Origin of the sequence: Streptomyces sp. NBC_01622, assembly GCF_045209635.1 — a bacterium.
Classification (GTDB): Bacteria; Actinomycetota; Actinomycetes; order Streptomycetales; family Streptomycetaceae; genus Streptomyces.
In genome coordinates, this window is sequence record NZ_CP109293.1 from 6,280,885 (window position 1) to 6,509,083 (window position 228,199).

The window sequence follows — 228,199 nt, forward strand, 5'->3', positions numbered from 1 at the left end:
GCGGGCCGTACGCCCCCGGCCTCGACGACCGGGAGGTGGCCCGCCTGCTCGGACTGCCACTGGCGGGCGAAGTGCCGGTCGAATCGGGGCTGTTGCGGCCGCACGAGGGCAAGGCGCCGCCGGGGGCGGCCGGGAAGGGGCCGCTGGCGCGGTTCTGCCGGGAGTTCTGGGAGCGGGCGCTGGTCGAGGCGGGTGGCGTATGAGCGGGCCGGTGGCGAGCGCGGGGAGGGGCGGTGCGCCCTTGGCTCCGGGGATGCCCGTGGGGTTGCTCGACGGTGTGCGGCGGTGGCTTGCCGAGAGCGGGGGCGAGCCGACGCCCGCGCGGGTGGCGCAGGCGCTGCGGGAGCAGGGGAGGGTGCTGGGGGACGCCGAAGTGCTGGGCGCGGCCGAGCAGTTGCGGTCCGAACTGGTGGGCAGCGGGCCACTGGAGTCCCTGCTCGCCGACCCTTCGGTGACCGACGTGCTCGTGTCGGCCCCGGACCGGGTGTGGGTCGACCGGGGCGGCGGCCTGGAACTGACCGCTGTCACCTTCCCGGACGCGGCGGCCGTACGACGTCTCGCGCAGCGCCTGGCCGCGGTGGCCGGACGACGGCTGGACGACGCACGGCCCTGGGCCGACGCCCGGCTGCCCGACGGGACACGCCTGCACGCCGTACTGCCCCCGGTCGCCGTCGGCTGCACCTGCCTCGCGCTCCGTGTCGTACGACCGCGCGCGTTCACGCTCGACGAGCTGATCGCGGCCGGCACGGTCCCGCCGGGCGGCGACCGGATCCTGCGGGCCGTGATCGAGGCACGGCTGTCCTTCCTGATCAGCGGCGGTACCGGCAGCGGCAAGACGACACTCCTGAGCGCACTGCTGGGGCTGGTCGGGCCGGGAGAACGGATCGTGCTCGCCGAGGACTCGGCGGAGCTGAAGCCGGACCATCCGCACGTCGTACGGCTGGAGAGCAGACCCGCCAACCAGGAGGGCGCCGGCCTCGTCACGCTCCAGGACCTGGTCCGCCAGGCCCTCCGGATGCGGCCTGACCGGCTCGTCGTCGGCGAGGTCCGCGGCCCTGAGGTGGTCCACCTGCTGGCCGCGCTCAACACGGGCCACGAAGGCGGTTGCGGGACCGTGCACGCGAACGCCGCGGCCGATGTCCCCGCCCGCCTGGAGGCACTGGGTACCGCCGCGGGCCTCGACCGGGCCGCGCTGCACAGCCAGTTGGCAGCGGCCCTGTCGGTGGTCCTGCACCTCGTACGGGACCGTGCCGGGCGCCGCCGGATCGCCGAGGTCCACGTCCTGGAACGGGACCCGTCGGGGCTGGTGCGGACGGTACCGGCGCTGCGGTGGGGCGCGGAGGCGTTCGCGTACGAGCGGGGGTGGGAGCGGTTGCGGGAGTTGATTCGGGGCGGGGGCGAACGGGGTTAGGGGCGTGCGGGGCCGACTACGGCGAACGGGAGCGGTGATGGACGTGGGAACGGGTGAGATGTCGGTCGGGGTGGCCGCGGTGTGTGTCGGGGCCCTGGTCTGGCTGATGGGCGGGCGGCAGTCCGGGTCGCGGCGGGCGCAGTTGTTGTTCGCGGACGGCGGTGCGGTGGGCGTCGGACCGCCCTCGTGGGAGCGGGCCGCCGACGAACTGCGGCGGATCCGGGGCCGGTTGCGGGCCGAGTGGTGGTCGCTGGGCGTCGGACTGGTGGTGGCGGTACTGGGGACTTCGGTGGTTCCGGTCGTCGCGGGGGCGGTCGGAGTGCCGTTGCTACGGCGGGTGCGGCTGGCCGGGGAGGCCCGGCGGGCGCGGGAGTCGCGCGGGGACGCGGTGATCGCGCTGTGCTCGACGCTCGCCGGGGAGGTGCGCGCGGGGCGGCAGCCGGGCGAGGCGTTGCTGCGGGCGGCGCTCGACTCCGGCGGCCTCGGTGAGGCGCAGGCCGCGGTGCTGGCGGCGGCGCGGTTCGGCGGGGACGTACCCGGTGCGCTCACCTCGGCGGCCCGACAGCCGGGCGCGGACGGTCTGTTGGGGCTGGCGGCGTGCTGGCGGGTGGCCGTGGACCAGGGGGCCGGACTCGCCGCGGGACTCGACCGGCTCGAAGGGGCGTTGCGCGCGGACCGGGACCAACGGGCCGACCTCCGCGCCCAGTTGGCCGGCGCGCGGGCCACCGCCGTGATGCTCGCCGGACTGCCGGTGCTCGGGCTGCTGCTCGGCGCGGCGATGGGCGCCGATCCGCTGCGGGTGCTCCTGCACAGCGGGGCGGGGTTGGGGTGCCTGGTGGTCGGGGGGTTGCTGGAGGGCCTGGGGATGTGGTGGGCGCTGCGGATCGTGGGCGGGGTGGAGGCGGCGTGAGCGCGGTCGCTGGGTGTCGGAGTCGGAGAAGGGAGACCGCATGAGTGCGGAAGTTGTCCACAGGCTGGGGGTGGGTCTGGGGGCGGTACTGGTCGTGGGCTGGTTGGCGCGGTGGCTGGACGCGCTGCGGCGGGAGCGGCGGGCTCGGCGACGGCTGGCCGGGCTGCTGCCTCGGGAAGCTCGGGAGATTCGGGAGGCGCGGGAGGTGCGGGAAGTGCCGTCTGCCGGGCGGCGGTTCGAGGCTAGGGATGCCGTGCGGCGGTGGTTGCCCGCGGTGGGCGTCGTGGCTGCCGGGTGGGTGTTGGTCGGTGGGATCGCCGGAGTCGTCGTCGGCGGGGCTGTCGCACTCGGGCTGTGGCGATGGCGCCGTAGGCAGATGGCCGACGACACCGGCGCCGAACGCGACGCGGCCACCGCCGCACGCCAACTCCCCCTCGCCGCCGATCTGCTGGCCGCCTGCATCGCCGCCGGGGCCTCGCCGGTGATCGCCGCCCAGGCCGTGGGCGAGGCCCTCGCGGGACCCGTGGGAGAACGGCTGGCGCGGGCGGCGGCGGAGGTACGGCTCGGCGGCGAACCGGCCGACGCCTGGCGGAGGTTGGCCGCACTCCCGGGCGCCGGCCCGCTGGCCCGGCTGCTCGAACGGGCCGACGAGTCGGGGCTACCCGCCGCCGGACCGGTCGCACGGCTCGCGGCGGAGGCCCGCGCCGACTGGACCCGCACCGCGACGGCACGGGCCCGGCGGGCCGCCGTCCTGATCACCGCACCGGTGGGGCTGTGCTTCCTGCCCGCGTTCATCGCGGTCGGCGTACTGCCCGTGGTGATCGGGCTCGCGGGCGGGGCGGCGGGAAGGGGCGGCGGCTGACGGGTGGAGCGAGCGGTGACTGATCCGACAACCGAGCAATCAAGTGATCGAGCAACTGAACCGACAGGAACCTCACGGGGGTTGAGATGTACAAGGCAGTGCAGGGAGTACGGGCAGCGGCGGTACGGGTGGTCCGAGCGGTACGGGCACGGGCGCGACTCGGCGCCGCGCGCCGGGACGCCGGTATGGCCACGGCTGAATACGCGATGGGGCTGGTCGCGGCGGTGGCGTTCGCCGTGGTGCTCTACAAGGTGGTGACCAGCGGAGCGGTCAGCACGGAGCTCCAGGACATCGTGAAGCGGGCTCTCGATGCGAAGGTGTGAACGCCGGGGCGGCGACGGGGGGTTCGTGACGGCCGAGGCGGCCGTGGTCCTGCCCGTGCTGGTGATGTTCGCCATGGCGCTGGTGTGGGGGCTGCTCGTGGTGGCCGCGCAGATCCGGTGCGTGGACGCGGCACGCTCTGGCGCCCGTGCGGCGGCCCGGCAGGACCCGGCCGATTCGGTCGTTCAGGTGACCCGGGACACGGCACCGCGTGACGCGAGGATCACGGTCTCCCGGGAGGGCGACCAGGTCCATGTGGTCGTGGTCGCGAAGCCACCGATGCTCGGCGGGCTGCCCTTCGAGGTACGGGAGGAGGCCGTGGCGGTGGCGGAGGAGACGGTGGGAGAGGGGAGGCCGGGGCCGTGAGGCGTCGTATCTCCGCGCTGGGGCGCATGAGATTCCGTCACCCGGGTCCGGACTCGGACCGGGGGTCCGCCACCGTGTGGAGCCTGGGGGCGATGGCCGTGATGTGTGTCGTGTTCGGGATCGTGCTCGCCCTGGGGCAGGCCGTCGTGGCCCGGCATCGCGCGGCCGGCGGTGCGGATCTCGCGGCCCTCGCGGCGGCCGACCACTGGGCGGAGGGCGGTGCGGGAGCCTGCGCCCGGGCGGAGCGGGTGGCGCGGGCACAGGGGACGCGGCTGGTGCGGTGCGCGGTCGTGGGGGAGACGTCGGACGTGACGGCGGCGGCGGGCCGGGGACCGTTCGCGGCGGAGGTCAGGGCACGGGCGGGGCCTGCGGGGCCGACACCGGCGCCCGCACCGTCCCCTGCGGTGTCGGCGCCTCCCGCAACAGCTCCGTGAGCAACCGCACCGCCCCCCGCTTGTGCAACGGCTCGTTGCCGTTGCCGCACTTGGGGGACTGGATGCAGGACGGGCAGCCGGCGTCGCACTCGCAGGAGGCGATGGCCTGGCGGGTGGCGGTGAGCCAGGCGCGCGCGGTGTGGAAGGCGCGCTCGGCGAAGCCCGCGCCGCCGGGATGGCCGTCGTAGACGAAGACCGTCGGCAGCAGCGTGTCCGGGTGCAGCGGTACCGAGACTCCGCCGATGTCCCAGCGGTCGCAGGTGGCGAAGAGGGGGAGCATGCCGATCGAGGCGTGTTCGGCGGCGTGCAGGGCGCCGCCGAGGATCTCGGGGTTGATACGGGCGGCGTCGAGCTGGTCCTCGGTGACCGTCCACCACACGGCGCGGGTGCGGAGCGTACGAGGAGGGAGGTCGAGTTTCGACTCGCCGAGGACTTCGCCGGTGATGACACGTCTGCGGAGGAAGGAGACGACCTGGTTGGTGACTTCGACGGAGCCGTAGCACAACCGGCCCTGGCCCCAGGGGAGTTCGATGTCCGTCTCCAGGACGGAGATCGCCGTGGTGTCGCGGGCGACCGTCGAGTAGGGAGGGTTGGCCTCCTCGACCAGGGCCACCGAGTCCTCCAGGTCCAGGGAGCGCACCAGGTATGTGCGGCCCTGGTGGAGGTGGACCGCGCCCTCGTGGACGGTGGTGTGGGAGGCGGCCTCGTCGACCGTGCCCAGCAGGCGGCCCGTGCCGTTCTCGACGACCTGGACCGGGCTGCCGCCCCCGCCGCGGATGTCGGTGAGGTCGGCGGCCCGTTCCCGGCGCGTCCAGTGCCAGGCCTTCGCCCGGCGGCGAAGCAGTTTCGCGGTCTCCAGCTGCGGCAGCAGGTCCGCCGTGGCCGGGCCGAACAGTTCCAAGTCCTCGTCGGTGAGCGGTAGTTCCGCCGCCGCCGCGCACAGGTGCGGGGCCAGGACGTACGGGTTGTCCGGGTCCAGGACCGTGGATTCCACCGGCTGGTCGAACAGGGCCTCCGGGTGGTGGACGAGGAAGGTGTCCAGGGGGTCGTCGCGGGCCACCAGGACGGCCAGGGCGCCCTGGCCGGAGCGTCCGGCGCGGCCGGCCTGCTGCCACAGGGAGGCGCGGGTGCCGGGGTAGCCGGCGATGAGGACGGCGTCCAACCCGGAGACGTCGATGCCGAGTTCGAGGGCGGTGGTGGCGGCGAGGCCGAGCAACTCGCCGGAGTGGAGGGCGCGTTCGAGGGCGCGACGCTCCTCGGGGAGGTAGCCGCCACGGTAGGCGGCGACCCGCCGGGCCAGTGAGCGGTCGACCTCGGCGAGGCGTTCCTGGGCGATCAGCGCGATCAGCTCGGCGCCGCGCCGGGACCGTACGAAGGCCACCGAGCGCACGCCCTGGACGGTGAGGTCGGTCAGCAGGTCGGCGGTCTCGGCGGTGGCTGTACGGCGGACCGGGGCGCCCTTCTCGCCGTGCAGTTCGGTGAGCGGGGGCTCCCAGAGGGCGAACACCAACTCACCGCGAGGTGAGGCGTCGTCGGCGACCTCGACCACGGGGAGGCCGGTGAGGCGGCGGGCGGCGACCGAGGGCTCGGCGGCGGTCGCGGAGGCGAGCAGGAAGACGGGGGCGGAGCCGTAGCGGGCGCAGAGGCGGCGCAGGCGGCGCAGTACCTGGGCGACGTGGGAGCCGAACACGCCCCGGTAGGTGTGGCACTCGTCGATGACGACGTACTTCAGGGACTTCAGGAAGGAGGACCAGCGCGGGTGCGAGGGCAATATGCCCCGGTGGAGCATGTCGGGGTTGGTCAGGACGTAGTTGGCATACTGGCGTACCCACTCGCGCTCTTCGAACGGAGTGTCGCCGTCGTACACGGCTGGGCGAACGGCATTGCCCAGAGGTTGTGAAAGTTCCTTCACGGAACGGAGCTGGTCGGCGGCCAGGGCTTTTGTGGGGGCCAGATACAGGGCGGTGGTGCCGCGGCCGTTCGGCGCCTCGGAGCCGTCGAGGAGGGTCGAGAGGACCGGTACCAGATAAGCCAGCGACTTGCCCGAAGCGGTGCCTGTGGCAACGATCACTGACTCGCCGTCGAGGGCGTGCTCGGCGGCCTGTGCCTGGTGGGCCCAGGGGTGTTCGATACCGGCTTCCTGGACGGTGGCGATCACCTCCGCACGAATCCGGTCAGGCCAGACGGCATGGCGGCCCTCACGTGGGGGCAAGTGCTCCGTATGAGTGATGCGCGAAGCCCGGCTCGGTCCGGACGCGAGCCGGTCCAGAACCGTGCCCGGCGAGAGCCCGGACACGGGGTTCGCCGAGGGTCGATCGGATCGCTGATTCTTGGCCATCGGCACCGAGTGTGTCACTGGCGTGACGGACAATGGAGCCAAGGCGTCGTGCACGCCCTGCGGTAAGTGATTGAATGCCATCGCGGCTGGCGAACCGTCCTGGGGGCTCTGCCGAGGTGTCCCATGGGATGACCGCTCGATAGCAAGGTGCTGGAGGATCCGTGGACCTGTCCCTGTCGACCCGTACCGTCGGCGATCGTACGGTCGTCGAGGTCGGTGGCGAAATCGACGTATATACCGCGCCCAAGTTGCGCGAACAGCTGGTCGAGCTGGTGAACGACGGGAGTTTCCACCTCGTCGTCGACATGGAGGGCGTCGACTTTCTCGACTCCACCGGGCTCGGTGTGCTGGTCGGCGGCCTGAAGCGGGTGCGTGCCCACGAGGGCTCGCTGCGCCTGGTCTGCAACCAGGAGCGCATTCTGAAGATCTTCCGTATCACCGGCCTCACCAAGGTGTTCCCGATTCACACCTCGGTCGAGGAAGCGGTGGCGGCCACCGACTGACCGACCGTTCAGGGAGCGGTGATCGACCGCTCCCCGATCGGCCGTATAGACGACCGGCGGACCGGGCTTTCGGCAGCCCGGCCCTCCGACAGCACGCCCGTAGTCCCGAGGGGGATGCATGGCCACCGTTGAACTCCGCTTCAGCGCGCTGCCCGAGCACGTCAGGACCGCCCGACTGGTGGCGGCAGCGGTGGCGCGCAGGGCCGGAGTGGACGAGGCCGTACTCGACGAGGTGAGACTCGCCGTCGGCGAGGCCTGCACCCGTGCCGTCGGGCTGCACCAGAGCAGTGGGATCACCGCCCCGGTGAAGGTGCTGCTGATCGAGGAGGAGAAGCAGTTCTCCATCGAGGTCGGCGACGAGGCACCACGCTCGGCTCCCGGCGACAAGGCGCCCGGGGCGCTGGGCGAGGATCCGGACGCGGAGACCGAGGAGGACGAGATGGGTCTCGCTGTCATCAGCGGGCTCGTCGACGACGTCGAGGTCACCGCGGGGGAGCACGGCGGATCGATCCGTATGAACTGGCCGACGACACCGCCGGCCGCGACGCTTTCCTGAAACCGCCGCACACCACAGCCGAAGGGCCCTGCTGAGCAGGGCCCTTCGGCATTTCCGGGACAGTGCCGCGAGTGTGCGACGAGAGCGCTTCGTCGGTACGCTGGGAATTCGTGAATCAATTCACGATCAATGCTCTGATAATTTGATCAAGCGCCAATGCTTTTAAGGCATTACTATGCGAAGGCCAATTCCGTTTGCCGCGCACTGTTTTGATCAGGTTCCGGTACCTACAATCCGTCCACATCTTGAGCTCAGCACAGGCGTCAAGGAGGACGAATGGCGGGGCTTTCTACCCCTCAGCAGTTTGACCACCCCACAACCTTCGCAGCCGCGGTCCTGACCGACGACAACCGCATCCTCGTGATGGTGATCGGCGTCGTGGCTCTGGCAGCGCTCGTGGTCGCGGGCATCCTGGTCCGCCAGGTGCTCGCGGCCGGCGAGGGCACGGACAGCATGAAGAAGATCGCGGCAGCGGTCCAGGAAGGCGCGAACGCCTATCTGGGACGGCAGTTGCGCACGGTCGGCGTATTCGCCGTGATCGTTTTCTTCCTGCTTCTGCTGCTGCCCGCGGACGACTGGAATCAGCGCGCCGGACGATCGATCTTCTTCCTGATCGGCGCGGTGTTCTCGGCGACCACCGGCTATATCGGCATGTGGCTCGCCGTCCGCAGCAATGTCCGTGTCGCCGCGGCGGCCCGGGAAGCGACCCCGGCGGAGGGTGAGCCCGAAAAGGATCTCACCGCCGTCTCGCACAAAGCCATGAAGATCGCTTTCCGCACGGGCGGCGTCGTCGGCATGTTCACGGTGGGGCTCGGTCTGCTCGGCGCCTCCTGCGTGGTGCTGGTGTACGCGGCCGACGCGCCGAAGGTGCTGGAGGGATTCGGCCTCGGTGCCGCCCTCATCGCCATGTTCATGAGGGTCGGCGGCGGCATCTTCACCAAGGCCGCCGACGTCGGCGCCGACCTGGTCGGCAAGGTCGAGAAGGGGATCCCGGAGGACGATCCGCGCAATGCCGCGACCATCGCCGACAACGTGGGCGACAACGTCGGCGACTGCGCGGGCATGGCGGCCGACCTCTTCGAGTCGTACGCCGTGACGCTGGTCGCCGCGCTGATCCTCGGCAAGGCGGCCTTCGGCGACTCCGGGCTCGCCTTCCCGCTGCTCGTGCCGGCGATCGGTGTGATCACCGCCATGATCGGCATCTTCGCGGTGGCGCCACGCCGGTCCGACCGCAGCGGCATGTCCGCGATCAACCGGGGTTTCTTCATCTCCGCGGTGATCTCGCTCGTGCTGGTGGCCGTCGCGGTCTTCGTCTACCTGCCGTCGTCGTACGCCGACCTCAACGGTGTCACCGACGCGGCGATCAAGGTCAAGGACGGCGATCCGCGGATCCTCGCGCTCGTCGCCGTGGCGATCGGCATCGTGCTCGCCGCCCTGATCCAGCAGCTGACCGGCTACTTCACGGAGACGAACCGCCGTCCCGTGATGGACATCGGCAAGACCTCGCTCACCGGTCCGGCCACCGTCATCCTCGCGGGCATCTCGCTGGGCCTCGAATCGGCCGTCTACACCGCCCTGTTGATCGGTCTCGCCGTCTACGGGGCTTTCCTGCTGGGCGGTGCCTCGATCATGCTGGCGCTGTTCGCGGTGGCGCTGGCCGGCACCGGACTGCTCACCACGGTCGGTGTGATCGTCGCCATGGACACCTTCGGGCCGGTCTCCGACAACGCGCAGGGCATCGCCGAGATGTCCGGCGACGTCGAGGGAGCGGGCGCGCAGGTGCTCACCAACCTGGACGCGGTGGGCAACACCACCAAGGCCATCACGAAGGGCATCGCCATCGCCACCGCCGTCCTGGCGGCGTCGGCGCTCTTCGGGTCGTACCGGGACGCGATCGTCACCGCCGCCAACGACGTCGGCGAGAAGGTCTCGGGGCCGGGCGCGCCACTCAACCTCATGATGGACATCTCCCAGCCCAACAACCTGGTGGGGCTCATCGTGGGCGCCGCGGTCGTCTTCCTCTTCTCGGGGCTGGCGATCAACGCGGTCTCGCGGTCCGCGGGGGCCGTGGTCTACGAGGTGCGGCGGCAGTTCCGCGAACACCCCGGGATCATGGACTACACCGAGACACCGGAGTACGGGCGCGTCGTCGACATCTGCACCAAGGACGCGCTGCGCGAACTGGCCACGCCCGGCCTGCTCGCCGTGCTCACCCCGATCGCGGTCGGGTTCACGCTCGGGGTCGGCGCGCTCGGCTCGTTCCTCGCGGGCGCGATCGGCACCGGCACGCTGATGGCGGTCTTCCTCGCGAACTCGGGCGGCGCCTGGGACAACGCGAAGAAACTCGTCGAGGACGGCAACCACGGCGGCAAGGGCAGCGAGGCCCATGCCGCCACGGTGATCGGCGACACGGTCGGCGACCCGTTCAAGGACACCGCGGGACCGGCGATCAACCCGCTGCTGAAGGTGATGAACCTCGTCGCGCTGCTCATCGCGCCCGCGGTCATCAAGTTCAGCTACGGCGACGACAAGAACATCGGGGTGCGGATCGCGATCTCGGTGCTCGCGTTCCTGGTGATCGCCACCTCTGTGTACATCTCCAAGCGGCGCGGGATCGCCGTGGGGGACGAGGACGACGCCGGGCGGGTGGCCAAGAAGGCGGATCCCGCGGTGGTTTCGTAGACGGTCCTACGAGGCCCGGTTCAGGGGGTCCTGCGAGGTCCTGCTCAACAGGCGGGCGGGCGGCGCGAGTTGTGGGCGCCGCCCGCCCGTTCTGCGTGTGTTCAGGGCCTCGCCGTGAGCCTTCTCTCGCTTGGTGCAAATAGTCACAAAAGCTCTCCTATCGGTCCTTTGGGCCGGGGGTGCGGCCTGTGCGGCGTGTATGTTCCGGGGCCGAGAGCCATGGAAGGGACCAATCCGGTGAACAAGAAGCTCGCGGCCGCACTGTCCGGCGGTGCGGTACTGGTACTGGCGCTGTCGGGATGCGGCGGCAGCGGCGACGACACTGACGCCAAGCTGGGCTCCTGGGCCAAGCAGGTCTGCCTCGCCGTCCAGCCGCAGGCGAAGAAGATCGAGGCCGCCAACACGGCGATCCAGAAGGAGACCTCGGACAACAGCACCCCGGAGCAGGTCCGGCAGACCGACTCGCAGGCCTTCCAGGACATGTCCGACGCCTACAAGGCGATCGGGGCCGCCGTGAACAGCGCCGGGGCGCCGGATGTCGACAAGGGCGCGGCGAAGCAGCAGAACGCCGTCAAGGAGCTCAACGACATCTCCGCGTCGTACGCCGCCCTGAAGAAGCAGGTCGACGGGCTCGACGTCAAGGACCAGGCGAAGTTCGCGGACGGCCTCAAGGGCATCGCGACCTCGCTGGACAAGCTCAGCAGCAGCGGGAACGACGCCCTGAAGACCCTCGAAGAGGGCGATGTCGGCAAGGCGATGACCAAGCAGGAGGCCTGCAAGTCGGCGTCCGCCTCGGCCTCGTCCGGGACCGCCTGACCTCGCCCGGTGAACGGCGCCTCCTGTAGGCAGCGATCTTTCAGTGACTGAAAGATGCCCCGGTACGCGTGCGTGCCGGGGCCTTCGCACGCGCGGGCACGTTGCCGGCCGGAGCGGCCACAATGGGGGCGTGAGTAACTCCACCCTGCCCACGCTGCCCGCAACCGACCGCCCGGAGGCCGCCGCCCGGCTCCGGGACGCCCTGCTCGGCGCCTCCTTCACCGCCGACGGACTGCTAGACCTCCTCGGCGCCCCCGCGTACGCGGCGCTGGCCCGCAGCGAGACCGTGCCGGCCCTCCGCGCGACCCGGGGCGACACCCCGCTGGAGACCCTGGTCCGCCTGTTCCTGCTCCAGCAGCCCGTGCCGCACGCACGCGTGCGGCACGTCCTTCCCGTCGCCGCGTGCGTGGAAAGCGGCTGGCTGGCGACCGTGGGCGGCGACGAGGTCGCCGCGACCGTGGACGTACGTCCCTACGGCGGGCCCGGTGGCGAGGACTGGTTCATCGTGTCCGACCTGGGGTGCGCGGTCGGCGGGGCCGGCGGTATCGCCAGCCGGGAGGAAGGCGTCGTCCTCGGGGTGGGCGGCGCGTCCACGACCCTCGCGGGCATCACCGTACGGACGCCGGTGGCCGCCGCGCTCGACCTCGGCACCGGTTCCGGCATCCAGGCGCTGCACGCGGCACAGCACGCCACGCGCGTGACGGCCACCGACGTCAACCCGCGCGCCCTGCACATCACCGCGCTCACCCTGGCGCTCTCCGGAGCACCGGCGGCCGACCTCCGCGAGGGCTCCCTCTTCGACCCGGTCCGCGACGACGAGACGTACGACCTGATCGTGTCGAACCCGCCGTTCGTGATCTCGCCTGGCGCTCGGCTGACCTACCGCGACGGCGGGATGGGCGGGGACGATCTGTGCCGGTCGCTCGTTCAGGAGGCGGGGGAGCGGTTGCGCGAGGGCGGATTCGCGCAGTTCCTCGCCAACTGGCAGCACGTGGAGGGGGAGGACTGGCAGGACCGGCTCAGGTCGTGGGTGCCGCGCGGCTGCGACGCGTGGATCGTCCAGCGCGAGGTCCAGGACGTCACGCAGTACGCCGAGTTGTGGCTCAGGGACGCCGGCGACCACCGGGGCGACCCGGCCGCGTACGAGGCGCTCTACGACGCGTGGCTCGACGAGTTCGAGGCGCGCAAGGTCAAGGCGGTGGGCTTCGGCTGGATCACCCTGCGCAGGACGGATTCCGACGCGCCCTCGATCACCGTCGAGGAGTGGCCGCACCCGGTCGAGCAGCCGCTCGGCGACACCGTGCGCGCGCACTTCGACCGCGTCGACCAGCTGCGCGCCCTCGATGACGCGGCCCTGCTCGCCGCCCACTTCAGGCTCGCCGACGAGGTCATCCAGGAACAGGTCGGCCTGCCCGGCGCCGAGGACCCCGAGCACGTCGTGCTGCGCCAGCACCGCGGCATGCGCCGGGCGACCAAGGTCGACACGGTCGGCGCGGGCTTCGCCGGCGTCTGCGACGGCAGCCTGAGCGCGGGCCGCATCCTGGACGCGATCGCCCAACTCGTGGGCGAGGACCCGGTCCTGCTCCGCGACCGGACGCCCGCGCAGATCCGGCTGCTCGTGGAGCAGGGGTTCCTGGAGCCCGTCGACTGACAGCCCGCGACGGCCCGTTCGCCGATCGTCCCGCCTCGCGCCGCGCCCGCGCCTGTTACGACTGAGGCCTGTCCGCACCACTGAGCCGTCTGTGTCCCCGCCCGGCGGGATCGGTGGGATTGGTACGGAAAGGCCCTCTTGTCAGTGGCGGGTGCGAGGCTACCTTCGGAGACAGGTTCCACGCGTCCTCGGGGGAGGCGCGCCGTCTCGGGGGAGGCGTGATGGCCGGGGATACGCCGGAGCAGGGTGAAGGCAGGATCGTCAACGGGCGCTACCGGCTGCTGCGCACGCTCGGTGCGGGCGGCATGGGCCGCGTATGGCTCGCGTACGACGAGGAGTTGGCCTGCGAGGTCGCCATCAAGGAGATCTCGCTGCTGGACGTCCCGAGGGACGCGAGCGAGCCCGCGCACCGCATCGCGCGGGCCCGCAGCGAGGCACGGCACGCCGCCCGGCTGCGCGGCCACCCGCATGTGGCGACGGTGCACGACGTGGTGATCCACGAGGGCCTGCCCTGGATCGTCATGGAGTACGTCCCCGACGGCGTCGACCTCCAGGCGGTCGTCCGGCGCTCCGGCCCGCTGCCGCCCGCACAGGTCGCCCGCATCGGCCTCGCCGTCCTCGACGCGCTCACCGCCGGGCACCGCATCGGCATCCTGCACCGGGATGTGAAACCGGCCAACATCCTTCTGGCACCGAACGCTTCGGGCGATCCCTACGCGCGCGTGCTGCTCACCGACTACGGCATCGCCCTCCAGCCCGAGTCCCGCGAACCCCGGCTCACCGCGACCGCCGGCATCCTCGGCACACCCGGCTACCTCGCCCCCGAGCGGGCCCGCGGCGAGCCGCCCACCCCGGCCGCCGACCTGTTCTCCCTGGGCGCCACGCTGTACGCGGCCGCCGAGGGCCGCGGCCCCTTCGACCGCCACGGCGACTACGCGACCCTCACGGCCCTCCTCGGCGAGGAACCCACGCCCGCCGTCCGCGCGGGTGAACTGGCGCCCGTACTCCAGGGGTTGCTGGTCAAGGACCCGGTCCTGAGGTCGACACCGGAGATGGCGGCACACGGTCTGGAGCGGGTCGCGCTGTCGGCCGGTCCGGTACCGGGGCACACGCCGGTGCCGGAGGGGTTCGGCCCGGCGCCGGGCGGCTGGTCCACCCCCGAACGGCCGCCGGGCAACGCCGACTTCGGGGCTCAGGGCCACGCCCCTGCCGGGCCTCCGGGCCAAGTCCAGGGCGGGCCGCCCGGATACGCCGTGGGCGGCGGTCCCTACGGCCCCCGGACGCCGGGTGGCCCCGGGGCCACCCACCAGGGCCCCGCGCCCTACGGTGACCAGCCCGCAGCCGCTCTCGGGGGCTTCACGCCCGCGGGCCGGCCCACTCCGGGCACCCCGGGCGTCCCGCAGACGCCCGGCGCACCGCCCACCCCCAACACGCCGAACACCCCGGGCGGCCCCGCGTCGCCGTACGCCCCGCAGGGGCAGGCCGGTTCGGGCGGGGCGTACGGCCAGTGGAATCCGTACGCGAACAGCCCCACGATGTCCTACCAGGGGGCCTATCCGGGTGCCCGGCAGGAGCCCTATCAGGGGGGCGCGGTTCCGCCGCCGTACGCGGGCGGTCAGGGGCCGACGTATCCCGGCGGCCCGGGGGTTGTCGGCAGCGGGCCACCCGGTGGGGGTCGGCGCCGGAAGCCGGTCGCGGTGGTCGGCGCCCTCGTGGTGGCCGTCGCGCTGGTGGTCGCCGGCGGGGTGTGGGCGGTGGCCACGCTGACCGGCGGCAAGGAAACGGCGGCGACGAAGAAGGCGTCCCCGTCCCCGTCCGTGTCGGCGTCGCCGACGGGCTCCGAGTATCCGTACGGCCAGGAGGTCGGGCTCAAGAAGGCGCTGCAGACCGGCGATTGCGTGCACGCGGTGTGGACCGGGACGGCGTTCCGGTCGCGGCCCAACCTCGGGGTCGTGAGCTGCGCGCACGATGTTCCGGACGGCCAGGTGATGGCGGTCGACACGGCGAGCGACTTCGCCGACGCCCGCGACCACGGGGCCGAGCGGTGCGCGGGCAAGGCGAAGGCGGCGGCCGACTCCCTGGCCGACGCGGACGTGTACGCGCTGACGCCGACACAGGCGGGTTTCGGGGCGGCCGGGGGCGGTACGGCGTGCCTCGTACTCGGCCGGCATGTGCCGATAGGCGGCGAGATAGGGCGCTTCCGGGACACCGGGTCGAACGTGTGGACCACCGAGATGAGCGTCGGCGACTGCTGGCTGTACGTCGACCACAAGACGTACTTCACCGCGACCCTGGCCGACTGTGCCGATCAGCACACCGACCAGGTGATCGGTTTTGTGACGGCTCCGAAGACGATGGCGTTCGAGGATGCGCTGCAGCAGGGGAACAAGCTGTGCGGCAACAAGTTCGAGTCGACTTGGGCGCCCGGAACCGACCGCTCCGTCTACGGGTATCTGTCCGACGAGAACAACTGGAAGGCCGGATTCAACTCGGTCGTGTGCACGGTGGGCCAGGCGGACCACTCCCGGACGACCGGGGCGATATCGTCCTCGGGCACGGCCGCCTGAGGGCTGTGCGCCGCGAATTCACCGGGGATTGGCCTGCCTGTCGCCCGCGGCTGCCAGCCTCCCGGACCGGGGTACCGGGTCGGGAGGGGACACATATGGAGAGCGGGCCGGCGATCTTCACGGGGTTGGTGTTCGCCCTGTTCGGAGGCGCGCTGCTGCTGTGGACCGCGGTCAGGGTGCGGCACCGCGAACCCGTCGCCCAGGGTGTGAACCAGGTCGCATCGGCGACCCTCGCGGGCGTTGTCGCGCTCGCCGCGCTCCTCCTCGGAACCTGGTGCTTCCTGCACGTCTGAGCACCGCAACCGGGCCGGGGTGCGGGTAACCGGGGGATCACCCTCCGGATCGTCCCGAAAAGGCCGGTGGGGACTCCGGGCGGCAGGAATGGCGGTAGTCGGGTTACCGTTCGAGTGGCCGTTGCGGGCTTTTCCCGTTTGACACGGGGGCGGGATGTACCGTCACACTCCGCAGCGTCACCATGACCCGACCCCGGGACCAAGCGGCCCCGCTTGCCCCAGGGGAGGCCCCAGCGTCGACCGGAGAGAAGAGCGAAGTTGTCCCCGACCAGCGAGACCGCACACGGCGGCCGCCGACTCGTCATTGTCGAGTCCCCTGCCAAGGCGAAGACGATCAAGGGCTACCTCGGCCCCGGATATGTCGTCGAGGCGAGCGTCGGGCACATCCGTGACCTTCCCAACGGCGCCGCCGAGGTGCCCGAGAAGTACACCGGCGAGGTGCGCCGCCTCGGCGTGGACGTCGACCACGACTTCGCGCCGATCTATGTGGTCAACGCCGACAAGCGGGCCCAGGTCAAGAAGCTCAAGGACCTGCTCAAGGACTCCGACGAACTCTTCCTCGCCACCGATGAGGACCGCGAGGGCGAGGCCATCGCGTGGCACCTCCTGGAGGTCCTGAAGCCCAAGGTCCCGGTCAAGCGCATGGTGTTCCACGAGATCACCAAGGACGCGATCCGCGCCGCGGTGGCCAACCCGCGCGACCTCAACCAGCCGCTGGTCGACGCCCAGGAGACCCGCCGTATCCTCGACCGCCTCTACGGCTACGAGGTCTCGCCGGTCCTGTGGAAGAAGGTCATGCCGCGCCTGTCGGCCGGCCGTGTCCAGTCCGTCGCGACCCGGCTCGTGGTCGAGCGGGAACGCGAGCGCATCGCTTTCCGTTCTGCTGAGTACTGGGACCTGACGGGCACCTTCGCGACCGGCCGCGCGGGGGACGCGTCGGACCCGTCGTCGCTGGTCGCCCGACTCCAGGCCGTCGACGGCAGGCGGGTCGCGCAGGGCCGCGACTTCGACTCCCTGGGACAGCTCAAGAGCGAGAACACCCTCCACCTCGACGAGGCGAACGCCCGCGCCCTCGCCGCCGCCCTGGAGAACACCGACTTCGCCGTCCGCTCCGTCGAGTCGAAGCCGTACCGACGCTCGCCGTACGCCCCGTTCCGTACGACGACGCTCCAGCAGGAGGCCAGCCGCAAGCTCGGCTTCGGCGCAAAGGCCACCATGCAGGTCGCGCAGAAGCTGTACGAGAACGGCTACATCACCTACATGCGTACGGACTCCACGACCCTGAGCGAGACGGCCGTCGGCGCCGCCCGCGCCCAGGTGACGCAGCTGTACGGCGCCGACTACCTGCCGGACCGGCCGCGCGTGTACGCCGGGAAGGTCAAGAACGCCCAGGAGGCGCACGAGGCGATCCGCCCCTCGGGTGATCGTTTCCGCACCCCCGCCGAGACCGGCCTGACCGGCGACCAGTTCAGGCTCTACGAGCTGATCTGGAAGCGGACCGTCGCCTCCCAGATGAAGGACGCGGTCGGCAACTCCGTCACCGTGAAGATCGCGGGCACCTCCTCCGACGGCCGGGACGCCGAGTTCAGCGCCTCCGGCAAGACGATCACCTTCCACGGCTTCCTGAAGGCCTACGTGGAGGGCGCCGACGACCCGAACGCCGAGCTGGACGACCGCGAGCGCCGGCTGCCCCAGGTCGCCGAGGGCGACGCGCTGACCGCCGAGGAGCTCACGGTCGACGGGCACGCCACCAAGCCCCCGGCCCGCTACACCGAGGCCAGCCTCGTCAAGGAGCTCGAAGAGCGCGAGATCGGCCGCCCGTCGACGTACGCGTCGATCATCGGCACCATCCTCGACCGCGGCTACGTCTTCAAGAAGGGCACGGCCCTGGTGCCGTCCTTCCTGTCCTTCGCCGTGGTCAACCTCCTGGAGAAGCACTTCGGCCGGCTCGTCGACTACAGCTTCACCGCCAAGATGGAGGACGACCTCGACCGCATCGCCAGTGGCGAGGCGCAGGCCGTGCCGTGGCTGCGGCGCTTCTACTTCGGTGAGGGCGAGGCGACCGGCGCCGCCGAGGCGGGCAACGGCGACGGCGACCACCTGGGCGGACTCAAGGAACTCGTCACCGACCTGGGCGCGATCGATGCCCGCGAGGTGTCGTCCTTCCCGGTCGGCAACGACATCATGCTCCGGGTGGGCCGCTACGGCCCCTACGTGGAGCGCGGCGAGAAGGACTCCGAGAACCACCAGCGCGCCGACGTCCCCGAGGACCTGGCCCCGGACGAGCTGACGGTCGACCTCGCGGAGGAGCTGCTCGCCAAGCCGAGCGGCGACTTCGAGCTGGGCGCCGACCCCGAGTCGGGCCACCAGATCATCGCCCGCGACGGCCGCTACGGCCCGTACGTCACCGAGGTGCTCCCCGAGGGCACCCCGAAGACCGGCAAGAACGCCGTCAAGCCGCGTACGGCCTCGCTGTTCAAGTCGATGTCCCTGGACACCGTGACGCTCGCCGACGCCCTCAAGCTGATGTCGCTGCCGCGCGTCGTCGGCAAGGACGCCGAGGGCGTGGAGATCACCGCGCAGAACGGGCGCTACGGGCCGTACCTGAAGAAGGGCACGGACTCCCGCTCACTGCAGACCGAGGACCAGCTCTTCACGATCACCCTCGAAGAGGCGCTGGAGATCTACTCCCAGCCCAAGCAGCGCGGCCGGGCCGCCGCCAAGCCGCCGCTGAAGGAACTGGGCGTGGACCCGGTCAGTGAGAAGCCCGTCGTCGTCAAGGACGGCCGCTTCGGGCCGTACGTCACCGACGGCGAGACCAACGCGACCCTGCGCTCCGGCGACAGCGTCGAGGAGATCAGCCCGGAGCGCGGCTACGAGCTGCTCGCCGAGAAGCGGGCCAAGTCGCCCGCCAAGAAGACGGCGAAGAAGGCCCCGGCGAAGAAGACGGCGGCCAAGAAGGCGCCCGCGAAGAAGACGACGACGGCCAAGAAGGCCGTCGCGAAGACGACGACGACGGCCAAGAAGGCCGTCGCGAAGACGACGACGGCAGCCAAGAAGACGACCACGGCCGCGAAGACGGCGACGGCCAAGAAGACGGCCACCTCCAAGGTGACGTCCGAGGACTGACGCCTGACGGGCCGTTGCCCGAGGCCTGAGCCGCACACGCTTCCTGCACCGCAAGGTCTCGAAACGAACGCCCCGGCATCACTTTGGTGTCGGGGTGTGCGCAGGTCCGGGCGGGCGCGGCTTGTTGTCGGTGGCTGCCGATAGGCTGAAAGCATGACGCCAGCCGAGCAGCCAACGGCCCACCAGCCGGCCCCCGACGACGCCCTTGTCGCGGACTCCCGCGAGCGTGCCGTCCGCGCCCTGCTGCGCCAGCCGCAGCTCAAGCGGTTGTGGAGCGCGCAGTTCGTGACGGGTGTCGGTGACACCCTCGCCCTGCTGGTCCTGGTCGTGCTCGCCCTCCAATCGGCGATCGCCCAGGGCTCGTTCGGCGGTGGCTATCGGGGTGTGGCGTTCGCGGTGGCGGCCGTCTTCGGGGCGCGCGTCCTGGCGACGCTGCTCTTCGGGGCGGTGCTCCTCGGCCCGCTCACCTCGCTCACCTCGCAGGACGGACCCCTCGACCGGCGCTGGACCATGGTCGGCGCGGACGGTCTGCGGGCCGCGCTGCTCATCGTCGCCCCGCTGTGGATCGACTGGACTCCGGACAACGCACTGGCCGTGCTCCTGGTGACCGCCTTCGTCACCGGAGTCGCCGAGCGCTTCTGGACGGTGTGCCGCGAGAGCGCGGCGCCCGCCCTGCTGCCGGCCCCGCCGCTGGAGGGCGCCACGGTCCGGCCACTGCCCGACCACATGGACGCCCTGCGCCGGCTGTCGCTGCGCACCAGCTTCGTGGCGATCCCCCTCGCCGCCGCGGCCCTCGTAGTGGCCGCGCTGCTCAACAACCTGCTGGGCACGGGCGTCGCCTGGTTCGCCCAGCACCAGGCGGCACTCGGTTCGTACGTCGCCGCCGGACTGTTCGCCGCGTCCCTCTCCGTGCTGACCGCCCTGGAAGTACCCGGTACCCGCACCCCACGCGCGCGGTCGCCGCTCGAAGGACTGCGCCGCCCCAGGACGGGCAACGGCATCGACAAGGGCCGTACGGGCGCGATCGCGCTGCTCGTGGTCGCCTGCGCGGCCGTCGCCGGGGCGATCTCCGCCGCCGTCGCCGTGTCCGTCCTTCAGGCCAAGGACCTCCACGGCGGCCCGGTGACCTTCGGGCTGCTGGTGCTCGGACTGACCGGCGGGGTCGTGCTGGGCATCCGTACGGCGCCCGCCCTGCTGCCCACGCTGTCCAGGCGCCGCCTGCTGACCCTGGCGATCGCCTTCACCGGCATCGCGCTGCTCGCCGCCGGCCTGGTCCCCGACCTCACCACCGTGCTGCTGATCGTCGCCCTGGCCGGCATCGGCGCGGGCGTGGCCGCCAACACCGGGCACACCCTCCTCGACCAGGAGGCAGAGGACTACCGCAGGGCCCGTACGACCGAGCACCTGCACGCGGTCGTACGGGTCTCCGTGGCACTCGGCGCGCTGATCGCCCCCCTGGTGGCCGCGCTGATCGGCCCGCACCGCCTGGAAAACGGCAAGTTCGTGTTCGCGCACGGCGGTGCCGCCTTCACGCTGATGCTGGTCGGCGCACTGCTGCTGCCCGTCGCCGCCCTGGTGCTGGCCAAGGTCGACGACCGCTCCGGAGTACCGCTGCGGCACGACCTGCGGGACGCGCTGCTCGGCGGCGACGACCCCGACACCGTGCCCGCGACCACCGGCTTCTTCATCGCCCTGGAGGGCGGCGACGGCGCCGGGAAGTCCACCCAGGCCGAAGCCCTCGCCGAGTGGATAAGGGGCAAGGGACACGAGGTCGTACTGACCCGCGAGCCCGGGGCGACACCGGTCGGCAAGCGGCTGCGGTCGATCCTGCTCGACGTGTCGTCGGCGGGACTGTCCCACCGCGCGGAGGCCCTGCTGTACGCGGCCGACCGCGCGGAGCACGTCGACACCGTCGTACGGCCCGCCCTGGAGCGCGGCGCGGTCGTCATCACCGACCGCTACATCGACTCGTCCGTCGCCTACCAGGGCGCCGGCAGGGACCTCTCCCCGACCGAGATCGCCCGCATCAACCGGTGGGCCACCGACGGACTCGTCCCGCACATGACCGTCCTGCTGGACGTCGACCCGGAGACCGCCCGCGAGCGGTTCACCGAGGCGCCGGACCGACTGGAGTCGGAGCCCGCCGAGTTCCACGCGCGCGTACGGTCCGGTTTCCTCACGCTGGCCGCCGCCGACCCCGGCCGCTACCTGGTGGTCGACGCCGGCCAGGAGCCGGAGGCCGTCACCACGGTCATCAGGCACCGCCTCGACACGGTCCTGCCGCTCTCCGAGGCCGAGATCAAGGCCCAGGAGGAGGCGCGCAAGGCCGCCGAGGAGGAGGCCCGCCGCAAGGCCGAGGAAGAGGCCGCCCGCAAGGCCGAGGAGGAGCGCCTGGAGCGCGAGCGCCAGGAGCGGCTCGCCCAGCTGCGGGCCGAGGAGGAGGAGCGCAAGCGGCGCGAGCTGGAGGAGGCTCAGCGCCGCGAGGCCGAACGCCAGGCCGAGGAGGCCCGCCAGCGCGCCGAGGACGCACGCAGGCGTGCCGAGGACGCACGCAGGCGTGCCGAGGAGGAGAAGGCCCGCCTCCTCGCCGAGGAAGAGGCCCGCGCCGCCGAGGAGGCCCGCCGCAGGGCCGAGGCCGACCGGTTGCGCAAGCAGGCCGAGGAGGAGGCCCGGCTGCGAGCCGAGGCCGAGGAGCGACGCCGCGAGAAGCAGCGCAAGGCCGAGGTGGCACTGCTCGCGGCCGAGGAGGCACGCCGCCTGGCGGCGGAGGCGGCGGCCGCCGCGGAGGTCGCCGTACGGCAGCCGACGGTTCCCGCCGCTCCGGAGGGCAGGTCCGAGGCGTCGACCGTGCAGACGCCGTTGGTGAAGCCGTCGGGCGCGAGCGGGCGGTCGGCGGACGAGACGGCTGTACTGCGGTCGGTGTCCGCGGACTCTGCGGCCCGCGACTCCGAGGCGACGGCGGAGCTGCCGCAGCCGCCCGCTCCCGAGGGGGCCGCGGACGAGACGGCGGTCCTGCCGCCGGTGTCCGCCGCCGAGGAGACGGCCGTACTGCCGCCCGTGCCGTCCGGTGCCGCCGACGAGACGGCCGTGCTGCCGCCGGTCGGTGCCGCGGACGAGACCGCGGTGCTGCCGCCGGTCCGCGACGACGATCCGTCGGACCGGGTGCCCGAGGGCTTCTTCCGCGACGAGCGTCGGGCCGACGGGACCGAGGACCGCACCCGCGAACTGCCCCAGGTCGACGAGCAGGGCACCCCCCGACGCCGGCCGCGCCCCGACTGGGCCGAGGAGACTCCGCTGGACGACCTCCCCTCACTGGCCGACGAACTGCTCGGCCCGCACGAGGCCGGCGACTTCGACCAGGACGACGACACGGGTCGCGGGCGGGGCCGCGGCCGGGGGCGCAGGGGCTGACGGCGACAGGGCGGGGGCGGGCTGCGTACTGCCTCCGGCCCCCGTTGTCAGTGGTGGCCCGCACAATGGATCGCGTAACCCGAAGCGTGACGAAAGGGCCGGTGACCCATGACCGTGTGGGATGACCTGGTGGGTCAGGAGAAGGTGAGCGAGCAGCTCGACGCCGCCGCTCGGGACGCCGACGCCTTCGTCACCGCGGCGACCAACGGCACGCCCCCGCCGGAGGCGTCGAAGATGACCCACGCCTGGCTGTTCACCGGCCCGCCCGGCGCGGGACGCAATCAGGCGGCGCGGGCCTTCGCCGCCGCGCTCCAGTGCGTGAGCCCCGACCGCGCGCTCGGCGGCAGCCCTGGCTGCGGCTTCTGCGACGGCTGTCATACGGCGCTGATCGGCACCCACGCCGACGTCACCACGGTCGCCGCCGTGGGCACCCAGATCCTCGCCGACGACATGCGGGACACGGTCCGCAAGTCGTTCACCTCGCCGGCGACCGGCCGCTGGCAGATCATCCTCGTCGAGGACGCCGAGCGGCTGAACGAGAAGTCGGCCAACGCCGTCCTCAAGGCCGTGGAGGAACCCGCCCCCCGCACGGTCTGGCTCCTCTGCGCCCCCTCGGTCGAGGACGTCCTCCCCACGATCCGCTCCCGCTGCCGCCACCTGAACCTGACGACGCCCGCGGTGGACGCCGTGGCCGACATGCTCGTACGCCGGGAGGGCATCGAACCGGCCGTGGCCGCGGCTGCCGCGTGCGCCACCCAGGGCCATGTCGACCGGGCCCGCCGCCTCGCCACGGATCCGGCCGCGCGCGAGCGCCGGGCCACCGTGCTGAAGCTGCCGCTGCGCGTCGACGACGTCGGCGGTTGCCTGAAGGCCGCGCAGGAGTTGGTCGACGCCGCCGCGGAGGACGCCAAGCAGCTGGCCGAGGAGGTGGACGGCAAGGAGACCGAGGAGATGAAGGCGGCGATGGGCGGTGGCCAGGGCAGCCGGATGCCCCGGGGCACGGCAGGTGTGATGAAAGACCTGGAGGACAAGCAGAAGCGCCGGAGAACGCGTACGCAGCGCGACAGTCTCGATCTCGCGCTGAGCGACCTCACCGCGTTCTACCGTGACGTCCTCGCCCTGCAGTTCGGCTCGCGGGTGGCGATCGCCAACGTGGACGCCGAGGACGCCCTGGAGCGGCTGGCCCGCGCCGGTTCCCCGGAGTCCACGCTGCGCCGTATCGACGCGATCGGCGCGTGCAGAGAGGCGCTCGACCGGAATGTGGCGCCGCTGCTCGCGGTGGAGGCGATGACCTTGGCGCTCAGAGCGGGCTGAACAGGGGAAGCGAAGTTGTGGGCGTGAGGTTGACGGGGTAACTCGTCCGGGGTGGATCACGCACGCACGGCATTTAAATGATCGCTCAGGGTTACGCTCGGTCGATGCACATCAGGCGCCCTCTCCGCCGGCGGACCCAGCCCAGCCAGGACGACCGAATTCAGCCGAGCCAGTCAAGTCACCGAAGCCGTCGGAGTCGTAGGGGCCCTCGGAGCGGTGGCGCGCTGTTGGCCGTGGCCGCGCTCCTCGTGTCCGCGTGTTCCGCGTGCTCCTCGGGGAGTTCGACGACAGCGGCGAGTCCGGCCGCGGCCGTGGTGCTGACCGCGCTGCCGCAGTCGACGCCGTCCACGCTCACGCGGTACTACGGGCAGAAGCTCAGCTGGCGCACCTGCGGTGTCCCCGGCTTCGAGTGCGCCACGATGAAGGCGCCGCTGGACTACGCCAAGCCCACCGCCGGGGACATCCGGCTCGCGGTCGCCCGCAAGAAGGCCACGGGCAAGGGCAAGCCGCTCGGTTCGCTGATGGTGAACCCGGGCGGGCCGGGCGGTTCGGCGGTCGGCTATCTCCAGCAGTACGCCGGGATCGGCTATCCGGCCACGGTCCGCGCCCGCTACGACATGGTCGCGATGGACCCCCGGGGCGTCGCCCGCAGCGAGCCCGTCGAGTGCCTCGACGGCCGGGCCATGGACACGTTCACACAGACCGACACCACCCCCGACGACAAGCGGGAGACCACCCGGCTCGTCGACGAGTACAAGAAGTTCGCGGAGGGCTGCGGCGCCCACTCGCCCGACGTACTGCGCCATGTCTCCACGGTCGAGGCGGCCCGGGACATGGACATCCTGCGGACGGTACTGGGGGACCGGAAACTGACGTATGTGGGGGCGTCGTACGGGACGTTCCTCGGGGCGACGTACGCCGGGCTGTTCCCCGACCGGGTCGGCCGCATGGTCCTGGACGGCGCGATGGACCCCTCCCTCCCCGCGCGCCGTATGAACCTCGACCAGACGGCGGGCTTCGAGACGGCGTTCCAGTCCTTCGCGAAGGACTGCGTACGGCAGACGGACTGCCCGCTCGGCGGCAAGGGCACGACGCCCGCCAAGGCCGGGACGAACCTCAAGGCCTTCTTCCGCAAGCTCGACGCACACCCGATCTCCACCGGCGACGCGGACGGCCGCAAGCTCGGCGAGGCGCTCGCCACCACCGGCGTGATCGCGGCCATGTACGACGGGGCGTCCTGGCCGCAGCTGCGCGAGGCGCTGACGTCGGCGATGAAGGAGAACGACGGCGCGGGCCTCCTCGTCCTCTCCGACAGCTACTACGAGCGTGACGCCGACGGCCGCTACTCGAACCTGATGTTCGCCAACACCGCCGTGAACTGCCTCGACCTCCCGGCCGCGTTCTCGACCACCGGCCAGGTCGAGCAGGCGCTCCCCGCGTTCGAGAAGGCGTCCCCGGTCTTCGGCGACGGCCTCGCCTGGGCCTCCCTGAACTGCGCGTACTGGCCGGTCAAGGCGACGGGCGAACCGCACCGTATCGAGGCGAAGGGCGCCGCCCCGATCGTGGTCGTCGGCACGACCCGCGACCCGGCGACCCCGTACCGCTGGGCCCAGTCCCTGGCCCGCCAGCTCACCTCGGCCCGCCTCCTCACCTACGTCGGCGACGGCCACACCGCCTACGGCCGCGGCAGCACGTGCATCGACTCCGCGATCGACACGTATCTGCTCCGCGGGACCCCGCCGACGGAGGGAAAGCGCTGCTCGTAGCGTCGGTGCGGCTGGGGGCGGGGGTGCCGCCGGGGGGTGTACGGAGCACCCCCGGAAACTGTGTAGACTTTCCGACGTTGCTGATCGCACCATGGTGCGGACAGCGCGCCGCCTTAGCTCAGATGGCCAGAGCAACGCACTCGTAATGCGTAGGTCTCGGGTTCGAATCCCGAAGGCGGCTCCATGGTAAACCCCAGGTCAGGCCTCTGACCTGGGGTTTATTGTTTCGGGTGACCTTGGAATCCGGACTGAGCGGACACGTTCAGTCTGTGCATCGCAATGCGTAGGTCGAAGGTGCGGTCTCTGTGGCGATTCCTAGGTGACTTGCCCCTGAGCTGGTCTTTTGTGGCGGCGTTGGCGATAGCTGACGTTCCGTCAAGGGCAAGGTGCGGCCAATGTGCGGCCATGCGTGCAGTCACGGCGCTGGGATGGCCATCAAGGGCGGCATTTCTGGGCTCAGTTGTTGACCGATTCCTTGTGGGGTTTCGACAACCAGGCCGTTCAGATTCCGATGAGGACGGCTGGCCCTTTGGCTCGCGGCGGCAGTGTGATCCGTGGTCCGTCGCTCTCGTGGGTCTCCGACAACAGCGGCGCACTCCATGGGTATCTCACCGACGGGCAGCAGGTATCCCTCGACGGCTGGCGGTAGCGACCCCGACCCCGTGTTGTCTGTCGGGGCAGGACGGCATTGAACTCGGCGACCCGCTGAGGACCTTCGCCATAGGGCCGGTGGAGTTGCGAATGCGGGCGTGTGCCACGCGGCGATCGTGGACCGCTCGTTAATACCCGAGCATCATCCTCAACGAAGTGTCCGCGAGCGCCGATCCCCTCAAGCTGCTGCGGTTGCTCGGCATCAGGGAGAAAACCGCCATGCGGTATGTCACCGCCGCTCGCCCGAGCGCGCCGCCAAACTCCTGGGTGACCGGCGCGCCGGTCTCAGTCCGCGGCGACGGGCTCGGGCAGTTCGGTCGGTTGGTCGCGGACGCCCAGGCGCAGGTGCTCGACGTGGTAGAGGGCCTGGTCGAGGAGTTCGGCGACGTGATTGTCGTAGAGGGCGTAGATGATCGAGCGCCCGTGCCGCTCGCCGGTGACCAGGCCGAGGTTGCGCAGCAGGCGTAGCTGGTGGGAGCAGGCCGAGGCTTCCATGCCGACGGCGTCGGCGAGGTCGCCGACCGAGCAGGGACCCTCCTGGAGCCGGGCCAGGATGTGCAGCCGGGAGGGGGTGGCGAGGGCCTGGAGAGTGGCGGCGACGTCGGCGGTGCCGACCGCGTCGAGCCGCTCGCGCGTGGTGGCACTGCTGGTGGCGTCGGTTCCGTGGCCCATGTGCCCATCGTACTCATGACAACTGAAGACCTGTTCATATGTTCCTGTATAGTGAGAGCTGTTGCGCTGTCCGTCCGTGAAGGGTTGTTTTGTCATGTCTTCTGTCCTGGATCGGCGGCCCGCGTCGGCCGCCGCAGGTCCGCGACCGACCCTTCCGCGGCGCCGCACCCGCATCCTGGTGCTGCCGGAAGCCCGTTGGGCGCTCGCTGCGCTGCTGCTGTTCCTGCTCGCCCTGCCGCTGTACCTGTCGGGGGCCCCGGGCTGGTCGTGGGGTCCGCTGTTCGCCGCCGTCTACGTCACGGGCGGCTGGGAGCCGGGCTGGGAGGGGCTGAAGGCCCTCAAGGACAAGACGTTGGACGTGGACCTGCTGATGGTCGTCGCGGCGCTCGGCGCCGCCGCGATCGGCCAGGTCCTCGACGGCGCGCTGCTGATCGTCATCTTCGCCACCTCCGGCGCCCTGGAGGCCATCGCCACCGCGCGGACCGCGGACTCAGTGCGCGGCCTGCTCGACCTCGCCCCCACCACGGCGACCCGGCTCCTGCCCGACGGCGTCGAGGAGAGCGTCGAGGCCGAACGGCTCACGGTGGGAGACATCGTCCTGGTCCGGCCCGGCGAGCGCGTCGGCGCCGACGGCCAGGTCCTCGACGGGGCCAGTGACGTCGACCAGGCCACCATCACCGGTGAACCGCTGCCCGTGGCCAAGCAGGTCGGGGACGAGGTGTTCGCCGGGACCGTCAACGGCACCGGAGCCCTGCGCGTACGCGTCGAGCGCGACCCGGCGGACTCGGTGATCGCCCGGATCGTGAGGATGGTCGAGGAAGCCTCCGAGACCAAGGCCCCCACACAGCTGTTCATCGAGAAGATCGAACAGCGCTACTCGGTGGGCATGGTCCTCGCGACCCTCGCCGTCTTCGCCGTCCCGCTCGCCTTCGGCGAGGAACTGAGGGCGGCCCTGCTGCGGGCGATGACCTTCATGATCGTCGCCTCGCCGTGCGCGGTGGTGCTCTCCACCATGCCGCCGCTGCTGTCCGCGATCGCCAACGCGGGACGGCACGGCGTGCTCGCGAAGTCCGCCGTCGTGATGGAACGCCTCGGGCAGATCGACGCCGTCGCGCTGGACAAGACCGGCACCCTGACCGAGGGCACCCCCCGCGTCGCCGACATCCGCCCCCTGCCCGGCAGCGGCCTGGACGAGGACGCCCTGCACCGGCTCGCCGCCTCGGCCGAGCACCCCAGCGAACATCCCCTGGCCCGCGCCGTCGTGGCGGCCGCCCGCGAACGCGGCCTGCCCCTGGCCGCCGCCGACGGCTTCGCCTCCGTCCCCGGCCAGGGCGTCACTGCCACGATCGACGGCCACACCGTCCAGGTCGGCTCTCCCGCCCGGTTGCCGGCCGCCGGCGCCGACCAGACCTACGAGAAGGTGGTGGGGGAGTTGGAGGAGGCCGGGCGCACGGCGGTCGTTGTGCTGCGCGACGGTGCGCCGGTGGGGGTACTGGGGATCACCGACCGGCTGCGGCCGGACGCCTCCGCCACCGTCGCCGCGCTCACCCGTCTGACCGGCCGCACGCCGGTCCTGCTGACCGGCGACAACGAGCGTGCCGCGCGGCACCTGGCCGCCCAGGTGGGCATCACCGAAGTACGCGCCGGCCTGCTGCCGCAGGACAAGGTGGCGGCCGTGCGGGAGTGGGAGGGGCAAGGTCGCAGGGTGCTCGTCGTCGGCGACGGCGTCAACGACGCACCCGCGCTGGCCACCGCCCACACGGGCATCGCCATGGGGAGGGCCGGTTCCGACCTCGCCCTGGAGACCGCCGACGCAGTCGTGGTCCGCGACGAGCTGGCCGCTATCCCCAGCGTCGTGAGGCTCTCGCGCTCTGCGCGCCGACTGGTCATCCAGAACCTGGCCATCGCCGGAGTGTTCATCACCGGACTGGTCGCCTGGGACCTGATCGGCACCCTCCCACTGCCCCTCGGCGTCGCCGGGCACGAGGGTTCCACCGTCATCGTCGGCCTCAACGGTCTGCGGCTGCTGCGCGAGACCGCCTGGACCAACCGCGCCGAAGACACCGCGTGAGCGGACGCGCCCGGTGTGCCGCCCTCGCAACGGGGGTGGCCCGGCAGGTGCGTGTAGTTGTTCTTGCCCCCGTCCCTATCTCTGTCCCCCTCCCGTGTCGGTGGAGGGTCAGTTGCAGCAGTCGCACCCGGGACGGCAGCCGCACGCATCGCCCACCTCGGCATAGACATCGGCTTCGGCGGCCGGGACCGCCGAAGGGCTGGACGGCGCGCAACAGCCTTTGCCCTGCCAGGCATCGCGGCCCTCCTTGACGGCGACGCTTGCGATGACGAGGGCGGAGACGGGGTCGGCCCAGGACCAGCCGAGGGTGGCGTTGAGGACCAGACCGGTCAGGAGGACAGCGGAGAGGTAGGTGCACAGCAGGGTCTGCTTGGAGTCGGCGACCGCGCTGGCGGAGCCGAGTTCACGGCCCGCGCGGCGCTGGGCGGCGGACAGGAACGGCATCACGGCAAGGGAGAGGGCGGCCAACACGATGCCGGGGACCGAGCGTTCAGCCTCGCCGGATCCGGTGAGGGCGTATCCGGCGTCTGCGGTTACGTAGACGGCGAGCGCGAAGAACGAGACGGCGATGATGCGCAGGGTGGTCTTCTCGCGGGCATCGCGTACGGCGTGCTCACGGGCGGAGAACTGCCAGGCGACCGCGGCGGCCGAGGAGACCTCGATGACGGAGTCCAGCCCGAAGCCGATCAGGGCGGTGGACGAGGCCAGGGTGCCGGCGGTCAGGGCGGCGACCCCCTCGACGACGTTGTAGGTGATCGTGGCGGCGACCAGCAGACGTATCCGGCGAGCCAGCAGATCGCGGCGGGCCGGGGACGGTCCGAGGGATATCGCCGTCATCAGCAGCACCCCTTGTCGTCGGCGTCGACGCACGTGCGGTCGGTCTCGACGGCCACCACGGCGGCGCGCAGGTCGTCCAGCGCATGCCCGAGACGTTCGTCGGCCAGCTCATAGCGGGTACGGCGGCCGTCGGGCACGGTGACGACCAGGCCGCAGTCGCGCAGGCACGCGAGGTGGTTGGACAACCGGGTGCGGGAGACCCCGAGGGCGTCGGCGAGATCGGCGGGGTAGGCCGGGGTCTCGCGCAGGGCGAGCAGGATGCGGCAGCGGATCGGGTCGGCGAGCGCGCGGCCGAACCGGGCCAGTACGTCGATGTCGGAGGCAACAGTCAGCACGACACGACAGTACACGAATTCCTGAATTCAGAGAATCGTGGATTGCCGACTGGCCTGATGACCCCTTTCGCGCTGCCACGAGACGATCACGGCACTGGCGTGGCGACCGGGCGCCGGCGGACAGCTGGCCGGCGGCGGGGACGACGGCACGGTGGCGCTGTGGCACGCCACGGCCGGACGAGCACAGCAACGCCTGCGCCCGGCACGGGAGTTGACCGGTGACGGCGCGGCCGTCGCGGCGCTGGCCTGGGTCGGACCGCACCTGCTGATCACCGCGTACCGGAACGGCCGCGTCCGGGCCTATGGCGTCCCCTCCAGGACCGCCCTGTGAACCCTCGTACGGTGACGATCGGCGCCGCCCTCCCCCAGTCTCGGCTTCGCTCGACCGGGCGGTACCCCCAGCAACCCTGCACCCTGGTCGTCTGCCGGGGCTGCTGCTGCGGCAACCCCCGCAAACACCCCGGCACCGACCACGCCTGGCAGCTGGACCGGCTGCGCGCCGGCGCCGCCGAGCACGGCTTCCACGTCCGTACGACGGACTGCCTCGGCCCCTGCGACCAGGCCGACATCATCGTCGTCCAGCCCTCCGCCGCCGGACGCCGGGCCGGCGGCCTGTCCGTCTGGATCGGCTTCGCCATGGACGACGACTGCACGGAGGAGGTCGTGAACTGGGCGGCGGCCGGCGGACCGGGCGTCGCGCAGCCCCCGGCCACGCTGGAGCTCCAGTTCGTCCGCCCGCCACGCGAGACCCGGCTCCGTGCACGCCGGTGAGCATCCCGACGAGGCAGAGGGCAGCCGCGACATCATCGTGGCCGCCCACCTCGACGAGGCCACCGCCACGTCGGTGGCCGCCACCCTCCAGGCACTGGCCACCCCCTCCCGACTACTGACCCTCACCACCCTGCGCCACTCCGCGCACTCGGTCACCGAACTCGCCGCCGCCGTCGGCATGGAACAGTCCCCCGTCTCCCACCAACTCCGCCTCCTGCGCGCCCTCGGCTTCGTCACCGGGCAGTATCTATTGGACGTCAACGGGCGGGCTGCCTGGGTCGATGGGCTGGGATTACGTGAAGACAGCGTCGGTCGGCCCGTGAGCGCTCACTGCGATCTGGCACAACGACCACGTCGGTCAGCCCGTCATGCGTCCAGCGCCCGGCACGCACCGGTGCCGGCTCGCCGTCCGTACGTCACTCACGGACGGCTATCACGACCATCGCCTCGGACTCGGCCTCGTCGAAGGAACCCAGGACACGCCCCGCGCGCGCCCCGAAGACAGCCACCGGCCGCAGTCCCGCCTGCTGCAGCATGCTCAGGATCTCGGGCAGCCGGTAGTAGTGCATGAAGTGCCGGAACCAGCCCCCGCTGCCGTCAGGCCGCTGGAGCCGGATGGCCGTCAGGGAGGTCGCGCTGGACGGGTCCGTGATCGAGTACTCGGTACGGACGGCTCCGTCGGGCAGGGTCGTGGTGTCGATCTGCCGCTGGACCCTGAGGTTCTCCCAGTGCGGGCCGTTGACGTACTCGAACACGAACGGGGCCCCGGACTTCAGCGCGGTGACCGCCGTACGGAAGACCGCGGCGTTGTCCTCGTCGGCGTCCTCGTACCCGAACGACGACCCGATGCTGAAGACGGCCTCCATGGAGCCGGCCGGGACCTCGTCGGGCAGTCCCCGCGTCATGTCCGCCACCACGTAACGGACCCGGCCTGCCAGCCGTACCGCCCGTTGTTCTCCCAGGGCCGCGATCTCCGGCTGGATGTCGATGTTCGTCACGTCGAGGCCGTGCTTGACGAATCCGGGGTCGTGCGTCCCGTGGCCCGCCCCCAGCACGAGGATGCGCGCGTCCCGCGGCAGCGGGCGGCCGGTGTCCGCAAGCCGGTCCAGGAGGTCGTCGACGAGCCGGATGTGCCGTTCCTCGGCCTGCACGTAGTCGGGGAAGCTTTCGAGATACAGCAGTCCGTACGACGGCTCGTCCGCGCCGAGTCCGTCGAGGAAGACGCTGCGGGCACGGGTGCGGTACCAGCGGGTGAGGCGCGCCGCGAACGCGTCCCGTTCGTCGTCAGTGAGCCGTGAATCGACGTAGTCCCGCACCGAGTTGTGCAGTTCGAGGCCGGACTCGGTGCGCCGGACCAGGAATCTGGCCTCCAACTCGGCCAGCCGGGCCTGGGTTTCACCGTCTTCCGTCACCTCGGCCACGAGCTCGGCCGGGGCCGATTCGTGGACGAAGGCCAGGGCCTTCAGGATGTTCTGCCGGGCGGCGTCGAGCGAGTCGTAGATGGGGCCGATCCAGGCGTCCAGGTTGTCCTGTTGAGCGGACAGGTCCACGGCCAGCACCTCGGGTGTCGTATGGACGGCCTGCCCGGCGAACAGCGTCAGGGCCTGGGGATTGCCCTTGCCCGCCCGCCGCCAGACCGTCTCCAGCGTAGCCTCCGGGATGCGCAGGCCACAGCGTTCGAGCAGGTCGTGTGTGTCGGCCTCGGCGAGCCCGTGCAACTCGATCCACGGTGCGTCGGCCGTGCGCGGAATCTCGCGCAGGTGTCTTCGGCTGGTGAGAACGAGGGTCGACCGCCCTTCGGTGTGGGCCGTCAGGCCTGCCCACCGCACCAGTTCGGGATCGCGCACGGTGTGGAAGTCGTCGAGCACGAGCAGGACGCTGTTGGCGGCCATGAACGCGGTGAGGGCATCCCGCAGTCGGCCGGCGTCCGCGTCCGACGCCCCGGCGACCAGGGCCAGTTCGTGCGCGCCCTGGAGTTCGGTGTCGTAGGAGAGCGCGATGGTCAGGGATCGCAGGTTCAGTGTCTGGGTCTTCTCGGCGCAGAAGACCCATTTCACCCGTTGGCCCCGTTGACCCCGCTCGCACCGGCGGCAGAGCGCGGCCGCCAGCGTGGTTTTGCCGATGCCGCTGAATCCCTCGATGACGGCGACCGGCGCATGCCGCCGCACGCCCGCCGTGAGAGCACGCAACTCCGCCGTACGGTCCACCAGGGGCCGCGCCTGCCCCCGGACGCGGGCCTGAGGCGCCAGGACCGTGTACTCGGCGAGCAGCGGCAACGGGGCGGGCGACGGCTCCGGTGCCGCACTACCGCCCGCCCGCCGGCCGGCGCGCCACTGAAGGACAGCGACGGCGGTGCTGATCACTCCGGCAACTGTCCCGACAAGCGCAGTGGGATCCATGGCCCGTCCCGTCCCGGGTCGAAACTTCCGTCCGTGGAGAACCGGAATCTACCCGCTGCGGCCTACCGGTGAACGGGTCAACGCCCTTTGTTCACAGGAGAGTTGACATGAAAGTCGGCCTGCTCTTACCTGGCGTCAGGAACCATCGCCGCCGTCCCCCATGGATGCCGAGGTGTGGCGTGTCCGGTAACGATCACTTTCCCCGTCACGACACGGCCGTGCACGGCAACGTCCTGTGGTGGCGGGCCCGGTGCCGGGGCTGCGACTGGGAGGGCGACTGGACCCCGGATCGGGACACCGTCCAGGACCAGTTCATGGACCACTACAGGCAGGTCAGCGGAGCCCCTCGCCGGCCCTCGCCGGAGAACTGCGCGGAGTGCCACGGGCGGGGCGGACCCGAGTGCGACCGCTGCGACGGCCGGGGCAGAGAGGAGTGCTGGACCTGCCGGGGCGACCCCGGCGAGGGAGTGCTGTCGTGCACCGTCTGCCAGGGCCGGGGCTTCGACGAGTGCACGGACTGCGACGGACGCGGCGCCAAGCGGTGCGACACGTGCGGCAAACGGGGACCGGGTCGCAGGGGCGAGGAGATCTTCGTGCCCGCGGCCGTCGGAGGCGGCGGCTGCTCGCCCGTGGGGACGATCGTGGGCCTGCTGCTGGTCGCGGGAGTCCTGGCCGCACTGTGGGGGATGATCTCCAAGTGACCGCTACGGCGGTTGAACGTTAAGCGGACCAGGTCACCCATCCACACCCGCTGGCCCACTTGGTCGGCGATGGCGGGATCGCTCTGCTCGACGCGCCGTACCCGCTCGACCAGCTCCTCCACATGCCGCGGCTCCCAGAGCCCCAGCCGACCGTCGGCCGGTACCGGTAGTCCAGCGCGGCCTCGGCCCGTCCGCCACCTCGGCCCGTTCTGCTTCTGCGGACGGTCGACTCGTGGTGCCGTGTATTCCCTGTATTCCCTGCGAAGCTCAAAGCCGCCCAGCCTGCTGTATGGCCAGACGGCTCCGAGACTTACCCGGCTGACGCGGCCGCTGTGTCGGGAATGTGGACGTGCTGCGTGAGGAACAGGGCCGCACGGTCCAGTGCCCGGTCGGCCTCGTCGAGAACGCCGGCGAACGACTGGAACACGTGGGGTACGTCGGCGGTGATGTCGAGGATGACATCCACTCCGGCTGCGCGGGCGCGGGCGGCCAGGCGCGTGGAGTCGTCCAGCATGATCTCGTTGGTGCCGACCTGGATGAGCATCGGGGGGAAGCCGGTCAGGTCGGCGAGGACGGCCGGGCTGAGCATGGGCTGGTGCGGGTCCTGCCCGGCGAGGTACATGGCTCCGGTGTGTTCCACGGACTTGCGGGTGAGGATCGGGTCGATGCCTTCCTTGGTGTCCATGCTCTCGCCTGTGCGGGTGGCGTCGAGGCCCGGGGAGAACGTCACGATGGCGGCGGGCAGCGGGAGGCCCGCGTCGCGGGCGGCCAGGCAGGTCGTGACGGTGAGGCCGCCGCCGGCGGAGTCCCCGGCGAACGCGATGGTCGAAGGGTTCTGGCCGTTGTCGAGGAGGGCGCGGTAGGCGCTCAGTGCGTCGTCGATCGCGGCCGGGAACGGGTGCTCGGGGGCAAGCCGGTAGTCCACCGAGTACGCGCCGAAGCCGGTCTTGGCAACGAGGTGCCCCGACTCCCGCGTGGCGGACCTTGCCACCGAGTTCGCCATCGGCATCGGGGCGACCAGCAAGACCGTCGACCGTCTGGAGAAGCAGGGATGGGCCGTCCGGCAGCCCAATCCATCCGATCGCCGGTCCTCACTGCTGGCCCTGACCGACGACGGCCTGCAGTTGGTCGACGCGGCAGAAGGGACCTTTACCGAGCGGTTGGCCGAGCTGACCGCAGATGCGCTCAAGGCGTCCGCCATGACGGCCGCCGCGCAGGCCCTCTCGGAGCTGCGTTCCGTCCTGGAACGCGACCAGATCGGCACGCCCACGGGGTGACGCGATTTCGCAACCCGGTCGAAACGGCGACGGCCAGGCCTGGTCAGCCTCGGCGCACCATCAGGGTCGGCCCCGGACTGATGCCTCTTCGCGGTCCGCAACCGGGTGAACTTCCCCCGGCATCGCAGAGCGGTCTGTTGTACTCCGACTTCCTCACCACGGTCTTGCCGCGGCAGCACGTCGGGCTCTGCTGCCCCGCGCGGCTGGGCAGGGCAGCCTTGGTCACGGTCAGCTCGCACCCGCAGCCCTCATCGGGGCAGCGATAGACCTCACCCTGTCCGCCCATCGGCGATGACCTGCGCGCGTCCGCTGACAGGACCCGCGGGCATGAGCCGCAACGACACCGCGCCGGTGCGTAAATCACTGGCACGCGCCCGGCGCGGTGATCGCGCAGCCGCGTCTCACCGCCCTTGTTCCAGATACTGCCTGAAGTGCTCCAGATCGCTGTGGACGAGCCGTTCGATCGCGGTTGCCTGGGCGAATCCCTTCGGCCCGCCGAAGGTCTCCCTGATGGTGTCGGGGTCGTACTCGAGCCGTGCCTGGACCCGGGTGTGGTTCTGGTCGATCGGCTCCAGCGAGAAGGTGCCCATCAGGTCGGGGGCGCCTGTGGTGGTCCACTCCATCACGCGTTCCCCGCTGCGGTCGGCGACCTCGGCCTGGAATTCCCGGGCCCGGCCGCCGGCCTCGACATTCAGACGCGCTCGGCCTCCCGCCTCCGTACGGGCTTCGCGCACGCCTTCCACGAAGCGCGGATAGTGCTCCACCCGGTGGATGCCGTCCCAGGCCTGGTCGATCGGAACTCCGACGTCGACGTGTTCTTCGAGGGTGCTCATGGCCCACCTCCGTGTTCGGCTCATGACGCGTTGCCTGCTGCTACCAGTGTGCGCGCAGTCGGCCCTGGCGGACGCAACGGTTAAGTCGTGCCGTTCCATACATACGGTCCGCCGCCCCGCCACTCGATCAGCTCGGGGTCGTCGACGGCCCGGTCCTCGGCGGGCAGGCCCGCCCGATGAAGGAGGTCCAGCACGTCGAAGAGGCTGTATGCGGTGCCCATGCGCGCGCCGTGGATCGTCACGCGCCGCCCGCCGTCCGACTCCGGCGGAAGCACGACCACAGGGGGACGTACGTCCATGACTCCAGAATGCGCCGGAACAGGCCGCTGTGCAGGTCAGCGTTCACGAGTCCGGTGGTCGTACCGTTGATGCACGGACAGCCTGGCCGACATCGAGGCCCGCATCGGCAGGGAGCAGACCGGCACCGGTCGCAGGCGGGGACTGTCGTCGGCCACGCCACCCGCAACGTTGCCCTCCTGCGCAACCTCCAGCCCACCTGCCTGTTCGTCGGATGATCCGACCTGGCGGGCCTGGCCCTCGACCTTGCGGGCAAAAAGTGGCAGCGCCCGCGCGACAGCCGGCAGCCTCCCGGACGAGGATGGAAAGGAGGAGCCGAGCAATGGCACGGATGTTCGTCGATGGTGATGACCTGGTCCTACACCTGTCGTGGCGGGAAAGGGCAGCCGCCCGCCGGGGCGACGTGCGCGTGCCGCTGACGGCGGTGTGCCGGGTGACGGTCGAAGCCGACTGGTGGCGCGCCCTGCGCGGAGACCCGGAGCGCGGCGTCTGGATCCCCGGGGCCAGGTGCATCGGCACGCGCAGCCACCACGCCGGGATGGACTTCGTGGCCATACGGCCCGGCAGAGCCGTCGTGTGCGTCGAACTCCGGCCCGCCGCTCCCTTCCGTCTCCTTGCCGTCTCCGTGCCGACCGACGGGGAGGCCAGGGCCACGGCTGGGTGGCTCGGCCGAACCGCACCGGAGATCGACACATCCACGCCTTGCCGGCAGCCGCTTCCGGTGCCCGGGGAGAGCTCCGAAGGGAGCGCGTCTCGCCGCCTAACGGCCAAGAGGCGCGGCGACCGCAATCGTCCACACTGATCCACGGCGTCCTCCCTCGCGACGTACCGGCCCCAGTGACCAGAGGGTCCGTTCTTCACTGCGGCGAGGTTTGCTACGCCGACGGTGCCGAGGTGGCAATCGAGAGGGTTGGAGGGGACTACCGCACGGGCGGGTTGACGCGTTCCGGTGCCAGTGGAACGAGGCAGGCGGTCAGGACAGAGAGGCGTCTGGTGATCAGTACCCGTCGAAGCATGCGGGCACTATGCCAGCGGGCGTCGATGGTCATCCCCCCGGCCCCTGCCGCGCGGCCGCTGTCGCCGCACGGCAGCCGGCACCGGCCGGACTAATTGATCCGAGACGGTGGATGTTCTGAGTCGTTGGACCTCGCGTGAGTGAACTGGTGGGGGACGCACGGCAGTTGTCGCCGTCGGCGCAGGAAGCGTTGCGGCTACGGGCGGTGGCCGCGCTGGTGGCGGGGCGGGATCGCGAGGACGTTGCCGCGGTGTTCCAGGTGTCGCTTAGGGCAGTGGACAAGTGGTGGGCGAAGTGGCTCGCGGGTGGACGTGGGGCCCTGATGGCGCAGCTCCGCGGGCGCCGGGCCGGCGAGCACCAGCTGTTGAGCGAGGTGGAGCAACAGGCCGTCCGGCAGGCCGTCTAGGATCACCGGCCGTGTGATGTGGGTCTCGCAGGCCGGCTGTGGACTCGGGCCGGCGTGGGGAATCTGATCGCGAAGCTGTACCGGGTACGGCTGACCGAGCAGGGCGTGGGCAAGTACCTGCGCCGATGGCGCCTGACGTTCCAGCGCCCGGACAAGCGGGCCGTCGAGCAGAACGCGGAAGCCGTCCGCGTCTGGCACCAGCAGACCTGGCCGGCCATCCGCGCCAAGGCCAGGGCAGAGGGGAGCGAGGGGCTCTTCGCCGACCAGGTCGGCATCCGCTCCGACCAGGTCACCGGCCGCACCTGGGGCGAGAAGGGGCGCACCCCGACCGTGCGCCGTACCGGCAACCGGTTCTCCGTGAACGCGATGTCCGCGATCAGCGCGAAGGGCCGCATGCACTTCATGGTGTTCACCGAGACCTTCGACGCCGACGTCATGTGCCGCTTCCTGGACCGTCTCGCCGGACACTTCGAGCGCAAGGTCCACCCCGTCCTGGACGGCCATTCCGCGCACGCTCCCGCAAGGTCCGCGCCTGGCTCGCCGCCCACCCCCGCCGGATCGAGCTGCACTTCCTGCCGTCGTACTCGCCCGAGCTGAACCCGGACGAGCTGGTCAACGCCGACCTCGAACGGAGCCTGCCCATGCACCACCGGGCCCGTGACCAGGCCCAACTCGCCGTCGAAACCCGCAGGTTCTTCCATCGGCGTCAACGTCAGCCACACATCGTCCGCGGCTACTTCAGCGGCCCCCACGTGCGCTACACCCTCGAATAGAACCCTTTGAGTTTCGGATCAACAGGTGATCTCGTAGTCGAGCAGGCCGGGCGCTGAGGGTGTCGGCGCGGCTCAGCCGCTCACGGATCGCGGTTCCCGTCGTGCCGTGGTCGAGGAGGAAGTGCATGAGGCTGGAGCAGTCGATGACGATCAACGTCGGTGCCGCCCGTCCTCGATGGCGTCGAGGATGTCGGTCGTGTCCAGCTCGGTGCGGGTTTCACGCTCCAGACGTGCGGCCATCTCCGCGAGGGTGGGCTTGGCGGCTTCCCGGGCGAGGAGGTCGAGGGTGTACGCCTGGCGTGTCGTGCCCGGCCCGGACTGGCGGAGCCGATCTTCGTGGAGGTTCACGCGGACTGCGGCGTCGCTGACAGGCACGGTTCGGGCGCCGGAACAGCACCGTCGCAGCTACCCTGTGGGGCAGTGACAACGCCCTTCTGGAGGGCTACTAAATCTGTAGGTGTGGCCGTGTGCGGCCAGAGTGCGGCCGGACGCCTTTGGACGGGGTAACACAGGGTGTCACGGCGGAACTGTTCACAGATGCTTTGATCAGGCAGAACAGCACCGGGCGGCACGAGCCGGAACCAGCCGTCACGAACCCCCGTGGTCTCGTAATGCGTAGGTCTCGGGTTCGAATCCCGAAGGCGACTCCATGGTGAACCCCAGGTCAGGCCTCTGACCTGGTCATTTCCTTGCTCGTAGAGGATGGATCATGCTGGCGCAAAGGGTCCCGGTGGACAGCCGGTGGACAAGCGTGCGTGACACTCCATCAGAGGATGATCGCTGCCCCGGGGGCAATGGGTGTCGTCGGGACTGTCCGGTCCGGACGGATCTCACGTCCGGCTCGGGTCCTGGCGATGGTTGGCCGTGAGTGCGCGCAGTAGCCGATCGGGGGAAGGGCATCGAAAGAGCGGCCGCGTCGGTGTATATGGGAGTTTCTTCGCATCTCAGGGCGAAATCGGCTTTTCAGGGTTGGTGCTCTCGACGCGCTGGATCCCGAGGTGCGCCCCGTCATCGTGCCGAGCGGCGGCCCGCACGGGCGGCACTCCGTCGATGTCGACGACGGCCAGACGACCGTCCTTCAGTTCGTCGCCGATGGCCGGACCTGGAAGCACTGTGACGGCGGAGCCGCTGACGGCCGCCTGCTTCATCACGTCAAGGCTCTGGGACTCGATGTCCACGCGCAGCCGGGCACCCGCCTCACGCGCAGCCGGGCACCCGCCTTGAGAGCCCGGCGCTCCAAAGGCTGTCGTGACCGCTGTGCCACTGGGCCGCGGTTCCGTGAACCGCCCGGCCGGCCTCGCGATCACGGGCTAGCATGACTCGAATGCCCGGTCTCCTGCCGAGTGGTCCGACCGGCATCGGGGGAGTGTCTGATGCTCGTTCGCACGTCGACGATCGAATCCGTGCCGCAGGACGAGGTGACGGTATCGACGTATCGCTTCGCCGAACTCGGTCCCATCCATATCGGTGAGGTCGATTTCAGCGGCGAGTTGAGGCTGGAGACCGAGGACGTCGGCACGGGTTTCTACGTGCACGTGCCCATCGCGGGGCGTTTCGCGTCACGTCACCGGGGTGTGGACCTGACCGTGAGCCGCCTGGGCTCGGCTCTGTACCACCCCGGTGGCGGCGCCGTTTCCGCCCGTTGGCCTGCCGGGTACCGCGGGCTGTGCGTCCGCATCGACATGCCCGCGGTGGAGACCATGCTGGCCCGGCTGGTGGGCGACCGTACCTCCCGCCGTGTCAGCTTCGACCCGGTGATGAACTACGCCGACGGCTTCGGACGCAACTGGGCCGAACTGCTGGTGTCCGTCAACCGGCAGATCGCGGCTCCGGGCAGTCTGCTGTCGCAGCCGCTGGTGGCCGGGCCCCTGGCGGACAGCATCGTGAACGGATTCCTCCTGGCGGCGACGCACTCCCACCCCGAGGCGCTCGGTGCGCCCGTCACGCGTGCACGGCCCGTGTCGGTCCGTACGGCCATCGACATCATCGAGTCGGACCCGCAGGCGCCGCTGACGCTCTCGCTCCTCGCGGACCGTTGCGGGGTCGGTCCGCGAGCTCTGCAGAAGGCATTCCAGGCGCATCTGGAAATGTCACCGATGGAGTACGTGCGTGACGTCCGGCTGCGTCGGGCGCACGAGGAGCTCCGTGTGGCCGACCCGGCCACGGATTCGGTCGCCGCTGTCGCGCGCCGCTGGGGTTTCGCTCATCTGGGGAGATTCGCCGCCGCGCACGAAGCGAAATTCGGTCAGAAGCCGCTGCATACGCTCCGCGGATAACCCGATTCGCGTCCTGGACATTTTCTTTGCCGACATAGGCCAGGTTGCTAGATTCCGGAACGCCAAGTCCTTCCGGCAACCCCTGGGAATGCAAACATGAGCAACGAACCGCTGGCCGACGTGCGTGACATGTACATGGCCCACACGATGTTCCGTCGCGAGTTCGGACTTGCCCCGGCACTCATCCGCGGTGTGGCCGACAACGATGTCACACGCGCCGCCGTCATCGCCGATCACCTGCAGATCGTCGACAACGGCCTCCATCACCACCACAGCGCCGAGGACAAACACCTGTGGCCGCGGCTGCTGGAGCGCAACGCGGCGGACGCCGAGTCCATCGCGCAACTGATGGAGGAACAGCACGCACACATCGACAGGGTCCTGGACGAGGTGCGCGCCGGGCTGGCGCACTGGCGCGGCACCGCTGACCCCGCGCAGCGCGAAAGCCTCGCCGTGTCGATGGCCCAGCTCTCGGACCTTCTCAAGGAGCACCTCGCGGCGGAGGAGGACCACGCCGTACCGCTTCTCGCTCAGCACATCACCGCTGCCGAGTGGGGGCAGATGCTGGCCGACGGTGCGGGGGACGTCGCGCCGGAACAGGTCCCGCTGATCTTCGGCATGATGGCCTACGAGGCGGACCCGGACACCGTCCGCGACATCGTCGCCCAGATGCCGCCCGAGGTCAGCGGCATCATCGGCGGTCTGGCCACGGAGGCCTACGCGGCCCACGCGCAGCAGGTCTACGGCACTGCCACGCCGGAGCGTGTCGGTGCGCGCGGCGGGGTGAGCCGATGACCACCGGCACTGTGAGGTTCGGCGCCCTGCTGGAGCCGAGCCCGGACCACCCGCAGGACGTCGTGGAACTGGCCGAACTGATGGAACAGCTCGACTACGACGTCGTCACGCTGTCCGATCACCCGTACTGGCCCGAACGGCTCGACACCCTCGCGCTGTTGACCGCCATGGCCGTCAGGACCGAGCGCATCACGGTCATGTCCAACCTGCTGAACCTTCCGCTGCGTCCGCCTCCGGTGCTTGCCCGCACCGCCGCGACCATCGACATCCTCAGCGGCGGCCGCTTCGAACTCGGTCTCGGCACCGGCGCCCAGCAGATGTGGGGGTCCATCGCCGCGGAGGGCGGGCCGGCACGCACCGCCGGGGAGTCCATCGAGGCGTTGGAGGAGGCCACCCGGCTCATCCGCGCGTTGTGGACGTCCAAGACGGATGTCGCCTTCGACGGCAAGCACTACCGGCTGGACAACGCGAAGCCGGGGCCCGAGCCGCGGCACGAGATCGGCATCTGGTTCGGCGCCTACCAGCCGCGGATGCTGCGGGTGGTCGGGACGATCGCGGACGGTTGGATCCCGAGTTCCCCGTTCCTCCCGCCGGCCGCGCTGCCGGACGCCAACCGGATCATCGACGAGGCGGCGCTCGCCGCGGGCCGCTCGCCGCGGGACATCGGCCGCGGTTACAACATCGAGGGCACCTTCGGCACCGGCTCCGGCTTCCTCGAAGGCCCCGCAACGGTGTGGGCCGAGCAGCTTGCCGAGCTGGTTCTGAACAAGCAGGCGGACACGTTCTTCCTCTACCGTGCGGCCTCGGCCGACTTCCTCCGCCAGTTCGCGGCAGAGGTCGCGCCCGAGGTCCGTGAACTTGTCGCCGTCGCCTGATCGCTCTGTATGTGGAGCGCAGGCCGGGCAGCCGCGCAGCCTGCGTTTCAGGTTCCTCATCATGTCGAATCCCGGTCAACTGGCGGGCGTCTTCAGCGTGTTGCTGAAGGAGAGGGCCGACGACCTCCTGCCGCCACTGCCCAGTGATCGCGTCCGGCCGGGGCAGGATCGCGGTGCAGCCGGTCACTGGGCGGAGGAATCTCACCGGGCCGCCGAGGAGGTCCGGATCACCCCCAAGACGCTGCTGGAACTGCCCGAGCCGGCCCCGCCCCCGCAACTGCCGGACCATCCGGCCCGCCAGCAGATCATGGCGGTGTTGACCACGGCCGGCGTCCCGCTGCGGGCCCGGCAGATGTGCGAGGCGATGGACCTGCAGATCGCGCCCGACACCGTCAAGAACACCCGCGTGAAGCTCAAGCGGCTCGCCGAGCGCGGGATCCTCGCCGAGACCGAGCAGGGCTTGCCCACCCAGCCGCGGCCGTAGGCCGCCCGGCGCCGCCGCGACCTGCCCACTCACCCCGGACGAAGCAGTGCATCGAACATCAGGTCTCATACCGCCCTCTGACACTCGGGCCTGCAAAGTCACCAAGGCCGCCGCTGGCGCCCACCAGGCCACCCTCCGTGAATATCGTGATCGGCCGAGCGACAGTGGCGAGGACTGACAACACCGCGGCTCGATGAGCGGCCCCGCTCGGCGGGCCCAGCCCGAGCGAGGCCCCCAGCTGTGCCAGTGACGGATCCGCTGGGGGGGGGTACTGAGAGTGACTCGTTGGCGGGCGAGCGGCGGCGTACCGTCAATCGCATGAGTGATGGCAAGCAGGTCAGCCCCGGAGTGCGGGAAGAGATCCGCGCGTTCCTGGTGACCCGCCGCGCACGGTTGACCCCCGAGCAGGCGGGTCTCACGGTGTTCGGCGGCGCTCGGCGGGTCAAGGGTCTGCGCCGCGAGGAAGTCGCGGCACTGGCCGGCATCAGTGTCGAGTACTACATACGCCTTGAGCGCGGCGACGCCACCGGTGTCTCTGAATCGGTCCTCGACGGCATCCATCACGCGTTGCAGCTGACCGATGCCGAGCGGGCGCACCTGAGTGACCTGCTCGACGCCAGGCGCTCCCGTCGACCCGCGCCGCCCACCGCACGGCCGCGACTGCGGCCGCCGGTTCAGCGCATCCTCGACTCGATGACCACCACCGCGGCGCTTGTGTTCACCGGCTGCCTCGACATCATCGGCGCCAACGCGCTCGGCCGAGCGCTCTACCAACCGATGTACGCCGACCCGGGTCGGCCGGTCAACACCGCCCGCTTCGCGTTCCTCGACCCGGCGGCCCGTACCTTTTGGCGCGACTGGGACAGAATCGCCGATGACTCTGCCGAACTGCTGCGCGCCGAAGCCGGCCGGACGCCGTACGACACGGAGCTCACGACCCTGATCGGAGAGCTGTCGACGCGTAGTGAAGACTTCCGGGTCCGCTGGGCTCGCCACGACGTGCGCTCGTACGCCACTGGCGTCAAACGCGTCCACCATCCAGTCGTCGGCGACTTCGAGCTCGCATACGAATCGACCCGGCTGGCCGACCCCGGTCAGATACTGATCATGTACACCCCCGAGCCGGACACTCCGTCGGAGGACGCGCTGCGGATGCTCGCCAGTTGGGCGGCGTCGAAGCCGGGCGCGGATCAGCCAAACCTGGCGGGCGACCCGCACGCCACCGGGCGCGAACCCGGATAACCGTCTAAGCAGAGCAGCTGTTCGTCTGCGGCCCGTCTTCGGACGGCTGCTCGCCGTACCCGAAAACAGCCGACCGCCTCTCCGGGCGGACGACCCGACCGCAGCGTCTCCCGCTCGGACATCTCGCGGCCTTCGCATTCGGCGGTGCACCGCGACTCCCACCATCCGCGCCGTTCCAGCCTGCCCGCACACACCGGGGCCGCGTCACCCGACCAGCAGTTCCGAAGCATTCCGGACTCTTTCCCAGCCGCCGCTCCTCACAAGGAGATTCCCATGAACACCGTCCAGAACCAGACCCCCTTCGACCGGCCGATGTTCTTCGTCGGCGGCAACTGGATCGGCCCCAGCACCGATGAGCGCCATGTGGCCTTGGAGGCCGCCACCGAGGAACCCATAGGTATCGCCGCGATGGCCGGCCCCGCAGACGTCGACGCCGCCGTCGCCGCCGCCCGCGCCGCCCTGGAGAGCGGGCCCTGGGCCCGCAGCACCGCAGCGGAGCGAGCCGAGGCCATGCGCCGTTTCGCCGACGCGTGGGACAAGCGAGCAGACCTCGCCACCACCCTCGTGAGCCGCGAGAACGGGATGCCCATCGCCCTGTCGCGACAGACCAACGGGCTCGGGCCGGCCGGTCATCTCCGCCGCAACGCCGATCTTGTCGAGAATTTTCCCCTGGAAGCGCTCGGCCCCAGCATGCGGGGAGCCACCATCGTGCGCCGCGAACCCGTCGGTGTCGTCGCGGCGATCACCCCCTGGAACTTCCCGCTCGGACTGGCGCTGAGCAAGCTCGCCCCGGCCCTCGCGGCCGGCTGCACCGTGGTGCTCAAGCCGTCGCCGGAAACCGCGCTCGACAGCTATCTGCTGGCGGACGCCGCCATCGAGGCCGGCCTGCCCGCGGGTGTGCTCAACATCGTGCTCGCCGACCGGGAGGCCGGCGCCTACCTTGTGAGCCATCCCGGCGTCGACAAGGTCGCCTTCACCGGCTCCACCGCGGCCGGTCGAGCGATCGGCGCCGAGTGCGGGCGCCTGATCCGCCGCTGCACCCTCGAACTCGGCGGCAAGTCCGCCTCGATCGTGCTCGACGACGCCGATCTCGACACGTTCGTCGCCGGTCTGGACGGCGCCTCCTTCATGAACAACGGCCAGACCTGCACCCTCCAGTCCCGGATCCTCGCACCGCGCTCGCGCTACGACGAGATCGTCGAGGCCGTGGCCGACTTCGCCTCCGGCCTCGTCGTCGGCGACCCGCTCGACCCGGCGACGACCTGCGGCCCGATGGCCAGCAAAGCGCACCAGGAGCGGGTGCTCAGTTACATCGACGCGGCCCGCGCTTCGTCGGCCCGGCTCATCACTGGCGGCGGGCGTCCCGCGGGCCACGACCGCGGCTGGTTCGTCGAACCGACGGTCTTCGCCGACGTGGGCAACTCCGACCGGCTCGCCCGCGAGGAGGTGTTCGGACCGGTCCTCGCCGTCATCGCGTACGACGACGAGGCCGACGCCGTACGGATCGCCAACGACTCCGATTACGGGCTGGCCGGGTCCGTCTGGACCCAGGACGAGGCACGCGGCATCGACGTGGCCCGGCGGGTGCACACGGGCACGATCGGCGTCAACTACTACGCGATCGACTTCAACTCCCCGTTCGGCGGCCTGAAGGCGAGCGGCATCGGCCGCGAGTACGGTCCCGAGGGGCTCAGCAGCTACCTGGACTACAAGTCCATCTACACCAGCGCCGACCATCTGCCCGCCTGACACCGCCCCTTGTGGCGGTCGCCATCCGACCCGAGGTCGGCGACCGCCACAGAGCCGGGTTCACCTGAACGGCGCGCCTTGGTGACCTCTGCGGTCGCGGCGTTGGTCACGCCCTGATGCGCGACCGGCGCTTTCCATCGGCCGCCGGGTCAGTCGCGCTCGTCCGCGCCTTCCGAGGCGGTGGCCTGATGACGGTAGGGCCGAACCGGTGGACCCGAGAGGGCGATATGAGACCTGATGTCCGGTTCGCTGCTTCGTCCGGGGTGAGCGGGCAGTCGCCGCGGTGCACCCCGGCCGCCGCCTGCACGCTCTGCGTGTCGAGCACCACCAGGCTCGGGTCCGCCTTCCTGCGCGCCATCTCCCGCACCTGCCGGCGCAGCAGGTCATGGATGGTGTGGTCGGTGCCGTCGTCGCGCCAGGTGCGGAAGCAGTACTTCACCGCGCCGGGCGGCGGGAAGTCGTGCGGGAGCAGGTCCCGCTGGCAGCCGGTCCGGCCCTGGTAGAGCAACGCGTTGCCGATCTCCCGCATCCCGTACCGGCCCCGATGGCCGCTGACCGAGGGATGCGCGGCCTTCCACGCGATGATCACCAGCTCGACCGGCGCCCACTGCTCATCGGGCAGGTCGGTCTTGTGGGACCTGCGCTCGCTCACAATGACCAGCCCAGCACGCGCATGGCCGCCGACCAGCCGGGATACCGTCCTGTCACACGTTCAGGTACGACAAATAACCTATGCACTCATATTCCGCCCTCTGGGGACGGCTTTCAGAGGGGGCCATCAACGCCGAAGCCCGGCTCGTGTACGTCGCCGTCATCCGGGCCCGCTACCGACTCAACATCGATGACCTGGGCTGGATCAACCAGCATCTCGGGGAGGCATCCTTGGGGGAACCCGCTGGAGGGTTGCTTTGTAGAGGTCCCACAGTGACCTCCGCTCGTCTCTCCGGCCGGCAGCATCCCGACAGCCCGGCGGCGGTCTCGCTGGCGGACCGGTCAGAGTCCCGCCGGTGGACAGTCGGTGGACAGATGCCTTTGGACGGTGCGTCGCGGGGTGGCACAGGTCAACCTGTTGCGCGTGTCCTGACCGGTCAAAACGTCACCGGACAGCACGACGATGCACCAGACAGCATGATCGCTCGTGGTCTCGTTATGCGTAGGTCTCGGGTTCGAATCCCGAAGGCGGCTCTGAGGAACCCCGGGACTCACTCGCCGTGACCTGGGGTTTCTTGTTTCTTTTGACCTTGGGATCCGGGCTGAGCGGGCACCTGCGGGCTACGCATCGCCATGCGTAGGTCTGGGGGCGACTGCCAGTGGCCGTTGCGATTCGTAGGGCCTTGACCTGGTCTTTTGTTCCGTGTTGCCGGTCGGCTCGGGCCTGTCGGGTCGGTGTGGTGGCCAGGCGGTGGCCAAGTGCGCAGCGATCGCGCAAACGGGTCTCGGTCTGCCGGGCGGTCACAGGTGTACTCGGGGTCGCAGGGGTGTGGCATCCGGACAATCCCACTATCAAGGCGCTGAACAGCGTCAGTGCTTCGGGCTGTCGAAGAGGGTGCCGGACTCGATGACGTTGCGAGCCGCCCTCGTTCCACGCGGTCGTCTCCGCGGACTTGCCCCACAGCAGTGGGGATGACGAAACATCCAGCGTCCAGGTGTCGGAATTTCGGGGGTCACTCCACTCGCGGCCGGCCCCGGAGCCAGGTCACATCACGGCGTCGGTCTGAAGTGGGCCCGCGGTGATGCGGAGCGTTCGGAAACGGACCGGCTCTTCCCGGTCGAGGTAGAAGATGTGCGTGAACGGGGCGCGCACTACCTTGTCCGGTTCGCTCTTCTTGGCCATGGTCGCCTCGCCGCGCAGCAGGCGGACGCCGTTGTCCGCGGTCCAGAACTCCAAGACCTCATGGGTGATGATCAGCGGTGCGTCGATCTTGACGAAGAACGCCTTGATGGCCTCGACGCCGTGGATGTGCGCGGTGCCGAAGAACATGTCGGTGTTCTCGGTCAGTGGCGCGAAGCCCTCGCCGAAGTCCAGGGTGTCGATGGCGTCCACGAACTTCAGGACCCAGCTGGGCACGGCCGTCGCTTGTGCGGTGTTGTCTGTCATGGTGATGGCCTTCCGATCAGGCTGCGGCAGGCAGGCAGGCAGGCAGGCAGGTCGGTGAGGAAGGCGTCGGTCTCGATGCCGATCACCTTCGGGGTTCTCGCGGGCGGTGAGGTGGACGGTGTCTGGAGCACGCGGAAGGCACTGCCCTCGGTGGCGTCCGCCATCTTCCGCACGATGTGTGGGGAACTGGCTGTCTTCCTCGTCGGCGATGACCCGTCCTTGCGGCCGATGAGGATGATCGGGCCGGTCCGCTCGTCCGGCAGTCCACGCCGGCCGGCGGGGCGACGGTCCCATGCCCGTCCCTGTACTGGTGGCTTCCGCATCCGGCGGCGCGGGGACATGGCGTACTCCGGCCGAGACCATCGCGCCGAGCTGCGGCGTCGTGGTGTCAAGTCGACCATCGCCGAGCCGGACAACCAGCACGCCGACCGCCGTCGCGCAGGTCGGGCCAGCAGCCGGTCCCCAGCCCTCGACAAGACCCAGTAGCGCCGCGCCGCGGCTCGGTCGAGCGGTGCGTCAGCAGGTGGAAGCAGGCCCGCGCGGTCGCGAACCGGTATGACGGCGAGGATGTTGGGGTGCCTTGGACGTTTTACGGTCCCCGCGGTTCCGTTCAACGGGCTGAGGCGGGTCCCGGGCCGGCCAATGACCCTGTCTCTGCTGACAGGATGCGGCCTTTGGCAGTGACGTGGGGGAGTTGGTTCATTTCCGCGAAGGCTCGCTGGTCGTGGGCCGGGACCACGATCATGTCGGGGATGCGCTGCATGACCGAGGCCATGCGGAGGATGTTCTGGCGGTTGCCCTCGGCGTCGAAGTCGCCCAGACGCCTGATGAGGAAGGGCCTCTCCAGACGGCGCGTGAGTCCTTCGCGCTGCCATACCAGGTCTCCGACCAGGGCGTAGCGCACCTGGTGGGGCAGGGTGACGAAGACGATGACGCTGCCCGGGGTGTGTCCGGGGGCGGGGACGCAGACGATCGAGCCGTCACCGTAGACGTCGTGGTGCCGAGGGAAGCCGAGGTAGGGGCCGCCCTCGAAGGTGAACTCCTGCCAGTTGAAGGGCGTTTCGCGGAAGTATCCGCGGAAGTTGCCGAAGATCTCCGGGTTGTAGAACGCGGCCCGGTCGCGCCCTGAGACCAGGACCGGCAGGCCGGGGAAGTCGGGGATGCCGCTCATGTGGTCCCAGTGGGCGTGGGTCAGCAGGATTCCCGACAGTCGGCTGAGGTCGTAGCCCGCCGCCTCCAACTGGTCGACGGCCGGCTTCCACAGCTCGTACTTGGTCAGCTTCTGGAACGGGCGGGCCATCGTGGCGAACTGCTTGGCGATGTCGCGCCCGAAGCCGGAGTCGACCAGGAGATCACCCTGCGGATGTTTGATCAGCGCCGCACCGATGTAGAAGTCGCGCTTGTCGAAGAAGGAACCGCCCGTATACGCGTAGGCGGCGACCCTGTTGTTGACGCCGGTCGGCACCGCGACCAGGTCCATGTCCGCCGGCGGATCGGCCTGCGGGACCGGGATCGACTCGGGCAGCGGGGCCGGCTCGGGAAGCCCGGACGAGCTGAGGCCGCGCACCAGGCGCGCTGCGGGTACCGCCGCAGCCGCGGCAGCAAAAGGCCACTTCTTCATGATTCCTCCTCTTTCCGGCATGCCAGGTAGGCCTGACAAAGGAACGGGAGCACGCCCATCACCGGCGTGGGCGTGCGCGGCGATATCCACCGCATGCGGACTCCTCGTGTCGGAGGCGACATCGGAGTCATAGAAACGAATGACTGTTGTTCTTTCCGCCGTGCCTGCAGGACCTGCGGCCGAAACAGGGCTGTCCTCAGGGGCGGTCTACCGGCGCTTGCTGTGTGGCGCTGCGCTCACCCGGCCCTGCACCACGGCTACTGTTCAAGGCCGACTGCGTTCGACGGCACGTCGAAGGCGGCCAGGGTCAGCGAGACGCTGGTGAACCAGCCCATCAGCACGGTCACATCGACGATGCCCTCCTCGCCGATCGTCTCCTTCGCCCGCCTGTACAGGCTGACCGGAACCACGCGCGGCTGCACCAGGGTTGACGCGAGCTCGTACACGAGCTGCTGGCGGGGGTCGTCGAACGAAGTGGGGAGGCCGGCGATCAGAGCCTCGACCTTCTGCGGGTCCAGACCTCCCAGCGCCATACCGATCTTCTCGTGCTCGTAGTTGGCATAGGCCGCGAGCCAGCGGCCGGTGACGATGTTCGTGACGATCTCGATCTCCGCCTTCGACAGCGATGAGTCCGTCTGGAAGTACGCTCCTGTGGGCACGATCGCCTTCAGCAGCCTGGGGTTGGCCAGCCAGATCTTGTGCGGTCCTGGCACCAGGCCGCGCAACCGCAGCGTGTAGTCGTACGCGCTGCGCGTCTCGGGAGACATCTCTTCCACCGGTGTCTCCGCGTAGCGGCCGAACGTCCCGAAGTCCGTGGGGTCGTCGAACACGAGGGTCTCCTCTTCCTTGGCGGTCCTTCCGGGGCTCGTCGGTCCCGCGCCGCGAACAGCTCAGGCAGCGCTCTTCGGCTCCCTGCGCGGGCTTCCCGCCGGCACGTCGTAGGCGTTGAGAACGGTGCCGAGGGCCAGGTAGTGGACGGTCACGAACACGATCGTGTCAAGGGTCTGCTGTCCCAGCGTCTCGATGACGGTGTCGTACAGCGGCCCTGGCAGGGGGCCTCCTTCGGACAGGGCGGTCGCGACGTCGGCGGCGAGTGACTCCTCCTCGGTGAGGTCGGACGGGCGGCCACCGGCGCACAGTGTCGCTATCTCCGTCGGGTGCAGCCCGGCTCGCGCGGCAAGCCGGGCGTGCGCGTACATCTCGTAGGCCACATTGAAGCGTGCGCCGATCGTCAGGATGACGACGTGCCGCGCCCGCTCGGACAGACCCGGCAACTGCTGTGCGAGGTCGATGAAGCGGGCGAGTGGCTGTGCCAGTTCCGGGAAGTGGAGCATCACGCCCCAGGGTCCGACGAACGCGCCGTCGGTGTCGCGCACCTCGAATCCCTTGTACTCATCGGCCTCGACCATCGCCTCGAAGGCGTCGTACAGAGGCCGCTGGCTGGGGGTCAGTTCATCTGGGCGGACCAACGGGAGCCGCATGACGACCTCCTGTCTCCCGTAGAGGTAGGTAGAGGTTAGGTAAAGAGAACGATGGCTCGTTTTTCTTTTTTCAACGTACGCCCGGCTGGAACACGACGCAAGACGTCTCTCCCCGCCGCGCTGCCCGGCGGCGTCCATCCCATCAGCTCTGCCTCGGTACCCGCCGTTCCGCCTTCCCGGGTACCTCGGAGCTGGCATGGCAGTCCTGACACGTTGGTATCTGCCCCGGTTCGGATGAGCGGCGAAACTCTGCTGACGTGCGGTGCCGCGGTGCCGGGCGCCAAGGGGGGGCTATCGACCTGCCGGGCCCGGGGCTACGTCGGCCACAACGTCTTGACCGCGCTGGGCAGCCCGTCCACAGCCTGTGGTCCGAACAGAGCGAGTTGGAGAAGGAACCCGGGCAGGACCGCGACGAAGACCCCGGCCAGCGTCTCGGCCGGTACATCGGCCGGGAGGGTGCCGCGCTTCTGCTGCTCGGCTACCAGGCGGGCGAGAACGCCACGTAGATCGGTGTCGGTGGCGGTCAGGCGGTCGGCGAGCGCGGGATTGCGCAGGGCCTCCGACCACACCATCAGTGCGACCGTGGCCAGTTGGTGCTCGTCCTGCTCGCCTTGGGCAGCTGTCAGGAGGCCGGCCATCGTCGCGCCGAGTCCGCGGCTGTCGCGGTTGCCGACCGCATCGCGCAGCACGGCCACCATGTGGTCGAGATTGCGCGTGGCGATCGCGACGATGATGTCGTCCTTGCTGGGGAAGTAGCGATAGACCGCACCGGCGGACAGGCCTGCCTCCGTGAGGATGTCCTGCATGGAGGTGCGGTGGAAGCCGTCACGGACGAAACAGCGCTGTGCGGCGTCGAGGATCTGCGTGCGCCGGTTCTCCTTGTACGCCTCGCTGACCTTCGGCACTGCCGCTCCTTGATCGGTTTCGTCCCGTCGTGGCCGGTCGACGTCTGGACCTCGACGAGTCGGCGGCCGGCCAGAAAAGCCTCCTGACCCTACCAGGAGAACGAATATTCGCCTTATATGAAGTACGGCAGTGAAAGTACCGAACTGGCTGGCACCGGCGGTGCCGTGTTGCCGCGCCCGGCGCCGTCGCGCGCGTTCTCGCGACGTTCGGCCCTCGGGCGATGACGAACGCGTCCAAGACGGGGTGCCGGTAAGAACGCTGTCACCGGTCGCCGAGGAGGCCGTCACATCCGGCGACGTGCGGCAGGGCGCGTTCGGCGACCAGCCGGGCGACCGAGTCGACACAAGGGCGGGCGTACGGCTGGCCCTGCTCCGATATCGGAGACCGCCGTGGGAACACGGGGCCATTCGCCCGCACAACAAGACCTTCGCCCCCGTGGGGCGGCACAAGCTCTTCGGCGCCGACGCCCGCGAGACGCAGGTCCACCGTCCCTGGGCACCCGAGAGGAAGACCTGCTGGTGCGCAAGACGCGCGTCGGAGAGGATTGCTGGCCGTGCATCGACCGGGGGAGTCGTCGGGAGCCACGGGGCCCCTGGCAGCGCGGTACCGGGCAGGTCCGCTCGGCCACGGGGCCCCACGGTGTGCAGACGGCTTCAGCTCGCCGTCCTCGGCGGCGGGGTGCGGTTAAAGGTGCGCGGCCAGGAACGGCAGGACGACGTCGGCCATCTCGTCGGGCACTTCTTCCGCCAGGTCGTGGCCGGCGTCGAAGACGTGTCCGGTGACGTCGTGGGCCATGAGCCGCATCTGGGACTCGTTGCGGTCGCCGATGAACGCGGATCCGCCGAGCGCCAGGACCGGGATGTCCAGTTTCTTCTGTGCGGTCTGCCGGTTCTGTTCGGCGTCGACGAGCATGGCCCGGTAGATGGAGAGCATCGCGCGGATGCCGCCGGGCATGGAGTAACAGCGCACGTATTCGTCGACCGCGTCGGGGGTGGCGGTGTCGGGGTGGCTGCGTTCGTACTTGATCATGTAGGTGATCAGCTCGCGCTCGTGTCCGGCGATCAGCATCTCGGGTACGTCGGGCTGGAAGTAGAAGCCCAGGTGCCACAGGTGCATGCCGCTGGAGACGTTCTCGGGGGTGAGGGCCGTGTGGTCCTCGAAGCCGAATCCGGGGAACAGTGCCTCGGCGAACACGAGGGTGGTGACGTGGTCGCGATGGCGGGCTGCCAGCTGGTAGCCGATCACCGCTCCCCAGTCCTCGCCCGCCACGGCGTAGGTCTCGTGTCCGAGGTGGGTCATCAGCGCGGCGATGTCGTCGCTCATCGTCGCTGAGTCGTAGCCGTCCGACGGGCGGGCGGAGTCGCCGAGACCGCGAAGGTCCGGGACGACGACGGTGTGGTGGGGCGTCAGCTTCGGGACGAGGTGGCGCCAGTGGTAGCTGGTCTTGGGCACGCCGTGCAGGAGTACCACCGCGGGGCCGGACCCTGCTGTGCGGTAGTGCAGACTCGTTCCGTTGACGGCGGCTCGGCCTGTACGGACGGGCGTTCCGCCGTGGTCGAACATCATGTTCTCCAACCTTCCTGGTGTGTTTCGCGGTACGGGTGTCAGTGGGCTTGCGGAGGGTCGACGAGAGCCACCAGGCGGCTCGGTCCGGTGCCGTCCGAGGGCGTCCGGGCAGCGCGACGGCCTGCGGGGCGCAGAGTGACGTTCTCCGGGTAGAGCCGGCCGAGCAGGGCCAGTACGACGAGGTCGTCCTGGCCGGTGGCGTCCAGGGTGACGTCGCCTGCTTGCGTCCACACCAACCCCGATGCGCGCAGCGCGGACCACACGGCCGCGGTGCGGGGCGCGGTGGCGCACCGTGTGTCGCCTGCGGCGGGGTCCGGTCGGTGGGCGTAGCGGTGGCCGCGCAGGGCCTGGCCGAGGTCGACGTGGGCGGTGGTGCCGTCGTGGGTGATCTCGATGCGGGCGGCGCGGGTCCCCTCGGCGGCCGGCCCGGTAATGGTGCGGGCGGTGGGCGGCCCCGGCGCGGTGGTGGCGGGCGGCAGGTTCTCGACGAGGGTACGGGGGGCGGCGTAGTAGTCCTGCACCTCGGCGACATACGTGACGGTGTCTTCGGCGGCCGGGTCGGTGCGCCAGGTCAGCAGGTGGCGGGGTGCGGTCAGGGGCGGCTGGTCGAGGACGGCGGGCAGGGCGCTGCCGCCGGCCGCCTCGAAGCCGTAGCCGGCGGGGCCCGAGGCGCCGGTGACGACGTGGCGGGCGAAGTCCACGATGCCGGAATGCCGGATCTGGCGCACCAGCAGTTCGGTGAGGAACGCGTCGCGGGCCGGTTCGGTGTGCCGCAGCCCGGTCGGGGTTGTCAGGAGCGGGACGTCCTGCCAGTTGGTGAAGGGCAGCAGGGCGTCGCGCAGCAGGACTATCTGGTGCAGCCACTCGTTGTAGAGCTGCATCGTGACCGGTCCACCGCGACGGCCGCGGAGCAGATCCGCCGTGGGAGGGGTCAGCAGGTGGCCGTAGCAGTGGCTGCGGACGACGAGCGGTCCGGCCGGCAGCGGTATCGGATCGGTGAGCAGCCTCTCCAGCGCCTCGGTGGACCACGAGACGAGCTCCCGGCCGATCGCCTCGGCCTGCGCGCCCAGTTCGCGGGCTGCCGAGGCGCTGTCCGGGCCGATGCCCAGCGGCAGGGAGGTCTCCCGGGTACCGAGAGCGAGCGTCGCGCGGATCTGGTCCGCCAGCACCTCGCCGTCGGCGCTGGTGAGGGCGTTGTCATCGATGATGCCCTGCAGTAGCGGCTCGGTGGCGGTGAGGAAGTCGCGGGCTGTCAGAGTGGTGCCGGCCGCGGGGAAGGTGTTCCAGCGGCTGCCGCCGAGAGCGGGTGTGCTCGGGGTGGACGTGGGGGGCATGGGTCCTCCTCGGTAGTCGGTGAAGAAGGGTGGATTTCGCCGGATCCCGTACCTACGCGGGATCCCGCCTCCTTTCTGGATCGCTCGATACAGTTTGCGGGCATGAAAAAGTCAGCCGAGGGCGGTCAGGGCGACCTCCACGAGGGGTTCGAGGGCGTGGGCATCCGGGGTGATCTTCGAGGAGACCAGTAGTCCGTTGAGGAACGTGACGAGGAAAGCGGCCAGCGTGTGCGGGTCGTGCCGCGCCGCGATCTCACCGCGCTCCGCCGCGACCCGCAGCACCTCGGCGAGCGCGTCCCGGCTGGCGTCCTGCATATCCCGCACGGTGCGCCGGATCGCCGCGTCCTTCGGCAGGCGCTCGCAGGCGGCGTTGACGGCCAGGCAGCCCCGACCGTCGCTTTCCGCGGCGATCCGGACCCGCTCGACCAGCATCGTACGGATCGCCGACCGGGCGTCCGCCCCCTCCTGCAGGCTGCGCAGGGCGGCCGCCGCGAGGGTGGTGCGGTAGTGCTCCAGCGCCGCCCGGTACAGGCCCTCCTTGTCGCCGAACGCGGCATACAGGGATCCCTGCCCGATCCCCAACGTCTGGGTCAGGTCGCGTACCGAAGTGGCCTCGTAGCCGCGCATCCAGAACAGTTCCATGGCGCGGCTCACCGCCGCCTCCGTGTCGAACTCCCGGGTCCTTGCCATGACTCCACCGTAAACTATCTGGATCGAGCGCTCAAGAAAAAGGCCTGCGGCTTGACCGCGCGCCGCCCCGCAGGCCGGCCTCACGGCAATGCGCCGTCGGCGTCCTCCGCGGTGTCCTCCGGCGGGATCCCACGCGCGGACCTGGAGGCGGTCGGCGCCCACGGGGCCCTCAAGGAGCGGACACGCGGTGCGCTGGCAGGGACCCGCGACCGCCGTCACCTCTCGGCGCTGAGACAGCCGTCGGCTGATCCAGAGGAATACCGCGGCTCCGACGCCACGTACGACGTTGTCGAGAGCTCGCACGTGTTTGTAGGTAGGCGGACGTCTGGCGAAAGCGGGGTCCGGCCGGACCGTCCGCTGGTGGGCGACCTGTCCGCCGCCCACGCGGTGGCCGTCGGCCCGGACGGGCGTCCCGGCGTGGTCGAGGAGGAGTCCGGTGACGCGCACGGCCACGGCAGCGCGTACGCCGGCGTCATCAGGTCACTGGCCCCGAGTGCGAGCTGACGAGCCTGCGGGTGCTGGGCGCCGAGTCCTTCTGCACGGGGGAGAACCTGCTCACCGGGCTGGTCTGGGCGGTGGAGCAGGGCTTCGACATCGTGAACGTCAGCCTGTCCACCACCAAGACGGAGCTGCGGGACGCCCTGCACGACTCGGCGGCACCCGAGTGTGCGCCGGCAACAGCTTCGCGGCGGTCCATGTGGCGGGACTCTGCGCGCCGTGCTGAGCATGGTTGTTCTGATGGCCGCTGTGGCTGGAAACGGGGTGCGGTATGGCAGTTGAGAGCGTTCATCCCCAATTGGTCCGCGCCGAGGAGCCCTGGCAGTCCGTGGAGGGCTGGAACGGTTACGCGCATGTGCGGGTGTGGCGGGTGGACGTGGGGCACGTGGTCGTGGTGCTCAGTGGCAAGGGCGCCGAGTACTACCCGGAGACGTTGCTTCCCCTGCTGCGTGCCGAATACCCGGACGACACCGTCGAGTTCTTCTTCCTCGGGCCCACCCTGTACGCGACCGAGGACCCGGACGACCACTCGGCCGGCTACGGCGGCGCCTGAGCCCCAGCTGTGCCCCCGCGCGGTCAGCGCGTCGCGTCCGGGCGGTTGCCCCGGGTCAGCGCGCGGGCGCACCAGCCGATGACCGACGCGTTGACGAGTGCCCCGAGGACGACCGCGACGATCAACACCGCGGCGCCGCCCGGCAGTGCGAGGAGGACGAGGCTGGCCGGGGCGGTGGCCATGAGGGGGATGACGGCGGCCATGGCCCCGTCCGAGTCGTCGGGGATGTTGACGACGATCGCCCAGAGGAGCAGCGCCGCGCAGAGCGCGAGGTAGGCGAGGGCGAAGGGGTTGCGGAGGTTCCGGCCCAGTCGGTGCAGAGGGGAACGGGCGGCGTGAGCATCGGTACCGGTCATGGAATTGGCTCCTGGGGAGAGGACGAGAACGTCAGAGGTGGTCTGCGCCCGGCGGGTTCGGGCGGGTGATGCCGAGGTCGTAGGCGAGGATCGTGGCCTGGACGCGGTCGCGCAGGCCGAGTTTGCGCAGCAGGGCGTTCACATGGGACTTGACGGTGCCGACGGTGATCCCCAACTCCCCGGCGATCTCCGCGTTGTTGAGGCCGGAGGCGAGCAGCCCGAGGACGTTGCGCTGGCTGTCGGTGAGGCTGTCGAGTTCGCGCGGACCGGAACCGGAGGAATCAGAACCGGAGTTGGCGTGGAATCCCGTACCCGCCCCTGACGCGTAGTGCCCGATCAGGCGACGGGTCGCCGACGGCGCGAGTACGCTCTCGCCGCTCGCCACCACCCGAATGCCGTCCAGGAGTTCGGAGGCGTGTACGTCCTTGAGGAGGAAGCCGGAGGCGCCCGCGCGCAGGGCGTCGAAAACGTACGCGTCCAGGTCGAAGGTGGTCAGGACGAGGACTCGGGGCGCGTTCTCCTTCCCGGTGATGATCCGGGTCGCGGCGATACCGTCGAGTTCGGGCATCCGTACGTCCATCACGACGACGTCGGGGGCCAGTTCGGCGGCGAGCACCACCGCGGTCGCGCCGTCCGCGGCCTCTCCTACGACCGTCATGTCCTCCTCGGCGTCGATCACGGCGGCGAAGCCCGCCCGGACGATGCCCTGGTCGTCGACGACCAGCACCCTGAGGCTCATCGTTGTCTCTCCTCGTCGTCCGGCACCGCCGTGAGCGGCAGCCGGAGGTGGACCGTGCCCGGCGGCCGGCCGGTCGTCAGGGTGCCGCCGAGCGGCGCGATCCGCGCCGTCAACCGGTCCCGTACGGCGGGGTCGGCGGCGCGTGGCACACCGGTGGCCGTGATCGTCAACGTACCGTCGACCGCGTCGAGTTCGAGTACGGCGGGTTCGGTGTCGCCGGTCGCGAGGAGGGTCTCGGCGACGTGGTACGCGGCGAGGTCGACCTCGGTGGGCAGGCGTTCCGGTACCCGGTCGGTGAGGCGTATCTCGACGTCGCGGCCGGTGGCCCGGCACTGGTGGGCGAGCAGGTCCAGGGCCTGGAGGGTCGGCTGTGGGGTCAGTTCGGCCGCCGTGTCGCCGTCGCGGACCGCGTCCAGCAGGGCGCGCATCGCGGTGAGTGCCTCGCGGGCGCGGGTCGCTGTCGCGTCCAGCCGGCCTGCCTGTGCTTCTGTGATCATGTCGGCGGTGCGGGCCAGTACGGTGGATTCGAGGCCGGCGGCGATACGGCGGCGTTCCGCCCAGGCGTCTCGTACGGCCTCCTCCGTCCAGGTGGCGAGGCGTTGGGTCTGGGTGTCCTGGGCTGCCTTGTTACGTCTGCCGCCCAGGGAGCCGATGTAGTAGGCCGCACCAACTACCAAGGCTGTACCGGCAGTTGCGGTCAAAATCAGCGCCCAGTCGGGGATGGTTGTGCCACGGTGCAGTACGGCGATCGTCAACGCCGTTGCGTGTGCGGCTGTTGCTGCAATGGGAAAGAAAAAGATCGATACAGCCCCGCGCCCCCTAAGAACCATCACCGCAACGCAAGTCGCCACCGCACTCAGCACCGGTGGCAGCAGCACCGGCCCCGTGTAGTCACCCACCCCCATCGCCACCGGCCACAACAACGCCAAGCCCAGCAAGGCACCCTGCGCCAAACCGCGCGCCCTTCTCAGCCACAGCAGGGCCACCGCCTGGGCCGCCGCCAGCAGGGCGAAGAGGACCCCCGCCGAGACATGCGTGCCGCTCGACGTCGTTTCCGGGCGGATGATCAGGATCGGCAGGAGTGGCTGTACGCACAGGCCGAACGCGGCGACCACCTGGGCCACCCGGTAGCTCGGCGGGACGGTCTGGTCCACCGGGCCGGCCGTACGGCCGGGCAGGGTCGCGCGTACCTCCCAGCCGCCCTCCGCCGTGGGGCCGGTGGTCAGGGTGCCGCCCGCCTCCCGGGCCCGGGAGCGGAGGAAGCCCTGGCCGCGGCCGCCGCCCAGACCCGCGCCGTGGGCCGGGGTACCGGTCGGCGGAGCCGCGCTGGTGATCACGACGTCGGTGCGGGTGTCGCCGTAGCGGCAGACGACCGTGGTGCGCGCGCCCGGCGCGTGCCGGGCCACGTTGGTCAGGGCCTCGCGCACGATGCCGTAGGCCGCGTCCGCGACGGCGCCGTCCGGAAGGGGGTCGATCTCGGCGTCCACCGGTTGGTCGAGGCGGCGGAAGCCGGCGATCAGGGCCCGCAACCGCTCCTCGGGGGAGGGGAGTTCCTCGCGCGAGGGGGCCGGGGCGCGTACCGCGCCGAGTGCGCGGGTGACCTCGCGGCCGGTCTCGGTCGCGAACTGCAGTGCCTCGGCGGCGAGTTCGGGGCGTCGTTCGCGCAGGCCGAGCGCGGCGCCGGCCGTGACGACCACGGCGGTGAGGTGGTGGGCGCTGACGTCGTGCAACTCCCGTTCCATGCGGCGGCGTTCGGCCGCCGGGAGCCGGTGGCGTTCGGTCTCGGCGCGGTTCAGGAGGAGTTGAGCCGCCTGGCGGGCGCGCCGGGTCCGGCGTATGTAGAAACCCGCGCCGCACGCGGTGGCGTAGAGGAGGGCGGTCAGGACCAGGTCGAGACCGTTGTTGTCGCTGAGGCCGTTCAGGTTGATGTTCTGCAGCAGCTGCCAGAGGACGAGCGCGACCACGCACAGGACCGTGGTGAAGGTGTCGCGCTCGGCCGTCACCGAGAACAGGGCGAGCGCGACGCCCACGGTGCCGAAGAGCGCCATCGCCCCGGTGGGCAGCGGTCCCGCGCCCACCGCGCAGGCGGCGGCGACCACGATCAGGGTGGTCACCGGGCGGCTGCGGCGCAGCGCGAGCGCGGCCGTCACCGGTCCGGCGACCAGGGCGGCCACGAGCAGGTCGGCCGCGGTCGGCACGGTGCCGCGCAGCAGCGGAGCCCCCGGCCACACCAGGGCCTGGGCGCAGATCAGCAGGACCGGGAGCAGCCGGTCGTCGGTTCGTTTCATGGCACTCAAAGGCTATGGGCGCAGGTGAGGGGCCCGGCTCAGGCTGAAGGGGGATTACGGCCGCAGGACTCTCTATCTCTGGTTCGACGCGGCAACCGTCCTCCAGCCGGAGGACCGCGCCCCGCCCCGCTCCTAGGCTCGATCACATCGAGGGAAGCGGTCGACCACCGCCTCCCACACCACCCACACCACAAACAGGGGGATTACCCATGTCCATGTCCAAGCGCGCTCTCGTCTCCTCGCTCGTCGGTGTCGCGGCGGTCGGCGGAGTCGTCGCCGGCGGTCTCGCCGCGTCGGCCGCCTCCACGCCCACCGAGCCGACCCTCACGAACGGCTCCGCCCGCTACACGGCCCCGACCGCGAGCGCCGCCGGCTCGTTCACCTACAGCGTGGATGTCACCGACGACTCGGGCATCCGCGGGCTCAAGGTCATCGCGTGGCCCGCGAGTTCGAAGCTGGAGCCGACAAAGGCGGACCTCCGGTACGTCGACTCCGCCAAGTGCAAGAGCACCTCGGGCGACACCTCGCGCTGCACCTACACCTTCAAGGTCACCAAGAAGGAGGCGGCCGAGGCGGCCAAGGGCACCTGGAACGTCTCGACGCTGGCGACGGCCAAGGACGGCGGCACGGCGTTCGTGTCCAAGGCCGCCACCTTCGAGATCGCGGGCTGACCCGAAGGCACGCACACCGGCGCGCACACACCGGCACGGCGCCCCGTCTCGATCGAGACGGGGCGCCGTTGTCGTAGAAGAAAGCAGGAGAAGGAGAAGGAGAAAAGGAGAGGGACAGGTGTCAGAACAGGCCCTTGTACGTCTGCCAGCCCGTCGTCACCTTCACGCGCGGGCCGAACGAGCCCTTGCCGTTGCCGGAGTTGCGCCACATGGTGCCCCCGGTGTCGCGGGAGACGAGGTCGGGCTTTCCGTCGCCGGTGAGGTCGCCCGCGCCGATGACGGCGTTGTAGTCGGAGCCCCAATGGGACGCGAGCTTCACGCGGGGCCTGAAGCCGCCGGTGCCGTTGCCGTCGTAGCGCCACAAGGCGTTCGACTTGTCCTGGGCGAGGAGGTCGCCGCGGCCGTCGCCGTTGAAGTCGCCGATGCCGACGATCTTCTTGTAGCCGTTCCAGCCGGTCGCGACGCGCACCCGCGCCGACAGCCTGCCCGTGCTGGTGCCCTTGTAGAGGAAGGCCTCGCCGGTGGAGGTCTTGCGGGCGATCAGGTCGGGGAGGCCGTCGCCGGTGAGGTCGCCGGGGGAGGTCAGGAGGTTGTACTGGTTCCAGCCGGTGCCCAGCGAGGTGTGCGGGGTGTTGGTGGTGAACGCCTGGCCGCGCAAGGTGCGGTAGACGCGCAGTTCACCGCTGGCGAAGCGGACGAGGACGTCGTTCTGGCGGTCGCCGTTCAGATCGCCGAACGGCACCAGGGTCACCGTCGAGGGCCAGCCGGAGGCCGACATGGCGCCGGAGAGGCCGCCGGTGCCGTTGCCGGGGCGGTAGGCGACGACGCCGTTCGAGGAGAGGGCGAGGACGTCGCCGATGCCGTCGGGCCCCCAGGTGGCGCGGTTGGTGAAGTCGCGGCGCACGGCGGCGCCGGCGGACACGGGCACCGTCCGCGACATGGTCAGCGCGGCCCCCGAGCCGTCGGCGGGCGTGGCCGTCAGCTTGAGGGTGTACGCGCCGTTGGGCACGAGCGCGCCCGCCGTGTTCCGGAGGTCCCAGCGCGCGGTGAGCGTGCCGTCCACCTCGCCGCCCGTCAGCGTACGCACCACGGCGCCGGTGGCCTTGCTGGTGAGGGTGGCCGTCCAGGAGGCGGCGGGCCGGGAGAGCACCGCGCGGTACTGCCACCACGGGCTGCTGATCGTGTCGTCCCGGGTGACGTCGGACTCGGTGACGGCGAGCGGCTGCGGGGCGACTCCGCCGGGCACCAGGTGGATACGGTGGTCCGCGTCGACGTAGGCCGCCGGTCCGCCGAACTTGTCCACGGTCCAAGTCACCCCGCGCAGGCTGGAGTTGCCCGCTCCCGCCGCGAGCGTGCCGATCGTGCGGGTGGTCGCGGTGCCGTCGGCGAAGGCGGTGAGCCGGAGTTCCCCGGCGGCGGTGTCGTGCCGGACGAGGTAGCCGTCGCCGAGCAGCGCCTCGCCGGACGGGACGGTGATGTTCTTCTTCGCCGTACGGTCCCAGACGCCGGCCGCGGCGGTCGGGCCGCAGGACCAGTAGATCCACCGGCCGACGACCTGCAACTCCTTGGCGGTGCACGGGGCGCCGGTGCTGACCGTGTCGGTCGTCCCGCCGGTCTTCAGGTCCTTCGCGGTGACCACGCCGTTGCCGGTGCCCGGGGTCCACAGCTTGGTTCCCCAGACGGAGGCGGCGGTGACGGAGCGGGTGACGACGGGCTTCAGATCGCTGTAGACGCCGAGGTCGCCGACGTACTGCCTGGCGGGGGAGGAGCCGTTGACGATCACATAGCGGCCGGAGACGTCGAGGACCGTTCCGGCGGCGGAGGGCAGATAGAAGCCCACCGGGTCGGAGTCGATCGACTGGACGAGCGACCCGGAGGGGTCGCCGGCGCCGGCGGTCAACGTCACCGCGTGCCCCTCACCGGTGGTGTACGGGCCCGTCCCGCGCCCGTCCCACGTCTGCCAGGCCGGTGCGCCCGGCGCGTAGGAGGTGCCGGTGATCGAGACCTGTCGGCTGTAGTAGGCGCCCAGGAAGCTGGTGTTGCGCTCGTCGGTGACCAGATTGCCGTTCTGCAGCGACAGGCGGTCGATCGTCGCCGCCACCGGCGGTACGTCCGTCACCTCCGTCAGCGTCGGCGCGTCCGCGCCCGTGTCGGTGACCTCGCGCACCGCCCAGTGCGCGGAGTCGGCGCCGCCCACGACCAGCAGGCCGCCGTTCGGTGCCGGGACGACCGAGGTGTTCGCGTGCCGGAGCACGGTGACCGCGTCGCCGCCCGCGAGGGGTACGGCCGTCAACTGCTTGCCGGAGGAGTCGGGGTAGTCGTCCGACGTCACGGAGCGGGCGACCACCAGCCAGCGGCCGGCGATGCCCAGGGCCGGGGTACCCGTCGTGCCGGGCAGCGGCACCGTCGTCCCGGCGGCGGAGAGGTCGGCGCGGTCCAGGACGTGCGCGGTGGTGCCGCCCGTCACGTAGACCAGCCGGTCCGCGCTCAGCGCGACGGCCGTCGGAGCGACGGTCACGGCCACGTCGCCGACGACCTTCGCGGCGGCCAGGTCCACCACCGCCAGGTGGCGCTGGTCGTCCCCGGCCGTGTAGCTGATGACGGCGGTGCCGCTGTCGCCGCCCAGGACCTGGAAGTTGGCGGTGACGCCGGCCGGCCAGCCCTCCACGAGGGTGCCGTCGGCGGGCGCACCGTCGCCGTACAGGTACAGCAGACGACTGCCGTCGGCGGCCCGCGCCTGGGTCAGCACATGGGTGCCGTACGTCGCCCAGTACGTGCCGTGGGTCAGGGCGACGTCCGTGCTCGTGCCGGCGGACATGTCCTTGAGGACGACCTTCGAGGTGGACGAGACGACATCGGTCACGATGTCGGACGACGAGCCGAGGTACGCCGGGAGCTCCAGCCGGGTGAGGGCGCCCAGTGCGGTGGTGTCACCGGTGCCGTACGACGTCCACAGATAGCCCGAACTGCCCTCCCGCGCATGCAGATAGCCGCTCGGACCGGCGGAGTACAGCCGGTCGCCGCGCGGCACGTAACGGTCCGACTGGAAGACCTTCTCCGCCGTGACCGGGGCGCTCCCGGTCGCGCCGGCCGGGACGGACAGCGGGCCGGGGCCGACGGTCACGACAAGGACCGCCAGCGCGGCGACGACGCCACGGGCGGTGGTACGACGGGCCAACGCGGCCTCCTGGACGAGGACAGGGCGTGGCGGGACGGCGGTGGCCGGGTGCGCGTGCGCGTCGGCGGGTTCCGTGACGTATCTGCGTATGTACAGCCCCCCGGCTGTCCCCCCATGCAAGATGCACCGGAGATTAACAGCGGCTCCTGGATCATCAGGTGTACCGCGGATCACTTCCTCATAACGGTGCACGGGACGAAGCTGCGGTTGTCCGAGCCGGGGTTTCCCGGTTACCCGGTGCGGGGAGCGATGGGATGGCTACAGTCTTGCTCCCGGGACTGTGGTAAGCGGCGGTGGGGCGGTTGGGTGGGGCGACGATTCTTCATTGCGCTGGGCAGCGGTCGGTACGAGAACCTTCCCGACGACGAGCAACTCGCCTTCGTGCCGGACGACATCAGGGCGGCCCGGGAACTGTTCACTGGGCTCGGCTACACGGCGGTACTGCCCGGACTCGGTGAGTACGAGGGCGCCGAACAGATCCGCCAGAAGCTGCGCCACTGGTTCGCGGACACCGCCCCCACAGGCGATGACGCGGTCGTCCTCTACTTCGCGGGCCACGGCGCCGTCGAAGATCGCGACCGGCACTACCTGTTCACCTGGGACTCCGACCCCGAGGACCTCGCCGCCACCGCGCTCGCCACCGAGGACCTGGTCCGCAACCTCGTCAAGGGGGACCTACGGCACCTGCTGCTGATCCTCGACACGTGCGCGGGCGGCGCGGGCAGCGCGGACGCGGCCACCGTCGCCCTGAACCGGCTGGCCCGCAATCCCGCCGGTACGGGCTCCACCGGTCTGTGGTTCCTGGCCTCGGCCCGCCGCAAGGACACCGCCCTGGACGGCAAGTTCGTGCCGGTGTTCACGGAGGCGATCGCCACCACCGTGCAGCGCACGGGACAGCGGCAGCGGTACCTCGACCTGACCGCCCTCGTGCAGGCGGTCAACGAGCGGTTCGAGGCCGAAGGCAGCGGCCAGCGAGCCGAGTTGGCCAGCGGCCATGTCAACGGCCTCGCCCCCTTCCTGCCCAACGCCGGATACCGCCCCGAACTCCCGCCCCTGGGCACCGACTTGGAGCGGCAGCGGCAGGTGGCGGGCCGTGATCTCGACGAGCACTTCGGGCCGCGTTCACGCGGCGTCGAGTTCGAGTCCGAGCAGGGCCTGTACTTCAGTGGTCGGGGCAAGGTGCTCACCGGGCTCGTGGAGTGGCTGACCGCTGAGGAGGGCGACGGCCGCGGACGCATCGTCACCGGCAGCCCCGGCTGTGGGAAGTCGGCGGTGCTCGGCCGGATCGTCGCCCTCTCCGACGTCCGCTACCGCGCGAAACTGAACCTCTCGGACGTGGACCCGGCGACCGTCGTACCCGAGGAATGCGTGGCCGTCGCCGTGCATGCCCGGCACAAGCGGCTCGAAGAGGTGGTGGAGCGGATCGGGGCCGCGCTCGACGCGCCCACCGACGGCGCGGCGGCCCTGCTCCAGGAACTCACCCGGCGCGGTCGTACGGGCCCCCCGCTGGTGATCGTCGTGGACGCCGTCGACGAGGCCGGATCGGACACCGCGGCCGACGCCGGCGGTCATGGCGAGCCCCGCCGGATCAGCCGCGAACTGCTGCGCCCGATGTCGGAGATCCGGGGCGTACGCCTCCTGGTCGGCACCCGCCACGAACTGGTCCGCGCCCTCGGCCCCACCTTCACCTGCATGGACCTCGACGAGCCCGACTACCGCGCCGACGTCACCGACGTGACCGGCTATGTCACCAGGGTGCTGCTCGCCGCCGAGGAACCCGACGTCCGCACCCCCTACCGCGGCCGGCCGGAACTGGCCGGCGCGGTCGCCGCCGCCGTCGCCGCCAAGGCGGACGGCGTCTACCTCTACGCCAGGACCACCGCACGCACCCTGCGCTCGGACGTCGAGCCCATCGACGTCGGAGCGCCTGGCTGGCAGGACAGACTGCCCACGGAGATCGGCGGCGCCTTCGACGACTACCTCGCCCGCTTCGGCGAGGCGGAGGAGCGGGTACGGCGTATGCTCCTCGCCCTCGCGTTCTCCGAGGGCAAGGGCCTGCCCCGCGGGCTGGTGTGGACAGAGCTGAGTTCGGTGATCGCCGGCGTCCCCTGCACGGAGGCCGACATCGCCTGGGCACTGGACGTCGCCGGGGCGTACGTCGCGGAAGTCGTCGACGACGACCGGCGATCGGTCTACCGGCTCTACCACAAGGCGCTCGCCGAACATCTCCGCGACAGCGCCCCCCGGCAGGCGGAGGACATCCAGCGCTCGGTCGTCGATGCCCTCGTCTCGCTCGTCCCGTCGGCCCCGGACGGTCTTCCGGACTGGTTCGGGGCGCCGCCGTACGTCGGTCAGCACCTCGCGACGCATGCGGCGGCGGCCGGGCGGCTCTCCTCCCTGATGGAGGACCCTGGCTTCCTGCTCGCCGCCGAACCCCTTGCTCTGCTCCGGGCGTTCGCCGCCGCTGAGGGCCCGGCAGCCCGACGTGTCCGGGGTGCCTACGAACAGGTCGCGCACCGCCTCGTCGCCGACCGCGCCCTCGGCGAGCGGGCCGCCGACCTGCAACTGTCCGCACGCCGTTGCGAGGCCAACGAACTCGCCGACCGCATCGACCGGTTGGGCATCCCGATGCCCTGGTCGGCGAGTTGGGCCTGGTGGTCGACCAGCGGGGTGCACCGCCTGCTGAGCGGTCACACCAAGGCGATCGGGTGTACGGCCGTGGGGGTCCTGGACGGCCGCCCCATCGCCGTCACCGGAAGTCTCGACGGCACGGCCCGGATCTGGGACCTGGTCTCCCAGCGCCAGATCGGCGAACCTCTCCGCGTCGGCATCGCGGTGAGCGCCATCGCCATCGGTGAACTGGGCGACTACACGCTTGCGTTGACCGGGGCCGAGGACGGCAGCGTGCGTGTCTGGGATTTGTCGGCGGGCCAGGAGTTCGACCGTCCGCTCACCGGCCACACCAACCGCGTCGAGAGCATCGCTGTCGGCACCCTCGGTGGCCGCTCCGTCGTCCTCACCGCCAGCGCCGACGGAACGGCCCGTATCTGGGACCTCGACACACGGGAGCAATTGGGACGGGACCTCAGCGCCCATCGCCGGACGGTGAACGACGCGGCGTTCGGCGAACTCGACGGCCGGCCGATCGCGGTCACCGGCGGGGACGACCAGGCCCTGTACGTATGGGACTTGAGCGAGGTGGCGGCCGGCGGGAACGCCCGGCAGGACGGCAATCCGCTGCTGGGCACCGCGGCCTCGGTCGAAGCGCTCGGCGTGGCGCGTCTCGACGGACGTACCGTCGCGGTCGTCGGGGACGGCTACGGCCTGCTCAGCGTCTGGGACCTGCAGGACCGGCGGCAGTTGGGGGAACCGGTGCCGGCGCACAACTCCCTCAGGATCAACGGGGTCCACTCCGTTGCCATCGGTGAGTTCGACGGCCGGGCGGTGGTGCTGACCAGCGGTGGCGAAGACGTACGCCTGTGGGACCTGGCACGGCTCCAGCAGATCGGGCAGCCGCTGCGCGGGCACGTGGAATACATCAGGGCCGCCGCACTCGTCGACCGCGCGGGAGAAGCCCTGGCCGTGACCGTCAGCAACGACCGCACCGCGCGCATCTGGGACCTCACCACCGAACAGCCGGAGGAGGGGCACATCCGCGAGGTGAGCGCGATGGCCTTCGTCGAGGTCGAGGGACGGCCTCTGCTGCTCACCGGCTCGCACGACCGTACAGCGCGGCTCTGGGACCTGCGCACCCGGGAACAGGCAGCACCTCCGATGGAGGGCCATTCCGGTGCGGTCGAAGCGGTTGCGATCCACGCGGAGGACGGCCGGGTGATCGTCGCGACGGGCGGTGACGACACCACCGTACGGCTGTGGCGGCCCCTGTCGGACGAGCCGGTCGGGCCGGTACTGACCGGCCACACGAACGAGGTGACCTGTGTCGCCATCGGTGAACTGGACGGTGCCCTCGTCGTGGTCAGCGGCAGTGAGGACGGCACCGTCCGGCTGTGGGACACCCGCTCGGGGGAACAGGTCGGGTCGCCGATCGTGGGGTTCGTCGGAGGCGTGAGGCACTTGGCGCTGCGGCAGTCGGGCGGGCGTCTGGAGATCGCCCTGGCCACGTCATCGGGGCACTGCTACTTCCTGGGGGCATCCACCCCGCAGGACAAAACCCATTTCGTCCTGGAGGACTACACCCAGTCGGCCAGGGTCGCGGGGGTCGCCTTCCACCGGGGCCGTCCCTCGGTCCTGTGTTCGGTCGAGGGCAACGACGTGCATCTGCTGGACCTGCACGACAGGTCACTGGTGGCCGGGCCGTTCAGCGGCCACACCAATATGGTCCGCTGGGCGGACCTGGGGCGAGTGGGCGACAGGGAAGTCGTGGCGACCTCGGACGTGGACGATTCCGCCCGGCTCTGGGACCTCGACACGGGTACGGCGCTCGGGGAGCCGCTTCAGATGCGGGGCTCCTCTCTGTACGCGGCACCGTTGTTCGGCCGGATCGACAGCACTCCGGTGGTGCTGACGACCCACTCCCGAGTCCGTATCTGGGACTTCACCTCTCTCCACCCGCTGGGGGAGCCGCTGTGCGGCCGTAACTGGGGCATCCGGTCGGTCACCATCTTCGAGACCGTTGCCCATGGGGCGGTGCTCGCCACCGCGGACACGGACGGATTGATCCGCGTCCACTCCCTGGCGGACGGCCACCAGGTGGAGGACCAGATCCCCGCCGTCAAGGGCGTCGGCGAGGGCATGACGACCGTACCCGGGCAGGGGGAGGGCGGCCTGCTGCTGGTCCGCGGTGGCTGGGACAAAGCCGAGGTGTGGAACATGGCGGACCGGGAACGCAGGACGGTCCGCTCCCAGCCTTCCGAGCAGCCTCGCGCGCACCTCCTGGACGGCAGGAGCATCGTGGTTTCGGTGGGGAGCGCGTACGAACTCAATGCCTGGGACCTGGAGAGCCAGGCGGAAGTCTGCCCGCCCATGAAAGGTCACACCTCCTTCGTCAACGAGGTGCGGACCTGGACCTTCGACGGAGCCGAACTCGCGGCCAGCGCCTCCGACGACGGCACCGTACGCCTGTGGGACCTGCGCACCGGCCTGCCCTGGGCCGAACCGCTGGCCCGCCACGAGCTGGGAGCCACCTCCCTCGAAATAGCCCGCCTCGACCAGGGAGACCTCGTGATCTCCGGGTCCGGCAAAGGCCGTCTCCACTTCTGGGACCTGGCCCAACGCCGCAGCGCGGACTGGGAGTTGGAACCCTTCCCGGCCGATGTCACCGCGATCCGGGTGGCCCTTGTCAACGGCACCCCCACCCTGGTCGCCGGCGACAGCTACGGCCAGCTCCGCCTCTGGGACACCCGCTCGCCCCGCTGGAACTTCGCCCTCGACATCGGCAGCGGCATCAGCGACATCGCCCTCGACGAACACGGCCGGGTCTGCGTGGGCACCGACATGGGCGTGGTCGCCCTGCGGCTCAACGAGGAGATGACCGCCCGATGAACCGCGTCGTACTCGTCCACGGCATCGCCCAGCAGGTGAAGGGCCCTCAGTCGCTCCTCGACCACTGGTACCCCGGACTCCGCGACGGCCTGACCCTGGCGGACCGTCCCGTCGTCCCCGCCGAGGAGGTCTCCATGGCCTTCTACGGCGACCTGTTCCGCCCGAAGGGCCATCGCTCCGTGGGCGAGCCCGACCTCGACGCATCCGATGTCGAAGTGGGCCTGGAAGAGGACCTGTTGCTCCAGTGGTGGGAGGCCGCAGCGGCCGTGGAGAGCCAGGTGACCGGTCCCGACGCACCGGTCAGGCTGCGGACTTCGCGGCGGGTCCAGCGGGCCTTGGACGCGCTCAGCCACGCCTCGTTCTTCGCGGCGGCGGCCGAGCGGATGATGATCTCCAGCGCCCGCCAGGTCCGCCGCTACTTCACGGAACCCGACATCCGCGCGGCTGTGGGCGAACGTCTCGTCAAGGCGGTGACGGACGACACCGAGGTGATCGTCGCGCACTCGCTGGGCTCGGTGGTCGCGTACGAGACGCTGTGTGCCCACCCGGAGTGGCGCGACCTCACGCTGGTGACACTCGGGTCGCCGCTGGCCGTGCGAGGGACGGTGTTCGACCGGCTGGTGCCGCCACCCCGGGACGGGCTGGCCCGCTGGCCCGCCCCGGTGAAGGCGTGGACCAATATCGCCGACCGGGGCGATGTGGTTGCGCTGGTGAAGGAACTCGCGCCGGCGTTCGGCAAGCGGGTCGACGACGTCCCCGTACACAATGGGGCGAAGGCCCACGACGTACGCCCTTATCTCACGGCCCGGGAAACGGGCGAGGCCATCGGCAAGGCGCTCGCCGGGCCGGGCGGCGACTGAAGAACCGGAGGTCTTCGCGTGGTCGACTCACCCACGGCAGCGGGCGGTTACTCCGCCACCCCGCTCGCCAAGAAGATCGGCGTCAAGGCAGGACATCGGGTCCGGCTGCGGCACGCGCCCGGCGGGTGGGACATCCCCGGGCTGCCCGTCGACTGCGAGGTCGCCGACGGCGGCCCGCGCGGCGCGGACGTCACCGTCGCCTTCTACCAGGAGTGGAAGGAACTGGACGCGGAGGGGATGGAACTCGTTCTCGGTCTCGACGACACCGCCATGCTGTGGATCGCCTGGCCGCGCAGGGCCGCGGGTCACGTCAGCGACATCACCGAGAACGGTCTCCGTGACCTCTTCCTCCCCCTCGGGGTGGTGGATGTGAAGGTCGCGGCGCTCGGGGACGACTGGTCGGGGCTGAAGTTCGTGCGGCGGAGGGAAAACCGGCAAAGCCACAACAAAGGTCCCGTAAAACGAACTTGAGTCGTAGCCACCTGCCGACGTAAGGCAACATCTTGGTGAACGGCGAGTGTTGCGCGATCAGGGCGCGGGCATCGCCGGATGGCCGGATGGAGTGAGGGACGTGGTGGAACCGAGGATCGCCGTCGCTGTGGTGACCATGGGAAACCGGCCCGCCGAGGTCGACGCGCTCCTCGAGTCCGTGGCCAAACAGGACCTACCGCCGGCCCGCATCGTGATCGTCGGAAACGGCTGCCGGCTCCCGGAGTTCGCCGACCGGCTCTCCCTGCCCGGCGAGGTCACCACCATCGACGTCGAGGAGAACCTCGGCTGCCCCGGCGGCCGCAACGTCGGCCTGGCCCGGCTGCGCGAGTTCGGGGACGTGGACGTCGTGGTCGAACTCGACGACGACGGACTGCTCGTCGACGCGGACGTGCTGCGCCGGGTGCGCGACCTGTACGCGGCCGAACCCCGCCTCGGCATCGTCGGGTTCCGGATCGCCGACGAGCACGGCGAGACCCAGCGGCGGCATGTGCCGCGGGTCGGCGCGGGGGACCCGATGCAGGGCGGACACGTCACCGGGTTCCTCGGCGGCGGGCACGCGCTCAGCATGGCCATGCTCGCCGAGACGGGGGACTGGCCGGCCGAGTTCTTCTTCGCGCACGAGGAGACCGACCTCGCCTGGCGGGCCGCCGACGCCGGCTGGCACATCCGCTACGCCCCCGAACTCCTCCTCCAGCACCCCAAGACCTCGCCCGCCCGGCACGCCATCTACTACCGCGTCACCGCCCGCAACCGGGTCTGGCTGGTCCGGCGCCGGCTGCCGCTCGCGCTGATCCCGGTGCACCTGGGCGTGTGGACGCTGCTCACCCTCGTACGGACGCGGTCGCTGGGCGGACTGCGGGCGTGGTTCGGCGGGTTCGTGGAGGGGGTGCGCGAACCGGCGGGGGAGCGGCGGGCCATGCGCTGGCGGACGGTGTGGCGGCTGACGCGGCTGGGCCGCCCGCCCGTGATCTGAGCCGCGCTACCGCAGATGTAAGGGACGAGGGCCCCGGTCGTTCACCTCCGCCGACCGGGGCCCTCTCGCGTCCCCGGACCCGGCCACGACGGCGACACTCCCCCGAGTTGCGCGTCGTACGCGCGCACCGTCGGGCCAGATCCGATGAAGTGATCACATCAGGTCGCGCCAACGAATCGCTAACATGTGGCCAACGGTGCGCCCGATGCTCCGGGGACGGATGGCCTGAAGTCGCCGCGCGGCAGCGGGAGAGGGCGGGTACGGTAGCGGATCCCGGCCCTCGACGACCGGGACAGGCTGGCGGGAAACCGCCGGGTACAGGGCGGAAATCCGCCAGGGACGGCGGAGAACTCCGCCGCGGAGCACGGCCGACAGGGCCGCGCGGAAGGGCGACGGGTCGGTGTGATGCGGTGCGAGCTGCGGTTCGGACTGCTGGGCACCACTGTCCTCTACGGCCGTGACGGCGACGTGGTGCGGCCCATCGGCGGCACCAAGGTGAGGGTCCTGCTCGCCGCCCTGCTCCTCGAACCGGGCCGGGTCGTCTCCGTCGACGCGCTCAAGGACGCCCTGTGGGGCGGCTCACCGCCGGCCTCCGCGCACGCCTCCCTGCACAACCACGTGACCCGGCTGCGCCGCCTCCTCGACGACCCCGAACGGCTGCGCGCGATCCCGCCGGGCTACCAACTCCGCGTCGACGAGGGTGAGTTGGACGTCCACGTCTTCGAATCCCACGTCACCGCGGCCCGCGCCGCACACGCCGCCCGGGACTGGCCCCGGACCGTCCGCGCCTGCACGGCGGCCCTCGCCCTGTGGCGCGGCACCCCGCTCAGCGGCCTGCCCGCCGAACTCGGCGGCTACGCCTTCGCCCAACGCCTCACCGAGGCCCGCCTCCTCGCCCTCGAATGGCGCTACGACGCCGAGCTCGCCCTCGGCGGCGCCCGACTCGGCGCGCTGGTACCGGAGTTGGCCGCGCTGGTCGCCGACCATCCCCTCCGGGAGGGCTATCACCGGCAGCTGATGCTCGCCCTCCACCGCACCGGCCGCCAGCCCGAGGCCCTGGCCGTCCACCGCGACCTGCGCAACCGCCTGATCGAGGAACTCGGCATCGAACCGGGGGCGGGGGTACGGGACGCGCATGTGGAGGTGTTGCGGGGAGTGGCGCTCCGGGAAGGGAACCCGGGGTCCGTCGAGGCCGGTGGAGGCGTCGGCGCGGACCGGCCGGTGGACGTACCCGCCGCGGCCGGTGCGCCCGCCGCCCACTCGCCCCCGCCGCCCCACCCCGCCCAACTCCCGCCCCCGCCCGCCCACTTCACCGGCCGCGCCGACACCCTCGACGCCCTGCGCGACACCCTCGGGCGCCCTTCCGCGGAGCCCGGCTCGCACCCCCTGGTCGTGATCAGCGGCATGGCCGGCGTGGGCAAGAGCGCCCTCGCGCTGCACACCGCCCATGAACTGCGGGAACACTTTCCCGACGGGCAGTTGTACGTGAACCTGCACGGCGCCACCCCGGGCATGGCACCCCTCACCGCCGGCCAGGCCCTCCACGCGCTGCTCCGTGACCTCGGCGCCGAACCCCGGCACATCCCCGAACACCCGGACGCGGCAGCCGCGTTGCTGCGCTCCCTGCTGGCCCCCACCCGCACGCTGATGGTGCTGGACGACGCCGGGAACGCCGCCCAGGTACGGCCGTTGCTGCCGGGCGGCACCGGCTGCGCGGTGCTCGTCACCAGCCGTTCGCCGCTGACCGCCCTCGACGGCGCCCGCCGCTTCCCGCTCGCGCCGCTGTCCGGGGAGGACAGCGCGGCACTGCTGCGCGCGGTGTCCGGCCGGGACGGCCTCGATGCGGCCCACCCGCTCGTCGAACTCACCGGCCGCCTCCCGCTCGCGCTGCGCGTCGTCGCCGCCCGCCTCGCCGCGCGGCGGGCCCTTACCCCGGGCGTCCTCGCCGGTCAACTGGCCGCCACGGAAAGCCGCTTGCACCACCTGGAGTACGACGACCTCAGCGTCCGCCGTTCCCTGGCGGTGGCCCACGACGCGCTCGCCGCCTCCGAGCGCGAGACCGACCGGGACGCGGCCCTCGCCCTGCGCCACATCGGCGCCCTCGACCTCCCGGCCTACGGCGCCCCCCTGCTCGCCCGCCTCGCCGCCACCGACGAACGCCGCGCCGAGGCCGCCCTGGACCGCCTCGTCGACGTAGCCCTCCTGGAGGAGACGGCATACGGCCGCTACGCTCCCCACGACCTGGTCCGCGATTTCGCCCGCGAACTGGTTGCGGCCGGGCCGCGCGGTGATATTTCGGGGGTCGGGTCGCCTGGTGGGGGCGCGGGGGTCGGGCCGCGCCGTGATACTGCGGCGGTTGGGCCGTCCGATGGTGCCACGGGGGTCGGATCGCGCGGCGGAAGTGCGGCGGCCGGGCCGTCCGGTGGGGTTGCGGGGGCTGGATCGCGTGTCGATATTCCCGTAGCCGAGCAGGCCGGTGGCGTCGCGGAGGCCGGGCCGGACGGTGACGTCACGGCGGCCGGGTCGCGTGCCGACGTTGCAGCGGCCGAGCTGCGTAGCGGTGTCGCAGCGGTCGGCCCGCGCAGCGACACCGCAGGGGCCCAGCGGCCCGGCGGCCTCGTCGACATCGCCCTCGCCTGGTACGCCGCCGTTGCCGAGCGCACGCTCACCGCGATCGTCGAACCGGGGCTCGACCAGGACGACCGGCGTCGGCCGACTGCCGCTCAACTCCCCGGCCACGCGGCGGAGGTGGCGGCCACCGCTCCCTTCCGTGACTCCCAGGAGGCGTTCGCCTGGGGGGACTTGGAGCTGGAGAACGTGGTGGCGCTCGTCAACCGGTACGGCGACACCCCGGACCACCGCAGAACCGCCCAGGTCTCGACCCTCGTCCGGCTTCTCTTCCCGTACGTGCTGCGCGGTGGCCGGGTCGCCGAGATGGAGGTGTTCGGCCGGGCCGCCCTGGGCGCGGCCCGGCGGCTCGGGGACGCGGCGGCGGAGGCGTACGCGCTGGGCGATCTCGCCGGGCTGCACTTCCTGACCGGCCGGCAGAGCGAGGCCCTCGAGCTCAACGACCGGGCCCTGGCGATCTGGTGGCGGCTCGACGCGACCTCCTGGATCCGCCGCTGCCTCAACAACCGCGGCCTGCTCCTCGAAGGCCTGGGCCGGCACGCCGAGTCCGGGGTCGCGCTGCGCCAGAGCCTCGCGTACTCACGGCAGTTGGCCGACCCCTACGGCGAGGCCGTGACCTACAGCCATCTCGGCAACCTGTACGAGCACACCGACCCGCGCGCCGCCATCGAGCAGCACCGGCGTTCGCTGGCCATCGGCGTCGAGATCGGCGCGGTGATCGTGCAGCATTCCGCGCACTGCAACATCGGCTACGCCCACCTCTCCCTCGGCGAACCGGCCGCCGCCGTACCGCACTTCGAGGAGAGCCTGCGCATCCTCGGCGACCTCGGCGACTGGCACGGCGAGTCGCAGACCCGGCTCGGGCTGGTCCGGGCGCTGCGGCTGCTCGGCCGGACGGAGTCCGCCGGCGGTGAGTGCGCGGAACTGCTGCGCCGCGCGGACGCCCGCGCCGACCGTTACATGGGCGGCCTCGCCCGTCACCAACTCGGCCTGCTGCTATGGGAACAGGGGCGCGCGCAGGAGGCGTACGAGGAGTGGCGGGAGGCGCTGGCCGCGCTCGACGGGACGGACGAGAAGGCGGTCGTGGAGGAGCTGGGCGAGCTGTTGTCGCAGGGTGACGCGCGTTGACAGCTGTAGCCCGCGCCCCTATTTCGCGTCGGCGTAGCAGTCGACGACCGCGACGGTGAACGGGAAGCGGACGGGTGTCTCGCCGAATGTCAGGCGTCCGGCCAGGTCGGCCGCCTCCCGTATCGCGGCGGCCACGGTCTCGGCCTCCTCCTTCGGACAGTGCACGATCACCTCGTCGTGCTGGAAGAAGACCAGCTCGGCCGCGAGCTCCGCACAGGACCGGCGGAGCGCGGCGAGCATCAGCAGCGCCCAGTCGGCGGCGCTGCCCTGGACGACGAAGTTGCGGGCGAAGCGGCCCCGGGCACGGGAGTTGGTGGAGGCGTAACCGGGCACCCAGCCCTGGTCGGCGGGGGTGCTGGCGGGTTCGTCCTGTGGAATCCCCGCCTCCTCCGCCGCGTCCTCGCCGCCGGCCACCGGCGGGCAGGTCCGCCCCAGCCAGGTCCGCACGAGCCGCCCCTCCTCACCGGCCCGCGCGGCCTCGTCGACGTACGCCACCGCCTTGGGGAACCGGCGTCTGAGCGCGGCGAGGTTCTTGAGGCCGTCGCCGGAGGTCTGGCCGTAGACCGCGCCGAGCACCGCGATCTTGGCCTGGTCGCGGTCGCCGGAGAAGGCGCGGTCGGACACGGACTGGTAGAGGTCGGTGGGGCGGCCGGCCACCTCCATCAGCCCGGGGTCGCGGGAGATCGCGGCGAGCACCCGGGGCTCCATCTGGTCGGCGTCGGCGACGACGAGCCGCCAGCCCGGGTCGGCGACCACCGCGCGCCGGATGATCTTGGGGATCTGCAGCCCGCCCCCGCCGTTGGTGACCCAGCGCCCGGTGACCGTCCCGCCGGCCAGGAACTCGGGCCTGAACCGCCCGTCCCGCACCCAGTCCTGCAGCCAGGACCAGCCGTGGGCGACCCAGATCCGGTACAGCTTCTTGTACTCCAGCAGCGGCTGCACCGCCGGATGGTCGAGGGACTGGATCTCCCAGCGCCGGGTCGACCTGACCTTGATCCCGGCCTGCGCGAAGGCCTTGATGACGTCCGCGGGCAGATCGGGCCGCACCCGTCTCCCGAAGGCGGCGGACACCTCGTCCGCCAGCTCGGCCAGCCGCCGCGGCTCACCCCCGCCCGCATACCGCTCGCCCAGCAGCTCGTGCAGCAGCTCCCGGTGCACGTCGGCGCTCCACGGCAGCCCGGCCCGGTTCATCTCGGCGGCGACCAGCATGCCCGCCGACTCGGAGGCGGTGAGCAGCCGCATCCGGTCGGGGTGCGCGGCGGTGTCGTGCCGCCGCTGCTGCTCGGCGTACACGGCGAGGAGGTCGGCGAGGGGGAGACGGACGCTCTGCGGCTCGAAGAGCGAGGACTGCGAACCGGGTTCGGCGGCCCGCTGCGGCGGATCCGGCGGCACCGGCCCACCGCGCAACCGGGCCAGGGCGGCGGCGGCCGACCGCGGCTCCCCGTGCCGCCCCTCGTACCCCAGCAGCAGGGTCTCGGCGTCCTCCACGTCGTAGCACCGCTCCACCCGCACCCCCGCGGCGAGCAGCGCCGGATACACCTCGGCGGTGGACCGCCACACCCATCGGCCGACCTCCGGCCGCCCGCGCACGGCCCCGACGAGATCCGGCTCCCACCGCACGGCCCCCGGCCCGGGCAGGCCGTCGGGACCGAGGGCGGCGACCTCGACACCACCACCCTCGGCCGGGGCGAGCGCCCAGCGATCGGTCATGTTCGCGAGTGTGGCACGCGGGTCTGACAGCGGCCCCGACCTGCGCGAACCGGCTCGCGGGCCAGGCGTCTCCGAGCGTCTCCGAGCGAAGAAACGTCACGCGCACACTCGTACGAGTGACGCATCGCGAGATCGCGGGCGGCCCTCTCGCCTACGCTGGCAGGGTCGCTCCGTACGAAGGAGGTCCGCCGTGGCACTGACCGCCCCAGAGCGCCGACCGAGTCCTCATCCGAGTCCGACGGAGGAGGGGCGCATGGACGCGTCCGTCGAGGCCGCCTTCGATGCGTTCGACGCCGCCGCCCCGGAGGGCTGGCGCGTGGAGTTGATCGAAGGGAAGATCCACGTGGTGCCTCCGGCCAATGGGGAGCATGAAGAGATCGTGTCCGAGACGGCGGAGCAGGTGACGCTGAACCGTCAGGACCGCGAGCTGCGTACGTACACCGGCCTCGGTCTGCACGTTTCGGGAGCATCCGACACCGGCAAGGTCATCCCGGACCTGGTGATCGCCCCGAAGGGCAGTTTCGCCGACGACCAGCGCTATCACGACCCCGCGCCGGTCGTCCTCGTCGGCGAGGTGACCTCCGAGTCCACCGCGGACAACGACCGCGGGCCCAAACTCCGCGGCTACGCCCGTGCGGGCATCCCCTGCTACCTGCTGATCGACCGCGAGGCCGGGACGGTCATCGTCTACAGCGAGCCCTCCGAGGACCGCTACACGCGTGCCGCCGAGATCGAGATCTCCAAGACCGTGGCGCTGCCGGAGCCGCTCGGTTTCGACCTCGACACGAGCCAGTTCTGAGGTCGGCCCGTCAGCCCTGGAGCCGGTGCAGCATCTCGGCGATGTGCCGTTCGCTGGTGGGCTTGTCGATGCCCAGGCTGTTGAGTACGCCCTCGCCGTTCTCGTGTTCCAGCAGGGCGAGCAGGATGTGTTCGGTGCCGATGTAGTTGTGGCCCAGGCGCAGGGCCTCGCGGAAGGTGAGTTCCAGGGCCTTCTTGGCGTCGGGCCCGTAGGGGACGAGGTCCGGGACCTCCTCGGCGGCCGGCGGCAGCGCCGCGGCCGCCGCCTGGCGTACGGCGTCCAGGGAAACTCCCTGTGCGGTGATCGCCTTGCCCGCGAGGGCGTCCGGTTCGGCGAGCAGACCGAGGACGAGGTGTTCGGGACGGCCCTCGGGGTTGCGGGCGGCGACGGCCGCGTTGTGGGCGGCCATCACCACGTTGCGGGCCCGTACGGTGTACCGGCTGAACCCCTGACTCAGGTCGAGGTCCGCCGACTCCTTCGTCACGAAGCGCTTCTGCGCGGCTTGCCGGGTGACGCCCATGCTCTTGCCGATGTCCGTCCAGGAGACGCCCGAGCGCCGGGCCTGGTCCACGAAGTGGCCGATCAGGTGGTCGGCCACGTCGCCCAGGTGGTCGGCGGCGATGACCGCGTCCTGGAGCTGGTCGAGCGGGGCGGGGTGGACCTTCTTGATGGCCGCGATGAGGTCGTCGAGACGTACGGATGCGGTGCCGTTCGGATCGGTCGTCATGTGTCAACCGTAGGTTGACAGTGTGTGGCCGTCAACCCCAGGTTGACACCTGGCCGTAGTAGTGGCTGTCAGGCTGGCTTCAGGTCGGTATGGGGATCGATGGCCCAGTGGTTGCTCCGCAGGACCCGGTCCGCGAACGTGACGTTCCGCTCGCTGATGAAGCGGAAGCCGAGCGACCGGCAGATGCCGTTCGAGGCCGCGTTGCCCGTCGCCGGAAACGCGTGCACCACGCCCCAGCGGTCTTCGTCGCGAGCCTGTTCGAGGAGGGCTCGGGCCGCGAGTTTGCCCAGGCCGCGCCCCTGGAATTGCGGCAGGACCATCCAGCCGATCTCCGAGACGGGCCCTTCGTCGCTGCTGTGGGACCAGATGGTCACCGACCCGGCCACCACGGCGGGAGTGTCCGGGTCAGGAATGATCATCTTGATCCAGCAGATGTCGGCCGCCGCCTCGGCGGCGTCTCGGCGCGTTTTGTCGGGCTGGAGTTCACGCGGCAGGGGGCCGCCGAGATCGGCCATCATCACCGGGTCGCACCGCATCTGGATGTAGGCGTCGACGTCGTCCGCTGTGACGTTGCGCAACTGCATGGGGCCTCCTTGGTGTAGTAGGCACTGTGTTACCAGCACTCCAACGCCCTTGGTTCCGCCAGGAGTTGGTTGTCCACAGGGTGTGGATGAATGAGCTTCTTCGTCCCGCCTGCCGAGGTGGGCCCACCCCTGCCCGCCCTAAAAAGCGTGATACTTCAGCGAAAAGTGGCGCACTTTTTTCAGGGTCCCCCCTCCCCTCCACCCCATGACACGATCGACCCGTGAGCAGCACGACCGGCACCGTCGAGCGCGCCTTCGAGGCCGCCCTCTACTCCGACACCCACGACGCCCTCGACACGGGTGCCTCGATCCTCGCCGCCGACCCCGCGGCCGACGCCGAACTCGACCGGCGGGGGCGGGAGTTCGTGGCGGCGGCCTGGCGGCGCGGGTGGCAGCCCGCAGATGTCGTACGGCTGGTCCGGCGGGAGTTGGAGGACGTACACGTACGGCTGCTGTCGGAGCTGATTCGCGCGCAGGCACCCGACGACCGGGCGCGCGGCCCGCGGTGGGCCGCGCAGCTGGACGAACTCGCCGACGCCGCGCCACCTGCCCGCGCCGATCGCTTCACGCACGCCACCACCGTGCTGGAGCTGTACCGGCTGCTGCTGCGGCTGCCGGGTCTCGAACCCCTGGACGAGCCGAAGCGGCGGCACGACGGCGGGCGACCCGCGTCCCGGATGCTCACCCGGATCCGCGCGCTGCTCGCGAAGGCGGAGGCGACCGGGTTTCCGGAGGAGGCGGAGGCGTTGAGCGCCAAGGCGCAGGAGCTGATGGCGCGGCACAGTATCGACGAGGCGCTGCTCGACGCGCAGGCGCCGGCGAAGGACGCGCCCGGCGCGTGCCGGATCGGGGTCGAGGCGCCGTACGAGCAGGCGAAGGCGGTGCTGCTGGACGCGGTCGCCGAAGCGAACCACTGCCGGGCGGTGTGGAACGAGGCCTTCGGTTTCTCGACCGTCGTCGGGTTCGAGGGGGATCTGGAGGTGGTCGAGCTGCTGTACACCTCGCTGCTGGTGCAGGCCACGACCGCGATGACGAAGGCGGAGGCGGCCCAGCGCGCGGGCGGGCGGCGGCGGACCAAGACCTTCCGGCAGTCCTTCCTCGCGGCCTACGCCCACCGCATCGGGACCCGGCTGGCCGAGGCCGCCGGGACGCAGCTGACCGACGATCTGCTTCCGGTGCTCGCCACCCGCGAGGTCGCCGTCACCGGCCGGCTCGACGAGATGTTCCCGGAGACGACCACGACCCGGCTGCGCGGGGTCAGCGACGAGGCGGGCTGGACGCAGGGCGCCGAGGCGGCGGACCGGGCCCAGGTCGGGGCCCGGCCGCGGCTGGACTGAGGGGAGTCAGTCGCCGGCCTGGGTGAAGGCGCTGACCGAGGCGTCCGCGTCGCTCACGGAGGTCTTGCCCTGGACGGGGCCGTACGACCACTTGTAGCTCGCGCTGCCGCTGCTGCCGGGCAGGGTGATGACCAGCTTGGTGGCGGCCAGGCTCAGCTTGTCGCCCGCCTTGCCGCGGACATAGGTGATGGTGAAGGACGCCGCGTCGCCCTTGGCCAGCTTCAGCTTCTGTGCCTTGGCGCCCTGTTGGGTGGCGAGGGCGACCTTGGTGCCGCCGCCCTCCAGGGAGGCGCCGGCGAAGCCGTCCAGGGTGCACGGCTTGCTCTGGTTGGTGAGCGAGACGGGAACCTCGCCCGTGTCACCGGCGGACGGGGCGGTGCTGGCGGGACCGACCTGGACGGCGACTCCGTCGAAGGAGCAGGCCGAGCCGTTCTTGCCGTCGGAGGAGGAAGAGGAGGAGCCGCTGCCGCCGCACGCGGTCAGGAGCAGGGCCGACGCGACGGCGGTGACGGCGAGGGGAATGGTGCGCATGAGGGGATCATCCCGCACCCGGCGCCGGTCCGCCGACACGACCAGGACCGGGCTACTGCCCGAGGCCCGCCGTCGCCAGTTCGGACGGCAGCTTTCCGCCCTCGGCGCGGGTGTAGGTCTCCTTGCCGAGGCTGCCCGACCAGGTGACCGAGAGGCCCGACTTGCTGACGGAGCCGACCATTCCGGTCGCCCGGGTCGTGCTCTTGTCCGTGCACTTGAGGTGGATCATCTGCATGCCCGCCTCCTCACCGGCGGTCCCGCTGCAGATGCTCCCGCCGGTGGTGAACAGGGCGGCCTGCTTGCCGGTGACCACGAGCGCCACGGCCTTGCCGTCGGTGGTGGCGAGCCAGCTGCCCTGCAGCTCGTCGGAGGCGGCCGACGGGCTGCTGCCGGTGGAGCCCCCGGAGTCCGCGGTCGAGGTCGCGCTCGCGGTCGGGGCCGAGGTCGCGCTCGGCGTGGACGAGGAGTCGTCCTTGGAGTCGCCTCCGCTGCACGCGGTCAGGACGAGTGCGCCCGCAAGACCGGCGGCGGCCGCCGCGATCCGTACCGTCGACACCGTCGAAATCGCCGTAGTCACTGGTAGCTCCCAAGCTGTAGCCGGACGGCCGTCCGGTCGGCCTTGGCCGGACGACCGCAGCAAGTTACCAGTGACTACCAGGAGGATTTATGGACGCCGGGTAGGTATCCGCTGTGAGCCTGCCCGCGCAGGTTCACCCGGGACAGCCCGAACGCGCGGAAGTACCCGCGGGGCCGCCCGTCGACCTGGTCGCGGTTGCGGATCCGGGTGGCACTGGCATCGCGCGGCTGGCTCCGCAACTCCCGCTGGGCGGCGGCCCGTTCGGCCTCGGTCGAGCCGCGCCGCCGGATGATCTCCTTCAGCTCGGCCCGCCTCGCCGCGTACCGCGCGACGACCCGTTGCCGCTGCTCGTTCTTCGCGATCTTGCTCTTCTTGGCCATCAGATCCTCACCCCGCGGGCACGGATCCGGGCCACGGCCGCCTCGACGCCGATCGCGTCGACGGTCCTGATCCCCTTGGTGCTCAGCCGCAGCCGTACGTAACGGCCCTCGCCGGGCAGCCAGTAGCGCTTGGACTGGATGTTCGGGTCGAAGCGGCGCGAGGTGCGCCGGTGGGAGTGGGAGATGCGGTTGCCGAAGCCGGGCTGTGCGCCGGTCAGCATGCAGTGGGCGGACACGGGTGACGTACCTCTCCTCGATCGGGGCCGTAGCCGATGCTGTTAATGGAATTCATTTTCAGTAAGGTATCAGCATGGCTCGCAACGAACTCCGCCCGGTCATCAAGCTCCGGTCCACCGCCGGCACCGGCTACACCTACGTGACCCGCAAGAACCGCCGCAACGACCCCGACCGCCTGACTCTGCGCAAGTACGACCCGGTCGCCGGCCGCCACGTCGACTTCCGAGAGGAGCGCTGACCGAGATGCGCGAGAACATCCACCCGCCCTACGGCCCCGTCGTCTTCCGGGACCGGGCCGCCAACCACGCCTTCCTCACCCGCTCGACGATGACGAGCGCGAGGACGATCGAGTGGGAGGACGGCAACACCTACCCCGTCGTCGACGTCGAGATCTCGAACGTCAGCCACCCCTTCTACACCGGCACCGCCCGCGTCCTGGACACGGCCGGCCGTGTGGAGCGCTTCGAGCGCCGGTACGGGAAGCAGGACTGACCGTGCCCGACCTCTCCGTCGCGATCGTCGCCGGCCTGCACGCCGACGCCCGCAGAGCGACCGTCGCCCAACTCCTCCACGACGTCCCCGGCAGCGTCGTACTCCACCACGACCTCGCTACGGCCGCCGCCGGCACCGTCATCCGCACCATCCGGGACGCCACGGGCATCCTCGACGCCGGCGAGGCCCCCCTCGTCAACGACTGCGCGTGCTGCGCGCTCCGCGAGGACCTGGTCCCCGAGCTGCGCCGACTGGCGGCGACCGGTCAAGTCCGGCTCGCGATCGTCGAGTTGTGGGACTCCGTCGAGCCCAAGGCGATGGCCGAGGTGATCACCTCCGGCGGCCTCACGGTCACCGGCGTCATCACCGCCGTGGACCCGGCCCTGCTCCTGCCCTGCCTCGGCAACGGCGACGACCTCGCCGACGCCGGCCTCGCGGCGGCGGCCACCGACCAGCGCACGGTCGCCGACACCTTCGCCCGCCAACTGGAGTACGCCCCCGCCCTCGCGGTCCTCGACTCCGAGGAGGCCTACGACGAGGACCGGGAGCTGCTGGGGCAGTTGCATCCGACAGCCCTGCAAATACCGCTGGGGGGAGGTGACTTGGCGGCCCCCGCCCGGGGCGAATACGGCGACGCGGGCTCTGCCTGGCCCGTGCCCGGCGACTTGCCGGATCCCGCTTGGCCTGTGCCCGGCGACCCGGCGGATCCCGCCGGGCCTGCGCACGGCGACTTGGCGGGCTCTGCCTGGCCTGTGCCCGGCGTCTCGGCGGGTTCTGCCCGGCCTGCGCACGGCGTCTCGGCGGGCTCTGCCTGGCCCGTGCCCGGCGTCTCGGCGGGCTCTGCCCGGCCTGCGCATGGCGACTTGACGGATCCCGCCGGGCCTGCGCCCGGCGACTCGGCGGGCTCCGCCGGGCCTGTGCCCGGCGACCCGGCAGGCTCTGCCTGGCCTGCCCACGGCGACCCGGCGGGCTCCGCCCCGCCCCCGCGCAGCGAGTTGGCGGCCGCCGCCCTCGCCGGTTTCGACGTCGAGGCCGCTGCCGCCGCCCAGCACCCCGCCTGTGCCCTGCTCCCCGTCGAGGCCGACGCGTACGGGGTGAGCACCTTCGTCTGGCACCGGTGCCGGCCCTTCCACCCGGAGCGGCTGTACGCGGCGCTGGAGGACCTGACCTGCGCCGCGGCCCGCAGCCGGGGCCGGTTCTGGCTCGCCGACAAGCCCGACGCGCTGCTCCACTGGGACGCGGCCGGCGGCGCCCTGTGCGTGGAGGGCGCGGGCCCGTGGCTGGCCTCATTGCCCGACGCCGCCTGGGAGTTGGTGCCCCCGGTGCGCCGCGCCGCCGCCGCGCTCGACTGGCACCCGGAGCACGGCGACCGCTGTCAGCACCTCGTCTTCACGTCCCCCGGCCTGGACCGCGACGGCCTCGAACGGCTCCTGGACCACTGCCTGTTGACCGACACCGAGTACGCCGCAGGCCGCGCCGCCTGGAAACGCCTGCCGCCCGCCTTCGACGCCCTCCTGGAGATCTGACCGTGCCCCGCAAGCCCGAGCGCAAGACTGCCAAGTCCCGCCGCAATCCCCTGGACGCGGCCGGAGTGACGTACATCGACTACAAGGACACCGACCTGCTGCGGAAGTTCGTCTCCGACCGCGGCAAGATCCGCAGCCGCCGAGTCACGGGTGTGAACGCCCAGCAGCAAAGGCAGTTGGCCGCCGCGATCAAGAACGCCAGGGAGATGGCATTGTTGCCCTACGCGACCCGATAGCCGCCGTCCCCTCCCGGAACACGAGGGCCCCGCCGTGCGTCTTCACTAGTGCACGTCCTGTGAGGAAGTAGCGGAAGGACATGTCCCGCGAGGACTGGGGCAGACGCTGGAACGGCATCGGTAAAGCAGTCGTCAAAGCTGTAACCGGAGGAGCACCCCGCGTGCACGTGCATCTGCCCATGCATCTGCACATGAACAGGGCTATGATCCGGAACAGTTGACCACTGCATCAATGGCCACACCAGCCAGTGCACAACCGGGAGCGACCTGTGGACCACCGCGTTGACAGCGTGTACTTGGGGTTCGACGTGTACAACGGCATGGCTGCCACGCAGCTGGACGGAGTGGCCTGGCAGAAGAGCAGGCACAGCAACTCGCAGGGTTCCTGCGTGGAGTTCGCGCGGCTGCCCGGCGGCGACGTCGCGGTGCGCAACTCGCGCTTCCCCGACGGTCCCGCGCTCGTCTACACGCGCGCCGAGATCGAGGCGATGCTCCTGGGCATCAAGGACGGCGAGTTCGACCACCTGATAGCCGGATAGCGGTCACCGCAGGACATCGGGCACACAACGCGCGTAGAACCGCGGCGCCAAAATGCGCCGCGGTTCTCACGTGTCATCGCGCAGACAGTCCGGCTGCAGCCGGAACAGCGCCCAGACCACCTTGCCGCTGAGCGTGCCCGCCAGCGGGTGCCACCCCCAGCCGTCGCTGAACGAGTCGACGAGGAACAGGCCGCGGCCCGACTCCGCCGAGAAGTCCTCCGAGTCGCGGGTGACGGGACTGTCGTGACTGGGGTCGCGCACCGCGCACACCAGCCGCTCGGTCCACCGCATCAGATGCAGCCGCACGGGCGGCCCCTGCTCGGCGGCGCGCGGGGTGTTGGCCGGCAGCGCGTGCCGCAGCGCGTTGGTGACGAGCTCGGAGACCACCAGGCAGGCGTCGTCGAAGCGGTCGCCTATGTCCCACTGGTCGAGCGTGCGACGGGTGAACTGCCGTGCCTCGCGCACCGCTTCGTAGCGGGCGGGCAGAGAACACGACGCGGCGCTGGACACGGCCGAAGGGTCCAGCGGCGGAAGGCCCTGCCGTAACGGCTCGAGCATGGTCGATCCATTCGTCCCCATGCGAGGCACTCCCGGGAATTCGCGGTCGTTGCGATGCAGCGGTGGCGCGAGACCATGGTTTCGGATGCGTAGGGCAGATGCAAGGGCAGATGCACGTGCAGCTGACCGAATTGGACCCTCCCGTACCGCTTGTTGGCCATTTTTTCCGCCAACTTCACGCCGTTCTCGCGCTCCGGCCTTGCGTCTTGCTGACGACTTCCTGACAGCTTCCTGTGAACAGCGGCCTCTTCTTTCCATTTCTGTAATCGAACGAGTACTGCTCGAAGTGTTTTAGTGGCAGACTGCGGCCCCTGAAGACGGTTGGGGAGGCTGGCGAACGTGAGCGCGGGAGAGCCCGGATCGGTGGTGCGGCGGATGCTGCTCGGCTCGCAACTCAGGCGACTGCGGGAAGCACGTGGGATCACTCGCGAGGCCGCGGGGTACTCGATCCGTGCCTCCGAATCCAAGATCAGTCGCATGGAACTGGGGCGAGTGAGCTTCAAGACGCGGGATGTAGAGGACCTGTTGACGTTGTACGGCATCACGGACGAGGCGGAGCGCATCTCACTCCTCTCCCTCGCGAAGGAGGCCAACGTAGCGGGCTGGTGGCACAGTTACTCGGACGTCCTGCCCAGTTGGTTCCCCACCTATGTGGGCCTGGAGGGCGCAGCTTCACTCATCCGCGCCTACGAGGTGCAGTTCGTGCACGGACTGCTGCAGACCGAGGCGTACGCCCGCGCGGTCGTCCGGCGCGGCATGAAGGGCGCGAGCGTGGCCGACATCGAGCGGCGCGTGGCGCTGCGCCTGGAGCGGCAGAAGTACCTGGTGAACGAGAACGCCCCGGACTTCCACATCGTCCTGGACGAGGCCGCCCTGCGCCGCCCCTACGGCGACCGCGAGGTGATGCGCGGTCAGCTCCAGCATCTGATCGACGTCTCCGAACACTCCAACGTCCGGCTGCAGATCATGCCGTTCGGCTTCGGCGGCCACTCCGGCGAGTCCGGCGCCTTCACCATCCTCTCCTTCCCGGAGTCGGACCTCTCCGACGTCGTCTACCTGGAGCAGCTCACCAGCGCGCTGTATCTCGACAAGGCCGAGGACGTGGCCCAGTACGAGAAGGCTCTCAAGGAGCTCCAGCAGGACAGCCCGGGCCCGGACGAGAGCCGGGATCTTCTCCGGGGACTGCTTCAACTCTCTTGAAACACAAGTACGATGACGTGTGATCAGACCGTGATGATCGATGATCGGGTCTGCTGTTGATCGTGTCTGCTAGCGATTGAGGGATCACACATGTCGTCCTACTTCACCGACCTGGCTCAGCAGTACATCGACGGTGAGTGGCGCCCGGGCACCGGCTCCTGGGACATCATCGACTTCAACCCGTACGACGGCGAGAAGCTGGCGTCGATCACGATAGCCACGGTCGACGAGGTCGACGAAGCGTACAAGGCCGCCGCCCGGGCCCAGAAGACGTGGGCCGCGACCAACCCCTATGCCCGCCGCGCCGTGTTCGAGAAGGCCCTGCGGCTCATCGAGGACCGCGAGCAGGAGATCGCCGAGGTGATCATCGCCGAACTCGGCGGCACGCACCTCAAGGCCGGCTTCGAACTGCACCTCGCCAAGGAGTTCCTGCGCGAGGCGATCCACCTCGCGCTGCGCCCCCAGGGCCGGATCATCCCCTCGCCGGTCGACGGCAAGGAGAACCGCGTCTACAGCCTCCCGGTGGGCGTCGTAGGCGTGATCAGCCCCTTCAACTTCCCCTTCCTGCTCTCCCTCAAGTCGGTAGCCCCCGCATTGGCGTTGGGCAACGGCGTGGTCCTCAAGCCGCACCAGAACACCCCGATCGTCGGCGGCTCCCTGGTCGCGAAGATCTTCGAGGACGCGGGCCTGCCGGGCGGCCTCCTGAACGTCGTCATCACCGACATCGCGGAGATCGGCGACGCGTTCATCGAGCACCCGATCCCGAAGGTCATCTCCTTCACCGGCTCCGACAAGGTCGGCCGCCACGTCGCGACCGTCTGCGCCTCGCAGTTCAAGCGCTCGGTGCTCGAACTCGGCGGCAACAGCGCCCTCGTGGTCCTCGACGACGCTGACATCGACTACGCGGTCGACGCGGCGGTCTTCAGCCGCTACGTCCACCAGGGCCAGGTCTGCATGGCCGCGAACCGTGTCCTGGTCGACCGCTCGATCGCCCCCGAGTTCACCGAGAAGTTCGTCGCCAAGGTCAAGTCGCTCAAGGTCGGCGACCCGCGCGACCCGCAGACCGTGGTCGGCCCGGTCATCAACTCCTCGCAGGCGGACGCCCTTTCGGGTGTCGTCGAGCAGGCGATCGCGGAAGGCGCGACGGCGCTGGTCCACGGCACGACCAACGACAACCTGGTCGCGCCCTCGGTCCTCACCGGCCTCCCCGCCGACTCGGAACTGCTCCGCCAGGAGGTCTTCGGCCCGGTCGCCTTCCTCATCCCGTTCGACGGCGAGGAGGAGGCGGTGAGCATCGTCAACGACACGCCGTACGGGCTGAGCGGCGCCGTCCACACCGGTGACATCGAGCGGGGCGTCAACTTCGCCAAGCAGATCGACACCGGCATGTTCCACGTCAACGACGGCACCGTCCACGACGAGCCCATCGTCCCCTTCGGCGGCGAGAAGTCCTCCGGCCTCGGCCGCCTCAACGGCGACACGATGCTGGACGCGTTCACCACCCTGAAGTGGATCTCGGTGCAGCACGGGCGGAGCGGGTTCCCGTTCTGATTCGTCTTTCTTGAGTACGTAGCTGTGGGCCGGGCCATTGAGGACAGGATCTGACCTCAATGGCCCGTAGCTTCGTCGGTGTCGGGCAGGGAGACGGGCTCCCCGCCGACACCGGCGAAAGGCGAAGGCCATGGTCACGCACGTAGCGGCAGAGGCGCGGGGCGACGAGCGCGGGGCGCTGCTCACGTTCGTCGAGGAGCAGCGGGGCGGCATCCGCCGGGCGCTGCTCGGACTGACCGAGGAACAGGCCGCCGGCAAGCCCAGCGCGAGCGAACTCTCCTTGTCCGGCCTCCTCAAGCATGTCGCCGAGCTCGAGCAGTCCTGGATCGCGCGGGCCAAGCAGGAGCCGCCGGCCATCCAGCGGGACCAGACCAACTGGCACGAGACGTTCCAGCTCGTTGACGGCGAGACCGTCGAGTCGCAGCTCGCTTACTGGGAGAAGGTCGCCAACGAGACCGAGACCTACGTCCGGTCGGTGCCCAGCCTCGATGACACCTTTCCGCTCCCGAACGACCCGTGGTTCCCGCCCGAGGGGCGCGTCTCCGTGCGCTGGCTCTGTCTGCACCTGATCCGTGAGACCGCCCGGCACGCCGGCCACGCCGACATCATCCGCGAGTCCCTCGACGGCGCCACCGCGTTCGAGCTGGTCGCCAAGGAGCAGGGCACGAGCTGGGGCTGACCTGCCGGGTCCTACGCTGGCCCCATGTCAGCGATCCGTCTCCTCGTGCTCGGCGCCGTGCGTCAGCACGGGCGGGCCCACGGCTACCAGGTGCGCAACGACCTCGAGTACTGGGGCGCCCACGAGTGGTCCAACGCCAAGCCCGGCTCGATCTACCACGCGCTCAAGCAGCTGGCCAAGCAGGGCCTTCTGCACGCCCACGAGATCGCGCCGTCCACGGCCGGGGGGCCGCCCCGCACCGAGTACGAGATCACCGACTGGGGCACCGAGGAGTTCTTCCGGCTGCTGCGGGAGGCCCTGACGTCGTACGACCAGCAGATGGACGTGAAGTCCGCCGCCATCGGCTTCGTCGTCGAGCTGCCCAGGGCGGAGGCGGTGGCGCTGCTGAAGGAGCGCACCCGGGGTATCGCCGAGTGGCGGGCCTCGGTCACCGAGCACTACATCCCCGAGGACGGCCCCGAACAGCTGGGCCACATCGGCGAGATCATGAACCTCTGGATCCACACGGCCGACGCGGAGGCCGCCTGGACCCAGGGGTTGATCGACCGCATCGAAGGCGGGGCGTACACCTTCGCGGGGGAGGGTGCGCCGTTCGTCGGTGTCCTGCGGGACGGCGAGGAGAACCCTTACGCGACGGGGGAGCGGCATCCTGGGGATGCTCGCTAATCAAGTTTGACTAATGGCCGGCCGCGGCGTTACCTTCGTGGCGTTTGGGTGGGTAGTCAAACTTGACTAGTGGAGGGTGCTCGCGTGGCCGAGATGGCGATCAGCGTTGAGGGCGCACATAAGACGTACGGGGGTAAGGGGGGTAAGAAGGCCAAGGACGTGAAGAAGGCGCTCGATGGGCTCGACCTTCGGGTCGTTCGCGGCACCGTGCATGGCGTGCTCGGGCCCAACGGCGCGGGCAAGACCACACTGGTCCGCATTCTGTCCACCCTGCTGCGGCCCGACTCCGGCCGGGTGGAGGTGGCCGGGTACGACGTCCTGACCGAGGCGCGCGCGGTTCGGTTTCGTATCGGTCTGCTCGGTCAACACGCTGCTCTGGACGAGGAGTTGGGTGGTCGGCAGAACCTGGAGATGTTTGGCCGTCTGCACCATCTCGGTGCCCGCCACGCGCGCGTGCGTGCCGACGAACTCCTGGAGCGGTTCGACCTCGGCGACACCGGCCGCAAGCCCGTCCGCGCGTACAGCGGGGGCATGCGACGCCGGCTGGACCTCGCTGCCTCGCTCGTCACCGATCCGGAGATCCTGTTTCTGGACGAGCCGACGACCGGCCTCGATCCGCGCGGCCGGGCCGAGGTGTGGTCGGCGGTTCGTTCCCTGGTCGGGGGCGGTACGACGGTTCTGCTCACCACCCAGTACCTGGAGGAGGCCGACCAGCTCGCCGGGCGCATCTCGGTGGTTGACCAGGGTCGGGTCATCGCCGACGGCTCCCCGGACGAGCTGAAATCCCGCACGGGCGGCGACCGTATCGACGTCGTCCTGCGCGACGCGGGTCAACTGGGCGCCGCCGTCGCCCTGTTGCTCGTTCCCGAGGCGGGCGTCTCCGTCGACGTCGACCGTCGGCTGCTCAGCGCGCCGGTCACCGACCGGATGACGGCACTCTCCGGTGTCGTACGGGCGCTGGAGGAGGCCGGGATAGACGCCGAGGACGTGGCGCTGCGGCGGCCGACGCTGGATGAGGTGTTCCTGCATCTCACGGGAGCGGAGAAGGAGGCTGCGTGAGCGCGTATGTCCTGACGGATTCCTGGACCATGACGCGGCGTGAACTCGCCCACTGGGCGCGGCAGCCTGTGCAGGTTGTGGTGAGTCTCGTTTTTCCGGTGATGCTGCTGCTGATGTTCGGCTATCTGGTCGGCGGTGGGCGGGCGGTCGAGGGGGCCTACGTCGACTACCTGGTCCCGGGGATGCTCGCGCTGACCATGGCCTTCGGGCTGGAGGGCACGATGCTTGCTGTCACCCAGGACCTCAACAAGGGGGTGATCGACCGTTTCCGGTCCATGCCGATGGCCGACGGAGCGGTCCTGGTGGGGCGTTCGGCCGCGGACATGCTTCAGTCGGCGATCGGGCTGGTCGTGCTGATCGGGGTCGGGCTGGCGCTGGGGTGGCGCCCGCAGGGTGGCCCGGGGGGCTTTTTGGGCGCCGTGGGGCTGCTGTTGCTTTTTCGGTTCGCCATGTTGTGGGTCGGCATTCAGCTGGCGCTCGTGGCGGGGCGGCCCGAGATGGTGCAGGCCGTGCAGATCTTGGTCTGGCCGGTCGGGTTTCTGTCCAACGCGCTTGCCACGCCTGCCGCTATGCCTGGTTGGCTGGGCACGGTTGTTCAGTGGAATCCGATGTCCCAGACCGCGACCGCCGTACGTGATCTCTTCGGCGGTCCCGGTGGGGAACCGGGGCATGTCTGGGCTGCTGTGGTCTGGCCGCTTGCGTTGTTGGCTGTTTTCTTTCCGCTTGCCGTACGGCGGTTCCGGGGGCTTGGGCGGTGAGTCGCCTTCCGTTCGGTGTGGGTCGGTGCCGCGTCGGGGGGTGTCCGTCCTCGGAACGGCGCGGAATCGGTCACTCGAGAATCTGGCGGTGTTGACGCGCCAACCGCTGCGGGCGGACACCCCCGACACGTCACCTTCGCGCCGTACGCGGGTGGCGGGCTCAGTGGTGGAAGCCCGTTGCCGCTCCCTTGTCGCGGGTGAGGGGGTACGGCTGGTTCCGTAGTTGGGGGAGTAGTTGCGTCAGGTCGTCCAGGAAGAGCTCTGCCAGGTCTGCGGAGAAGCCGTTGCGGCAGACGATGCGGAGGACTGAGAGGTCCTCGCGGTTGGCCGGGAAGGTGTAGGCCGGGACCAGCCAGCCGCGTTCTCGGAGACGGCTGGAGACGTCGAAGACGTCGTAGGCCTTGATGGTTGGGTTGGTGGTGAAGGCGAAGACCGGCAACTCGTCGCCCCGGGTGAGGAGTTTGAAGTCGTCCAGGGCTTCGATGTGGTCTGCCAGGCCTTGGGCCACGTTGCGGGTGGATTGCTGTACCGCGCGGTAGCCCTCGCGGCCGAGTCGTAGAAATGTGTAGTACTGGGCTACTACTTGGGCGCCGGGGCGGGAGAAGTTGAGGGCGAAGGTGGGCATGTCGCCGCCCAAGTAGTTGACGCGGAAGACCAGTTCCTCCGGGAGGGCCTCCGCGTCGCGCCACAGGGCCCAGCCGACGCCCGGGTAGACCAGGCCGTACTTGTGCCCCGAGGTGTTGATCGAGGCCACGCGCGGGAGGCGGAAGTCCCAGACCAGGTCCTCGTCCAGGAAGGGGGCCACCATGGCGCCGGACGCGCCGTCAACGTGTACTGGGATGTCGAGACCCGTTCGCTCCTGGAGGGCGTCGAGGGCGGCGCACAGGTCGGCGATCGGCTCGTAGGAGCCGTCGAAGGTGGAGCCGAGGATGCCGACGACGCCGATCGTGTTCTCGTCGCACAGGTCGGCGGCGGCCTGGGGGTCGAGGTGGAAGCGGTCGCCCTCCATGGGGACCTGGCGTGCTTCTACCTCCCAGAAGTTGCAGAACTTATCCCAGCAGACCTGGACGTTGACGCCCATCACCAGATTCGGCCGGGCTGCCGGGTAGCGGTCCTTGTTGCGCTGCATCCAGCGGCGCTTCAGGGCCATGCCGGCGAGCATGCAGGCCTCGCTGGAACCGGTCGTGGAACAGCCGACGGCGGCCGACGGGTCCGGGGCGTTCCACAGGTCGGCGAGCATCGCCACGCAGCGTTTCTCCAGCTCGGCGGTGCGTGGGTACTCGTCCTTGTCGATCATGTTCTTGTCCCGGCATTCCGCCATCAGGACGCCGGCTTCCGGCTCCATCCAGGTGGTGACGAAAGTCGCCAGGTTCAGGCGGGAGTTGCCGTCCAGCATCAGCTCGTCGTGCACGAGCTGGGCCGCCGTCATGGGCGGCAGCGGTGCGTCCGGGAGCCGGTGCTTGGGCGGCGCCTCGGTCATGCCGCCGACCGGATTGGCCTCCCCGTAGAAGGGGTTCACCGACATCGGGCGCTCTTCGGGCTGCTCGGGACCTTTGTGCAACGGCATGCGCGTGCCTCCTGCGGAAAGAATCAAAAGGATCAACGGGTGTCAGCGGACCGGAGTTCCGTCCGGGCGCAACTGCATCTGCGGTCGACCGGTCACCAGCAGCCAGGCCGGCAGCGAGGCGATGCAGAGCAGGGCGAGGATCGCCGGCGAGGCCACCAGGATCGCGGCCGTGAACAGGCTCACCCAGCCCTGCCGGGTGATCGCGAGAAGCATGCCCAGCACGCCTGCGGCGACGGCGAGTGCCGGATCCACCGCGGGCACGACCGCGTGGGCGAACAGACCGAACGCGGTGCCGATGAACACCGACGGGAAGATCCGGCCGCCCCGGAAGCCGCAGGACGCGGCGACCACCAGCGCGGCCAGCTTCACCACCCTCATCGTCGCGAACTGGCCCGCCGACCACCCCTCCGGGGCGGCGGCCAGTTCGCCGACCTCGTCCAGTCCCTTGAAGAGCGTCAGATGGCCTCCCACGGCCGCCAGAAGGCCCAGGACCAGTCCACCGGCCGGAAGCGCCAGCGTGGGGTGCCGGAGCCGTGAGAGGGCGCCGTGGACGGATGGGAAGAGGTAGACCGCGGTCATTCCGAGCAGTGCGGCCGGCGGTGCCAGCACCAAGGCCGCCAGCAGATCTCCCCAGCCGGGCCTGCCGAACGCGGGCAGATGCAGGTCGAAGGTCGGATGGGCCACCAGGGTGGTCGTCATGGCGCCAGCCCCGGCTGCGGCCAGCGGTGCGAACACGTTGTCCCACAGTGCTCCCTTCGTCTGCCGCGCGGCCAGCGCCTCCGAGATGAGCAGTGCCGCCGCGACCGGCGTCCCGAACAGCGCGCCGAATCGGCGCCGACTCGGCCAGCGCTCCCCACACCCCGCCCGGCACCCGGGGCGCCAGCCTGCGTCCCGCCCACAGTGCGAGCCCCACGTTCACGGCGATGATCGGGTTCTCCGGCCCCAGACTCGGGCCGCCCACGAGCATCAGCCCGGTCGCCGGCACCAGGCCCGGCAGCACCGCGGGCGGCAGCGGTACGGCCTCCAGGCCGGTGGTGGCCGGATCGGGGCCGGCGTGCCCGGGCACCTTCCAGACCACCAGCCCGACCGCGATGCCGGTCGCGGTCAGCATGACCAGCATCCACAGCACCGAGTACCGCCCGATGCCCAGGGCGTCGGGCAGGTTCTTCCACAGCACGTGCTGGAGCCGCTCCGCCGCCTCGCTCACCCCGAGGAAGAGCAGACTCGCGAGCACGCCCACGACCAGGGCAGGGACGATCAACGGCAGCGGGGTGCGCGCCGGGGTCGTAGGAGCAACGGGTGCCTGTTGCGCGCTGTCCTGGGCCACGCGATCACCATAAGCGGGCAAAACGGACCCAACATCTTGAGGTCGACCATCTTGAGAACGTGGGGGCTTGCGGGGCTTGCACCTCACGTGACGTGAGGCCTCACCGTGGAGCGCGGAAACAGAAGGGAGCGGAAGTGAGCCACTCCGTAGGACAGGACTCCTACTCCGTGGGACAGGTCGCCGGATTCGCCGGGGTCACCGTGCGCACGCTGCACCACTACGACGACATCGGGCTGCTCGTCCCCAGCGAGCGCAGTCACGCGGGTCACCGGCGCTACGGCGACGCGGACCTCGACCGGCTGCAGCAGATCCTGTTCTACCGGGAACTCGGCTTCCCGCTCGACGAGGTCGCGGCCCTGCTCGACGACCCGGAGACGGATCCGCGCGCACACCTGCGCCGGCAGCACGAGCTGCTGACCGCCCGGATCGAGAAGCTCCGGAAGATGGCCGAGGCCGTGGAACACGCCATGGAGGCACGCACGATGGGCATCAACCTCACCCCCGAGGAACGCTTCGAGGTCTTCGGCGACAAGGACCCCGAGCAGTACGCCGAAGAGGCCGAACAGCGCTGGGGCGGCACCGAGGCCTACGCCGAGTCCCAGCGCCGGGCCGCCCGCTACACCAAGGCCGACTGGAAACGCCTCCAGGCCGAGGTCGACGCCTGGAGCGAGCGGTACGCCACCCTGGTGACCGCCGGCCAACCACCCACCGCCGGGGCGGCCCTGGACCTGGCCGAGGAGCACCGGCTCCACATCGACCGGTGGTTCTACGAGTGCTCCTACGAGATGCACGTCTGCCTCGCCGGGATGTACGTCTCCGACGAGCGCTTCAAGGCCTTCTACGACTCGATGGCCCCGGGTCTGGCCGAACACCTCCGGGACGCGATCCTGGCGAACGCGTCCCGGCACACCTCCTAGGGACCCGGCCCGGGGTCACACCCGGGCCAGGACCACCGCCGTCCCGTAGGCGCACACCTCGGTGCCCACGTCCGCCGCCTCGGTCACGTCGAAGCGGAACGCCAGGACGCCGTTGGCGCCACGCGCGCGTGCCTGCTCGATGAGCCTCTCCATGGCCTGGTTGCGGGTCTGCACAAGGGTCTTGGTGAGCCCCTTCAGCTCACCGCCGACCATCGACTTCAGACCGGCGCCGATCTGGCTGCCGAGATGCCGTGAGCGCACGGTCAGCCCGAACACCTCGCCGATCACCTGCTCGACCCGGTACCCGGGAACGTCGTTCGTCGTGACGACCAGCACATCGGCCTGCGGCCCCTGGCCGCCGCCGTATTCGTCGATACCCATGGCTCACAGCTTTGTCCTATGCGGCGCACAGTGCATCCTGGAGACACCGGTGGAACCTGGGGCGGACACATCGCGTTGATAGCTTTGTGCGGCTGTACCTGGACGCTGGCACCTCCCTCCACCCCTCAGGAGCCCGGAACCGTGATGACGCTCGCCCTCGGCCCGAGCTGGCTCGACCCGAACACCATGCTCGACCGGTTCGGGATCTGGGGCCTCCTGCTCGTGGTCTTCGCGGAGTCCGGCCTGCTCATCGGGTTCTTCCTGCCGGGTGACTCCCTGCTGTTCACCTGCGGCCTGCTGATCACCGCGGGCACCCTGGACTTCCCGCTGTGGGCGGCCGTCGCGCTGATCTGCGTCGCCGCGATCCTCGGCGACCAGGCGGGCTACGTCTTCGGCAAGAAGGTCGGCCCCTCGCTCTTCAGCCGCCCGGACTCGCGCCTCTTCAAGCAGGAGAACGTGGTCAAGGCGCACGAGTTCTTCGAGAAGTACGGCCCCAAGTCCCTGGTCCTGGCCCGCTTCGTGCCCATCGTGCGCACGTTCACGCCGATCATCGCCGGCGTCAGCGGCATGAAGTACCGCTCGTTCCTCACCTTCAACATCATCGGCGGCGTCCTGTGGGGCGCGGGCGTGACCCTGCTCGGCTCCTGGCTCGGCAACATCGACTTCGTCCACAAGAACATCGAAGCGATCCTCATCCTGATCGTCTTCGTCTCCGTGATCCCGATCGTCATCGAGTTCCTCCGCGCCCGCTCCAAGGCCAAGAAGGCCCCCCGGACCCCCGCCGAGCAGCCCGCCGACCCGGCCGCGACCCAGCCGTTCCCGGTCATCATGGACGACTCGACCACTCAGCTCCGCCGCGTGGACACCCCTCAGCAGCAGCCCCAGCAGCAGAACAACGGCTACGACCAGAACAACGGCTACGACCAGTACTACGCGCAGCCTCAGCAGCAACAGCCGTACGTCCAACAGCAGCCGTACGGGAACGAGCAGTACGGAAACCAGCAGTACCCGCCGTACGACAACCAGGGCTATCCGCAGAGCTAGCTGCAACGCACCCCAAGGGACGCGGGACCGTTCGATTTGCGGCTCCGCCGCGCGGGCGCGACCAGCCACAACGAACCCGCACCCGCCGACGGCCAAGGCCCCCCGCGCTACTGGGCGCTCAGAACCCCCGAGTCCGTTTAGCCGCCCGCCGCGCCCCCGCAGAAGCCCCCGGAACCCGCAGGAACAACCGAGAGATCTCCGACCCCAGGTTCACCCCGATCGCGATGGCCATGGCCAACGACGCCGCCGTGGCCAACGAAACCAGCCCCTTGTCGACCTCGTTCTGAGCGATCGCCAACAACCCGAAATACGTGGCCGACCCTGGCAACAGGGGCCCGATCGCCGCGGTGGTGTACGGCAGCGCCGACGCGAACCGGTACCGGGACAGCAACTGCCCGAACAGCCCGACCAGGCCCGCCGCAATGGCCGTAGAGGCAACCGGCGAGATCCCGGCGACGTAGTGCATCGCGCCGTAGACCGACCAGGCGACACCTCCGTTGAGGGACACGAGCAGCACGGTGGATCGTTCCTGCTGGAGCAGGACGGCGAAGGTCAGGGACAGCAGGACGGACGCGCCGATCTGCCACAGGGGCCGCTCGGAGTTGCCCAGGGCCACGTCCGGGTTGAGCTGGGCGTCGAACTTCACGCCGAAGTACAGGACGGTCAGCACGCCGGCCACGATGCCGACGAAGAAGTACATGACCTCCAGGAGCCGGGCCGCCGCGGTGATGTAGAAGCCGGTCAGCCCGTCCTGTACGCCCGCCACCAGCGCCCGCCCGGGGAGCAGAGCGAAGAGACCGCCGGTGATGACCGCGGAGGCCTTCACATCGACGTTGGCGACCGTGAGGGCGACCCCTATCGCGGCGGGCGGCATCGCGGCGACCGTGAACTGGTAGAACTCCGGCAGCCCGCGCCCCGCGCACAGCCACGCCAGCCGGTCGCCGAGCATCGCGCCGAGCGCGGCGGCGAAGAACACGACGATGTCGCCGCCGACGAGCACGGAGGCGGCGCCGGCGAGCAGCCCGCTGGCGGAGGTCAGGACCCACCCGGGGTACGGGTGCCGGTTGCGCCGCATCTCCGCGAGCCGCCGGTAGGCGTCCTCCAAGGAGAGCGCGGTTTCCGGGTCGCTGAGGTCCTGGACCAGCCGGAACACGGCCGCGAGCCGCGTGTAGTCGGTGCCCCGGCGCCGTACGGTCCGCGACGCGGTCACCGGATCGTCGACCAGGGAGGGCTGATAGGAGATCGACAACAGGGTGAAGGTGACGGTCGGTTCGCAGCGGTCGAGGCCGTAGGAGCGGCAGACCGCGAACATCGCCGCCTCGACGTCCTCCGCGCCCTCCCCGCCCGCGAGCAGCAACTCGCCGATGCGGAGCGTCAGATCGAGCACGCGCGGGACGGCGGGGCCGCTGTCGTCCGGCTTCTGCACCGGCTCCGGCGCGGGCCGCTCGGTCACCGGCATCCGCAGCATCGTGCGCATCCGGTCCTGCCAGGGCACGTCCTTGGTGAGGCTGACGAGGGGAATGCCGGTGGGCGGGGTGAAGGCGGGCGGTGCCTCTCTGGCGCGGTAGGTGCTGGGCGGACTGAACGCCGACCCCTCGGACTCGTCCGCGGCCGGCACGGCCACGTCGAGCCCGCGCGGAACGGCGAACTCGGACGTCGTAGACGACTCGCTGTCAACGGCCGCGACGCCCTGGGGAGCCGTGAACGCGCTCCTGACCTCGTCCGACTGCGGTTTGCGGTCCTCCGCTTCCGTCACTCCGTAGCACTCCCTGTACGACGCCTCCGGGTGATCCTCAGTATGCGCACAGACATGCAAACGGGCCGCACGCGTGCGCGTGCGGCCCGTTTGCGGACAGGGGGCTCAGTGGCCGCCCTGCTCCTTCAGCCGCTTGTACGAGCGCTCGATCTCCGCCTCGGCGTCCGTACGGCCCACCCAGTTGGCACCCTCGACCGACTTGCCGGGCTCCAGGTCCTTGTAGACCTCGAAGAAGTGCTGGATCTCCAGGCGGTCGAACTCCGACACGTGGTGGATGTCACGCAGGTGCTCCACACGCGGGTCGGACGCCGGGACGCACAGCAGTTTGTCGTCGCCGCCGGCCTCGTCGGTCATCCGGAACATGCCGATCGCGCGGCACTTGATGAGGCAGCCGGGGAAGGTCGGCTCCTCCAGGATGACCAGCGCGTCCAGCGGGTCGCCGTCCTCGCCGAGAGTGTTCTCGACGAAGCCGTAGTCGGCCGGGTAACTGGTCGAGGTGAAGAGTCGACGGTCCAGGCGGATCCGACCGGTCTCGTGGTCCACCTCGTACTTGTTCCGCGAACCCTTCGGGATCTCGATCGTGACGTCGAACTCCACCGGTGGCTCCTCCATGATCAGCACATAGTTCTGGTGGTTAAGTGTCCCTCACGCAGGTGTGTGATCGCGAAAGGGGCTGGTGGTCGTGCCGGAGCTGACGCCTTGGCGGGCCGCGAGACCCCATGTGGCGCGGGTCGCGCGAGCCGTCCGGCCCCGTCTCGAGCGGGCCGCGCAATCCGTGAAACCGCAGGTCACGCGGGTCAAGCAAGCTGTGAAACCCCAGGCTGCACGGATCAACCAGGCCGTGAAACCCCGGGTCGCGCGGATCACCCAAGCTGTGAGACCCCGGGTGACGCGGCTCACTGACGCCGTGTCACCGCGGGTCGCGAAGTTGCCGCGGCCCGACAGAACCTGGCGGTTCACCGCCGTCGCCACCACCGCAGGGATGGCGCTGGCCGCCGTCGTGGTGACCGCCGCCGGTCCCTGGGACTCCTCCGGTCAGCGTACGGCCGAGCGGGACCACGCAGTCGCACAGGAACGTTCAGGTGGCGTAGATCACGGCCGTAATTCCGATACGTCCGCCAAGGCACCCCGACCCGCGCCCAGCGCCGCATCCGTCCTGGTTGCCCTCGGCGGTTCCGCGAACACGGTGAAGTCCGCGCCGACCGGCACAGCCCTCGCGGACGTCCTCAACCCCCTCCTGGACAACGCGGCGCTCGGCACCCGCCACACGGCCGCCGTGGTCGACGTGTCGACCGGAAAGCGCCTCTACGGAGTGGGCGCCGACGACGCGCTGACCCCGGCCTCGACCACGAAGATCGCCACCGCCGTGGCCGCGCTCTCCGCGATGGGCGCCGACCACCGCTTCACCACCCGCACCGCGCTGGAGCCCGACACCAGTGAACTCGTCCTGGTCGGCGGCGGTGACCCCACCCTGACCGCCCACAAGGACGCCGAGGGCTGGGCGAGCCTGCGGACTCTCGCCGACAGCACGGCCGCCGCCCTGAAGAAGCGCGGCGTGCACGAGGTGACGCTGTCGTACGACACGACGCTGTACGCCGGTTCCGAACTCCACCCGATCGGGGTCAACGACAACCTCGCCCCGGTCAGCGCCCTGATGGCCGACGAGGGCCGTACCGACGACTCGTCCAGCGGTCCGGTGCGGCGAGTGACGGACCCGGCGGCCGACGCGGCCGAGAAGTTCGCGGGCTTCCTCCAGGAGCACGGCGTCAGGACGACGTCCCCGGGCCCCTCGAAAGCGACCGGCCGCGCGGACACCCTCGCCACGGTCTCCTCACCGCCGCTGTCCGACATCGTCGAGCGGATGCTGACCAACAGCGACAACGACATCGCGGAGGCCCTGGCCCGCCAGACCGCGGTCGCGACGGGCAAGCGGGCCGACTTCGACGGGGGTGCTGCCGCCATCGCCGCCCAGCTGAAGAAGCTTCAACTCCCGGTCAAAGGCGCGGTGTTCAACGACGGCAGCGGCCTCAACCGCGACGACCGCCTCACCGCCGACCTCCTGACCGCCTTCCTCGTCAAGGCCGGCGACCCGGCCCACCCCGAACTCCGCCCGGTCCTCACCGGCCTCCCCATCGCCGCCTTCACCGGCACCCTGACGACCCGCTACACCGACGCCACGGGCGCGGCAGGCGTCGTACGCGCCAAGACCGGCACCCTCACCGGCGTCAACACACTCGCGGGCACGGTCGTGGACAAGGACGGCCAACTCCTGGCCTTCGCCTTCCTGACGTCGAACACGACGAACACACTGGAGGCCCAGGCGGCGCTGGACCACACGGCGACGGCACTGGCGGCCTGCGGCTGTAGTTCGTAACCGCTGTGGGCAGGCTTTCCGCAAGGCGGAACTGGTGGGCACAGCCACCGACACCGGGTGCCCTGGACCCGACAGCACCCTTCCCAACGCTCGCGGCCTGCCCCCAGCGGCAGCGCTCACGTACGGTTGGCGCATGACGAGCATCGGTGGTGCCGAGATGGTCGACTGGAATCTCGCGGTGGCGACCGCGACCCGACTTGTGCGGCCGGGCCCCGAGGTGAGCCGTGACGAGGCCCGGGCCGTCGTCGCGGAGCTGCGCCGGCATGCGAAGGCTTCGGAGCAACACGTCCGGGGATTCACCCGGATGGGCACGGACGGCATCCACGACACCCCGATCCTGGTCGTCGACCGCCCCGGCTGGGTGCGGGCGAACGTCGCCGGGTTCCGGGAGGTCCTCAAGCCGCTGCTCGACAAGATGCAGGAGCGGCGGGGCAACACCCCGGGCGGCGCGGTCTTCGGTGCGGTCGGCGGCAAGGTGACCGGCGTCGAGCTGGGCATGCTGCTGTCGTTCCTGTCCTCGCGCGTGCTCGGCCAGTACGAGACGTTCGCCCCGGCGTCCCGCGAGCTGCCGGCGGGGGCGAAAGGCGGGCGGCTGCTGCTGGTCGCGCCGAACATCGTGCACGTGGAGCGCGAACTCGACGTACAGCCCCACGACTTCCGTCTGTGGGTGTGCCTGCACGAGGAGACGCACCGCACGCAGTTCACGACCGTGCCCTGGCTGCGTGACCACCTGGAGGGTGAAATCCAGTCGTTCTTGGGGGAGACCGAAGTCGACCCCATGACCGTCCTGGAGCGCATCCGGGAGGCCGCCCAGTCGCTGGCCGGCGGCCGGCCCGAGGGCGAGGAGGACGACGAGGGCCGGTCCCTGGTGGAGATCGTGCAGACGCCCGCGCAGCGGGAGATCCTCGGCCGGCTCACCGCCGTGATGTCCCTCCTGGAGGGGCACGCCGACTTCGTGATGGACGGCGTCGGCCCGGACGTGGTGCCGAGCGTCGCGGAGATCCGCGAGAAGTTCCAGCAGCGCCGCGCCAAGGGCGCCTCCCGGCTGGACTCGGCGCTGCGCAAGCTGCTGGGCCTGGACGCCAAGCTGAGGCAGTACCGGGACGGCGAGCGATTCGTACGCGCGGTCGTCGAACAGGTGGGCATGGACGGCTTCAACCGTGTGTGGACCTCCCCGAACACGTTGCCGACGAAGACGGAGATCGCCAAACCGGCGGACTGGGTCGCGCGGGTGCACCGCAAGGCCGAGTCGTGAACCGGTCGCGGATGTGGTGAAACGGATTCGGCCGACGGCAGGCGAACGCCCCCGCAATCACCCGTCCGAGGGACCGTGAGCGATGGGTGGGCGTGCGATGCTCGGGGAACGCCCCGGTTCTGTCACCATCTACACACTCTGAGTGACCGAATCTCGGGCCAACCCCCCGAAAACTTCATGAAGGGAACCGGACATGGGTCCCCATCCTGCGGTCGCGGCGATACGCCTGGCGGTCCGCCGCGTCCTCCACGACATCCTCACCGACCACGAGGCCCTGCAGACCGTCGGCGCCTCCCGGCGCACCCCGCACGAGCGCCCGCCCTCGCCGCTCGTGCTCGTGGCGTGCTCCGGCGGCGCCGACTCCATGGCGCTCGCCTCCGCCCTCGCCTTCGAAGCACCCAAACTCGACATCCGGGCCGGCGGCATCACCGTCGACCACGGCCTCCAGGCCGGCTCCGACCTGCGCGCCGACGAGGTCGTCCTGCGCCTGCGCGAACTGGGCCTGGACCCCGTCGAGGCCACCGCCGTGACCGTGGGCCGCGAGGGCGGCCCCGAGGCAGCCGCCCGGGACGCCCGCTACGCCGCCCTCGACGCCTGCGCCGCCCGGCACGGCGCCGCCGCCGTCCTGCTCGGCCACACCCGCGACGACCAGGCGGAAACCGTCCTGCTGGGCCTCGCCCGCGGCTCCGGCATCCGCTCCCTGTCCGGAATGGCCGCGGTCTCGGGGGCCGACGGCCGTTACCGCCGCCCCTTCCTCCAGCTCGACCGGCAGACCGCCCGCAAGGCCTGCATGGTCCAGTCGCTGCCCGTCTGGGACGACCCGCACAACGCCGACCCCGCCTACACCCGCTCCCGGCTGCGCCACGAAGGCCTGCCCGCCCTGGAGAAGGCCCTCGGCAAAGGGGTCGTAGAAGCGCTTGCCCGTACGGCGCAGCTCTCCCGGGACGACGCCGACGCCCTCGATACCTGGGCCAGCCAGGCCGAGGCTTCCGTGCGGGACGCCACCGGCCTCCTGGAGTGCGCCAAGCTCTACGCTCTGCCGCCCGCCGTACGCCGCCGCATCCTGCGCCGCGCGGCCATCCAGGCGGGCGCCCCGGCCGGTTCGCTGTTCGCCCGGCACATCGAGGAAGTCGACCGCCTGATCACCGGCTGGCGCGGCCAGGGAGCCATCAATCTCCCGGGCAAGGTCGTCGCCCAGCGCCAGGGTGGCAGACTGGTGATTCGGCAAGGCTGAATCGACACCCCCTCCGGACCTCCGGGGGCGGGGCCAGGTAGTAGCCGGTTGGACGACCGAAAGTGATGCGGGTGGACGCGAAAGACATGGGTGACGACCTCCAGTCGGTGCTCATCACCAAGGAAGAGATCGACGCGAAGCTCGTGGAGCTCGCCGCGAAGATCGACGCGGAGTACGCGGGCAAGGACCTGCTGCTCGTCGGCGTCCTCAAGGGCGCGGTGATGGTCATGGCGGACCTCGCCCGGGCACTGTCCACCCCCGTCACCATGGACTGGATGGCCGTGTCGTCGTACGGCGCGGGCACCCAGTCCTCCGGTGTCGTGCGGATCCTCAAGGACCTCGACACCGACATCAAGGGCAAGCACGTCCTCATCGTCGAGGACATCATCGACTCCGGTCTGACGCTGTCCTGGCTGATCTCCAACCTGGGCTCCCGCGAGCCCGATTCGTTGAAGATCTGCACCCTCCTGCGCAAGCCGGAGGCGGCCAAGGTCGCCATCGACGTGGAGTGGGTCGGCTTCGACATCCCGAACGAGTTCGTCGTCGGCTACGGCCTCGACTACGCCGAGAAGTACCGCAACCTCCCGTTCGTCGGTACGCTCGCGCCGCACGTCTACGGCGGCTAGGGCCACTCGGCCCAAGCCCTGTAAGACGATCGGGAACCCCAGCGGGTTTCGCGCCGTTGGAGCATGCAGACACGTCTCCCAGTTGTCCCGTGCGACTTCGGGCAACATTGCTGGGGTACGGTCAGAAGAACTGTCTTTATCAAACTCACTATGGCAGGAGGGACGGAGCGGATTCGCTCCGTATGGATGGACGTGAAGCGATACTTCCGTGGGCCGGTCATGTGGATCGTGCTGGCCGTCCTTGCCGTGGTCGTGTTGATGCAGGTCGTCGGCTCGTCCGGCGGCTACAAGACGGTGGACACCGGCCAGGTCGTCCAGGCGATCAACGACAACAAGGTCGAGTCGGCCAAGATCACCACCGGTGACGAGCAGACCATCAAGGTCACGCTCAAGAGCGGCTCCAAGGTCGATGGCAGCTCCAAGATCCAGGCGAGCTACATCGGCGACCAGGGCGTGGACCTCGCGGCCACGCTGCAGACCAAGTACCAGGACAAGCAGATTCCGGACGGCTACACGGTCTCGCCGACGAAGCAGAACGCTTTCGTCGGGATTCTGCTGTCCCTGCTCCCCTTCGTCCTCATCGTGGTCGTCTTCCTGTTCCTGATGAACCAGATGCAGGGCGGCGGCTCCCGAGTCATGAACTTCGGGAAGTCCAAGGCCAAGCTCATCACCAAGGACACTCCGAAGACGACGTTCGCGGACGTCGCGGGCTCCGACGAGGCCGTCGAGGAACTGCACGAGATCAAGGAGTTCCTCCAGGAGCCGGCGAAGTTCCAGGCCGTCGGCGCCAAGATCCCCAAGGGCGTACTCCTGTACGGCCCCCCCGGCACCGGCAAGACCCTGCTGGCCCGCGCCGTCGCCGGCGAGGCCGGGGTGCCCTTCTACTCGATCTCCGGTTCCGACTTCGTCGAGATGTTCGTCGGTGTCGGTGCCTCCCGAGTCCGTGACCTGTTCGAGCAGGCCAAGGCGAACGCCCCGGCGATCGTCTTCGTCGACGAGATCGACGCGGTCGGCCGTCATCGCGGCGCCGGCCTCGGCGGCGGTCACGACGAGCGCGAGCAGACGCTGAACCAGCTGCTCGTCGAGATGGACGGCTTCGACGTCAAGGGCGGCGTGATCCTCATCGCCGCGACGAACCGGCCCGACATCCTCGACCCGGCCCTCCTGCGCCCCGGCCGCTTCGACCGCCAGATCGCGGTCGACCGCCCGGACATGCAGGGCCGTCTGGAGATCCTCAAGGTCCACCAGAAGGGCAAGCCGGTCGCACCGGATGTCGATCTGTCGGCCGTCGCGCGCCGTACGCCGGGCTTCACCGGCGCGGACCTGAGCAACGTCCTCAACGAGGCCGCCCTGCTCACCGCCCGCGGCAACCGCAAGCTGATCGACAACTCCATGCTGGACGAGGCGATCGACCGTGTGGTCGCGGGCCCGCAGAAGCGGACCCGGATCATGTCGGACAAGGAGAAGAAGATCACCGCGTACCACGAGGGCGGACACGCCCTGGTCGCGGCGGCTTCCCCGAACTCCGACCCGGTCCACAAGATCACGATCCTCTCCCGAGGCCGTGCTCTGGGCTACACGATGGTCCTGCCCGAAGAGGACAAGTACTCGACCACGCGCAACGAGATGCTGGACCAGCTGGCCTACATGCTGGGCGGCCGTGCGGCCGAGGAACTCGTCTTCCACGACCCGACCACGGGCGCCGCGAACGACATCGAGAAGGCCACCGCCACGGCCCGCGCGATGGTCACGCAGTACGGCATGACCGAGCGCCTCGGCGCGATCAAGTTCGGCGGCGACAACACCGAGCCCTTCCTGGGCCGGGAGATGTCGCACCCGCGCGACTACTCGGAAGAGGTTGCCGCGCTCGTCGACGAAGAGGTCAAGAAGCTCATCGAGAACGCGCACAACGAGGCCTGGGAAATCCTGGTCGAGAACCGTGACGTGCTCGACGCGCTCGTGCTCCAGCTGCTGGAGAAGGAGACGCTGAACAAGGAGCAGATCGCCGAGGTCTTCGCTCCCATCGTGAAGCGCCCGGCCCGCCCCTCGTGGACCGGCTCCTCCCGCCGTACGCCGTCCACCCGCCCGCCGGTGCTCTCCCCCAAGGAGCTGTCACTGACGAACGGGTCGAACGGCGCGGGTCCCGCGATCACCGCCGGTGCGACCGCCGAGTCCTCTCCCACGCTGGAGAAGGCCCCGGAGGAGCGCCCCGAGAACTGACGCGAGCCTCACACGGCCCGAAATGGATGCCGCGTCCCCCTGGTCTTAGCCTGGGGGACGCGGCATTTTCGTTTTGCCCGCAGCTGAGGCGTGTGTCCCGCACACGCGTGACCCGCACAGGAACGAGGCACGACATGACCGACCCCGTGACGCTGGACGGCGACGGAGTGATCGGCGTCTTCGACGAGAAGCGCGCCGAGAACGCCGTACGAGAACTGCTGATCGCGGTCGGCGAGGACCCGGACCGGGAGGGGCTGCGGGAGACGCCGGGGCGGGTGGCGCGAGCGTACAAGGAGATATTCGCGGGGTTGTGGCAGAAGCCCGAGGATGTGCTGACGACGACGTTCGACCTGGGGCACGACGAGATGGTGCTCGTGAAGGACATCGAGGTCCTGAGCAGCTGTGAGCACCATCTGGTGCCGTTCGTCGGGGTCGCCCATGTCGGGTACATCCCGTCCAGCGACGGCAAGATCACGGGGCTGTCGAAGCTGGCCCGGCTGGTGGATGTGTACGCCCGGCGGCCGCAGGTGCAGGAACGACTCACCACGCAGATCGCCGACTCCCTGATGAAGATTTTGGAGCCGCGGGGCGTCATCGTCGTCGTCGAGTGCGAGCACATGTGCATGTCGATGCGGGGTGTGCGGAAACCTGGCGCCAAGACCATCACGTCGGCGGTGCGGGGGCAGTTGCGGGACCCGGCTACGCGTAATGAGGCGATGAGTCTGATCATGGCGCGGTAGCGCTCCGCTGGGTGGAGCGTGCTTTGACAGGGTCGTCTGTCGGGTGCCGCTTTGTTGTGGCTGGCCGCGTAGTTCCCCGCGCCCCTTTGGGGCGCTCAAGTGACCGTGGCGCTCAGGTGACCGGCGTAGCCCCCGCCGCGTTGTTGTCGTCGTCCTCCGGGAGCTTGCACACCCGCTCCAGGAAGATCGCCGCCGCAATTACCGCGATGCCCGCCAGGACCGAGAAGCCGGCGTAGATGGCCTGGTCGCGGCGGGCCGGGATGTCCAGGGACTCCAGGAGGTAGGCGCCCGTGCCGCCGTACATGCCGGAGACCAGGGCGGCGACCAGGGCGCTGGCCTGGCCGAAGACGACCGCGCGGGCGGCCATCAGGGGGTCGACTCCCTTGGCGCCGGGGCGGCGCTCGCGCTGTGCCTTGAGGCGGGCGCGCAGGGAGAGCGCCGTGGCCAGCAGGACGACGGCGATCACGGCGAGGACGATGGGCGCGGCCAGCGGGACGCTCGGCAGGGTCCCCACCGCGCTCCACAGTCGCGCACCCGCCCAGGACAGCACTCCGGCGACGACGAACACGCCGGCCAGCACCCTGATCCGCAGCTCTCTCACGGTGTCCCTTCAGCTCCCCGTGCCCTGTCCGGGCGTTGTGGTCGTCTCGACCTTAACGACTACTCGGGCAGCCGGAGTTCCAGGTCCTTGCGGGGCGCGACACCGTCACGGGTGATGTCGTCCAGGAGGACGGCGAGGGGGCCGCGGCCGGGCAACTGCGCCTCGGGTTCCACATCGTGCCAGGGGGCGAGCACGAAGGCCCGTTCGTGGGCGCGCGGGTGGGGGAGCGTCAGCACGGGGTCGTCGGAGACCACGTCGGCGTACGCGACGATGTCGACGTCGAGCGTGCGCGCGCCCCAGCGTTCCTCGCGGACCCGGTGGAAAGCCTCTTCGACGGCGTGCGCCCGCTCCAGCAGGGAGGACGGGGGCAGGGTGGTCTTGAGGACGACCACCGCGTTGAAGTACGAGGGCTGGCTGCCGGGCTCGACGCCCCAGGGTTCCGTCTCGTAGACCGGGGACACGGCTTTGATGCGGACGCCGGGGGTGTCCTCCAGGGCGTCGATGGCGCCCTGGAGGGTCTCCAGGCGGTTGCCGAGGTTGGCGCCGATGGAGATGACGGCGCGCTTCGGGTTGCTGAGCGTGGTATCGGCGGCGTCCACCTGGCGTACTACGGAGGCGGGTACCGGCTGGACGGTCGGGTCGCTGTGACCCTCGGTGAACGAGAAGGTCATACTCGGCTCCGGATGATGGTGACGGTCACGTCGTCGAAGGGGACGGTGATCGGGGCGTCCGGTTTGTGGACGCGGACCTCGACCTCCTCGACCCCTTCGTGCTTCAGGCAGGTCTGCGCGATGCGCTCGGCGAGGGTCTCGATGAGGTTGACGGGCTCGCCCTGGACGACGGCCACGACCTCCTCCGCCACGATGCCGTAGTGCACGGTCTTCGTCAGGTCGTCGTCGGCGGCGGCCGGCCGGGTGTCCAGGCCCAGGACCAGGTCCACGATGAAGGTCTGGCCCTCCTCGCGCTCCTTCGGGAACACGCCGTGGTACCCGCGGGCCTTGAGGCCGCTCAGCGCGACACGATCCACGCGAATCACTCCTGCAATCGTCGGTGGTGGCCGGCCCGTACCGGGTGCGGGCGGTACACCGGCCTCGAACGAATCTACCTGCGGGCACTGACAGTGCCGGGCCGCGAGCGCGTGGGCGCCGTCCGGGCCCGCAGGTTTCGCCGACCGTTTCCCCCGGGGAACCCGGCGGCTCATGGGTCGGTAGCCGCCCCTACCCGCCGGTTCGTGATTCCAACCACTTCTTGGTCCTGATGGGTCCCGGCCCTCCTCTGGAGCCGCCTACCCGCTCAGGAGGGTGACTCGTCGCCTTCGTCCTCGTCGTTTTCGGCCAGGACCGGGGACCCGTGGTGCGACCAGAGTTTCCAGCCCTCGGGGGTGCGCCGGAACACGTTCGTGGCGACCACGAGCTGGCCGACGAGCGGGCCGAGTTCGTCGCTGTCGTCGGGGGCCGGGCCGCCGCTGAGGATGTTCTCCGTGCAGGTGACCAGGGCGGTGTCGCCGGTCACCGAGACGTGCACGTCGGTCAGGAAGAACTGGATGTAGTCGGTGTTCGCCATGATCAGCGCGTACGACCGCAGGACCTCGCCGCGTCCGGTGAGCACCGGCCAGCCCGGGTGCACGCAGGAGATCACGCCGGTGTCCGCGGGGTCGTGGTACTCCTCGTCGACGCCCAGGTCGGCCGGGGTGAGCCAGAGCGCGGACAGCTCGTCGAAGTCGCCGCGTTCCAGGGTCTCGTAGAACGCGGTGTTGGCGAGTTCGACCTGCTCGACATCGGTGTGGGGGGCGCTCACCGGGCTCCCTCGGAGCTGGTGTGCGAGGCCGCGCGGGCGCCGATGGCGCGCGCTCCCTCGACGGCGCGTGCGACGCGCACGGCGTCCGCGGTGGCGTGCACCTCGTGGACGCGCACGGCCCACGCGCCGGCGTGCGCCGCGAGCGCGGAGACGGCGGCGGTGGCGGCGTCGCGCTCGCGCGCGGGCGGGGGCGCTCCCTCGGGGCCGGCGAGGACATGGCCGAGGAACCGCTTGCGGGAGGCGGCGACGAGCAGGGGATGGCCGAGGCCGGTCAGCCGGTCGAGGTGGGCGAGGAGGACGAGGTCGTGTTCGGCGTCCTTGGAGAAGCCCAGGCCAGGGTCGACGACGACGCGGTCGGGGGCGACGCCTCCGGCGAGAACGGCCTCCACGCGTGCGTGCAGCTCGTCGACGACTTCGGTGACGACGTCGTCGTAGACGCCCCTGACGTTGCCGCCCTCCAGGAAGCCGCGCCAGTGCATGACGACGAAGGGGGCGCCCGAGGCGGCGACGACCGGGATCATCGCGGGGTCGGCGAGGCCGCCGCTGACGTCGTTGACCAGGACGGCGCCGGCGGTGAGGGCCTGTTCGGCGACGGAGGCGCGCATGGTGTCGACGGAGACGGTGACGCCCTCGGAGGCGAGACCGCGCACTACGGGGATGACGCGTTTGAGTTCTTCCGCCTCGTCGACGCGGGTGGCGCCGGGGCGGGTGGACTCGCCGCCGACGTCCACGAGGTCGGCGCCCTCGGTGACCAGTCCGAGGCCGCGCTTGACGGCGGCCGTGGTGTCGAAGAAGCGGCCGCCGTCGGAGAAGGAATCAGGGGTGACGTTCACGACCCCCATGACCGCGCACCGGTCCCATTCCGGAAGGCCCGCGACGCGCCCGCGCCCGCTCTGCTTGCTCATACGTTCAGCGTAGGCCTTGGGGGAGGGGGGACGGTCCTGCGGGCCGGATGCGAGAGGGCCGGTCCGGGCGCCGCCGCCCGCCCGGAGGCGGGGGGCTCGCCCGGACCGGCCCGTCGGTCAAGCGGCTCGCACATCCCGTTCCGCGAGTCCGTGGGCGCAGGCCGGAGCCACGGCCGTACGGCGGCGGAGGAAGCGGGGCAGGGGGAGGGCGAGGTTGACGAAGCCCTCTGCCTGCATCGCGGCGAAGCCGATGCGGGGGAGGTCGCCGGAGGCGCGGTAGACGACGAAGCGCGGCTCCCAGCGGGGCTGGAACTTGGCGTTGAACTTGTACAGGGACTCGATCTGGAACCAGCGCGACAGGAAGACCAGCAGCCCGCGCCAGGCGCGCAGCACCGGGCCCGCGCCGATCTTCTCGCCGCGCGCGAGGGCCGCGCGGAACATCGCGAAGTTGAGCGACACGCGCGTGATGCCGAGCTTCGGTGCCGCCTGGAGGGAGGCGACGATCAGCAGTTCGTTCATCCCCGGGTCGGCCGCGCGGTCGCGGCGCATCAGGTCCAGGGACATGCCGTCGGTGCCCCAGGGCACGAAGTGCAGGATCGCCTTCAGGTCGCCGTACTCGCCCGGCTGTTCGTCGGCCTTGTGGGCGGTCGCGATGAAGCAGTCGCCGTCCTCGGGGTCGCCGATGCGGCCGAGTGCCATGGAGAAGCCGCGCTCCGTGTCGGTGCCCCGCCAGGCCTCCGAGGCGAGCCGGATCCGCTCCAGCTCGCCTTCACTGACGTCACGTACACGCCGTACCCGGGTTTCGTAGCCGGCCCGCTCGATGCGCTTCACCATTTGGCGTACGTTGCGCATCGCGCGCCCGGCGAGCGAGAAATCCGCCACGTCGACCACCGCCTCGTCGCCGAGTTCGAGCGCGTCGAGGCCGGTCTCGCGGGTCCACACCTCGCCGCCGGTCTCGGAGCACCCCATGACGGCCGGCGTCCAGGAGTGGGCCTTCGCCTCGTCCATGAACCGCTCGATGGCGCCCGGCCAGGCCTCCACGTCCCCGATGGGGTCACCACTGGCGAGCATCACCCCGGACACGACGCGGTACGTGACCGCCGCCTTGCCGCTGGGCGAGAAGACGACGGCCTTGTCGCGGCGCAGCGCGAAGTGGCCGAGCGAGTCGCGGCGGCCGTGCTTCTCCAGGAGGGCGCGCAGCTGCGTCTCGTCCTCCGGGGTGAGCCGCGCGGCCGGGTGTTCGGGCCGGAAGGCGAGGTAGATCGTCGTCACGGCGGTGAGCAGCCCCAGGGCGCCTAGGGAGAAGGCGACCGTCCAGGAGGTGCTGCCTTCGTAGTCGACCGGGCCCTCGAAGCCGAACAGGCCGTACAGGACATGGCTGATCCGGTCGGCCAGGCTCGGGTCGCCGACCATGCGCTTGGAGTGGACGCTGACGATGACCAGTCCCAGGACGAGCGAACCGGCGCCCATGAGCACGAAGTTGGCGAGCGCGCGCCACCGGCTGCGCGGGTCGGGCAGTGCGCGGAACTCGTCGCGGTGCATCAGCAGCGGTGCGAGCAGCGCGGCCGAGATGACGACTCCTATGACCGAGTGCCGGTACGCGAACTGCGCCACCGCGCCCGCCGGCAGCAGCGCCACCGCGGCCCGCCAGGCCCGGCGCTTGCGCCGCCTGAGCCCGTGCGCGAGGAGCAGCAACAGCACACCGGCGCTGAGCGAGAGCGCGGCGGCGAAGGGGCCGAGCGCGCCCGGCAGCACCTCCGCCATGGTGTGCATACGGCTGTGCCGGAAACGCGGGAACACCCCCGCGGCGATGTCCAGCAGGCCGACGAGGGCGCAGGCCCTGGCGACGAGCGTGGGAACGACCTCGGGGCGCGGACCTCGGACTATGCGCCGGACCCGGCCTGACCGGCTCGGAACCCCACCCGACAATTCCCCATCTATCCTGACAGACATCGCATCCCGTAGTTCTGCGAGAGACCTTGGACCCGGGCCCGATTCGGGCATCCGGCGACATTGCGCCCTCTAGGACGGTGTCTAGGGGAAGGAGGTTCCTTCCTCACCGGAAAGCCGGTTCAAAGGCAGTGGAAAGCCCGGGGCAAAGGCGCGCGAAGGTTGTGTGCCGCCAGGGCGGAAAGCGCAGGCGGGGACAGCTCATGGGACTCACGAGCAACAAGGTGTTGGCACTGGCGTTCGTGTGCGCCGTGCTGCTGTTCGTCGGCACGGTTTGGCTGTGGCCGCGGCTGGCCCGGCGGAACTGGCAGGCCGTCAGCGGACGCGTGGGCCTGCTCCTGGCAACGCAGTTGGTGCTCTTCGTCTCGGTGGGCCTCGGCGCCAACCAGGCCTTCGGGTTCTACGCCAGCTGGTCCGACCTGTTCGGCAGGGAGACCGACCAGGGAGTGGTCGTCGACCACACGGCGCTCCGGGGCGCCGGCGGCCCGCTCCACGTGGTCGGCACCCGGCGCGTGGACGCCCCGGGCGGCGCCTCCCTGCCGAGCAGCGTGGGCCAGGTGCAGCGGGTCGACATAGTGGGCCGTACGACCCACATCGCCACCCCCGCCTACGTCTATCTGCCGCCGGAGTACTTCCAGCCGCGGTACCGCACCCGCACGTTCCCGGCGACGGTCGTCCTCACGGGCTACCCGGGCACCGCCCAGGCGCTCGTCGACAAGCTCAACTACCCGCGCACGGCACTGCAACTGGCCAAGGACGGCAGGATGCGGCCGATGATCCTGGTGATGCTGCGGCCCACGGTGGCGCCGCCGCGCGACACGGAGTGCGTGGACGTCCCGGGCGGACCGCGCACCGAGTCCTTCTTCGCCAAGGACCTCCCGGATGCCGTGACGGCCCACTACAGGGTGGGCAAAAAACCCGGGAGCTGGGGCATCGTCGGTGATTCCACGGGCGGTTACTGCGCTCTGAAGCTCGCGATGCACCACCCCGGGGTGTACGCGGCGGGCGCCGGCCTCTCGCCGTACTACAAGGCGCCCGTCGACCCCACCACAGGTGACCTCTTCCAGGGCGACGAGACGCTGCGGAACGAGGCGAACCTGTGGTGGTACCTCAAGCACCGGCCCGCGCCCGACACCTCACTGCTCGTCACCAGCAGCAAGGCCGGGGAGCACAACTACAAGGACACCCTGAAATTCATCGACAAGGTGAGGGCCAACAACTCCACCCGTATCGCGTCGATCATCCTGGACAGCGGCGGCCACAACTTCAACACCTGGCGACGGGAGATCCCGGCGACCCTGGAGTGGTTGAGCGGACGGCTCGGCAACGGCTGAAAGCGACTGCTGAACCGAGGTGGGGGATGAGGGGTGGCTGTGTTTTTACCGGGCGGGGCACCACGATTCGCCTACGCGCGGTAAGTTTCTGGCCATGCCACGTGGACGTCACCGCCATTCCCCGCCGTTGCACCGGCTGTTGCCTCCCTCGGCGATCGCAGGCGTGTCGCTCGTCTGCGCCTTCGGGCCGTGGGTCTTCTCTCAGGCCGCCGCGCTGCGCATAGTCGCCGCGGTCGCCGCCGCGACCGCGCTCGTCGGGGCGGCCGTCATGCGCCGTTGGGACACTCAGGCGGGCAAACAGGTCGCTGACCTGGTACGCGCGCGTACGAGCGACGAGTGGCGCTACGAGGAGCGGCTCGCCGAACTCGAGTCCGACCTCGACGAGTCGCGCGAACTGCGCGTCAAGCTGGAGCACAAGTTGCGCACCAAGCGCACCGAGCTCGCGGGCCTGCGCAACGAACACGCGGCACTGCTGCGCCGGTACGCCACGGCGGAGACCGAGCGCGCCAGCGCCCTGGAGGGCCGCCGCCTGCTGGAGATAGAGGCCGCGGAACCCGCCACGCGCGCGTTGCCGCCGGTTCCGGCGGACGGCGACGACGAGGCCCCGGCGGACGTGGACCTGGATCTCGTGGAGCTCCAGGAAGACGCCGACGACGACACCGAGTCGGACGACACCGCGGCTGTGGCTGCCCCGGTCGAGTCCGCGACGGACGCCGGGACCGACGCCGAGGACGAGACCGAGGACGCCGACGAGGAGTCCGGGACCGAGGCCGTCGCGGAGAAGAAGCCGGCGGCTTCACCGGTGTTCTCCCCGGAGGGGTCCAAGCTGTTCCTGCGGGCCCAGGCCGCGCTGGTACGGCTCGACGACGACACCGAGTCCGCGGCACCCGCGCCGAAGGACGACGACTCCGCGCCGGCCGGGCCCGCCCCGGTGGAGGCCACCGGCGGCCCCGCGGCCGAGTCGGAGGCCGCGCAGGAGGACGAGGCGGAGGGGAAGCCCGAGGCGGTCGACGGGCATGAGCACTCGGCCGCCGTCCCCCCGGCCGCGAAGTCCGCCCAACCCGCGCACCCGTCGGGGCACTTCACCGTGCCGACCGCGGTGGCGGTCGTACCGGCGGCTCCCGTACGGCGGCCGATGGTCGAGGGCGGGTTCGACTTCTTCGGCATGCAGAAGGGCGCGGCGTCCGCCGAGATGGACGCCGTCCAGAACGAGGATCTCGCCGACGTCGTGGGCCAGGAGGTCCTGGCGGTGCACAAGGCGGAGGCCGAGGCGCAGTTCAAGCCGGCCGACGAGCGGTCCCGGGGCGTCGGCGCGGTCCAGGTCATCGACCTGACGGCGCACGACGAGACCGAGCAGATCAACCTTCCCGGACTGCGCAGCGCGGCTTCCTGACCGAGTCCTGACCGGGCGTCAGGCCATCCAGCGGTCCGGGCGGGCGTCCCTGCGGCCCGTGCGGGAGCGCTCGGCCTGACCGCGGAGCAGCTCCGCGGCCTCGTCCGCGCCCCGCAGGCGGGCTGTCACGGTCTCGTTGGCCCCGGTGTCCACATGCACCTCGGCAAGCCCCCAGAGCCGCTCCCAGGGCCCTTGCGTGAGCCTTACGCTCTGCACCTTCGCGTGCGGCACCAGTGCCGTGCTGCGGCGCAGCAGTCCGTGCCGGGCCACGAACACCGTGTCGGTGACCGCAAGGCCGTAGCCACGCCACCACAGGGGCACGCACCAGCCCGCGCTGCGCGGCGGCCGGGACAGCGCCGAGCGCGGCGGCACGGTCACACCGGGCAGCACGCGCGCGACGACCGACTCGGCGATCTCGCGCGGCGCGACCGGCACCAGCACGGAGTTGGACGAGCCGGCCACGTCCAGCTCGACCCGCACCCACCCCCGCCGCCGCCACAGCAGCGGCTCCACGATCCGCACGGTCTGCACCCGCCCCGGCGGCACCGTCTCGTGCGTGCGGTCCAGCAGCCCGTGGTCGATGCGCAGCCCGTCCGGGGACTCGCCCACCGTCCAGTCGTACTCGCCGACGAACCGCCCCACACTGCTGGCGCCCGCCGCGCCCAGCAGCGGCAGCGCGGTCGCGAGGACCGTCCACACGCTGTGGGTGGCGAGCCACAGCAGCGGCGGTACGACGAGCGCGGCGGCCAGCGATCCCCAGGTGGCGCCGGTCAGCACCAGGGACACCGCGAGGACCCCGGCCGGCACGTGCAGCAGCTGCTGCGAGGGCGCCTCGCCGACCTCGTGGGCGGTCTCGGGCGCGAACCCGGCCGCCCGCGCGAGGAGTTCGGCCCGCAGCGCCCGGGCCTCGTCCTCGCCCAGGAAGGCCAGTTCGTCCTTCTTGTCGGTCCCTACGACGTCCAGCTTCAGCTTGGCGACGCCCGCCACGCGCGCGAGGAGCGGCTGTGTCACGTCGACCGCCTGGATGCGTTCCAGCCGGATGTGCGCGGTGCGCCGGAACAACAGGCCGGTACGGATGCGCAGTTCGGTGTCGGTCACCGCGAAGTGGGTGAACCACCAGGTCAGGAAGCCGTACAGACCGGCGGCCGGAACTATCACGGCCAGCGCGATCAGCAGGGTGATGGTGGTCAGCCGCGTCAGCTGTTCCTGCGCCTGGTTGGGGTCGTGCACCGCCCACCCGATGATGACGGCGACGGGCGCCCACGCCCGGCGCAACGGCGTCACCGGATGCAACCGCCGCTCCACTACGGGCATTTGCCCCCGTACGACCTTCGTGGCGGCCCCGGTTACGTCCTTGTCGGCGCCCGGCGTCGTCACAGCCCCGCCGATCGGGCCTCGCCGAGCTCGGTGAGCCGGTCGCGCAGCCGTTCGGCCTCGGCCGGGTCCAGCCCCGGGATGGTCGCGTCGGTCGCCGCGGCGGCCGTGTGCAGCTGCACGCTCGCGAGCCCGAAGTGCCGCTCCACGGGCCCCGAGGTCACCTCCACGAGCTGCATCCGCCCGTACGGCACGATCGTCTCGTGGTGCCACAGCACGCCCTTGCTGATCAGCAGGTCGTCGGCGCGCTCGGCGTACCGCCAGGAGCGCCAGTTGCGGCCCAGGACCACCCAGCCCCACGCCATGACGCCGAGCGGCAGCAGCGCGAACGCCGCCCACCCCGGGCCGGCGAACAGGCCAAGCGGCACCCCCAGGGCGACGGCCAGCACCCCCAGCCACACCACCAGCAACATCCGTCGCATCTTCAGCAGCCCCGGCGGCAGCCCGGTCCACACCGGCTCGCGCGCCGCGTCGTCCTGAGCGGCAGTCCCCGTTTCCATGGCGCAAGCGTACGTACGAGAGACTGTGTCCATGACTCCCACGACGGAGACCACGGTCGGGATCGGCGGCGCCGCGGAAAGCACCGACATGGTGCTCAACATCGGCCCTCAGCACCCCTCCACGCACGGGGTGCTGCGGCTGCGGCTCGTCCTGGACGGCGAGCGCATCCAGCACGCGGAGCCGGTGATCGGTTACATGCACCGGGGCGCCGAGAAGCTCTTCGAAGCGCGCGACTACCGCCAGATCATCATGCTCGCCAACCGCCACGACTGGCTGTCGGCGTTCTCGAACGAGCTGGGCGTGGTCCTCGCGGTGGAGCGCATGCTCGGCATGGAGGTGCCCCCGCGCGCGGTGTGGACGCGCACTCTGCTCGCCGAGCTGAACCGGGTGCTCAACCACCTGATGTTCCTGGGGTCGTACCCCCTGGAACTCGGCGGCATCACCCCGGTGTTCTACGCGTTCCGGGAGCGTGAGGTCCTCCAGAACGTCATGGAGGAGGTGTCCGGCGGGCGCATGCACTACATGTTCAACCGCGTCGGCGGCCTCAAGGAGGACCTGCCCGCCGGATGGGCCTCCCGCGCGCGTGAAACCGTGGCCGCCGTGCGCTCCCGGATGGACCGCTTCGACGACCTGGTGCTCGGCAACGAGATCTTCCGGGGGCGCACCCGGGGAGTCGGCGCGCTGTCCGCGGAGGCCGTGCACTCCTATGGGGTGAGCGGGCCCATCGCGCGTGCCTCGGGCGTCGACTTCGACCTGCGGCGCGACGAGCCGTATCTCGCGTACGGCGAGCTCCAGGACACCCTCAAGGTCGTCACGCGCCAGGAGGGCGACTGTCTCGCCCGCTTCGAAGTGCTCCTGGAGCAGACCCACAACGCGCTCGATCTCGCGGACGCCTGCCTCGACCGGCTCGCCGAGCTGGAGCCCGGGCCGATCAACCAGCGGCTCCCGAAGGTCCTCAAGGCGCCCGAGGGGCACACGTACGCGTGGACCGAGAACCCGCTCGGGATCAACGGCTACTACCTCGTCAGCAAGGGCGAGAAGACCCCGTACCGGCTGAAGCTGCGCTCGGCGTCCTACAACAACATCCAGGCCCTCGCGGTGCTGCTGCCGGGGACGCTGGTGGCGGACATGGTGGCGATTCTGGGGTCGTTGTTCTTCGTGGTCGGCGACATCGACAAGTAGGCGACGGGTAGAGGCTGTTCACGGTTCGTCGAGCGGGTCCGGAATTCCGACCGACTGCACGAGCCAGCCGAAGTCGCCGAGGCCGCCCGGTGCGGTGAGTTCGGCGGCTTCTCCGGCGCCCGCGAGAGCGCGGACGTACCCCGCCGGGTCGGTGGACGCCAGTGTGAGCGGGGGGCGCGAGCCTGAGACGCCGAGGACGCGCAGGGCGGCGCGTTGCGTGAGCAGGCGTGCGCCAGGGAGCGCGCAGGCGTCCAGTGCGACGTGCGCGGTGATGTCGCACGAGCCGTCCGGCACGGGTGGCGTCTCGCGGCCCTCGCGGAAGCCGGTGAGCGTGCCGAACGGGGGGCGGGTGTCCAGGGCGTGCGCGTAGTCGACGGCGACCGCGAGTCCCCGGTCGACGGTGGCGGCGGCGGACGCCCAGGCCGTGTCCCTGGGGAGGCCGATCTCGGCGCGCAGCCCCTCCTCGGGCGCCAGGGGCCACCACCGCGTGAGCCAGTCGGCCTCCGCACCGGCGACCGGTTCCCCGAGCCGCTCGGTCCCGTCCTCCCGTACGAGAACGAGCCGTGGCAGGCCGGCCGAGTCCACCTCGGCGACCTCCACGGGTACGTTGTCCAGCCACTCGTTGGCGAACAGCAACCCGGTGATCCCCTTCGGGGGGTCGGTCCGCCACTCGACGCGGGGATCGAGTCCCTCGGGGCGGTCGGCGATCTCGACGCCGTACGCACGCACGCGTGCCGCCACCTCGGCGGGCAGCGCGGCGAGCACACCGGTCACCAGCTCGCCGCGGCCCGCGCCCAGGTCCACGAGGTCCAGCGCGGCCGGCCGGTCCAGCGCCTCGTCCACCCGGCACAGCAGCCGTGCCACGGCCCCGGCGAAGAGCGCCGACGCGTGCACGGACGTACGGAAGTGCCCGGCGGGTCCCTCGGGCCTCCGGTAGAACCCCTCGGGCCCGTACAGCGCGTCCTCGGCCGCCGCCCGCCAGCCGCGCCACCCGGCCGCAGTGTCGTCCGTCACGGTGCCAGATTAAGTGCACAGGACAACCGGGCCTCCACCTTGGGGAGTACGCCGGGCGTATACGGATCGATCCTCCGGTTGACCCCCGCACACTTCACGCTTCCCTACGCTGGGTTACGTGCAGCGCCTCTACGACTTCCTCCGCAGACACCCGACATGGGTCGACACCTTCTGGGCTGTCTTCCTTCTGGGGCTGAGCGGCGTGAGCATCGCGAGTACCAGCTACGCGTCGGGCCGGCACGGGACGGCCATGGGCGCGCTCGCGGTGTCCGCCGTCATGTGTGTGGCGATCGCACTGCGCCGCCGCTGGCCGGAGAAGATGCTCGTCCTGGTCCTGGTGACGGGGCTCGCGCAGCTGGTCCTCGACATCGAGCCCGTGGCGGCCGACTTCGCCATGCTGGTGATCGTCTACACGGTCGCCGCGGTCGGGGCCCGCTGGGCCTCCCGCTTCGCCCTGGCGACCGGTCTCGGCGCGGCGACCCTGTCGCAGATCCGCTGGCCCCAGGAGCACACCAGTTCCGCCGGGCTGGTCGCGATCGCTGTCTTCCAGACCGTGCCGTTCGCGCTGGCCTGGGTGCTGGGCGACTCGATGCGCACCCGGCGCGCGTACTTCGCGCAGCTGGAGGAGCGCGCCGCCCGCCTGGAGAAGGAGCGCGAGGCGCAGGCGAAGGTCGCGGTCGCCGCCGAGCGCGCCCGCATCGCCCGCGAGCTGCACGACGTGGTCGCGCACAACGTGTCGGTGATGGTGGTCCAGGCCGACGGTGCCGCCTATGTCCTGGACTCCGCGCCGGACCAGGCGAAGAAGGCCCTGGAGACGATCTCCTCCACCGGCCGGCAGGCCCTCGCCGAGATGCGCCGCCTGCTGGGCGTGCTGCGCACCGGCGAGCACAAGGAGGCCGGCGAGTACGTTCCGCAGCCGGACGTCGAGCAGATCGACGACCTGGTCCAGCAGTGCCGTACGTCCGGACTGCCCGTCGACTTCAAGGTGGAGGGCACCCCGCGCCCGCTGCCCAGCGGTGTCGAGCTGACGGCGTACCGGATCGTGCAGGAGGCGCTCACCAACACCCGCAAGCACGGGGGGCCGAACACGGGCGCCAGTGTGCGGCTGGTGTACTTCGACGACGGTCTCGGGCTGCTCGTCGAGGACGACGGCAAGGGCGCCCCGCACGAGCTGTACGAGGAGGGCGGCGCCGACGGTCAGGGGCATGGTCTGATCGGTATGCGCGAGCGGGTCGGCATGGTCGGGGGCACCCTGGACGCGGGCCCGCGCCCGGGCGGCGGGTTCCGCATCAGCGCCCTGCTGCCGCTGAAACCCGCGCACTGATCTTTCGTACGCAGGTTACTGACACCTGTAACGAATTGTTGAACGACCTGTTGAACGGCCTCAACCTGTTGAATGAATTGTTGAACGATCCTGCTGACGGAACGGAAGAGGACCCGATGACGATCCGCGTGATGCTCGTCGACGACCAGGTGCTGCTGCGCACCGGTTTCCGGATGGTGCTCGCCGCCCAGCCGGACATGGAGGTCGTCGCGGAGGCGGGCGACGGTGTCGAGGCCCTTCAGGTGCTGGCCGCGACCGCGGTCGACGTGGTGCTGATGGACGTCCGTATGCCGAAGCTGGACGGGGTGGAGACCACCCGCCGCATCTGCCAGGGCGAGAACCCGCCGAAGGTGCTGATCCTGACCACCTTCGACCTCGACGAGTACGCCTTCTCCGGGCTGAAGGCCGGCGCCTCCGGGTTCATGCTCAAGGACGTGCCGCCCGGCGAACTCCTCACCGCGATCCGCTCCGTGCACAGCGGTGACGCGGTGGTGGCGCCGTCGACGACCCGCCGGCTCCTGGACCGCTTCGCCCCGATGCTGCCCTCCGCCGGCAAGGAGCCCCAGCACAAGGAGCTGGAGCGGCTCACCGAGCGCGAGCGCGAGGTCATGATCCTCGTCGCCCAGGGGCTGTCCAACGGCGAGATCGCGGCCCGCCTGGTGCTGTCCGAGGCGACCGTGAAGACCCATGTCGGCCGCATCCTGACCAAGCTCGGCCTGCGGGACCGGGTGCAGGTGGTCGTCCTGGCGTACGAGACGGGGCTGGTGCGAGCCGGCGGGCACGGCTGAGGCACGGCGACCGCGCCTACCTGAGGATGCCCTCCAGGAAGTCGCTGCCCAGGCGGGCCACCACCGTGACGTCCAGTTGGTGCAGGACGTAGCGGCCGCGGCGGCGGGTGGTGATCAGGCCGGCCTTCTTCAGGACGCCGAGGTGGCGGGATATCTCGGGGGCGGTCATGCCGTGCACCTGGGTCAGCTCGCTGGTGGTGAACGCGGTGCGGGCCAGGCTGCGGCACAGGCGCATGCGGACCGGGTGGGACAGGGCGGTCATCCGCAGGGTCAGCTGCTCCAGGGAGGTCGGCGCGGCGAATTTGGGCGACCCCACGGGGTAGTGCACGACGGGCTGCCAGCCGTAGCGGTACAGGACCGTCAGATGCGGCCAGCCCAGGCTGGTGGGGACCAGGAGGAGGCCGCCGTCCTGGGTCGCCGTACGGCCGTCGCCCAGCTTGTCGACCGTGATGCGGGTGGCGCTCTCGTCGAGCGTCACCGCGGTGGACATCGACGTCAGCGCCTCCGCCAGGCCCTTGTGCCGCAGGAGGTCCGTCTTGTGGCGGGCATCGGCCGCGAGCTGGTGCTCCATCCGGGACCAGGTCTCCGCGAAGAACGCCTCGTCGCAGTCCTCCAGGAACTGCCGCAGCCAGGCCCTGGTCCGCGGCGGGTCGGCCAGCAGCCGCTCGGTGAACGCCAGTTGACGCGGACCGCGGGTCGCGGCCTGCTCCAGGGCGCGCAGCCTGATCGTGGCGTCCGAGAGCGGGCCGGGTCCGCCGGTGCTGTAGGTGAGGGTGCAGGTGGTGAACTCCAGTGCCGCGTCCACGAACTGCTCGTCCGTCAGCTTGTCCACCAGGTCCAGCTCTTCGGCGAGGGTGGCCCCGGGGAGCGTGCTGCGGCCCGGGATGCCCGCGTACGGCAGGAACAGGTCGGAGAACGTCGACCGCCACAGGAAGTCCGCCTCGCACATCCGGTCGGCCAGATGCGGGTCGAGCCGGGCGGTGACGCCGGTCACCCAGCCCTGGAGGCCGGGATGGTGACCCGGCTCGGACATCGCGTGCAGCGCCATGCACAACTCGCCCAGGGGCGAGAGCGCGAAGACGACCTGCTCCGGCCGCAGCCCCGTGATGTCGATGTGCACGCTCATGCCCCCATCGTGCACCCCACCACTGACAACGCCCCGTCGATTGACGGCGCCCGTCAATCGACGCGACAGCCGCCGGGCGGCGGCGCGGCCTGGAGACATGAGCGTCACCCAGCAGTACGTCCTCGCCACCTACCGCGCCGGGCGACTCGGGGAGGTCCCGCCGCCCGCGCCCGGCCCACGGCCGGCTGCGCGAGACCCTGGGCCGGTGGCCTCGCCCCGCCTGCTGACGCCCGTCGGCCCCCGGTTTCCTCCTCAGCCCCCGGTCTCCTCCTTCAGGAGGACCACGAAGTCCGCGACCGCCGCCCTCACGTCCTCGGCCGTCCACTCCAGGGCGGCGGCCCGTACGTAGACCTCCGTCACCGCCAGCCCCGGGCCCTTCGCGTCCCAGGGATTGGAGAAGAGGGCGGTCCCCGTCTCCTCCGCCTGCCGGATCGCGGCCTCCGTGACGGCGTCGCGGTCGTACGGCAGCCAGAGCTGGAAGTCGTGCGTGTGCGGCTGTTCGGGGTGGACGCGAATCCACGGCAGGCCGGCCGCGGCGAAACCCTCGCGCAGCGCCTCGGCGATCACGCCCGCCTGGGCCACGTACGCGGGCAGCCGAGGCAGCTCCCGGTCCAGGCCCGCGAGCGCCGTCAGCACGGTGGGGAACTGCTGGAAGACCGTGCCTCCGTAGCGGTGCCGCCAGGTCTTCGCCTCGTCGACCAGGGTCTTCGGGCCGGCGAGCGCGGCACCGCCGAGGGCGTCGAGGGACTTGTAGAACGACACGTAGACGCTGTCCGCAAGGCCCGCGATCTCGTCGAGCGGGCGGTCGAAGTGGGTGGCGGACTCCCACAGCCGGGCGCCGTCGAAGTGGACCACCGCATCGCGTTCGTGCGCGGCGTCCACGACGGCGGAGAGCTCCTCCCAGGAGGGCAGGACGAAACCGGCGTCCCGGAGGGGCAGTTCGAGCATCAGCGTCCCGAAGGGCTCCGGGAAGTCGTGCACCTCGTCGGCGGTCGGCTGCCGGGGCTCGCTCGTCACATGGACCGGGCGCAAGCCGCTGACCTGGCTGAAGGCGTGCCGTTCGTGCACTTCGGGGTGGGACAGCGGGTGCAGGGCGACCGTCGGGTTCCCGGTGCGGCCCGCCCAGCAGCGCAGGGCCACCTGCTGCGCCATCGTGCCCGTGGGGAAGAAGGCCGCGGCCTCCTTGCCGAGCAGTTCGGCGACCCGCTTCTCCAGGGTCTCGACGACCTCGGTGCCGTACATGTCCGACGCCTCGTCCAGGTCGTGCAGTTCGGCCGCCTCCCGCACGAAGGCGAGCCGCTCCCGGAGGGGGCTCAGGAACCCGAGGCGCGCGAGGGACCGCTCGGCGTTCCGGGTCGCGGCGATACGCCGTTTACGGCGCTCCAGGTTCCGTTCCTCGTCGGTCGTCGGTTCCGCCTCTTGGCCACTCTGCTCCGCCGCATCGCTCATGCTCCGGATGATGCCTGGCGCACGTCCGTTCGGGCACCCGGGTTTCCACCGGCTTCCCCGTCCGCCGGGGCTGTGTGACAACCCACAGCCTGTGGACAACCGGACGCCCCTCGAACCGATCGCGTTAACATGACGAGAAATCGTCCGGTACCCGGAGCGGACTGGAACGGGAAGGCCGCACTCGCGTGAGCACATTCCAACAGCCAGAGCCCAAGGACCGCCCCGCGCGGCTCGCCGTCGGCGTCGTCGGCGCCGGCCGGGTGGGCCCCGCGCTGGCCGCGTCCCTCCAGCTCGCCGGGCACCGCCCGGTGGCCGTCTCCGGAGTCTCCGACGCCTCCAGGCGACGGGCCGCGCTGATGCTCCCCGAGGTGCCGGTGCTCACGCCCGCACAGGTCCTGGAGCGCGCCGACCTCGTGCTGCTCACCGTCCCGGACGACGCCCTGCCCGGGCTCGTTGAGGGCCTCGCCGAGACCGGCGCCGTACGCCCCGGGCAGCTCCTCGTGCACACCTCCGGGCGGTACGGCGCGAAGGTCCTGGACCCCGCTCTGCGCGTCGGCGCGCTGCCGCTGGCCCTGCACCCCGCGATGACCTTCACGGGGACGCCTGTGGACGTCCAGCGGCTCGCAGGGTGCTCCTTCGGGGTCACCGCGCCCGAGGAACTCCGGCTGGCCGCCGAGGCCCTGGTGATCGAGATGGGCGGCGAGCCCGAGTGGATCGCCGAGGAGAACCGCCCGCTCTACCACGCGGCCCTCGCGCTGGGCGCCAACCACCTGGTCACCCTGGTCGCCGAGTCCATGGAGCTGCTGCGCACGGCCGGCGTCGAGGCCCCCGACCGCATGCTCGGCCCGCTCCTCGGTGCCGCCCTGGACAACGCCCTGCGCTCCGGCGACGCGGCGCTGACCGGCCCCGTCGCGCGCGGCGACGCGGGCACCGTCGCCGCGCACGTCACCGAGCTGCGCAAGCACGCCCCGCAGACCGTCGCCGGCTATCTGGCGATGGCCCGCGCGACCGCCGACCGGGCGCTGGCCCACGGGCTGCTCAAGCCGGAACTCGCCGAGGACCTCCTCGGGGTCCTCGCCAACGGCACCGAGGGAGATGCCGGATGACCACCACCCTGCTGCGCACCGCCGACGAACTGCACGCACGCACGCGTGCGGGCCGTCGCGTCGTCGTCATGACGATGGGCGCCCTGCACGAGGGCCACGCCACGCTGGTCCGCACCGCGCGCGAGCTCGCCGGACCGGACGGCGAGGTCGTGGTCACCGTCTTCGTGAACCCGCTGCAGTTCGGCAAGGGCGAGGACCTCGACCGTTACCCGCGCACCCTGGACGCCGACCTCAAGATCGCCGAACAGGCGGGCGCCGACGTCGTGTTCGCCCCCTCCGTGGACGAGGTCTACCCGGGCGGCGAACCCCAGGTCCGCATCTCGGCCGGCCCCATGGGCGAACGCCTGGAGGGTGCGGTCCGCCCCGGCCACTTCGACGGCATGCTCACCGTCGTCGCCAAGCTGCTGCACCTCACCCGCCCCGACACCGCCCTGTTCGGTCAGAAGGACGCCCAGCAACTCGCCCTGATCCGCCGCATGGTGCGCGACCTGAACTTCGGCACGGACATCGTCGGCGTGCCGACCGTACGCGAGGCCGACGGCCTGGCCCTCTCCAGCCGCAACCGCTACCTCTCCCCCCAGGAGCGGCGGACCGCACTCGCCCTCTCCCAGGCCCTGTTCGCCGGCCGCGACCGGCACGCCGCCCAGGAGGCGCTGCGCGCGCGGGCCCGCGAGGTACCCGCCACGCACGCGCGTGCCGAGGCGCTCAGCGCCATAGGGGAGTCCCGCGCGGCGGCCGACGCGCACGCCGTCGCCAAGGCCGCCCCCGGCCCCGGAGGTCCGGCGTCCATCCGCGCCGCCGCCCGCCTGGTCCTCGACGACGCGGCCCGCCTCGACCCGCCGCTCGCCCTGGACTACCTCGCCCTGGTCGACCCGTCCGACTTCACGGACGTGGACGAGGACTTCACCGGCGAGGCCGTCCTCGCCGTCGCCGCCCGGGTCGGGACGACCCGGCTGATCGACAACATCCCACTCGCTTTCGGAACCCTCGGAGCCGCCTCGTGACCAGCACAGGCATACGACTGCACGCGCCCGCCCCCGGGTGGTCCATCGCCGCGGACGTGGTGGTGGTCGGCTCAGGAGTGGCCGGTCTGACCGCGGCCCTGCGTTGTGAGGCGGCGGGCCTGCGGGCGGTCGTCGTCACCAAGGCCCGCCTCGACGACGGCTCCACCCGCTGGGCCCAGGGCGGCATCGCCGCGGCCCTCGGGGAGGGCGACACCCCCGAACAGCACTTGGACGACACCCTGGTGGCGGGCGTGGGCCTGTGCGACGAGGAGGCCGTACGGATCCTCGTCACCGAAGGCCCCGACGCGGTACGCCGCCTCATCGAGACCGGCGCCCACTTCGACGAGTCCTCCGAAGGAGGGCTGGAACTGGCCCGCGAGGGCGGCCACCACCGGCGCCGCATCGCGCACGCGGGCGGCGACGCGACCGGCGCGGAGGTCTCCCGGGCGCTCGTCGAGGCCGTACACGCGCGTGGCCTGCGCACGATCGAGAACGCGCTCGTCCTCGACCTCCTGACGGATGCCGACGGCCGTACGGCGGGCGTGAGCCTGCACGTGATGGGCGAGGGGCAGCACGACGGCGTGGGCGCCGTGCACGCGCCCGCCGTGGTCCTCGCGACCGGCGGCATGGGGCAGGTTTTCTCGGCCACCACCAACCCGTCCGTGTCGACCGGCGACGGGGTCGCGCTGGCACTCCGCGCGGGCGCCGAGGTCTCCGACCTGGAGTTCGTGCAGTTCCACCCGACCGTGCTCTTCCTCGGCGCCGACGCGGAGGGCCAGCAGCCCCTCGTCTCCGAGGCGGTGCGCGGCGAGGGCGCCCACCTGGTCGACGCCGACGGCGTGCGCTTCATGGTGGGCCAGCACGAACTGGCCGAGCTGGCGCCCCGGGACATCGTCGCCAAGGGCATCACGCGGCGCATGCTGGAGCAGGACGCCGAGCACATGTTCCTCGACGCCCGGCACTTCGGCGCCGACATGTGGGAGCACCGCTTCCCGACGATCCTCGCCGCCTGCCGCAGCCACGGCATCGACCCGGTCACCGAGCCCGTCCCGGTCGCCCCGGCCGCCCACTACGCCTCCGGCGGCGTCCGCACCGACTCCCGGGGCCGTACGACCGTCCCCGGCCTCTACGCGTGCGGCGAGGTCGCCTGCACCGGGGTGCACGGCGCGAACCGGCTCGCCTCCAACTCCCTCCTCGAAGGCCTCGTCTACGCCGAGCGCATCGTCGCCGACATCACCGCGAGCCAGGCGGAGAACGCCCTCCACGCGCGCGTGCCCGAACCGGTCCCGCACCCCCAGAAGCCCGCGCACCCGCTGCTCGCCCCCGAGGCCCGCTTCGCGATCCAGCGGATCATGACCGAGGGCGCGGGCGTCCTGCGCTCCGCCGACTCCCTCGCCAAGGCCGCCGGACAGCTCCAGCAACTGCACACCGACGCCCGTGACGCGCTCGACGAGAACGGCAAGACCGACGAGCCCGGCGTCGACACCTGGGAGGCCACCAACCTCCTGTGCGTGGCCCGCGTCCTGGTCACCGCCGCCGCCCGGCGCGAGGAGACCCGGGGCTGCCACTGGCGCGAGGACCACGCCGAGCGCGACGACACCGCCTGGCGCCGCCACATCGTCGTACGGCTGAATCCCGATCGCACGCTGGCCGTGCACACCACGGACACCGCAGACTTCCCCCCGACCCGGCAGCACCGTCCCCAGGAGCAGTGACAGAAGTGAGCACCCCCGACCTTCCCCTCGCCGACAGCGGCGGCTGCGGCGACGGCTGTGCCTGTGGCGCGGGCGCCGACGCGGAGTACCTGGAGTGCGGTCTCGACCCCGCGCTCGCCGAGCTCCTGGCCGACGCGGGTCTCGACCCCGTCGAGGTCGAGGACATCGCCAACGTCGCCGTCCAGGAGGACCTGGACGGCGGTGTGGACGTGACGACCGTGGCGACCATCCCCGAAGGGATCGTCGCCACCGCCGACTTCACCGCGCGCGAGGCCGGTGTCGTGGCGGGCCTCAGGGTCGCCGAAGCGGTGATCTCCGTGGTCTGCACCGACGAGTTCGAGGTCGAGCGGCACGCGGAGGACGGCGACCGCGTGGAGGCCGGACAGAAGCTCCTGTCGGTCACCACGCGCACGCGCGACCTGCTGACCGCCGAGCGCAGCGCGCTCAACCTCCTGTGCCGCCTCTCCGGCATCGCGACCGCCACGCGCGCGTGGGCGGACGCCCTGGAGGGCACGAGGACGAAGGTCCGCGACACCCGCAAGACGACGCCGGGCCTCCGCTCCCTGGAGAAGTACGCGGTCCGCTGCGGCGGCGGCGTCAACCACCGCATGTCCCTGTCGGACGCGGCCCTCGTCAAGGACAACCACGTGGTCGCCGCGGGCGGCGTCGCCCAGGCGTTCAAGGCCGTGCGGGAGGCCTTCCCGGAGGTGGCGATCGAGGTCGAGGTCGACACCCTGCACCAGCTCCGCGAGGTCCTGGACGCGGGCGCCGACCTGATCCTGCTGGACAACTTCACGCCCGGCGAGTGCGAGGAGGCCGTCGGCATCGTCCACGGCCGCGCCGCCCTGGAGGCCTCGGGACGGCTCACCCTGGACAACGCCAAGGCGTACGCCGACACCGGGGTGGACTACCTCGCCGTAGGCGCCCTGACCCACTCCGCGCCGATCCTGGACATCGGCCTCGACCTCCGTGAGGCGCAGTAGTCATGCTCCTCACGATCGACGTGGGCAACACGCACACCGTCCTGGGTCTGTTCGACGGCGAAGAGATCATCGAGCACTGGCGCATCTCCACCGACGCGCGCCGCACCGCCGACGAACTCGCCGTCCTCCTCCAGGGCCTCATGGGCATGCACCCGCTCCTCGGAGAGGAGCTGGGCGACGGCATCGACGGCATCGCGATCTGCGCCACCGTGCCGTCCGTCCTGCACGAACTGCGCGAGGTGACCCGCCGTTACTACGGAGACGTGCCCGCCGTCCTTGTCGAGCCGGGCGTCAAGACGGGCGTGCCGATCCTGACCGACAACCCCAAGGAGGTCGGCGCGGACCGCATCATCAACGCGGTCGCCGCGGTCGAGCTCTACGGAGGCCCCGCGATCGTCGTCGACTTCGGTACGGCGACCACGTTCGACGCGGTCTCCGCGCGCGGGGAGTACGTCGGCGGTGTCATCGCCCCCGGGATCGAGATCTCGGTCGAGGCGCTCGGCGTCAAGGGCGCCCAGCTGCGCAAGATCGAGGTGGCCCGGCCGCGCAGCGTGATCGGCAAGAACACCGTCGAGGCGATGCAGTCGGGCATCGTCTACGGGTTCGCCGGCCAGGTCGACGGGGTCGTCACCCGGATGGCCAAGGAGCTGGCCGACGACCCGGAGGACGTGACGGTGATCGCGACCGGCGGCCTCGCACCGATGGTCCTGGGCGAGGCCTCGGTGATCGACGAGCACGAGCCCTGGCTGACGCTGATCGGCCTGCGGCTGGTCTACGAGCGGAACGTGTCGCGGATGTGACCCGGTTGCCCTGCGCCGGGACGGGACTCCTGGCGCAGGGCGGCGCCCCGGCCCGGTCGGGGGCGCTCAGGCGCGTCCGCAAGTGTCCTGCGGTTCGACGTCGGTCCTGCCGCGAACGCGGTCGTTCCGCGCCCACGAGGTGCCGCCGCCACGCGCGCCCACGGAGTGCCGCCGTCCGACGGCCGAGGCCGTGCGCGCGACCGAGCCGCAGCACCGGCCGCGGTAGGGCTGCCGGGTGCGCGGAGAAGCAGCCGCTGCCCGCTCCGGGCGGAAACCTCCGCGCCACACCCGCCTTCCTGTGTCGAATTTGTCTGATTAGCGCGTATCGTCGCCGCATGCCCACGCCATACGGATCCCGCGGCGGCATGGCGTTCGGTGCGGAGGAGCTGCGTGTCCTCCGTCGCGCCCTCGCCCTCGCCCTCCAGCCCCGAACCGCCTCCGCCGAGGACGTCAAGGACTGTCTCCGGCTCGCCGAATCCCTCGACGAAGCGGTACGCGAGGGGGTCCGGCTGCGCGCCTTCCTGGTCGCCGACCTCGCCCGGTACCGCGCCGCCCTGCCCGGCACCACCGCCGGCTACCTCACGCTCCTGGAGGAGGCACTCGGCGCGGGGTACCGCCCGGACGTCGACGACCTCTCCGCGCTGCGTGCGCTGCGCGGGAACCCGGCCGCCGCAGCGCTCCTCGACCGCTGCCTCACGCTCGCCGAACAGGACGTACGCGCGCGTCTGGCCCGCCGTACGACCGCCCGCCCCGCTCCGACGGTCCCCGCCTCCCGCACCCGCCTCCTGGCGCTCCCCGGAGGCCGCTCCGGCGGCCTTTCCGCGACGGCCGGGGAGCTGGCCGGGGAGGACGCCAAGGAGCCCGTACGCAAGCCCGTGGAGCGGCCGGCGCCCGCCCCCGCGCCCGCTGCCCCGAAGCCGTCCCGGCCGATCCCCACCCCGGGCGAGGTCTTCCCCCGGCGCAAACCGGCACCGCCGCCCGCGAACCCGCCGCAGCAGCTCGCCGCCGGCTGAACCGACCCCGGCCCGTCCGCTCCCGGGCCCGTGGCTACTCTGGAGGGCATGGACTATGTCTCCGCGCTCGTGCCCCCGGTCGTCATGGCCGTGTTCTTCATCGGACTGATCCGGGTCATCGTGAAGACCCAGGGCGGGGCCATGAAGGCCAAGGAGGACGCGGCCGTCGACGCCGCCATCGCGCGCGCGGAGAGCGCCCGCCAGGCCTCCTCGACCACCGAAGCCTGACCGCCGGCCTTTCGGCGGCGCCTTCAAGGGCGTACGACTCCCGCACGCGTGCGCGTGCTTTCCGAGTCGTACGCCCTTTTTGTGCCTTTTCCACTATGGTTCTGAGCTGTGCCTCGCCCATTGGGAGAACTCGAAGACTCGGTCATGACGCGGGTGTGGAAGTGGAACCGCCCGGTGACCGTTCGAGAAGTCCTGGAAGACCTTCAGCAGGAACGGTCGATCGCGTACACCACGGTGATGACCGTTTTGGACAATCTCCATCAGAAGGGCTGGGTGCGTCGCGAGGCGGAAGGCCGGGCGTATAGATATGAGGCCGTCTCCACACGGGCCGCCTACTCGGCAGCCCTGATGAACGACGCCTGGTCCCAGAGCGACAACCCCGCGGCCGCTCTCGTCGCCTTCTTCGGGATGATGAGCGACGAACAGCGTGAGGCCCTGCGCAGGGCCGTACGCATCGTCCAGGGACCGGAAACACCCGAACCCGCGGATGGCGTCGAGAACCCCGGCTCCCAGTCCTCCGGCGGCGGGCGATAGCGTCCGCTCATGTCAGCAGAGCACCCAGAAGTCACCGCGAAAGCCATCACCGTCCGGCGGGCCCGGACCGGGGATGTCCCGGCGGTGCGCCGACTCCTTGACGCCTACGTTCGCGGTCGCATCCTGCTCGACAAAGCGACCGTGACTCTTTACGAGGACATACAGGAGTTCTGGGTCGCCGAACGCGACGACAACGCCGAGGTGGTCGGCTGCGGCGCACTGCACGTCATGTGGGAAGACCTCGCGGAAGTCCGTACTCTCGCCGTGAAGCCCGGGTTGAAGGGCGCCGGTGTAGGTCATCAGTTGCTGGAGAAGTTGCTGCACACGGCCCGTTGGCTAGGTGTTCGTCGCGTTTTCTGTCTCACCTTCGAAGTGGACTTCTTCTCCAAGCACGGCTTCGTGGAGATCGGTGAGACACCCGTCGACACCGATGTCTACGCGGAGCTGTTGCGTTCCTATGACGAGGGCGTGGCGGAGTTCCTGGGTCTCGAACGAGTGAAACCGAACACCTTGGGCAACAGTCGGATGCTTCTGCATCTGTGATCGCTGCGCTCAATTCGGCCCGGACGCCCTGCCCAGGTTCCCTATGTCCGAAACGCGCATCTTTCCGGACCGGGGAGGTCACTCGGTCTCTCCCAGGGGTTTGTGTTTTTCCAGCAAAAGCGGTTTGCTTTCCGACGTACTGCAGTACTGCATATAACAGGGGACGGCGAAACGGCGGACGCCGCAGACCCTAGGCCCGCAAGTTATCGATGAAAGGAAATCCGGTGGCACAGAAGGTTCAGGTCCTTCTTGTCGACGACCTCGACGGCGGCGAGGCGGACGAGACGGTGACGTTCGCGCTGGACGGCAAGACGTACGAGATCGATCTCACCACCGCGAATGCGGACAAGCTCCGTGGTCTTCTCGACGCTTACGTGAAGGGCGGACGCCGTACCGGTGGCCGTGCTTCGGGTGGTCGTGGAAAGGCGCGCGCCGCTACCGGTGGCAGCCAGGACACCGCGCAGATCCGCGCGTGGGCCAAGGAGAACGGTTACGAGGTCAACGACCGCGGCCGTGTTCCCGCGTCCATTCGCGAGGCCTACGAGAAGGCCAACGGCTGAGCGCACGAGCGCCGCAGCCGGACCCGGTGGCACTGTGTGGCCACCGTGTCAACCAGTCGTACGAGATCAGGGGCGTCCCCAACGCCCCCCACGGCCGACAGTGTCGGCAGCGAGGCCTCGACCTCGCATCCCGGCTCGGGGGGCCGCAGCCATACGGCGGCCCCCTGCACGGGACCCGGGCGACCCGCGGGAAGCGGCGGCCCAGGGTGCCCCTTCGCGGGCCCCGACCCGGGGACCGGCGGCGCCTCCATGTGCCCGCCCTCGCCGAGCGCCACCAGATCCAGCGCCGGCGCCAGAGCGCCCCACTCCAGCCAGTCCAGCAGCCCCGGCAGCTCCTCCGCGCTGCCCGCGGCCACCAGCAGCCGCATCCGGTCGCCCCGTACGGCCACCGGAGAGTCCGGCCCCAGCCGCCACAGCGTCGCGACACCGGCCTCGACCGGCACGTCCAGGACGTCGAAACGCAGCCCCGTGACGAGCCTCAGCGGCTCTCCGGGCACCGTCCGCCACCCGAGTTCGTTCTCGTACCAGTGCCGCCGCCGGTCGTCCGGATCGAGCGGGCGACGGGGGGAGGGGACCGTGGTGACCGGGGGGACTGTGCCAACCATGCCAAGTGCAACCGCCGAACCGGCCCGAGAGTTACGCTGGGTGGTCAAGTGATTGCGCAGGGTGCCGGAAAAAGGGGCGTTCGGGGGTGTCGGACCGCGCAAGGTTGTTCGCCCGTAGCGGAGGGAACCGGTGCGCTCGGCATGGAGTGTCAGTCCGTACGGGTAAGACAATCCCTAGTGGGAGGGGGCGACACGCAGAAAAGGGCGTCTCACGTTCGCCATCGGCGTACTCGTGGTGAGGGTAACTGCCTGGCCTGCGGGAACATCGTCTCGCACCATCAGGTTGGAGTAGATGTCGGCGTTCGGGTTCAGGAGGCAGTGTTGGTTCTCGGTCCGGTGTCGGCAGTTGGAATGAGCGGTCCCCGCTTGCGGGACTAAGCTGCGGAAGGACAGGGAGGGGAGCGTCCCCTTACTGCCTGACCGCTCTGAGGAGCGATTAACGATGTTCGAGAGGTTCACCGACCGCGCGCGGCGGGTTGTCGTCCTGGCTCAGGAAGAAGCCCGGATGCTCAACCACAACTACATCGGCACCGAGCACATCCTCCTGGGTCTCATCCACGAGGGTGAGGGTGTCGCCGCAAAGGCCCTGGAGAGCCTCGGCATTTCGCTTGAGGCGGTCCGCCAGCAGGTTGAGGAGATCATCGGACAGGGCCAGCAGGCGCCGTCCGGTCACATCCCCTTCACTCCCCGTGCCAAGAAGGTCCTGGAGCTGTCGCTCCGCGAGGCCCTCCAGCTGGGCCACAACTACATCGGCACGGAGCACATCCTGCTCGGCCTGATCCGTGAGGGCGAGGGCGTCGCCGCCCAGGTCCTGGTCAAGCTGGGCGCTGATCTCAACCGTGTGCGGCAGCAGGTGATCCAGCTGCTCTCCGGTTACCAGGGCAAGGAGACCGCCACCGCCGGCGGCCCTGCGGAGGGCACCCCCTCGACGTCCCTGGTCCTCGACCAGTTCGGCCGGAACCTCACCCAGGCCGCTCGTGAGTCCAAGCTCGACCCGGTCATCGGGCGCGAGAAGGAGATCGAGCGGGTCATGCAGGTGCTGTCCCGCCGCACCAAGAACAACCCGGTCCTGATCGGTGAGCCCGGCGTCGGCAAGACCGCCGTCGTCGAGGGCCTCGCCCAGGCCATCGTCAAGGGCGAGGTGCCCGAGACCCTCAAGGACAAGCACCTCTACACCCTGGACCTCGGCGCGCTGGTCGCCGGCTCCCGCTACCGCGGTGACTTCGAGGAGCGCCTGAAGAAGGTCCTCAAGGAGATCCGCACCCGCGGCGACATCATCCTGTTCATCGACGAGCTGCACACGCTGGTCGGTGCGGGTGCCGCCGAGGGCGCCATCGACGCGGCTTCGATCCTGAAGCCGATGCTGGCCCGCGGTGAGCTGCAGACCATCGGTGCGACGACCCTGGACGAGTACCGCAAGCACCTGGAGAAGGACGCCGCTCTCGAGCGCCGCTTCCAGCCCATCCAGGTCGCGGAGCCGTCCCTGCCGCACACCATCGAGATCCTCAAGGGTCTGCGCGACCGCTACGAGGCCCACCACCGTGTCTCCATCACGGACGAGGCGCTCGTGCAGGCCGCCACGCTGGCCGACCGGTACATCTCGGACCGCTTCCTGCCGGACAAGGCGATCGACCTGATCGACGAGGCCGGCTCCCGGATGCGCATCCGCCGGATGACCGCGCCGCCGGACCTGCGCGAGTTCGACGAGAAGATCGCCGGCGTCCGCCGCGACAAGGAGTCCGCGATCGACTCGCAGGACTTCGAGAAGGCCGCCTCCCTCCGCGACAAGGAGAAGCAGCTCCTGGCCGCCAAGGCCAAGCGGGAGAAGGAGTGGAAGGCCGGCGACATGGACGTCGTCGCCGAGGTCGACGGCGAGCTGATCGCCGAGGTCCTCGCGACCGCCACCGGCATCCCGGTCTTCAAGCTGACCGAGGAGGAGTCCTCGCGTCTGCTGCGCATGGAGGACGAGCTCCACAAGCGGGTCATCGGCCAGAAGGACGCCGTCAAGGCGCTCTCGAAGGCGATCCGTCGTACGCGCGCGGGCCTCAAGGACCCGAAGCGTCCCGGTGGTTCGTTCATCTTCGCCGGCCCGTCCGGTGTCGGTAAGACCGAGCTGTCCAAGGCGCTGGCCGAGTTCCTCTTCGGTGACGAGGACGCGCTGATCTCCCTCGACATGTCGGAGTTCAGCGAGAAGCACACGGTGTCGCGTCTCTTCGGCTCGCCCCCGGGATACGTGGGCTACGAAGAGGGCGGCCAGCTGACGGAGAAGGTGCGGCGCAAGCCGTTCTCGGTGGTCCTCTTCGACGAGGTCGAGAAGGCCCACCCGGACATCTTCAACTCGCTGCTGCAGATCCTGGAGGACGGTCGCCTGACCGACTCCCAGGGCCGGGTCGTGGACTTCAAGAACACGGTCATCATCATGACGACCAACCTCGGCACGCGGGACATCTCCAAGGGCTTCAACCTCGGCTTCGCGGCCACGGGTGACACGAAGTCCAACTACGAGCGCATGAAGAACAAGGTCTCGGACGAGCTCAAGCAGCACTTCCGCCCCGAGTTCCTCAACCGCGTGGACGACGTGGTCGTCTTCCCGCAGCTCACCCAGGAGGACATCCTCAAGATCGTCGACCTGATGATCGGCAAGGTGGACGAGCGCCTCAAGGACCGGGACATGGGCATCGAGCTCTCCCAGGCCGCCAAGGAGCTCCTCTCCAAGAAGGGTTACGACCCGGTGCTGGGCGCGCGTCCGCTGCGTCGCACGATCCAGCGCGAGATCGAGGACACGCTCTCGGAGAAGATCCTCTTCGGCGAGCTGCGCCCCGGTCACATCGTGGTCGTCGACACGGAGGGCGAGGGCGAGGCCAAGACCTTCACCTTCCGGGGTGAGGAGAAGTCGGCACTGCCGGACGTCCCGCCGATCGAGCAGGCGGCCGGTGGGGCTGGTCCCAATCTGAGCAAGGAGGCGTAAGGCTTCAGGGCTTTACGGCTGGGAAGGGGGCCGGTGCCTTTTGGGCACCGGCCCCTTTCGCTTGCTCAGAACAAGTAGGGGCGGGTGGTGTGGACAGTGACCTCGGCGTCGGGGAACAGAGCTTCGTAGGGGGCCGCACTCAGCGGTGCGGACTCTTGGTGCGGATACAGCGTGACCGAGCGGACCTGTGGGCAGCGGAGGGACAGCAGCGTCAGATCGTCGTTCTCCTGGACGTTCGTCACGTACAAGCCCTCAATTGCGTGCAGTTGAGGGCTTCCGACGAGGCTGGGGACGAGGTCCGTCGCCCCGATTCCCAGGCGGGTGAGGTTGGGGAGCCTGCTGACTTCGGACCAGTCCTGGGGGCTCAGGGCGCCGACATCGTCCCTGAAATCGAGGTAGCGCAGCGTCGACCACCGGCTCAAGCCGTCGAGCCCCGTACCCGGGACGGCTGCCCCACCCAAGCTGATGGACCTCAGTGGCGCGTTCTGGGGCAGCGCGGCAAGCCCGCTGTCCGAGAGGCGCCCCACAGCGGTGAAGTACTCCAGCGTGTCGAGGCGGTCCAGACCCGACACGTCGGACACGTCGCCGAGTTCGTGCAGATACAGCGAGCGCAGGCCCAACTCGGCCAGGGGCGAGAGATCGCCCACCTCGGGACAGCGCACCAGGTTCACCCCACGGAGCGAGCGCAGGGAGGCCAGTAGACGCACATCGCTCAGCAAGGGGTTCTCGTAGAGCCCGAGGTCCTCCACACCCTCGGGCAGCGCTCTCAGGATGTCCACGAGCTCGTGGCTGCCTGTCACGCCCACCCGTGCCCGATGACCGAGCCGTGGCAGGGCACGCAACTGCTCGGGCGAGGTGGCGAAGACGTAGTAGCCGGCGGTGTCGACACGGGCCAGCACCTCGTCGGCGTACACCTCCGCGTCGAAGCGGTCCCATGCGCGCGTCAGATTGATCCGGACCCGTTCCGCCGTGTGCCGCCCGTACTGCGCGAGCACCGGTATCGCCGCATCCGTTCCGACCGACGCCGCCGTCGCCGTGACCGCCTCCGCCTCCTCGTCCGACAGCCCCTCCGGACCCGGCAACAACTCCAGTACCAGCGGCCCGACTTCGGCGAGTTCCTTGACCTCTTCCGTGGTCCGGGGCGGCAGCAGCGTCGCCGCCAGGTTCTCGACGCGGAGACGCACCGCCGGATCCAGCTCTGTCGCGTGTTCCAGACATGCCATGGCCAGCAGGTGCGCCCGCTTGCCCGGGACGGCCGTCAACAGGTCCAGCAACTCGGCCCGTTCGCGCGGCCGGGCCTGGGCCACGGCCATGCGGATCACGTCCGCCCACTGGTCGTCGGTGGCGTGCTCCGCGAGCAGGCCGAGGTCGCCCGCCTCCACGGCGGCCCGTGCGCCCAGGAAGTCCTGGAAGGTGCGGTGCACGAAGTGGAGGGTGTCCGGGGTCGGGTCGACCAGCAGGCCGGTGCGGACCAGGAAGTGGCGCAGGACGGCCGCCGGGTTCCCGAGAGCCGATGCGGCGGGGATCGCCGGAAGGGTCTGAGCGATGATGCTCTCCGCCCGGGCCCGGTCCATCTCCGTACGGCCGTTGCGGATGAGCCAGTAGGCGAGCCGCTGCAGCAACTGCAGTTGAGGCTCCTCGCTCAGCTCAGGAGCCGCCATGTCGCGCTCGCGGTCGCGGCGGACGAGCAGCATGGAGAGGGCGGATTCGTACAGCTCCTTGCGGCCGTGCGGCAGGTAACCCCGCCGGTCCCGGTGCAAGGCGCAGATCAGGCCGCACATCAGGGGATTGGTGGCGAGCCGTCCCAGGTCGGGTGTGGAGCGGACGGCGTCGAGGAGTTGGTTCTCGTACGTGGTGAGCGGTGCGTCCTGCTCGGGTATGCCGGTCGCGGCCGCGCTGTGCCAGCGTCTGATGAACGACGTCACGTCGGACGTACTCATCGCGGAGAGGGCGAACTCGGAGAAGCCGTCGGAGGTGAGCCAGTCCTCGCTGACGGCCGAGGGGCGGGAGGTGACGAGCCAGCGGTTGCCGGGGAACGTCTCCACGAGGTCACGCAACCAGGTGCGGGCACGCTCGCGTTCGGCATCCGGTATCTCGTCGAGACCGTCCACCAGGACCAGGCCGCGCCCGGCGGCCAGTACGCGGTTCTCCCAGCCGTCGGGCTGTGTCTGCGCCAGAGGACAGCCGATGGCGGCCAGGAATCCCGCAGGAGACGGCAGCCGCTCGCCGTGCCGGGTCAGTGTCCGCAGCGGGAGGACGAACGGCACCCGGTCGGTGAGGTAGGCCATTCGATCGGAGTGCCTGGAGGCGGCCGACACGGCCAGCCACTGGATCAGCGTCGTCTTTCCCGAACCCGCGACACCACGCAGCAGCACACGATGGTGACCGGCCAGAGCCTGATCGGCGGTGTGGAGGACCGGGGCCGTGGAGGGCGGTCCGAACGGCGGGAGCAGTGGGTCGTCGGCGCGCGCCGTCGCCTCCAGGCTCAGATACGCGGCATCCAGCGGCCATCGGTCCGGTGAGTTGCTGAGGTCGATGCCGTAGATCGTCAGTTTGCAGTGCTTCTTGACGAGATACGACAGGTAACGGCGTTCGAAGGCGGTGTCGCGGGCGTCAGGGCGGGGGATGCGGAGGATCAACTCGTCGACCCTGGCGATCAGTTCGGCCTGCTGCCGGGTCTGCTCCACGAGCGTCCGCGCCACGAACGTGGACCGCCGTGTGAAGAACTCCAGGATCTGGAGGCAGGCCCACTGCGTCGCCGAGTCGAGGAAGACGCAGGCGTCCGCGGAGAGGCCGTCGGCGGCCGGGGCGCGCCGGTGCAGGTGTTCGGCCAACTCGGCGCCGCCCAGCCGTACGGCCTGCACGTCGTCCATGTCCAGGTCGCCGATGGCCAACAGCCTGCGGGCCAACGCATCGGCCACGGCAGCCTGTTCGTCGGCCGGGAAGGGGGGTTCGCCAGGCGAGTCCACCGCTTGCTGGACCAGGTGTCCCGCGAGCTTGCGCACGTCCTTCTCGCCCAATGTGCGCTTCTCGCCCCGGAAGGACACCAGGTCCTTCAGCCGGACCGGCTTGTCGACCAGCCCCGCGCCGGGGCCGTCCGCCACGAACAGTCTCTTCACCAGCGGTGCGATCAGGCTGGACGCCAGCTTGCCGCCGAGTACCGCGGGCTCCATCCGCCACCCCCGTAGCCGTTGGGAACGGATGGAGCCTATCGACGATCGGGCGGCGGCCGTACGACTACGACAACTGGCCGTCGTAGTCGGGCAGTTTGAAGGTCTTCTCGGCGTGGCCGCCCGACAGGTCGGTGGCGCTGTTGCCGATGTTCGCGATGATCGTGTAGCCCTTGGACTCGATGTCGGCGCGCTGGGCGGTCTTGTAGGCGGCGACGTCCTTGAAGAGGTCGAGGAGGCCGCGGACGTAGAGGCCGTCGACGTCGTAGCCGTCGTGTTCGAGGTTGTACTCGGTCGGCAGGTAGATGATGCCGGGGCGGGCCGTGACGAAGAACAGCGAAACGCCGTGCTCCTGGGCGTACTTGGCGACCGCGAGCACCGGCTTGTTGGCCGGCTGCGGCCAGCTGAAGCCGAAGTCCGTCTCCAGGGTGGTGTTGTCGATGTCGAAGACGATCGCCTGCTTCTCGCCGGGCTTCGTGGCCGCGATGCGCTGCTTCAGGTAGGGCAGGGCCTGGTTCATGACCGTCTGGCAGTCCGTCTGCCAGGTCGCGTAGGCCACCGTGGCGGTCGCGGCGGTCGTGCTCGCCGTCGCGGCTTCCGCGGGGACGGTCAGCGCCGCGAGGGCGATCGCGGTCACGGCGACGGTGGCGGTACGGCGGGCCCAGGGGCGTCGTCTCGTCATGGGGGTGGGGGTTCCTCTCACGTCTGTGCGGTGCCGGTGCGGAAGGCATGCTCGCGGGCGCGGGTGGCGTGAGGGGAACCGTAAGGTTACTGGGCGGTAGGCGCATAGAGGTCTGCGCCACATTTCCGCGGTCGGCGATGGCCGTGGCCGGTGACAAGCCGCACAGGCGATACGACCCCTACTAAGGCGGGTAGTCGTAAGCCCCGTTCGGGACAAAAAGGACTTTTCGTCTGGAACCGGATGGGCGGTTTTGCCATCGGGGGGCGATTTATGGCGAACGGGCGTTCTGTCAAGAAGTCGGAAGTTTTGCGGTGAAGTACTAGCTTCCGTCGTAGAAGGGCTGTTTTGGGGTCCGTGGGGGCGCGGGTTACCAATGGACGTGCCATCCGGCGGCCGCTTGTGTGCCGGGTGGTCTTTCTGTCCCCGTCCCCGTGAGGTTCCGATGTTCCAGCGCTCCACGTCCCGCTCTTCCCGTACGACTCCGCTCCGCACCCGGGTGGCCGTCCTGGCCGTCGGACTGGGAGCCACCGCGGTGCTGGGCACCGGGGTCGCGAGCGCCGCCACCGCGAGCGTGGCGCCGAAGACGGTCAGCGCCAAGACCGCCGCCTCCTGGGTCGACCCGGTGAAGAAGTACACGCTCTCCGCGAGCTTCGCGCAGGCCGGCAGCCTGTGGCAGTCCACCCACAGTGGGCAGGACTTCGCCGTGGCCAGCGGTACCAACGTCGTCGCCGCGCACGGCGGCACCGTCGTCAAGGCCGGCGGCAACGGCGCCGGTGACGGGGCCGCGTACGGCAACGCCATCGTCATCAAGCACGGCAGCGGCACTTACTCGCAGTACGCCCACCTCTCGCGCATCGACGTGAAGGTCGGCCAGGTCGTCAGCACCGGTCAGCACATCGCCCTGTCCGGCAACACCGGCAACTCCACCGGCCCCCACCTGCACTTCGAGATCCGTACGACCGCCAACTACGGCTCGGCCATAGACCCGGTCGCGTTCCTGCGCGGCAAGGGTGTGACCGTCTAGGACTTGTCCTCGGCGGGCTTCGTGCCCGCGTGGGCCTGCGTGATCATGTCGGTGGCGACCTCCAGGACGGCCTTGCGCTTGTCCTCGGGGTCGCCTTCGAGGTCCTGTACGGCGAACATGCCGGCGTGCAGTGTGAAGATCGCGCTGAGCGAGCGGACCTGGTCGACCAGGGTGGAGTCCGGGTCGATGACGATCTCCCGCAGGCCGCGCATGCGCTCCTTGAAGCGCTCGCCGATGCGCAGGTCCCGTACCGTCGCCTGGTTCTCCTGCATGAAGCGGAACAGCGGGGTCGCACCGTCGAGCGCGACGCTGTAGCGCCGTACGATCTCCTGCTTGGTCTCCAGGGTGTGCGGCTGCTCGCGGCCCCACTCGATCAGGTCCTCGATCGGCTGCGTGAGGTCCTCGAAGATGCTGACCAGGATCTCTTCCTTGGTCTTGAAGTGGTAGTAGAGCGCCGCCTTCGTGACGTCCAGGTGCTCGGCGATCTCGCGCAGCGAGGTCTTCTCGTAGCCCTGCTCGGCGAAGAGTTCGAGCGCCACGTCCTGGATGCGCTGGCGGGTGTCTCCGCGACGCTGCCGCTTGGTGCCGTCCATGGTGCCGCCCATTCGTCTCATGCTCCAGCAAACTTACTTGACGCCCGGCTAGTTACGGGTCTACTTTCCCTTAGTGTAGTCAACTAGCCGGGCGGCAAGTAAGTAGCCGGACGGTAGCGGTATCCAGCGGTAGCTAGGGGAGTGGGAACGATGGCGGACACACAGACGGTCGACACCGGGCCGGGGGAGACCGAGAAGCAGCCCAGGAGCGTGCGGGTCGTCCTGCTCGCCCTGATGATCACCATGATGCTCGCGATGCTCGACAACATGATCGTGGGTACGGCGATGCCGACGATCGTCGGCGAACTGGGCGGTCTGGAGCACCTGTCCTGGGTCGTCACCGCGTACACGCTCGCCACCGCCAGCTCAACTCCCCTGTGGGGCAAGCTCGGTGACATGTACGGGCGCAAGGGCGCCTTCATGACCTCGATCGTGATCTTCCTGGTCGGCTCCGCGCTCAGCGGCATGGCACAGAACATGGGCCAGCTCATCGGCTTCCGGGCCATCCAGGGCCTCGGCGCCGGCGGTCTCATGGTCGGTGTCATGGCGATCATCGGCGACCTCATCCCGCCGCGTGAGCGTGGCAAGTACCAGGGCATGATGGCCGGCGTCATGGCGCTCGCGATGATCGGCGGACCACTGGTCGGCGGCACCATCACCGACAACTGGGGCTGGCGCTGGTCCTTCTACATCAACCTCCCCCTCGGCGTCATCGCCCTCGCCGCGATCAGCGCCGTACTGCACCTGCCGAAGAAGCGCTCGCAGGCGCGGATCGACTACCTGGGCGCCGGACTGCTCACCGTCGGCATCACCTCCATCGTGCTCGTCACCACCTGGGGCGGTTCGCAGTACGCGTGGACCTCCGTGCGGATCATGGAACTGATCGCGCTCGGTGTGGCCGCGCTCGTCGGGTTCGTGTTCTGGCAGACCAAGGCCACCGAGCCGGTCGTACCGCTGCACATCTTCCGCAGCCGCAACTTCAGCCTGATGGCGGTCATCGGCTTCATCACCGGCTTCGTGATGTTCGGCGCCACCCTGTTCCTGCCGCTGTACCAGCAGTCCGTGCAGGGCGCGTCCGCGACCAACTCCGGTCTGCTGCTCCTGCCGATGCTCGGCGCGATGCTCGTGACCTCCATGGTCGCGGGTCGGGTGACCACCAACACCGGTAGGTACAAGGTGTTCCCGGTCGCCGGCAGCATCCTGATGGGTGTCGGCCTGTACCTGCTCTCCACGATGGACGTCGACACGACCCGGTTCATGTCCGGTGTGTACATGGCCGTCGTCGGTCTCGGCATGGGCTGCCTGATGCAGATCACCATGCTGGTCGCGCAGAACAGCGTCGAGATGAAGGACATGGGTGTCGCGTCCTCCACGAGCACGCTGTCCCGGACGCTCGGTTCCTCGTTCGGTGTCGCGATCATGGGTGCGCTGTTCAACAACCGGGTCCAGGACGTCATGAGCCACAAGGCCGGGGCACTGGGGGCCAAGGTGACCGAGCAGTCCGCGCAGTTGGACGCGAAGAGTCTGGCGAAGCTGCCGGCGGTGGCGCGTGAGGCGTATCAGCACGCGGTGTCGGCCGGTGTCCACTCGGCGTTTCTGCTGGGGGCCGTGGTGACGGTGCTCGCGCTGGTGGCGGCGGTGTTCGTCAAGGAGGTTCCGCTGAAGGGGGCGGGGTCGGCTGCGCCTAAGCCTGGCGAGGGTGCGGAGACGGTCGCGTCGGCGTCGATCGTCGAGGCCGTCTGATCCGCCGGCAGTGAGCTGGAGGTCCCCCGGTAGGTGTCCGCCTCGGGGGGCCTTCTTCGTTTTTTCTCGCCCCTGCCGCCCCTACCCGTCCCATCACTGGGGGCTGCCGCCCCCAGACCCCCGCTTCGGCCTGAACGGCCTCGTCCTCAAACGCCGGACGGGCTGGTGGATGCCGGCCGGTGTCGACAAGCCCCGGAGTGAGCTGGGGTGAGTGGGCCGGTGTCGACAAGCCGCGGTCGTTGTCAGTGGGGCGTGCCACCATCGGTCGCATGGACAAAATGCGGCAGTTGCGCCTGGCCAAGGACGCCATGGACCGCGACTGGGCCGAGCCGGAGCTCGACCTGGGCGTGGTGGCCGCGCATGCCGGATATTCGCGGTACCACTTCATCCGGGCCTTCAAGGAGGCCTACGGCGAGACGCCGGGCCAGTATCTGACCCATCGGCGTATCGAGCGGGCCGAGGAGATGCTCCGCAGCGCCGACCTGTCGGTCACGGAGATCTGCCATCTCGTCGGCTTCAGCAGCCTCGGTACCTTCTCGGCCCGGTTCAAGGCACGGACCGGGCTGACCCCGAGTGAGTACCGGAGCGAACACGTGGGGCGCGGGGCCGCCCTCATCCCGGGGTGCTACGCGATGCTCTGGGCCGGCGGTTTCCCCTCCGCAACTTTGAAGAAGCGTGCCGCTGCCCGCCCTGCCTACGGTGAGGAACAGGGAGACACCTCGATTTCGACCTCGTCCGACAGGAGTACGGAGCCATGATCCAAGGGCTGGGCATCACCACCGTGTGGACCTTCGACCAGCAGCGCACCAAGGCCTTCTTCACCGAGAAACTGGACTTCGAGGTCCGGGACGACATCTCGATGGGCGACATGAAGTGGGTCACCGTCGGTGCCAAGGATCAGCCGGGCGTCGAGCTCGCGCTGATGAGCCTGGACGGCCCGGGCCTCGACCCCGAGTCCGCCGAGGCGCTGAAGAAGCTGGTCAGCAAGGGTGTGCTGGGAGCGGGTGCCTTCCGTACGGACGACTGCCGCGGTGACTACGCGACCTTCAAGGCACGTGGGGTCGAGTTCATCCAGGACCCGCAGGAGCGGCCGTACGGCGTCGAGGCGATCTTCCGCGACGACAGCGGCAACTGGTACTCGCTGACCGAGCGCAGCGAGGAGCTCGACTTCTCCAAGGACTTCGGATGAGCGGGGAGCGGGTGGCGGAGGTCGAGCCGGATCACACGGCCGTGCGGGTCGCCCTGTGGCGGGCCCTGCACGTCCGGGCGGACGCTCCGCCGCATGTCGTCGAGGACGAGGTCGGGCTGCGGCTCGTGGACCCCGGGGACGACTGGCGGGCGCGTCCCGACATGGACGTCGAGGCCACGCGCCGGATCCGCGCGTCGATCGTGGCGCGGGCCCGGTTCGTCGAAGACGTGGTGGTGGAGCAGGCCGCGAAGGGCGTGGACCAGTACGTCGTGCTCGGCGCAGGCCTGGACACCTTCGCCCAGCGGCGGCCCGAACTGGGCGCGAAACTAAGGGTGTTCGAGGTCGAACGGCCCGGAACACAGGCCTGGAAGCGGCGAAGGCTGGCGGAGCTCGGGTACGACGTCCCGGACTGGCTGCGGTTCGTGCCGGTGGACTTCGAGGGCGACTGGTGGGGGCAACTGGCCGCCGCCGGGCTCGACACCGGGCGGCCCGCCGTGGTGGCCGCGACCGGCGTCATCATGTATCTCACCCTGGACGCGATCACCAACTTGTTCCGACTCGTCGCCGGGCTCGCCCCGGGCTCCACCCTGGTGACGACCTTCCTGCGGCCGGTCGACGACGTGGAGCCGGAGCAGCGCGCGCAGTTGGAGGTGGCGGTGGAGGGCGCTCGTGCCGCGGGCACGCCGTTCCTGAGCTTCTTCACGCCGGAGCAGATGCTGGCGCTGGGGCGGGAGTGCGGGTTCCGGGAGGTGCGGCATGTGTCGGCCGCGGATCTTGCCGAGCGGTACTTCGGGGGCAGGACGGACGGGGTGGGGCCGTCCCGGGGGGAGGAGGTGATGGTGGCGAGCACCTGAGCGAACGTGACGGCTCCCGCCCGGACGGGCCTACGGCAGCATCGGATAGCTGCCCGTGCTCGTCGGTGCGTGTTCCGGCAGCCACAGCACCGCGACCGCGCCCTCCGCCGGGATGTGGTCCGGCGCGCCCGCTGGGCGGACGTTGCGGAAGGTCAGGCGGGCGCCGAGGACCCGGGCCTGGCCGGCCGCGATCGTCAGGCCCAGGCCGTGGCCGTGGCCCGCGCGGTCCTTGCTGCCGGTGCGGAAGCGGCTCGGGCCCTCCGCGAGGAGTTCCTCGGGGAAACCGGGGCCGTGGTCGCGGACCCGGATGACCCGGCCCTCGACCGAGACCTCGATCGGCGGTTTGCCGTGCCGGGCCGCGTTGGCCAGCAGGTTGAACAGCACGCGCTCCAGCCGACGGGGGTCGGTGGTGACGGCCGACTCGTGGACGACGTGCACCACCGCGTCCGGGTCCTTCGCGATCACCCGGCGGCTCACGAAGTCGCCCAGCATGATGTCCTGCAGCTCGGCCCGCTCGGAGGCGCCGTCGAGACGGGCGACCTCCAGGACGTCCTCGACGAGGGTGCGCATCGCCTTGGCGCGGTCCAGGACCAGTTCCGTGGGGCGGCCCGGTGGCAGTAGTTCGGCCGCGGTCAGCAGGCCCGTCACCGGGGTGCGCAGTTCGTGCGCGATGTCGGCGGTGACCCGGCGTTCCGCCTCAAGCCGCTGCTGCAACGCGTCCGTCATGGCGTCCACCGCGCGCGCGAGGTCGTCGGTCTCGTCCCGCACGACGCCGCCGATCGCGTCCCGTACCCGTACGTCCGTCTCGCCCTTGGCGACCTGGTTCGCCGCGACGGCCGCCTTGCGCAGCCGGCGCGAGAGCTGGCCGCCGATCAGCACACCTAGCGCGCTGCCGCCGAGCACGGCCGCGATCGAACCGATCACCAGGGCCTGGTCGAGATCCTTGAGGATGTCCGTGCTGCGGTCGGTGAACCCGGTGTGCAGCGACATCACATGGCCGTCCTTGAGCGGTACGGCCGCCCAGATGTCCGGGATGCCGTGCGGCCGGTCGGTGACATACGTGGCCCTGCGGCCCTCCTCGACCTTCTGGCGCAGCGCCGGCGGCAGGTTCGGGTCGTCGATCTTGATGCTGGGGAAGTTGGGCCGCCCGGACAGCTCGTAGTTGCGCTGGGCGATCTGGACCCGCTCGTCGGCGAGATCGCGCGCGTTGTCCAGCATCGAGACCCGCGCCGCGTTGTGCACGACCAGGCTGAGCGCGATCGCGACCAGCGTGCCGACCAGCGCGATGGCCGCGCTGAGCTTCCATCTCAGGCCGGTACGGATGCCCGCTCTGTCCATGAACGACGGGACCCTGCGCCGTGAATTCCCCCGCATACCCCTGCTCAGGCCTTCAACTTGTAGCCGAAGCCGCGGACCGTCTCGATCCGGTCCTGGCCGATCTTCGTGCGCAGCCGCTGCACATGGACGTCCACGACCCGGGTGTCACCGCCCCAGCCGTAGTCCCACACCCGCTCCAGGAGCTTGTCTCGGGACAGGACCGTGCCCGGTGCCGAGGAGAACTCCAGGAGCAGCCGCATCTCGGTCGGCGTCAGCGCCACCGGCTGCCCCGCCCTGCGCACCTCCATGCCCTCGGTGTCGATCTCCAGGTCCCCGAAGGTGAGCACCCCGCCGTCGACCGGGGCCGTGTCCGCGTCCGTACGGTCGCCGCCGCTCGCGTGCCCGAAGCGGCGCAGCACGGCGCGTATCCGGGCGACCAGGACGGCACCGTCGAAGGGCTTCGTCACGTAGTCGTCGGCGCCGGCCTCCAGGCCCAGCACCACGTCGATCGAGTCGGCGCGCGCCGACAGCATGATCACCGGCACGGTCGAGTCGTCGCGGATCCGGCGGCACAGACTGACGCCGTCCAGGCCCGGGACCATGACGTCCAGGAGCGCGATGTCGGGGCGGTTCGCCCGGAACGCCTCCAGGCCCGACAGCCCGTCGGGCATCGCCGTGACCGCGAAGCCGTCCCGCTCCAGAGCGAGTTGGGTGGCCTCACGGATGACGTCGTCGTCCTCGACGAACAGGACGTGGGTCTGATCTGCCATCCCGGTGCTCTCAGTCCTCGTGTGGGTCGTTCTCAAGCATGGGACGCCCGAAGGGGTGTCCGCGTTCACTCAAGGATCGGATCGGGGGGTCCGTTCGGTTCGCCCCCGCTCGGATTCCGTTCGGTTTCGGTTCGGGCCCGTTCGGATCTGTTCCGCTCAGTTTCCGCTCGGCGCGGGTGAAGCGTCGCCCCCGACCGCGTTGCTGTACTCGTTGTGCGTGCTGTACTCCTGCACGAAACGGCCCGACGTCCACCTGTACGTGATCACGTTCTCCCCGGAGGGACTCGACACCGGGTCGCCCTTCTCGTACACCTGCTTGGTGACGACCAGATCGCCGCGGTCGATCTCCGCGTAGACCGGGGGTTCCTCGGCCTTGAACACATTCTCGTACGTCCCGCCCGTCGCGCGATACACGTACGAGCCGATCCCGATCGCTTCGCCGCAGGTCATCACGTTGACGACGACGTCGCTCTCGGTGCCTCCGGTCAGCTCGCCGTACGACACGTCGACCGCGTACTCGTCGGCGACACACGGCTTCAGTTCGCGCTTGACCGCCGCCGAGACCTTCGGGTCGTCCTTGACGAGTCTCACCGCGTCCACATGGTCGTCGGCCTTGGCGGAGGGGGTGGGGGCGGGCACCTCGGCGACGCCCACCGAGTCGGAGTGCGCCGGGCCCTCGTCACGGGCGCCGGTGCCGCCCGTGGCGCAGCCGGACACCAACAGGGCGAGGGCGGCGAGCACGGCCATCGCCGTGAACGCCGCCTCGAAGCCGCCGCGGACCCTGCTGGGCCCTGGGGTGTCGCTCAGGCCGCGCAACGCTCCCGCTCCTCACGCTCCAGCGCGCGTGCGTCCAGATCGCGGGCTTCCAGCTCCTCCCGGAGCCGGGCGAGCGCCCGGTGCAGCGTGCTCTTGACCGTACCGGCCGACATGCCGAGGGCGGCGGCCGTCTCATCCGTGGACATCTGCTCCCAGTGTCGCAGGACGACGACACTGCGCTGTTTCGGAGCGAGAACTTTCATGATGTCCATAAGAAGCGCCCGATCCGCGTGCTGTTCGGTCGCGTCGTCGACGCTCGCGTCCGGGAGCTGCTCGGTGGGGACCTCTTCGAGCTTGCGGGCCCGCCACCACTCGGTGCGGGTGTTGATCATGACGCGGCGCAGGTAGGCGTCCGCGAGGCGCTTGTCCTCGATGGTCTCCCAGCGGCCGTACGTCCGTACCAGCGCGGTCTGCAGCAGGTCCTGGGCGTCGACCGGGTCCGGCACCAGCCGGCGGGCGCTGCGCAGCAGCGCGTCCTGTCGGGTGCGGACGTACTCCTCGAATTCGAGCACCTCGCCCTGCGCCATGATCAACCGCCTCCATCCCCGTTTCCGGCCCGCCTGCTGCCGGTTGTCCTTTGCTGCGTCCCGCCGGTCTGCGGCACAGGAATGAAGCTACGGAGGGGTTGTCACGGCACTGTGCGGAGCAGCCTGCGGGGAGCGCTCGGCTGTCCGTCGGTTGTGTAACGGAAGTAGGTCCGGGGTAAGGGGGCGGGGTTTTTGGGGTGGGTATGGAGCGGTTTGGGCGATGCTGGAGTGTTGCGGGGGCTGGGTGTTCGCTGTGATGTGGCTTGGGGTGAGGCGGATCGCTGTGAATTGACCGTGTGTCAGGTGCGGGTCGCGGGGAGTTGGTACAGGCCGTCCGGGAGGGGTTCTACGAGGCCGTCGGATACCAGGCCGTCCAGTGCTCTGGCCCGCTGTACCGGTTCGTGCCATACGCGGTCGAGTGCGGACTGGGGGACGGGGGAGGGCGCTTCGCGGAGTACGGCCAGGAGTTTGCCGCGGACCTGGCGGTCCGTGCCGGCGTATGTCTGGCCGCGGCGGGCCGGGCCCTCGTGGTCCGGCTTTCCGGCCAGGTTCCAGGCGCACTGGGCTGAGATGGGGCAGCGGTGGCACGTCTCGTTCTTCGCCGTGCAGACCAGGGCGCCGAGTTCCATGGAGGCGGCGGCCCAGCGGGCGGCGGTCTGCTCGTCCGGGGGGAGCAGGGCGCGGGCAAGTTTGCGTTCGGCGGCGGTGGTGGCGTTCGGGGGGTACTGGACGCCGGTGACGGCGCGGGCGAACACTCGGCGGACGTTGGTGTCGAGTACGGCGTGGCGCTGGCCGTAGGCGAAGGAGGCGACGGCGGCGGCCGTGTACTCGCCGATGCCGGGCAGGGCGAGGAGTTGGGCGTGGTCGGTGGGGACGTCGCCGCCGTGCCGTTCTGTTATGGCGGTGGCGGCGCCGTGCAGGCGGAGGGCGCGGCGGGGGTAGCCGAGGCGGCCCCAGGCGCGGACGGCTTCGCCGGGGGCGTCCTGGGCGAGGTCGGCGGGGCGGGGCCAGCGGGCGAGCCACTGTTCGTATACCGGGAGGACGCGGGTGACCGGGGTCTGCTGGAGCATGAACTCGCTGACCATTACGCCCCAGGGGCCGGCGTCGGGGTGGCGCCAGGGGAGGTCGCGGGCGTTGTCTTCGAACCAGTCGATGACGGGAGCGTGGAGGTGCTCGCCGTTGGTGGACGTGGTGTGCGGGGGGTTCGTGGGCGCAGTCATGGCGTTTCCGATCCTGCCACGGCCGGTGGGGGGCGTGGCGGTACGGCGAGCCCGCCGCGGGTTGCGCCCCTCTGCCTGCTGCCACAGTCCAACGCGTGGGGACCAGCTGAGCGGCGGGCTGCGCCGTACCGCCACGACCCGCTCCCGTACATCGGCGGGTGCGGGCTCGTGGTCCATTCCGCCTGATTCCAGGCGGGGTTGCCGGGATGATGATCCGGAAAAGTTGGGGCCGGCGCGGCGGGTGGGGCGAGGTAACTCCCGGTTGTCTCGTAAGGTTTGAGCCGTGGGATCTCTGCGCAATCCGGTCGGGCCGCTTCCCTCCTCCATCTATTGGCGACGGAGGGTCCTCATGGTGTCCGTGGTCGCCCTGTTGGCGCTGCTGATCACCTGGATCGTCACGTCGGGTGGCGGGGGCAGCAAGAACGGTGCGGATGGGGCGAAGAACGGCAGGACTCCCGCCCCTACGATCACTGCCGGTCCGTCCGGCACTGGGCCCGCCATCAGCCAACACCCGGGCGGTCGCGATGAGTCGAGCAGCGGCGGCAGTAGTAGCAGTGGTGGCGGTAGTGGGGCCGGCTCCAGTGCGGGGGCTTCGGGTGACAGTGGCTCCGCCGGTGGGTCCGGGGACGGTGGCGGTAGTGGGGGGGCCAATGGGGGGAGTAGTACTGGGACTACGGTCCCCGCTGATTCGACTCTGCCCAACTGCACTGCCAGTGCTGTGCAGTTGAGTCTGCGGAGTCTGCACAACTCCTACTCGCCGGATCAGGCGCCTACTTTTGTGCTGACCGCCAAGAACTTGTCCAGCAGTGACTGCAAGGTTGATCTCGGGCCCAAGAGTGCGGTGTTGACTATCACTGAGGCGGGGGGTGCCACCGACTACTGGTCCTCCGCCGACTGTCCGAAGAGTTCCGGGAGCGTGTACTACCGGGTGTCCGCCGGGAGCAGCGTTGCGTACACCCTGAAGTGGGATCGCAAGCCCAGTGCGCCTGAGTGTGCGACGCCTGCGGCCGGTTCGGCCGGTGCGGGGACCTATCTGGTGGAGGCGGCTGCTTCCGGGTTCGCCAAGGCGCAGACCTCGTTCGTCCTGGCAAGTGACTGACGCTGGTTGGTACTTCTCAGACGTAGCGTTCCAGGATTGAGGACTCCGCCAGGCGGGAGAGGCCCTCTCGTACGCTTCTTGCCCTTGCCTCGCCTACGCCGTCGACTGTCTGAAGGTCGTCGACGCTTGCCGCCAGGAGCTTTTGGAGGCCGCCGAAGTGTTCCACCAGGCGGTCGATGATCGCGCCGGGGAGGCGCGGGACCTTGGCCAGGAGGCGGAAGCCTCGGGGGGAGACCGCCGAGTCGAGGGCCTCGGGGGAGCCGGTGTAGCCCAAGGCGCGGGCCACGGTGGGGAGTTCGAGGAGTTCGGCGTGGGACAGTGCGTCGAGTTCCGCCAGTGCTTCGTTCACCGTGCGGGAGCGTTTGGCCGTGGGTTCGGGGACGTAGTCGCGGACCACCAGTTCGCGTTCCGGGTCCACGCCCGCGATCAGCTCTTCGAGTTGGAGGGAGAGGAGGCGGCCGTCTGTGCCCAGTTCGAGTACGTACTCTGCGATTTCGTTGGCGATCAGGCGGACCATTTCGAGGCGTTGGACCACTGCTGAGACGTCCCTGACCGTTACCAGGTCTTCGATCTCCAACGCCGACAGCGTTCCCGCCACCTCGTCCAGGCGGAGTTTGTAGCGCTCCAGGGTGGCGAGTGCTTGGTTCGCGCGGGACAGGATCGCCGCCGAGTCCTCCAGGACGCGGCGCTGGCCGTCCACGTAGAGGGCGATCAGGCGCATGGACTGGGAGACGGAGACGACGGGGAAGCCGACCTGTTTGCTCACGCGGTCCGCTGTGCGGTGGCGGGTGCCGGTCTCTTCTGTGGGGATCGTGGGGTCGGGGACCAGTTGGACGCCCGCTCTGAGGATCTTGGAGAGGTCGGACGACACCACGATGCCGCCGTCCAGCTTGCAGAGTTCTCGTAGGCGGGTGGCGGTGAACTCCACGTCCAGGATGAAACCGCCTGTGCACATGGCTTCGACGGTCTTGTCGCCGCCGAGCACGATGAGTCCGCCCGTGTTGCCGCGGAGGATTCGCTCCAGGCCGTCGCGCAGGGCCGTGCCGGGTGCCACGGCGCTCAGTGAGGCGCGCATCAGGCCATCGGCACCGGAGCTCCCGCCGGACTTTCCGGGAGCTGACGCCCGGTCGTTGGCTGCCACTGCACTCCTCGGGTCGCAGGTTCTTCAGGCGCTCCCGTTTCGCACAGATGGTTCGTACGGACGGGCGAGACCAGGGCAAAGTCTACCGGCGGTCCTCGCCGTCCCGTGGGGCCTCTCGTTTACGGGAGCGTGGAAGGACCTGGAGGGCGTCTCCTATGTCGGCCACTTCGAGGACCTTCATGCCGGGCGGGATCTTGCCCGGGTCGCTCGGAACGAGGGCGTGGGTGAAGCCCAGACGGTGTGCTTCGGAGAGTCTGCGCTGGACGCCCGTGACCCTTCTGACCTCGCCCGCGAGGCCTACTTCGCCGATCGCGACCAGGTTCTTGGGGAGGGGGGTGTCGCTCGCCGCGGAGGCCAGGGCCAGAGCGATGGCTAGATCTGCTGCCGGTTCGGAGAGTTTTACTCCGCCTACGGTTGCGGAGTAGATGTCCCTTTTGCCTAGAGCGCTGATTCGGCCGCGTTGTTCCAGGACCGCGAGCATCATCGAGACTCGGGAGGTTTCCAGGCCCGAGGTCGTGCGGCGGGGGGAGGGGATCTGGGAGTCGACCGTGAGCGCCTGGACTTCGGCCACCAGGGGGCGGCGGCCTTCCAGGGTGACGGTCAGGCAGGTGCCGGGGACCGGTTCCGCACGGCGGGTCAGGAACAGGCCGCTAGGGTCGGCCAGGCCCGTGATGCCCTCGTCGTGCAGCTCGAAGCAGCCGACCTCGTCCGTCGTGCCGTAGCGGTTCTTGACGCCCCGTACGAGGCGCAGGCGGGCGTGGCGGTCGCCCTCGAAGGACAGGACGACGTCCACCAGGTGTTCCAGGAGGCGGGGGCCCGCGATCGCGCCGTCCTTGGTGACGTGGCCCACCAGGAGGGTGGACATGGCGCGCTCCTTGGAGGCGCGGATCAGGGCGCCGGCCACCTCGCGGACCTGGGCCATGCCGCCGGGGGCGCCGTCGATCTCCGGGGAGGCCACCGTCTGGACGGAGTCCAGGATCAGGAGGGAGGGCTTCACCGCGTCCAAGTGGCCGAGGATCGTGGCCAGATCGGTCTCGGCGGCGAGGTAGAGGTGGTCGTCGATCGCTTTGATGCGGTCGGCGCGCAGGCGGACCTGGCTCGCTGATTCTTCGCCGGTGATGTAGAGCGTGCGGTGCTCGTCGCTCGCCGCCTTGGCCGCCACGTCCAGGAGGAGGGTCGACTTGCCGACGCCGGGCTCGCCCGCGACCAGGACGACCGCTCCGGGGACCAGGCCGCCGCCGAGCACCCGGTCCAGCTCGGGCACACCGGTCGAGCGGGCGGTGGCCTGGCGGCCGTCGACCTGGCCGATGGGCAGCGCGGAGGTGGTGACGCGGCCCGGGGCTGTCGTACGGACGGCGGGCGCGCCGAACTCCTCGACCGTGCCCCAGGCCTGGCACTCGGAGCAGCGGCCGAGCCACTTGGCCGTCTGCCAGCCGCACTCGGTGCAGCGGTAGGACGGACGGTCCTTGGTGGTCTTCGTACGGGCAGCCATGCGTGAACCGTAACCGGCGGGACTGACAACGCGGTCGGCGGATGGAGTGGTGTGGTGAGGAATCCGGCCACGGCCGTCGGGATCGAGCCAGGGAGCCGGAGGTTCCTGTCCCCTATTGAGGGATCGTTTCACCCGTACGGATTAAAAGAGCTCAAGGGGGCGGAAGGGGGCATCGCCCGCCGCCTACGGTCGCACGGGTGATGAGCAGCAGCCCGGAGACCTCGACCCGCACCACCGGCGCGCACCGGGCGCACCGGGAGGCGCGCGACCGCGCTGCGGCGCGCACGCTGGCGCAGTGCCCGCCCGCGCGCTACGAGCCTTATCTGGACGGCCTGTTCACGTACTGCCTGTCCGTGCTGTGCGACCACGACGCGGCTACGGCGGCTCTGGGGGACGTGCTCGCGCTGGCCGAACGCCGGGGTGCGCGCGTGCCGGAGACGGCCGGTGACCGCAGGGCCTGGCTGTACGCGCTGGCCCGCTGGGCGTGTCTGCGCAAGCTGGCCGAGGCCAAGCAGAAACGTCAGGGCACCCACGCGATGGGCCGGGTCGAGGCCGAGGAACCTGTCGTGTCCGAGGAGCTGCGCGAGCAGCGGCGGCGTGAACTCGCCCTGCTGGCCTGGCCGGAGGCCGCCGGGACCACCCCGGAGCAGCGCGAGGCGCTCGAACTCGCCGTGCGCCACCGGCTCGCCGTCCACGAGGTCGCCGCCGTCCTCGGGATGGATCTCGCCACCGCCCGGGAGCTGTTGGCCTCCGCCGCCTGCGAGGTGGAACGCACGGGTACCGCCCTCGCCGTCGTGGAGACCGGGACCTGCCCGAGCGTCGCCCGGCTCACCGGCGACCATCAGCTGGTGCTCAGCAGCGCGCTGCGCCGTGAACTGGTCCGGCACGTCGACGACTGCCCGCGCTGCCGCCGTACCGCCGAGCGCGCGGTGCCCGGCACCTGGCCCGGTGCCGGTGTCACGCCCGCCGAACTGCCCGTCCTGGAGGCGCCCCGCGCGGCCCTGCATGTCGCCATGGGGCGCCGCCCGCGCGCGCGTGGAGCCGCGGCACCGCGCTTCGACCGGCGCGGTTTCCCACTGGACCCCAAGGACCACGCGGCCCGGCGGGACCGGCTACGCGCGCGTGCCGTCACGACGACCGTCGTCGCCACCGTCATCGCGGCCCCCGTCCTCGCCCTGTGGGCCGCCTACCGGTCCACACCGACCGGCGAGGGCGCCGACGGCAGGGCCGCCTCCGCGAGCGAGCAACGCGACGGTCCCGGCAGCCTGGAGGGCGAGGTCGCGAGCGGCGGTTACGAGAACACCGGTGACGCAAGTGCCGGGCCCCGCGCGCGGGTCGGCAAGGGCGGCAAGAACGACGTCTCCGTGGAGGTCATCAGCGTCGCCGGCACCGGCGGGAAGGGGGCCGGGCGGCTCGCCGTCTCGGCCGCCAACAGCGCCGACACCACACTCGTCACCCTCACCGCGTCCGGCCCGGCCCCGGTCCGCTGGTCCGCGGCCACCACGGCACCCTGGCTCTACCTCAGCCAGTCCTCGGGAACCCTCGCCCCGGGCGAATCGTTGACGATCAAGGTGTACGTCGACCATCTGCGCGAGCCCTCCGGCCACTGGACCGCGCGCGTGGCCGTCTCACCCGCCGGCGCCGTCGTCTCCATCGAGGGCTACGGCAGCGCGCCCGCCCCGACCGGGCCGAGTGACCCGTCGCATCCCGATCCCGGCGGCCCGCCCTCGTCCGGTCCGGACCCGACGCCCACGGCTCCGAGTGATCCGACGCCGAGTGATCCGCCGCCCTCGTCCGCCGATCCGACCCCGACTCCGACACCGACGGACTCGTCCTCCGCCGACCCGGGGGGCTCGGCGCCACCGTCCGACGGCGGCGCCGACCCCGGCCCGTCCTGACCGGTCAGCCGACCGGGTCCGCCGGATGCGGTGCCAGCAGCGGGAGTTGCGAGGCCAGGCGCTCCTCGCACAGCTCGGCCAGGCGGTCGTAGCCGGCCTTGCCCATCAGTTCGGTCAGTTCCGGGCGGTAGGACACGTAGACCGGGTCGCCCGCGCCGTGCGCCGAGGTCGCCGACGTGCACCACCAGTGCAGGTCGTGGCCGCCGGGACCCCAGCCCCTGCGGTCGTACTCGCCGATCGACACCTGGAGCACCCGCGTGTCGTCCGGCCGGTCGATCCACTCGTACGTCCGCCGCACCGGGAGCTGCCAGCAGACGTCCGGCTTGGTCTCCAGGGGCTCGCGGCCCTCCTTCACGGCGAGGATGTGCAGCGAGCAGCCCGCGCCGCCCGCGAAACCGGGGCGGTTCTGGAAGATGCACGAGCCCTTGTAGGGGCGGGTCTGGCGGTCGCCGTCCTCGTCCTCCGAGGTCCAGCCGTTCGCCACGCCCTCGTCGTGGTGCTGCCAGATGTCCGGCGTGAGCCTCGCCACATGCCCGGCGACCCGTTTCTCGTCGTCCTCGTCGGAGAAGTGCGCGCCCAGGGTGCAGCATCCGTCGTCCGCGCGGCCCGCCTGGATGCCCTGGCAGCCGCTTCCGAAGACGCAGTTCCAGCGGGAGGTCAGCCACGTCAGATCGCAGCGGAAGAGCTGTTCCTCGTCCGCCGGATCCGGGAACTCCACCCACGCGCGTGCGAAGTCGAGCCCCTTCTCGTCGCTCTTCAGGGCCTTCTTCGACATCAGAGCCGTCTTCGGGGGGCTGGCCGACTTCACCGGCGAAGAATCGCCGGATGATTTGGCCGCCTTGTCGTTCTTCGCCTTTTTCGTCTTTGGCACGCGTCCAGGGTAAGTCGCCCGAGGCGGCCCCAGAAACCGCACCGAAGACGGAGATCGGCGCAGGTGGCAGTAGCGTTCCGTTTATGAGACTCGGTGTCCTCGACGTGGGATCGAACACGGTGCATCTGCTGGTGGTGGACGCACACCCGGGCGCGCGCCCCTTGCCCGCGCACTCGCACAAGGTGGAACTCCGCCTTGCCCAACTCCTCGACAAGGACGGCGCGATCGGCCCCGAAGGGGTCGACAAACTCATCGGCGTCGTCCACGAGGCGCTGCAGGCCGCCGAGGACAAGGGCGTCGAGGAACTCCTCCCGTTCGCCACCTCCGCCGTCCGCGAGGCCAGCAACGCGGACGAGGTCCTCGCGCGCGTGCAGACCGAGACCGGCGTCGAACTCCAGGTCCTCACCGGCGCCGAGGAGGCCCGGCTGACCTTCCTCGCCGTCCGCCGCTGGTTCGGCTGGTCCGCAGGCAAGCTCCTCGTCCTCGACATCGGCGGCGGCTCCCTGGAGATCGCGTACGGCATCGACGAGGAGCCCGACGCGGTCGTCTCGCTGCCGCTCGGCGCGGGCCGCCTCACCGCCGGCTGGCTGCCCGGGGACCCGCCGGAACCGGACGCGATAAGGGCCCTGCGCCGCCATGTGCGCGCGCAGATCGCCCGTACGGTGGGGGAGTTCAGCCGTTTCGGCGCCCCCGACCACGTCGTCGCCACGTCGAAGACCTTCAAACAGCTCGCCCGCCTCGCCGGTGCCGCCCGCTCCGCCGACGGCCTCTACGTCCAGCGCGAGCTGAAGCGCGAGTCCCTGGAGGCCTGGGTCCCGCGCCTCGGCGGCATGACCACCGCCCAGCGCGCCGTCCTCCCCGGCGTCTCCGAGGGCCGCGCCGAACAGCTCCTGGCCGGCGCGATGGTCGCCGAGGGCGCGATGGATCTGTTCGGGGTGGAGACGCTGGAGGTCTGCCCTTGGGCGCTGCGGGAGGGCGTGATCCTTCGGCGGCTGGACCAGATGCCGTCGGTGTAGGCCGCCGCACCGGCTGCTGTTGGGGGTGGGCGAGGGGTGGGCGCGGGGCTGTGGTGCACGCGCGCGTGTCCGTCACCTCTGCCACAGGTGGCAGAGAACCGAGGGGCCCTCGCTGGCGCGCGCGTGTCCGTCACGTACCCGCGCAGCTGACCGGTCCGTACGGTGCCCGGGGCCGACCGTCCCCCGTCGGCTCGGCCGCCGGCCGTACCCCGCCGGCCCGGCCGCGACGCACGCGCGCGTGCCCGTTCGTGCCGCACGCGCGTGGCCGTCGGTGACCAGGAGTGCGTGCCGCGCGGTTCGTTCTCCGTGCCGCACGCGCCCGTGGACGTACTGAACGCCCACCCGGCACCCGACGTATCAGACCCGCATGAAGTATCGCCACAACGCGGCCTCGCGCCGGAGATGGCCGGTTGCCGTACCCCGCACAGGGCGGGCACAGCAACCGGCTCCCGCGCGCGAAGCGCCGCCCCGTAGTCTGTCCTCCGTGGCAGAACCAGTCGTGCGCATCCCGGATGCGAAGGTCGCGCTGTCCACGGCGTCCGTGTATCCGGAGTCGACGGCGACGGCCTTCGAGATCGCCGCGCGCCTCGGTTACGACGGCGTCGAGGTCATGGTGTGGACCGACCCGGTCAGCCAGGACATCGAGGCGCTGCGCAGACTCAGCGACTACCACCAGGTCCCGATCCTCGCCGTGCACGCGCCGTGCCTGCTCATCACGCAGCGGGTGTGGTCCACCGACCCGTGGATCAAGCTCCAGCGCGCCCAGGCCGCCGCCGAGAAGCTGGGCGCGAGCACGGTCGTCGTGCATCCGCCGTTCCGCTGGCAGCGCCAGTACGCGCGGGACTTCGTCAGCGGGATCTGGCGGATGGCGAACGAGACGGATGTGCGGTTCGCCGTAGAGAACATGTACCCGTGGCGCTACCGCGACCGCGAGATGCTCGCGTACGCCCCCGAATGGGACGTGACGCAGGACGACTACCGGCACTTCACGATCGATCTCAGCCACACCGCGACCGCCCGCACCGACGCGACCGAGATGATCGAGCGCATGGGCGACCGGCTCGGCCATGTCCATCTCGCCGACGGCAACGGCTCCAACAAGGACGAGCACCTGGTCCCCGGCCGCGGCACCCAGCCCTGCGCCGAACTGCTGGAACGGCTCGCCCTGACCGGCTTCGACGGCCATGTCGTCATCGAGGTCAACACCCGGCGCGCGATGTCCGGCGCCGAACGCGAGGCCGATCTCGCGGAGGCGCTCGCCTTCACGCGGCTGCATCTGGCCTCGGCCGTGAAGGTGCCCCGGCGGTGACCGACGCCACCGCCAAGCGCCGGGGCCGACCCCCTCGTACGGAATCCGCCGACACCCGCGACCGCATCCTGGCCGCGGCCCGGGAGGAGTTCTCCGAACAGGGGTACGAGAAGACGTCCGTGCGCGGGATCGCGAAGGCCGCCGGGGTCGACTCGGCGCTCGTGCACCACTACTTCGGTACCAAGGAGCAGGTCTTCGAAGCGGCCATCGAGGTCGCCTTCGCCCCGGCGATGAACGCGCCGGACGCAGTCGCCGAGGGGCCGCTGGACGGGGTCGGCGAGCGGCTGACCCGCTTCATCTTCGGCGTCTGGGAGAACCCCGCCACCCGTAAGCCGCTGCTGGCGGTCGTCCGGTCCGCCGTCAACAACGAGGCCGCCGCGGCCGTCTTCCGCCGGCTCGTGGTCGCCCAGGTGCTGAGCCGGGTCGCCGCTCAACTCGACCTCCCGGACGCGGAACTCCGCGCCGAGCTGGCGGCGGCCCAGCTCGTGGGTACGGCGATGCTGCGCTACGTGATCAAGGTGGAACCGCTGGCGTCGGCGGACCCGGAGCAGATCATCGCGCGGGTCGCGCCGGTGGTGCAGGGGCATCTGACCGGGCCGTGAGGCCCTTCTACGGCGAGACAGGCATCCCGTAATGCGGACACCGTGTCCGACCCCTGGATGACCGGCGTACGCTCAATAGCAGCCCTATCTGTCTGAAGGAGCGAGCGACGATGCCCGAGCTGAGGTCCCGCACAGTCACCCACGGCCGCAACATGGCGGGCGCACGCGCCCTTATGCGCGCCTCCGGTGTACCCGGTGCGGACATCGGCCGGAAGCCGATCATCGCGGTGGCGAACAGCTTCACCGAGTTCGTGCCCGGCCACACCCACCTCCAGCCCGTCGGCCGGATCGTCAGCGAGGCGATCACCGCGGCCGGCGGCATCCCGCGCGAGTTCAACACGATCGCGGTGGACGACGGCATCGCGATGGGCCACGGCGGGATGCTCTACAGCCTGCCGTCCCGTGACCTGATCGCGGACAGCGTGGAGTACATGGTCGAGGCGCACTGCGCCGACGCCCTGATCTGCATCTCCAACTGCGACAAGATCACCCCCGGCATGCTCATGGCGGCGCTCCGCCTGAACATCCCGACGGTCTTCGTCTCCGGCGGTCCCATGGAGGCCGGGCGCGCCACGCTGCAGGACGGCACCGTCCGCACGCTGGACCTGATCGACGCGATGGTCGAGGCCGCCAACGACAGCGTCTCGGACGCGGACGTCCTCAACATCGAGGAGAACGCCTGTCCGACCTGTGGCTCCTGTTCCGGCATGTTCACCGCCAACTCGATGAACTGCCTGACCGAGGCCATCGGCCTCTCGCTGCCGGGCAACGGCTCGGTCCTCGCCACGCACACCGCCCGCAAGGGCCTGTACCAGGACGCGGCCCGCACGGTGATGGACATCACCCGCCGCTACTACGAGCAGGACGACGAGACGGTCCTGCCGCGCAACGTCGCCACCTTCGCGGCGTTCCAGAACGCCATGGCCCTCGACATCGCGATGGGCGGCTCCACCAACACGATCCTCCACCTCCTCGCGGCGGCGCAGGAGGCGGGCGTCGCGTTCGGCCTGGAGGAGATCAACGAGGTCTCGCGCCGGGTCCCGTGTCTCGCCAAGGTCGCGCCGAACGTCGCGAAGAACCGTACGTACTACATGGAGGACGTGCACCGCGCGGGCGGAATCCCGGCCCTGCTGGGCGAGTTGCACCGCGCCGGCCTGCTCAACGAGGACGTCCACTCGGTCCACAGCCCGTCCCTCGCGGACTGGCTGAAGACGTGGGACGTGCGCGGCGGATCGCCTTCCCCGGAGGCCGTCGAGCTGTGGCACGCGGCGCCCGGCTGCGTGCGCTCCGCCGAGGCCTTCTCCCAGTCCGAGCGCTGGGAGGCGCTGGACGAGGACGCGGCCGAGGGCTGCATCCGCTCCGCCGAGCACGCCTACTCCAAGGACGGCGGCCTCGCGGTCCTCAAGGGCAACCTCGCCGTCGACGGCTGCGTCGTGAAGACGGCCGGCGTCGACGAGTCCATCTGGACCTTCGAGGGCCCGGCGGTCGTCTGCGAGTCGCAGGAAGAGGCCGTCGAGAAGATCCTCAACAAGCAGGTGACGCACGGCGACGTCGTCGTCATCCGCTACGAGGGCCCCAAGGGCGGCCCCGGCATGCAGGAGATGCTCTACCCGACGTCCTTCCTCAAGGGCCGCGGCCTCGGCAAGACCTGCGCCCTGATCACCGACGGCCGCTTCTCCGGCGGTACTTCGGGCCTGTCGATCGGTCACGCGTCCCCGGAGGCGGCGTCCGGCGGCACCATCGCCCTCGTCGAGGACGGCGACCGCATCCGCATCGACATCCCGAACCGCACCATCGAACTCCTCGTCGACGACGCCGAGTTGGCCCGCCGCGAGGCCGCGCTGGAGGGCCGCTACGCCCCGAAGAACCGCGAGCGCAAGGTCTCGGCGGCACTGCGCGCCTACGCCGCGATGGCCACCAGCGCGGACCGTGGCGCCGTGCGGGACGTCAGCAAGCTGGGCTGAGGCACAACTGCTTTCTGGGGCCGCCTCCGTTCCGACGGGGGCGGCCCTTTCGCTTGCCGCTACCAGGCGCCGGGGGTGCGGGAGTTGACGGCGAAGACCGTGCCGTCGGGGGCGGCGGCGTAGACGCGGTTGTCTGCTACGACGGGTTCGGGGAGCGCCGCGCTGATCCGGTCCGAGTTGGAGTCGAGGCGTGCGGGTGTCTGCCCGACGAGCTTTCCCGCGCGGGCGTCCACGGCGAGCAACCGCCCGTCCGCGGACGTGATGTATACCCGCCGTCCGTCCGTGACCGGTGCGGAACCCCGCACCAGGGCCGTCTCCAGACTCCACAACTGCTTCCGCGCGTCCATGTCCACGGCCACCAGCGATCCGCCGGCCCCCATGACGTAGACGATGTTCCCGTGCACGGTCCCGTGGCCCTGGTCGAGGGCCAGCGGCAGCGTCACGCGTCGCGCGGCTCCGGTGTCCGGGGTGTAGCGGACCACGGCCTTCGCGGCCCCGTAGACGGCGTCGACCCCGAGGAGATACACGGACCCGCCCACAGTGCCGACGGGCTTCAACATCCCCTTCAGTCGCGCGTCCCAGCGCACCGCACCCGTGTCCGGATCGACCGCCGTCACCCGTGTGGTCGCGCCGTCGTCCGACGTGTTCGTCGCATACGCCGACAGGTCCCCGGTGAACGAGGTGAAGTACGGCGCCTGTTGGCCCGGAATCCGATGGCTCCACTTCGTGGCTCCCGAAGCGCCGTCCACAGCCGTGACCGTCCCGTCCGCATGGGTGAGCAGGAGCATGCCGCCAGCGTCCGCCAGCCCGGTGTACGCGGGGACGGTCTTATGCCAACGTGCCTTGCCCGAAGCCGGATCGAGCGCCTCCAGACGCCGACCGCTGTCCAACGAGGGCTGCACCAGGCCGTTCGACAGGACCGGCGGCCCGCTCCGGTGCGTCGTGGCGACGGAGTGCCGCCACAGCACACGCCCGTCGGACGGATCCAGGGCGAACACCACCCCGGGTTGCGCGCAGAGCAACTTCCCTGCCCCGTACGAGCATTGAGGCGTGCTCTTCTTGGAGACCGGGGTCGCCTGCCACCCGCCGAACCCGGAGCTGGACGTGGCGTGCGGGGTGGTGCCCTTCGTGGGAGTGTCGCCGGCGTCGGACAACCGGAGCGAGGCGACCGTGCCGATCGCGGCCAGGCCGAGCGCGCCCGCACCGAGCGCGATCCGCTTGCCGAGGCGCCGCCCGCGCCGCCGTTCGGGGTGTTCGGGCTCCTCCTTACGGGGCTCCGGCACCGGCGTGGCACCGGCCCGCTGCGCCGGTATGTAGGCCTGCGTGTCGTACGAGGCCGACACCGACCGCAGTTCACGCATCAACTCGTCGGGCGTGGGCCGGTCCTCGGGCTCCTTGGCGAGGCAACGCAGCACCAGCGGCGCGAGGTTCTCCGGCAGTCCCGTCAAGTCCGGCTCGTCATGGACGACTTGGTAGGCGACGACGTACGGACTGTCGGAGTCGAAAGGGCCGCGCCCCGTCGCCGCGTGCACCAGTACGGACCCGAGCGCGAAGATGTCCGCGGCGGGCCCGACCTCCCTGGGCCGCCGGAACTGCTCCGGTGCCATGAAGGGCGGCGTCCCGATCAACTTCCCGGTCTCGGTGCGCAGTTCGCTGTCCTTTGGCCGAGAAATACCGAAGTCGATGACCTTCGGACCGTCCTCGGCGAGCAGCACGTTGCTGGGCTTCAGATCCCGGTGCACGACGCCGACCCGATGGATGTCGCGCAGCGCCTCGGCCAGCCCAGCCATCAGCCGGCGCAACTCGCCGGGCGTCATCGGGCCATTCCGCTTCACGTGTTCGGACAGGGTCGGCCCCGGGATGAACGACGTTGCCATCCAAGGCCGTTCGGCTTCCGGGTCGGCATCCACCACCGGCGCGGTGAAGGCCCCGCTCACCCGTCGAGCCGCCGCCACCTCCTGCCGGAACCGCCCCCTGAACTCGGGATCCTGCGCGAACTCCGCGTGGACGACCTTCACGGCGACCTTCATCCCGGAGGTGCTCTGCGCCAGATGCACCACGCCCATGCCGCCGGAGCCCAGGCATGACTCCAGGCGGTAGTGACCGGCGTACTCGGGAAGTTCCGCTTCCGCACCCGCTCCGGTGTCGTGCTGTGGCGCCATGGAACCACCCCCGTGCTGATCGTTCGCGCGCGCGACGCACGGAGCCTAGTCGATGACCCGTACGGGACAGAGACGGCTTGCTGGCTTCCGAGTGCGAGTTGCGCACATATGTTTCATGGCGTGTTTCAGGGGAATCATCGGGGCCCCATGGCAGTCATGGGGTCCAACGGGGGAGGTTTTTCATGTCTGTTGACCGTGCACCAGAAGTCGAGGGCAGCGAGGCCGAGGTCACCGCGACGGCATCGGCTCTGCACTACTACTCGATCGCGCCCAACACCCGCGTCAACGTCCGCAGCGGACCGGGCACCGGCTACACCATCGTCCGCGTCCTCGCGGAGGGCTCCCAGGTCCCGATCTACTGCCAGACGCCGGGCACCACGGTGACCGGCTACTACGGCACGACGAACATCTGGGACAACATCGACGACGGCCAGTACATATCCGACGCCTACGTGAACACGGGCAGCGACGGGTACGTCCGCCCGCACTGCTCCTGAGCCCACCGCCACTGCCTGGGGGACACTCATGACATTCCGAAGACGCGCATCCGCCCTGCTCGCGGGCACGGCCGGAGCTCTTCTTCTCGTGATGGGCTCACCTGTCACCGCCAGTGCGGCGCAGACCTACACGACCGCCAACGTCACCGTCAACATCCGCAACGGCCCCGGCACGAGCTACAGCATCGTCGGCACCCTGCCGGGGGGCTCAAAGGTGCCGATCTACTGCCAGACACCGGGGACGACGGTCACGGGCACCTACGGCACCTCGAACATCTGGGACAACATCAGCAACGGCGAGTTCATCTCGGACGCGTACGTGAACACCGGTAGCGACGGCTACGTAGCCTCCCGCTGCGCCTGAGCCCCCAACGGGAGCCCGCGCCCACCCCCGGAGCCATAATCGTCCCGTGAGCGACGAAAACGGCACCCAGGACACCAGCGCGGGCTCCCCGGGCACAGACGCAGGCACGGGCCCCCGCCCCGAGCCCCTCCGCTTCTTCGGCACCACCTGGGTGAACCACGACAACGGCTACACCCCGCGCCGCATCGCCGCGGCAGCCGGCTCCCTCGCCGCCGCCGTCGCCTCCTGCCTGATCCTCCGCTTCGCCTACCAGGGCCTCCAGATCGCGGATATCGGCAGCTTCGTCACCCTCCTCGTCATCGTGATGTTCGCGGTCTGCAGCGCCCTCGCCTTCGGCCACACCTGGGAGAGCTTCAAAAAGCGCCCCGACCCCGAGCGCCAGGCCTCCCTCCGCGGCCTCCTGGGCATCGGCTTCGTCGGCTCCCTCGTCGCCTACTTCTTCCGCTCCCTCACCGAGGCCCCCGGCGAGAAACTCCACCGCGAGGAGTACGAGACGTCCCTGGCCCAGCAGCAGAAGCGCACAACTCGCCGCACCGGCAACCCTTCGAAGAAGCGCCGCAGGTCCTGACCGGGTCGGCACGCGTTCCGAGCGGCTCGCGGCCTGCGGCCTGCGGCTTCGCTTCCGGGCCGGTCCCGCCCGCCCCCCTCCCTGTCAGCCCAGGGCCCGCACCCCGGCCGGCCGGGTCGCGCTCCCGCCCCACCCCCGCCCGTTCCGGGCGCTCGCCCCTCGCGGCCTGCGGCTTCGCTTCCTGTCCGGTCACGCCCCCCGGCAGCCCAGGTCCCGCACCCCGGCAGCCCAGGGCGTCCGCACCCCGGCCGACCGAGCCGCGCTCCCGCCCCCACCCCGCCCCCGCCCCCTCTTCTCTCCCCACCCCATCTCTCACCAAAATCCACCTGCACCCTGCACCCACCCCGGTAACCATGGCCGTATGACCACTTCGTCGAAGCCGCCCTCGCACACCGCCCGAGCCCACTCCTTCAACGCCGCCGCGGCCCAGTACGCCGAGAACCGCCCCTCCTACCCACCCGCGCTCTTCGACGCCATCGAGGAACTGGCCGGCCACCCCCTCGCCGGCGCCCGCGTCGCGGACGTCGGGGCCGGCACCGGCATTGCGACCGCCCTCCTGCACGCGCGCGGCGCCGACCTGATCGCGATCGAACCCGGCGACGGCATGGCGGCCCAGTTCCGCCGCACCCTTCCCGTCATCCCGCTCGTCCGCGGCACCGGCGACGCCCTCCCCCTGACCGACGACTCCGTCGACTTCCTCACCTACGCCCAGGCCTGGCACTGGACCGACACCACCAAGTCGGTCCCGGAGGCCCTGCGCGTACTGCGCCCGGGCGGCGCGCTCGCCCTGTGGTGGAACACCAGCGCTGTCGACGTCCCGTGGATCGCCGAGCAGTCGGAACGCATCAGGATCCACTTCGGCATCGACCGCGTCGTGAAGCAGAACGGCAGCGGCCTCCACACCGCGCTCGCCGACCCCACCGGCAGGCTCGACTTCGCCCACCGAAGGGTCCGCTGGAGCCGCCGCGTCCCGGTCGACACCCACCTGGCCAACATCAGCAGCCACTCGGTCTTCCTGGTCCAGGGCGAGGAAGGCACCAACGCTTTCCTCACCAAGGAGCGAAACCACCTGCTCACCACGTTCCCGGACGGCACCGTGGAGGAGACCTACGTCGTGGAACTCGTCGTAGCCCTCGCGTCATGACCTTCCGAACCTTCTGACGGCCACCACATCGCCTCCTGACCACCATCCCGTCACACCCCCTTGACCGCGACCACCCCCACGCCACTCCCGTCGCCCCCGCGACCCCCGCCATCCCCTCCCCGCGCGGTGGCCCACCCCTCCAAGGCCGCCGCGCACGCGTGGTCCACGTGCCGCAACCCGCCCAGCTCCAGGCGCACTTCGCGGTCGTGCGGCAACGCCTCCAACGCGTCCAGCAGCTTCGGCAGCCGCAGAAACGTCGCATGCCCCAGCACCCGTACGACGATCCCCGCGTCCCCGAGGTCCTCCGTCTCCACGTGGACATGGCTGACGTCCCACGCGGTCTTCGCCACCGCCAGCCCCAGCCCGACCAGCACCCCCTCGAACAGATTCCCCACCACGATCGCCACCGCGGTCACCCCGAGCACGACCGCCTCACCCCGGTGCCCGGCCCACAGCCCCCGCGCCTGCCGCACCGGCACGAGCTTGCAGCCGGCGTGCACGAGCAGCCCCGCCAGTGCCGCCACCGGAACCAGGCCCAGCACCCCGGGCAGCAGCGCCGTGAACAGCAACAGCCACCCGCCGTGCAGCATCCGCGACGCCTTGGTCCTGGCCCCCGCCTGCACTCCCCCAGAGGGGGGACCCCCAGCCGCGCCCCGCACGATCACCGCGGTCATCGGCAACGCCCCGAGCACCCCGCACACCGCGTTCCCCGCGCCCTGCGCGATCAACTCCCGGTCGTAGTCCGTCCGCGGACCCCGGTGCAGCCGGTCCACCGCCGCCGCGCTGAACAACGACTCCGCCGACGCGATCAACGCGAACGCGACGACCGTCCCGATCACCCCCACTTCCGTAAGCCGCCCGAAATCCCCCCACTCCGGCACCCGCACGGCACCGAGCAGTCCCCGCGCCTCCACCCGCCGCACCGACAGGTCGAACACCCCGGTCACCGCCGCAGCCAGCCCCACCGCCACCAAGGGCGCCGGCACCAGCCGAGCCCCGCGCCGCCACCGGGGCCAGAGCACCAGTACGGCAATGGTGGCACCGCCCACTGACAACGCCACCGGATCCACCAGCCCCGGCAGCGACACCAGCCCCGCGAGCTTCCCGAGCCCGTCCGCCGGCGCGGCCGCATCGCCGAGCGCGTACACCTGCCCGGCGACCAGCACGAGCCCCATCCCGGAGAGCATCCCCTGCACCACGGCCGCCGACACGGCCCGGAACCACCGCCCGAGCCGCAGCATCCCGAGCCCCACCTGCACCACCCCGGCCGCGAACACGAGCACCCCGAGCGCCTCGACGCCGTATGTCCGCACGGCCTCGTACACGAGCACGGTCAGCCCGGCGGCCGGACCGCTCACCTGAAGGCTGCTGCCCGGCAGCGCCCCGACCACCAGCCCGCCGACGATCCCGGTGACCAGCCCCAACTCGGCCGGCACCCCGGAGGCGATCGCCACACCCACGCACAGCGGGAGCGCGACGAGAAAGACGACCAGAGAAGCGAACAGATCGGCCCTGCTCACACCACAGCGCATGACACGCATGACAACGGCACCTCCGAAGACAGGACAAAGCCGGACGGGAGATGCGTGGGCGCCGCACCGGGGGAGGGCGCGGCGAACTGAAATCCATTGTCGCGAAAGGGAGTTGATCGCGCATCGGATTCATGTGACCGCCCCGTGAACGCGGAGGCGCCCAGACCGGAGCCCTCCGCTCCGATCACGCCGCCATGCGCCTGCGCCGTCCCGCGCACCCGCGCGACGGCACCGTCGAACCCGCTTGACGACCCCGCCCCGCGAGACCCATTATTCATCACATGGTGAATTACATCGTCGATCCACCCGGCGCAACCCCCGCCCCCGCCCCCGCCGTCCAGGCCGAAGCCCTCACCGTCGTCCGAGGTCCCCGCACCGTCCTGCGCGGCATCGACTTCACCGTCCCGCGCGGTCAGATCACCGGCCTGCTCGGCCCCTCCGGCTGCGGCAAGTCGACCCTCATGCGCTCGATCGTCGGCACCCAGGCCAAGGTCACCGGCACCCTGAACGTCCTCGGCCGCCCCGCGGGCCACCCCACCCTCCGCACCCGCATCGGCTACGTCACCCAAGCCCCCTCCGTCTACGACGATCTGACGGTCCGTCAGAATCTTGACTACTTCGCCGCGATCCTCGACCCCGGCAGGACCGCCGCCAACCGCCGCCACGACGTCGACCGCGTCCTCACCGACGTCGACCTCACCACCCACGCCGACGCCCTCGCCGGCAACCTCTCCGGCGGCCAGCGCAGCCGCGTCTCCCTGGCGGTCGCGCTCCTCGGCACCCCCGAACTCCTCGTCCTCGACGAACCCACCGTCGGCCTGGACCCCGTCCTCCGCCGCGACCTGTGGACCCTCTTCCACGACATCGCCGCCTCCCGCGGCGCCACCCTCCTCATCTCCTCCCACGTCATGGACGAGGCCGAGCGCTGCCACCGCCTCCTCCTGATGCGCGAGGGCGAGGTCCTCGCGGACGACACCCCCGACGCCCTCCGCACCCGTACCGGCTCCGACACGGTCGAAGCCGCCTTCCTGCACCTGGTCGACGAGGCCGTGGCCACCGGCCGCCAGAAGGAGACGACCCGATGAGCACACCGACCACCACGGCCGCCACGACAACCACCGCGCCCGCCCCCGCCACCGCCCTCAGCGTCTCCCGCACCACCGCCACCGCGGCCCGCGTCCTGCGCCAGCTCCGCCACGACCCCCGCACGATCGCGCTGCTGATCCTCATCCCGTGCCTGATGCTCGTCCTGCTGCGCTACGTCTTCGACGGCAGCCCGCGCACCTTCGACAGCATCGGCGCCTCCCTGCTCGGGATCTTCCCGCTCATCACGATGTTCCTGGTCACGTCGATCGCCACCCTGCGCGAACGCACCTCCGGCACCCTCGAACGCCTCCTCTCCATGCCCCTGGGCAAGGGCGACCTGATCGCCGGCTACGCCCTCGCCTTCGGCTTCCTCGCGGTCATCCAGTCCGCCCTGGCCACCGGCCTCGCCGTCTGGTTCCTGGGCCTCGACGTCACAGGCAGCCCCTGGCTCCTCCTCCTGGTGGCCCTCCTCGACGCCCTCCTCGGCACCGCGCTCGGCCTCTTCGTCTCGGCCTTCGCCGCCTCGGAGTACCAGGCCGTCCAGTTCATGCCGGCGGTGATCTTCCCCCAACTCCTCCTCTGCGGCCTCTTCACCCCGCGCTCCGAGATGCACCCCGTCCTGGAGGCCGTCTCCGACGTCCTGCCCATGTCGTACGCCGTCGACGGAATGAACGAAGTCCTCAAGCACACGGACATGACCGCCACCTTCGTGCGCGACGCCCTGGTCGTGGCCGGCTGCGCCCTGCTGGTCCTGTGCCTGGGCGCGGCCACACTGAGGAGGCGTACGGCATAGAGGCGCCCCCTACAGACAGGTGCCGTTCCGCCAGCCGGACAGCCCCCACCCCCTCCCCACCGCCGGTGCGAGGATGACCCCATGACCCAGAAAGTCGCAGTCCTCGGCACCGGCAAGATCGGCGAAGCCCTGCTCAGCGGAATGATCCGAGCGGGCTGGGCCCCGGCCGACCTCCTGGTCACCGCCCGCCGCCCCGAGCGCGCCGAGGAACTCCGCACCCGCCACGGAGTCACCCCGGTCACCAACCCCGAGGCCGCGAAGAGCGCCGACACCCTGATCCTCACGGTCAAGCCGCAGGACATGGGCACCCTCCTCGACGAACTCGCCCCGCACCTCCCCGCCGACCGCCTGGTCATCAGCGGCGCGGCGGGCATCCCCACCTCCTTCTTCGAGGAGCGCCTCGCCACTGGCACCCCGGTCGTCCGGGTCATGACGAACACCCCCGCCCTCGTCGACGAGGCCATGTCCGTCATCTCCGCCGGCAGCCACGCCACCGAGGCCCACCTCGCGCACGCCGAGGAGATCTTCGGCGCCGTCGGCAAGACCCTCCGCGTCCCCGAGTCCCAACAGGACGCCTGCACCGCCCTCTCCGGCTCCGGCCCGGCGTACTTCTTCTACCTGGTCGAAGCCATGACGGACGCGGGCATCCTGCTCGGCCTGCCGCGCGACAAGGCCCACGACCTCATCGTCCAGTCCGCGATCGGCGCCGCCGTCATGCTCCGCGACAGCGGCGAACACCCGGTCAAGCTCCGCGAGAACGTCACCTCGCCCGCCGGCACGACGATCAACGCCATCCGCGAACTGGAGAACCACGGCGTACGCGCCGCACTCATCGCCGCCCTGGAGGCAGCCCGCGACCGTAGCCGCGAACTGGCCTCCGGCAACAGCTAGCAGGACAGGCGACAAGCCGGTCGAACGGCTGGCCGGCGGCCGGACGGCTACGCAGGCAGAAGCCCGATGGCCCGATACGCGGTATCGGCCATCGGCTTCGCCATCCCTCTCGCCTTCTCCGCCCCGTCCCGCAACACCCCTTCCACATAAGCGGGATCCGCGCACAACGCTTTGTGCCGCTCCTGCACCGGCCTGAGTAGCTCGACCACGGCCTCCGCGGTGTCCTTCTTCAACGCTCCGTACGACTCATATACACCGCTCAAGTCCTCGGGGTTCCCACCTTCGCAAGCGGCCAGGATCTCCAGCAGATTGGCCACCCCGGGCCGCTCCTCCCGGTCGTAGACGACCCCCGCCCCACTGTCGGTCACGGCCCGCATGACCTTCTTCCGTACGACGTCCGGCTCGTCCAGCAGATAGACGATCCCCGGCCCTGAGTCGTCCGACTTCCCCATCTTCGAAGTCGGCTCCTGCAGGTTCATCACCCGCGCCGCCACCCCCGGCCGAGTCGCCCGGGGCACCACGAACGTATGGCCGTACCGCTGGTTGAACCTGACCGCCAGATCCCGGGCCAGCTCCACATGCTGCGTCTGGTCGTCCCCGACCGGCACCTCGTCCGTCCCGTACGCCAGGATGTCGGCCGCCATCAGCACGGGATACGTCAGCAGCGACAGCCGCACACTCCCGCCCCGCGCCCGCTCACGCGCGGCCTTCTCCTTGTACTGGATCATCCGCCGCATCTCCCCGTCGGTGGCCACACACTCCATGACGTACGACAGCCGCGTGTGCTCGTCCACATGACTCTGTACGAACACGGTGCACAGCTCGGGATCCAGCCCCGCCGCCAGCAACAGCGTCGCCGCCTGCCGGGTCAGCCTGCGCACCCGTGCCGGATCGTGGTCCACGGTGAGCGCGTGCAGATCGACCACGCAGAACAGCGCGTCGCTCTGCCGCTGGTCCACGTCGACCCACCGCCGAATGGCTCCCAGGTAGTTCCCCAGCGTCAGGTGCCCGGTCGGCTTGACCCCACTGAAGACCCGTGTCATCTCTCCACCTCCTGGTCGAGACCGCCGCGCCGGCCGGCCGACCCTCTGGAGGGAGAAACAAGAACGGCCGCCGAGGTGGCGGCCGTTGAGTACATACGTGTGTACGGCCGCCGTCAGGCGGCCCACCACTGCTGGGTGCACGTATGTGTAGTCACGTCACACAGCGTACGCCTCCGCAGTGCTCTCCGGAGCGGAGTTGACACGCCCCGACCACGTACGTAGTGTTCTCCGAGTTGTCCGACGTGAGCGCCGACTCCGGTCGGTCCCCGGACAGCCATTCCGCAAGTACCTACAAACATTCGGCGATCCGTCGTCGCGTGCATTGTCATGCGTATTTGCGAAATGAGGAATCCGCGTTCGAAAGGACGCACCCCCGATTCGCTCGGGACTCAGGACTCCGCTAAAGTCTCACTCGTCGGAACGGCCCAACGGCTGGGATGGCAGCCCCCTCTGACTGGGAGTCAGGCCCGAAAGGGTCTGGTAGAGTCGGAATCGCCGGAAAGGGAAACGCGGAAGCGGAAACCTGGAAAGCACCGAGGAAATCGGAACCGGAAACGGTCTGATAGAGTCGGAAACGCAAGACCGAAGGGAAGCCCGGAGGAAAGCCCGAGAGGGTGAGTACAAAGGAAGCGTCCGTTCCTTGAGAACTCAACAGCGTGCCAAAAATCAACGCCAGATATGTTGATACCTCGTCTCCGGCCGTCACGGTTGGGGCGAGGTTCCTTTGAAGAAAACATACAGCGAGGACGCTGTGAACGATCATCTTATTCCGGTGGTTGTTCCGCTCTCGTGTGTGTGCACCCGATTACGGGTAAACATTCACGGAGAGTTTGATCCTGGCTCAGGACGAACGCTGGCGGCGTGCTTAACACATGCAAGTCGAACGATGAACCACTTCGGTGGGGATTAGTGGCGAACGGGTGAGTAACACGTGGGCAATCTGCCCTGCACTCTGGGACAAGCCCTGGAAACGGGGTCTAATACCGGATGATACTCCCGCACTCATGTGTGGGTGTTGAAAGCTCCGGCGGTGCAGGATGAGCCCGCGGCCTATCAGCTTGTTGGTGAGGTAATGGCTCACCAAGGCGACGACGGGTAGCCGGCCTGAGAGGGCGACCGGCCACACTGGGACTGAGACACGGCCCAGACTCCTACGGGAGGCAGCAGTGGGGAATATTGCACAATGGGCGAAAGCCTGATGCAGCGACGCCGCGTGAGGGATGACGGCCTTCGGGTTGTAAACCTCTTTCAGCAGGGAAGAAGCGCAAGTGACGGTACCTGCAGAAGAAGCGCCGGCTAACTACGTGCCAGCAGCCGCGGTAATACGTAGGGCGCAAGCGTTGTCCGGAATTATTGGGCGTAAAGAGCTCGTAGGCGGCTTGTCACGTCGGGTGTGAAAGCCCGGGGCTTAACCCCGGGTCTGCATTCGATACGGGCTAGCTAGAGTGTGGTAGGGGAGATCGGAATTCCTGGTGTAGCGGTGAAATGCGCAGATATCAGGAGGAACACCGGTGGCGAAGGCGGATCTCTGGGCCATTACTGACGCTGAGGAGCGAAAGCGTGGGGAGCGAACAGGATTAGATACCCTGGTAGTCCACGCCGTAAACGGTGGGAACTAGGTGTTGGCGACATTCCACGTCGTCGGTGCCGCAGCTAACGCATTAAGTTCCCCGCCTGGGGAGTACGGCCGCAAGGCTAAAACTCAAAGGAATTGACGGGGGCCCGCACAAGCAGCGGAGCATGTGGCTTAATTCGACGCAACGCGAAGAACCTTACCAAGGCTTGACATACACCGGAAAGCATTAGAGATAGTGCCCCCCTTGTGGTCGGTGTACAGGTGGTGCATGGCTGTCGTCAGCTCGTGTCGTGAGATGTTGGGTTAAGTCCCGCAACGAGCGCAACCCTTGTCCTGTGTTGCCAGCGTGCCCTTTGGGGTGACGGGGACTCACAGGAGACCGCCGGGGTCAACTCGGAGGAAGGTGGGGACGACGTCAAGTCATCATGCCCCTTATGTCTTGGGCTGCACACGTGCTACAATGGCCGGTACAATGAGCTGCGATACCGTGAGGTGGAGCGAATCTCAAAAAGCCGGTCTCAGTTCGGATTGGGGTCTGCAACTCGACCCCATGAAGTCGGAGTTGCTAGTAATCGCAGATCAGCATTGCTGCGGTGAATACGTTCCCGGGCCTTGTACACACCGCCCGTCACGTCACGAAAGTCGGTAACACCCGAAGCCGGTGGCCCAACCCCCTTGTGGGGAGGGAGCTGTCGAAGGTGGGACTGGCGATTGGGACGAAGTCGTAACAAGGTAGCCGTACCGGAAGGTGCGGCTGGATCACCTCCTTTCTAAGGAGCATCTAGGCCGCCAGACATGGTCTGGTGGTCCAGGGCCATTACGTCGGCGCATGTCCGACGGTGGTTGCTCAAGGGTGGAACATTGATTATTCGGCCGGTCATCTCGGGCCGGAGGCTTGCAAGTACTGCTCCTCGGAGTGTGGAAAGCATGATCTCCGGACGGATACGGGTCGGGCACGCTGTTGGGTGTCTGAGGGTACGGCCGTGAGGCCGCCTTCAGTGCCGGCCCCAGTGAACTTGTCCGTGAGGGCGGGGTGATGGGTGGTTGGTCGTTGTTTGAGAACTGCACAGTGGACGCGAGCATCTGTGGCCAAGTTTTTAAGGGCGCACGGTGGATGCCTTGGCACCAGGAACCGATGAAGGACGTGGGAGGCCACGATAGTCCCCGGGGAGTCGTCAACCAGGCTTTGATCCGGGGGTTTCCGAATGGGGAAACCCGGCAGTCGTCATGGGCTGTCACCCACTGCTGAACACATAGGCAGTGTGGAGGGAACGCGGGGAAGTGAAACATCTCAGTACCCGCAGGAAGAGAAAACAACCGTGATTCCGGGAGTAGTGGCGAGCGAAACCGGATGAGGCCAAACCGTATGCGTGTGAGACCCGGCAGGGGTTGCGTATACGGGGTTGTGGGATCTCTCTTCTGTCGTCTGCCGGCGACAGGACGAGTCAGAAACCGTTGATGTAGGCGAAGGACATGCGAAAGGTCCGGCGTAGAGGGTAAGACCCCCGTAGTCGAAACATTGACGGCTCGTTTGAGAGACACCCAAGTAGCACGGGGCCCGAGAAATCCCGTGTGAATCTGGCGGGACCACCCGCTAAGCCTAAATATTCCCTGGTGACCGATAGCGGATAGTACCGTGAGGGAATGGTGAAAAGTACCGCGGGAGCGGAGTGAAATAGTACCTGAAACCGTGTGCCTACAAGCCGTGGGAGCGTCGGACAAGCACTTGTGCTTGTCTCGTGACTGCGTGCCTTTTGAAGAATGAGCCTGCGAGTTTGCGGTGTGTTGCGAGGTTAACCCGTGTGGGGAAGCCGTAGCGAAAGCGAGTCCGAACAGGGCGGTATAGTAGCGCGCTCAAGACCCGAAGCGGAGTGATCTAGCCATGGGCAGGTTGAAGCGGCTGTAAGAGGTCGTGGAGGACCGAACCCACCAGGGTTGAAAACCTGGGGGATGACCTGTGGTTAGGGGTGAAAGGCCAATCAAACTCCGTGATAGCTGGTTCTCCCCGAAATGCATTTAGGTGCAGCGTCGTGTGTTTCTTGCCGGAGGTAGAGCACTGGATAGGCGATGGGCCCTACCGGGTTACTGACCTTAGCCAAACTCCGAATGCCGGTAAGTGAGAGCGCGGCAGTGAGACTGTGGGGGATAAGCTCCATGGTCGAGAGGGAAACAGCCCAGAGCATCGACTAAGGCCCCTAAGCGTACGCTAAGTGGGAAAGGATGTGGAGTCGCAGAGACAACCAGGAGGTTGGCTTAGAAGCAGCCACCCTTGAAAGAGTGCGTAATAGCTCACTGGTCTAGTGATTCCGCGCCGACAATGTAGCGGGGCTCAAGCGTACCGCCGAAGTCGTGTCATTCCAGCAATTAAGCCCCAACGGGTGCTGGGATGGGTAGGGGAGCGTCGTGTGCCGGGTGAAGCCGCAGCGGAAGCTAGTGGTGGACGGTTCACGAGTGAGAATGCAGGCATGAGTAGCGATACACACGTGAGAAACGTGTGCGCCGATTGACTAAGGGTTCCTGGGTCAAGCTGATCTGCCCAGGGTAAGTCGGGACCTAAGGCGAGGCCGACAGGCGTAGTCGATGGATAACCGGTTGATATTCCGGTACCCGCTGTGAAGCGTCAAACATCGAGCCCGTTGATGCTAAGGCCGTGAAGCCGTTCCGGACCCTTCGGGGAAGGGAAAGTGGTGGAGCCGCCGGCCCAAGACGGTAGTAGGTGAGTGATGGGGTGACGCAGGAAGGTAGTCCAGCCCGGGCGGTGGTTGTCCCGGGGTAAGGGTGTAGGACGAACGGCAGGCAAATCCGCCGTTCACATAGTCTGAGACCTGATGCCGAGCCGATTGTGGTGAAGTGGATGATCCTATGCTGTCGAGAAAAGCCTCTAGCGAGTTTCATGGCGGCCCGTACCCTAAACCGACTCAGGTGGTCAGGTAGAGAATACCGAGGCGTTCGGGTGAACTATGGTTAAGGAACTCGGCAAAATGCCCCCGTAACTTCGGGAGAAGGGGGGCCATCACCGGTGAGAGGACTTGCTCCTTGAGCTGGGGGTGGCCGCAGAGACCAGCGAGAAGCGACTGTTTACTAAAAACACAGGTCCGTGCGAAGCCGTAAGGCGATGTATACGGACTGACGCCTGCCCGGTGCTGGAACGTTAAGGGGACCGGTTAGTCCGACTTCGGTTGGGCGAAGCTGAGAACTTAAGCGCCAGTAAACGGCGGTGGTAACTATAACCATCCTAAGGTAGCGAAATTCCTTGTCGGGTAAGTTCCGACCTGCACGAATGGCGTAACGACTTCTCGACTGTCTCAACCATAGGCCCGGTGAAATTGCACTACGAGTAAAGATGCTCGTTTCGCGCAGCAGGACGGAAAGACCCCGGGACCTTTACTACAGTTTGATATTGGTGTTCGGTTCGGCTTGTGTAGGATAGCTGGGAGACTGTGAAGCTTGGACGCCAGTTCAGGTGGAGTCGTCGTTGAAATACCAGTCTGGTCGTGCTGGATGTCTAACCTGGGTCCGTGATCCGGATCAGGGACAGTGTCTGATGGGTAGTTTAACTGGGGCGGTTGCCTCCTAAAGAGTAACGGAGGCGCCCAAAGGTTCCCTCAGCCTGGTTGGCAATCAGGTGTTGAGTGTAAGTGCACAAGGGAGCTTGACTGTGAGACCGACGGGTCGAGCAGGGACGAAAGTCGGGACTAGTGATCCGGCGGTGGCTTGTGGAAGCGCCGTCGCTCAACGGATAAAAGGTACCCCGGGGATAACAGGCTGATCTTCCCCAAGAGTCCATATCGACGGGATGGTTTGGCACCTCGATGTCGGCTCGTCGCATCCTGGGGCTGGAGTCGGTCCCAAGGGTTGGGCTGTTCGCCCATTAAAGCGGTACGCGAGCTGGGTTTAGAACGTCGTGAGACAGTTCGGTCCCTATCCGCTGCGCGCGCAGGAACATTGAGAAGGGCTGTCCCTAGTACGAGAGGACCGGGACGGACGAACCTCTGGTGTGCCAGTTGTTCTGCCAAGGGCATGGCTGGTTGGCTACGTTCGGGAGGGATAACCGCTGAAAGCATCTAAGCGGGAAGCCTGCTTCGAGATGAGTGTTCCCACCCACTAGATGGGTTAAGGCTCCCAGTAGACGACTGGGTTGATAGGCCGGATCTGGAAGGCGGGTAACCGCTGGAGGTGACCGGTACTAATAGGCCGAGGGCTTGTCCTCAGTTGCTCGCGTCCACTGTGTTGGTTCTGAAACCACGAACAACCCCATGCCCATGGTCACGGGTGTGGTGCGGTTGATGTGTTTCATAGTGTTTCGGTGGTCATAGCGTGAGGGAAACGCCCGGTTACATTCCGAACCCGGAAGCTAAGCCTTACAGCGCCGATGGTACTGCAGGGGGGACCCTGTGGGAGAGTAGGACACCGCCGAACAAATATTGCGAAAACCCCTGTACCGTTTATTCGGTACAGGGGTTTTCTGCGTTTAGGCTCAGCGGTATGCGCTACGACCTCGTGATCTTCGACAACGACGGTGTCCTCGTCGACAGCGAGCCCATCTCCAACAGGCTCCTGGCCGGCTATCTCACGGAGCTCGGGCACCCGACCTCGTACGAGGAGTCCCTCCGTGACTACATGGGCGCCGCGATGCACCGCGTCCACGATCTTGTCGAGGAGCGCACCGGGCAGCGGTTGCCGGACGACTTCGACGATGTCTTCCACGCTCGCGTGTTCGCCGCGTTCGAGCGCGAGTTGAAGCCGGTCGCCGGGGCCGTGGATGTCCTGGAGAGGCTGGTCGCGGACGGGGTGCCGTACTGCGTGGCGTCGTCCGGGAGTCATGCGCGGATTCGGACGGGGCACCGGGCGACGGGACTGGACGAGTGGTTCGAGGAGCAGTGGGTCTTCAGCTCCGAGGACGTGGGGCGGGGGAAGCCGGCGCCGGACCTGTTCCTGTATGCCGCCGAGCAGATGGGTGTGGCGCCGGAGCGCTGTGTGGTCGTAGAAGACAGTCCGCTGGGGGTGCGGGCCGCTGTGGCGGCCGGGATGGATGTGTACGGGTTCACCGCGATGACGCCTGCTGAGCGGCTTGCGGAGGCCAACCAACTCTTCAGTGACATGCGGGAGTTGCCTGACCTGCTGGTCTGACATTTGTCATGCCGAGGTCCGGACGATCGGCTCTACTGGCGGCCGGGAGCTCCCCGGCAGTCTGAGTGCATGACGACGAACACGGGCTCCAGGACGAAGAATCTCGCGCCGCTCCTCATGGACGTGGCGGTGCCGATCGGGTCGTACTACCTGCTGAAGAGTGGGTTCGGGATGGGGACCGTGGCGGCGCTGGGGTGGAGCAGTGTGCTGCCGGCGGTGCGGACGGTGTGGGGGGTTGTCGTCGCGCGGACGGTCAACGCCTTTGCCGCGTTGATCCTCTTCGTGAATGTCGTCGGGTTGTCGCTCAGCCTGGTCGCCGGTGATCCGCGGCTCATGCTCGCCAAGGACAGCGGGGTCAGCAGTGCCATCGGGATCGGGGTGCTGGTGTCCGTGGTGATGGGCAGGCCGATGATGACCGCCGGGATGAAGCCCTTCCTCGTGAAGGGGGACCCGGAGCGGGAGGCCGCCTTCGAGCGGCTGTTGAGCGGGTCGGCGGCCTTTCAGCGGGCCGAGCGGCGGTTCTCGGTGGTGTGGGGTGTCGCGCTGCTCGGCGAGTGTGTCGCCCGGGTCGTGGGGGTGTACACGCTCCCCGTGGACACCATGGTGTGGCTGGGTACGGTCGTGATGGTCGGGACGATGGGTGTGGCGGCTGTCGTCAGTGGTGGTCTTGCGGCCGGGCCCATGGCGGACATGATCGCCGCCGAGCTGAAGGGCGGGGACGCCCCCGCACCTGCGGTTCTTCCCTCGCTGGTCGTCGCTCGGTAAAGGTGAGCCGAATTCATCTTTGGCTGGATCTACCCACGAGTACGCCGGGGCCCTTACGCTCGCCGCCATGACAGATGTGCTGCGGCGCGGTAGGGCCTCGTTGGCGTTCAGCTTCTTCGCTCAGGGCGCCACCTTCGCGCTGCTCGTGACACGTATCCCCGCGATCCAGGACCGCTACGGGGTCTCGGACGGGCTGCTGCCCGTCTTCCTGGCCGCCGTGCCGATCCTCGCCGGCGTCGGGAGTGTGACCACCGAGCAACTGGTGAAGCGAATACGGCCCAGCGTGCTGCTGCGCTGGTCCCAGCCGGTCGTGCTGCTGGCGCTGCTCGGGGTCGGCGCGGGCGACAGCATGGCCGAACTGGCCGTCGCGCTCGGCGCGTTCGGGCTCGGGGTGGGTGCGCTGGACGCCTCGATGAACATGCTCGGGGTGAGTCTGCAGCGGACGTACGGGCGGAGCATCATGCTCAGCTTCCATGCCGCGTACAGCCTGGGCGGGATCGTGGGGGCCTCGCTGGCCTGGGCGGGGGCGCACTGGCATCTCGCGCTGTGGGTGTCGTATCTGCCCGTGGTGGCCGTCCTGCTGCCGGCGGCCTTTGTGGGGAGTCGGTGGTACGTCGACGGCGGTGCGCCCGACGCGGAGGGCGAGGGGGCCGAGGCGGGGCCGCTGGTCTTCAAGCTGCTGCTGCCGCTGTGTCTGGTGATGACCTTCGCCTATATCGGGGACTCGACCGTCTCCAACTGGAGTGCCAAGTACCTGAAGGACGTGCTGGGCAGTTCGGAGCAGGTGGCGACCGTTCCGTACAACGTCTACATGGTGATGTGCCTGGTCGGGCGGGGGATCGGGGACCTCGGGGTGCGGCGGTTCGGGGCCGTGGCCGTCGTACGGCTGGGGGCGGTGGTGGCCGCGCTGGGGTTCGCGGTGGTGGCCGTGGCGCCGGGGGCCGGGGTCGGGATGCTCGGGTTCACGCTGCTGGGGCTCGGGCTGTGCGTGCTGGTGCCGCAGACCTTCGCGGCGGCCGGGCGGCTGTTCCCGGGGGCCTCCGATACGGCGATCGCGCGGCTGAACGTCTTCAACTACGTCGGGTTTCTGATCGGTTCGCCGTTGGTGGGGGCGCTGGGCGACGCCTGGAGTTATCGCGGGGCGATGCTCGTGCCGATGGTGTTGGTGCTGGTGACGTTGGTGTACGCCCGCTCGTTCGCGCCGCAGGAGGGCCGGTACGGTGACGGGCATGAGCGGGCGCGCACAGCTGATGTGGGACGAGGCAGTAACGGGCTATGACTTCGGCCGGGACCATCCGATGGACCCGGTCCGGCTCGCCCTGACCCGGAGGCTCGTCGACGCCTTCGGGCTCGACAAGGACGTGGATGTGGTGGCGGCCAAGCCCGCCGGTGATTCGACGTTGCGGCTCGTCCACCGGGAGGACTACGTCGAGGCGGTGAAGGCCGCCTCGGCCGACCCGGAGTCGGCGGACGGGGCGTACGGGCTGGGGACGATGGATGATCCCGCCTTTGCCGGGATGCACGAGGTGTCCGCGCTGATTGCGGGGCAATCAGTCGGCGCCGCCGAGGCCGTGTGGGCCGGGGACGTGTCGCATGCCGTGAACTTCGCCGGCGGACTGCATCACGCCATGCCGGGGGCGGCCTCCGGGTTCTGCATCTACAACGACGCCTCGCTGGCCATCGCCCGGCTGCTGGAGCTGGGGGCCGAGCGGGTCGCGTACATCGATGTCGACGTGCATCACGGGGACGGGGTCCAGGCGGCGTTCTGGGAGGACCCCCGGGTGCTGACGATCTCCCTGCACGAGCATCCCCGGACGCTGTTCCCGCAGACCGGCTGGCCGGAGGAGACCGGGGCCGCGAGCGCGGAGGGCTCGGCGGTGAACGTGGCGCTGCCGGCCGGGACCGGGGACGCGGGGTGGCTGCGCGCCTTCCACGCCGTCGTGCCGGAGCTGATCGCGGACTTCCGGCCGCAGGTGCTGGTGACGCAGCACGGGGCCGACACGCACTTCGAGGACCCGCTCGCGCATCTCGCGGTGTCGCTGGACGCGCAGCGGGCCGTGCAGGTGGCCTGCCACGAGCTGGCGCACGAGTACGCGGACGGGAAGTGGGTCGCGCTCGGCGGGGGCGGTTACGCCGTGGTGGAGGTGGTGCCGCGGTCGTGGACGCATCTCGTCGCGATCGCCGCGGGGCGGGAGATCGCGCCCGAGGCGATGATTCCCGAGGGGTGGCGGCAGGAAGCGTTCGCACGGACACGGGAGTTGGGGCCGCAGCGGATGACGGACGGGCGGTGGCCGGTGGCCTACGCCGACTGGGAGTCGGGGTATGACCCCGCCGACCGTCTTGACCAGGCGGTTCTGGCTACTCGGCGGGCGGTGTTTCCGCTGCGGGGGTTGTTGGCTTAGGTCTCCGGGATTTCTTTCGCCCCCGCCGCCCCTACCCGTCCCGTCCCTGGGGGCTGCGCCCCCAGACCCCGCTTCGGCCTGAACGGCCTCGTCCTCAAACGCCGGACGGGCTGAATGCTGCCGGCCCGCGTTGGGAAGGCGCCGGACGGGCTGGATGTGCCCGTCCGGCGCTGGATGCGAGGCCTGGTGCGTCAGCCGCAGTGGCCGGAGTCGCCGCCCGTGGCCGTGCTGATGGCGCCGGACCACGTGATGCAGTGGCCGCGCCCGTTGACGTAGACGGGGCCGGCGTACGACGTGTACAGGCCGCTGTCCTCGGCCGGGGTGGTCTCCTGGTCGCTGAAGACGTCGAGCTTGACGTCCATGTAGATCTTCGCGCCCGGGGTGTTGCGGATGGTCACGGCGCAGTTCTTGCCGGTCGACTCGTTCCAGGTCAGGAAGACCTTGCCGACGTTGCCGACCGGCGTGGAGTCGATGACCTTGTAGCCGGTGCCGCAGGCGCCGTTGTAGGTGGCGGTGGCTGCCGCCGCCTTGGTGGTGGCAGCCTTGGTGGTGGCCGCGGACGCGGGAGCGGTTGCGGCGATCGTGCCGCCGAGCGCCAGAGTGGCGAGGGCGGCGGCGGTCGTGGTGCGACGGGACAGCTTCATGGTGGTGTTCCCCCTGTTGGTGGTGCCGGTCAACTTGCCTGGGACGGTTGGTCGTTCCGTCCACGCAAGGTGAGACCCGGGAACCCGTACGACAGTTGTGGCCGCTTTTGTCACTGTCCTGTCACCGGTGTTACGCCAACGGTGCGGAGTTTCCGGCGTTCGCGCCGTGGGCGGTCCCCCCGTCCGTCACCATCGCTCCCGTGTTGACCACCGGCGCGCTCCGCGCGCATCTGCTGGCCGCCCGGCTGGCCGGACCCGTGGCCACCTCGCGGGAGGAGAGCCTGCGGAGCTATCGGGCCTTCGCCGCTCGTGACCCCCGGGTGCTGATCGGACTCGATCCCGAATGGACATGGGGACAGCGGGACTTGATCGGTCTCATGGCGGACAAGTGCGGGGTTTCGGCCGACCCGAGACATGTTTCCGGGCATGATGTGATCGACCCGGAGCGGACTCTGACCGCTCTGGACGCCTTCGCAGACCGGCTGGGTGCGGTGGCGGAGCGCAACGGACCCGTGCTCCTCGGCACCGGGCACCCACACCGGCTGCTCGGGTTCTACGCCGCGTTGGCGGACGCGCTGTCGGCGGCGGGATGTGCTGTTCTCACCCCTGCGCATGGTCGCTGTGTCGACATAACGACCCGGTTCGGTCTACGCACGTACAACCTTGCCTACGTACAGGGCGTCGGGCTGGTCCGTGATCCGGGCCCCGAACGCCCCGGTTGTGAGCCCGGCGCACACACGCACTCACCGCTCCCGGTTCGTACCGTGCTGGGTGCGGCGGCGGAGGCCGGCGGGGTGCTTCCGGAGCTGGTGATCGGAGACCACGGATGGGTCTGCGGAGCAGGTCAGCTGGGGTTCGAGGCCATTGGGCTCGCGGATACCGATGACCCCGCACTGTTCGTGGGGGAGGCCGAGGGGTCGGTGTCCGTGGCAGTTCCACTTGATGACGCCGTGCGGTCCGATTACTACCGCCCGCTTACCCGCTACGTACTCAATCGAGCGTGTCTGTCACAGTAGGCCGCCGATGGGTGCACCTCTTCCCCACTCGCATCACACGCCCCTACATTGGGGAGTGAGCACGCAACGACGAAGAGTCACCGGAAGGGGAAGCCGGTGACCGTCGAGTGCGGAAGGTTCAGGTGTGTCATGGCTGCAGCTGGCGAGAGGCCTCTGAACGAGGTTCAGTTCCTTACCGTGGCGGAGGTCGCCTCGGTGATGCGAGTGTCGAAGATGACCGTGTACCGGTTGGTGCACAGCGGTCATCTGCCCGCTATCCGGGTGGGGCGGTCCTTCCGCGTCCCCGAGCAAGCGGTACACGAGTACCTTCGCGAGAGTTATGTGGGGGTGGAGACAGCCTGAGGCGATACCTCGATTACGACCTCAGCGCTCGGACGGGTAGGCTGGCCCCTTGTAGGTCGTATGGGCCCATGATGCCCAGCACCGAGTGATGAGAAGTGAGCGAGGGTAGTCGTGGGCTCTGTTATCAAGAAGCGGCGCAAGCGGATGGCTAAGAAGAAGCACCGCAAGCTGCTGAAGCGCACGCGCGTGCAGCGTCGCAACAAGAAGTAGGCGACGCGGCGCAGCGAGAGCGTCTCCTGTGGCCCCCCACCGGTTTCCGGTGGGGGGCCACGGTTTTGCCGTCGCCCATGTCGGCGTCATGCGCCGAATGTGGGTACTCGTGACGTCGTGCGTCAGGCGGTCATCACAGCGCAACACCGAACCGCTAGGTTGGCCGCACACGGGTAACTCGGAAGGAAGGCGCTGATCTTGGGGAAGGTCGTGCTCGTGACCGGAGTGGCCCGCCAGCTGGGGGGTCGTTTCGTACGACGGATCCAGCGTGATCCACAGGTGGACCGGGTGATCGCCGTGGACGCGGTCCCGCCCGGGCACCATCTGGGGGGCGCGGAGTTCATCCAGGCCGACATCCGGCAGCCCACCATCGCGCGGGTGCTCGCCGAGTCGGGCGCCGACACGGTCGTCCACATGGACGTGACGGGCACCGCGCTGGGCAGCGGCAGCCGGACCACGGTCAAGGAGACCAACGTCATCGGCACCATGCAGCTCCTCGGTGCCTGTCAGAAGTCGCCGGTCGTCAAGCGCCTGGTGGTGAAGTCCAGCACCAACGTCTACGGTTCCGCCCCGCGCGACCCGGCCGTCTTCACCGAGACGACCCCGCCGAAGTCCCTGCCGAGCGGCGGCTTCGCCAAGGACACCGTCGAGGTCGAGGGGTACGTACGAGGCTTCGCCCGCCGCCGGCCCGACGTCGCCGTGTGCGTGCTGCGGTTCGCCAACATCCTTGGTCCTACGGCGGATTCGCCGCTCGCCTCGTACTTCTCGCTGCCGGTCCTGCCGACCGTGTTCGGCTACGACCCGCGGCTGCAGTTCGTGCACGAGGACGACATGATCGAGGTCATGCGGATCGCCTCGCACGATCCGGAGCGGGGCACACTCAACAGCGGCACCTTCAACATCGCCGGGGACGGCGTCCTGCTGCTCTCCCAGTGCTCCAGGCGCCTGGGCCGCCCGACCGTGCCGCTGCTGCTGCCTGCGGTCACCTGGGCCGGTTCCCTGGTGCGGACGCTGGGGATGACGGACTTCTCCCCGGAACAGATCCGGCTGCTCACCCACGGCCGGGTCGTGTCGACGGTGCAGATGCGCGAGACCCTGGGCTACCAGCCCAAGTACACGACCGCCGAGACCTTCGCGGACTTCGCGCGCAGTCAGGGGCCCGGGCTGCTGCCGCCGGAGGCCCTCGCGGGGGCCGTCGACCGGATCGCCGCGCTGTCCCGGCCGGACAGTGGCCACCTCCCGACGCCGAGCGCCAACTGAGGAGCGCATCAACGATGGCGGATGCCAAGGTCATTCCGTTCGACGACGACCGGTCCCGCGCGGGTGCCGTGCAGCGGCCACAGCGGCGCCGGAGCACGGGAAGCCGGCGCAAGAACGGCGAACCCGCGCTGGTCCGTGAGGTCCAGCCCCTGCCGGGCCGGGACTTCGCGCAGGATGATGTTCCTGTGACGCGTGAGGAGCAGCAGCCGGAGCAGCCGCAGAACGAGGGCGGCCAGGTCGGTCAGAGCGACGAGGGCGGCCAGGGGGGCCTGGAGCGCCGTATCGCCCATGGCCTGTCCTTCCTGCGCCGCAGGCTGACCGGGGACTACGAGGTCGACGACTTCGGCTACGACGAGGAGCTCACCGACGAGGTCCTGATGCCGGCGCTGCGCCCGCTGTACGAGAAGTACTTCCGGGTCGAGGTGAAGGGCATCGAGAACATCCCGGCGGAGGGTGGCGCGCTGATCGTCGCCAACCACTCCGGGACGATTCCGCTGGACGGCGTGATGATGCAGATCGCCGTCCACGACAACCACCCCGCGAGCCGCCATCTCCGGCTGCTCGCGGCGGACCTGGTGTTCATGCTGCCGGTCGCCAACGAGCTGGCCCGCAAGGCCGGTCACACGCTCGCCTGCGCGGAGGACGCGGAACGGCTGCTGGGGCGCGGCGAGTTGGTCGGGGTGATGCCGGAGGGCTTCAAGGGCATCGGCAAGCCGTTCAGCGAGCGCTACAAGCTCCAGCGCTTCGGCCGTGGCGGCTTCGTCTCGACGGCGCTGCGCAAGGGCGTGCCGATCATCCCGTGCTCGATCGTGGGCGCGGAGGAGATCTACCCGATGATCGGCAACTCCAAGACGCTGGCCCGGATCCTGGGCTTCCCGTACTTCCCGATCACGCCGACGTTCCCCTGGCTGGGCCCGCTCGGCGCGATCCCGCTCCCCACGAAGTGGACGATCCAGTTCGGCGAGCCGATCCCCACGGACGGCTATCCGCCGGAGGCGGCCGAGGACCCGATGCTGATGTTCAACCTCACGGACCAGGTGAGGGAGCAGATCCAGCACACGCTGTACAAACTGCTGGTGCAGCGGCGGTCGGTGTTCTTCTAGCTTTTTGTGGGCCCTGTCTGAGAAACCTGACGTGCGGCTGTACGGCGATGGGGCGCCCCTCGCGAGAGGGGCGCCCCAAGGAACCGCGGAACCGGCGGAGCTAGTTCGCGTCCTCGCTGTCGATGCCCAGACCGGGCAACAGACCCGGCAGGAGCGGTGGGAGCGTGACGTCCGGTTCGGTGATCGAGGGCTTGCCCGTGGACGGAGAAGCCGTGCCGGAGGACTTCGGGGGGTCGAGGAGGCCGCCCGTGTTGCCGCCGAGGAGGCCGTCGCCGTCGGTGGCGGACTCGCTGGGGGTGCTGGAGTGGCCGCCCTTGCTCTCGGCGGAGCCTTCCGTGCTGCTCGGGGTCGTCGAGCGGTGCGCGCCCGTGGAGCCGGTGGACTCCGTGTCGGGTGCGCGGTGCCTGCCGGTGCCGCCGCCGGTCTTGGCCGGGGGCTGGGGCAGCAGCGACTGGAGCGGGGCGACCTCTTCGTCTATGGCGTCGAAGACCGAGGAGACCTGGTCGCTGACGTCGCCGAGCTGGACGGGGAGGCGGTCGCGCAGGGCGCCCCATACCTCGCGGTGCGAGCGGGAGAACGCGGAGAGGGCCTGGATGGGGCCCAGCGAGTTCGGGTCCTGCTCGTACGCCTCGTGCAGCAGACGGTGGCCCTCGGACGCGTCGTGCGTCATCCCGGACAGCGTGTGGCGGATCTCGCCGAGCTGCTCGTGGTCGAGGTGGCCGCCGCGGTCCCGCTCCATCAGCCGGCGTGCCTCGCCCAGGCGGTTGGACGCCTGGTCGAGGAAGGCCACTCCGCGCTGGTCGTCGCCGTCGGACAGGTAGTTGAGCTTGAAGTCCTCGATGCCGCGCTTCAGGCCGTACAGCCCGTCGCCGGGCAGGGCGTCCGAGCTGGCGGCGGCGACTCCGCCGAAGGCTCCGGCGGCGACTCCGACGCTCAGGCCGCCGGCCGCGAGGCCCTTGCTGAGCCGGGACCGGGGTCGCAGCTTGCCCAGTCCGGTGGACCGGTGGGTGCCCCGGGACCGGTGGGATCGCTGCTCCGGTACCGAAGGTTCTGGTGCCTCGCCTCCTTGCAGCATGGCCTCGAACGCGGCGACCAGCTGAGCCCGCTGGACGACCTTGACCTCGGGGTCCAGCACGGGTTTGGGCAGTTCGCCGAGACCGGTGGCGAAGGCCAGCATGCGGCCCTGCTCGGTCTGTTCCGCAGCAGCCGGGGCCGGTGCCGGTCCTTCGGACTGCTCGGCCGCCGTGCCCCGGTCGGACTGCTCCTCTTCCAGGGCCTGGGCGAAGGCGTTCGCCCGCCGGTGCGCCGATACGTTCGCGATCACTGGCGGCACCTCCTCTCGCGTCATGACGGTCGACTCCCCAGGGGGTCCTGAGGGTTGCACCTCCTGACCGCATCCACACGATCGAGTGATCGGGGAGGGTCAGGGTGTGACCACAGGGAGCCTGTATCCCGCACAACGACTGGCGCGGCACTTGGGTTACGGACGGCGGATGAACCGACCGCGAACTCAACGGACTTTCACTGAGCGCGAGTTGGGAGTTACCGAGCGTATGCCGTCAGCGGGCGTCGTCCGGGAGGAGCCGGGCGAGAGTGCGCACGGCGCGGTACTGGAGGGTCTTGATCGCGCCCTCGTTCTTGCCCATCACCCGGGCGGTCTCCGCGACGGAGAGGCCCTGGAGGAAGCGGAGCGTGACGCACTCCTGCTGCTGGGGGTTGAGCCGTCGTACGGCGTCGAGGAGGGCGGCGTTCGACAGGGACTCCAGGACGGAGTCCTCGGGGGAGCGCGCGACCTCGTTGGCGTCGAGCATCTCGCCGGTGGTCACTTCCAGCCGGAAGCGGCTCGACTTGAAGTGGTCCGCGACGAGGTTGCGGGCGATGGTCACCAGCCAGGCGCCGAAGTCGCGGCCCTGCCAGGTGAAGGTGCCGATGCGGCGCAGGGCGCGCAGAAAGGTCTCGCTGGTGAGGTCCTCGGCGGTGGCTTTGCCTCCCACTCGGTAGTAGATGTACCGGTACACAGTGTCGCTGTACTGGTCGTAGAGGCGGCCGAAGGCGTCGGCTTCGCCGGCCTGGGCACGCTCCACGAGGTCCATCATCCGGGCGCTGTCGCTGTCAGCGGCCGGACGGCGTGCGGTGGCGGCGCCGGCCGAGCGCCCTCGTCTGCCAACAGCAGCGCCGCCGTCGGCCAGTGCGTAGCACGGACCGACGGGTGCGGTGGTGGCGAAGGCGGCGGGGACGGCGTACGCGGTGGGGACGAAGCCGCGCAACAGGTCTTGGACCGTTGCGCGCAGCGTAGCCAGGCCCGAGGCGTCAACCCCGACGTGTGGGTACACGGGACTCCCAGAGGCAGAGCTTCCATCACGTGCAGTACCGGAACGTTCACCCGTCGTAGCGACAGAGAGGTGCCGGATTGCGTCTGAGGAGAATAACGCTTCGTGCAGGCGCTGCTACACGCAGTTGCTCAAATCATCGATTACGTCGCTTCTGTAACCGATTGACGCTCGATCAAGTACCGCAGAGTGAACGGTTGTTGATCAGAACGGTCCGAATTCAGTCAGGGAGCAGGGCGTGTTGTGGCCGTGTGCAGCCAACGTGACTGGACAGGGGGTTACGCGGGTACGACCCGTGGATTGGTTGTGTTTACCGCGTCACCGGCGTCGGCGATGCAATGCGATCGCCGCGGCCGTGCCGCCCGCCACCGCGCCCACGCCGGCCGCCGCCGGGATGCCGACCTTGGCCGCCTTGCGGGCCGTGCGGTAGTCGCGCAGCCGCCAGTCCAACTGCCGGGCGTGCTTGCGCAGCTTGGCGTCCGGGTTGATGGCGTAGGGGTGCCCGACCAGCGAGAGCATCGGGATGTCGTTGTGCGAGTCGCTGTAGGCGGCGCACCGGGAGAGGTCCAGGCCCTCCGCCGCGGCCAGCGCCTTGACCGCCTCCGCCTTCGCGGGGCCGTGCAGCGGTTCGCCGACCAACTTGCCGGTGTAGACGCCGTCGACGGACTCGGCGACCGTGCCGAGCGCGCCGGTGAGGCCGAGGCGGCGGGCGATCACATTGGCGATCTCCACCGGGGCCGCTGTGACGAGCCACACCTTCTGGCCCGCGGCCAGGTGCGCCTCGGCGAGGGCGCGGGTGCCGGGCCAGATGCGCTCGGCCATGTACTCGTCGTAGATCTCCTCGCCGATCGACTGGAGTTCGGCGACGCGGTGGCCCTTGACGATGGACAGCGCGGAGTCGCGCGCCTCCTGCATGTGCTCGGGGTCCTCGGAGCCGGCGAGCCTGAACCAGGCCTGCTGCCAGGCGAACTTGAGGAGGTCGCGGGTCTCGAAGAACTTCCGTTTGTGCAGGCCACGGCCGAAGTGGAAGATCGACGCGCCCTGCATGACGGTGTTGTCGAGGTCGAAGAAGGCGGCTGCTCTGTCGTCGCCGAGGACCGGGAACTCCGGTTCCTGCGTGGTTTCTTTCGTGAGGGCGTCCTCTATGTCCTGGACGTCCTGCGACGACTTGCGCGCTGCCTCCGCAGAGGCCTCGCCTGCCAACACGCTCCGCGCCGTGGCGGAGCGCCTACGGGGAGTGAGCCATCCGAGAGCGGCCATGTCGTGAGCATAGCCAGTCTGTTCGGTGGTTCCGGAGCCGAGAGGTTCGGAGGCTGTGAACTCTCCGCGACCGGGCCGTTAAAGAAGTGGCCGGGTGGCGTGAGAATGGGGTGCATGAGTCATCTCGTCACCCTCATCGGGAAGCCCGGCTGCCATCTGTGCGAGGACGCGCAGCTCGTCGTGGAGAAGGTCTGCGCCGACCTCGGGGTCGCCTGGGAGCGGAAGGACATCACCGTGGACCAGCGTCTCCACGACGAGTACTGGGAGCAGATCCCGGTCGTCCTGGTGGATGGGAAACAGCACACTTTCTGGCGGGTGGACGAGGGCCGTCTGCGCCGGGAACTGACCAAGTAGTTCAACGCGCACCCGAACGTCGCTTAGGATCGACGGCGGTTTGGTCTCGGGGGCGGGAATTACGAGGAGTGTGGCGGTTTTGCCCCCTGGAATACGCCTGGGACGCGTGTGCGTGACCCCGGTCACGTTGGCCGGGCAAATCGGACACCATCTTTGTGCACGCGTTCACAAAGACATAGCCTGCTTCCGACGGGGCGGTCTGGGTTCGTGTGACCGCCCACAGCCCCGCTCTACCCGCAGGAGCACCGTGGCAACTGGCCGAACTCACCGACCGGCGACCCGTAGCCGAGGGATTCCCGAGGCCACCGTCGCCCGTCTCCCGCTGTACCTCCGCGCGCTGACCGGACTCTCGGAGCGCTCGGTACCCACGGTCTCCTCCGAGGAGCTCGCCGCCGCCGCGGGCGTCAACTCCGCGAAGCTGCGCAAGGACTTCTCCTACCTCGGCTCCTACGGCACCCGTGGTGTGGGCTACGACGTCGAGTACCTCGTCTACCAGATCTCCCGCGAACTGGGCCTGACCCAGGACTGGCCGGTCGTGATCGTCGGTATCGGCAACCTCGGCGCCGCCCTCGCCAACTACGGCGGGTTCGCCTCGCGCGGCTTCCGTGTCGCCGCCCTCATCGACGCCGACCCGGCGATGGCCGGCAAGCCCGTCGCGGGCATCCCGGTGCAGCACTCGGACGAGCTGGAAAAGATCATCAGCGACAACGGCGTCTCGATCGGCGTCATCGCCACGCCCGCCGGTGCCGCCCAGCCCGTCTGCGACCGGCTCGTGGCCGCCGGGGTCACCTCCATCCTGAACTTCGCGCCGACCGTGCTGACCGTCCCGGACGGCGTCGACGTCCGCAAGGTCGACCTCTCCATCGAGCTGCAGATCCTCGCCTTCCACGAGCAGCGCAAGGCCGGCGAGGAGGCCGCCGCCGCAGCCGACGGCGCGCACCCGGCCGCCGCGCACCGCGGCGACTCCACCGAGCAGGGCCCTGACGGGGACGTCCCCGCCGTGATGCCGGCATGAGTCTCCTCGTCGTCGGGCTGAGCCACCGCAGCGCCCCCGTCAGCGTCCTGGAGCGGGCCACGCTGGGCGCGGACGCCCAGATCAAGCTGCTGCAGGACACGGTCGCCGCCGAACCGGCCACCGAGGCCGCGGTGTTGGCCACCTGCAACCGCATCGAGCTCTACGCCGACGTGGACAAGTTCCACGCGGGCGTCGCCGAGCTGTCCACACTGCTCGCCCAGCACAGCGGGGTCGGCCTGGACGAGCTCACTCCTTATCTCTACGTGCACTACGAGGACCGGGCCGTCCACCACCTCTTCTCGGTGGCCTGCGGCCTCGACTCGATGGTGGTCGGCGAGGGCCAGATCCTCGGCCAGATCAAGGACTCGCTGGCCAAGGCGCAGGAACTGCACTCCGCCGGGCGGCTGTTGAACGACCTGTTCCAGCAGGCCCTCAGAGTCGGCAAGCGCGCCCACTCCGAGACCGGCATCGACCGCGCCGGCCAGTCCCTGGTCACCTTCGGCCTTCAGCAGCTCTCCTCCGGTACGCCGGTCGAGGCCTGGGCCAAGGGGAAACGCGCCCTGGTCATCGGCGCCGGCTCCATGTCGTCGCTGGCCGCCGCGACCCTCGCCCGCGCCGGGGTCGCCGAGATCGTCGTCGCCAACCGCACCTCCGACCGCGCCGAGCGGCTCGCCCAGATCATCACCGAGAGCCCCGAAACGGACGTGTCGGCCCGCGCGGTACCGATGGAGTCGGTGCCGTTCGAGCTGACACGTGCCGATGTCACCGTGTCCTGCACCGGCGCGACGGGCCTGGTCCTGACGGCGGACACGGTCGCGGGAGCGGTCGAGGGCCGGGTGTCGCAGGACGCGACGGCAGGTCGTACGGCCGTGAAGGACGTCGTACGCGAAGAGCTTCCGCCGACCTCCGTCGGGGCCGAGGACGGCTGTCCGCTGGAGCTTTCCGCGGTGCAGGGTTCGACCGGCTTCTCCGTGATGGGGGAGGCCGCCGTGGCCGGGATGGACGCGGCGACGCTGGAGCAGCACGCGGCCTGGGTCGGCGGCAGTGCCCTCGACCGGCGCGAGGCGGCCCGGCGTACGCCCGAGGCCGAGGCGGAGCTCATCACCGAACTCGCCACCATGGCTGCCACCGTCGGCCGGATCCCCGAGCGCCGCAGGCCCGAGCCCGTCGCGCAGATCCCGCGCCCCGCGCCGGCGCTGTCGGTCCTCGACCTCGCGATGCCGCGTGACGTGGACGCCGCCGTGCACCGGCTGGCCGGGGTGCGGCTGGTGGACATCGAGTCGCTCGCCGAGGCCTCGGCGGACGCTCCGATGGCGGCCGATGTGGACGCGGTCCGGCGTATCGTCTCCGACGAGGTCGCGGCCTTCGGGGCAGCCCTGCGGGCCGCGCACATCACGCCGACCGTGGTCGCCCTGCGCGCCATGGCCGCCGATGTCGTCGCGAACGAGATCGCTCGCCTCGACGGACGGCTGCCCGGCCTCGACGACAAGCACCGCGCCGAGATCACCCAGACCGTGCGGCGCGTGGTGGACAAGCTGCTGCACGCCCCGACCGTACGGGTCAAGCAGCTCGCGGCCGAGCCCGGCGGTGCCGGGTACGCGGACGCGCTGCGCACCCTGTTCGATCTCGACCAGGAGACGGTGGCCTCCGTCTCCCGGGCTGACGAAGACTCTGAGAACGAGAACAGCAAGAACCGAGGGCCAGCATGAGTAGCACGCGTGAGCCGCAGGGGCGCGCCGGTGTCGAGAGACCGAGCGCGCGGAGGCCCGAAGGGCTGAGCACGGTCGGACTCTCGACACCGGCTGAGGCGCCCCGGAGGCGGGAGCAGGAAAAAGGGGCACCACTGAGGCTCGGGACCAGGCGGAGCACACTCGCCCTGGCCCAGTCCGGGTTGGTGGCGGACGCCGTGAGACAGGTGACCGGACGGCCCGTCGAGCTCGTCGAGATCACCACCTACGGCGACACCTCCCGCGAGCACCTCGCCCAGATCGGCGGCACCGGGGTCTTCGTGACCGCGCTGCGGGACGCGCTGCTCGGCGGTGAGGTCGACTTCGCGGTTCATTCGCTGAAGGACCTGCCGACCGGGCAGCCCGAGGGCCTGGTGCTCGCCGCCGTCCCGGAGCGCGAGGACCCGAGGGACGTGCTCGTCGCCAAGGACGCCCTGAAGTTCACCGACCTGCCCCGCGGGGCGCGCATCGGTACGGGTTCCCCGCGTCGCACGGCCCAGCTGAACGCGTACGCGCGCGGCCACGGCCTCGACATCGAGACGGTCCCGATCCGGGGCAACGTCGACACCCGGATCGGCTTCGTGCGGGACGGTGAGCTGGACGCCGTCGTCCTGGCCGCCGCCGGACTGAGCCGGATCGGCCGGCTCGACGAAGTGACCGACTTCCTGTCGGTCGACACGGTTCTGCCCGCCCCCGGCCAGGGGGCCCTGGCGATCGAATGCGCCGCGGACAACGCGGACTTGATCGCGGCACTCGGCGAGCTCGACGACTCGTTCACGCGGGTCGCCGTGACTGCCGAAAGGTCCCTGCTCGCCGCCCTGGAGGCCGGCTGCTCCGCCCCTGTGGGCGCGCTGGCCGACCTTCTGGCCGACGGGCAGATTGTCAAGGAAATGCGCCTGCGCGGAATAGTCGGCACGACCGACGGTTCGCGTACGGTGCAGCTGTCCACCACCGGTCCCGTGCCCGAGACGCATGACCAAGCACTGACGCTCGGTCGCGAACTCGCCGCCGAGATGCTCGCCCAGGGCGCGGCCGGTCTGATGGGGGAGCAAGCCAAGTGAGCCCCACCACTCTTCCCGCCGGTCCGGAACACGGGCACGTCACCTTCCTGGGTGCCGGACCCGGAGATCCGGGACTGCTCACACTGCGCGCCGTGGAGGCGCTGGCGAACGCGGACGTACTCGTCGCCGAGCACGAGGTGCTCGACGTCGTACGTGCGCACGCCCGACCGGGCGTGGCCGTCGTGCATCCGGATCCGGGTCCTTCTTCGGACTCGTTCCCGGGCACGGGCACGCCTCAACTAACGGTCGTTGACGGTGTGTCAACAACCGTTGGCCTACCCGCTGTGCGGGATGCGGCACATCTTGTCATGGAGGCCGCGCGGGGCGGCAGGCGGGTCGTGCGTGCGGTGTCCGGGGACCCCGGACTAGATACGTACGCCGCCGAGGAAATGCTCGCCTGCGTCGCCGCGGGTGTTCCCTTCGAGGTCGTGCCGGGTGTCGCCGCGGCCGTCGGCGTGCCCGCGTACGCCGGTGTCCCGCTGCGGGACGCGCAGGGCGCGGACGTCCGCTTCGTGGACGCCCGTACCGCCTCGGACCGCTGCTGGACCGAGGTCGGCGCATCGGACGGCACGGTGGTCGTGTCGACGTCGCTGGACTCGGTGGCTTCGGCCGCGGGCGAACTGGTGGCGGCCGGCCGCAAGCCGGACACTCCGATGACGGTCACAGTGGCTGGTACGACCACTCGTCAGCGGACCTGGTCCGCGACGCTCGGCACCATCGCGCAGACACTGAAGCAGGCGAAGGTGCTGCCGTCCCCGGACGGTGGCCGGCCGGTGATAGCCGTGGTCGGTGAGCGTTCCGCCGCCGCCCAGCGCGACCAGTTGTCGTGGTTCGAGTCCAAGCCGCTGTTCGGCTGGAAGGTCCTCGTCCCGCGCACGAAGGAGCAGGCGGCCTCGCTCTCCGACCAACTCCGGTCCTACGGCGCCGTCCCGCACGAGGTGCCGACGATCGCCGTCGAACCGCCGCGCACGCCCCAGCAGATGGAGCGCGCGGTCAAGGGACTGGTGACGGGCCGCTACGAGTGGATCGCCTTCACGTCGGTCAACGCGGTGAAGGCAGTGAGTGAGAAGTTCGAGGAGTACGGGCTCGACGCGCGGGCCTTCGCGGGGATCAAGGTCGCTGCGGTGGGCGAGCAGACCGCCAAGGCGCTGATCGCGTTCGGTGTGAAGCCGGATCTGGTGCCCAGTGGTGAGCAGTCGGCCGCCGGTCTGCTGGAGGACTGGCCGCCGTACGACCCCGTCTTCGACCCGATCGACCGGGTGTTCCTGCCGCGTGCCGACATCGCCACGGAGACTCTTGTCGCCGGGCTGATCGAGCTCGGGTGGGAGGTCGACGACGTCACCGCGTACCGGACCGTGCGGGCCTCGCCGCCGCCGGCGGACACGCGGGAGGCGATCAAGGGGGGTGGCTTCGATGCCGTTCTCTTCACTTCGTCGTCGACTGTGCGGAACCTGGTGGGGATTGCCGGGAAGCCGCACAACGTGACCGTGATCGCGTGTATCGGTCCCGCTACGGCGAAGACGGCCGAGGAGCATGGGCTGCGGGTGGATGTGATGGCTCCGGAGCCGTCCGTGCACAAGTTGGCCGAGGCGTTGGCGAACTTCGGCTTGCGGAGGCGCGCTGCGGCGGCGGAAGCCGGGGATCCGGTTACTCGGCCGAGTGAGCGTCGGCCGGGGGCCCGGCGGCGGCGGACGACTTGAGGTTGTTTCTTTCGGCTTGAGGTGAGTGGGGGCGGGCGTCCGTGGGGGCTGCGCCCCCACACCCCGCTTCGGCCCTGAAGGGGCCTCGTCCTCAAACTCCCCCAGAGGGGGGACCCCCAACAGGCTGAATATTGCTGACCTGCGCTGAAAAGTGACTCGAATATCGCACCGAAAAGCGCCCCGAAGCGTGCCGTAATGTGCACCGACTCACCGTCGGCAAAGGTGCCCCTGGGGCGGGCGTAGCGTAGATGTCATGACGACGTACGGATCCTTCCCCGGCTCGCGCCCCCGGCGGCTGCGGACCACCCCCGTCATGCGGCGGATGGTTGCCGAGACCCGGTTGCACCCGGCCGACTTCATCCTCCCGGCGTTCGTGCGGGAGGGCATCGGTGAGCCGGTGCCGATCGAGGCCATGCCCGGGGTCGTGCAGCACACGCGGGACAGTCTGAAGAAGGCCGCCGCCGAGGCCGTGGCCGCCGGGATCTCCGGGATCATGCTGTTCGGCGTGCCGGAGGAGAGCAAGAAGGACGCGCTCGGTACGCCGGGGACGGATCCGGACGGGATTCTCCAGGTCGCGCTGCGGGACGTGCGGGCCGAGGTCGGGGACGAGCTGCTCGTCATGTCCGACCTGTGCCTCGACGAGACCACCGACCATGGGCACTGTGGCGTGCTTGACGAGCAGGGGCGCGTCGACAATGACGCCACCCTTGAGCGGTATGCCGAGATGGCTCAGGTGCAGGCCGACGCGGGCGCCCATGTCGTCGGGCCGAGCGGGATGATGGACGGGCAGATCGGGGTCGTCCGGGACGCGCTCGACCAGATCGGGCGGGAGGACGTCGCGATCCTCGCCTATACGGCCAAGTACTCGTCCGCGTTCTACGGGCCGTTCCGCGAGGCCGTCGGGTCCTCGCTCAAGGGGGACCGCAAGACGTACCAGCAGGACCCGGCCAACGCCCGTGACGCGATGCGGGAGTTGGCGCTCGACCTCGAAGAGGGCGCCGACATGGTGATGGTCAAGCCTGCCGGGCCCTACCTCGACATCCTGGCCAAGGTCGCCGAGGTCTCGGACGTGCCGGTCGCCGCCTATCAGATCTCCGGCGAGTACTCGATGGTCGAGGCCGCCGCCGAGAAGGGCTGGCTGGACCGGGACCGGGCGATCTTCGAGACGCTGACCGGGATCAAGCGGGCCGGGGCGCGGAACATCCTGACCTACTGGGCGGTCGAGGCGGCCCTTAAGCTGCGCGACTGAGGGAATGGCGAGAGCGGGATCACCCGGGCGGGCAGGGGGCAGCTGTGCACTGGTTCGTGGAGGCGATGGGGAAGTACGCCGACTTCGGCGGGCGGGCGCGGCGCCTGGAGTACTGGACGTTCGTGGCGTTCGGCTACGTCGGCTGTGTCGTGCTGGTCGGGTTCGGCGCCTCGGGGAGGTCGCCGGCGCTCGTCGTCGCCGCGTTCGTGTTCAGCGTGATGCTTCTGCTGCCCGGCCTCTCCGTGACCGTCCGTCGGCTGCACGACACGGACCACTCGGGGTGGTGGTCCCTCATCGGTCTCGTGCCGTTCGTCGGCACCGTCGTCATGCTGATCTTCCTGCTGTCGGAGAGCGAGCCGGGCGAGAACCGGTTCGGCCCGTGCCCGAAGCGGATTCCGGCGCACGCCTGACCCCGGCACCGGCCCTCAGCGCGGGGACCGTGCGGTCGCGGTCGGTGCGGGAGTCGTGCCCGACGGGCCCTCGTCGCGTACGCCCATGCCGTCCTTGCAGCCCGTGAGCAGCAGCGCGGCGAGCACGGCCGCCGTCGCGGTGGCCAGGAGGCGGACGCGGGTGGTGCGGACGGGCATGGGTCCCCCTGTCGGAGCGATGCGGTACGGGTTGCAGCTTGGGCGGTCGGGCCGCGCGTGCGCTACGGCCGGCGCAGGATTCGGGACGCCCGGACCGTCCCGCCCGCGCTGACCTGCGGGGATGTCGTCCCTTCCGGGCGCGGTACGGGACGCCGGGACCCTTCCTCCCACTTGGGCACCATCAAGTCCCGCCGGGAGTTAGGTTGTTGACCACTGCACTTGAGCACCGCTCCGGTTGGCCGATGACCCACTCTTCTGGGAGACACGCATGCCCGGTGACGCCCTCAGCCAGGATCCCGCCGAGCTGAGAAGGAGGATCGACACCACCAAGGCGCACCCGGCCCGTGTCTACGACGTCTTCCTCGGCGGCAAGGACAACTACCCCGTCGACCGCGAGGCCGCCGCCGCAGCGCTCGCCGCCAACCCGCGCGGCTATCTCGACGTACGGCACAACCGGGACTTCATGCGCCGCGCGGTGACCCGGCTGACGCGGGAGCACGGGGTCCGCCAGTTCCTCGACATCGGCACCGGGCTGCCCACCGCGGAGAACGTGCACCAGATCGCCCAGGCCGTCGCCCCCGAGTCGCGGATCGTGTACGTCGACAACGACCCGGTGGTCCTGGCGCACGCCCGCGCGCTGCTCACCAGCACGGACGAGGGCCGTACCGACTACATCGACGCCGACCTGCGCCGCCCGGCCGACATCCTCGAACAGGCCGCCAAGACCCTCGACTTCAACGAGCCGATCGCGCTGCTGCTGGTGGCGATCCTGCACTTCGTCGAGGACGAGGAGGCGTACCCGCTGGTGCGTGAGCTGGTGGACGTGCTGCCGTCCGGCAGTCATCTCGTGCTCAGCCATCTCACCGACGAGATCCACCCGATCCCGACCCGCGCCGTCCAACGGACGTACACGGAGCGGGGGTTCACCTTCGTGTTCCGTACGAAGGCGGAGGTCGAGCGGTTCTTCACCGAGGCCCGGGGGGTCACCCTGGACGAGCCGGGTGTCGTCCTCGCCCACCAGTGGCACCCCGGTCCGGCTCCGGCCCCGCCGGTGGTGGAGCAGGCGTACTTCGACGGTCTCGACGACATCGAGAAGATCACCTACCGGGACATCAACGATGTGACGGACGACGACATCAACGTCTACGGGGCGACCGGCACGAAGGCCTGATCGGCCAGGGGGCGGTCATTCGGATCGTCCGGATCGCGGAAACCTGTTTGTAGGCGGCAGGTATCTTTCTACGCTGCCGGTCATGGCCATCACCGAGTCAGTCCCCGTCCCCCTTGCCCCGCTCCCCCCGTTCGCCGCCCGGGCCCGTGCGATCGGCGGTTCGCCGGTGCGGGACATCCTCGCCGTCACCGCCCGCCCCGAGGTGATCAACTTCGCGGGCGGGCTTCCGGCCCCCGAACTCTTCGACGCCACCGGAATCGCGGCGGCCTATCAGGCGGTGCTCGCCGAGACACCCGCGCGGGCGTTGCAGTACGCGACGACCGAGGGTGAGCCGGTGCTGCGGGCCGCGCTCGCCGGGCGCACCTCGGCGCGCGGGCTGCCCACCGGGCCCGACGACCTGCTCGTGACCACCGGTTCGCAGCAGGCGCTGTCGCTGCTGGCGACCGCGCTGCTGGAGCCGGGGGACGTCGTCCTGGTCGAAAGTCCCTGTTATCTGGCGGCACTTCAGGTCTTCGCGTTCGCCGGTGCGCGGGTCGTCCCCGTGCCCGGCGACGCCGAGGGGCTGGACCCGGAGGCGCTGGACGAGCTCGTCGTGCGGGAGCGGCCCAAGCTGCTCTACACCGTGCCGACCTTCCAGAACCCTACCGGCCGCACCCTGCCCGCCGCCCGCCGGGCCGCGGTCGCCGCCGTCGCCGCGCGGCGCGGGCTGTGGATCGTGGAGGACGACCCCTACGGCGAACTCCGCTTCGAGGGCGAGCGGTTGCCGTGGATCGCGGCCCACGAGGGCGCGGCGGACCGTACGGTGCTGCTCGGCTCCTTCTCCAAGGTGATGGCGCCGGGGCTGCGGCTCGGCTGGCTGCGGGCGCAGGCGGACCTGCTCCGGGCCTGTGTTGTCGCCAAGCAGGCCGCCGATCTGCACACGCCGACCGTCAACCAGCTCGCCGCGGCACGGTACTTGGCGGACAACGACCTCGACGCGCATGTGGCGCGGGTGGCCGCCGTGTACCGGGAGCGGCGGGACGCCATGCTCGGAGGGCTCGCCGATTCGCTTCCGGAGGGGTCGAGTTGGGTGCGGCCCGAGGGCGGCATGTTCCTGTGGGCGCGGCTACCGGAGTCGTACGACACGACGGAACTGGTGTCACGGGTGCTGCGGCTGGACGTGGCCTATGTGCCGGGCGCGCCCTTCTACGCCGGGGAGCCCGAGCGGTCGACGATGCGGTTGTGCTTCGTGACGCAGCCGCCGGGGGAGATCAGGGAGGGGCTCAGGCGGCTGGGGGAGGGATTGGGAGCCAGTGCCTGAATCCCCTTGGTAACGGGTCGAGTTGGCCTCTGGAATACTTGATCACGCAAGAATAGAGTCGATGTGTCACAGCGCTGCTGATGTCATCACCCCTGGAAGGAAGTGCCATGGCACCGGTGCTCGTCGGACGTGAAGGCCTGCTCGCAGGAGAGCGCATCCCGATCGTCGACACCCGCGTCAGCTTCGGACGCAACGCGGGGAACACGGTCGTCATCGCCAGCCCGAGCGTCTCCCGCTTCCACGCGGAGATCGTCTTCGACCAGGACACGGGATACGTCCTGAGCGACCTCGGCAGCAGCAACGGCACCCAGGTCAACGGCGAAGAGGTGGAGTCCCGGCTGCTGCAGCCCGGCGATGAAATTACCATCGGCGACCAGGAGTTCCGCTTCGAGGTCGCGGACGCCATGCAGACCCTCATGGCACTCAACCTGCCCCGTTCGGTGACCCACCCGGAGGAGAGCGACGGATCGGAGCTGCGGGTCACCGTCGTCGGCGGTGGCCCGGTCGGCCTCTCCATGGCGCTGCTCCTGGAGCACTTCCTCGGGGCCCAGGTCAAGATCACCGTCTTCGAGGGCCGGTGGCGCAAGAAGGGCCGCAACATCGTCTGGAAGGACGCGGACGAGGGCAACGTACGGCGCCAGCAGGTGGTGACCGTGCAGAGCCGGCAGTACCTCGCCTGGCCGCAGTACGTGCAGGACCGGCTCTTCGACCCCGAGAACTACACCGAGATGTGGCCGTCGGGCCCGGACTCGATCGGCGACCACCACCCGCGCAACATGCGGATCGCCTACATCGAGGACCGGTTGCTGGAGCTGGCGAACGAGAAGCGGGACCGCATACGGCTGATCCCCGCCAAGTTCGACGCGGCGGAACAGCGGGACGAACTCGCCTCGCAGCATGTGCTGGCGATCTGCGACGGCGGGCGGTCGCGCACCCGGGAGCACTTCGCGGCCCGCTTCGGCAAGGCCGACGAGTCGATCTACTCCCTCGACGGCGTCCACCTGCGGGACGTCGTCCTCGGCCTGCGCGTCAAGTCGGAGCTGCCGGACCCGATGGCGATCCTGCTGACGGTCGCTCAGAACCGGTTCCTGCTCAACTCGTTGCGCGGCGAGGGCTTCCTCAACATGCGGCTCACCGACGCCGAGTTGACCGAGGTCATCGGCATAGACCCGGTCCGCCGGGTCTTCGAGGAGTGCATCGCCTCCCGCCCGTGCCTGATGAACCGCGACGAGCACGGCGACTTCCAGTGCGCCACCCACGGCACGCTGTTCCTCCCCGCCCTCATCAAGGGCTCGCCCCTGTGGAAGCGGGTGCACGAGGGACTGCGGCTCTTCGACGTCAAGTCTCAGGACCTGTCCGCGGTCACCAGCTTCCGCCTCGACATGGTGCAACGCCCGCGCTTCTCCGCCGAGTTGCTGCCCCCGACCGTCAACACCCCCGGCACCTACGGCTTCCTCCTCGGCGACGCGGCCAACTCCATCCACTTCTGGCCCGGCCGGGGCCTCAACAGCGGCCTGGCGTCCGCGATTTCACTGGCCCGCTCCCTCAACAGCGCCTGGAACGGCAGGCCTTTCCGGGACGCCGACTTCCTGCGGCACGAGGCCGCCATGTCGATGCTCCAGTACCGGCACAAGAGCCGCGCCTGGAAGGCCATGGTCACCACCGACGACCAGGGCGTGACCTGGGCCATCAAGGACATCATCGACCACGGCATCGACGGCATCAGCGAGGAACCCGACCGCGAGGCCGACACGGCCACCCTGCTGGCGCGCATGGGCGCCATCCGCGACCGCCTCGCCCCCCGCCTGCCCGGCATGCCGGACGACGACGCGATTCTCGAACGCCTCGGGACCCTGGAGGACCGCACCCTGCGCATGCTGGTCCTCAGCGGCGCGTGGGACACCCTGACCATGGGCGGCGAGGAGGTCGACATCGACATCTTCTACGGCCCCGACTCCTCGGCCGCCGCGGCGGCGGTGGAGGCGCTGGAGCCGGCGACGCAGCAGTAGGGCACGGCCGACTCCATAAGCTGGGCGCATGTCCGAAAGTGATGGCTTCGACCTCGACGAATACCTCGCGCACCTCGGGTGGGAGGGGGAGCGGCGGACCGACACGGCGACGCTGAAGGGGGTGCACCTCGCGCACATGCGGGGCATCCCCTTCGAGAACCTCGACGCGCTCCGCCGTACCGCTCCCTCCCTCGAACTGCCCGCTCTGATGGCCAAGTTGGTGCGCAGTCGGCGCGGTGGCTACTGCTACGAGCAGAACACGCTGCTCGCCACCGCGCTGCGGGCGCTCGGCTTCGGGGTGACCCTGCTGACAGCGCGGGTGGTCGTGGGCACGGACCGGATCGAGAGCCGCCCGCGCACCCATATGACGCTCCGCGTGGACGTGCCGGGCGACCCGCGGCCGTATCTGGCCGACGTCGGGTTCGGGGCGATCGGGGCGCTGCTGGAACCGGTGCCGCTCGCGCTCGGCGGGGAGTTCGAGGACGCGGGGCGCCGGCACCGCTTCGTCCGGGTGCCGCATCGCGGCCCGCTGGAGATGTGGATGCTGGAGGCCCACGGCGCCGACGGCTCCTGGCAGCCGCAGTACGCCTTCACCCTGGAGCCCTTCGAGCACGTCGACTTCGAGGTCATCAACTGGCACATCGCCACGAACCCGCGCTCTCCCTTCACTCAGCGCCTGTTCGTCCAGCGGGTCACCACCGACCGCCATCTCCTGCTCCACGGAAGCCTGTTGACCGAGACGCGGGCCGACGGAGAAGTGCGCAAGCGGGAGTTGGCGGACGAGGAGGACGTACGGCGGGTGCTGGACGAGGAGTTCGGGATCGAGGCGCCGGAGGGAATGAAGCTGCTGACTTGAACGGCGGTCATTGGGGCAACAGTTGTTGCCCGCCGTCGATGTCGTAGGTCGCGCCCGTCAGGGCTTCGTTGCGCATGATGTGTAAGGCCAGGGCGGCGACGTCCGCCGGGCCGACGACGCGGCGGATCGGGAGCGAGGCGCGGAGTTCTTCCCGGCGGGCGTCGAGCCGGTCGCCCAGGAGCGCGGCCGACAGCGGGGTGTCGACGAAGCCGGGGGCGACGGCGTTCACCCGGACCGGGGCCAGTTCGAGGGCCAGGTTCGCGGTGAGGGCGGGGAGTGCGGCCGTCATCGCGGCGATGACGGACATGCCGACGCCGGGGCGGCGACCGCCCGTGCCGCCGATGAACAGCAGCGTGCCTCCGTCCCGGACCCGGTCCCGGCCGTACTTGGCGATCCCGAGCACCATGGCCAGGCGCTCGCCGAAGTACCGGCCGGTCTCCGCCAGGTCCAGGTCGGCCAGGGGCCCGTACAAGGGGCCGCCGACGGTCGAGAGGACGTGGTCGACCGGGTGGGGAAGGCCGCCGAAGAACTGCTGGAGCCGGTCCGTGTCGGTGGCGTCGAGGATCGCGGTGCTCAGTGGCCCGACCTCCGCAGCCGCGCGCTCCAGCCGCTGCGGATCCCGCGCGGCCATGATCACCTCGCCACCGGCGGCACGGACCTGGCGCGCGGTTTCGAGCCCGATCCCCGAGCTCGCCCCGATCACGACGACGGTCTGACCGGCCAGGTCCTGCGGCCGGGCCGGCTCACTTCCGCTCATCACAGCCTCCGGTGCGCGACGAATGGGACGGGCCTCCCGAACGTATCCCGGGCCGCCGGGCCCCACCACCGGAGTGCGGTGAGGCCTCAGGCTCGGGTCAGTCCCACCAGAAGTGCCAGGTGGGCCGGCCGATCAGCTTCTGGGCGTACGTCTCCAGGTCGCCGATGTCGTCCGGGCAGAAGGCGAAGTGCTCGGCGGCCACTTCCTCGGCCTCGTCGAGGTCGGCGGGCGGGGCCGCCACGGACACGGTGAGCCGGTCGAAGCCGAGGGCCACGAGCCGTATGCCGAAGCGGTCTTCCCAGGAACGGAGGACCGCGCAGAGGCGAGCCGTGTCGTTCTCCTGATGGGCGGGGCCCATCCAGCCGATCGCCGCCGGGATGTCCGCGCTGCGGCGGGCCGGCACCAGGGCGAGGTGCGGTGCCTTGAACCCCGGCCCGCCGCCCGTCAGTGAGTCGGCGACGTCGGCCGCCCGCTCGTCGGGATCGGCGACCAGAGTGAGCGGTTCGGCGAGGCCGGGCCACTCGTCGCCCTCGTCCGTGTACTCCTCCCAGAAATCCTCCAGCACCTCGTCGGCGTCGTGGTCCCCGGGATACGACATCTCGTCGGGGCTCAACTCCCACTTCTCCGGCCCGCCTTGGTCGCCGTCCACGTCCATGAGCAGCGGGAGGAGCCCGGCGGTGCGCGCGGACCGCAGCGCGTCGAAGTCACCGGGCCCCGCCGGTCCGTCCGCGCACCACAACAGCGGTTCGTCCGACGGGCCTTCGGCCGTCGTGTCGATCAGTCTCCCGGGAGGGAGCTCAAGCCCGAGCGAGCTGCCGCTCGGGTCGGCCGCCAGCTTCGGCAGCGGATTGGGAAGAGTCGCCATGTCAGAGACTGTAGAGGCGGCCACTGACAGCCGGAGTGCGGGGAGTTGGCCGTGAGGAGTCCGGTCAGGCCGGGTACGGGCTCGCCTCGCGTGCCGTGCTCAGGGCGGCGGCCCACCAGGCGAGCTGGTCCAGCAGGGTCTTGGCGTAGCCGGGCGCCGCGGGGTCCTGTGGCTGCCCGTCCTGCCACGCGGTGAAGTAGTTCGGGAACGCCAGACCGTCGCGGATGGTCACCGCGTGCAGTTCGGTGAGGACGTTCTCCAGGTGGAGGACGGCATGACGGCCGCCGGCCGCGCCGCCGTAGCTGACGAAGGCCACGGGCTTGGCCGTCCACTGGGTGAAGTGCCAGTCGATGGCGGCCTTCAGCGCGGCGGGGTAGCTGTGGTTGTACTCGGGCGTGACCAGGACGAAGGCCTCCGCCCCCTCCAGACTGGACGTCAGGGGCGCCATTCCTTCGGGGCGCGGGTAGGAGTCGCCGGCGTACTTGGGCGACTCCGTCGGCAGCGACAGGGGGATCTCGACGTCGGCGAGGTCGACGACCTCGATGTCGAACCCGCCGTGTACGCGCGCCTGTTCGGCGACCCAGGAGGCGACGACGGGCCCGAACCGCCCTTCGCGGACGCTCCCGACGACGATGACCAGCTTGTGCTTCTTCTGCTTCTCACTCATGAGATCCACGGTCCACCGCCGCCGCAGCGGCAACCAGACCGGGCGCAGGCTGGCCCCCGCAGGGCCACGCTGAGACATCCTTGCGATCCGGCACCGCCACTAAACTTGAGTCATGGGCACGCCACTGGGGGACTTCGTCCGAGCCAAGCGCGACAGCATCCAGCCCGAGTCGTTCGGGATCCCCGACCGAGGCCGTCGACGCTCACCGGGGCTACGACGCTCGGACCTGGCTGCCCGCGCCGGGATCAGCGTCGAGTACCTCACCCGCATCGAGCAGGGACGGGACCGCAATCCGTCCCCCGCCGTGGTCAACTCCATCGCCGACGCCCTGAGCCTGGACGCGGCGGAACGCCAGCACCTGCGCTACCTCACCAAGATCACCGGCGGAGCCTGCCCCACGCACCGGCGGCCGGCGCCGCCCAGCCGCCAGGTCCGCCCGACCGTGCTGGCGACCCTCCAACTCCTCGAGCCCTCACCGGCGTTCGTCACCAACCGCCTGGGCGACGTGCTCGCGCACACCACGGGGTTCGAGCTGGTGATGCGCGGCAGCGGGCTGCTGGAAACGCGGGAACCGAACCTGACGCGCTATGTGTTCACCGACCCGCGCGCCCGGACGTTCTTCCCCGACTGGGACCAGGTGGCCGACGAGCAGGCCTTCGACCTGTGGCTCGGCCCGTCCCTGGAGACCTCGGAGTGGTTCACGGCGGACCTCGCCCCGCTGGCAGGGCAGGAGTTCACCCGACGCCTCAACCGCCACCTGCCACCGCCACAGGTCCCGCTCCGCCTCAACCACCCCACCGCGCACGAACTGCGCTGGCAGCGCGAACGGTTGGAACTGCCGCGCACCGACGCGCAGGAACTGGTCGTCCTCCTGCCCGCCGACGAGACGACGGCCCAGGCCGTGGAACGCCTTCGCCGCAGGCCTGGCGGCACGCTTCGCGCGATCGGCTAGCGGGCGGCCGAGTGGGTCGTGAACGCGGTCCAGGCGGAGGGGGAGACGGTGAGGGTGGGGCTACTGTCCGCCGGGTTCTTGGAGTCGCGGATGTGGATGGTGTGGGGGCAGGTGGCGACTTCGACGCACGCGCCGCCCTCGTCGCCGCTGTAGCTGGACTTGCGCCAGGCGTAGGCGACTTCGAGGCAGGCGCCGCCTTCCTCGCTGCTGTAGGTCGACTTGAACCACTGAAGTGCGCTGCTCATTACTCTCCCAGCAGACGTTCCAGCAGGCTTCGTGAGTCCTCGATGGTGAGGGCCTGCGTCCGCAGCATTGCATATTTACGGGTCAGGATGGACACCTCGTCGGGGTCGGAGACCCATTGGCTGCCGCGCTGGGATTCGGTGTAGGCGAGGTGCTGGTGGTCAGGCGTCTCCAGGAGGATGAAGGAGCCAGCGGCCCCTGCGTGGGATGTCCGATTCAGCGGATGGATCTGCAGGGTCAGGCCTGGGAGTTCGGAGTACTCACGCAGAGCACGGAGTTGGTCGCGGTGCGTCTCGTGGCCGCCGTTGGGCCACAGGAGTGCGGGCTCCCAGATCACGAAGCTCATCGTCGGCGGACTCTTGCGCTGCAAGATCTCCTGGCGGCTGATGCGGCCCGCCAACTTCGTCTCCAACTCGTCCTCGTCGTAAGCCGGAAGGCGACTGCTCAGCAGTGCGCGGGCGTACTCCTCGGTCTGGAGCAGGCCGGGGACGACCAGCGCGTCGTACCAGGACAGGGAGATGGCCTCGCGCTCATGGAGCATGTACTCCTCGGCGAACAACGGGAATTGGTCGATCTCCGGCAGATTGTCGACCCCCGCCGCCAACGTGCCCTTCGTATCGAGGATCAGATCCAACGTCTTGGCCAGCGAGAGCATCAGCCGTCGCCTGCCCTGTTCGATGGACGCGATGGTCTCCTCGTCGACCATGGCCCGTTCGGCGAGCTGGCGTTGAGTCAACCCGGCAGCCATGCGGGCCGCTTTCACCTGTGAGCCCAGTAGCCGCATCGTCGAGCGGTTCCTCTTCGAGTTCATGCTGTGGTGCTCCCCACATCCACCAGTTACGGACCCCGCGCGCACCCGTACTCCGCCCGTACAAAAACGAATCCAGGCCTCACGCCCTGTCAACAGTAGTGACGCTCAGCAACTCTTGTCCCGTGAACCCGAGTGAGAAGTTCTTCCGGCGCGAACGCCGGTCCGTTCCCGCCGCCAGGCGCTTCGCGCACGCGTTCCTCGCCGAGTGGGGACTCGCGGAGGCCGAGCGCGGCGGCGATGTGCTGCTGTGCGTCAGCGAGTTGGCGACCAACGCGCTGGTGCACGGGGTGCCGCCGGGACGGCAGTTCCGGGTGTTCCTGCGCTACGACGGCCAGGTGCTGCGGGTCGAGGTGCACGACAGCGGGGGCGGCGTCCCGCACGTGGACGAGGCCGACGCCGGCGACGAGGGCGGACGCGGGCTGCTGCTCGTCGCGGCGCTGGCCGACAAGTGGGGTGTGGGGGAACGGGACTTGGGCAAGGTGGTGTGGGCCGAGTTCGTCAGCCTCTGCTCCTGAGATCTCAGTCATCGGCCGGCACGTCATGACGAAGAAGTACGCCATGACACGGAGTCCGCCACTGCCGTACTAAGCCGCGGGCCCGCGCTTCCGGGTAGCGACAACGACGATGCCCATCCCGGCCGTTCCATACAGGGTGAACAACGTTCCCTGCTGGTAGAGGCTCCGCCGTTTCAGTTCTCGGCCGAACATCACTTGCTCGTACGTGCTCGTGCCGATCGAGCGGCCGGTGCCAGTGTCGTAAGAGAGCTCGCACCTGTCGCCAGGCCTCATGGGATCGGGATGGGACTCGCCGTCCGCGCCCGAAAGGGCCCCGGGGCAGTAGGCCCCGTAGGCCGATCCGGCTCTCAGCAGTGACACCGTCCCCCACAGCAGCGGTATCAGGAACAGGACGATCAACACGACTCTGAATCGCATCGCGTCACCCTAATAGGGCGGGCCCGCGAGGAGGCCCGGCAGCCCTTACCGGCCCAACAGTCGCCGCACCCGCCGTACTTGACGGTTGTCCGCCACCGCGTCGAGGAAGCGGCGTCCGCCGCCGGACTCGTAGGCCGGGCCCTCCACGCGGAGCACCGTGCCGTCGCGGACGACGGCGTACGCGAGGGGCCTGGCCGTCTTGGGGAGGTTGACCGGGTGGCGGCCGGAGGGGAGCTTCAGGCGGGCGGGGAGGCGGAGTTGGGCCGTGTCGGTTCCGGGGGCCGGGAGCAGTTCGGCCTGTACTCCTAGCGTGCCCACGGTGACCTTCAGGCGGGCGGGTGCGCTGTCCTGCGCCGCCGCGAGGTACGGGAGCGGGAGTGAACTGCCCTCGCCCCGACCGGCGTTGACCGCGGCCGGCGTCGACGTGTCCTGGCTCAGCTTGCGCTGGCGCTGGTCCACGTCGAGGGCCAGCTGGCCGCTGCCGGTCCAGTACGGGAGGGACAGCCTGCCGCCGGTCAGTGCCGGACCCGTCGCCGGGGTGCCCGGCGTGGCGTCGCCCGTCACACGCACCATCCGGTCCACGCCCAGGAGTTGGACGTAGGCCCATACGTCGTGCACCCCGCGCTCCAGCGGGCGTCCGCCCGCCAGCCGCTCCGGGTCGAGGGACAGCAGGCCGGAGGCGACCACCTGGGAGCGGCCCTCGCCGAGCGGTCGTAGGTGAAGGGAGAGATCCCCCTCGGGGTACCACCAGTCCTCGCGGTCGCGGTCCTTGACGATCAGTTCCGCGTACGCGAGGCGGAAGGGGTCCGGGACCTCCCAGCCGTCCGCCGCGCCCGGCACGCCGTCCAGGAGGTCGGGGTCCAGCCACTGCCTGCCGTCCCGCTCGACCAGGGTCAGGGGTTCGCCGTCGCCGCGCAGGAGTTCCAGCGTGATGTCGGCGACCAAGTGGCCGTTCTCCCAGCGCGGTTCGCCCACCGTGGTGCGGGGCTTGATCTCGCGGACGCGCTCGGCGAGCGCCACCGCGCCGTCGAAGTCACCGGCCTCCAGCAGGGTGGCACGCAGCCGGGACACGGCGGGCAGGCCCTCCCGGACCGCCGCCGGGAACTCCGACACGGCCACTTCGCGCGCCGCCTCGAAACGCTGCCGCTGCTCGGCCGGGTCCTCGCGCAGGATCTCGGGCTCGCGGGTCCTGGAGAGGACCTCGACGTGGTAGAGGCGGTGGAGGAGGCGGTTCTGGAGGGCGTCGATGTCGTCGGAGGCAGGGGTGCCTTCCTTGATCTGGCCCACGATCGTGCGGGTGTTGGCCCAGAAGCCGTGCCGGGGGTCGAAACGGTGCTGGGTGTTGTTGCCGCCGTCGTCGCGCTTCATCCAGTAGTAGACGGGATAGTCGGCGAGGACCGCGATCCGCTCCGCCTTGAGGTACGCGGCGCTGACGAACGCCAGGTCCTCCAGGATCCACGGACCCTCGGGGAACCGCAGCCCGTGCTCCTCGACGAACGCCCGCCGGAACATCTTGTGCGGCGACATGCTCTGCATCAGCTCGTCGTTCTCGATCGTGCAGGCGTCCACCGTGTGCCGGAACAGCCGCCTCGGCCGCACCATCGTGCTGGACATCTTGCCGAGGACGATGTCCGCCTCATTGCGCTTCGCGTGCTCGTACAGCCGCTCCAGCGCCTCGGGCCCCAGCTTGTCGTCGTGGTCGACGAACTGGATGTACTCGCCCTTCGCGTGCCGCATGCCGAGGTTGCGCGGGGCGCCCGGCCAGCCCGAGTTCGGCTGGGTGTGCACCTGGACGTTGGGGTGCCCGGCGGCGATCTTCTCCAGGCGGCTCAGGGTGTCGTCCGTCGAGCCGTCGTCGACGTAGACGATCTCGTACTCGTCGGCGGGCAGACTCTGCCCCAGCAGCGACGGGGCGCACTCGTCGACGTACTTCCCGGTGTTGTAGACGGGAACGATCACACTGACCTTGACTCTGGGCATTCCAGGACACTACACAGCTACGTCACACGCCCGTCAAAGCACTCCCTCTTCCCCGTACCGGTCCCCGCGGGCTGGAAGCAGACCCGGACCACGGTTCCCGGCGCGGTCACGGCCATCATCGTGTACGCGTACGTGTCCACCTCCGCCGCGTTCCCCACCTCCGCCGCGTGCCCGGAGCCCGCCCGGCCGGGCACGACCAGCTCGATCCGGTCACCGATCCGGCCGCCCCACATCCGCGCCCAGGTCGTCCCGCAGATCTTGCTGTGCCGCAGCTCCACCCACGCGCCGGTGGCCGTCTCGCGCTGGGTGATGGTGTCGGGCTGCGGCGCACAGAGCATCGCGAACGGACTGCGGCCCGCACAGTCCGCGCCGTGACAGCCTGGCCCGGACGCCACCGTCGCCGTACTGCTCGCGGCGGTCGGCGACAGCGGAGTGGACTTGGAGGGCCCCGGAAGCAGCACCAGAGCGAGGACCACGGCACTCACGGCCACCGCGCAGACGGAGGCGAGCACGGCCAGCGTGGCGACGCCGCGCTGCTCGGGAGCGGAGGGAGCGGAGGAGGCGGAGGGAGGGGCGGCGACCGGGGGAGCAGGAGCAGGCTCATCGGGCACCGGGACCGACGCCCCGCGTCCGCTCGCCTCCGACTCCGCGATCTCCCACAGCGCCAGACACCGGCCCACCGGCTCCCCGGCCAGCCGGCACAGCTCCTCCACCGCCTCCCGCGGCGGCAGCGTCCTGCCGTTGAGATACCTCTCCCACGACGACTTGCTGTACGGCGTCTTCGCCGCGAGCCCCGCCATGCTCAGCCCGGTCGCGGCCCGCAACTCCCGCAGAGCGGCGGCCAGTTGGCTCATCCCCGCAGCGCCTTCCAGGTGTCCGGCCCGACCATGCCGTCCACGCCGATCCCGGCCCGCTGCTGGAACGCCCTCACCGCGTGCTCCGTCAGCGGACCGAATATCCCGTCGATACCGCCCGGGGAGATCCCCGCCCGCCGCAGCAGACACTGCGCCTCGGCCACCGCGGGATCATCGCTGCCCACGGCCAGATTCTCCTGCTGGGTACGGCTGTTGCCCGCGTACCAGTGCCCGCCGACCCGCTCCATCCGGCAGGCGTACGGCGACGGCGAGGCCGGCGCGGGCGCGGCCAGTGGCGCCGTCGACGACCGTGCCGTACCGCCACCGCCGTCGTCCATCAGCCGCACGGTCACCAGCACCGCCGACGCCACCGCCAGCACCAGCGTCACCGAACCCGCCACCAGCGCGATGCGCAGCACCCGGCGCTCGGGGGAGAGCGGAGGCCGCTCCGACAGCACGATCTCCGGCTCCGGGTCCGCCTCCGACTCCGGTACGGCCGCGGGCCATGCCTCGGCCGCCACCTCGCGCAGCGCCAGCAGCCGGGTCGGGTCCTCGCCGCAGACCCGGGCCAGCGCGGCCACGGCCGGTACGGGTGGCAGGGCACGGGCGCCGAAATACCGCTCCCAGGACTTGGGGCTGTACTCCGTGCGCGCCGCCAACTGCCGCACGCTCAGCCCGCTGTGGTCCTTCAGCCGACGAAGCCGCACCACCAACTGCCGGACCCGCGGGTCCAGTTCCGCAGGCAGCGCCTTCCAACGCGACATGTGCCCCCCAGTTCGCGTTCGGGGACCGGGGTCAGCGGTCCCTGCCGCGTCGCATTCTGCATCACGTACCACTCCTCGCACGGCTATTCGGTTCCGGAGCGCGAAGAGAATCGGCCAAGGTCCACAACGGTCCGCCGAGCGTCCCGTCCCACCGTCCCCGCTGTCGTCGTCCCCGCAGTTCAGCGACGGTGCCGTCCCGTGTGGACGTCACTTGGGCGCCGGTCGTGGCGAGCTGCCCGCCGCGGCCCGCAATCTCGTTCCAGCACGACGACCGACTACCCGAAAGAGGAACCCATGCGACCGAATGTCGTGGCCAGGACCTTCGTCAGCCTCACCGCCGTCGCCGGTATCGCCGTCGGAGGTGTCGCGTTCGCCGCCCCCAGCTTCGCCGCGCCGGCCGCCTCCGTACAGGCCTCGTCCGTCTCGATCCAGGCGGTCCAGAACTTCGGCCTCACCGTCGCCGAGGCGAAGAAGGTGCAGAGCTGGCTGAAGACGTACTGGGGCTACACCGACACGATCGACGGCCAGCTGGGCCCGAACAGCTGGAAGGCCTTCCAGCGCTGCCTGGCGACCTACTGGGGCTACACCGGCGCGATCGACGGCGACCCGGGCGTCAACACCATCAAGGCCCTCCAGCGGCTGCTGGCCAACAGCTGGGGTTACACCGGCGCGATCGACGGCGACGCCGGCTCGGGCACCAGGGCCGCGTTCGAGCGCTTCGCCAACGGCTGACGTCACCGTCGTCGACGACCGCGGCCCGTCCTCCCGGGAGAGAGGACGGGCCGCGGTACGTGACAGTGAACCAGGACGCCTAGAGCTTCTCGGGCGTCCTGATGCCCAGCAGCGCCATACCCCGGTGCAGGGTCCGGGCCGTGAGGTCCACCAGCAGCAGCCGGTTCTCCTTCTGCTCCGCCGTGTCGGCCATGAGGACCGGGCACTGGTCGTAGAACGTCGTGAGCAGCGACGCCAGTTGGTACAGGTACGCCGTCAGCTTGTGCGGGGCGTACTCCTTCGCCGCGTCCGCGACCACCTCGCTGAACTGGTCCAGGTGCAGGCCCAACGCCCGCTCCGCACCGGTCAGTTCGAGCTCCGGGTGAGCCAGCGGCCGAGCCTCGCCCGCCTTGCGCAGGATCGACTGGATACGGGCGTACGCGTACTGCAGGTACACCGACGTGTCACCGCTCAGCGACACCATCTGGTCCAGGTCGAACTTGTAGTCCCGCACGGCGGACGTCGACAGGTCGGCGTACTTCACCGCGCCGATCCCGACGTACCGGCCGTTCTCGACGATCTCCTCCTCCGTCAGGCCCATCTTCTCGGCCTTCTCCCGGACGACCGCGGTCGCCCGCTGCACCGCCTCGTCGAGCAGGTCCTCCAGCTTCACCGACACGCCCTCACGCGTCTTGAACGGCTTCCCGTCCTTGCCGAGGATCGTGCCGAACGCCAGCTGGAACGCCGTGACGTCGTCGTTCAGCCAGCCGGCCCGCCGCGCGGTCTCGAAGACCATCTTGAAGTGCAGGGACTGCCGGACGTCGACCACGTACAGGAGCGAGTTCGCCTTCAGGTTGAAGACCCGGTCCCTGATCGCGGACAGGTCCGTCGCCGCGTAGCCGTAGCCGCCGTCGGACTTGCGGACGATCAGCGGGGTCCGGTTGCCGTCCGGGCCCTTGATGTCGTCGAAGAACACGCACAGCGCGCCGTCCGAGATCTCCGCGACCCCCGACTCCTCCAGGAGCCGGCAGGTCTCGTCCAGCATGTCGTTGTAGCCCGACTCGCCGACGATGTCCGGGTCCCGGATCTCCATGTCCAGCTTCTCGAAGACGGAGAAGAAGTAGATCTTCGACTCGTCCACGAACTTCTGCCACGCGGCCAGCGTCTTCGGCTCGCCCGCCTGGAGATCGACCACCCGGCGCCGGGCCCGCGTCTTGAACTCCTCGTCGGAGTCGAAGAGTTTGCGGGCCGCCTTGTAGAGCCGGTCGAGGTTCGACATCGCCTCCTCGCCGGTCACCTGCGCGTCGCCGTGGTCCAACTCGCCCGGGTGCTCGTCCAGATACTGGATCAGCATCCCGAACTGCGTTCCCCAGTCGCCGATGTGGTGCCGCCGGACCACCGACTCGCCGGTGAACTCCAGGAGTTGGACCAGCGCGTCACCGATCACCGCGGAGCGGAGGTGGCCGACGTGCATCTCCTTCGCCACGTTCGGCTGCGCGTAGTCGATGACCGTCGTACCGGGGTGCTCCGCGAGGGGCACGCCGAGGCGGGCCGGGTCGGCGTGGCGCGCGGCCAGGTTCTCGGTGATCGCCCTGTCGGTGATCGTGATGTTCAGGAAGCCGGGGCCGGAGACCTCGACGTCCTGGATCACCTCACCGGTCGTGATGTGCGAGACGACCTGCGTCGCCAGCTCCCGGGGGTTGGCCTTGGCCTTCTTGGCGAGGGCGAGGATGCCGTTCGCCTGGAAGTCGGCACGGTCACTCCGTCGCAGCAGGGGGTCGACTCCGTCGGCTTCCGGGAGGGTGGAAGCGAGGGCGTCCGAGAGGCGCTGGTGGACGAGATCCGTGAGCGAGGTGACCGAGGTCATGGGGTGGGAGCCGTTCTCCTCGTGGGTTTGGTAGACACGGTCAGTATCCCACGGGGGGTAAAGCGAGTTTTTCGGGTGCGGGCCCGGTGGGGGCTGATCGCGCAGTTCCCCGCGCCCCTGAGAGGCGGCTGCGCCGCCTAAACTGGGGGCGCAGCCGAATTGACCGTACTGACTGCCTTGAGAAAGAAGGACGTGCCGATCGTGGCTCAGAGCACCGAGACCACCGACTGGGTCTCCCGTTTCGCGGATGAGGTCATCGAGGAGTCGGAGCGTCGGGCCCCGGGCAAACCGGTCGTCGTCGCGTCCGGGCTTTCCCCCTCCGGTCCCATCCACCTCGGCAACCTCCGCGAGGTCATGACCCCGCACCTCGTCGCCGACGAGATCCGCCGCCGGGGTCACGAGGTCCGGCACCTCATCTCTTGGGACGACTACGACCGCTACCGCAAGGTGCCCAACGGGGTGGAAGGGACCGACGCCAGCTGGGCCGAGCACATCGGCAAGCCGCTGACCTCCGTCCCAGCCCCGGCCGGATCGCCGTATCCGAACTGGGCGGAGCACTTCAAGGCCGCGATGATCGCCTCGCTCGCCGAGCTGGGCGTGGAGTTCGACGGGATCAGCCAGACCGCGCAGTACACCTCCGGCGTGTACCGCGAGCAGATCCTGCACGCCATGAAGCACCGCGGCGACATCGACGCCATCCTGGAGCAGTACCGCACCAAGAAGGCCCCGGCCAAGAAGCAGCAGCAGAAGGCCGTCGACGCCGCCGAGCTGGAGGCCGAGGCCGGCTCCGGCGCGGCCGAGGAGGACGACGGCAGCTCCGGCTCCGCCGGCTACTTCCCGTACAAGCCCTTCTGCGGCGCCTGCGGCAAGGACCTCACCACCGTCACGGCGTACGACGACGACACCACCGAGCTGACGTACGTCTGCACCGAGGACGGCTTCACCGAGACCGTCCTGCTCAGCGAGTTCAACCGCGGCAAGCTGGTCTGGAAGGTCGACTGGCCCATGCGCTGGGCCTACGAGGGCGTGATCTTCGAGCCGAGCGGTGTCGACCACTCGTCCCCGGGCTCGTCCTTCCAGGTCGGCGGACAGATCGTCGGGATCTTCGGCGGCGAGCGGCCCATCGGGCCCATGTACGCCTTCGTCGGCATCAGCGGCATGGCCAAGATGTCCAGCAGCAAGGGCGGGGTCCCCACCCCGGCCGACGCGCTCCAGATCATGGAACCGCAGCTCCTGCGCTGGCTCTACGCCCGCCGCCGCCCCAACCAGTCCTTCAAGATCGCCTTCGACCAGGAGATCCAGCGCCTCTACGACGAGTGGGACAAGCTCGACGCCAAGGTCGCGGACGGTTCGGCCCTGCCCGCCGACGTGGCCGCGCACTCGCGTGCCGTACGCACCGCCGCCGGTGAACTCCCGCGCACGCCCCGCCCGTTGCCGTACCGGACCCTCGCGTCCGTCGCCGACATCACCGCCGGGGCCGAGGACCAGACGCTGCGCATCCTCGGCGAACTCGACCCCGCCAACCCCCTGTCCACCCTCGACGAGGTCCGCCCCCGGCTCGACAAGGCCGAGGCCTGGATCAACACGCACGTCCCCGCCGACCAGCGGACCATCGTGCGCGACGAACCCGACATCGACCTCCTCAAGTCCCTCGACGAGCCCGCCCGGCAGTCCCTGCGCCTGCTCGTCGACGGACTCGCCGACCACTGGTCCCTGGACGGCCTGAGCCACCTCGTCTACGGCGTCCCGAAGGTCCAGGCCGGCTTCTCCGCCGAGGCGACCGCGAAGGAACTCCCGCCGGAGATCAAGACCGCCCAGCGGACCTTCTTCGCCCTCCTCTACCACCTGCTCGTCAGCCGCGACACCGGCCCCCGCCTGCCCACGCTGCTGCTGGCGGTGGGACAGGAGAGGGTACGGAGCCTGCTCGGCGAGTAAGCCGTTCTACGACGATGGGGGCGCCCGGTGTTCACCGGGCGCCCCCATCGTCGTAGAAGAAGGGCTATGCGATGTGGTCTTCCTGGAGCTCCGCCGTGTGACGGTTCGTGAAACGGTTGACCATCCGGTCCGCCTCGCGCTGCGGGAGCGTGATGCCGTACGTGGCCTCCACATCACCCCGGAACTGGCCCCCGGTCGGGTAGCTGCCGTCTATCGACTTCTTGAAGATGAGGTAGTAGTCGTCCTCGGTCGGCTCCGTGCCACCGCCCGCGCCCAGCTCACGGGTACGGCCCGGACCCGCCGGGATCGGGAAGGTCCCGGTGTCCTCGGGCGAGGGCTCGGGCTCCGGCTCCGGCTGCTGCTCCTCGTACCGCTGCTGCTGTTGCGGGAACTGCTGCTGCTCGAACCGCCGTTGCTGCGCGAACTGCTGCTGCTCCTCCTCGTACTGCTGGAACTGCTCCGCCTGCTGCTGCTCCGCGTACCACTCCTGATACGCGGCATCAGGGTCGTACGTCGGGTCGTAGCCACCCTGGTACGCGACGGCCTGGGGGTCACGCGCCTGGAGCCACTGACTCTGCGGCTCGACGTACTCCTGCTGTTGCGGCCGCTGTTGGGGCTGCTCGTTCGCCGCGGGGGCCGCAAGCTGCTCCCGGACCGGCGCCGGGTTGCTCTGCACGGCGGCCGGTGCCTGCTGCGGCTCCGGCTCCCGCGCCGGCTCCAACTGCGGGGCGGGGGGCAGCAGTACGGGCTCGATGCCCGCCGCCGCCAGACCCGAGGGGGCCGTCTCCGCGAGCGGGACGCCGTAGCGCGCCAGACGCAGGGGCATCATGGACTCCACCGGAGCCTTGCGGCGCCACGCGCGGCCGAAGCGGGAGTGGAGCCGTGCCTGATAGACGAGACGATCCTGCTCCAGCTTGATGACCTGCTCGTAGGAACGCAGCTCCCACAGCTTCATCCGGCGCCAGAGAAGGAACGTCGGCAGGGGCGAGAGCAGCCAGCGGGTGAGGCGGACGCCCTCCATGTGCTTGTCGGCCGTGATGTCGGCGATCCGGCCGATCGCGTGCCGGGCCGCCTCGACGGAGACCACGAACAGGATCGGGATCACCGCGTGCATCCCGACACCGAGCGGGTCGGGCCAGGCCGCCGCGCCGTTGAACGCGATCGTCGCGACCGTCAGCAGCCACGCCGTCTGGCGCAGCAGCGGGAAGGGAATCCTGATCCAGGTCAGGAGCAGGTCCAGGGCGAGCAGGACGCAGATACCCGCGTCGATACCGACCGGGAAGACGTACGCGAAGTTGCCGAAGCCCTTTTTCAGGGCGAGTTCGCGTACGGCGGCGTACGAACCGGCGAAGCCGATACCGGCGATGACCATCGCACCGGAGACCACCACGCCGATGAGTATCCGGTGCATACGTGTGAGCTGAATGGGCGCGGACACCCGTACTCCCCTCCCCTTGCATGGTCTTGCGCGGAACAGGGTGGCACATGTGTGCGGCGTCCCGGGTGCCGGTCCGCCAGGAGCCCGGCGCCGAGGAGGGGCCGGGCTCCGTCAAAAGGCTTGGCTGACCTGCGAGTTGAGGGCGAAAAACGGTGTGGATGTGACGGTCAGCTCTTCTTGCTCGCAGAGGCGGAAGGAGAGGCCTTGGACGCCGACTTGGACGGAGATGCGGACGGGGACGCGGACTTGGAGGGGGACGGGGAGGTTGAGCCGCCGCCGTTGTCGCTCCCGCTGCCGTTGGCCGACGTGACCGCCGCCACGGCCTCCTTCACGGCCTTCTCCGCCGCCTTCGTCAACGTGTCCGCGCTCGGCGTCTTGTCGCCCGCCAGACCCGCGCCGTTGTAGTCGATCGTGACGACCACGTTCTCGACCCGCGCCACCACCGTCTGCTGCTTGAAGGCGCCTTCCTTCTTCTTCAGGTCGTAGCGCACCGCCGTACCCTCGGCACCCGCGCCCGCGACCGGCTCCGACTTGACGTTCTTCGCGCCGGTGACCGACTGCGCCTCCTGCACCTGCTTCGCGTAGTACGACGCCGCCAGCTTGTCGCCCTCGCCCTGCGTCTGCGAGGAGTCGAACCGCAGCAACGACACGTTCAGCCAGCGGAACTGCGAACCCTTGACCCCGTTGTTGTCCAGGCTCGTCCAGGAGCAACTGCCGCGCGACGCCGTATCGGTCGACGTACCCTCCTTGCCCGACTTGGCCCCCTTCGGGACCAGCTCGGTCAACGTCTTCTTCGACAGCACCGCACACGGCTCGGGCAGCTTCTTGTACGCCGCCGCCCGCACCGGCGGAGCGGCCGTGGCGTTGGCGGAGGTCGTCGCGCCGAGACCGGCCGTGTCCTTGGCCGCGCCGCCGTCCGAACCGGAGTCCGAGGAGCAGCCGGCCGCGATCAGCATCACCGGGACCGCCGCCGCGCAGACAAGGACGCGGTGGAGACGCTTCGCTCGCTGGTGGGTCTGCGGGTCACGCTGTGCTGGTTGATGCATGGTTCCTTCACTCATGACGCTCGTGGTTCCTGCCGTCGGATCGGGTCCGAGGGGCCACGGTACGCGGTGAGTCAGCTGTGCGGTCTCCGTTCACAGGCTTTGAGCGGGCCCCCGGAAACGGCCGTCCGAGCCCCTAACCGTTGAGCGAGTCGGCCAGCTGCGCGGCCAGTTTCCGCGCCCTGTCCTGCATCTTCTGGCTGTCCGGGTCCACACCGACCGTCGCCGCCTGCTCCTCGTACTCGATGGTCACAATGACGTTGGACGTGCGAAACACCACAGTCACCGTCCGCTGCTTGGCCGTCGAACCGGAGCTGCTCAACGCGTCGTCGAGGAACGCCTCGTCACCGAGATCGGAGAGCGTGCGGGGCTGGAGGGCGGTCGGGGTGGTGGAGTCGGAGGGGGAGGCAGAGGTGGAAGCCGAGTCCGAGGAGGACGCGGAAGAGGAAGAAGAGGAAGACGAAGAAGAGGAAGACGAAGAGGAGGGGGTGGGGGTGGTGGAGGCCGACGTCGAGGGGGTGGCCGAGTCCGACGCGGCGCCGGTGCCGGCGGCCGGCTCCGGGAGATCCGCCGCCGCCTCCTTCGTCGCGAAGATCGTCGTCGCCTGGCTGTCGTCGCTCACGGCGTTGTCGTACGACACCACCCGCTCGAAGTCGACCAGCAGATGGTCGGTCGCGTCCGTGGACTCCACCTTCCAACGGCAGCCCACCTTGCGGTCCGTGTCGTACGTCAGCGTCGCCTCGCCCGCGTAGGCCGCCTCGCGCTGGTCCGCGTCCGTGATCTGCTTGATCCCGGGGAGCAGGGAGTCCAGCGTGCTCTGACTGACCGCTCCGCAGGGCTCCGGAAGCGTGCGGTACTTGCCCGGTTGGGCCGCCGCGGTCGCCGTACCGGCGGCGCCCGGGTTCGCGTCGTCCGTCGTACCGCCGCTGCCCGAACCGCTTGTGCAGCCGGCCAGCAGCGCCACGAGGAGCGCGGCGGCGCCGGGTACGTATGCCTTCCGCTGCACGGTCGGGCTCCTCTCGACGACGATCAAGGGTTCTGGGCGATGATCAAGGGTGCTGCCAGTGTCCCCGCTGGTTAATCGCTTGCCGCACCGGGGGACCCCCTGGAGACAATGTGTATCGCACGCACAGCCGTGAACGCCGGTCCGGTGTCCCTTTCGTTGACCTTGGCGCCGGTTTTGTGATTTTAGACTTCTGTTGTTTTCCGGGGGAATGAGGACGAAATGTCGTATGTAGAGATACCGGGCGCGAAGGTCCCGATCCGCATGTGGGCCGACCCGGCGTCGGTCGAGGAGGGCGCGCTCCAGCAACTCCGCAACGTGGCCACCCTGCCCTGGATCAAGGGCCTCGCCGTCATGCCGGACGTGCACTACGGCAAGGGCGCGACGGTCGGCTCGGTCATCGCGATGCAGGGTGCGGTGTGCCCGGCCGCCGTCGGCGTCGACATCGGCTGCGGAATGTCCGCGGTCAAGACCTCCCTCACGGCCAACGACCTCCCCGGCGACCTGTCCCGCCTGCGCTCGAAGATCGAGCAGGCGATTCCGGTGGGGCGGGGGATGCATGACAGCCCGGTCGATCCCGGGCGGATGTATGGGTTCGCGACTTCCGGGTGGGACGAGTTCTGGGGGCGGTTCGAGGGGGTTGCGGATGCGGTGAAGTTCCGGGAGGAGCGGGCGGCCAAGCAGATGGGGACGCTTGGAGCGGGCAACCACCACATCGAGCTACTGTTCGATACTGAAGGGGTGGTGTGGCTCACGCTTCACTCCGGTTCCCGGAACATCGGCAAGGAACTGGCCGAGCATCACATTGGCGTGGCCCAGAAGCTCGCGCACAACCAGGGTCTGGTCGATCGCGACTTGGCGGTCTTCGTTGCGGACACCCCGCAGATGGCCGCTTACCGGAATGACCTCTACTGGGCTCAGGAGTACGCGAAGTACAACCGCACCATCATGATGGCGCTCCTGAAGGACGTGATCCGCAAGGAGTTCAAGAAGGCGAAGCCGACCTTCGAGCCGGAGATCTCGTGCCACCACAACTACGTGAGTGAGGAGCGGTACGAGGGTATGGACCTGCTTGTCACCCGCAAGGGAGCGATCCGCGCCGGCTCCGGCGAGTACGGGATCATCCCGGGCTCGATGGGCACCAGTTCGTACATCGTGAAGGGTCGCGGCAACGAGAAGGCGTTCAACTCGGCCTCGCACGGCGCGGGTCGGCGTATGAGCCGGAACGCGGCCAAGCGGCACTTCACTATGCGGGACCTGGAGGACCAGACGCGGGGTGTGGAGTGCCGCAAGGACTCCGGCGTGCTCGACGAAATTCCCGGTGCCTACAAGAACATCGACCAGGTGATGGCGCAGCAGCGGGACCTCGTGGAGGTCGTGGCGAAGCTGAAGCAGTTCATCTGCGTGAAGGGCTGATGGCCGAGGCCCCGGCTGACCGGGGCCTCGGCCATCGAGTCACTGCGACTTCGGCATGGGGACCTGGCCGGTTCGCAGGCGCCAACTGCGGAGATTGCAGCTCTGGGGGGTCCTGCCCAGCTTCTCCGCCGCTGCCGATGGGCTGTTGAGTTCCAGCAGGACCCGGTCTTCCCACTCTTCCCATCGGCGTGCGGTATAGGCGGCCCGCATGCCGGAAGGACGTAGCCAGGTGGCGATCGACTGGGCGGCTGCGAGTTTTCGGTCCAGGGACAGGCAGCCGGGGTAGTAGAGGTGGGCGGCAAGGCTCTGGCCCGGTTCCATGGCGTAGAGGAGGTTGTAGATACCGTCGCGTGCGTTGCGTTTGAGGTTGCGCTCGGCGCCTGTCACGTTCTTTGCGTACTGGCGCAGCCAGTGTCCGATGGCCGTGCTGGCTGTGGTCAGGGAGACGAAGGGGAAGCCCTTGCTCGTGTAGCCCACAGAGCCGTCGGCATCTATGACTCCTCGGAGGTAGTCGCGCTGTGAGAACTCGCCTGGGGGAGGGGTGATGTTCTTGGACTTGCGGCCGTAGGGCAGCCCCAGTTCGTTGATCCTGGTCCTGGCTTCGAGGGAGCAGAGACTCCAGACCGCCGAGTGCGCGGTCTCGGCGAAGTTCGTGGACCGTGTGCGCTCGCGGATGCTGCTGTAGTAGGGCGTCAGTTTTTGGAACTGGCGAAGTAGCTCGATGTCCCGTGCGTTGAGCTCGACGGACAGACGGCCCTTCTGTCCGGCCCCTTGGTGGAGGTGCCCATCCGCCTGCAAGAACCCGAACATGTACGCGTACTTGGGGACCGTCAGGTCCATGAACTGGTGAGCGATAGGCTCGCAATCAGCCACAGGGAAGCCCACTTCCGTGCTGGTCAGGCCTTCGGTCGGGATGCCCGTCCCGGTCGAGGGCCGTCGTGTTGATGTTGTGGCGTGAGCCTAGATCGACAGTTCGGACAGCGTGCTGGTGATCGATACGGTTCACCCTTGTGGGTGAACCGGGGGATGTGCAGTCGTCCCCCTGTCGTTAAGATCTCGGCCGCTCTGAGAACTCTCTGAGATCGCTGTGAATTCGCGCCCTATTGCTGTGAATTCCTTCGGCTGGCGCATTTTAATTGGTGTGTTGTTTGTGAAAGCATTGGTTGCGCGCGTTCCTTATTGCTGGCCTCGAATTTCGCTGTGATGCTGCCTGGGTGTTTCGCCCAACCCACCCGCAGCGTCTCGGAGGACAGCACATGTCTGAGCGGTACCAGAATCAGAGCGAGTTCAGCCGGCGGACCGTCGTGGCCGCCGGTGCGGCGACCGCGCTCGCGGCGACCGTGGTCGGCGGTGCCACCTCCGCCCAGGCCGCCACCGCGACCAAGGCGGCGGCCGGGCTGAAGGTCGGCGCCGGCAAGGCCGCGTTCACGCCCGCGGCCTCGCTCCTGCCGCTGGACAACTTCACCGCCGTGCACGACGACCTCAACGTCCGTGTCCTGCTGGTGGAGTCCGGCTCCCGCCGTATCGCGCTGGCCGTGCTGGACCTGACCTCGATCAGCGCGGAGGCGATCGCGCTGATGCGGACCGCCATCACCGCGGCGAGCGGCGTCACCGCCGCGAACATCATGGTCACCGTCACGCACTGCTTCTCCGCGCCGCACGTCCAGGCGAGTTCGTCCTCGGCCGGTGCCGCCGCCTATGTGCAGAACATCGTGGCCGCCACCAAGTCCGCCGTGGCCGACGCCGTCAAGAACCTCCAGGACGCCGAGGTCGGCTACGGCACCGGCCGCTCCGACGTCAACGTCAACCGCAACGTCTCCACCGCCGACGGCTACTGGCTCGGCGTCAACGAGCAACTCCCCTCCGACAAGGGCGTGTACGTCGCCCGCTTCAACGACCTCGACGGCAACCCGATCGCCGTCCTGACCAACTACAACGTGCAGTCCTGCGTGATGCAGGACTCGGTCATGGCCGACGGCACCCTGCCGATCACCGCCGACCTCGCCGGCGCGGCCGTCGCACACGTCGAGGCCCAGTACCCCGGCGCCGTCGGCTTCTGGCTGGTCGGCGCGTGCGGCGACCAGTTCCCGGCCTACCGCTCGAAGCGGTACACCATCGACAAGGACAAGGGCTGGACCTACGGCGTCGATCTGCACGACGCCGGCTTCGCGCTGCTCACCGCGCAGGGCGAGCGGCTCGGGAACGAGATCGTGCGGGTGGCCCAGGGGATCAGTAAGTACGAGAGCGGCAGGAAAGTCGCGGTGCGGCTGGTCGTCGACGACATCACCACGACTCAGGTCACGGGCCCGCAGGCCAGTGCGCCCACCAAGGCCGTCACCTTCACCCCGACCGGCACCGCCCAGGTGCCGATCTGGGTCTTCCAGGTCGGCAAGGGCGTCTTCGCCGGTGTGGAACCGGAGTTGTCCACCACCACCGCGAACGCGATCCGCGAGAATTCGTCGTTCTCCAGCACTTTCGTCATGTCGATGTTCGAGGGCGGCGCCAAGAACATGCCCGACAAATGGAATTTCGACCACGTCACCTACGAAGCGGTCGACGGCTTCTACATCCAGGGCACCGCGGAGAAGGCCGCCACCCGCATCGGGCGCATTGTCAAGTCCCTGAACTGAGGTGTGGAAAATGACGACAAGGCGCGTTTTCTTAGCGCGGGTTGTGGGGGCAGGGACGACGGCGGTGGTCGCCGCCTCGGGCCTTGCGGCCTGTGACTCCGGCAGCGACAGCGGTAGTAGTAGCGGTGGCGGGCAGGTGAAAGGTGCCACCGCCATCACTCAGGTCTACGGCGACGGGCAGAAGTTCATCGCCGTGGCCGTCGAGTACGACACCGCGATCGACACGTCCACGCTCACGAAGACGTCCTTCACCGTGGAGGGGCGGACCGTCACCAAGGTCTACGCCAACACCGGCGCGGCCCTCGCCGACCAGGGCAAGGACGGGCCGTACGTCATCGTGGAACTCTCCCCGGACGACGACAGCGCGCTGCTGTGGGGAGGCATGGGCGGGGGCGGGAGTGCGGCGGGGAGCAACCAGCCGTCGGCGTCGTCATCGCCCTCGGCGTCCGATTCCAGCAGCCCGTACGTCATCCCCGGCCCCCAGGTCGGCTCGACCGGCGGACCGGCCACCATCAAGGCGGCGAAGGGCACCGTCGTCCAGGCCGGCGCCGTCACGACCACCGGCGGCACCCGCTACGCCGCCGACAACACCGAGGTCGCCACCGGCCGCACCGTGAACCTGATCGTCGACGACTTCCAGCAGTTCACGTACAAGGACCCGAAGACCGGCAGGTCACTGCCGTACAACCTCTACGTCCCGGAGGGCTACGACCGCACCAAGTCCTATCCGCTGGTCCTCTTCATGCACGACGCGAGCCTGATCAGCACCACCGTGCGGGCGACGCTGGTGCAGGGGCTGGGCGCGGTGTGCTGGGCCGCTCCCGAGGAGCAGGCGGAGCGGCCGGCGTTCGTGCTGGCGCCGCAGTACCCGGAGGTGGTCGTCGGCGACGACTACAAGCCGACGTCGCTCTTCGACACCACCGCCGACCTGGTCAGGGAGCTGGCAGGCAAGTACAGCATCGACACGGATCGGCTCTACTCCACCGGGCAGTCGATGGGGGCGATGATGACCCTCGGTCTGAACATCAAGTACCCCGATCTCTTCGCCGCTTCGTGGGTCGTCGCCGGCCAGTGGCCCTCCGCCCAGGCCGCACCGCTGGCGAAGAAGAACCTCTGGGTCACCGTCTCGCAGGGCGACACCAAGGCGTATCCGGGGGAGAACGCCATCATGGCCGTCGCCGAGAAGGCCGGGACGAAGGTCAGCCGGGCGGTCTGGGACGGCCAGTCCACGGCGGCGGAGTTCGCCGCGGACGTCAAGGCCATGGCGGCCAAGGGCACCACGGTCAACTACTCGACGTTCAAGAAGGGTTCGACCCTGGCCGGGGGCCTGGCCAACGCGCACGGCGTCGAGCACAACTCCACCTGGCCGATCGCCTACACCATCGAAGGCATCCGGGAGTGGATCTTCCGGCAGCGGAAATAGGCCCCCACCGGCTGAGTTCGGCTCAGTCGCCGAGGCGCTTCTCCAGGAGAGTCACCGCGTACGCGCTCCCCAACCCGCCGTCCTTCGCCCGCTGTTCGCCTACGGCGGTGTAACCCGCCGACTCGTAGTAGGCGCGCAGGCGGGGGTTGGAGGAGAGGCAGTCCAGGCGGGCGTACGGGCGGCCCGTCGCGGCGATGCGGGATTCCGCCTGCGCGAGCAGCCGGCGCCCCGTGTCCGGCGGTGCCGCGTGCGGGGTCGCCATCAGGCGGTGGACGTAGCCCGCGTCGGGCGGACGCGGGCCCCAGGCGGCCGGGTCGTCCCACCAGATCTCGCAGGCGCCGGCCAGGGTCTCGTCGGCGTGCGCCAGCCATACCTCGCCCTCCCGCACGCGCCGCAGGAAGTGGGCCTCGTCCTTCTCGCCCGGCTTCCACTGGTCGATGCCCCGGGCCAGTTGCCACAGGGCCGCGCTGTCCCGGAGGCGGACGAGTGCGACGGCGTCCGCCTCGGTGGCCTTGCGGTAGGCCAACTCCGGCCAGGCGGTGGGCCGTTGCTCAAGCAGCATGTCGCGCAGGGTGGTTGAGAGGGCCGTGGCGTCCAGGGACAGGGCCTTGGTCACATAGCCCTCGACCGAGCCGTAGCGGCTGGTCAGTCCGGCCAGGAACAGGCGCATGACCGCTTCCGGGGCGTGGCCCCAGGACGGCCAGGCCGGGGAGCGGCCGCCGTTGCGGGCCTGCCAGGCCGAGAGGAGGGCGGGGGTGGCGAGTTCGGTGAGGGTGAAGTCCTCGATGATCGTCTCCTCGGGGACGCCGAGCAGGCCCAGGACCAGTGCCGCGAGCAGGCCGGTGCGGTCCTTTCCGGACGCGCAGTGGAAGACGAGGGGGGTGTCGGTCCCGGCTGCCGCCGCGACCAGTTCCAGCGCCCGTGCGATCTCCTCCGCACCGTCCTCGGCCACCTCCGCGTACCGCTCCGCCAGGTACGGCCCCGGGGCGATGTCGGGGGTCAACACCGCCTGGTCGTAAGGGCGATGCTCGATACTCAGGTTGTGATACGTGAACGACGCGTGCTCGGGGATACGGGCACTGCGCTCGATCTCCCAGGGGTAGCGGAGGTCGATCACCGTGCCGATGCAGAGGCCGAGGAAGCGGGTCCAGTCGTCCGTGTTCTCGCTCAACTTGCCCAGGGAGTCGGCGCGGTAGAGGAGTCCGGGGCGGACGCGGCGGCCGTCCGGGGTCGGGTAGCCGCCCAGGTCACGGAAGTTGGGGAGATCGTCGAAGGGGAGTTGTCTGTCCACGGACGGTGACTTTATGCGTCTGACCACCGCTCCTCAGCTCGTCACTTGTTCGGCGCGTGCGTCACCGCGTAGATCATCACGAACGCGACGATGTGGATGCCGAAGAGGAAGTAGGCGAGGAAGTACCAGACCTTGCGCTCGTTCCTGGTCTCCTCGGCCAGCCGGCGCTTGTCCAGGGCCTCTTGGGAGTTGTCCGGGTTGCCCTCCTCGTCCGGCATCACAGCTCCCGGTGCACTTTGGTGTTCGAGGCCTGGGCGCGCGGGCGGACGACGAGCAGGTCGATGTTGACGTGGCTGGGGCGGGTGACCGCCCAGGAGATCGTGTCGGCCACGTCGTCCGCCGTGAGCGGTTCGGCGACGCCCGCGTAGACCTTCGCCGCCTTCTCCGCGTCCCCGCCGAACCGGGTCAGCGCGAACTCGTCCGTCCTGACCATGCCGGGCGCGATCTCGATGACCCGGACCGGGGTGCCGACGATCTCCAGACGCAGCGTCTCGGCGAGGACGTGGGCGCCGTGCTTGGCGGCGACATAGCCCGCGCCGCCCTCGTACGTGCCGTGGCCCGCCGTGGAGGAGACGACCACGACCGTGCCGTCGCCGCTCGCGGTGAGGGCGGGGAGCAGGGCCTGGGTGACGTTCAGCGTGCCGAGGACGTTCGTCTCGTACATGGTGCGCCAGTCGGCGGGGTCGCCGGTCGCGACCGGGTCGGCGCCGAGCGCGCCGCCCGCGTTGTTGATCAGCACGCCGATCGTCTTGAAGGCGGTCGCGAACTCGTCGACCGCGGCCCGGTCGGTGACGTCGAGCTCGTAAGCCGTCGCCTTGTGGCCCGCCTTGTTGATCTCCTCGGCCAGCGCCTCGATGCGGTCCTTGCGGCGGGCGGTGAGGACGACGCGGTAACCGGCCGCGGCGAGCCGGCGGGCCGTGGCGGCGCCGATGCCGCCGCTCGCCCCGGTGACGACCGCGATACGGGAGGCGGCGGACGGTGCGGCGGTGGCCATGGGCTGCTCCTCGGGAGGGATCAACTGGTTCGTGCGTACGACTCCGTCCAGGATAGGCGGGCCCGGCGGCGGCTCAGTTTCCGCGCGGTGCCCACATGATCACGGCCATCCCGGCCAGGCAGATCAGGGCGCCGGTGATGTCCCAGCGGTCGGGCCGGTAGCCGTCCGCGACCGCGCCCCAGGCCAGCGAACCGGCGACGAAGATCCCGCCGTACGCCGCGAGGATGCGGCCGAAGTGGGCGTCGGGCTGGAAGGTGGCGACGAAGCCGTAGACGCCGAGGGCCATGACCCCGCCGACGGTCCACAGCCAGCCGCGGTGTTCGCGCACCCCCTGCCAGACCAGCCAGGCGCCGCCGATCTCGAAGACGGCGGCGAGGACGAAGAGGGCCGCGGAGCGAAGTACGAGCATGACCGCCACCCCATCACACGGGTGTCACCTGATCGCACGGGTGTCACCTGATGGACGGCGCCTGTCGCGCGCTCCGCGTGGGATACATCCGTACGACCCCAGCGGTGGCGCACGGGCGTACAGAGGAGTGGATGGCAGATGGACGGCATGCGAGTAGTACGGGTACTACGGGTCGGCGCCGTAGTGGGTGCCGCGTTCGCGGTGATGGGCGCGGCCCCCGGTGTGCCGGTTCCGGAGGCGGACCTCTCCTATCACGGCTCCGTCGCCATGACCGCCGGCCGGATCGACGTGCGGTTCACCCCGCGCAACCACGGCCCGTCCGCCGTTCCCGACGCGACCGTACGGCTGCGCTGGTCGAAGCCGCTCGCGGACCGGCAGACGCTGCCGGAGGGGTGTGCGCGGTCGGGGGAGCGGGTGGTGGTGTGCCGGACGGGGGCGCTGGCGGCGGACGAGGCGGGCGAGCGGATCGAGCTGCGGGTGATGCTGCGGGACGCGTCCTCCGAGGTGCTGCTGGAGCTGGACACGGTGTGGGGCGGCGGTGCGGTGGACGGGAACCGGGCCAACGACCAGCAGCGGGTGCTCGTCCTCGACACCAGTGACAGCTACTACTTCTGAGCCACGCCCGTAGTACCCCTGAGCCACTTGGCCGAGCTCGTCGTACGATCTCGATCTCCGCACGGCACAGGCGACGAGGGGTACGACATGTCCGGGAACGCGCGGGCGCGGCTGCTGGACGAGTTGTCCACCGTCTCGCGCCGGTACATGGCGTCGTACGCCCTGTTCAACCAGGCCGTCGCCGACCGCCTGGGGCTGCACCCCACCGATCTGCAGTGTCTGAACCTGCTCACGCTGGAGGCGGGGCCGGTGACCACGGGCCGGATCGCCGAGCTGACCGGGCTGACGACCGGGTCGGCGACGCGGCTCGTGGACCGGCTGGAGCGGGCCGGGTACGTCGTCCGGGAGCGGGACGCGGAGGACCGGCGGCGGGTGCTGGTGGCGACCGTCCCGGAGAAGATCACCGAGTTCGGGCGGATG

At 70.1% G+C, this 228,199-nt stretch carries 206 protein-coding genes, 1 tRNA gene, 3 rRNA genes and 3 pseudogenes (2 of these 213 running past the window's edge); 127 read left to right on the top strand and 86 right to left on the bottom strand.

Going from position 1 to position 228,199, the window contains the following annotated elements:
* The 7 genes from ssd to OH768_RS28960 form a co-directional block, all read left to right on the top strand.
* Positions 1-203: the 3' end of a septum site-determining protein Ssd gene (gene ssd, locus OH768_RS28930; RefSeq protein ID WP_406458391.1), read on the top strand. 901 nt of this gene lie to the left of the window's left edge; the window shows 203 of its 1,104 coding nt (coding positions 902-1,104); its start codon lies off the left edge, out of view; the stop codon is at positions 201-203.
* A gap of 50 nt (positions 204-253) precedes the next feature.
* The gene (locus OH768_RS28935; RefSeq protein ID WP_406458393.1) at positions 254-1,411 is read left to right on the top strand and encodes a TadA family conjugal transfer-associated ATPase; all 1,158 of its coding nucleotides are present in this window, start codon (positions 254-256) and stop codon (positions 1,409-1,411) included.
* A 37-nt stretch (positions 1,412-1,448) separates the two neighbouring features.
* Positions 1,449-2,321, top strand: a complete 873-nt coding sequence (locus OH768_RS28940) for a type II secretion system F family protein (RefSeq protein WP_406458395.1) — start codon at positions 1,449-1,451, stop codon at positions 2,319-2,321.
* A 40-nt stretch (positions 2,322-2,361) separates the two neighbouring features.
* Positions 2,362-3,183: a type II secretion system F family protein gene (locus tag OH768_RS28945; protein WP_406458397.1), complete on the top strand. Its 822-nt coding sequence runs from the start codon at positions 2,362-2,364 to the stop codon at positions 3,181-3,183.
* An 86-nt stretch (positions 3,184-3,269) separates the two neighbouring features.
* Positions 3,270-3,506 (top strand): DUF4244 domain-containing protein, encoded by a 237-nt coding sequence (locus OH768_RS28950; protein WP_406458399.1) that lies wholly within the window; start codon positions 3,270-3,272, stop codon positions 3,504-3,506.
* A complete protein-coding gene (locus tag OH768_RS28955; protein WP_406458401.1) occupies positions 3,493-3,870 on the top strand; it encodes a TadE family type IV pilus minor pilin in 378 nt (125 codons plus the stop codon). The genes OH768_RS28950 and OH768_RS28955 overlap by 14 nt, the downstream gene beginning before the upstream one ends.
* A 26-nt stretch (positions 3,871-3,896) precedes the next feature.
* The gene (locus OH768_RS28960) at positions 3,897-4,304 is read left to right on the top strand and encodes an Rv3654c family TadE-like protein (RefSeq protein WP_406458403.1); all 408 of its coding nucleotides are present in this window, start codon (positions 3,897-3,899) and stop codon (positions 4,302-4,304) included.
* Here the strand turns inward: OH768_RS28960 and OH768_RS28965 are convergent.
* Entirely contained in the window at positions 4,219-6,723 is a 2,505-nt protein-coding gene (locus OH768_RS28965) for a DEAD/DEAH box helicase (RefSeq protein ID WP_406458405.1), read from the bottom strand. The two genes, OH768_RS28960 and OH768_RS28965, sit on opposite strands and share 86 nt — an antisense overlap.
* Before the next feature lie 80 nt (positions 6,724-6,803).
* Here OH768_RS28965 and bldG point away from each other — a divergent pair, with 80 nt between their 5' ends.
* The 12 genes from bldG (at position 6,804) to OH768_RS29025 (ending at position 25,514) form a co-directional block, all read left to right on the top strand.
* The gene (bldG, locus tag OH768_RS28970) at positions 6,804-7,145 is read left to right on the top strand and encodes an anti-sigma factor antagonist BldG (RefSeq protein ID WP_003975386.1); all 342 of its coding nucleotides are present in this window, start codon (positions 6,804-6,806) and stop codon (positions 7,143-7,145) included.
* 118 nt (positions 7,146-7,263) lie between these two features.
* Positions 7,264-7,701, top strand: coding sequence for an ATP-binding protein (locus OH768_RS28975; RefSeq protein ID WP_406458407.1), 438 nt, complete (start codon positions 7,264-7,266; stop codon positions 7,699-7,701).
* A gap of 276 nt (positions 7,702-7,977) precedes the next feature.
* Positions 7,978-10,383 (top strand): sodium-translocating pyrophosphatase, encoded by a 2,406-nt coding sequence (locus tag OH768_RS28980; RefSeq protein ID WP_406458409.1) that lies wholly within the window; start codon positions 7,978-7,980, stop codon positions 10,381-10,383.
* Positions 10,384-10,602: 219 nt separating this feature from the next.
* A complete protein-coding gene (locus OH768_RS28985; protein WP_406458411.1) occupies positions 10,603-11,199 on the top strand; it encodes a small secreted protein in 597 nt (198 codons plus the stop codon).
* Between the two features lie 130 nt (positions 11,200-11,329).
* Positions 11,330-12,850 (top strand): methyltransferase, encoded by a 1,521-nt coding sequence (locus OH768_RS28990; RefSeq protein ID WP_406458413.1) that lies wholly within the window; start codon positions 11,330-11,332, stop codon positions 12,848-12,850.
* A 221-nt stretch (positions 12,851-13,071) separates the two neighbouring features.
* A complete protein-coding gene (locus OH768_RS28995; RefSeq protein ID WP_406458415.1) occupies positions 13,072-15,417 on the top strand; it encodes a protein kinase domain-containing protein in 2,346 nt (781 codons plus the stop codon).
* A 95-nt stretch (positions 15,418-15,512) separates the two neighbouring features.
* Positions 15,513-15,710 (top strand): hypothetical protein, encoded by a 198-nt coding sequence (locus tag OH768_RS29000; RefSeq protein ID WP_406458417.1) that lies wholly within the window; start codon positions 15,513-15,515, stop codon positions 15,708-15,710.
* Between the two features lie 258 nt (positions 15,711-15,968).
* Positions 15,969-18,839: a type I DNA topoisomerase gene (topA, locus tag OH768_RS29005; protein WP_406458419.1), complete on the top strand. Its 2,871-nt coding sequence runs from the start codon at positions 15,969-15,971 to the stop codon at positions 18,837-18,839.
* Positions 18,840-18,992: 153 nt separating this feature from the next.
* Positions 18,993-22,250 (top strand): dTMP kinase, encoded by a 3,258-nt coding sequence (tmk, locus tag OH768_RS29010; RefSeq protein WP_406458421.1) that lies wholly within the window; start codon positions 18,993-18,995, stop codon positions 22,248-22,250.
* A gap of 108 nt (positions 22,251-22,358) precedes the next feature.
* The gene (locus OH768_RS29015; RefSeq protein WP_406458423.1) at positions 22,359-23,564 is read left to right on the top strand and encodes a DNA polymerase III subunit delta'; all 1,206 of its coding nucleotides are present in this window, start codon (positions 22,359-22,361) and stop codon (positions 23,562-23,564) included.
* A gap of 104 nt (positions 23,565-23,668) precedes the next feature.
* Complete coding sequence (locus tag OH768_RS29020) at positions 23,669-25,330, top strand: alpha/beta hydrolase (protein ID WP_406458425.1); 1,662 nt, start codon at positions 23,669-23,671, stop codon at positions 25,328-25,330.
* Positions 25,331-25,437: 107 nt separating this feature from the next.
* A tRNA-Thr gene (locus OH768_RS29025) sits at positions 25,438-25,514 on the top strand.
* A 752-nt stretch (positions 25,515-26,266) separates the two neighbouring features.
* Here OH768_RS29025 and OH768_RS29030 read toward each other — a convergent pair.
* Entirely contained in the window at positions 26,267-26,653 is a 387-nt protein-coding gene (locus OH768_RS29030) for an ArsR/SmtB family transcription factor (RefSeq protein ID WP_406458427.1), read from the bottom strand.
* Between the two features lie 94 nt (positions 26,654-26,747).
* On the opposite strand from OH768_RS29030, the gene OH768_RS29035 reads away from it, so the two are divergent.
* Positions 26,748-28,724 carry a heavy metal translocating P-type ATPase gene (locus tag OH768_RS29035; protein WP_406458429.1) on the top strand — a complete coding sequence of 659 codons (1,977 nt, stop codon included), beginning with the start codon at positions 26,748-26,750 and terminating at the stop codon, positions 28,722-28,724.
* Positions 28,725-28,832: 108 nt separating this feature from the next.
* Here OH768_RS29035 and OH768_RS29040 read toward each other — a convergent pair whose 3' ends face one another.
* Together OH768_RS29040 and OH768_RS29045 are read right to left on the bottom strand one after the other, a co-directional pair.
* Positions 28,833-29,561, bottom strand: a complete 729-nt coding sequence (locus OH768_RS29040; protein WP_406458431.1) for a cation transporter — start codon at positions 29,559-29,561, stop codon at positions 28,833-28,835.
* The gene (locus tag OH768_RS29045) at positions 29,561-29,896 is read right to left on the bottom strand and encodes an ArsR/SmtB family transcription factor (protein WP_406458433.1); all 336 of its coding nucleotides are present in this window, start codon (positions 29,894-29,896) and stop codon (positions 29,561-29,563) included. The genes OH768_RS29040 and OH768_RS29045 overlap by 1 nt, the downstream gene beginning before the upstream one ends.
* Before the next feature lie 151 nt (positions 29,897-30,047).
* Between OH768_RS29045 and OH768_RS29050 the strand changes: the two genes are divergently transcribed.
* From OH768_RS29050 to OH768_RS29060, 3 genes and pseudogenes are all read left to right on the top strand, one after another.
* Complete coding sequence (locus OH768_RS29050; RefSeq protein WP_406458435.1) at positions 30,048-30,227, top strand: hypothetical protein; 180 nt, start codon at positions 30,048-30,050, stop codon at positions 30,225-30,227.
* A gap of 17 nt (positions 30,228-30,244) precedes the next feature.
* The gene (locus OH768_RS29055; RefSeq protein WP_406465487.1) at positions 30,245-30,667 is read left to right on the top strand and encodes a (2Fe-2S) ferredoxin domain-containing protein; all 423 of its coding nucleotides are present in this window, start codon (positions 30,245-30,247) and stop codon (positions 30,665-30,667) included.
* Positions 30,668-30,698: 31 nt separating this feature from the next.
* Positions 30,699-30,911: pseudogene (locus OH768_RS29060) on the top strand (ArsR family transcriptional regulator); the annotation flags it as partial.
* 172 nt (positions 30,912-31,083) lie between these two features.
* Here OH768_RS29060 and OH768_RS29065 read toward each other — a convergent pair.
* Positions 31,084-33,030 carry an AAA family ATPase gene (locus OH768_RS29065; protein WP_406458437.1) on the bottom strand — a complete coding sequence of 649 codons (1,947 nt, stop codon included), beginning with the start codon at positions 33,028-33,030 and terminating at the stop codon, positions 31,084-31,086.
* A gap of 215 nt (positions 33,031-33,245) precedes the next feature.
* Between OH768_RS29065 and OH768_RS29070 the strand changes: the two genes are divergently transcribed.
* Complete coding sequence (locus OH768_RS29070; RefSeq protein ID WP_406458439.1) at positions 33,246-33,767, top strand: hypothetical protein; 522 nt, start codon at positions 33,246-33,248, stop codon at positions 33,765-33,767.
* Between the two features lie 310 nt (positions 33,768-34,077).
* Here OH768_RS29070 and OH768_RS29075 read toward each other — a convergent pair whose 3' ends face one another.
* Entirely contained in the window at positions 34,078-34,758 is a 681-nt protein-coding gene (locus tag OH768_RS29075) for an alpha/beta hydrolase (RefSeq protein ID WP_406458441.1), read from the bottom strand.
* On the opposite strand from OH768_RS29075, the gene OH768_RS29080 reads away from it, so the two are divergent.
* Positions 34,742-35,044, top strand: a complete 303-nt coding sequence (locus tag OH768_RS29080; RefSeq protein ID WP_406458443.1) for a MarR family winged helix-turn-helix transcriptional regulator — start codon at positions 34,742-34,744, stop codon at positions 35,042-35,044. The two genes, OH768_RS29075 and OH768_RS29080, sit on opposite strands and share 17 nt — an antisense overlap.
* A gap of 401 nt (positions 35,045-35,445) precedes the next feature.
* Here OH768_RS29080 and OH768_RS29085 read toward each other — a convergent pair whose 3' ends face one another.
* Entirely contained in the window at positions 35,446-35,877 is a 432-nt protein-coding gene (locus OH768_RS29085) for an SRPBCC family protein (RefSeq protein ID WP_406458445.1), read from the bottom strand.
* A gap of 80 nt (positions 35,878-35,957) precedes the next feature.
* Complete coding sequence (locus OH768_RS29090; protein WP_406458447.1) at positions 35,958-36,176, bottom strand: hypothetical protein; 219 nt, start codon at positions 36,174-36,176, stop codon at positions 35,958-35,960.
* A gap of 1,161 nt (positions 36,177-37,337) precedes the next feature.
* On the opposite strand from OH768_RS29090, the pseudogene OH768_RS29095 reads away from it, so the two are divergent.
* Positions 37,338-38,368 (top strand): annotated as a pseudogene (locus OH768_RS29095) (IS630 family transposase).
* A gap of 150 nt (positions 38,369-38,518) precedes the next feature.
* On the opposite strand, the gene OH768_RS29100 reads toward OH768_RS29095, so the two are convergent.
* Positions 38,519-38,716 (bottom strand): antitoxin, encoded by a 198-nt coding sequence (locus OH768_RS29100; RefSeq protein WP_406458449.1) that lies wholly within the window; start codon positions 38,714-38,716, stop codon positions 38,519-38,521.
* Between the two features lie 596 nt (positions 38,717-39,312).
* A complete protein-coding gene (locus OH768_RS29105; RefSeq protein WP_406458451.1) occupies positions 39,313-39,675 on the bottom strand; it encodes a LysR substrate-binding domain-containing protein in 363 nt (120 codons plus the stop codon).
* 66 nt (positions 39,676-39,741) lie between these two features.
* Here OH768_RS29105 and OH768_RS29110 point away from each other — a divergent pair, with 66 nt between their 5' ends.
* From OH768_RS29110 to OH768_RS29135, 6 genes are all read left to right on the top strand, one after another.
* Positions 39,742-40,644, top strand: coding sequence for an AraC family transcriptional regulator (locus tag OH768_RS29110; protein ID WP_406458453.1), 903 nt, complete (start codon positions 39,742-39,744; stop codon positions 40,642-40,644).
* A gap of 96 nt (positions 40,645-40,740) precedes the next feature.
* Positions 40,741-41,439 (top strand): hemerythrin domain-containing protein, encoded by a 699-nt coding sequence (locus OH768_RS29115; protein ID WP_406458455.1) that lies wholly within the window; start codon positions 40,741-40,743, stop codon positions 41,437-41,439.
* A complete protein-coding gene (locus OH768_RS29120; RefSeq protein WP_406458457.1) occupies positions 41,436-42,314 on the top strand; it encodes an LLM class flavin-dependent oxidoreductase in 879 nt (292 codons plus the stop codon). The genes OH768_RS29115 and OH768_RS29120 overlap by 4 nt, the downstream gene beginning before the upstream one ends.
* Positions 42,315-42,375: 61 nt before the next feature.
* Positions 42,376-42,798, top strand: a complete 423-nt coding sequence (locus tag OH768_RS29125; protein WP_406458459.1) for a hypothetical protein — start codon at positions 42,376-42,378, stop codon at positions 42,796-42,798.
* 318 nt (positions 42,799-43,116) lie between these two features.
* Positions 43,117-44,040 carry a helix-turn-helix domain-containing protein gene (locus OH768_RS29130; protein WP_406465488.1) on the top strand — a complete coding sequence of 308 codons (924 nt, stop codon included), beginning with the start codon at positions 43,117-43,119 and terminating at the stop codon, positions 44,038-44,040.
* A gap of 273 nt (positions 44,041-44,313) precedes the next feature.
* Positions 44,314-45,789 carry an aldehyde dehydrogenase gene (locus OH768_RS29135; protein ID WP_406458461.1) on the top strand — a complete coding sequence of 492 codons (1,476 nt, stop codon included), beginning with the start codon at positions 44,314-44,316 and terminating at the stop codon, positions 45,787-45,789.
* A gap of 106 nt (positions 45,790-45,895) precedes the next feature.
* Here the strand turns inward: OH768_RS29135 and OH768_RS29140 are convergent, their stop codons facing one another.
* From OH768_RS29140 to OH768_RS29185, 10 genes are all read right to left on the bottom strand, one after another.
* Positions 45,896-46,441, bottom strand: coding sequence for a transposase (locus tag OH768_RS29140; protein WP_406458463.1), 546 nt, complete (start codon positions 46,439-46,441; stop codon positions 45,896-45,898).
* Positions 46,442-47,485: 1,044 nt separating this feature from the next.
* Complete coding sequence (locus OH768_RS29145; protein WP_406458465.1) at positions 47,486-47,887, bottom strand: nuclear transport factor 2 family protein; 402 nt, start codon at positions 47,885-47,887, stop codon at positions 47,486-47,488.
* On the bottom strand, positions 47,884-48,051 hold the full coding sequence (locus OH768_RS29150; RefSeq protein WP_406458467.1) for a hypothetical protein: 168 nt from the start codon (positions 48,049-48,051) through the stop codon (positions 47,884-47,886). The genes OH768_RS29145 and OH768_RS29150 overlap by 4 nt, the downstream gene beginning before the upstream one ends.
* Before the next feature lie 446 nt (positions 48,052-48,497).
* Positions 48,498-49,508 (bottom strand): MBL fold metallo-hydrolase, encoded by a 1,011-nt coding sequence (locus tag OH768_RS29155; protein ID WP_406458469.1) that lies wholly within the window; start codon positions 49,506-49,508, stop codon positions 48,498-48,500.
* A gap of 257 nt (positions 49,509-49,765) precedes the next feature.
* A complete protein-coding gene (locus OH768_RS29160) occupies positions 49,766-50,338 on the bottom strand; it encodes a carboxymuconolactone decarboxylase family protein (RefSeq protein WP_406458471.1) in 573 nt (190 codons plus the stop codon).
* Positions 50,339-50,398: 60 nt separating this feature from the next.
* Positions 50,399-50,989: a carboxymuconolactone decarboxylase family protein gene (locus OH768_RS29165; protein ID WP_406458473.1), complete on the bottom strand. Its 591-nt coding sequence runs from the start codon at positions 50,987-50,989 to the stop codon at positions 50,399-50,401.
* A gap of 314 nt (positions 50,990-51,303) precedes the next feature.
* Complete coding sequence (locus tag OH768_RS29170; RefSeq protein ID WP_406458475.1) at positions 51,304-51,894, bottom strand: TetR/AcrR family transcriptional regulator; 591 nt, start codon at positions 51,892-51,894, stop codon at positions 51,304-51,306.
* A 685-nt stretch (positions 51,895-52,579) separates the two neighbouring features.
* The gene (locus OH768_RS29175) at positions 52,580-53,461 is read right to left on the bottom strand and encodes an alpha/beta fold hydrolase (protein ID WP_406458477.1); all 882 of its coding nucleotides are present in this window, start codon (positions 53,459-53,461) and stop codon (positions 52,580-52,582) included.
* A 38-nt stretch (positions 53,462-53,499) separates the two neighbouring features.
* Positions 53,500-54,795, bottom strand: a complete 1,296-nt coding sequence (locus tag OH768_RS29180) for a hypothetical protein (protein WP_406458479.1) — start codon at positions 54,793-54,795, stop codon at positions 53,500-53,502.
* A gap of 111 nt (positions 54,796-54,906) precedes the next feature.
* Complete coding sequence (locus OH768_RS29185; protein WP_406458481.1) at positions 54,907-55,485, bottom strand: TetR/AcrR family transcriptional regulator; 579 nt, start codon at positions 55,483-55,485, stop codon at positions 54,907-54,909.
* A 360-nt stretch (positions 55,486-55,845) separates the two neighbouring features.
* On the opposite strand from OH768_RS29185, the gene OH768_RS29190 reads away from it, so the two are divergent.
* Positions 55,846-55,989, top strand: a complete 144-nt coding sequence (locus tag OH768_RS29190) for a hypothetical protein (protein WP_406458483.1) — start codon at positions 55,846-55,848, stop codon at positions 55,987-55,989.
* 265 nt (positions 55,990-56,254) lie between these two features.
* On the top strand, positions 56,255-56,536 hold the full coding sequence (locus tag OH768_RS29195) for a hypothetical protein (protein ID WP_406458485.1): 282 nt from the start codon (positions 56,255-56,257) through the stop codon (positions 56,534-56,536).
* Between the two features lie 23 nt (positions 56,537-56,559).
* On the opposite strand, the gene OH768_RS29200 is transcribed toward OH768_RS29195, so the two are convergent.
* Genes OH768_RS29200 through OH768_RS29210 form a run of 3 tightly spaced genes read right to left on the bottom strand, consistent with a single transcriptional unit; the run spans position 56,560 to position 59,919 of the window.
* Positions 56,560-56,892, bottom strand: a complete 333-nt coding sequence (locus OH768_RS29200; protein WP_406458487.1) for an SCO4225 family membrane protein — start codon at positions 56,890-56,892, stop codon at positions 56,560-56,562.
* Between the two features lie 31 nt (positions 56,893-56,923).
* Positions 56,924-57,631 (bottom strand): response regulator, encoded by a 708-nt coding sequence (locus OH768_RS29205; RefSeq protein WP_406458489.1) that lies wholly within the window; start codon positions 57,629-57,631, stop codon positions 56,924-56,926.
* A complete protein-coding gene (locus OH768_RS29210) occupies positions 57,628-59,919 on the bottom strand; it encodes a histidine kinase (protein ID WP_406458491.1) in 2,292 nt (763 codons plus the stop codon). The genes OH768_RS29205 and OH768_RS29210 overlap by 4 nt, the downstream gene beginning before the upstream one ends.
* Positions 59,920-60,128: 209 nt before the next feature.
* Between OH768_RS29210 and OH768_RS29215 the strand changes: the two genes are divergently transcribed.
* On the top strand, positions 60,129-60,590 hold the full coding sequence (locus tag OH768_RS29215) for a DUF5707 domain-containing protein (RefSeq protein WP_406458493.1): 462 nt from the start codon (positions 60,129-60,131) through the stop codon (positions 60,588-60,590).
* A gap of 121 nt (positions 60,591-60,711) precedes the next feature.
* Here the strand turns inward: OH768_RS29215 and OH768_RS29220 are convergent, their stop codons facing one another.
* On the bottom strand, positions 60,712-63,768 hold the full coding sequence (locus OH768_RS29220; protein WP_406458495.1) for an FG-GAP-like repeat-containing protein: 3,057 nt from the start codon (positions 63,766-63,768) through the stop codon (positions 60,712-60,714).
* 306 nt (positions 63,769-64,074) lie between these two features.
* On the opposite strand from OH768_RS29220, the gene OH768_RS29225 reads away from it, so the two are divergent.
* The 5 genes from OH768_RS29225 to OH768_RS29245 all read left to right on the top strand — a co-directional run bounded on the left by OH768_RS29225 (position 64,075) and on the right by OH768_RS29245 (position 75,351).
* Positions 64,075-69,270, top strand: a complete 5,196-nt coding sequence (locus OH768_RS29225; RefSeq protein ID WP_406458497.1) for a caspase family protein — start codon at positions 64,075-64,077, stop codon at positions 69,268-69,270.
* A complete protein-coding gene (locus OH768_RS29230) occupies positions 69,267-70,130 on the top strand; it encodes a hypothetical protein (RefSeq protein WP_406458499.1) in 864 nt (287 codons plus the stop codon). The genes OH768_RS29225 and OH768_RS29230 overlap by 4 nt, the downstream gene beginning before the upstream one ends.
* An 18-nt stretch (positions 70,131-70,148) precedes the next feature.
* On the top strand, positions 70,149-70,601 hold the full coding sequence (locus OH768_RS29235) for a DUF3052 domain-containing protein (protein ID WP_406458501.1): 453 nt from the start codon (positions 70,149-70,151) through the stop codon (positions 70,599-70,601).
* A 100-nt stretch (positions 70,602-70,701) separates the two neighbouring features.
* The gene (locus tag OH768_RS29240) at positions 70,702-71,595 is read left to right on the top strand and encodes a glycosyltransferase family 2 protein (RefSeq protein WP_406458503.1); all 894 of its coding nucleotides are present in this window, start codon (positions 70,702-70,704) and stop codon (positions 71,593-71,595) included.
* Between the two features lie 405 nt (positions 71,596-72,000).
* Positions 72,001-75,351, top strand: coding sequence for a BTAD domain-containing putative transcriptional regulator (locus OH768_RS29245; protein WP_406458505.1), 3,351 nt, complete (start codon positions 72,001-72,003; stop codon positions 75,349-75,351).
* An 18-nt stretch (positions 75,352-75,369) separates the two neighbouring features.
* Here OH768_RS29245 and OH768_RS29250 read toward each other — a convergent pair whose 3' ends face one another.
* Positions 75,370-77,061 carry a bifunctional 3'-5' exonuclease/DNA polymerase gene (locus tag OH768_RS29250; RefSeq protein ID WP_406458507.1) on the bottom strand — a complete coding sequence of 564 codons (1,692 nt, stop codon included), beginning with the start codon at positions 77,059-77,061 and terminating at the stop codon, positions 75,370-75,372.
* A gap of 253 nt (positions 77,062-77,314) precedes the next feature.
* On the opposite strand from OH768_RS29250, the gene OH768_RS29255 reads away from it, so the two are divergent.
* Complete coding sequence (locus OH768_RS29255) at positions 77,315-77,860, top strand: Uma2 family endonuclease (RefSeq protein WP_406458509.1); 546 nt, start codon at positions 77,315-77,317, stop codon at positions 77,858-77,860.
* 10 nt (positions 77,861-77,870) lie between these two features.
* Here the strand turns inward: OH768_RS29255 and OH768_RS29260 are convergent, their stop codons facing one another.
* Both OH768_RS29260 and OH768_RS29265 read right to left on the bottom strand, forming a co-directional pair.
* The gene (locus OH768_RS29260) at positions 77,871-78,587 is read right to left on the bottom strand and encodes a Clp protease N-terminal domain-containing protein (protein WP_406458511.1); all 717 of its coding nucleotides are present in this window, start codon (positions 78,585-78,587) and stop codon (positions 77,871-77,873) included.
* A gap of 68 nt (positions 78,588-78,655) precedes the next feature.
* Entirely contained in the window at positions 78,656-79,171 is a 516-nt protein-coding gene (locus OH768_RS29265; RefSeq protein ID WP_406458513.1) for a GNAT family N-acetyltransferase; N-acetyltransferase, read from the bottom strand.
* 221 nt (positions 79,172-79,392) lie between these two features.
* On the opposite strand from OH768_RS29265, the gene OH768_RS29270 reads away from it, so the two are divergent.
* Complete coding sequence (locus OH768_RS29270) at positions 79,393-80,508, top strand: DUF2786 domain-containing protein (protein WP_406458515.1); 1,116 nt, start codon at positions 79,393-79,395, stop codon at positions 80,506-80,508.
* 6 nt (positions 80,509-80,514) lie between these two features.
* Here the strand turns inward: OH768_RS29270 and OH768_RS29275 are convergent, their stop codons facing one another.
* The 4 genes from OH768_RS29275 to rpmB form a co-directional block, all read right to left on the bottom strand.
* Positions 80,515-81,039, bottom strand: coding sequence for a DUF4232 domain-containing protein (locus OH768_RS29275; RefSeq protein ID WP_406458517.1), 525 nt, complete (start codon positions 81,037-81,039; stop codon positions 80,515-80,517).
* Positions 81,040-81,091: 52 nt separating this feature from the next.
* Complete coding sequence (locus OH768_RS29280) at positions 81,092-81,616, bottom strand: hypothetical protein (RefSeq protein WP_406458519.1); 525 nt, start codon at positions 81,614-81,616, stop codon at positions 81,092-81,094.
* A gap of 74 nt (positions 81,617-81,690) precedes the next feature.
* Positions 81,691-81,996 carry a 30S ribosomal protein S14 gene (rpsN, locus tag OH768_RS29285; protein ID WP_406458521.1) on the bottom strand — a complete coding sequence of 102 codons (306 nt, stop codon included), beginning with the start codon at positions 81,994-81,996 and terminating at the stop codon, positions 81,691-81,693.
* Complete coding sequence (gene rpmB, locus OH768_RS29290) at positions 81,996-82,232, bottom strand: 50S ribosomal protein L28 (RefSeq protein ID WP_262063132.1); 237 nt, start codon at positions 82,230-82,232, stop codon at positions 81,996-81,998. The genes rpsN and rpmB overlap by 1 nt, the downstream gene beginning before the upstream one ends.
* Before the next feature lie 74 nt (positions 82,233-82,306).
* Here rpmB and rpmG point away from each other — a divergent pair, with 74 nt between their 5' ends.
* The 5 genes from rpmG (at position 82,307) to OH768_RS29315 (ending at position 85,026) form a co-directional block, all read left to right on the top strand.
* Positions 82,307-82,471: a 50S ribosomal protein L33 gene (gene rpmG / locus OH768_RS29295; protein WP_030361075.1), complete on the top strand. Its 165-nt coding sequence runs from the start codon at positions 82,307-82,309 to the stop codon at positions 82,469-82,471.
* A 5-nt stretch (positions 82,472-82,476) separates the two neighbouring features.
* Positions 82,477-82,725, top strand: a complete 249-nt coding sequence (locus OH768_RS29300; RefSeq protein WP_406458524.1) for a type B 50S ribosomal protein L31 — start codon at positions 82,477-82,479, stop codon at positions 82,723-82,725.
* A gap of 2 nt (positions 82,726-82,727) precedes the next feature.
* Complete coding sequence (locus OH768_RS29305) at positions 82,728-84,251, top strand: GTP-binding protein (protein ID WP_406458526.1); 1,524 nt, start codon at positions 82,728-82,730, stop codon at positions 84,249-84,251.
* Between the two features lie 2 nt (positions 84,252-84,253).
* Positions 84,254-84,487: a 30S ribosomal protein S18 gene (gene rpsR, locus OH768_RS29310; RefSeq protein WP_019070238.1), complete on the top strand. Its 234-nt coding sequence runs from the start codon at positions 84,254-84,256 to the stop codon at positions 84,485-84,487.
* A 320-nt stretch (positions 84,488-84,807) separates the two neighbouring features.
* Positions 84,808-85,026, top strand: a complete 219-nt coding sequence (locus OH768_RS29315; RefSeq protein WP_051105974.1) for a DUF397 domain-containing protein — start codon at positions 84,808-84,810, stop codon at positions 85,024-85,026.
* 66 nt (positions 85,027-85,092) lie between these two features.
* Here the strand turns inward: OH768_RS29315 and OH768_RS29320 are convergent, their stop codons facing one another.
* Positions 85,093-85,605, bottom strand: coding sequence for an ATP-binding protein (locus OH768_RS29320; protein ID WP_406458528.1), 513 nt, complete (start codon positions 85,603-85,605; stop codon positions 85,093-85,095).
* Between the two features lie 354 nt (positions 85,606-85,959).
* Between OH768_RS29320 and OH768_RS29325 the strand changes: the two genes are divergently transcribed.
* The 6 genes from OH768_RS29325 (at position 85,960) to OH768_RS29350 (ending at position 91,497) form a co-directional block, all read left to right on the top strand.
* Positions 85,960-86,784 carry a helix-turn-helix domain-containing protein gene (locus tag OH768_RS29325; RefSeq protein ID WP_406465489.1) on the top strand — a complete coding sequence of 275 codons (825 nt, stop codon included), beginning with the start codon at positions 85,960-85,962 and terminating at the stop codon, positions 86,782-86,784.
* A gap of 90 nt (positions 86,785-86,874) precedes the next feature.
* A complete protein-coding gene (locus tag OH768_RS29330) occupies positions 86,875-88,335 on the top strand; it encodes an aldehyde dehydrogenase family protein (protein WP_406458530.1) in 1,461 nt (486 codons plus the stop codon).
* Positions 88,336-88,465: 130 nt separating this feature from the next.
* On the top strand, positions 88,466-89,014 hold the full coding sequence (locus OH768_RS29335; protein WP_406458532.1) for a DinB family protein: 549 nt from the start codon (positions 88,466-88,468) through the stop codon (positions 89,012-89,014).
* Between the two features lie 24 nt (positions 89,015-89,038).
* Entirely contained in the window at positions 89,039-89,680 is a 642-nt protein-coding gene (locus OH768_RS29340; RefSeq protein WP_406458534.1) for a PadR family transcriptional regulator, read from the top strand.
* 84 nt (positions 89,681-89,764) lie between these two features.
* A complete protein-coding gene (locus OH768_RS29345; protein WP_406458536.1) occupies positions 89,765-90,739 on the top strand; it encodes an ATP-binding cassette domain-containing protein in 975 nt (324 codons plus the stop codon).
* A complete protein-coding gene (locus OH768_RS29350) occupies positions 90,736-91,497 on the top strand; it encodes an ABC transporter permease (protein WP_406458538.1) in 762 nt (253 codons plus the stop codon). Before OH768_RS29345 ends, OH768_RS29350 begins: the two co-directional genes overlap by 4 nt.
* Before the next feature lie 160 nt (positions 91,498-91,657).
* Here the strand turns inward: OH768_RS29350 and OH768_RS29355 are convergent, their stop codons facing one another.
* Together OH768_RS29355 and OH768_RS29360 are read right to left on the bottom strand one after the other, a co-directional pair.
* On the bottom strand, positions 91,658-93,064 hold the full coding sequence (locus tag OH768_RS29355) for a glutamate decarboxylase (RefSeq protein ID WP_406458540.1): 1,407 nt from the start codon (positions 93,062-93,064) through the stop codon (positions 91,658-91,660).
* A 42-nt stretch (positions 93,065-93,106) separates the two neighbouring features.
* A pseudogene (locus OH768_RS29360) lies at positions 93,107-94,391 on the bottom strand (ion channel protein).
* Between the two features lie 134 nt (positions 94,392-94,525).
* Here OH768_RS29360 and OH768_RS29365 point away from each other — a divergent pair.
* On the top strand, positions 94,526-95,308 hold the full coding sequence (locus OH768_RS29365; protein WP_406458542.1) for a MerR family transcriptional regulator: 783 nt from the start codon (positions 94,526-94,528) through the stop codon (positions 95,306-95,308).
* Between the two features lie 15 nt (positions 95,309-95,323).
* On the opposite strand, the gene OH768_RS29370 is transcribed toward OH768_RS29365, so the two are convergent.
* Positions 95,324-95,689 (bottom strand): YbjQ family protein, encoded by a 366-nt coding sequence (locus OH768_RS29370; RefSeq protein ID WP_043685301.1) that lies wholly within the window; start codon positions 95,687-95,689, stop codon positions 95,324-95,326.
* A 144-nt stretch (positions 95,690-95,833) separates the two neighbouring features.
* Between OH768_RS29370 and OH768_RS29375 the strand changes: the two genes are divergently transcribed.
* A complete protein-coding gene (locus OH768_RS29375; RefSeq protein ID WP_406465491.1) occupies positions 95,834-96,733 on the top strand; it encodes a DedA family protein in 900 nt (299 codons plus the stop codon).
* 118 nt (positions 96,734-96,851) lie between these two features.
* Here OH768_RS29375 and OH768_RS29380 read toward each other — a convergent pair whose 3' ends face one another.
* Entirely contained in the window at positions 96,852-98,489 is a 1,638-nt protein-coding gene (locus tag OH768_RS29380) for a threonine/serine exporter ThrE family protein (protein WP_406458544.1), read from the bottom strand.
* Between the two features lie 105 nt (positions 98,490-98,594).
* Entirely contained in the window at positions 98,595-99,086 is a 492-nt protein-coding gene (locus tag OH768_RS29385; RefSeq protein WP_019070224.1) for an inorganic diphosphatase, read from the bottom strand.
* Between the two features lie 79 nt (positions 99,087-99,165).
* On the opposite strand from OH768_RS29385, the gene dacB reads away from it, so the two are divergent.
* From dacB to folE, 6 genes are all read left to right on the top strand, one after another.
* Positions 99,166-100,863, top strand: coding sequence for a D-alanyl-D-alanine carboxypeptidase/D-alanyl-D-alanine-endopeptidase (gene dacB, locus OH768_RS29390; RefSeq protein ID WP_406458546.1), 1,698 nt, complete (start codon positions 99,166-99,168; stop codon positions 100,861-100,863).
* Positions 100,864-100,996: 133 nt separating this feature from the next.
* Complete coding sequence (locus OH768_RS29395) at positions 100,997-102,118, top strand: zinc-dependent metalloprotease (protein WP_406458548.1); 1,122 nt, start codon at positions 100,997-100,999, stop codon at positions 102,116-102,118.
* A gap of 193 nt (positions 102,119-102,311) precedes the next feature.
* Positions 102,312-103,352 (top strand): tRNA lysidine(34) synthetase TilS, encoded by a 1,041-nt coding sequence (tilS, locus tag OH768_RS29400; RefSeq protein ID WP_406458550.1) that lies wholly within the window; start codon positions 102,312-102,314, stop codon positions 103,350-103,352.
* A gap of 65 nt (positions 103,353-103,417) precedes the next feature.
* Entirely contained in the window at positions 103,418-103,978 is a 561-nt protein-coding gene (gene hpt, locus OH768_RS29405) for a hypoxanthine phosphoribosyltransferase (RefSeq protein ID WP_019070220.1), read from the top strand.
* 186 nt (positions 103,979-104,164) lie between these two features.
* Positions 104,165-106,198 (top strand): ATP-dependent zinc metalloprotease FtsH, encoded by a 2,034-nt coding sequence (ftsH, locus tag OH768_RS29410; RefSeq protein WP_019070219.1) that lies wholly within the window; start codon positions 104,165-104,167, stop codon positions 106,196-106,198.
* A 134-nt stretch (positions 106,199-106,332) separates the two neighbouring features.
* On the top strand, positions 106,333-106,938 hold the full coding sequence (folE, locus tag OH768_RS29415; protein WP_406458553.1) for a GTP cyclohydrolase I FolE: 606 nt from the start codon (positions 106,333-106,335) through the stop codon (positions 106,936-106,938).
* 112 nt (positions 106,939-107,050) lie between these two features.
* On the opposite strand, the gene OH768_RS29420 is transcribed toward folE, so the two are convergent.
* The 6 genes from OH768_RS29420 to OH768_RS29445 all read right to left on the bottom strand — a co-directional run bounded on the left by OH768_RS29420 (position 107,051) and on the right by OH768_RS29445 (position 112,170).
* Positions 107,051-107,539, bottom strand: a complete 489-nt coding sequence (locus tag OH768_RS29420) for a DUF3180 domain-containing protein (RefSeq protein WP_406458555.1) — start codon at positions 107,537-107,539, stop codon at positions 107,051-107,053.
* A gap of 59 nt (positions 107,540-107,598) precedes the next feature.
* Entirely contained in the window at positions 107,599-108,210 is a 612-nt protein-coding gene (folK, locus tag OH768_RS29425; protein ID WP_406458557.1) for a 2-amino-4-hydroxy-6-hydroxymethyldihydropteridine diphosphokinase, read from the bottom strand.
* Positions 108,207-108,566 (bottom strand): dihydroneopterin aldolase, encoded by a 360-nt coding sequence (gene folB, locus OH768_RS29430; RefSeq protein ID WP_406458559.1) that lies wholly within the window; start codon positions 108,564-108,566, stop codon positions 108,207-108,209. Before folB ends, folK begins: the two co-directional genes overlap by 4 nt.
* Before the next feature lie 266 nt (positions 108,567-108,832).
* Complete coding sequence (locus tag OH768_RS29435; RefSeq protein WP_406458561.1) at positions 108,833-109,336, bottom strand: nuclear transport factor 2 family protein; 504 nt, start codon at positions 109,334-109,336, stop codon at positions 108,833-108,835.
* Positions 109,333-110,241, bottom strand: a complete 909-nt coding sequence (gene folP / locus OH768_RS29440; RefSeq protein WP_406458563.1) for a dihydropteroate synthase — start codon at positions 110,239-110,241, stop codon at positions 109,333-109,335. Before folP ends, OH768_RS29435 begins: the two co-directional genes overlap by 4 nt.
* Positions 110,242-110,358: 117 nt before the next feature.
* The gene (locus tag OH768_RS29445; protein WP_406458565.1) at positions 110,359-112,170 is read right to left on the bottom strand and encodes a phosphatidylglycerol lysyltransferase domain-containing protein; all 1,812 of its coding nucleotides are present in this window, start codon (positions 112,168-112,170) and stop codon (positions 110,359-110,361) included.
* A gap of 224 nt (positions 112,171-112,394) precedes the next feature.
* On the opposite strand from OH768_RS29445, the gene OH768_RS29450 reads away from it, so the two are divergent.
* Positions 112,395-113,525, top strand: a complete 1,131-nt coding sequence (locus OH768_RS29450) for an alpha/beta hydrolase (RefSeq protein WP_406458567.1) — start codon at positions 112,395-112,397, stop codon at positions 113,523-113,525.
* Between the two features lie 94 nt (positions 113,526-113,619).
* Positions 113,620-114,918: a hypothetical protein gene (locus OH768_RS29455; RefSeq protein ID WP_406458569.1), complete on the top strand. Its 1,299-nt coding sequence runs from the start codon at positions 113,620-113,622 to the stop codon at positions 114,916-114,918.
* 18 nt (positions 114,919-114,936) lie between these two features.
* Here the strand turns inward: OH768_RS29455 and OH768_RS29460 are convergent, their stop codons facing one another.
* Both OH768_RS29460 and OH768_RS29465 read right to left on the bottom strand, forming a co-directional pair.
* Positions 114,937-116,295, bottom strand: coding sequence for a PH domain-containing protein (locus OH768_RS29460; RefSeq protein ID WP_406458571.1), 1,359 nt, complete (start codon positions 116,293-116,295; stop codon positions 114,937-114,939).
* Positions 116,292-116,792, bottom strand: a complete 501-nt coding sequence (locus OH768_RS29465) for a PH domain-containing protein (protein ID WP_406458573.1) — start codon at positions 116,790-116,792, stop codon at positions 116,292-116,294. The genes OH768_RS29460 and OH768_RS29465 overlap by 4 nt, the downstream gene beginning before the upstream one ends.
* A 31-nt stretch (positions 116,793-116,823) precedes the next feature.
* On the opposite strand from OH768_RS29465, the gene OH768_RS29470 reads away from it, so the two are divergent.
* Positions 116,824-117,975, top strand: coding sequence for an NADH-quinone oxidoreductase subunit D (locus OH768_RS29470; protein WP_406458575.1), 1,152 nt, complete (start codon positions 116,824-116,826; stop codon positions 117,973-117,975).
* A gap of 18 nt (positions 117,976-117,993) precedes the next feature.
* On the opposite strand, the gene OH768_RS29475 is transcribed toward OH768_RS29470, so the two are convergent.
* Complete coding sequence (locus OH768_RS29475) at positions 117,994-118,989, bottom strand: SAM-dependent methyltransferase (protein ID WP_406458577.1); 996 nt, start codon at positions 118,987-118,989, stop codon at positions 117,994-117,996.
* 118 nt (positions 118,990-119,107) lie between these two features.
* Here OH768_RS29475 and OH768_RS29480 point away from each other — a divergent pair, with 118 nt between their 5' ends.
* Together OH768_RS29480 and OH768_RS29485 are read left to right on the top strand one after the other, a co-directional pair.
* Entirely contained in the window at positions 119,108-120,313 is a 1,206-nt protein-coding gene (locus tag OH768_RS29480; protein ID WP_406458579.1) for a histidine kinase, read from the top strand.
* 116 nt (positions 120,314-120,429) lie between these two features.
* On the top strand, positions 120,430-121,101 hold the full coding sequence (locus OH768_RS29485; RefSeq protein WP_019075449.1) for a response regulator transcription factor: 672 nt from the start codon (positions 120,430-120,432) through the stop codon (positions 121,099-121,101).
* 16 nt (positions 121,102-121,117) lie between these two features.
* Here the strand turns inward: OH768_RS29485 and OH768_RS29490 are convergent, their stop codons facing one another.
* Together OH768_RS29490 and OH768_RS29495 are read right to left on the bottom strand one after the other, a co-directional pair.
* Positions 121,118-122,227, bottom strand: coding sequence for a DUF5937 family protein (locus tag OH768_RS29490; protein ID WP_406458580.1), 1,110 nt, complete (start codon positions 122,225-122,227; stop codon positions 121,118-121,120).
* A gap of 252 nt (positions 122,228-122,479) precedes the next feature.
* The gene (locus OH768_RS29495) at positions 122,480-123,676 is read right to left on the bottom strand and encodes a threonine aldolase family protein (RefSeq protein ID WP_406458581.1); all 1,197 of its coding nucleotides are present in this window, start codon (positions 123,674-123,676) and stop codon (positions 122,480-122,482) included.
* Between the two features lie 185 nt (positions 123,677-123,861).
* Between OH768_RS29495 and OH768_RS29500 the strand changes: the two genes are divergently transcribed.
* From OH768_RS29500 to OH768_RS29545, 10 genes are all read left to right on the top strand, one after another.
* A complete protein-coding gene (locus OH768_RS29500; RefSeq protein ID WP_406458582.1) occupies positions 123,862-124,782 on the top strand; it encodes a Rossmann-like and DUF2520 domain-containing protein in 921 nt (306 codons plus the stop codon).
* A complete protein-coding gene (panC, locus tag OH768_RS29505) occupies positions 124,779-125,786 on the top strand; it encodes a pantoate--beta-alanine ligase (RefSeq protein ID WP_406458583.1) in 1,008 nt (335 codons plus the stop codon). Before OH768_RS29500 ends, panC begins: the two co-directional genes overlap by 4 nt.
* Positions 125,783-127,501 carry an L-aspartate oxidase gene (locus OH768_RS29510; protein ID WP_406458584.1) on the top strand — a complete coding sequence of 573 codons (1,719 nt, stop codon included), beginning with the start codon at positions 125,783-125,785 and terminating at the stop codon, positions 127,499-127,501. Before panC ends, OH768_RS29510 begins: the two co-directional genes overlap by 4 nt.
* 5 nt (positions 127,502-127,506) lie before the next feature.
* A complete protein-coding gene (gene nadC / locus OH768_RS29515) occupies positions 127,507-128,484 on the top strand; it encodes a carboxylating nicotinate-nucleotide diphosphorylase (protein ID WP_406458585.1) in 978 nt (325 codons plus the stop codon).
* Between the two features lie 2 nt (positions 128,485-128,486).
* Positions 128,487-129,284 (top strand): type III pantothenate kinase, encoded by a 798-nt coding sequence (locus tag OH768_RS29520; protein ID WP_043685374.1) that lies wholly within the window; start codon positions 128,487-128,489, stop codon positions 129,282-129,284.
* Positions 129,285-129,649: 365 nt separating this feature from the next.
* Complete coding sequence (locus OH768_RS29525) at positions 129,650-130,297, top strand: hypothetical protein (protein WP_406465492.1); 648 nt, start codon at positions 129,650-129,652, stop codon at positions 130,295-130,297.
* A 48-nt stretch (positions 130,298-130,345) separates the two neighbouring features.
* Positions 130,346-130,525 carry a hypothetical protein gene (locus tag OH768_RS29530; RefSeq protein ID WP_019075458.1) on the top strand — a complete coding sequence of 60 codons (180 nt, stop codon included), beginning with the start codon at positions 130,346-130,348 and terminating at the stop codon, positions 130,523-130,525.
* A 144-nt stretch (positions 130,526-130,669) separates the two neighbouring features.
* Positions 130,670-131,059 carry a BlaI/MecI/CopY family transcriptional regulator gene (locus tag OH768_RS29535; RefSeq protein WP_406458588.1) on the top strand — a complete coding sequence of 130 codons (390 nt, stop codon included), beginning with the start codon at positions 130,670-130,672 and terminating at the stop codon, positions 131,057-131,059.
* 9 nt (positions 131,060-131,068) lie between these two features.
* Positions 131,069-131,602: an amino-acid N-acetyltransferase gene (locus tag OH768_RS29540; protein WP_200715432.1), complete on the top strand. Its 534-nt coding sequence runs from the start codon at positions 131,069-131,071 to the stop codon at positions 131,600-131,602.
* 224 nt (positions 131,603-131,826) lie between these two features.
* Complete coding sequence (locus OH768_RS29545; protein ID WP_019075461.1) at positions 131,827-132,162, top strand: Lsr2 family protein; 336 nt, start codon at positions 131,827-131,829, stop codon at positions 132,160-132,162.
* Here OH768_RS29545 and OH768_RS29550 read toward each other — a convergent pair.
* On the bottom strand, positions 132,141-132,767 hold the full coding sequence (locus OH768_RS29550) for an SCO3374 family protein (RefSeq protein ID WP_406458590.1): 627 nt from the start codon (positions 132,765-132,767) through the stop codon (positions 132,141-132,143). The genes OH768_RS29545 and OH768_RS29550 overlap by 22 nt on opposite strands.
* A 442-nt stretch (positions 132,768-133,209) precedes the next feature.
* Here OH768_RS29550 and OH768_RS29555 point away from each other — a divergent pair, with 442 nt between their 5' ends.
* Positions 133,210-135,735: an ATP-dependent Clp protease ATP-binding subunit gene (locus OH768_RS29555; protein WP_359613945.1), complete on the top strand. Its 2,526-nt coding sequence runs from the start codon at positions 133,210-133,212 to the stop codon at positions 135,733-135,735.
* A gap of 65 nt (positions 135,736-135,800) precedes the next feature.
* Here OH768_RS29555 and OH768_RS29560 read toward each other — a convergent pair whose 3' ends face one another.
* A complete protein-coding gene (locus OH768_RS29560; protein WP_406458592.1) occupies positions 135,801-138,908 on the bottom strand; it encodes an NACHT domain-containing protein in 3,108 nt (1,035 codons plus the stop codon).
* A gap of 64 nt (positions 138,909-138,972) precedes the next feature.
* Positions 138,973-139,587, bottom strand: coding sequence for an HAD family acid phosphatase (locus OH768_RS29565; RefSeq protein WP_406458594.1), 615 nt, complete (start codon positions 139,585-139,587; stop codon positions 138,973-138,975).
* 442 nt (positions 139,588-140,029) lie between these two features.
* Here OH768_RS29565 and OH768_RS29570 point away from each other — a divergent pair, with 442 nt between their 5' ends.
* On the top strand, positions 140,030-140,611 hold the full coding sequence (locus OH768_RS29570; protein WP_406458596.1) for a M23 family metallopeptidase: 582 nt from the start codon (positions 140,030-140,032) through the stop codon (positions 140,609-140,611).
* Here the strand turns inward: OH768_RS29570 and OH768_RS29575 are convergent.
* Complete coding sequence (locus OH768_RS29575) at positions 140,608-141,216, bottom strand: TetR/AcrR family transcriptional regulator (RefSeq protein WP_406465494.1); 609 nt, start codon at positions 141,214-141,216, stop codon at positions 140,608-140,610. The two genes, OH768_RS29570 and OH768_RS29575, sit on opposite strands and share 4 nt — an antisense overlap.
* Before the next feature lie 138 nt (positions 141,217-141,354).
* Here OH768_RS29575 and OH768_RS29580 point away from each other — a divergent pair, with 138 nt between their 5' ends.
* The 4 genes from OH768_RS29580 (at position 141,355) to OH768_RS29595 (ending at position 144,990) form a co-directional block, all read left to right on the top strand.
* A complete protein-coding gene (locus OH768_RS29580) occupies positions 141,355-142,947 on the top strand; it encodes an MDR family MFS transporter (protein WP_406458598.1) in 1,593 nt (530 codons plus the stop codon).
* 278 nt (positions 142,948-143,225) lie between these two features.
* Positions 143,226-143,705, top strand: a complete 480-nt coding sequence (locus tag OH768_RS29585) for a helix-turn-helix transcriptional regulator (protein WP_406465495.1) — start codon at positions 143,226-143,228, stop codon at positions 143,703-143,705.
* On the top strand, positions 143,702-144,136 hold the full coding sequence (locus OH768_RS29590) for a VOC family protein (RefSeq protein WP_406458600.1): 435 nt from the start codon (positions 143,702-143,704) through the stop codon (positions 144,134-144,136). Before OH768_RS29585 ends, OH768_RS29590 begins: the two co-directional genes overlap by 4 nt.
* The gene (locus OH768_RS29595; protein ID WP_406458602.1) at positions 144,133-144,990 is read left to right on the top strand and encodes a class I SAM-dependent methyltransferase; all 858 of its coding nucleotides are present in this window, start codon (positions 144,133-144,135) and stop codon (positions 144,988-144,990) included. Before OH768_RS29590 ends, OH768_RS29595 begins: the two co-directional genes overlap by 4 nt.
* 30 nt (positions 144,991-145,020) lie before the next feature.
* On the opposite strand, the gene cseC is transcribed toward OH768_RS29595, so the two are convergent.
* The 5 genes from cseC to OH768_RS29620 form a co-directional block, all read right to left on the bottom strand.
* Positions 145,021-146,364 carry a two-component system sensor histidine kinase CseC gene (cseC, locus tag OH768_RS29600; protein WP_406458604.1) on the bottom strand — a complete coding sequence of 448 codons (1,344 nt, stop codon included), beginning with the start codon at positions 146,362-146,364 and terminating at the stop codon, positions 145,021-145,023.
* 8 nt (positions 146,365-146,372) lie between these two features.
* Positions 146,373-147,077: a two-component system response regulator CseB gene (gene cseB, locus OH768_RS29605; protein WP_362982502.1), complete on the bottom strand. Its 705-nt coding sequence runs from the start codon at positions 147,075-147,077 to the stop codon at positions 146,373-146,375.
* 156 nt (positions 147,078-147,233) lie between these two features.
* Positions 147,234-147,893 (bottom strand): hypothetical protein, encoded by a 660-nt coding sequence (locus tag OH768_RS29610; RefSeq protein WP_406458606.1) that lies wholly within the window; start codon positions 147,891-147,893, stop codon positions 147,234-147,236.
* Entirely contained in the window at positions 147,881-148,420 is a 540-nt protein-coding gene (locus OH768_RS29615) for a SigE family RNA polymerase sigma factor (RefSeq protein ID WP_406458608.1), read from the bottom strand. Before OH768_RS29615 ends, OH768_RS29610 begins: the two co-directional genes overlap by 13 nt.
* Positions 148,421-148,719: 299 nt before the next feature.
* Entirely contained in the window at positions 148,720-149,640 is a 921-nt protein-coding gene (locus tag OH768_RS29620; RefSeq protein WP_406458610.1) for an A/G-specific adenine glycosylase, read from the bottom strand.
* Positions 149,641-149,923: 283 nt separating this feature from the next.
* Between OH768_RS29620 and OH768_RS29625 the strand changes: the two genes are divergently transcribed.
* Positions 149,924-150,739 carry a hypothetical protein gene (locus OH768_RS29625; RefSeq protein WP_406458612.1) on the top strand — a complete coding sequence of 272 codons (816 nt, stop codon included), beginning with the start codon at positions 149,924-149,926 and terminating at the stop codon, positions 150,737-150,739.
* Between the two features lie 16 nt (positions 150,740-150,755).
* Here OH768_RS29625 and disA read toward each other — a convergent pair whose 3' ends face one another.
* On the bottom strand, positions 150,756-151,880 hold the full coding sequence (disA, locus tag OH768_RS29630) for a DNA integrity scanning diadenylate cyclase DisA (RefSeq protein WP_406458614.1): 1,125 nt from the start codon (positions 151,878-151,880) through the stop codon (positions 150,756-150,758).
* Positions 151,881-151,962: 82 nt separating this feature from the next.
* On the bottom strand, positions 151,963-153,372 hold the full coding sequence (radA, locus tag OH768_RS29635; protein WP_406458616.1) for a DNA repair protein RadA: 1,410 nt from the start codon (positions 153,370-153,372) through the stop codon (positions 151,963-151,965).
* Positions 153,373-153,569: 197 nt separating this feature from the next.
* Here radA and OH768_RS29640 point away from each other — a divergent pair, with 197 nt between their 5' ends.
* Positions 153,570-155,270, top strand: a complete 1,701-nt coding sequence (locus OH768_RS29640) for a BACON domain-containing protein (RefSeq protein ID WP_406458618.1) — start codon at positions 153,570-153,572, stop codon at positions 155,268-155,270.
* Positions 155,271-155,274: 4 nt separating this feature from the next.
* Here the strand turns inward: OH768_RS29640 and OH768_RS29645 are convergent, their stop codons facing one another.
* The gene (locus tag OH768_RS29645) at positions 155,275-156,141 is read right to left on the bottom strand and encodes a hypothetical protein (RefSeq protein ID WP_406458620.1); all 867 of its coding nucleotides are present in this window, start codon (positions 156,139-156,141) and stop codon (positions 155,275-155,277) included.
* A gap of 83 nt (positions 156,142-156,224) precedes the next feature.
* On the opposite strand from OH768_RS29645, the gene OH768_RS29650 reads away from it, so the two are divergent.
* From OH768_RS29650 to ilvD, 4 genes are all read left to right on the top strand, one after another.
* On the top strand, positions 156,225-157,157 hold the full coding sequence (locus OH768_RS29650) for a Ppx/GppA family phosphatase (protein WP_406458622.1): 933 nt from the start codon (positions 156,225-156,227) through the stop codon (positions 157,155-157,157).
* A gap of 484 nt (positions 157,158-157,641) precedes the next feature.
* Positions 157,642-158,466 carry a sugar phosphate isomerase/epimerase gene (locus OH768_RS29655; RefSeq protein WP_359613930.1) on the top strand — a complete coding sequence of 275 codons (825 nt, stop codon included), beginning with the start codon at positions 157,642-157,644 and terminating at the stop codon, positions 158,464-158,466.
* The gene (locus OH768_RS29660; RefSeq protein ID WP_406458624.1) at positions 158,463-159,068 is read left to right on the top strand and encodes a TetR family transcriptional regulator; all 606 of its coding nucleotides are present in this window, start codon (positions 158,463-158,465) and stop codon (positions 159,066-159,068) included. Before OH768_RS29655 ends, OH768_RS29660 begins: the two co-directional genes overlap by 4 nt.
* A 110-nt stretch (positions 159,069-159,178) precedes the next feature.
* Positions 159,179-161,032, top strand: a complete 1,854-nt coding sequence (gene ilvD / locus OH768_RS29665) for a dihydroxy-acid dehydratase (protein ID WP_406458626.1) — start codon at positions 159,179-159,181, stop codon at positions 161,030-161,032.
* 59 nt (positions 161,033-161,091) lie between these two features.
* Here ilvD and OH768_RS29670 read toward each other — a convergent pair whose 3' ends face one another.
* The gene (locus OH768_RS29670; protein ID WP_406458628.1) at positions 161,092-163,194 is read right to left on the bottom strand and encodes a serine/threonine-protein kinase; all 2,103 of its coding nucleotides are present in this window, start codon (positions 163,192-163,194) and stop codon (positions 161,092-161,094) included.
* 182 nt (positions 163,195-163,376) lie between these two features.
* On the opposite strand from OH768_RS29670, the gene OH768_RS29675 reads away from it, so the two are divergent.
* The 4 genes from OH768_RS29675 (at position 163,377) to OH768_RS29690 (ending at position 165,767) form a co-directional block, all read left to right on the top strand.
* On the top strand, positions 163,377-163,691 hold the full coding sequence (locus OH768_RS29675) for an SH3 domain-containing protein (protein ID WP_406458630.1): 315 nt from the start codon (positions 163,377-163,379) through the stop codon (positions 163,689-163,691).
* Positions 163,692-163,719: 28 nt separating this feature from the next.
* Positions 163,720-164,055: an SH3 domain-containing protein gene (locus OH768_RS29680; RefSeq protein WP_406458632.1), complete on the top strand. Its 336-nt coding sequence runs from the start codon at positions 163,720-163,722 to the stop codon at positions 164,053-164,055.
* A gap of 46 nt (positions 164,056-164,101) precedes the next feature.
* Entirely contained in the window at positions 164,102-164,623 is a 522-nt protein-coding gene (locus tag OH768_RS29685; RefSeq protein WP_406458634.1) for an EamA/RhaT family transporter, read from the top strand.
* A 361-nt stretch (positions 164,624-164,984) separates the two neighbouring features.
* Positions 164,985-165,767, top strand: coding sequence for a class I SAM-dependent methyltransferase (locus OH768_RS29690; protein ID WP_406458636.1), 783 nt, complete (start codon positions 164,985-164,987; stop codon positions 165,765-165,767).
* Positions 165,768-165,817: 50 nt separating this feature from the next.
* Here the strand turns inward: OH768_RS29690 and OH768_RS29695 are convergent, their stop codons facing one another.
* Positions 165,818-167,299, bottom strand: a complete 1,482-nt coding sequence (locus tag OH768_RS29695) for a SulP family inorganic anion transporter (protein WP_406465497.1) — start codon at positions 167,297-167,299, stop codon at positions 165,818-165,820.
* 281 nt (positions 167,300-167,580) lie between these two features.
* Between OH768_RS29695 and OH768_RS29700 the strand changes: the two genes are divergently transcribed.
* The 3 genes from OH768_RS29700 to proC all read left to right on the top strand — a co-directional run bounded on the left by OH768_RS29700 (position 167,581) and on the right by proC (position 170,069).
* The gene (locus OH768_RS29700) at positions 167,581-168,384 is read left to right on the top strand and encodes an ABC transporter ATP-binding protein (RefSeq protein ID WP_406458638.1); all 804 of its coding nucleotides are present in this window, start codon (positions 167,581-167,583) and stop codon (positions 168,382-168,384) included.
* Entirely contained in the window at positions 168,381-169,178 is a 798-nt protein-coding gene (locus OH768_RS29705; protein ID WP_406458640.1) for an ABC transporter permease, read from the top strand. The genes OH768_RS29700 and OH768_RS29705 overlap by 4 nt, the downstream gene beginning before the upstream one ends.
* Positions 169,179-169,259: 81 nt before the next feature.
* On the top strand, positions 169,260-170,069 hold the full coding sequence (gene proC, locus OH768_RS29710; protein ID WP_406458642.1) for a pyrroline-5-carboxylate reductase: 810 nt from the start codon (positions 169,260-169,262) through the stop codon (positions 170,067-170,069).
* 47 nt (positions 170,070-170,116) lie between these two features.
* Here the strand turns inward: proC and trpS are convergent, their stop codons facing one another.
* Entirely contained in the window at positions 170,117-171,112 is a 996-nt protein-coding gene (gene trpS, locus OH768_RS29715; RefSeq protein WP_406458644.1) for a tryptophan--tRNA ligase, read from the bottom strand.
* Positions 171,113-171,930: 818 nt separating this feature from the next.
* Between trpS and OH768_RS29720 the strand changes: the two genes are divergently transcribed.
* The 7 genes from OH768_RS29720 (at position 171,931) to OH768_RS29750 (ending at position 180,985) form a co-directional block, all read left to right on the top strand.
* Positions 171,931-173,458: ribosomal RNA gene (locus OH768_RS29720) — 16S ribosomal RNA — on the top strand.
* Positions 173,459-173,775: 317 nt separating this feature from the next.
* A 23S ribosomal RNA gene (locus OH768_RS29725) occupies positions 173,776-176,898 on the top strand.
* A gap of 92 nt (positions 176,899-176,990) precedes the next feature.
* A 5S ribosomal RNA gene (gene rrf / locus OH768_RS29730) occupies positions 176,991-177,107 on the top strand.
* Together the 16S, 23S and 5S rRNA genes form the textbook arrangement of a ribosomal RNA operon.
* A gap of 66 nt (positions 177,108-177,173) precedes the next feature.
* Positions 177,174-177,818 (top strand): HAD family hydrolase, encoded by a 645-nt coding sequence (locus tag OH768_RS29735; protein WP_406458646.1) that lies wholly within the window; start codon positions 177,174-177,176, stop codon positions 177,816-177,818.
* Between the two features lie 69 nt (positions 177,819-177,887).
* Positions 177,888-178,583, top strand: coding sequence for a VC0807 family protein (locus OH768_RS29740; protein WP_406458648.1), 696 nt, complete (start codon positions 177,888-177,890; stop codon positions 178,581-178,583).
* Between the two features lie 67 nt (positions 178,584-178,650).
* The gene (locus OH768_RS29745) at positions 178,651-179,862 is read left to right on the top strand and encodes an MFS transporter (RefSeq protein WP_093631931.1); all 1,212 of its coding nucleotides are present in this window, start codon (positions 178,651-178,653) and stop codon (positions 179,860-179,862) included.
* The gene (locus OH768_RS29750; RefSeq protein WP_406458651.1) at positions 179,813-180,985 is read left to right on the top strand and encodes an acetoin utilization protein AcuC; all 1,173 of its coding nucleotides are present in this window, start codon (positions 179,813-179,815) and stop codon (positions 180,983-180,985) included. Before OH768_RS29745 ends, OH768_RS29750 begins: the two co-directional genes overlap by 50 nt.
* Positions 180,986-181,176: 191 nt before the next feature.
* On the opposite strand, the gene OH768_RS29755 is transcribed toward OH768_RS29750, so the two are convergent.
* Positions 181,177-181,629, bottom strand: a complete 453-nt coding sequence (locus tag OH768_RS29755) for a spore-associated protein A (protein ID WP_406458653.1) — start codon at positions 181,627-181,629, stop codon at positions 181,177-181,179.
* 200 nt (positions 181,630-181,829) lie between these two features.
* Between OH768_RS29755 and OH768_RS29760 the strand changes: the two genes are divergently transcribed.
* The 5 genes from OH768_RS29760 (at position 181,830) to OH768_RS29780 (ending at position 185,560) form a co-directional block, all read left to right on the top strand.
* Positions 181,830-182,645 (top strand): phosphatase, encoded by an 816-nt coding sequence (locus OH768_RS29760; protein ID WP_406458655.1) that lies wholly within the window; start codon positions 181,830-181,832, stop codon positions 182,643-182,645.
* 129 nt (positions 182,646-182,774) lie between these two features.
* Positions 182,775-182,987 (top strand): helix-turn-helix domain-containing protein, encoded by a 213-nt coding sequence (locus OH768_RS29765; RefSeq protein ID WP_004984898.1) that lies wholly within the window; start codon positions 182,775-182,777, stop codon positions 182,985-182,987.
* Positions 182,988-183,098: 111 nt separating this feature from the next.
* A complete protein-coding gene (locus tag OH768_RS29770) occupies positions 183,099-183,197 on the top strand; it encodes a 30S ribosomal protein bS22 (protein WP_003948845.1) in 99 nt (32 codons plus the stop codon).
* A gap of 198 nt (positions 183,198-183,395) precedes the next feature.
* On the top strand, positions 183,396-184,457 hold the full coding sequence (locus OH768_RS29775) for an NAD-dependent epimerase/dehydratase family protein (protein ID WP_406458657.1): 1,062 nt from the start codon (positions 183,396-183,398) through the stop codon (positions 184,455-184,457).
* Positions 184,458-184,471: 14 nt separating this feature from the next.
* Positions 184,472-185,560, top strand: a complete 1,089-nt coding sequence (locus OH768_RS29780) for a lysophospholipid acyltransferase family protein (RefSeq protein ID WP_406458659.1) — start codon at positions 184,472-184,474, stop codon at positions 185,558-185,560.
* A gap of 100 nt (positions 185,561-185,660) precedes the next feature.
* On the opposite strand, the gene OH768_RS29785 is transcribed toward OH768_RS29780, so the two are convergent.
* The 3 genes from OH768_RS29785 to OH768_RS29795 all read right to left on the bottom strand — a co-directional run bounded on the left by OH768_RS29785 (position 185,661) and on the right by OH768_RS29795 (position 189,150).
* The gene (locus OH768_RS29785) at positions 185,661-186,884 is read right to left on the bottom strand and encodes a DUF5667 domain-containing protein (protein WP_406458661.1); all 1,224 of its coding nucleotides are present in this window, start codon (positions 186,882-186,884) and stop codon (positions 185,661-185,663) included.
* 235 nt (positions 186,885-187,119) lie between these two features.
* Positions 187,120-187,893, bottom strand: a complete 774-nt coding sequence (locus OH768_RS29790) for an ECF subfamily RNA polymerase sigma factor, BldN family (RefSeq protein ID WP_019075382.1) — start codon at positions 187,891-187,893, stop codon at positions 187,120-187,122.
* Between the two features lie 315 nt (positions 187,894-188,208).
* Positions 188,209-189,150 carry an HAD family hydrolase gene (locus OH768_RS29795; protein ID WP_406458663.1) on the bottom strand — a complete coding sequence of 314 codons (942 nt, stop codon included), beginning with the start codon at positions 189,148-189,150 and terminating at the stop codon, positions 188,209-188,211.
* 114 nt (positions 189,151-189,264) lie between these two features.
* On the opposite strand from OH768_RS29795, the gene OH768_RS29800 reads away from it, so the two are divergent.
* The 7 genes from OH768_RS29800 to OH768_RS29830 all read left to right on the top strand — a co-directional run bounded on the left by OH768_RS29800 (position 189,265) and on the right by OH768_RS29830 (position 196,666).
* Positions 189,265-189,504 (top strand): glutaredoxin family protein, encoded by a 240-nt coding sequence (locus OH768_RS29800; RefSeq protein ID WP_406458665.1) that lies wholly within the window; start codon positions 189,265-189,267, stop codon positions 189,502-189,504.
* A 247-nt stretch (positions 189,505-189,751) separates the two neighbouring features.
* Positions 189,752-190,519, top strand: coding sequence for a redox-sensing transcriptional repressor Rex (locus OH768_RS29805; protein WP_406458667.1), 768 nt, complete (start codon positions 189,752-189,754; stop codon positions 190,517-190,519).
* Complete coding sequence (locus tag OH768_RS29810) at positions 190,516-192,228, top strand: glutamyl-tRNA reductase (RefSeq protein ID WP_406458669.1); 1,713 nt, start codon at positions 190,516-190,518, stop codon at positions 192,226-192,228. The genes OH768_RS29805 and OH768_RS29810 overlap by 4 nt, the downstream gene beginning before the upstream one ends.
* Positions 192,229-192,362: 134 nt before the next feature.
* The gene (hemC, locus tag OH768_RS29815) at positions 192,363-193,307 is read left to right on the top strand and encodes a hydroxymethylbilane synthase (protein ID WP_406465499.1); all 945 of its coding nucleotides are present in this window, start codon (positions 192,363-192,365) and stop codon (positions 193,305-193,307) included.
* Positions 193,304-195,007, top strand: a complete 1,704-nt coding sequence (locus OH768_RS29820) for a uroporphyrinogen-III synthase (protein WP_406458671.1) — start codon at positions 193,304-193,306, stop codon at positions 195,005-195,007. Before hemC ends, OH768_RS29820 begins: the two co-directional genes overlap by 4 nt.
* A gap of 253 nt (positions 195,008-195,260) precedes the next feature.
* Positions 195,261-196,256, top strand: a complete 996-nt coding sequence (gene hemB, locus OH768_RS29825; protein ID WP_406458673.1) for a porphobilinogen synthase — start codon at positions 195,261-195,263, stop codon at positions 196,254-196,256.
* A 44-nt stretch (positions 196,257-196,300) separates the two neighbouring features.
* Positions 196,301-196,666 carry a DUF805 domain-containing protein gene (locus OH768_RS29830; RefSeq protein WP_406458675.1) on the top strand — a complete coding sequence of 122 codons (366 nt, stop codon included), beginning with the start codon at positions 196,301-196,303 and terminating at the stop codon, positions 196,664-196,666.
* Positions 196,667-196,681: 15 nt separating this feature from the next.
* On the opposite strand, the gene OH768_RS29835 is transcribed toward OH768_RS29830, so the two are convergent.
* Positions 196,682-196,843 carry a hypothetical protein gene (locus OH768_RS29835; RefSeq protein WP_406458677.1) on the bottom strand — a complete coding sequence of 54 codons (162 nt, stop codon included), beginning with the start codon at positions 196,841-196,843 and terminating at the stop codon, positions 196,682-196,684.
* A 268-nt stretch (positions 196,844-197,111) separates the two neighbouring features.
* On the opposite strand from OH768_RS29835, the gene OH768_RS29840 reads away from it, so the two are divergent.
* From OH768_RS29840 to OH768_RS29855, 4 genes are all read left to right on the top strand, one after another.
* The gene (locus tag OH768_RS29840) at positions 197,112-198,014 is read left to right on the top strand and encodes an SAM-dependent methyltransferase (RefSeq protein ID WP_406458679.1); all 903 of its coding nucleotides are present in this window, start codon (positions 197,112-197,114) and stop codon (positions 198,012-198,014) included.
* 82 nt (positions 198,015-198,096) lie between these two features.
* Positions 198,097-199,314 carry a PLP-dependent aminotransferase family protein gene (locus OH768_RS29845; RefSeq protein WP_406458681.1) on the top strand — a complete coding sequence of 406 codons (1,218 nt, stop codon included), beginning with the start codon at positions 198,097-198,099 and terminating at the stop codon, positions 199,312-199,314.
* A gap of 107 nt (positions 199,315-199,421) precedes the next feature.
* Positions 199,422-201,323 (top strand): FHA domain-containing protein, encoded by a 1,902-nt coding sequence (locus tag OH768_RS29850; RefSeq protein WP_406458683.1) that lies wholly within the window; start codon positions 199,422-199,424, stop codon positions 201,321-201,323.
* Between the two features lie 28 nt (positions 201,324-201,351).
* Positions 201,352-202,179 (top strand): arylamine N-acetyltransferase, encoded by an 828-nt coding sequence (locus tag OH768_RS29855; RefSeq protein WP_406458685.1) that lies wholly within the window; start codon positions 201,352-201,354, stop codon positions 202,177-202,179.
* Between the two features lie 7 nt (positions 202,180-202,186).
* Here OH768_RS29855 and OH768_RS29860 read toward each other — a convergent pair whose 3' ends face one another.
* The 3 genes from OH768_RS29860 to OH768_RS29870 all read right to left on the bottom strand — a co-directional run bounded on the left by OH768_RS29860 (position 202,187) and on the right by OH768_RS29870 (position 204,468).
* Positions 202,187-202,936: an SDR family oxidoreductase gene (locus OH768_RS29860; RefSeq protein WP_406458687.1), complete on the bottom strand. Its 750-nt coding sequence runs from the start codon at positions 202,934-202,936 to the stop codon at positions 202,187-202,189.
* A 97-nt stretch (positions 202,937-203,033) separates the two neighbouring features.
* Complete coding sequence (locus OH768_RS29865) at positions 203,034-203,801, bottom strand: DUF4253 domain-containing protein (protein ID WP_406458689.1); 768 nt, start codon at positions 203,799-203,801, stop codon at positions 203,034-203,036.
* Positions 203,802-203,865: 64 nt separating this feature from the next.
* The gene (locus tag OH768_RS29870) at positions 203,866-204,468 is read right to left on the bottom strand and encodes an NADPH-dependent FMN reductase (RefSeq protein ID WP_406458691.1); all 603 of its coding nucleotides are present in this window, start codon (positions 204,466-204,468) and stop codon (positions 203,866-203,868) included.
* Positions 204,469-204,580: 112 nt separating this feature from the next.
* Here OH768_RS29870 and OH768_RS29875 point away from each other — a divergent pair, with 112 nt between their 5' ends.
* Positions 204,581-205,420 (top strand): helix-turn-helix domain-containing protein, encoded by an 840-nt coding sequence (locus tag OH768_RS29875; RefSeq protein ID WP_406458693.1) that lies wholly within the window; start codon positions 204,581-204,583, stop codon positions 205,418-205,420.
* Here the strand turns inward: OH768_RS29875 and OH768_RS29880 are convergent.
* Together OH768_RS29880 and OH768_RS29885 are read right to left on the bottom strand one after the other, a co-directional pair.
* Entirely contained in the window at positions 205,417-205,665 is a 249-nt protein-coding gene (locus OH768_RS29880; RefSeq protein ID WP_406458695.1) for a DUF397 domain-containing protein, read from the bottom strand. The two genes, OH768_RS29875 and OH768_RS29880, sit on opposite strands and share 4 nt — an antisense overlap.
* Positions 205,665-206,474 (bottom strand): Scr1 family TA system antitoxin-like transcriptional regulator, encoded by an 810-nt coding sequence (locus OH768_RS29885; RefSeq protein WP_406458697.1) that lies wholly within the window; start codon positions 206,472-206,474, stop codon positions 205,665-205,667. Before OH768_RS29885 ends, OH768_RS29880 begins: the two co-directional genes overlap by 1 nt.
* Positions 206,475-206,596: 122 nt before the next feature.
* Between OH768_RS29885 and OH768_RS29890 the strand changes: the two genes are divergently transcribed.
* The gene (locus OH768_RS29890; protein ID WP_406458699.1) at positions 206,597-206,989 is read left to right on the top strand and encodes an ATP-binding protein; all 393 of its coding nucleotides are present in this window, start codon (positions 206,597-206,599) and stop codon (positions 206,987-206,989) included.
* Positions 206,990-207,058: 69 nt separating this feature from the next.
* Here the strand turns inward: OH768_RS29890 and OH768_RS29895 are convergent, their stop codons facing one another.
* The 4 genes from OH768_RS29895 to OH768_RS29910 are packed head-to-tail and all read right to left on the bottom strand — an operon-like array spanning position 207,059 to position 211,004.
* On the bottom strand, positions 207,059-207,406 hold the full coding sequence (locus OH768_RS29895; protein ID WP_406458701.1) for a hypothetical protein: 348 nt from the start codon (positions 207,404-207,406) through the stop codon (positions 207,059-207,061).
* A 45-nt stretch (positions 207,407-207,451) separates the two neighbouring features.
* Positions 207,452-209,386, bottom strand: coding sequence for a glycosyltransferase family 2 protein (locus OH768_RS29900; protein ID WP_406458703.1), 1,935 nt, complete (start codon positions 209,384-209,386; stop codon positions 207,452-207,454).
* A gap of 17 nt (positions 209,387-209,403) precedes the next feature.
* Entirely contained in the window at positions 209,404-210,240 is an 837-nt protein-coding gene (locus OH768_RS29905; RefSeq protein ID WP_406458705.1) for a helix-turn-helix domain-containing protein, read from the bottom strand.
* On the bottom strand, positions 210,237-211,004 hold the full coding sequence (locus tag OH768_RS29910) for a peptidoglycan-binding protein (protein WP_406458707.1): 768 nt from the start codon (positions 211,002-211,004) through the stop codon (positions 210,237-210,239). Before OH768_RS29910 ends, OH768_RS29905 begins: the two co-directional genes overlap by 4 nt.
* Positions 211,005-211,298: 294 nt before the next feature.
* Between OH768_RS29910 and OH768_RS29915 the strand changes: the two genes are divergently transcribed.
* A complete protein-coding gene (locus tag OH768_RS29915; RefSeq protein ID WP_406458709.1) occupies positions 211,299-211,736 on the top strand; it encodes a peptidoglycan-binding protein in 438 nt (145 codons plus the stop codon).
* Positions 211,737-211,815: 79 nt separating this feature from the next.
* Here OH768_RS29915 and argS read toward each other — a convergent pair whose 3' ends face one another.
* Complete coding sequence (argS, locus tag OH768_RS29920) at positions 211,816-213,582, bottom strand: arginine--tRNA ligase (RefSeq protein ID WP_406458711.1); 1,767 nt, start codon at positions 213,580-213,582, stop codon at positions 211,816-211,818.
* A gap of 192 nt (positions 213,583-213,774) precedes the next feature.
* On the opposite strand from argS, the gene lysS reads away from it, so the two are divergent.
* Positions 213,775-215,517 (top strand): lysine--tRNA ligase, encoded by a 1,743-nt coding sequence (gene lysS, locus OH768_RS29925; protein WP_406465501.1) that lies wholly within the window; start codon positions 213,775-213,777, stop codon positions 215,515-215,517.
* 64 nt (positions 215,518-215,581) lie between these two features.
* On the opposite strand, the gene OH768_RS29930 is transcribed toward lysS, so the two are convergent.
* The 3 genes from OH768_RS29930 to OH768_RS29940 form a co-directional block, all read right to left on the bottom strand.
* Positions 215,582-216,928: a DUF2637 domain-containing protein gene (locus tag OH768_RS29930; protein WP_406458713.1), complete on the bottom strand. Its 1,347-nt coding sequence runs from the start codon at positions 216,926-216,928 to the stop codon at positions 215,582-215,584.
* A 194-nt stretch (positions 216,929-217,122) separates the two neighbouring features.
* Complete coding sequence (locus OH768_RS29935) at positions 217,123-218,001, bottom strand: DUF3558 domain-containing protein (RefSeq protein WP_406458715.1); 879 nt, start codon at positions 217,999-218,001, stop codon at positions 217,123-217,125.
* Positions 218,002-218,134: 133 nt separating this feature from the next.
* On the bottom strand, positions 218,135-219,004 hold the full coding sequence (locus OH768_RS29940) for a DUF3558 domain-containing protein (protein WP_406458717.1): 870 nt from the start codon (positions 219,002-219,004) through the stop codon (positions 218,135-218,137).
* A gap of 219 nt (positions 219,005-219,223) precedes the next feature.
* Here OH768_RS29940 and OH768_RS29945 point away from each other — a divergent pair, with 219 nt between their 5' ends.
* The gene (locus OH768_RS29945; RefSeq protein WP_406458719.1) at positions 219,224-220,417 is read left to right on the top strand and encodes an RtcB family protein; all 1,194 of its coding nucleotides are present in this window, start codon (positions 219,224-219,226) and stop codon (positions 220,415-220,417) included.
* Between the two features lie 39 nt (positions 220,418-220,456).
* On the opposite strand, the gene OH768_RS29950 is transcribed toward OH768_RS29945, so the two are convergent.
* Positions 220,457-221,257: an LAGLIDADG family homing endonuclease gene (locus tag OH768_RS29950; protein ID WP_406458721.1), complete on the bottom strand. Its 801-nt coding sequence runs from the start codon at positions 221,255-221,257 to the stop codon at positions 220,457-220,459.
* Between the two features lie 416 nt (positions 221,258-221,673).
* Between OH768_RS29950 and OH768_RS29955 the strand changes: the two genes are divergently transcribed.
* Complete coding sequence (locus tag OH768_RS29955; RefSeq protein WP_406458723.1) at positions 221,674-223,047, top strand: hypothetical protein; 1,374 nt, start codon at positions 221,674-221,676, stop codon at positions 223,045-223,047.
* 136 nt (positions 223,048-223,183) lie between these two features.
* Positions 223,184-224,470: an alpha/beta hydrolase-fold protein gene (locus OH768_RS29960; RefSeq protein ID WP_406458725.1), complete on the top strand. Its 1,287-nt coding sequence runs from the start codon at positions 223,184-223,186 to the stop codon at positions 224,468-224,470.
* Between the two features lie 22 nt (positions 224,471-224,492).
* On the opposite strand, the gene OH768_RS29965 is transcribed toward OH768_RS29960, so the two are convergent.
* From OH768_RS29965 to OH768_RS29980, 4 genes are all read right to left on the bottom strand, one after another.
* Positions 224,493-225,761: a GNAT family N-acetyltransferase gene (locus OH768_RS29965; RefSeq protein ID WP_406458727.1), complete on the bottom strand. Its 1,269-nt coding sequence runs from the start codon at positions 225,759-225,761 to the stop codon at positions 224,493-224,495.
* A 41-nt stretch (positions 225,762-225,802) separates the two neighbouring features.
* Complete coding sequence (locus OH768_RS29970) at positions 225,803-225,979, bottom strand: hypothetical protein (RefSeq protein ID WP_200812055.1); 177 nt, start codon at positions 225,977-225,979, stop codon at positions 225,803-225,805.
* Complete coding sequence (locus tag OH768_RS29975) at positions 225,979-226,755, bottom strand: SDR family NAD(P)-dependent oxidoreductase (protein WP_406458730.1); 777 nt, start codon at positions 226,753-226,755, stop codon at positions 225,979-225,981. Before OH768_RS29975 ends, OH768_RS29970 begins: the two co-directional genes overlap by 1 nt.
* Positions 226,756-226,828: 73 nt before the next feature.
* Positions 226,829-227,164 (bottom strand): YnfA family protein, encoded by a 336-nt coding sequence (locus OH768_RS29980; RefSeq protein WP_406458732.1) that lies wholly within the window; start codon positions 227,162-227,164, stop codon positions 226,829-226,831.
* Positions 227,165-227,311: 147 nt separating this feature from the next.
* Between OH768_RS29980 and OH768_RS29985 the strand changes: the two genes are divergently transcribed.
* Both OH768_RS29985 and OH768_RS29990 read left to right on the top strand, forming a co-directional pair.
* Positions 227,312-227,779: a hypothetical protein gene (locus tag OH768_RS29985; RefSeq protein WP_406465503.1), complete on the top strand. Its 468-nt coding sequence runs from the start codon at positions 227,312-227,314 to the stop codon at positions 227,777-227,779.
* Between the two features lie 87 nt (positions 227,780-227,866).
* Positions 227,867-228,199: the 5' portion of a MarR family winged helix-turn-helix transcriptional regulator gene (locus tag OH768_RS29990; protein ID WP_406458734.1), read on the top strand. 141 nt of this gene lie beyond the right edge of the window; the window shows 333 of its 474 coding nt (coding positions 1-333); its start codon is at positions 227,867-227,869; the stop codon falls past the right edge of the window.

What these genes read in the sequence shown, in the direction of transcription:
- OH768_RS29580 (WP_406458598.1), top strand. Translation starts at nt 141,355, where the DNA reads ATGGCGGACACACAGACGGTCGACACCGGGCCGGGGGAGACCGAGAAG.
- OH768_RS28985 (WP_406458411.1), top strand. Translation starts at nt 10,603, where the DNA reads ATGGAAGGGACCAATCCGGTGAACAAGAAGCTCGCGGCCGCACTGTCC.
- OH768_RS29200 (WP_406458487.1), bottom strand. Translation starts at nt 56,892, where the DNA reads ATGACCGGTACCGATGCTCACGCCGCCCGTTCCCCTCTGCACCGACTG.
- OH768_RS29210 (WP_406458491.1), bottom strand. Translation starts at nt 59,919, where the DNA reads ATGAAACGAACCGACGACCGGCTGCTCCCGGTCCTGCTGATCTGCGCC.
- OH768_RS29840 (WP_406458679.1), top strand. Translation starts at nt 197,112, where the DNA reads ATGCCCGGTGACGCCCTCAGCCAGGATCCCGCCGAGCTGAGAAGGAGG.
- OH768_RS29455 (WP_406458569.1), top strand. Translation starts at nt 113,620, where the DNA reads ATGCCACGTGGACGTCACCGCCATTCCCCGCCGTTGCACCGGCTGTTG.
- trpS (WP_406458644.1), bottom strand. Translation starts at nt 171,112, where the DNA reads ATGACACGGGTCTTCAGTGGGGTCAAGCCGACCGGGCACCTGACGCTG.
- OH768_RS29620 (WP_406458610.1), bottom strand. Translation starts at nt 149,640, where the DNA reads ATGACTGCGCCCACGAACCCCCCGCACACCACGTCCACCAACGGCGAG.
- OH768_RS29330 (WP_406458530.1), top strand. Translation starts at nt 86,875, where the DNA reads ATGTCGTCCTACTTCACCGACCTGGCTCAGCAGTACATCGACGGTGAG.
- OH768_RS29980 (WP_406458732.1), bottom strand. Translation starts at nt 227,164, where the DNA reads ATGCTCGTACTTCGCTCCGCGGCCCTCTTCGTCCTCGCCGCCGTCTTC.
- OH768_RS29865 (WP_406458689.1), bottom strand. Translation starts at nt 203,801, where the DNA reads ATGGCGACTCTTCCCAATCCGCTGCCGAAGCTGGCGGCCGACCCGAGC.
- OH768_RS29590 (WP_406458600.1), top strand. Translation starts at nt 143,702, where the DNA reads ATGATCCAAGGGCTGGGCATCACCACCGTGTGGACCTTCGACCAGCAG.
- OH768_RS29495 (WP_406458581.1), bottom strand. Translation starts at nt 123,676, where the DNA reads ATGAGCGATGCGGCGGAGCAGAGTGGCCAAGAGGCGGAACCGACGACC.
- radA (WP_406458616.1), bottom strand. Translation starts at nt 153,372, where the DNA reads ATGGCTGCCCGTACGAAGACCACCAAGGACCGTCCGTCCTACCGCTGC.
- OH768_RS29910 (WP_406458707.1), bottom strand. Translation starts at nt 211,004, where the DNA reads ATGTCGCGTTGGAAGGCGCTGCCTGCGGAACTGGACCCGCGGGTCCGG.
- OH768_RS29745 (WP_093631931.1), top strand. Translation starts at nt 178,651, where the DNA reads ATGACAGATGTGCTGCGGCGCGGTAGGGCCTCGTTGGCGTTCAGCTTC.
- OH768_RS29595 (WP_406458602.1), top strand. Translation starts at nt 144,133, where the DNA reads ATGAGCGGGGAGCGGGTGGCGGAGGTCGAGCCGGATCACACGGCCGTG.
- OH768_RS29250 (WP_406458507.1), bottom strand. Translation starts at nt 77,061, where the DNA reads ATGACCGATCGCTGGGCGCTCGCCCCGGCCGAGGGTGGTGGTGTCGAG.
- OH768_RS29015 (WP_406458423.1), top strand. Translation starts at nt 22,359, where the DNA reads ATGACCGTGTGGGATGACCTGGTGGGTCAGGAGAAGGTGAGCGAGCAG.
- OH768_RS29915 (WP_406458709.1), top strand. Translation starts at nt 211,299, where the DNA reads ATGCGACCGAATGTCGTGGCCAGGACCTTCGTCAGCCTCACCGCCGTC.
- OH768_RS29265 (WP_406458513.1), bottom strand. Translation starts at nt 79,171, where the DNA reads ATGCAGTTGCGCAACGTCACAGCGGACGACGTCGACGCCTACATCCAG.
- hpt (WP_019070220.1), top strand. Translation starts at nt 103,418, where the DNA reads ATGCGGGTGGACGCGAAAGACATGGGTGACGACCTCCAGTCGGTGCTC.
- OH768_RS29690 (WP_406458636.1), top strand. Translation starts at nt 164,985, where the DNA reads ATGACCACTTCGTCGAAGCCGCCCTCGCACACCGCCCGAGCCCACTCC.
- OH768_RS29470 (WP_406458575.1), top strand. Translation starts at nt 116,824, where the DNA reads ATGACTCCCACGACGGAGACCACGGTCGGGATCGGCGGCGCCGCGGAA.
- OH768_RS29375 (WP_406465491.1), top strand. Translation starts at nt 95,834, where the DNA reads ATGACGCTCGCCCTCGGCCCGAGCTGGCTCGACCCGAACACCATGCTC.
- folK (WP_406458557.1), bottom strand. Translation starts at nt 108,210, where the DNA reads ATGACCTTCTCGTTCACCGAGGGTCACAGCGACCCGACCGTCCAGCCG.
- OH768_RS29155 (WP_406458469.1), bottom strand. Translation starts at nt 49,508, where the DNA reads ATGAAGAAGTGGCCTTTTGCTGCCGCGGCTGCGGCGGTACCCGCAGCG.
- tilS (WP_406458550.1), top strand. Translation starts at nt 102,312, where the DNA reads ATGGGTCCCCATCCTGCGGTCGCGGCGATACGCCTGGCGGTCCGCCGC.
- OH768_RS29340 (WP_406458534.1), top strand. Translation starts at nt 89,039, where the DNA reads ATGTCAGCGATCCGTCTCCTCGTGCTCGGCGCCGTGCGTCAGCACGGG.
- OH768_RS29185 (WP_406458481.1), bottom strand. Translation starts at nt 55,485, where the DNA reads ATGGCAAGGACCCGGGAGTTCGACACGGAGGCGGCGGTGAGCCGCGCC.
- OH768_RS29880 (WP_406458695.1), bottom strand. Translation starts at nt 205,665, where the DNA reads ATGAGCAGCGCACTTCAGTGGTTCAAGTCGACCTACAGCAGCGAGGAA.
- OH768_RS29985 (WP_406465503.1), top strand. Translation starts at nt 227,312, where the DNA reads ATGCGAGTAGTACGGGTACTACGGGTCGGCGCCGTAGTGGGTGCCGCG.
- OH768_RS29450 (WP_406458567.1), top strand. Translation starts at nt 112,395, where the DNA reads ATGGGACTCACGAGCAACAAGGTGTTGGCACTGGCGTTCGTGTGCGCC.
- OH768_RS29370 (WP_043685301.1), bottom strand. Translation starts at nt 95,689, where the DNA reads ATGGGTATCGACGAATACGGCGGCGGCCAGGGGCCGCAGGCCGATGTG.
- OH768_RS29020 (WP_406458425.1), top strand. Translation starts at nt 23,669, where the DNA reads ATGCACATCAGGCGCCCTCTCCGCCGGCGGACCCAGCCCAGCCAGGAC.
- OH768_RS29765 (WP_004984898.1), top strand. Translation starts at nt 182,775, where the DNA reads ATGGCTGCAGCTGGCGAGAGGCCTCTGAACGAGGTTCAGTTCCTTACC.
- OH768_RS29875 (WP_406458693.1), top strand. Translation starts at nt 204,581, where the DNA reads ATGGGCACGCCACTGGGGGACTTCGTCCGAGCCAAGCGCGACAGCATC.
- OH768_RS29540 (WP_200715432.1), top strand. Translation starts at nt 131,069, where the DNA reads ATGTCAGCAGAGCACCCAGAAGTCACCGCGAAAGCCATCACCGTCCGG.
- OH768_RS29245 (WP_406458505.1), top strand. Translation starts at nt 72,001, where the DNA reads ATGCGGTGCGAGCTGCGGTTCGGACTGCTGGGCACCACTGTCCTCTAC.
- OH768_RS29320 (WP_406458528.1), bottom strand. Translation starts at nt 85,605, where the DNA reads ATGGGGACGAATGGATCGACCATGCTCGAGCCGTTACGGCAGGGCCTT.
- ilvD (WP_406458626.1), top strand. Translation starts at nt 159,179, where the DNA reads ATGCCCGAGCTGAGGTCCCGCACAGTCACCCACGGCCGCAACATGGCG.
- OH768_RS29895 (WP_406458701.1), bottom strand. Translation starts at nt 207,406, where the DNA reads ATGCGATTCAGAGTCGTGTTGATCGTCCTGTTCCTGATACCGCTGCTG.
- OH768_RS29670 (WP_406458628.1), bottom strand. Translation starts at nt 163,194, where the DNA reads ATGGCGCCACAGCACGACACCGGAGCGGGTGCGGAAGCGGAACTTCCC.
- OH768_RS29585 (WP_406465495.1), top strand. Translation starts at nt 143,226, where the DNA reads ATGCGGCAGTTGCGCCTGGCCAAGGACGCCATGGACCGCGACTGGGCC.
- tmk (WP_406458421.1), top strand. Translation starts at nt 18,993, where the DNA reads ATGACGCCAGCCGAGCAGCCAACGGCCCACCAGCCGGCCCCCGACGAC.
- OH768_RS29570 (WP_406458596.1), top strand. Translation starts at nt 140,030, where the DNA reads ATGTTCCAGCGCTCCACGTCCCGCTCTTCCCGTACGACTCCGCTCCGC.
- OH768_RS28945 (WP_406458397.1), top strand. Translation starts at nt 2,362, where the DNA reads ATGAGTGCGGAAGTTGTCCACAGGCTGGGGGTGGGTCTGGGGGCGGTA.
- OH768_RS29300 (WP_406458524.1), top strand. Translation starts at nt 82,477, where the DNA reads ATGCGCGAGAACATCCACCCGCCCTACGGCCCCGTCGTCTTCCGGGAC.
- OH768_RS28960 (WP_406458403.1), top strand. Translation starts at nt 3,897, where the DNA reads ATGAGATTCCGTCACCCGGGTCCGGACTCGGACCGGGGGTCCGCCACC.
- OH768_RS29530 (WP_019075458.1), top strand. Translation starts at nt 130,346, where the DNA reads ATGGACTATGTCTCCGCGCTCGTGCCCCCGGTCGTCATGGCCGTGTTC.
- OH768_RS29150 (WP_406458467.1), bottom strand. Translation starts at nt 48,051, where the DNA reads ATGGCGGACGCCACCGAGGGCAGTGCCTTCCGCGTGCTCCAGACACCG.
- OH768_RS29900 (WP_406458703.1), bottom strand. Translation starts at nt 209,386, where the DNA reads ATGCCCAGAGTCAAGGTCAGTGTGATCGTTCCCGTCTACAACACCGGG.
- OH768_RS29165 (WP_406458473.1), bottom strand. Translation starts at nt 50,989, where the DNA reads ATGCGGCTCCCGTTGGTCCGCCCAGATGAACTGACCCCCAGCCAGCGG.
- OH768_RS29090 (WP_406458447.1), bottom strand. Translation starts at nt 36,176, where the DNA reads ATGGACGTACGTCCCCCTGTGGTCGTGCTTCCGCCGGAGTCGGACGGC.
- OH768_RS29335 (WP_406458532.1), top strand. Translation starts at nt 88,466, where the DNA reads ATGGTCACGCACGTAGCGGCAGAGGCGCGGGGCGACGAGCGCGGGGCG.
- OH768_RS29550 (WP_406458590.1), bottom strand. Translation starts at nt 132,767, where the DNA reads ATGGTTGGCACAGTCCCCCCGGTCACCACGGTCCCCTCCCCCCGTCGC.
- OH768_RS29850 (WP_406458683.1), top strand. Translation starts at nt 199,422, where the DNA reads ATGGCACCGGTGCTCGTCGGACGTGAAGGCCTGCTCGCAGGAGAGCGC.
- OH768_RS28955 (WP_406458401.1), top strand. Translation starts at nt 3,493, where the DNA reads ATGCGAAGGTGTGAACGCCGGGGCGGCGACGGGGGGTTCGTGACGGCC.
- OH768_RS28980 (WP_406458409.1), top strand. Translation starts at nt 7,978, where the DNA reads ATGGCGGGGCTTTCTACCCCTCAGCAGTTTGACCACCCCACAACCTTC.
- OH768_RS29535 (WP_406458588.1), top strand. Translation starts at nt 130,670, where the DNA reads ATGACGCGGGTGTGGAAGTGGAACCGCCCGGTGACCGTTCGAGAAGTC.
- OH768_RS29950 (WP_406458721.1), bottom strand. Translation starts at nt 221,257, where the DNA reads ATGGACCTGACGGTCCCCAAGTACGCGTACATGTTCGGGTTCTTGCAG.
- OH768_RS29795 (WP_406458663.1), bottom strand. Translation starts at nt 189,150, where the DNA reads ATGGCCGCTCTCGGATGGCTCACTCCCCGTAGGCGCTCCGCCACGGCG.
- OH768_RS29035 (WP_406458429.1), top strand. Translation starts at nt 26,748, where the DNA reads ATGTCTTCTGTCCTGGATCGGCGGCCCGCGTCGGCCGCCGCAGGTCCG.
- OH768_RS29205 (WP_406458489.1), bottom strand. Translation starts at nt 57,631, where the DNA reads ATGAGCCTCAGGGTGCTGGTCGTCGACGACCAGGGCATCGTCCGGGCG.
- panC (WP_406458583.1), top strand. Translation starts at nt 124,779, where the DNA reads ATGACCACCACCCTGCTGCGCACCGCCGACGAACTGCACGCACGCACG.
- rpmG (WP_030361075.1), top strand. Translation starts at nt 82,307, where the DNA reads ATGGCTCGCAACGAACTCCGCCCGGTCATCAAGCTCCGGTCCACCGCC.
- OH768_RS29145 (WP_406458465.1), bottom strand. Translation starts at nt 47,887, where the DNA reads ATGACAGACAACACCGCACAAGCGACGGCCGTGCCCAGCTGGGTCCTG.
- OH768_RS29870 (WP_406458691.1), bottom strand. Translation starts at nt 204,468, where the DNA reads ATGAGTGAGAAGCAGAAGAAGCACAAGCTGGTCATCGTCGTCGGGAGC.
- OH768_RS29465 (WP_406458573.1), bottom strand. Translation starts at nt 116,792, where the DNA reads ATGGAAACGGGGACTGCCGCTCAGGACGACGCGGCGCGCGAGCCGGTG.
- OH768_RS29680 (WP_406458632.1), top strand. Translation starts at nt 163,720, where the DNA reads ATGACATTCCGAAGACGCGCATCCGCCCTGCTCGCGGGCACGGCCGGA.
- OH768_RS29860 (WP_406458687.1), bottom strand. Translation starts at nt 202,936, where the DNA reads ATGAGCGGAAGTGAGCCGGCCCGGCCGCAGGACCTGGCCGGTCAGACC.
- OH768_RS28995 (WP_406458415.1), top strand. Translation starts at nt 13,072, where the DNA reads ATGGCCGGGGATACGCCGGAGCAGGGTGAAGGCAGGATCGTCAACGGG.
- OH768_RS29695 (WP_406465497.1), bottom strand. Translation starts at nt 167,299, where the DNA reads ATGCGCTGTGGTGTGAGCAGGGCCGATCTGTTCGCTTCTCTGGTCGTC.
- OH768_RS29810 (WP_406458669.1), top strand. Translation starts at nt 190,516, where the DNA reads ATGAGTCTCCTCGTCGTCGGGCTGAGCCACCGCAGCGCCCCCGTCAGC.
- OH768_RS28940 (WP_406458395.1), top strand. Translation starts at nt 1,449, where the DNA reads ATGGACGTGGGAACGGGTGAGATGTCGGTCGGGGTGGCCGCGGTGTGT.
- OH768_RS29565 (WP_406458594.1), bottom strand. Translation starts at nt 139,587, where the DNA reads ATGACGAGACGACGCCCCTGGGCCCGCCGTACCGCCACCGTCGCCGTG.
- OH768_RS29835 (WP_406458677.1), bottom strand. Translation starts at nt 196,843, where the DNA reads ATGCCCGTCCGCACCACCCGCGTCCGCCTCCTGGCCACCGCGACGGCG.
- cseC (WP_406458604.1), bottom strand. Translation starts at nt 146,364, where the DNA reads ATGCGGGGGAATTCACGGCGCAGGGTCCCGTCGTTCATGGACAGAGCG.
- OH768_RS29115 (WP_406458455.1), top strand. Translation starts at nt 40,741, where the DNA reads ATGAGCAACGAACCGCTGGCCGACGTGCGTGACATGTACATGGCCCAC.
- OH768_RS29195 (WP_406458485.1), top strand. Translation starts at nt 56,255, where the DNA reads ATGGCAGTTGAGAGCGTTCATCCCCAATTGGTCCGCGCCGAGGAGCCC.
- OH768_RS29555 (WP_359613945.1), top strand. Translation starts at nt 133,210, where the DNA reads ATGTTCGAGAGGTTCACCGACCGCGCGCGGCGGGTTGTCGTCCTGGCT.
- OH768_RS29260 (WP_406458511.1), bottom strand. Translation starts at nt 78,587, where the DNA reads ATGACGACCGATCCGAACGGCACCGCATCCGTACGTCTCGACGACCTC.
- cseB (WP_362982502.1), bottom strand. Translation starts at nt 147,077, where the DNA reads ATGGCAGATCAGACCCACGTCCTGTTCGTCGAGGACGACGACGTCATC.
- rpsN (WP_406458521.1), bottom strand. Translation starts at nt 81,996, where the DNA reads ATGGCCAAGAAGAGCAAGATCGCGAAGAACGAGCAGCGGCAACGGGTC.
- OH768_RS29125 (WP_406458459.1), top strand. Translation starts at nt 42,376, where the DNA reads ATGTCGAATCCCGGTCAACTGGCGGGCGTCTTCAGCGTGTTGCTGAAG.
- OH768_RS29130 (WP_406465488.1), top strand. Translation starts at nt 43,117, where the DNA reads ATGAGTGATGGCAAGCAGGTCAGCCCCGGAGTGCGGGAAGAGATCCGC.
- OH768_RS29650 (WP_406458622.1), top strand. Translation starts at nt 156,225, where the DNA reads ATGAGACTCGGTGTCCTCGACGTGGGATCGAACACGGTGCATCTGCTG.
- OH768_RS29395 (WP_406458548.1), top strand. Translation starts at nt 100,997, where the DNA reads ATGACGAGCATCGGTGGTGCCGAGATGGTCGACTGGAATCTCGCGGTG.
- OH768_RS29230 (WP_406458499.1), top strand. Translation starts at nt 69,267, where the DNA reads ATGAACCGCGTCGTACTCGTCCACGGCATCGCCCAGCAGGTGAAGGGC.
- OH768_RS29700 (WP_406458638.1), top strand. Translation starts at nt 167,581, where the DNA reads ATGGTGAATTACATCGTCGATCCACCCGGCGCAACCCCCGCCCCCGCC.
- OH768_RS29030 (WP_406458427.1), bottom strand. Translation starts at nt 26,653, where the DNA reads ATGGGCCACGGAACCGACGCCACCAGCAGTGCCACCACGCGCGAGCGG.
- OH768_RS29905 (WP_406458705.1), bottom strand. Translation starts at nt 210,240, where the DNA reads ATGAGCCAACTGGCCGCCGCTCTGCGGGAGTTGCGGGCCGCGACCGGG.
- OH768_RS28975 (WP_406458407.1), top strand. Translation starts at nt 7,264, where the DNA reads ATGGCCACCGTTGAACTCCGCTTCAGCGCGCTGCCCGAGCACGTCAGG.
- folE (WP_406458553.1), top strand. Translation starts at nt 106,333, where the DNA reads ATGACCGACCCCGTGACGCTGGACGGCGACGGAGTGATCGGCGTCTTC.
- OH768_RS28950 (WP_406458399.1), top strand. Translation starts at nt 3,270, where the DNA reads ATGTACAAGGCAGTGCAGGGAGTACGGGCAGCGGCGGTACGGGTGGTC.
- OH768_RS29955 (WP_406458723.1), top strand. Translation starts at nt 221,674, where the DNA reads ATGTCTGAGCGGTACCAGAATCAGAGCGAGTTCAGCCGGCGGACCGTC.
- OH768_RS29175 (WP_406458477.1), bottom strand. Translation starts at nt 53,461, where the DNA reads ATGATGTTCGACCACGGCGGAACGCCCGTCCGTACAGGCCGAGCCGCC.
- OH768_RS29975 (WP_406458730.1), bottom strand. Translation starts at nt 226,755, where the DNA reads ATGGCCACCGCCGCACCGTCCGCCGCCTCCCGTATCGCGGTCGTCACC.
- OH768_RS29750 (WP_406458651.1), top strand. Translation starts at nt 179,813, where the DNA reads ATGAGCGGGCGCGCACAGCTGATGTGGGACGAGGCAGTAACGGGCTAT.
- OH768_RS29135 (WP_406458461.1), top strand. Translation starts at nt 44,314, where the DNA reads ATGAACACCGTCCAGAACCAGACCCCCTTCGACCGGCCGATGTTCTTC.
- OH768_RS29110 (WP_406458453.1), top strand. Translation starts at nt 39,742, where the DNA reads ATGCTCGTTCGCACGTCGACGATCGAATCCGTGCCGCAGGACGAGGTG.
- OH768_RS29845 (WP_406458681.1), top strand. Translation starts at nt 198,097, where the DNA reads ATGGCCATCACCGAGTCAGTCCCCGTCCCCCTTGCCCCGCTCCCCCCG.
- OH768_RS29735 (WP_406458646.1), top strand. Translation starts at nt 177,174, where the DNA reads ATGCGCTACGACCTCGTGATCTTCGACAACGACGGTGTCCTCGTCGAC.
- OH768_RS29520 (WP_043685374.1), top strand. Translation starts at nt 128,487, where the DNA reads ATGCTCCTCACGATCGACGTGGGCAACACGCACACCGTCCTGGGTCTG.
- OH768_RS29755 (WP_406458653.1), bottom strand. Translation starts at nt 181,629, where the DNA reads ATGAAGCTGTCCCGTCGCACCACGACCGCCGCCGCCCTCGCCACTCTG.
- OH768_RS29855 (WP_406458685.1), top strand. Translation starts at nt 201,352, where the DNA reads ATGTCCGAAAGTGATGGCTTCGACCTCGACGAATACCTCGCGCACCTC.
- OH768_RS29085 (WP_406458445.1), bottom strand. Translation starts at nt 35,877, where the DNA reads ATGAGCACCCTCGAAGAACACGTCGACGTCGGAGTTCCGATCGACCAG.
- OH768_RS29705 (WP_406458640.1), top strand. Translation starts at nt 168,381, where the DNA reads ATGAGCACACCGACCACCACGGCCGCCACGACAACCACCGCGCCCGCC.
- OH768_RS29000 (WP_406458417.1), top strand. Translation starts at nt 15,513, where the DNA reads ATGGAGAGCGGGCCGGCGATCTTCACGGGGTTGGTGTTCGCCCTGTTC.
- proC (WP_406458642.1), top strand. Translation starts at nt 169,260, where the DNA reads ATGACCCAGAAAGTCGCAGTCCTCGGCACCGGCAAGATCGGCGAAGCC.
- OH768_RS29275 (WP_406458517.1), bottom strand. Translation starts at nt 81,039, where the DNA reads ATGCGCACCATTCCCCTCGCCGTCACCGCCGTCGCGTCGGCCCTGCTC.
- OH768_RS29615 (WP_406458608.1), bottom strand. Translation starts at nt 148,420, where the DNA reads ATGGCGCAGGGCGAGGTGCTCGAATTCGAGGAGTACGTCCGCACCCGA.
- OH768_RS29885 (WP_406458697.1), bottom strand. Translation starts at nt 206,474, where the DNA reads ATGAACTCGAAGAGGAACCGCTCGACGATGCGGCTACTGGGCTCACAG.
- OH768_RS28935 (WP_406458393.1), top strand. Translation starts at nt 254, where the DNA reads ATGCCCGTGGGGTTGCTCGACGGTGTGCGGCGGTGGCTTGCCGAGAGC.
- OH768_RS29255 (WP_406458509.1), top strand. Translation starts at nt 77,315, where the DNA reads ATGGACGCGTCCGTCGAGGCCGCCTTCGATGCGTTCGACGCCGCCGCC.
- argS (WP_406458711.1), bottom strand. Translation starts at nt 213,582, where the DNA reads ATGACCTCGGTCACCTCGCTCACGGATCTCGTCCACCAGCGCCTCTCG.
- folP (WP_406458563.1), bottom strand. Translation starts at nt 110,241, where the DNA reads ATGAGCAAGCAGAGCGGGCGCGGGCGCGTCGCGGGCCTTCCGGAATGG.
- OH768_RS29040 (WP_406458431.1), bottom strand. Translation starts at nt 29,561, where the DNA reads ATGACGGCGATATCCCTCGGACCGTCCCCGGCCCGCCGCGATCTGCTG.
- OH768_RS29945 (WP_406458719.1), top strand. Translation starts at nt 219,224, where the DNA reads ATGTCGTATGTAGAGATACCGGGCGCGAAGGTCCCGATCCGCATGTGG.
- OH768_RS29215 (WP_406458493.1), top strand. Translation starts at nt 60,129, where the DNA reads ATGTCCATGTCCAAGCGCGCTCTCGTCTCCTCGCTCGTCGGTGTCGCG.
- OH768_RS29575 (WP_406465494.1), bottom strand. Translation starts at nt 141,216, where the DNA reads ATGGGCGGCACCATGGACGGCACCAAGCGGCAGCGTCGCGGAGACACC.
- OH768_RS29490 (WP_406458580.1), bottom strand. Translation starts at nt 122,227, where the DNA reads ATGAGCGTGCACATCGACATCACGGGGCTGCGGCCGGAGCAGGTCGTC.
- OH768_RS29930 (WP_406458713.1), bottom strand. Translation starts at nt 216,928, where the DNA reads ATGCACCGGATACTCATCGGCGTGGTGGTCTCCGGTGCGATGGTCATC.
- OH768_RS29970 (WP_200812055.1), bottom strand. Translation starts at nt 225,979, where the DNA reads ATGCCGGACGAGGAGGGCAACCCGGACAACTCCCAAGAGGCCCTGGAC.
- OH768_RS29485 (WP_019075449.1), top strand. Translation starts at nt 120,430, where the DNA reads ATGACGATCCGCGTGATGCTCGTCGACGACCAGGTGCTGCTGCGCACC.
- OH768_RS29935 (WP_406458715.1), bottom strand. Translation starts at nt 218,001, where the DNA reads ATGCATCAACCAGCACAGCGTGACCCGCAGACCCACCAGCGAGCGAAG.
- ftsH (WP_019070219.1), top strand. Translation starts at nt 104,165, where the DNA reads ATGGACGTGAAGCGATACTTCCGTGGGCCGGTCATGTGGATCGTGCTG.
- hemB (WP_406458673.1), top strand. Translation starts at nt 195,261, where the DNA reads ATGACGACGTACGGATCCTTCCCCGGCTCGCGCCCCCGGCGGCTGCGG.
- OH768_RS28965 (WP_406458405.1), bottom strand. Translation starts at nt 6,723, where the DNA reads ATGGCATTCAATCACTTACCGCAGGGCGTGCACGACGCCTTGGCTCCA.
- OH768_RS29675 (WP_406458630.1), top strand. Translation starts at nt 163,377, where the DNA reads ATGTCTGTTGACCGTGCACCAGAAGTCGAGGGCAGCGAGGCCGAGGTC.
- OH768_RS29180 (WP_406458479.1), bottom strand. Translation starts at nt 54,795, where the DNA reads ATGCCCCCCACGTCCACCCCGAGCACACCCGCTCTCGGCGGCAGCCGC.
- OH768_RS29780 (WP_406458659.1), top strand. Translation starts at nt 184,472, where the DNA reads ATGGCGGATGCCAAGGTCATTCCGTTCGACGACGACCGGTCCCGCGCG.
- OH768_RS29315 (WP_051105974.1), top strand. Translation starts at nt 84,808, where the DNA reads ATGGCTGCCACGCAGCTGGACGGAGTGGCCTGGCAGAAGAGCAGGCAC.
- OH768_RS29560 (WP_406458592.1), bottom strand. Translation starts at nt 138,908, where the DNA reads ATGGAGCCCGCGGTACTCGGCGGCAAGCTGGCGTCCAGCCTGATCGCA.
- OH768_RS29800 (WP_406458665.1), top strand. Translation starts at nt 189,265, where the DNA reads ATGAGTCATCTCGTCACCCTCATCGGGAAGCCCGGCTGCCATCTGTGC.
- OH768_RS29120 (WP_406458457.1), top strand. Translation starts at nt 41,436, where the DNA reads ATGACCACCGGCACTGTGAGGTTCGGCGCCCTGCTGGAGCCGAGCCCG.
- OH768_RS29525 (WP_406465492.1), top strand. Translation starts at nt 129,650, where the DNA reads ATGGCGTTCGGTGCGGAGGAGCTGCGTGTCCTCCGTCGCGCCCTCGCC.
- OH768_RS29325 (WP_406465489.1), top strand. Translation starts at nt 85,960, where the DNA reads ATGCTGCTCGGCTCGCAACTCAGGCGACTGCGGGAAGCACGTGGGATC.
- OH768_RS29740 (WP_406458648.1), top strand. Translation starts at nt 177,888, where the DNA reads ATGACGACGAACACGGGCTCCAGGACGAAGAATCTCGCGCCGCTCCTC.
- OH768_RS29355 (WP_406458540.1), bottom strand. Translation starts at nt 93,064, where the DNA reads ATGCCGTTGCACAAAGGTCCCGAGCAGCCCGAAGAGCGCCCGATGTCG.